The organism is Burkholderia sp. AU45251 (genome assembly GCF_030482905.1).
Lineage (GTDB): Bacteria > Pseudomonadota > Gammaproteobacteria > Burkholderiales > Burkholderiaceae > Burkholderia > Burkholderia aenigmatica.
Genome location: NZ_JAUJQH010000003.1, coordinates 1 through 227,626 on the forward strand (window position 1 = coordinate 1; position 227,626 = coordinate 227,626).

Genomic DNA, 227,626 nt, shown 5'->3' on the forward strand with positions numbered 1-227,626 from the left:
AGAGGAAGTGATCAAGAAGGTGATGCTCGGCAACACGGTCGATGGCGTGTTCACGACGGTGCAGGACGTCGCGCAGACGGTGCTGTTCCTGTCGGCCTTCCCGAGCGCCGCGCTCACGGGCCAGTCGTTCATCGTCAGCCACGGCTGGTTCATGCAGTAACGTCCCCGCCTCCCGACAGGGAGGCGATTCCCGCATCACCGCCTATTCTCACTACTCACGATGGCGTGCCGTCCGTCGACGTCACGTCATCCGTTTCCGCCATCCAAGGCGGGATTTCTCGGAGAACTGATGAAACCGCACGCCCGAACAGAAAAACAGGCTGTCGATGCGGCAGACCTGCATCACGAAGCCGGCGCACCGGCTGCAGCGCGCACGCTGCCGTACGAGACGATCGCGCTCGTCCTGCAAGGCGGCGGCGCGCTCGGCGCGTACCAGGCCGGCGTGTTCGAAGGGCTGCACGAGGCGGGCGTTCCGCTCGACTGGATCGCGGGCATCTCGATCGGTGCGCTCAACACCGCGCTGATCGCGGGCAATGCGCCCGAGCATCGCGTCGAGCGGCTGCGCGAGTTCTGGGAAACGATCTGCAAGCCGGCGTTTTTTCCGACGGTTCCGGCCGCATTCGAATTCGCGCTGTTCAACAGCATCGACCAGATCCGCACGTTCTTCACCGCGTCGCAGGCCGCGAGCGCGATGATGCAGGGCCAGCAGGGCTTCTTCGTGCCGCGCTTTCCGCCACCGGTACCGGGCGTGTCCGATCATCCGGAGAAGATCAGCTGGTACGACACGTCGCAACTGCGCGCGACACTGCTGAAGCTGTGCGATTTCGACCGGATCAACTCGGGCGAGACGCGCGTATCGGTCGGCGCGGTCAACGTCGGCACCGGCAACTTCGTGTACTTCGACAACACGCGCACCCGCCTCGCGCCCGAGCACTTCATGGCGTCCGGCGCGCTGCCGCCCGCGTTCCCGCCGGTCGAGATCGAAGGCGAGTACTACTGGGACGGCGGCGTCGTGTCGAACACGCCGCTGATGGAAGTGCTGCGTGCCCGGCCGCGCCGCGACACGCTCGCGTTCCAGGTCGATCTGTGGAGCGCGCGCGGGCCGCTGCCGCGCTCGATGGCCGATGTCGCCGAACGCACGAAGGACGTGCAGTACTCGAGCCGCACGCGTTTCGTCACCGACACGCTGCAGCGCGAACAGCGCTATCGCAACGTGCTGCGCCACGTGCTCGACCAGGTGCCGGAAGAACAACGCAAGGCCGATCCGTGGTGTGTCGAGGCCGATGCGATGTCGTGCAGCAAGAAGTACAACATCCAGCACCTGATCTACCAGCAGAAGGCGTACGAGCATCACTACAAGGATTATCAGTTCGGTCTGTCGACGATGCGCGACCACTGGTCCGCGGGGCTCGACGACATCCGCAAGACGCTCGCAGTCAAGGACGGCCTCGCGCTGCCCAACAACGACTCGGGCTTCGTGACGCACGACATTCACCGCAAGCGGTAATGCCGTGCGCGACGGATCGGCGCGATGCATGCGCCGGTCCGTCCTCTTCTCCGATTCGACATGCCGATTTTTATCGCACTCTTCGCGCTCATCGCTGCCGGATGGGGCGCGGTTCACCTGTTTCACGTCATTGCCGCGCAATTCGGCCAGCCGGTCGCAATCGCGGCCGCCGTGCTCGCCGCCGCAATCCTGATCGCACTGATCGCCTGGTGGATCAAGCGCCGCCGTGACATCGCCCCGAACACGAAGGAAGAAGGCTGGACCCATGTCGTGCATCGCGCGTGGGGCGAGCTGCGCGTATCTGCGACGCAAGGGCTGCTGTGGCTGTCGCACGACGGCGCGGACGGCCGCTATACGCTGTCGCAGCTCGACGGCTGCCAGGCCGCGCCGATCGGCGGCCGCTGGCATCTCGTCGTGCACGTGCGCGATACCGTGCGCAGCGAATGGAAACTGCCGATGATGGACAAGCGCGATGCGCAGCGCTGGGCGCGCGTGCTGACGCTCGCGAAGGACAACCGGCTTTGATACGGTGCGCGGCGCGTACGCCTGTGCGCCCAGCACGACCCGCCGCGCCGGCTGTCCCGCATTCCACGCGCTATCGCGCCTTCAGCGCCCACAACGCATCGAGCACGTGCTGCGTCGCACGCTCGACCGGTCCCGCCCGATGGGCAATCCCCAGTTCCCGCCACAACGCCGGACGCAACGGCCGCATGACGATGCGTGCATCGGGTAGCGGAGCGCCGGCCTCGTGCGGCAGCAGCGTCGCGCCGTAACCCGCCGCGACCAGGCTCTTGATCGCATCGTTGTAGTTGAGTTCGATCCGCGGCTCGGGCCGATGGCCGCCGAGTGCGAACCATTCCGTCGTGAGCCGCGACAGCCGCGTGGTCGCATCGTTGAGAATCAGCGGGCGGGCGGCCAGATAGCCGGGCGTCACGCGCGCCGGAAGCGGCCAGTCCGCCGGCAGAAAAGCCATCACCGGATCGCGCCGCCACGCACGGATCGACAGCCCCGCGACCGCCGTCTGCGGCAGCGCCACCAACCCGACATCGAGCGTGCCCTGCGCAATGCGCGCCAGCGTATCGTGCGACGTGAGCACCGCGATCTGGACATCGATGTCTGGATGCTGCTCGCGCAACCGGGCTACCGCTTGCGGCAACAGGTGCGCGATCGCCCCGGTCGATGCGCCGAGACGCACGCGTCCGGTCAGCCCCTGCACCTGCCGCTGCACATCGTCCAGCGTGGCTTCGACCTCGGCCAGCAGGCGGCGCGCGCGCTCCACCAGCACCTCACCGATGACCGACGGCCGCACGTTTCCGCGCGTGCGGGACAGCAACGGCGCGCCGACGCGGCTTTCCAGTTCGGCAACGTGAAGACTGACGGTCGGCGGCGCAAGATGAAGCACCTGCGCCGCGGCGACGAAGGACCTTGGTCCGCGATGGCGACCAGCGTACGCAGACGGTCCAGGCTGATCTCCCGCATCCTTCCCCCTTTCGTTCAGAAAAGCTGAATCTGGCAGTCAGTAAATTCAACTTTTCCTATTCTAGGCGTTCGATGGACGATACGGTTTTACTGCCGACCGAACGCAAGGAGTGCGACCATCATGAGCGACCCGACTGTCTACATCGACGGCGATCAAGGCACGACCGGATTGCTGATCCACGAGCGCCTGCGCGGGCGCACCGACTTGCGGCTCGTCACGCTGCCGGACGCGGAGCGCAAGGATCCCCTGCGACGCGCCGAAGCGATCAACGCAGCCGACATCGCGATCCTGTGCCTGCCCGACGCGGCCGCGCGCGAAGCGGTCGGCTTCATCCGCAATCCGGCGGTGCGCGTGATCGACGCGAGTTCGGCCCATCGCACGCAGCCGGAATGGGTCTACGGCTTTCCCGAGATGGCCGACGGACATGCGCAGACGATTGCGCACGCGCGGCGCGTCACCAATCCGGGTTGCTACCCGACCGGCGCGATCGCCTTGCTGCGGCCGCTGCAACAGGCCGGCCTGCTGCCGCGCGACTACCCGGTGAGCATCCACGCCGTCTCCGGTTACTCGGGCGGCGGGCGGGCGGCCGTCGACGCCTTCGAATCGGCAGGCGCTTCGCACGCGAAGCCGCTACAGGTCTACGGCCTCGCACTCGCGCACAAGCATGCGCCCGAGATCCAGCTGCATGCCGGTCTGGCGCACCGCCCGTTGTTCGTGCCGGCGTACGGTGCCTATCGGCAAGGCATCGTGCTCACCATACCGATCGCGTTGCGCCTGCTCCCGGCCGGCGTGACCGGTGAGCAGTTGCATGCGTGTCTCGCGCACCATTACGCTGGCGCGCGTCATGTCGACGTCATGCCGCTCGCGGAAACGCAAGCGCTCACGCATCTCGATCCGCAAGCGCTGAACGGCACCAACGACCTGCGGCTCGGCGTGTTCGTCAATGCCGAACACGGCCAGGTGCTGCTGTCCGCCGTGTTCGACAATCTCGGCAAAGGGGCATCCGGCGCGGCCGTGCAAAATCTCGACCTGATGCTTGGCGCGGTGGGGGCGGCGAAAGCGGCGTAAGCCGCGTGCGGGCACCATCGTCGGCCGGCCCGGCACTTCACGGCCGCCGATGCGTCGGTGCCTGCTGCACGCCACCGGCTCGCGACGCGATTGCGAGCCGGAAACGGGCGCCTGCCGATGTTCGGCACATCCCCCCGTAAAAGCTCACCTTTCGCCGATTTCAGGCGATCTCGTCACCCGCTGCGGCAGTCAAGCCGGCCAGCGTCTCCGCCAGAAAATCCACGCATACGCGCACTTTCGCCGATGCCGCGACGCGTTCCGGATACACGGCCCAGATGTTCGCGGGCTGGATTGCGTCCGGCAGCACACGACACAGCGCACCGCGTTCGATCAGCGGCCCGGCTTCCCAGATCGAGCGCAACACGATGCCGCGCCCAGCCAGCGCCCATTGCACGGCCACCTCGCCATGGTTCGTCGACAGCGTCCCGCCGACCTTCACCGTTGCCGTTTCGCCGCGCACGCTCAGCCGCCACACGCCGAACGGGTGATCGCGCTCCTTGATGGCAAGACAGTCGTGCGACGCGAGATCCGCGAGCGAACGCGGTGACCCGCGCCGTGCGAGATAGTCAGGCGATGCGCACAGCACGCGGTAGTTCGCGGCGAGGCGGCGCGCGATCAGGTGATCGGCGATTTCGTCGCCGATGCGCACGTCGAGGTCGTAGCCTTCGCCCGCGACATCGACGAGCCGGTCGAACAGATCGAGCCGCACGTTCAACTGCGGATAGCGCGCAGTGAAGTCGAGCAGCGCCGGCGCGACGATATGCCGACCGAAGCCGAAGCTGCTCGAAATGCGCAGCGTGCCGCGCGGCACCGTGCGCGTGGTCGACACGTCCTCGACGAGATGATCGACGTCGTCGAGAATCTTCTCGGCGCGCGCGTACACGCGTTCACCGGCTTCCGTGACCGTCACGCGGCGCGTCGAGCGATGCAGCAGGCGCGTGCCCAACTGCGCCTCGAGCAACGCGATGCGCTTGCTGACATAGGCGGGCGACACCGCGAGCTGCTCGGCGGCCGCGCTGAAGCTGGTCAGACGGACGACCAGGCTGAACACACGCAGGTCGTCGAGATTCGGCGATTTATTCACGATTCGTGGAAAGTCGATTAACCTTTCGCGCGATTTTAATCCGGATGGAAATAAATAGAATGGCGCCATGATCCGCTGCGCGTCACACCGGCAGCGGCCCGACCCACGATGAAGGAGGAGCACTCGCATGAACGACAGGACTTACCGGATCGCCGTCATTCCCGGGGACGGCATCGGCCGTGAAGTGATGCCCGAGGGCCTGCGCGCACTCGATGCCGTGACCGCACGCTTCGGCGTGCGCTTCGACTTCGTCGAGATCGACTGGGCGAGCTGCGACTACTACGCGCAGCACGGCAAGATGATGCCGGACGACTGGAAGGCGCAGTTGTCGGGCATGGACGCGATCCTGTTCGGCGCGGTCGGCTGGCCCGCGACCGTGCCCGATCACATTTCGCTGTGGGGCTCGCTGCTGAAATTCCGCCGCGAGTTCGACCAGTACATCAACCTGCGGCCCGCGCGCCTGTTCGACGGCGTGCCGTCGCCGCTCGCCGGCCGCCGCGCGGGCGACATCGACTTCATGATCGTGCGCGAGAACACCGAGGGCGAATATTCGTCGGTCGGCGGCACGATGTTCGAAGGCACCGATCGCGAGATCGTGATGCAGCAGTCGATCTTCACGCGTCACGGCACCGAGCGCGTGCTGAAATTCGCGTTCGAACTCGCGCAGCGGCGCGCGAAGCGCCTCACCGTCGCGACGAAGAGCAACGGCATCGCGATCAGCATGCCGTGGTGGGACGCGCGCACGGCCGAGATGGCGGCACGCTATCCCGACATCGCCGTCGACAAGCAGCACATCGACATCCTGTGTGCACGCTTCGTGCTGCAGCCGGACCGCTTCGACGTCGTCGTTGCATCGAACCTGTTCGGCGACATCCTGTCGGACCTCGGGCCGGCCTGTACGGGCACGATCGGTATCGCGCCGTCCGCGAACCTGAACCCCGACCGCACATTTCCGTCGCTGTTCGAACCCGTGCACGGCTCCGCGCCCGACATCGCTGGGCAGTTCATCGCGAACCCGGTCGCGATGATCTGGTCGGCGGCCCTGATGCTCGACTTCCTCGGCAACGGCGCGGGTCGCGAACGCGAAGCGCACGATTCGATCGTCGCCGCAATCGAGGACGTGTTGCGCACGGGGCCGCATACGCGCGATCTTGGCGGCAACGCGGGAACGCAGGAAGTGGGCGAAGCGATCGCCGCGCGGATCGCGGGCTGACGATCACGCCCGGCGTGATCGGACGCGCCGGGCGGTGACTGCGCGAGTCGGCGTGCAGTGAGCAACACGCAATGCGTTTGCGCACTCGTAGGGATTCCGATTCGTGCGCAATGAAATCGAGCGGTGAGCAACGTCACGCCGCAATGCGCACGGTTTGCACTGTCCGTTGCCGGCGCGAACGCGATCGGTGAGTTGCACATCATGCGCGTACACACCGATCGTCAATCCACTCCTGACCCTGTGCGATGTTCGATCGGTGAGATGCATCACGCGGTGAAGCACACCGTTGCATGCCAATACGCGCTTCACACGCTGGCGACGTGTGCGACCTGTCCGCGTTGCCCGGGACGATGCCGCGTCGAACGGCTTGAAGCACACAGTCCGACGCGACATTTCACCTCGTCCCGAAAAATCTCACCTTCAGCGCATCGACTCCCGAATTTCCTCACCCTTGAAACCCGGTGATGTACGCGCCGATCCGTCGAGTCGACGCGCCCGTCACAGCCCGAGATCGGACAACCCCGGATGATCGTCCGGACGACGGCCGAGCGGCCAGCGATAGAGACGATCTTGCTCGCGGATCGGCAGGTCGTTGATGCTCGCGTGGCGATGCGCCATCAGGCCGTTTTCGTCGAATTCCCAGTTTTCATTGCCGTACGAGCGGAACCAGTTGCCGGCGTCGTCGTGCCATTCGTATGCGAAGCGCACCGCGATGCGATTGCCGCCGAATGCCCACAGCTCCTTGATCAGCCGGTAGTCGAGCTCGCGCGTCCACTTGCGCTGCAGCAGCCCGACGATCTCGTCGCGGCCGGTCACGAATTCCGCACGGTTGCGCCATCGGCTTTGCGGCGTATAGGCGAGCGACACGCGCTGCGGGTCGCGCGTGTTCCACGCGTCCTCGGCGGCGCGCACCTTCTGGCGCGCCGTTTCGAGCGTAAACGGCGGAACGGGCGGACGGACTTCGGGGGAAGCGGACATGGGGTGCTCCTGTTGAGGTGATGGCCACGGACGCCCGCGGCCGGTTCGGATTCGCGGCTTCGACTACCGTGACACCGCGTCGAGCAACAATTCGGCCGTTGCGCGCGCATCGCGCGCGGCGCTCGCATCGCCGGTCACGAGCGCCACGCCGATCGCGCCGTCGATCAGCACGAGCCACTGGCGCGCCAGGCGCGCGAGCCCGCGACGCTCGAGACCCGTTTCGTCGGCATACGCATCGAACCGCTCACGCACGAATGCCAGCAGGCGCGCCTTGTGTGCACGCGCGACGACCCGCACGGGATCGTCGGCATCGGGAATCTCGCCCGACGCGTTCAGGAACGCACAGCCATGAAAGTCGGGCTGCCCGAACCAGTCGCGCAGCACGTCGAACATGCCGAGCAACTGCACGCGCGGCGCCTTGCCGCGCGCCAGCGTTGCATCGACGAACCAGCGCATCCAGCGCTCGTCGCGACGTTCGAGCGCGGCCACGACCAGCGCTTCTTTCGATTCGAAATGCGAATAAAAGCTCTTTCGAGCCGCTCCGGATCGCTTGACGATCGCATCGACGCCCGTCGCATGGATGCCGCCCGAATAGATCAACGCTTCGGCCGCATCGAGCAGGCGGTCGCGAACGCCCGGTTCGCCGGAGGAGTCGTGAGGTGTGTTCATGGGTTTACGGTAGAACGATCGTTCTCCATCGTCAACACCCACATGCAAAAGCCCTGTCGACGAGAGGGCTGAATCGCTTCATGGCTGTGCGCCGCGGCCCGCCGCGTTTACGACATTTTTTCTTGAAGCGGATGCGCGACGCTCACTACACTTCCGTCACCCCGTCTGGGCGAAAGGACATCATGCAGCGACCGGAAACCGCGCGCCCCGCGCGTGCCTATGCGGCTTATGCCAAGCGGCTCGATGGCCGCGTCGTCGTGCGGCGCTTCGATCCGCGCAACGATTCGTACGACACGTTGACCGCGCTGCTGCATCGCGCCTTCGCACCGCTCGGTGCGTTGGGTTTCAACTGCCCGTGCGTCGATCAGCCGGCCTCGGCGACGCGCGAACGCGTGCTCACCGGCGAGTGCTTCGTCGCGCTCGGCAATGCGCACCTGGTCGCGACGATGACGATGCGTTCGCACGATCCCGATTCCCGCTGCGATCCGTACCGCAGCCGGCACGTCGCGACGCTCGGCCAACTGGCCGTCGATCCCGTCTGGCAGGATCGCGGCATCGGCCGTGCGCTGCTCGCATTCGCGCAACGGCGGGCCGCCGCGCGCGGCGCGACGCACCTCGCACTCGACGCGCCATACGCGGCGATCCGGCTCATCGATTTCTATCGCCGCGAAGGATTTCAACCGGTCGACGTGATGCGCTTTCCGGGACACAACTACGACAGTACGATCCTGTGCAAATCCGTCAGCATCGCGGACAGTCGCATCGTGGCCGGCGATACGACGCAGATCGAGGTCGCGCGGCACGTCGGTGCGGCGTCATGAAACACGATGTGCCGAAGCGCGAAGGCGGCGACGATCGCACCCCACTCACCGTCCGGCAGGCACGCGTGCGCGCGGCGCTGCGGCTGCGCGGGGTGTTGAAGCTGACGATTCTCACGATCGCGGTCGCGCAAGCGCTGGCGTTCGCGTTCGAGAGCCTGCTGGTCATGACCGGTTTCGCGCCCGATGCCGCGACGGTGCTGCTATTCCGCTTCGTGACGTGCGCGCTCGTCAGCTTCTGGCTGCAGGCGGACGCGTTGCGCGCGTATCAATACGCGGCGCAACACGGGTTCGTCGCCGCTCCCGGCGCGCACGGCGACCCCGTCGACGTTGCGCCGCAGTGCCCGAAGCGCTGGCTCGTCGTGTTGAGTCTTCAGCTCGACCCGCGAGGGTTGAATGGTGAACGGATCAAGTAGCAGTCTGCGCACCGATCGATGTCGATTGATGGCGATCGCTTCGCGCATGAGTGAGTCGCAACGCGGCGTGAAGGCTCACGGTTGACGGCGCGGTTCGGCACGCGGGGGGTAACGAGCGATCACGCGGCAAGCCAAGAGGGAAGTGCTCGGAAGAGGGGAGCAGGTGCCGAACGGCGGGATGGCGGGAAGCGACGCGACTGTCGACAGGTGAAGTGAACGTGCGATTGCAGGTCACCGAAGTGCGATTGCGTCGCAATTCGGCGTGCAAACACAGCTCCCGAATAATCTCACCTTGAGCCGAGATTCGCGCGTTTCGATCTGGAAAACGCAGACGTAAAACAAAAACGGGGCAGGCGGCGAACACGCCGCACTGCCCCTGCGGCGCTCAGGCCGTCCAGTCGAGAATCACCTTGCCGCTTTCGCCAGACAACATCGCGGCGAAGCCTTTCTCGTAATCGTCGGCCGCAAAACGATGCGTGATGATCGGCGACAGGTCGAGGCCGCTCTGCAGCATCGCGACCATCTTGTACCAGGTCTCGAACATCTCGCGGCCGTAGATGCCCTTGATCTCGAGCCCCTTGAAGATCACCTGATTCCAGTCGATCGCCGTTTGTGCGGGCGGAATGCCGAGCAGCGCGACCTTGCCGCCGTGGTTCATCGCCTCGAGCATGCTCGTGAACGCACTCGGCACACCGGACATTTCGAGGCCAACGTCGAAGCCTTCGGTCATGTGCAGGTCGGACATCACGTCGCGCAGCGACTCGCGTGCAACGTTGACCGCGCGCGTCGCGCCCATCTTGCGTGCGAGCTCCAGCCGGTAGTCGTTGATGTCGGTGATCACGACGTTGCGCGCGCCGACGTGCTTCGCGATCGCGACGGCCATGATGCCGATCGGGCCCGCGCCGGTGATCAGCACGTCTTCGCCGACGAGGTTGAACGACAGCGCCGTGTGCGTCGCGTTGCCGAACGGATCGAAGATCGACGCGAGATCGTCGGAGATCTCCGGCGGAATCTTGAATGCGTTGAACGCCGGAATCGCCAGATACTCGGCGAACGCGCCTTCGCGGTTCACGCCGACGCCGACCGTGTTGCGGCACAGATGCCGGCGCCCCGCGCGACAGTTGCGGCAGAAGCCGCACGTGATGTGGCCTTCGCCGGACACGCGATCGCCGATCGCGAAGCCGCGCACTTCCTGCCCCATCTCGACGATCTCGCCGACATATTCGTGACCGACGTGCATCGGCACGGGAATCGTCTTCTGCGCCCAGTCGTCCCACTTCCAGATATGGATGTCGGTGCCGCAGATCGCCGTGCGGCGGATCTTGATCAGCACGTCGTTGTGGCCGACTTCGGGACGCTTCACGCGCGTGAGCGTGAGGCCGGGACCGCGTTCGAGCTTTGCCAGTGCTTTCATGATCGCGCCTCCGTCAGATGATGCCGAGCGACTTGCCGACGCGCACGAACGCGGCGACCGTCCGGTCGATCTGCTCGGGCGTATGCGCGGCGCTCATCTGCGTACGGATGCGCGCACGGCCACGCGGCACGACGGGGAACGAGAAGCCGATCACGTAGACGCCTTCGTCGAGCAGCTTGTCGGCCATGTTCGTCGCGAGCTGCGCGTCGCCGAGCATCACCGGGATGATCGGATGCGCGCCCGGCACCAGCGTGAAGCCCGCTTCGGTCATCTGCTGGCGGAACCGTGCGCCGTTTTCGCGCACGCGCTCGCGCAGCTTCGCGCCTTCGTCGCTGCCGAGCAGTTCCAGCACCTTCAGCGATGCCGCGGCGATGCTCGGCGTGAGCGTGTTCGAAAACAGGTACGGGCGCGAGCGCTGGCGCAGCAGTTCGATGACCTCGCGACGCGCGGCGACATAGCCGCCCGATGCGCCGCCGAGCGCCTTGCCGAGCGTGCCCGTGATGATGTCGACACGACCTTCGACGCCGCAGTGCTCGGGCGTGCCGCGGCCGTGGGTGCCGATGAAGCCGACCGCGTGCGAATCGTCGACCATCACGATCGCGCCGTAGCGATCGGCGAGATCGCAGATGCCTTTGAGGTCGGCAATGATGCCGTCCATCGAGAACACGCCGTCGGTCGCGATCAGCTTGTGGCGCGCGCCCGCTGCGTCGGCTTCCTTGAGCTTCGCCTCGAGGTCGGCCAGGTCGTTGTTCTTGTAGCGGAAGCGCTTCGCCTTGCAGAGGCGAACGCCGTCGATGATGCTCGCGTGGTTCAGCTCGTCGCTGATCACCGCGTCGTTCTCGTCGAGCAGTGTCTCGAACAGCCCGCCGTTCGCGTCGAAGCAGCTCGAATAGAGGATGCTGTCCTCGGTGCCGAGAAATGCGGCCAGCGCGCTTTCCAGTTGCTTGTGCACGGTTTGCGTGCCGCAGATGAAGCGTACCGATGCCATGCCGAAGCCGTCCTGGTCGAGGCCGGCCTTTGCCGCATCGATCAGGCGCGAATCGTTCGCCAGACCCAGATAGTTGTTCGCGCAGAAATTGAGCACGCCGGCACCACCGGCGAGCCGCACGTCCGCCGCCTGGGGACTCGCGATCTCGCGCTCGGTCTTGTAAAAACCGTCCGCGCGGATCTGGTCCAGCGTCCCGCGCACCTGGGCGAGAAAGGCATCACGCATCGCAAAGCTCCTGACAGGGTTTCGCATTCCGCAACGCGCCACTCGTGGCGGCGGCGCAACGGCCTGCTACTGTTATAGTCGGTCGTTCGGTTGACCGCATTTATCCGATATTCCGAACTAGAATTCGAAATATCGAACAACTCTAAGCGAACGGAATCCAAATGGCAAGTTCCTCCGGTTCGCGGCGCACGCCTGCCAGCGCCGCACCGCAACCGCCGGCCGCAACGCCGCCGCGTGTCGGCGAGCAGATCCAGCGGCTGCGTAACGAACGCAAGCTGACGCTCGACGACTTGTCGCGCGCGGCCGGTGTATCGAAATCGATGCTCTCCGAGATCGAGCGCGACAAGGCCAACCCGACGATCGCCGTTGCGTGGCGGCTGACGAACGCGCTCGGCATCACGCTCGACGAGCTGTTCTCGCAGCCGAAGGCGCCCGAGACCATTCGCGTGGACGGCCCGCACGACATCCCGACGCTCGCCGGCCATGACGGCCGCTACCAGTTGCGCGTGTGGGGCCCGATCGACCTCGCCGGCAAGTTCGAGTGGTACGAACTGACGCTGCCGAGCGGTGGCGCGCTGATATCGAACGCCCACGAGCCCGGCACGCGCGAGCACCTCACCGTGCTGCAGGGCGCGATGGAAATCGAAGCCGCGGCGGCCAGCCGGCGCCTGAAAGCAGGCGACACCGCGCGTTACCCGGCCGACGAGCCGCACGCGATCCGCAATCCCGGCAAGGCCGAGGCGCGGGCATTGCTGATCGTGATACATCGCTGACGGCGCGGATAGCTGGCCAAAGGGCCAATTGCAGGCCGGTTGCGGAAAACACTGTATGTTTGTACAGTATACGGACATTCCGCCATGCATGGGCCGGAGCTGGCGCACCGAGGCGCCCGCCCGGTCGACAGGAGCCTGCAATGACAGAAGAACAAGATTTGGCCGCGCTCAGCTTCAAGGCTGCCGCGCACGACCTCGAGCTGATCGTCCGGCATATCGCCGGGCGCTACATCCACCAGCGCGTCCCGCTGACGTGGCGCCTGCTGCACGCCATCGAGGCCGAAGCACTCGCCGATCTCGGCTTTGCCAGCCGGCACGAGGCCGGCATGCGTCAATTGTTCGAACGGCAGTTGGACATGACATTTCCCGAAACGGACGATCCGATCGACTTCGGGCGCTCGAATGCGCTGCCTGCCGTTTTTTCGTTCGCGGTTCTCGCGTACGAAGCAGCGGCAACGCCGCATGACACGGCGCCTCGCGAGCGCGCTCACCGTCCGTCCAAGGCATGGGGCGACTGACCGCCCGCCACGGGCCGCCGCGCGTCGCGACCTTGTCCAGCCTCTTGCAGCCCGAGACGTTGCGGAAAGGGCTAACATATACGCAACTAACGGAATAAATCACATGTCCCTTCCCGCCTCTCCCGACACCCCAGCACGCCCGGAAGAAACGGATCTGTTCGACCGCGGCGCATCCGACTGGATCATCTCGCCCGAAGCCGCATTCGATGCATGGCTCGCCATGCAGGACTATCGTCGCTCGTCAGCCGATGTCTATCGCGCGCAATGGGGCGCGTTTCTCACATGGATGCGCGCGCACCAGAAGAATCTGGCAACCGTCGATACTGCAACCATCGCGAACTTCGTCGGCGAACTGCCGATCCGGAAAACCCAGCGAATGCGCTATTTGCGGCTGATCGAGCGCGTGCTCGATCACATCCGGCGCACCGAATATGCATCGACCAACCCGGCCCGGTTCATTGCTCAGGATGGCGAAGCGAACTGGCGCAAGGCACGCGACAACGAACCTACCGGTTTCCTCACGCCAGCCGAGCGCGCGACGTTGCTCACTTACCTGTTTTCGCCGATCGGCGTATCCGGTTCCGCGTACTGGAAGGAGCGGCGCGACCGCGCGCTCGTCGCCGCATTTCTCGGTGCCGGCATTAAAACCGGCGAAGCTCGCGCACTTACGATTAGTTGCATCAACACAAGCGGAACATCGCTGCAGATCGAGTCGACACATCCGGATTTCGCACGCGAAACGCACCTGGCATCGTTCGCGATCGCCCTGCTCGAAGCCTGGCTCACCGAGCGCAAGCGCCAGGAAATCCCTGGCGAACTCGTGTTCCCGGCATCCCATGCCGGGCGACCGATGCACAAGGCGACGATGCTGCGCGCCATCGACGCGATCGTCGAATCCGCCGGGCTCACATCGTCACGCACCGCACGCGCGAGCCCACAAACGCTGCGCAATACCTACGCGGCCGAACTGTTCGAACACGACGTGCCGCCCGAACGAGTCGGCAGATGGCTGGGCTTCATGCGACCGATCTCGTCGAACCGCCTGCATCGCGCATGGAAGAACTGGCGCGACGGTCTGGCCGACAGCAACGGTGACGCGTCCGACCGCGACGAAACTCACTGATCGCCAAACGGCTGCTCACGCGAAGCGATCCGTGAGCAGCCTTGCGTGGCGCCGCCTCACCGTTTCACAGCTCCCGAAAAACCTCACCTCAAGCTCCCCGGATCGTCTCACCTGTGCCGTGCAGCCGATCCTGGCGTCACCTGTGTGCAAAGTGCGCGACGGCTTCGAATCGGGACGGCCATGCGCCCGAAGCGTGTTCGCACTCGGGGCAGGCCACTTCAAAACCCTCTTCACCATGTGACAGTTCCGGCTCGCCATCGCAATGTGGGCAATGGGCCGGCACCGGCGTCTCGTGATCCAGTGAGGTGCCAATCGCGGCAAACGCCTCGGCATCCAATTGCCCGGCATCCGCGAGGCGGCGGATCAGCGTCGCGATTTCCGGATTCATGCCGCGGCTCGCGCGCAGCGAACTCACCTCGCGCGTCGCCAGTTCCAGTTCGTCGCCCTGGCTGCGCAACTGTTCTTCCAGCCGGTCGGCGCGCGCCTTGGCCGAACTCAGTTGCTGCAGGAAATCGAATTCCTTGCGCTGAACGTCGCGCAAACCGCTCTGATAGGTCGACGCCATGCTGCGCAACGAATCCAGCTCGACCAGCATCGGCTTGACGCGGCGCTCGGCTTCGGCCACCGCGTCCTTGATTTGCTGCGCGTAATGCTCGGTGCGCTGCTGCAGTTCGGCTTGCAGCGCATCGATACGGTCGCGCAGCGTGGCGTTCTGCGCCTGCTCGGCTTCGACACGGCCGGCGGCGGCAGCCAGTTCCTTTTCCAGTCGAGCGACTGTGGTGAGCAACGTCGCTTCGCTGGCCGAACCGTGCGTCGTTTGCGACGCGAGCTGGACCTCGAGCTCGGTCACGCGAACCTGCAACTGCTCGTTTCTTGCTTCGCCGCGCGCGAGTGCGCCCTCGAGCGTCTCCTGGCGGACGGTTGCGTCACGCAATCGCTGTTCGGCGTCGGCAACACCGGCGCGAACCTGTTCGCGATCGCCATCGAGACTGTCCCGCGCCGCTTTCAATGCTTCTTCATACAGTGCGCCGAGCAACGCACCGGCCTTTTCCTCGACGGCCTTCGGAATCGCGGCACCGTCGAGCCTGACTTTGGACGCTGAACGGATGCGTTCCCAGAAATGGTCGATGTCTTTCGGGATATCGCTGGCACTGCCGGTTTGGGTGAGATCGCGGACGTTCGCAGCCGACGGCCGGATGCCGAGATCGAAGAACAACCGCTTGCACGCGTGAAGAGACAATTCCTGCCGTCGCGCACCGCTCGCGCGCAGCGATTCCAGTTCGTCCCGAATGGCTTGGCGTATTTCGTCCAGGGTCATCGATGCGCTCACAGACATTGAAGTGTGGCAATCATAACGAAATACGTACTTATTGATACTTGTTTCGGCTCGACGTTGTGAATTTGCGTCGCTTCGCACAGAAATCGGGTCTGTGAGCCAATCCGGACGACTGTGGTCCTGGATTCCGTGAAACACAGCGAAGAAAGTCAGCCAAGTCCTTGTCGCACAAGCAATTTCCTGCAGACCCCGAATTTCGGCATTTGTTTCACATGACCACGGATCCGATTGCCTGTGGGGGTTCAGGGGTTGGTGTGTCTGTGGAAAACTCGTCAGCCGACGTCTTGAGAGTATTAGAAGTAAACACCCTTGAACCCTTAGTTAAAAACGTTAACGCCACGACACAGCCTTATGCTGCAAGGCTTTCCGGCCGACAAGGTGAAGTTTTACGGGAGCCAAGGTGATCTTCTGCGGGAGCTGACGTGATGGGGTTCAGGGGCCAGCGTGAGCCGTTGCAGGAAAGGTCGTGAGCGGATTCGGGATCACAGTGAAACACAAGATTTCCCAAAGGTGAGGCTTTTCGGGGCCTCACAGCCACAGAACCCGCGCTGTGCCTGACTGCACAGTTTTCTGCCTGTGCAGACATAGGTGAGAATTTGCAGGACCTTCTTCGCTCCCCGATTCTGACCATCTTTTAGGCAGTTTTTGTGAAAGGTGAGGTTTCACGGGACTCCAGGGCGGTTTGGTGTGAGGATTTCCGGGAAACGAACGCCATTTTGCACAGCAAAAGCACGCTTCGGGGCCTGTGATGCCCTAAAGGTGAGGTTTTTCGGGAGGGAAATCCGGGTTTTCCTGCCCGGATCCCGTTGAGGTGAGATTTTTCGGGGCCTGGATCACAGGCTGCGATTCGGGCCACAGGTGAGTCTTTCCGGGAATGGAATTTGCCCGAAAAATGGTCAAAGGTGAGGCTTTTCGGGATCCATGATCTGCCGAATTCGCCGAAAAGCCCGCCAGGACTGGAAGAAATCTCGTTTTTGCTGTGCCTCTTTTTGGCACAGGTGAGATTTTTCGGGGGCTGACACAGCGTTGTCGTATGAGGTATTTCCGTCGAAAGGTGAGGCTTTTCGGGGGATGTCGGTGGCGCACAGCTAAATGCCTTCTGTGCATAAGTATCGGATCGCATTGGGTTTTTTGATACTGCGACGGTTACGGTGAGGTTTTTCGGGAGCCATTCCGTTGCCTGTGAAGGCACAGCGATTTTTCCGGAAGGTGAGCCTTTTCGGGAGGCTCTGATAGCGAATCCCGCGCGTGTCGGGCATTCGCCGACAACGAGACGAATGAACACACTGTGCTCGAGGTGAGTATTTTCGGGACCTGACACGGTTTGTGCACTGTACAATGCGCGCCCGGGCCGGCAAAGCAGGCCCGATCGGGGTGCGCGGGCCGGTTTCACAGGCGTCTTCCGGGATGCCGAGCCCGATCGCGATCTCCCGATGAGTCGCGCCTGTACATGCATACAGGCCGATGCGGGTTGATCGGGAGCCGCGGTGAGGTGGGATCGCAACCCTGTGCCGAACGCACAGCTGCGCAGTCGTAAAATTACGACAAATCGAAAGGTGAGCCGATACGGGAGCACATTTCGCACGTATCGTGCACAGGTGAAATTCTGTGAATCGGCGCATCCCGCAGCACGTCTGGACGAGTCCGGAACGCTGCAAATCCGGAGCGGTGAGGGTTTTCGGGAGCGCTTGGGGTGAGTGCCGTTTTGCACGCGCACTTCACCCGCTATGGTGAGCATGTCGTTCTGGACGCACTTCACCGCAGGCGCTATCCTTCCGGAAAACTTCTCCTCCGACCCGACGTATGGCCACGACGAAGCGCGCCAAGAAAACCGATGTGGATGTGGTGAGTGCCAGTTCAGCCGAATTGCGGAAGGCCGTCGAGGCGATCGCAATTCAGCCGAAGAGCGGCAAGATCACGCTCCTCACTCGCAAGCTGTTCAATGTCCTGCTGGCCGTGGCGCAGCAGGCCGACGACTCGGGCGATACGTATCGCGCGCTGCTGTCGGACATCGTCGCCAACTCCGCTTTCGATTCGAACGACACCGCGCTGGTGAAGGAACACCTGCGCCGAATGGTGTCGGTGCAAGTCGAATGGAGCACGGGGACGTCGAGCCAGAAGCCGGGCCGCAAGTGGGGGATCTCGACGCTGATCGCCGATGCGGAAATTCTCGAGGATCCTGCGACCCGCCGCGTGTGGGTCGAATTCTCGTTCGCACCGAAGATCAAGAAGAAGCTCCTCGACCCGGTCCAGTATGCACGTCTGAGCCTGCAGTTCCAGAGCCAGCTGCGCAGCAGCGCCGGCCTCGCGCTGTACGAAATCTGCGTGCGCTACCTGACGAACCCGAGCCACCTGACGATGCGCGAGCCGTGGGAATGGTGGCGGCCGATCCTGTCGGGTACGCCCGACACGGAAGCCGGCGACGAGGCGAAGCGCGAGTACAAGTACTTCAAGCGCGACTATCTGCGTCCCGCGATCGCGGAAGTCAACGCGGTCACCAACATCTTCGTCGAGCTGATCGAGCACCGCGAAGGGCGCCGGGTGGCGGAGATCCAGTTCCGCGTGACCGAGCGCAAGCAGCCGATGCTCGCACTCGACGAACACCCGAACGTATTCGACAGCACGCTGGTCGACCGGATGGTGAAGCTCGGGATCCCGCTGAAGGAAGCGCAGACGCTCTATGCGGACAGCGAAGAGAATCGCATTCGTGCCGCGCTGCAGATGACCGAGCAGCGGATGCGCAGCACGACGCTGCCGCCGGTGCGCAGCGCACCGGCATTGTTCAAGGATGCGTTGAAGAAGGGTTATGCGCCGCCGGTCGAGTCGGTCGACGCGCTGCCTGCCGGCACGCCGTCTGCGAAGGTTGCAGCGGCCCAGCCGGACGATCTGAAGGCACGCCTGCTGAGCGAGTTCGCGGCGTTCCGCCGCAAGGAAGCGAAGGTACTGTACGAAGAGCAGGGCGACGCCGAGCGCGAAGTGGCGCGCGAGTCGTTCGAGTCGGAGGTGCTGCCGACGATGGGCACGCATCTGCGCGATGACTGGCGCAAGCGCGGCCTCGATTCCAAGCTGGCCGAGACGGCCTTTTTCGACTGGCTGGCCCAGAAGACCTGGGGCGAGCCGACGGACGGCGATCTGCTGTCGTTCACACTGAACCAGTCGCGGGCCGCCTGAGGCCCGCTCAGGCCTGCTGACGGGCCGCCGCCGGCCCCGCCCTTGGTTGGCGGGCCCGGCGTCCTCACCAGGCCCTGCCGGCCGTTTCTGTCACTCCGACAACAGCATCCGCTCAAGCTGCTCGAGGATCGCGTCGCGCTTGTCCTTCGGGAGACCGCGCAGGCGCAATTCAATGCGATCTTCCCCATACGACTTCAGGTCGCCGACCGACTTGCCGCCGAGCTTGATCTCGAGACGCTGCGCATAGCGTTGACGGCCCGCAGCCTTCGGCGTTTCCTGTGCCGCGACGCGGCCCTTGACGATGTCCGACACCTGGCGCGTGCTGAGATCGTCCGACACGATCTTGTTGATCAGCCGCAGCGTGGCCTCGGTGCCGCGCGCGTTGTGATAGCGGCCGACCTGATACGCCATGTTCGAACCGAAGCGATCGGGGCGCACAACCATTTCCTGCATGATCGCTTCCGGCAGCTTGCCGATCGACAGCGCGACGGCCACCGTCGACTCGTCGAGACCGAGGTGCTCGGAGAGTTCCTTCTGGCTCTGGAAATGCTTGTCGTCGAGGAAGCGGCGCCACACGACGGCGTTGTCGAACACCGTCTGCGAATCGCGCTGGACGTTGAGATCGTAGCCAAGCTTGTAGCTCTGGATGCCGATCGGCACGTCGATCACGATCGCCTTGACCGATTCCTTGTTCGCTTCCTTCAGTGCCCGCACGCGGCGGCCGCCATCGCTGACGAAGTATGTGCCCGGGTTGTCGTAATCCGGAATCACGTGGATCGCCTGCTGCTGCCCTTGCTTCGCGAGGTTGACCGCGAGTTCGGCAATCGACGATTTCAGATAGAAGTGCCGCGGATTGAACGGGCTATGCTTGATCGCCTTCAGTGACAGCTCGATCACCTGCCCTGGCGCATAGCGGTTCTCGAGGCGCCACGCGCGATATTGCGCCGTTTCATCGATCGACGGATCGAGCGTGAACTCGGGCGCGGGCGGCGGCGCGATGTCTTTCTTCGCGGATTTGGTCGGCGCCGGGGTGGGCGCCTCGGACTTGACGATGCCGTCGATCGCATTGAGTCGATCGAGCGCCGTGCGCTTCTCGCTCGTCGTGATATCCGGGCGCGCTTGGAATCCTTTGGCAAATTGGGAGGGTTTCATGTGACTCCTTTGTGCGCATAAAGTCAGGGCAGCATGGCGACGATTTCGTCGGCGCATGCGCGAATTTCTGCGGCGGCCAGCTTGCCGCCGCGATCGTTCATCTGCAGCACGGTCTGACCGAGCGCCATCGCCTGCTTGTACGCTTCCCGGGTCGGGATTTGCGTTTTCAGCAACGGGAAGCCGAGTTCCTCGAGCGCGCGCTTGAGCTCGCGGGTCAACATGCGCTTCTCTTCGGTCTTGTTCAGCAGGAAGACGGCGCGGAGGTCTTCGTTCATGACCTGCGCTTGCTGGATCAGTTTGACCAGCCCGACGCTCGACCAGTAATCGGCCGGCGACGACGACGTCGGAATCACGGCAATCGATGCGGCCAGCAGGACGACGCCCGATACTTTCTCGGTGATCGACGGCGGGCAGTCCACGACGATGATGTCGTAGTCATTGATGAACTTCTTGATCTCGCGATGGATCTGGCCATCGGCTTCGGCCAGGTTGACGACCGGAAACGGAATGCCGGTTTCGCTGTCGCCGGATGCGCTCGACCAGTGAACCAGTGTGTTTTGACGGTCTGCGTCAATGACGAGGATGCGCTTCCCTTTTTCATGGAACGCGGCACCGAGGTGCATGGCAATCGTGCTTTTGCCGACGCCACCTTTCTGTTGAGTGACTGCAATGATTTCCGCGGCCAATTTTCACTCCTATTTTGGTCGTTGGAATTCTACAGGACGATATTTGAATTTCAATGAAATTGTCGTTCGACAACTACGCGTTGGCCATTCGGGCTATCGGTTTATGCGCATAAACGTACCGGCGATGACCGGTGGCTCGATGGGATGGTGTGGCGGACGCGTGAAACGTCGATGGGTGACTCGGGGACGTCATCACGTATGGCGTCGTCGGGGTGAGTAGCGAGTTGCTGCAGGATTGCGGTGCGCTGCCCTTTCGTTCGATAGGACAGTCTTGCCTGAGAGGCGGGAAGTTTGTGCGCATAAACCGCCGGAAACCGAGCCCGTCGATCGTGCCGTGTCGCTGGAAGGCCGGCGTTTCAGAGAGTGAGTTGTGAGCGGTGCGCCCCGCCCCGCCGGGGGACGCAGGATCGAGGTGTGCCACTGAACCCGCGTACGTCGGTACGGCGCACTGTCCGGGCGCTACGTTTATGCGCATAAACCGTGAGCGATAGACGGCGAGCGGCGAAGGATCACATCTCGACCGCGCCGGAATCCCGCGCGCGGCGATATCCCCTGCGAGGGAGCACACCGACACAGGGCAGCACACCGACGCAGGGCAGCACACCGACGCAGGGCAGCACACCGACGCAGGGCAGCACACCGACGCAGGGCAGCACACCGACGCAGGGCAGCACACCGACACAGGGCAGCACACCGACGCAGGGCAGCACACCGACGCAGGGCAGCACACCGACGCAGGGCAGCACACCGACGCAGGGCAGCACACCGACGCAGGGCAGCACACCGACGCAGGGCAGCACACCGACGCAGGGCAGCACACCGACACAGGGCAGCACACCGACGCAGGCAGCACACCGACGCAGGCAGCACACCGACACAGGCAGCGCACCGACACAGGCAGCGCACCGACACGCCGAGTTGTCCGCACGCACCGCACCGTGAATAGCGAGCTACCTCACTCTGCAATCGCACGCTTTATGCGCATAAACCAACCAACCTACGACACCCCCGCCAGCATCCTTTACGGTCCGAAACACCCATCGTATTGATCTGGCGTGCGGACATTTATTCACCGCCCCGCGATAGCGTCCGGCCCACCTTTATGCGCATAAACCCATTGATTCATTGACGCGCATCCCGAACAGCACTCCCCTCTCACGGTTCATCGCTCCGTTTTATTCACCTGCCTCTATGAAGCAGCGAATCCAGGCCTGATCCCGCACCGACTGCCCCGCCAGGCCCCCGATGCGGACTGGCTACAATACAGGGCTCTCCCCTCTTGGCCTGAATGATGATCACGATCTACCACAACCCCCGATGCTCGAAGTCGCGCGAGACGCTTGCGTTGGTCGAGTCGCTGAATACCACCGGTGCGCCGTTGAATGTCGTCGAGTACCTGAAGACACCGCCGACGGTCGAGGAACTGGAAGCGCTGCATCGGCAGCTTGGCCGCCCGGTTCGCGACATGTTGCGCGACGGTGAGGCGCCGTACAAGGAGTTGAATCTCGCCCGCGCCGATCTGACCGATGTGGAAGCCTATGCGGCAATTGCCGCTCATCCGATTCTGCTGCAGCGGCCCATCGTCGTTTATCGCGGCAAGGCCGCCATCGGCCGGCCGCCCGAATCCGTGCAGGCGCTGTTCGAATAATTCTTGCCCGCCGTATTTTTCTGATTGCGTCAGCCCGGCACACGTGTTCGCACAAGCATCGGCAATCGAAGCTAGCCCGATCGCCGGGCAGCACGCCACCACCGCCCTGACGATCGGCAGTCACGCGATCCAGGCTTAGCTGTCCCCGGACGACGCACCGTCATCATCCGGGGAAGGCCCCCGTCCCGCCGCTGCTTTCGCGGCCGTCCGCAACAGCGCGATCTGCCCACGATAGGCCCTGCAGCCGCTGCAGGTCGGCAGGTGTACGCGCACCTGCAGCCGCTCATGCAGGGTCAGATGCCGGTCGAGCGCATCCGACAGCAGTCGCGTCACGTCAGTACATTTCCCCGGCAGCATCTTCGGTTGTCAGTCCTTGTTCGCTCAGGCAGGTTCGCAGGCGCGTGCGCGCCCGATACAGCAGCACGCTGCAATGATTCGTCGTCAGCGTCAATTCGCTGCAGATGTCCATAATCTCGACGTCGAGGAATTCGCGCATCATGAATACGCGCCCGATCTGCTCCGGCAGGTGATCGAGGCACGCCTCGAACAGCGCCCAGAACTGCTGCTGTTGCAACAGCGTTTCGGGGCGAGGCCACGGCCGCGGCTTCGCATGCGCGGCCCAGTGCCCGTTTTCCTTGAACAGCTCGCGATCGAGCACGGATTCGCCGTCGAGCTCGGCATCGAGCGCGGACAGGCTCACCGTCCGCTGCCGCGCGCGCAGCACGTCGATCAGCTTGTTGCGCAGGATGCCGAACACCCAGGTCTTGTGAGCCGACAGCCCCGCGAAATCGCCCGCATGCGACCACGCGGCGGCGAGCGCTTCCTGCACGGCATCTTCGGCCGCATCGGCATCGCGGAGCTGGAGTCGCGCGAAGCGCAGCAGGTCGCGCCGCAGTTGCGCGAGATAGGCGGGGTCGTCGTAGGCGGACGGCATGTCTGGTTGCGTGTCTCGATGCAAGGGCACTTGCGCCGCCCAGCAGGCGCGTCGCGGTGCGAGCAGCTTACTGGGCGCCGTGCCGGGCTGCAATGCATGTTCCGTCGCGAATTCACGAAATCGGCCGGCGCGCTGCGCTATGCTTGCCGAACCCTGTGTCGCGTGTCCGCGATGACCCGCGGCGGGCAATCTGTAACGTCAGAACATAACGGCCAAGTTATCCACAATTTCTGTGGAAAACCTTGTGGAAAGTCGGCCGGACGGCCCCGTGGGACGGTTCGCGGGCTGGCTTGCCTATAAACAGACCTTTGTCGCTCGTTCGGAATCAATCGATCCGATTCCTCACTCACCGGAAGGAGAATGCCATGTCCTATCGCATTGCTGTGGTTGTCGGCAGCCTGCGCCGCGCTTCGTGGAACCGCGCGCTCGCGCACGCCGTGATCTCGCTCGCCCCCGCCGATTTTTCGTTCGAGTTCGTCGAGATCGGCGAGCTGCCGCTGTACAGCCAGGACTATGACTCGGATTTCCCGGAAGTTGCGAAGCGCTTCAAGCAGTCGATCGAAGCCGCCGACGCGCTGCTGTTCTTCACGCCCGAGTACAACCGGTCGATTCCGGGCGTGCTGAAGAATGCAATCGACTGGGGTTCGCGCCCGTGGGGTTCCAACTCGTGGTCGGGCAAGCCGGGTGCAGTGCTCGGCACGTCGCCGGGCGCGACGGGCACCGCCCTCGCGCAGCAGCACCTGCGCAATGTGCTCGCGTACCTCGACGTGAAGACGCTCGGCCAGCCCGAGATGTTCATCAAGCACGATCCGGCGCGCATCGACGACCAGGGCCAGATCTTGAGCGAAGACACCCGCAAGTTTCTGCAGGGCTTCGTCGATCGTTACACGGGCTGGGTGCGCCTGCTGAAGTCGGCCTGAGCGTCGCACCCGTTCATGCCGCCGGCGCCGGCCCGCACGCAGCGGGTCACGTGCCGGCGTGCCGCGCGTCACGCGCTTCGCGGATGCCCAGCAGGATCTCGTCGAGCAGCGCGATGTCGAACGGCTTCGACAGCACGCGGACGTTGACGGTGCGCGTGCGGTCGAGCTCCTCCGCGTAACCCGTGACCAGAATCACGGGCAGCTTCTCCGGCCGCTTGTCGACTGCTTCGGCGAGGTCGATGCCGTTCAGGCTGCCCGGCATGTGGATATCCGAAATCACGAGGTCGAACGCGTCGTTCGCGGCTGCGCCCTCGATCAGGCGCAATGCGTCGTCGGCGGTGGGCGCGTAGGTCACGCGGTGCCCGAGCAGCGACAGCAGCGCTTCGGTGCCGGCCGCGACTTCGCTGTTGTCCTCGACGAGCAGCACGTGCAGGCCGGCGAGCGCGCCTGCCCCCGCGTCGTGCGCGATCGCCGGCGGACGCGCGACGACATCCTCGGCGCGTGCGCGCGGCAGGTAGAGGCGCACCGAGGTGCCGGCGCCGACCGCGCTGTCGATTGTCGCGAGGCCGCCCGAGCGTTCGCAGAACGCGAACACCTGCGGCAGGCCGAGCCCTGTCCCCATCCCCTGCGCCTTCGTGGTGAACAGCGGTTCGAACGCGCGCGCGAGCACGTCGGGCGCCATGCCCGACCCCGTATCGTCGAGCGCGATCTGCACGAAATCGCCGGTCAGCGGAAAGCCGTCTTCGCGACGCAGCGTCACGTTGCGCGCGCCGACCGTGAAGCGGCCGCCGGCCGCCATCGCGTCGCGGGCGTTGACCGCGAGGTTGATCACCGCGAGTTCGAGCTCCGCGACGTCGACGCGAATCGGCCAGACGCCGGGCTCGATCGCAACGACCAGCGACGATTTCGAACCGAGCGACGTCTTCAGCAGTTCGCGGCACGTACCGACCCATTGCCCGACGTCGATCGTCTCGTTGTGCAGCGGCTGCTTGCGCGCGACGCCGAGGAGCTGGCGCGTGAGCGACTGCCCGTTCTTCAGCGCGCGTTCGATCGCGCCGAGTTCCTTGTCGAGATGCTGGACGCCGCGCCGCCGCACGATCTGCACGTTGCTCGAGATGATCATCAGCAGGTTGTTGAAGTCGTGCGCGACACTGCCGACGAGGTTGCCGAGCGCCTGCATCTTGCGCGACTGTCGGTACGCCGATTCGATCGAGCGCCGCATCGACGCTTCGGCCTGCCAGCGGTCCCACGCCTCCTCTTCCGCCTTCAGCCGCTTGAGCGACAGCCAGATCACGGACCACAGCGCGATCGACGGCGCGAACATCGAGATGAACAGCACGCTCAGGTGTTCGTACCATTCACGCCAGATTGCCGACGTGCGGTACGCGCACGTCACATAGACGGGATAGCTGCCGACCTGGCGATACGCGACGATCTCGCTGCTCGCGCCGTCGTGGCGCACGCGCACGACGCCGGCGCGCGGATCGTTGCGCGCGTCGCCGAACGTGACCGCGCGATCGGTGTGCGCGAGTGCGGGCGGCGGCGGATACGACGCGATCACCGCGCCGTCCGAGCGTGCGAGCGCCATCGTCATCGGCGTGCTGGCGCCGCCGAGCAGGTCGCGGTAGAACGCGTTGAAATACGACGACTTCAGCGCGATCGACACCATCCCGGCGAACGAGCCGTCGCTATGGCGTCGCGCGACGCCCGTGTTGAACACGGGAATGTTCTCGAGCTTGAGCGGCCCCATCATCAGCCGCGAGATGTGTTCGATCACCTTGCCGTCGCGGATGCCGGCGAAGTCGTCGCGGTTCGCGATCGACGCATAGGGCGCCGGATAGTAGAGGCTGTTCGCGAGCAGCATCCCGCTCGCGCCGAAGATCGATACGGCGGCCACCTGCGGATAGCCGCCGCCGATCGTGTTCAGCGCTTCGTGGATGTCGGATTCCCGGTTGCGCACGGTCGCGTCGTCCATGTCCTGCACGAGATCGACGATGCGCGCATCGAGCGTTTCGCTCAGGTCGAACACCTTGAGCGCGTGCTCCTCGGCCACGCGCACGGTGCGCATCGTCACGTCGCTTGCGGCGGCTTCGCGCGTCTTCAGGTCGCTGTACGCCATCACCACGACGTAGATGCAGGGCAGCACGATCGCCGCGACGAGCAGCACGATCAGCGTCACACGGCGCACCGCGAAATCGTGCTCGGGCGCACCGGCCGCATAGTTGCCGTCGTCCTGCCAGTCGTCGGCGGGTGGGGAGGCGGGAGCGTGGGAGTCGGCGGGCCGGTCGGACGTCATCGAAGAAGCGGGTGAGGCGGAGGTGCCTGCCATCATAAACGAGTTGCGACGGCCCGCTGCACGGCCCCGGACGCCAGTAACCCTGTCGATTCCGACAGGGGGAAATTGTCAGATTGAAAACGCGACGAATCCGGCAGCGCAAACGTACACAAGGAAAAATTTTGCGTGCTTATCTCGAAAATGGTCGCGGCTGTTTTCGGAATGGCGTGCGTTTGGATCGATTCTGTTCGAAATGGTGAATATGGCGAGTTGCATCGCCTCTGGTTTACTCAGAGAATCGCGCCTTGCTTTCCCTATGACAGATATATGCGCCCGCGCGCGGCCGCCAGGCGGTTGCCCGTGCCCGAACGCATGGCGCCTCAAGAAATGCGCCGCGCGGTCGTTAACGCGAGAGAGACCACTCCGTATACCGCATCGCCCCATGTCTTTGCCGATTGTAATTGCCGACGATTCGCTGCTCGCTCGCAAACTTCTGACAAAGGCGCTGCCGGGAGGCTGGGACGTCGATGTCGCGTATGCCGCGAATGGTCGAGAGGCCCTGGCGCTCTATCGTGACGGCAAAGCTTCCGTAATGTTTCTGGACCTGACGATGCCCGACATGAGCGGCTATCAGGTCCTGGAGACACTGCGCCACGAAGATCTGAACACGTTCGTGATCGTGGTATCCGCCGATATCCAGCCGCAGGCGCAAGCACGCGTGCGCGAATTGGGCGCGATCGCATTCGTTGCCAAGCCCGTGACGTCGGAGGCGTTGCTGCCCATTCTCAAGGAGTATGGGTTGTATGCCTGACTCGGTGTTCACGGCGGAGCAACGCGACGCGTTGCAGGAGATCGCCAATCTTGCAATGGGCCGCGCCGCCGCGCGGCTCGCGTTGCTGCTCGGGCACTTCATCGAGCTGTCGGTGCCGCGCGTGCGGGTCGTGAAAGCGGCCGACGCGGGCGATGCGCTGCGCGAGATGACGGGCATCCACGACAACGTGACCGCCGTGCGCCAGGGCTTCCGTTCCGATATCAAGGGCGAGGCGATCGTGCTGTGCCGCACCGCGGGCATCGCGCGGCTGATGTCGGTCGTCGACCGCACGTTCGGTGACGGCGTGTACGGCGGGATGGCGACGCCCGACGAAGTCGTGTTCGACGTCGCGAACGTGCTGATGGGCGCGTGCGTCGCGTCGATCCTCGACGAGCTCGGCCGCAAACCCGTGTTCTTTCCGCCGGGGCTGCTCGGCGCGAACGTGTCGTTCGACGACGTATTTCAGCCGACCGAACTGGCATGGAGCGTTGCATTGCTGCTCGAGGTGAACTTCGGGCTCGAGGACCACGCGTTCCGGGCCCACTTCGTGATGCTGATGGCCGAGGATTCGATCCGCCTGATGGGCGACGCGCTCGACGCGTTGCTGTCCGCGCTATGACGGCCGCTACCCCGTCGCTGAGCGACCTCGTGATCGAGCGGGTCGGCTTCGGCCTGTTCGTGCTCGACCGCGCGATGACCGTCCTGATGTGGAATCGCTTCATGCAGGACCACAGCGGCATCCCGGCCGCCGACGTGATCGGCCGCAACCTGTTCGACTGCTTTCCCGATCTGCCGCGCGCATGGCTGTCCCGCAAGCTCGAGAGCGTGTTCCAGCTCGGCAGCTTCGCGTTCAGCTCGTGGGAGCAGCGGCCCTACCTGTTCCGCTTCGAGCACGACCGGCCGATCACGGGCGGCGTCGACTACATGCAGCAGGACTGCACGTTCATGCCGCTCACGCGCGGCCGCGACGTCGAAGCCGTGTGCGTGACGATCTCGGACGTCACGCATGTGAGCGTGATGCAGCGCGAGCGCGAGGAAGCGGTCGCGAAGCTGCGCGAACACGCGAATCGCGATGGCCTGACCGGCATCGCGAACCGGCGCTTCTTCGAGGCGCGGCTCGGCGACGAATTCGCGCGCTGGCAGCGCTACGGCGGCGACATGTCGGTGCTGCTGTTCGACCTCGACCACTTCAAGACGATCAACGACCGGTTCGGGCATGCGGCCGGCGACGCCGTGCTGCGCGAGACGGCGCGGCGCGTCGCGTCGATCGTGCGGGCGCAGGATACGTTCGGCCGCTTCGGCGGCGAGGAATTCGCGCTGCTGCTGCCGTGCACGAATCTCGACGAGGCGATGCTCGTCGCCGACAAGGTGCGCGATGCGATCGGCAGCATGCCGGTCGATGCCGAGGGCGTCAGCGTGCCGGTGACGGCGAGCGTCGGCGGCGCGTGTGCGAAGACCGGCGCGCCGACCAGTGACGTGCTCGTCAACGAGGCCGACGCCGCGCTCTATCGCGCGAAGCGGCTCGGGCGCGACCGTTCGGTCGCCTACGCATAGGCGCACCCGGGATCGCGCCTGCCCCGCCCCGCTGCGCGCGGAGCGGATGCGCGTGCCGCGCTCAGCTCTTCGCGATATCGGCCAGCACGCCGGCCAGCACGGCCGGCTGCGACATGAACGGCGAATGGCTGCTGTCGAGCTGGTGCACGTGGGTCGGGTTGCCGGGCGTGAACGCGTCGGCTTCGTCGATGAAGCGCTGCTGCAGCGCGGGCAGGATCACGCGATCCTGCAGGCACTTGATGTAGTGGCGGTCGATCGCGCCCCAGCGCGCGGCGGTCGTCGGGATCGCGGTCGCGAACGGCGCGGCCGGCACGTCGCAGGTCATCAGGTTCGCGACGGCTTCGAAGTCGGCCTGCGGCACGTCGTCGTACAGCGCCCGCTTCGCGGCCTCGCGATACGCGGCGTCGCCGCTGCGCGGATCGATGCGCAGCGCACCGGCGACGCGCGGGCTCGCGAGCATCAGCGGGCCGAGCATTTCACCCTTGTTCTCGGGCGCGCGCACGTAGTCGAGGCCCGGCACGCCCGACGCGGGCATGAAGGCCGCGAGATAGACGATCTTCGCGATCTTGTCCGGCGCGCGTTCGGCGGCCGCCGTGATCGCAAGGCCGCCCATGCTGTGCCCGACGAGCACGACCTTGCCGTGGCCGAGCGCGTAGGCGTCGTCGACCGCCTGCATCACCTGCGTGGCGTAATCGTCGAGCGTCGTGTTCGCGACCGGCGACGGCTCGGCGCCGAACGCATCCGGGTCGAGCGGGCGTGCGAGGTAGGAAGCGGGAAAGCGGGCATTGATGCCGTGTGCGGGCAGGTCGCGCGCGATCGACAGGTGGCCGCGCGCGGCCAGCGCGGCCGCAACGTGCGCGTAGCACCACGCGCCGTGCCAGGCGCCGTGCACGAGCACGAAAACGGGATGATCGGACTGCGGGGTGGCGCTTGCGTTCGTCTCCATGGTGTCCGGGTATCGATATTTTGAGAAAGGTGTCATCTTAGACGAACCTGCATGCGCCCAGACGAGCCGGTTTGGATCTGTCCCTCTTGTCTCGTGCAGGCCACATTTCGTCCATATCTGATTTGAATTTATCGCGAAGCACGCTAATTTGTTGCTTTGCCAGCGATTGCGCCCCATGAACGTCGACTATCTCTTCTACCGGAAGCCGGACAAACCCGGCCCCTATTCGCTCGACGACCTCGGCGACATCGCGCCGCCCATCGGCCCGGGCGACCTGGTGCGCGCGGGCATCGCGCGCGTGTTCGCGCAGATCGACTGGCAGGAATCGCCCGATGTGCCGGGCGCGTGGTTCGGCACCGGAGGCGCGACATTCCAGTACACCGCGGAGCCCGACGGCCGCGTGACGAGTTTCATGGGCTCGCGCCTCGAACGCCGCTCGATGCTGCAGCTCACCCGCGAAATGGGGCTCATTGCGCTCGACCTGCAGCGCGACATCGTTTACGGCTGACGCGCCGCCGGCGCCTGTACCCGCCCAGGCCGGACGCGCTTGCCTGTCAACGGCTTCCGGCACGCCGTCGCACCCGGCGCGTGTCCGCCATCGAACTTCAAAGATTGCTATACTTTCGCCCAATTCCGGCTTCCGGCCGGTAATTTGTGCCTGTCTGCGTCGATCGTTCGCATATCTCGCACGCATTTGACACCCTGACCATCCCAGCCGGGCATGGCTTCTTCAATCGCCCCGCGTGGGTGTCTCCGTGGAGCTCGTCTTGGCCGTTTCCAATTCCGTCGTGGACGAACAAGAAACCGACGCCGCTGCCGTCACATCGAGCAGTTCTTTCTATCTTGCGATGCGCATCCTGCCGGCCGTGCAGCGCGACGCGATGTTCCAGGTCTACGCGTTTTGCCGCGCGGTTGACGACATCGCCGACAGCGACCTGCCGCGCGCCGAGCGCAACGCGGGCCTCGATCGCTGGCGCGCGGACATCGACGCGTGCTTCGCCGGCCGCCCGCCGCGCCACCTGGCCGCGCTCGACCGCGAGATCCGCGCGTTCAACCTGCAGCGCGACGATTTCCACGCGATGATCGACGGGATGGCGATGGATGCGGTTGAAGACATCTGCGCGCCCGACGAACCGACGCTCGACCTCTTCTGCGATCGCGTGGCGAGCGCGGCGGGCCGGCTGTCGGTGAGGATTTTCGGGATGCCGGAAGCCGAAGGGATCACGCTGTCGCATCACCTCGGCCGCGCGCTGCAGCTGACCAACATCCTGCGCGACATCGACGACGATGCGGCGATCAACCGTTGCTACCTGCCGCGCGAGCTGCTCGCGCGCGAAGGCATCGCGATCACCGACCCGGCGACGATCGTGCGCAATCCGGCGCTGCCGCGCGTGTGCGCGACGCTGGTCGAGCGCGCACTCGAGCATTTCCGCCAGGCCGACGCGGTGATGGATACCTGTCCGCGTGCGCAGGTGAAGGCGCCGCGCATCATGTCGGGTGCGTATCGCTGCATTCTCGAAGCCGCGATCGCACGCGGCTTTGCCTTCCCGCGCGCACCGCTGCGCAAGCCGAAGGCGCGCATGCTGATGATCGCCGCGCGCTACGCGCTGTTCTGAGCCGACCGAGTCGATGCCCAGGACCGTCCACGTGATCGGCGCCGGCCTTGCCGGCCTGTCGGCCGCGGTCGAACTGCAACGCCGCGGGCGACGCATCGTGCTGCACGACGCGCACGCACAGGCGGGCGGACGCTGCCGCTCATGGTTCGACGGGACGCTGAACACGACGCTCGACAGCGGGCTGCACACGGTGTTCGCGGGACAGCCCGCGACGCAGCGCTACCTGCGCGCGATCGGCGCAGCCGACCAGCTCGCGGGGCCCGCGCTGCCTGAAATCCCGGTCGTCGACGTCGCGTCGCAGCAGCGCTGGACGCTGCGCTTCGGCAACGGGCGCTGGCCGTCGTGGCTGTTCGATGCCGCGTCGCGCGCGCCGGACACGACGCCGCTCGACTATCTCGCGCTCGCCCCGCTCGCGTTCGCGCGCATGGGCCGTTCACTCGCACAGACGATGCGCTGCGACGGCATGCTGTGGGAACGTTGGCTGCGGCCGTATTTCCTCGGTGTGCTGAACGTCGAGCCGCGCCATGCGAGTGCCGAACTCGCGCGCGCGGCGCTGTACGGCACGTTTGCCGCGGGCGGGCCCGGCTGCCGTCCGCTCGTCGCGCGCCACGGTCTCGGCAGCGCCTTCGTCGAACCGGCGCTGCGGATGCTGCAGCACGGCGGCGCGCAGATCCGGCTGAACTCGCGGCTCGACGCGTTCGAATTCGGCGCGCACGGCAATGCGGTCGACGCGGTCTCGGTCGGCGGCGAGCGCGTCGATCTCGCGCCGGGCGACGCCGTCGTGCTGGCCGTGCCGCCCGAGGTCGCGCAGCCGCTCGTGCCCGAACTCACCGCGCCCGATACGTTCAGCGCGGTCGTGACCGCGTATTTCGCGGTCGAAGCGCCGGCCGGCAACGCGCTGCAGACGGCCGTCGTGAACGGCGTCGTCGATGCGGTGCGCACCGGCGGCGGCCAGCTCGCGGCGACGATCCGCGACGCGGGCCGCTGGCTCGACACGCCGCGCGACACGCTCGCGCGGCGCATCTGGGAAGACGTCGCGCGCGTGACCGGCGCGAACCCGGAAACCATTCCCGCGTGGCAGCTCGTCGTCGAGCCGCGCGCGGGCTTTGCGGCGGTGCCGTCGCAGGAAATGAAGCGTCCGGCCGTGCGTACGCGCTGGACCAATCTTGTGCTGGCAGGCGACTGGATTGCCACCGGCTTGCCCGCCACGATCGAGGGCGCGATCCGTTCCGGCCAGCTGGCCGCGGACGTGCTCCAGACACAGTAAGTAAAAGAGGGACCGATGAACGATCTCACCGAAATGGCTACCCTGTCCGCCGGCACCGTGCCGGCCGGCGTCGATACGGCCGTCGCGCGTGCGACCGACGCGCTGCTGGCCGCGCAGAACGCGGACGGACACTGGGTCTACGAACTCGAAGCCGACTCGACGATTCCCGCCGAATACGTGCTGCTCGTCCACTATCTCGGCGAGACGCCGAATCTCGAGCTCGAGCAGAAGATCGGCAAGTATCTGCGCCGCATCCAGCAGGCCGACGGCGGCTGGCCGCTGTTCACCGACGGCGCGCCGAACATCAGCGCGAGCGTGAAGGCGTATTTCGCGCTGAAGGTGATCGGCGACGACGAGAATGCCGAGCACATGCAGCGCGCGCGCCGTGCCATCCACGCGATGGGCGGCGCCGAGATGTCGAACGTGTTCACGCGTATCCAGCTCGCGCTGTACGGTGCGATTCCGTGGCGCGCGGTGCCGATGATGCCGGTCGAGATCATGCTGCTGCCGCAGTGGTTCCCGTTCCACCTGTCGAAGGTGTCGTACTGGGCGCGCACCGTGATCGTGCCGCTGCTCGTGCTGAACGCGAAGCGCCCGATCGCGAAGAACCCGCGCGGCGTGCGCATCGACGAACTGTTCATCGACCCGCCCGTCAACGCCGGGCTGCTGCCGCGCCAGGGCCACCAGAGCGCGGGCTGGTTCGCGTTCTTCCGCGTGGTCGACCATGCGCTGCGCGCGGTCGACGGCCTGTTCCCGAACTACACGCGCGAACGCGCGATCCGCCAGGCCGTGTCGTTCGTCGACGAGCGCCTGAACGGCGAGGATGGCCTCGGCGCGATCTATCCGGCGATGGCCAACTCGGTGATGATGTACGACGCGCTCGGCTACGCGGAAGATCACCCGAACCGCGCGATCGCGCGCAAGTCGATCGAGAAGCTGCTCGTCGTGCAGGACGACGAAGCATATTGCCAGCCGTGCCTGTCGCCGGTGTGGGACACGTCGCTCGCTGCGCATGCGCTGCTCGAAACGCGCGACGCGCGGGCCGAGGACGCCGCGATCCGCGGCCTCGAATGGCTGCGCCCGCTGCAGATCCTCGACGTGCGCGGCGACTGGATCTCGCGCCGCCCGCACGTGCGGCCCGGCGGCTGGGCATTCCAGTATGCGAACGCGCACTACCCGGACGTCGACGATACGGCAGTGGTCGCGGTGGCGATGGAGCGCGCGCAGACACTCAAGCAGAACGATGCCTATCGCGAGTCGATCGCGCGGGCGCGCGAGTGGGTCGTCGGGATGCAGAGCAGCGACGGCGGCTGGGGCGCGTTCGAACCGGAAAACACGCAGTACTACCTGAACAACATCCCGTTCTCGGATCACGGCGCGCTGCTCGATCCGCCGACGGCCGACGTGTCGGGCCGCTGCCTGTCGATGCTGTCGCAGCTCGGCGAGACGCCGCTGAACAGCGAGCCGGCCCGTCGCGCACTCGACTACATGCTCAAGGAGCAGGAACCGGACGGCAGCTGGTACGGCCGCTGGGGGATGAACTACGTGTACGGCACGTGGACGGCACTGAGCTCGCTGAACGCGGCCGGCCTGACGGCGGACGATCCGCGCATGAAGCGCGGCGCGCAGTGGCTGCTGTCGATCCAGAACAAGGACGGCGGCTGGGGCGAGGACGGCGACAGCTACAAGCTGAACTATCGCGGCTTCGAGCAGGCGCCGAGCACCGCGTCGCAAACCGCATGGGCACTCCTCGGCCTGATGGCGGCCGGCGAGGTGAACAACCCGGCGGTGGCGCGTGGCATCGACTACCTGATCGCCGAGCAGAACGAAGAGGGCCTGTGGGACGAGGCGCGCTTCACGGCGACGGGCTTCCCGCGCGTGTTCTACCTGCGCTACCACGGCTATCGCAAGTTCTTCCCGCTGTGGGCGCTCGCCCGCTATCGCAACCTGAAGCGCGACAACACGACGCGCGTGACGGTCGGGCTGTAACGCGTGGCGCCGCAACCCACCGGCACGTTGCCCGTGATCGCCGTGACGGGGATGGCGTTCGAGGCGCGCATCGCGCGCGGCGACGGTGTCGAGGCCGTCTTTGCCGCACGGGCCGACCGGCTCGAACGCGCGCTGACCGAGGCGACCGCGCGCGGCTGCGCGGGCATCGTGAGCTTCGGCACGGCGGGCGGGCTCGCGCCCGACCTGGCGCCCGGCGCACTCGTGATCGCGAGCGCGATCGACGGGCCATTCGGACGCGTCGAGACCGATACGGGCTGGAGTGCACGGCTCGTCGCCGCGCTGCAGGACACGCCGGTCTGGCCGCGCGTCACGCGCGGCACGATCGCGGCCGTCGGTTCGCCGGTCGTCAGCGAACAGGACAAGACGTCGCTGCATCGCGCGAAGCACGCGCTCGCCGTCGACATGGAGTCGCATATCGCGGCGGCCTTCGCGGCCGCGCGCGGCGTCCCGTTCGCGGTGTGCCGCGCGATCGTCGATCCGGCGTGGCGCACGCTGCCGAGCGCAGCGACGGCCGGCCTGCGCGACGACGGCAGCACGGCGATCCTGCCGATCCTGCGCGAACTGCTGAAGCAGCCGTCGCAGCTCGGCCCGCTGCTGCAGGTCGCGAGCGACGCGCGGGCGGCGCGCACGACGCTGATCCAGGCGCGGCACGCGTTCGAGCGTGCCGGCGCAATGCGGATCGCCTGACCGGCACGCGCCGCTGGTCTCGCCCTTCTCTTCCCTTCCCGGTTTTCCTCTTTTCGTAGATCTCGCCGATCTCGCGGACAAAAAAAGAGCGCTGCAGCGAACTGCAGCGCTCTTTGTCTTTGCGGCGGTGGCCGTTGCAGCGTTACTGCGCGGCCGGACTGCTCGCGGGCGTCGCCGGCGCGGTTGCCGATGCCGCGGCGGGGGCAGCGGCCGATGCTGCGGCAGGCGCGCTCGCCGGCATCGCATTGTCCGCGCCCGGATCGTCGTACTGCGGCAATCCCGGTGCGGCCGGCGCGTTGCTCGGCGTGGCGCCCGAGGCGCCGCCCGATTCACCCGGATCCTCGTAGTTCGGCAGCCCCGGTACGGCCGGTGCCGACGCGGGTGCATTACCCGGTTCGCCCGGTTCGTTGTAGCTCGGCGGCGTGGCCGACGACGACTGGCCGTGGTACGTCAGCGACTTGCGCTGTTGCAGGTACGCGTCGCGCACGAACGAATACGGATCGAGTGCGGCCTGCTTCAGCAGGTCGGTGGCGCCGAGCAGGTCCGAACGCGCGCTGATGAACTGCGCGATATACATCGGGTTGCGCGCCGCCGGCTCGATGTAGTTGAGCAGGTTGAAGCGCACGTCCACCGCGCGGCCGACGCCGTCGCGGATCGTGCTCGGCCCGAACACCGGCAGCACGAGATACGGGCCCGACGGCATGCCCCAGCGCGCCATCGTCAGGCCGAAGTCCTGGTGATGCTTCGGCAGCCCGGCCGGCGTCGCGATGTCGATCAGGCCGGCGACGCCGAACACCGAGTTCATCGCGACGCGCATCAGATCCTCGGTGGCATCCGTGATGCGCAGCTGCAGCAGGTTGTTCGCGATGTTGCCGAGATCGCCGAGGTTCGAGAAGAAGTTGCTGATCGCGGTGCGCACGGGCGTCGGCGTGACCTTCTGGTACCCCTTCGCGATCGGCTGGGCGATGTTCGTGTCGACGGTGTCGTTGAACTTGTACATCGCCCGGTTCATCGGCTCGAGCGGGTCGTTGGGGTTGCGGTTCGGTCCCGTCGCGCAGCCGGTCAGCACTGCGCTGGCGGCAACGGTCGCCGCAATGATTCGCACCTTATTCATTGATTCCTTGCGATTGGTTCTTGGCGCGTTTGACGCGCGGTTTGCCCATCAGGACGGGCTGGAACACCACGGCGCCGATCAGCGTGCAGGTCAGGGCCAGCGCGAGCAGCTTGCCCATGCTCGACGTGCCCGGGTGGTGCGACAGCCACAGGCTGCCGAATGCGGTCGCCGTCGTCGCGGCGCTGAACAGGACGGCATGCGTGAGGCTCGAGTGCAGCAACCCGGTTTGCCCTGCGCGCCACGCCATCACGAAATACACCTTGAACGCGACGCCGACGCCGAGCATCAGCGGCAGCGCGATGATGTTCGCGAAGTTCAACTGCATGCCGAACACCACGCACAGCTCGAGCGTCACGACGCCCGACACGAGCAGCGGCACCAGCGTGCGCAGCACGTCGCCGAAGCGGCGCAGCGTGATCCACAGCAGGATCGTGATCGAGATGATCGACCACAGTGCCGCATGCAGGAACGCGTTGATGATCGTGTCGGCCGAATGCAGGATCGAGATTGGCCCGCCGGTCGTGCCCGGCTCCGCGGCCTTCACGGTCGTCGCGAAGCGGCGCAGCATCGTGTCGTCGTTCGGGTCGACGCCTTTCGGCACCTTCGGCGAAATCTGCACGAGCGCATGGCCGTCGGGCGCGACCCAGTCGCGCACGAGTTGCGGCGGCAGCGATTCGCGCGTGATGTCCTGCGGCTGTAGCAGCGAAGCGAGCTGGTTGAGCGCGATGCGCAGCGTGTCGGAGAACGCACGCTCGGCGCGGTCGCGCGTCGCGGCGTCCGCGGCGGCGAGCTTCGCGAGCGACGCGGACAGGTGCTGCGCGGCGGCCGCACCCGGGCCCGGGTGATCTTCGGCCGCGTAGCCCAGCAGGTCCGACACGCGCTTGAGTGCGGCGACGCGCTGCGCGTCGGTCGCGGGCGGCGCGGCCGGCTGCGTCAGCGCGGGCAGCAGGTCGCTCGCGGCGGCGGCGATCGCCGCGCGCTTGGCCGGCTGGTCGGCGGGGATGAAGGTCGACAGCGTGGTCGTGCGGCCGACTTCGGGCAGCGCGTCGAGGCGCTTCGCGGCCGCGTCGGCCTCCGCGAGCGACGGCGCGAGCAGCGTGACGTCGTTGACGGCGGCTTCCGGCGAATCCTTCAGTGCGAGCAGCGTCGCCATCGATTCGCTGTGCGGATCCTTCAGGTTCAGCGGGTTGAAGTCGAAGCGCAGGAACGCGAGCAGCGGCAGCGCGCCGATCACGACCGCGAGCGTGCCGATCAGGATCGGCTTGCGATGGCGATCGAGGAAATCGTCGACCGGCGCGAGCCACGGGAAGCCGGGCGTTTTAGATTCGCCCGGCGGCGCGAACAGGCGCAGCAGCGCGGGCAGCAGCGTGAGCGTGGTGAGCAGTGCGACGAACATCCCGACGCCCGCGATCAGGCCGAGCTCGGACACGCCGCGATACGCGGTGGGGATGAACGAGAAGAAGCTCGCCGCGACCGCCGTGGTGGCCAGCGCGAGCGGCATGCCCATCGAGTGCGCGGCGCCGATCAGCGCGTGATCGATGCGTGGATCGCGGAAGCGCTCCTCGCGGTACTTCACGCCGTACTGGATCGAGAAATCGACGCCGAGGCCGACGAACAGCACCATGAACGCGACCGAGATCATGTTCAGCGAGCCGACCATCGCGAGGCCGAGCGCGGCGGTCACGACGAGGCCGACGAACAGCGTGACGAGCACCGAGCCGATCATCCGCTTCGAGCGCAGCGCGAGCCACAGGATGACGAGCACGGCGAGCAGCGTGAAGACGCCGTTGAGCGCCGCGCCATCTTGAACCGACGCGAATTCGTCGTCGGCGAGCGGCTGCTCGCCGGTCAGGCGCACGGCTGCGCCAAAGCGCTTCTCGAGGTCGAGCGAACGGGCCGCGTCGCGGATCACCTGGCTCGTTTCCGCACCGGCCTTCAGTGCACCGTAGTTGACCACCGGCTGCACGGTGACGAATGCGCGCGCGGGCTGCCGCGCGGCATCGCTGTCGACCAGCGCGCGCCACGAGAACGCGGCCGGCTTGCCGGCCAGCACGTCGTCGACCGTCGCGGCACTGCGCGAGAGCAGCTTCGCCATCGTGGACAGTTTCACCTGGCCGGTCAGCAGCGGCTGGCCGAGCGTGGTGGACAGCGTGGTGGCGAGCCCGGTCAGGCTCGGGTTCTTCGCGAGTTCATTGACGAGCGGACGCGCGCTCGCGAGCTGCGACGTGGTATCCGTGACCTCCTGCGGCGACAGGAACAGCAGCCCGTTGTGCTCGAAGAACGGACCGCCTCCGGGCTCGGCGACCTGGCCGATGCGGCCGGCTTCGGCATCCTTCTGCAGGGCTTCGGTCAGCGCATGCGCGGCGGCGTTCGCGAATTCGGGCGCAGGTGCCTCGACGACCGCGAGGATCGTGCCGTTGCGTTGCGGGAACGCTTTATCGACGGCCTGGCCGAGTGCGGCAAATTGCGGTTCCGCATCGACGAGCTTGCTGATGTCGGTGTTGATCTTGAAATGCTGCGCGACATAGACGCCGCTGAGCGCGGCGATGACGAGCGACAGGACGACGACCCAGACGGGGCGTCGCACCGACCATGCAACGAGTCGGACGATGAGAGATGTCACCATGTGGCGGTGGGGAGCGGCTGGCAAGGGCAAAGTAGCCAAGTATACCGGCGCAGCGTGGCGGCGGTCGTGACGTTGGGGGTTTCGGGGAGGGAAGGAGACTTGTTCACAGCGGCGGAATCGATACCGATGGCCGGCTGGTTAGTAAGGGGATATTTACATAATCGCCGCCGCGCTGCTTCGACGTGCCGCTGCACGCCTGTGACAAACGAAGCTGAAAGGTAACAGTCGGTCACGGCGGCACACCGAGGCGTCAGGCCCGGTATACTTTGCTTCGTCGGCCGGTGCAATGAACCGGTCGTTTTTTCTCATCGAGCGATATTCGTATGAAACGTCATCTGTTTGCTTTCGTCGCGGCGGCCGCCGTGTCGGTTTCCGCTTTCGCGCAGAGCGCGCCGGTCGATATCGTCCGCAATGCGGTCGAGGGCACCGTTACCGCGATGAAGGCCGATCCGGCCGCCCGCGGCGGTGACATGGCGAAAGTCACGCAAGTCGTCGAGCAGCGCTTCCTGCCCGCGACCAACTTCGAGCGCACGACCCGCATCGCGGTCGGCGACGCGTGGAAGCAGGCCACGCCGCAACAGCAGCAGGAGCTGTACAAGCAGTTCAAGCTGCTGATGACGCGCACCTACGCCGCGTCGCTCGCGCAGCTCGGCAGCCAGGACGCGAAGTTCTCGTTCAAGGCCGGCGGCGCGTCGGGTGCCGACGCGCTCGTCCAGTCGACAGTCACGACGCCGGGCGACAGCCAGTCGGTCGGCTATCGTCTCGGCAAGGTCGGCAACGACTGGAAGATCTACGACATCGACATGTCGGGCGCGTGGTTGATCCAGGTCTACCAGGGGCAGTTCAAGAGCCAGCTCGCGTCGGGCGGGATCGACGGGCTGATCGCGTATCTGCAGAAGCACAATTCGCGGACGAACTGACGGCCGTTGCCAGGCCGCAGTCCGGATCGACGAAGGGCGCCCTCGGGCGCCCTTTTTCATGGCTGTGCGCTGGCTGCGCGTCACGCACCGATGCCGAGCATCCGCAGGCAATCGTCGACCACGGCATCGACGAACGCGGCACGATCCGTTTCCGGGGCCGCGATGATGTGATCGGTCGCGCCATGCACGCCCGCATAGATCAGCAGCGCAGTTACTTGCGGATGCGCGAGCCGCCAGGTGCCGGCCCGAGCGCCGCCGTCGAGAATCGCGCCGAGCTGCTCGAGGATCGCGTTCTTGTCGGCATTCGCGCGATCGTGGTGATGGTGGTTCGCGTAGACGATGTCGTGCGTGCGGTAGGTCGCCGCATAGGTTTCGATGTTGGTGCGGATCCACGTGCGCAGGCGCGCGAGCCAGTCGTCGGCGTCGCACGCGTCCACCGCGTGCTGCAGCCGGTCGAGGAACGACGACGTGTAGCGCTGCGCGAGCGCGGCGAGCATGTCGGACTTCGATTCGAAGTAGTGATAGAACGTGCCTTTCGCGACCTGCGCGTGCTCGACGATCTCGCTGATGGTCGTCGCTTCCACACCCTGCGTGAGGAACAGCGTCTCGGCCGCCGCCATCAGTTCCTCGAGGCGCACTTCCGCCGGCTTCGTGCGCGGCTTGCCTGCCGGCGCGTCGTCCTTCACTGTCGTGGTCCCTGCCTTTGTCCTGTCCGTCATCGCGCGGCTCGACGCCCGTTCGTGCAAAGCCCGCAGTTTAGGCCAGCACCCCCGCTCGCGGCCAACGCAATCCATTGACCGACGGTCAGTCGATATATATGATGAGAATCATTCTCATCCCCATGCCCGTGAAGGGCAGCCCGCCATGCATCGCTACCGTCGCGCCGCACTCGTCCTGGCCGCCTGTCTCGGCACCTTTCTCGCCACGCTCGACATCAGCATCGTCAATGTCGCGTTGCCGACGCTGCAGACGGCGCTCGACACCGATATCGGCGGCCTCCAGTGGGTCGTCAACGCGTATGCGCTCGCGTTGTCCGCGTTCATGCTGTCGGCCGGGCCGCTCGGTGATCGCTACGGACACAAGCGCGTGTGGCTCGCCAGCGTGATTCTGTTCACGGCCGGGTCGGTGGTCTGCGCATGTGCGGGCAGCATCGAGCCGCTGCTGATCGGGCGCGCGATCCAGGGGCTTGCCGGCGCATTGCTGATACCGGGCGCGATGCCGATCCTCACGCATGCGTTTCCCGACGCGCGCGAGCGCGCCCGCGCGATCGGCGGATGGTCCGCGTTCAGCGCGCTCGCGCTGATCCTCGGGCCGCTGGTGGGCGGCCTGCTCGTCGAGCACGGCGGATGGCAGAACATCTTCCTCGTCAACGTGCCGATCGGCATCGTGACCGTGCTGCTCGGCGCATGGGGCATTCCGGAGCGCCGGCATCCGCAGCATGCGGCGTTCGATCCGCTCGGCCAGGTGCTGAGCGTGGTGTGGCTCGGATTGCTCACATACGGGCTGATCGGCATCGGCGAAGCCGGCGCGGCGCACGCGAAGGTGCTCGCGCCGCTGGCGGGCGCCGCGGTGGCGTTCGTCGTGTTCGTGCGGGTCGAAACGCGCGTCGAGCGGCCGCTGCTGCCGGTCTGGCTGTTTCGCGACCGGCGGCTGGTGCGCGCCAATCTCGCGTCGTTCGTGCTCGGGTTCTCGGGGTACAGCAGCCTGTTTTTCCTGTCGTTGTTCTTGCAGCAGGCGCAGGGGCGCACGCCGGCTGAGGCCGGCTGGCAACTGATGCCGCAGTTCGTGATGACGGCGATCACGTCGATGCTGTTCGGGCGCATCGCGGCGCGCATTCCGTTGCATACGCTGATGGTGGCCGGGTACGGCCTGATCGGCGCGATGCTCTCGGTCATGGCCGGCTTCGGCGCGGGAACGCCGTATGTGCCGGTCGGTGTCGCGCTGGCGGTGCTCGGGGTCGGCATGGGGCTCGCGGTGCCCGCGACCGGCATGACCGTGATGGAACTGGCGCCGGCTGAACGCGCGGGCATGGCGTCGGCGACGATGAACGCGTTGCGTCAGACCGGGATGAGCATGGGCATCGCGGTGCTCGGCAGCATGATGAGCATCGGTGCGCTGCACCGGATGACGGCCGCGATGCAGGCGGCGGGGAGTGCGCAAGCGGATACGCTCGCGCGGCAGGCGGTGATGGAGCATGTGTTCGCTGCCGGCCGGCCGGAATTGCTCGGTGCGTATCGGGAGGCGATGGCGCACGGGTTTTCGATCGCGGTTTTGTGTTCTGGAATCCTGAGTGTTGCAATTATGGCGATGCTGATGGTGCGGCGTGAATCGGAGAAGCAATCGGGACGCGCGGCGGCGTGCGTGACGTCTTCACTGCCGGAATGATCCGGCGTGTGACGGGTCGGGCCTTTCGCCGCGGATCGCCGCGTCGGGCTCGCCTACCTGCGCCGATGCTCCACGGCGAATTTGATCAGCTCGGCCTGCCCTTCGATCTCCAGCTTGCGCTTCAAATTGAGCCGGTGCGTCTCGACCGTGCGCACCGACAGCCCCGTCTGCTGCGCGATCTGCTTGCTCGACAGCCCTTCCGCCAGCGCATCGAGGATGTCGCGTTCGCGCGGCGTGAGCCGGTCGAGCGGTGACGCGGTCGCGCTCGCGTGGATCATCCGCGCGGCGAGCCCTTCGCTGAAGAACGTCTGGCCGGCCAGCACCGCGCCGATCGCGCGCACGATCTCGCTCGCGGGCGAATCCTTCAGCAGGTAGCCGCTCGCGCCGGCGCGCACGGCCTGCGTCACGTATTCGATGTTGTCGTGCATCGACAGCATCAGCACGCGGATGCCCGGAAAGCGTTCGTGAAACACGCCCGCGAGCGTGATGCCGTTCATCCCGTTCATGCCGACGTCCATCAGCGCGAGATCGGGTTCGAGCGACGCGGCGAGCGTGAGCGCCTCGTCGGCGTTGCCGGCTTCGCCGACGACGGACAGGTCGGCCGCTTCGAGCCGCATCCGCAAGCCGTCGCGCACGAGCGGGTGATCGTCGACGAGCAGCAGTCGGGCGACGGGCCGGGCGGTGTCGGGGGCGCTCATGCGTGAAAGGTCTCCTGTGATGGGGCGCGTCATGACGCGGTGCCGGGCAGCGGCACGCGCGCGGCGACGATCGTGTGGCCGACCTGCGACGTGATCGTCAGCATGCCGCCGAGCGCATCGAGGCGCTCGCGCATGTTGCGCAGGCCGATGCCGCGGCGCGCGTCGGCCTGCGAGCGTTCGGCGTCGAAGCCGCAGCCGTTGTCGGCGATGGTCAGCGTGACGGATTGTGCGCCGACGTCGAGCGTGACGGCTGCGCGCGACGCCTGCGCATGATGCACGATGTTGCTGAGCGCTTCCTGCGCGATCCGGAACAGCGCGGTGTTGACCGCCGCGGGCAGTGGCCGGGCGCCGCTGTGCGCGACCTGCGTATAGCCGATGTCGATGCCGCTTTCGGCGCCGAGTTCACGCACCAGCTGCTCGAGTGCCGCCGCGAGGCCGAGATCGTCCAGCATTGCGGGACGCAGCGCATGCGAGATGCGCCGCACTTCGCGCAGCGTGTCGCCGAGCCGCACGACGCCCGATGCCAGCGCCTGCTCGGCCTCGGGCATGCGCGCCGAGCCGCGTTCGAAGCGTGCGAGCGCGGATTCGAGCATCAGCTTCGCGGACACCATCATCTGGCTGATGCCGTCATGCAGCTCGCGCGACAGCCGCGCCCGCTCCTGCTCCTGCGATTCGACGACGCGCTGCGCGAGCAGCTTGAGCTTCGCGTCGGCACTGCGCGACTCGCTGACGTTCAGCACCAGCGCGCACACGACGATCGCCGCCGCGCCCGTGAGCGCGATCGCGGTGAGCCAGCTCATCGTGCGGTCGATGTTCGCGGACGCGCGCGCGTCGATGCGCTGCAGCGCGGTGTCGACGTCGTCGAGATAGATGCCGGTGCCGACCATCCAGCCCCAGCGCTCGAGCGCGACGACGTAGCCGAGCTTCGGCGCGACGCGGCCCGTCGACGGCCGCTGCCATGCGTAGCGCACGTAGCCGCCGCCGCTCGATGCCGCGCCGATCAGTTTCTGGATCGTCAGCGCGCCCTGAGGGTCGCGCATCGACCAGTAGTTATGGCCGACGCGCTCCGGCTCGCGCGGATGCATCAGCGAATTGCCGTGCAGGTCGTACACGAAGAAATAGCCGTCGGGGCCGAAATCCATCTTCTGCAGCATCGCGAGCGCCTGCGTGCGCAGCATCGCGTCGTCGCGCGCGTTGCGGCCGCTCGCGTCGTAGAGCGGCATGATCGCGCTCGTCGCGAGCTCGACGTAGTGCTTCAGCTCGACTTCCTTGCTCGACAGGTACGCGGCCTGGATCGTCGCGTGCTGCGTGCGCGCGAGGGACGTCGCCTGCTGGCGCACGCCGAAGCCGATGCCGGCGATCGCGAGCAGGAACGGCACGATGGCCAGAAGGAAGATCTTTGCCTTGAGTCTCATGGTGGTGCGAAACGGCCGCGCACCTGCGCGGGCCGGCCGGGCGCGTCAGTCGCGCGGCGGCGTGTCGAGGCGACATTGTCGGCGATTTTGCGCACGGGAGGCGACGGTGGCCCCGGCAACCGCCCCGCCGCCGCCCGGGGCGTGGGCTTCCGTCCGCTCAGGCCTGCCGCGCCGTGAGGCCGCCGGCCGCGGCCGCGTGCACGACGATGCGGTTGCGCCCGCTTTCCTTCGCGCGATACAGCGCGTCGTCGGCCAGCTTCAGCGCGCCCTGCATGTCGTCGTCGCGTTCGGGATAGCTGGTCGTCACGCCGATGCTCACCGTCAGGCGGCCCGACGTGCCGGCGTCGTGCCGGATGCCGAGATCGAGGATCCCCGTGCGGATCGTCTCGGCAATCGTCACCGCGCCGTCCGTGTCGATGTCGGGCAGCACCACGACGAATTCCTCGCCGCCGTAGCGCGCCGCGTAATCTGCCGGGCGGCGCAGGCAGCCGGCGATGCAATGGCCGACCGCGGCAAGCGCGTCGTCCCCGGCCTGGTGCCCCTGCGTGTCGTTGTAGCGCTTGAAGTAATCGACGTCGATGAACAGCAGCGACAGCGCGTGCTGCGCGCGCGCGGCACGGCGCCATTCGCGCGCGAGCGTAACGTCGAGCATCCTGCGGTTGTCGAGGCCCGTGAGGCCGTCGGTGCGCGCGAGCGCCTGCAGCTCGGTTTCCGCACGGTGGCGCTTGCGCAACTGCACGTCGAGCAGCAGCGACAGGCCGACGAAGCCGATCGCGAGCGCGGCCATCGCGGAGCCGATCGGAATCGCACGGTCGTACCACGCGGCGTAGGTGTCGGCTTCCGAGCGCGCGACCATGATGATGAGCGGCAGGTTCTCGAGGTGCCGGAACACGTACAGGCGCCGCACGCCGTCGATCGACGCGGTGTCCGCGAAGCTGCCGTCGTTGGCGCTCATGAACCGCCGGAACGTGCTGGCGCGGCTGATGTCGCGGCCGACGATCTTGGGGTCGTACGGCTCGCGCGCGAGCATCTTGCCGTCCGTGTTGATCACCGCGATCGAGCCGCGATCGCCCAGCGACAGGCGCGAGAACAGGTTCTGGAAATATTCGAGCCGGATCGACACCACGGCGACGCCGCCGAACGAGCCGTCGGGCCGCGTGATTCGCCGGCTGAGCGCGACGCTCGGCGAGCCGCCGCGCAGCCGCGAGTGATACGGGGGGCTGACGTACAGGCCGGCGTCGGGGTGGTCGCGGTGCACGACGAAGTACGGTTCGTTGCCGAAGTTGGCCTTGCGCGGCACGTCGCTCTTGCCGTCGACCTCGATGTCGCCCTTCGCGTCGAGCACGTAGATGCCGCCGAGGTACTTGGCGGTCGTCGCACGGTCGAACAGCACCTGGCGGCGCAGCGGCATCGGCAGCTTGACGACATCCGGGTCGTTCTCGCCTTCGACGACGGCCTGCAGCGACAGCGAATAGATCTCGATGTTGCGCTCGATGTCCCACGACGCCATCAGCGCAAGATTTTGCTGCATCGCGGCCGAGCGGTCGCGCGCGTCGATGCGGCCTTCGTACAGCACGATCCCGCACAGGAGCAGCAGGACCAGCGCGATCAGCAGCCCGGTATAGAAGATCAGGTGCGGCAGCAGGAACCGGCGCAGATGAGCGGCGACACGGCTTGTCAGGCCGGATTCGCTGGGCATTGCGTAGTCGGTTTCTGCCATGGTCCGTGGATCGATGGGCATTGCCGCCGGGGGGCGGGCCGATGCGATTGTTCGTATGCCGTGCCGGCGGCGATCCGTTACGCGGCCATTCCGACGCCTTCCTGCCGGCCGGCGGAGAAAATGGACGCCGATTATCGGTAATCGCGGCCAGATATACCGGTAAATCAAGCATTCACTGGTGACATCTGCGCCGATTCAACGATCCGACGAATCGGGCAGCGCGAATGCAACGGAGTATAGCGCGCGCGTTCACGCGCGCGAAAAATGTTGCGGGCCGTTGATCCGGATCAAATTACAGTGAAATCCCGGACTTGCGAATATCGGGCAGAGCGTTTCAGCACAAGGCTTTGCGGAAAGAGCGGCCGTGGCGCGCGGCATGCCGCTGCCGATTCCATCCGGTTAACGGCACTTGAACGCGAAAAATGAAGGGGTGCGATATACGCCGATTATTCGTTTCAACCGCCGGGCGCGCGCGAAAATGAAAACGGGCGGCCATTACGGCCGCCCGTTTCGTGAAGCAGGGACGGGCACCGGCATGCCGGAAGCCCGCAGCACGCCGATACTTACGCGCCGTGCTGTTCCGCCTTGAACGCGAGCCGGAACCGGTGCAGCAGCGGCTCGGTATAGCCGCTCGGCTGCGACGTGCCCTGCAGCGCGAGCGCGCATGCGGCCTTGAACGCGGTCGACTGGTCGTAGCCGGGCGCCATCGGGCGATAGTTCGGGTCGCCGGCGTTCTGCTGGTCGACGACGCGCGCCATCCGCTTGAACACGTCGAGCACGAACGCCTCGGTGATCACGCCGTGGCGCAGCCAGTTCGCGATGTGCTGGCTCGAGATGCGCAGCGTCGCGCGGTCTTCCATCAGGCCGACGTCGTGGATGTCGGGCACCTTCGAGCAGCCGACGCCCTGTTCGACCCAGCGCACGACGTAGCCGAGGATGCCCTGCGCGTTGTTCTCGACTTCGCTCAGGATCTCGGCCTCGCTCCACGCGGCGCGCTCGACGACCGGCACGGTCAGCAGGCCTTCGAGCAGCGTGTCGCGTTCGCTCGCGTACGGCGTCTTCTCGAGTTCCTGCTGGACGGCCTGCACGTCGACCAGGTGGTAGTGCAGCGCGTGCAGCGTCGCGGCGGTCGGCGACGGCACCCAGGCGGTGTTCGCGCCGGCGCGCGGATGCGCGATCTTCTGTTCGAGCATCGCGTGCATCAGGTCCGGCATCGCCCACATGCCCTTGCCGATCTGCGCGCGGCCGCGCAGGCCGGCCGACAGGCCGGCGAGCACGTTGTTGCGCTCGTACGACTGGATCCACGCCGACGACTTCATGTCGCCCTTGCGGATCATCGGGCCCGCTTCCATCGCGGTGTGCATCTCGTCGCCGGTGCGATCGAGGAAGCCGGTGTTGATGAACGCCACGCGCGCGGCGGCCGCGGCGATACACGCGGCGAGGTTCACGCTGGTGCGGCGCTCCTCGTCCATGATGCCCATCTTCAGCGTGTTGCGCGGCAGGCTGTACAGATCCTCGATGCGTGCGAACAGCGTATCGGCGAACGCGACTTCGACCGGGCCGTGCATCTTCGGCTTCACGATGTAGATCGAGCCCGTGCGCGAGTTGCGCTTGGCCTTCAGGTCGTGCAGCGAGCACAGCACCGTGACGACGCCGTCGAGGATCCCTTCCGGAATCTCGTTGCCGTCGCGATCGAGCACCGCGCCGTTGGTCATCAGGTGGCCGACGTTGCGCACGAACAGCAGCGAGCGGCCGTGCAGCGACAGCGTGCCGCCGTCGGGCGTGGTGTACTCGCGGTCGTCGTTCAGGCGGCGCGTGAAGGTCTTGCCGCCCTTCGCGACTTCTTCGACCAGCGTGCCCTGCATCAGCCCGAGCCAGTTGCGGTAGAGCTGGACCTTGTCGTCGGCGTCCACCGCCGCGACCGAATCCTCGCAGTCGATGATCGTGCTGACTGCGGCTTCGAGCACGACGTCCTTCACGTTCGCGAGATCGGCGCGGCCGATCGGCGTCGATGCGTCGATCTGGATCTCGAGGTGCAGGCCGTTGTGCTTCAGCAGGATCGCGGACGGCGCGTCGGCCGCGCCCTGGTAGCCGACGAACTGCGCCGGCTGCGCGAGATGCACGACGCCCTTCGCGGTTTCGACGGCGAGCTGGCCGTCCTGCACGCGGTAGCGCAGCGCGTCGCGGTGCGACGCGCCGGCGAGCGGCGCCGCGTTGTCGAGCACGTTGCGCGCGTAGTCGATCACGTGCTGGCCGCGCGTCGGGTTGTAGGTCGCGGTGCGTTCGGCGCCGCCGTCTTCCGGCAGCGCGTCGGTGCCGTACAGCGCGTCGTACAGGCTGCCCCAGCGCGCGTTCGCGGCGTTCAGCGCATAGCGCGCGTTCGACAGCGGCACGACGAGCTGCGGGCCGGCTTGCGTGGCGATCTCGCTGTCGACGTTCGCGGTGGCTGCCGCGACGTTCGACGGGACCGGCACGAGGTAGCCGATCTGTTCGAGGAACGCGCGATACGCGGCGTGGTCGCGCACGGGGCCGGGGTGCGCGCGGTGCCAGGTGTCGAGTTCCTGCTGCAGGCGGTCGCGTTCCGCGAGCAATTCGCGGTTGCGCGGCGCCAGGTCGTGCACCAGGGCCGAGAAACCGCTCCAGAACGCGGCCTTGTCGATGCCGGTGCCCGGCAGCGCTTCGTTTTCAATGAACTGGCTCAGCGCTGGCGCGACTTGCAGTCCTGCTTGGTCGATCATCGTCAATCCTCCCGGGGAATAAAGATTCGCGCGCGGCTTGGGCTGGTTATGCCGCGACGCTTTGTGTGCCGGCGCGGGCGATCTGCGCGTCCTGTTCGGACTTTACGCCAGACACGCCGATCGCGCCCGCGATCCGGCCGCCGACCGTGACCGGCACGCCGCCTTCGAGCAACCCCGTCAGCGGCACGCTGAGAAACGCGGTGCGGCCACCGTTGATCATATCCTCATACGCCTTCGTCTCGCGCCGGCCGAGCGCCGCCGCGCGCGCCTTGTCCTGCGCGATATAGGTGGTGGCCGGCGATGCGCCGTCCAGGCGCGCAAACGCGAGCAGGTGACCACCGTCGTCGACGATGGCGATCGACACGGCCCAGCCGTGGCGTTCCGCTTCCGCGCGGGCGGCGGCAAGCATGCGGTCGGCATCGGCGAGCTCGAGTTCGGGTTTCGTTTGCATGGCAATCCTCCGGAATCAGGTCAGTTGACGAGATGGTTGTCGACGAGCTCGATCCAGTGGCGCACGGGCGTGCGGCCCGCGCCGTTCAGGTGAGTCTGGCAGCCGACGTTGGCCGTGACAATCAGGTCCGGCCGCGCGGCTTCGAGCGCGTCGAGCCGGTTGTCGCGCAGTTGCGTCGCGAGCTCGGGCTGCGTCAGCGAATACGTGCCGGCCGAGCCGCAGCACAGATGGCCATCGGCGACATTCGTCAGATCGAAGCCGAGCTGCGTCAGGATGCGTTCGACGGTGCCGCCGAGGCGCTGGGCGTGCTGCAGCGTGCACGGGCAATGGACCGCGATGCGGCGTGGCGTCGAACCGGCCAGCGCGTCGAGCGGCTCGGCCGCGATCATCTCGGCGAGATCGCGCGCGAGCGCGCTGACGCGTCGTGCTTTCTCCGCATAGACGGGGTCGGAGCGCAGCAGGTCACCGTATTCCTTGACGAATGCGCCGCAGCCGCTCGCCGTCAGCACGATCGCTTCCGCACCCGCTTCGATCGCGGGCCACCATGCGTCGATGTTGCGGCGTGCGCGGGCGAGGCCCGCATCCTGTGCGTTCAGGTGATATTCGGTCGCGCCGCAGCAGCCGGCTTCACGTGCCGGGCTCACGCTGATGCCGAGCCGGTCGAGCACGCGCGCGGCGGCCGCATTGGTGTTCGGCGACAGCGACGGCTGCACGCAGCCCTCGAGCATCAGCACGCGCCGCGCGTGGCGCACGGGCGGGCGCGGTGCGGCGGCGGGGATCGCGGCCGGGATCTTGTCCTGCAACGTGCCGGGCAGCAGCGGGCGCAGCGCGCGGCCGGCCTTCAGCAACGCGGCGAACGTCGCCGGGCGCGGCACGACGTGCCGCAGCCCCGCGCGCAGCAGGCGCTCGCGTGCCGGCCGCTGCGCGCGTTTCTCGGCTTCCGCGCGGCCGATGTCGAGCAGCGTGTGATAGCGCACGCCGGACGGGCAGGTCGTCTCGCAGTTGCGGCACGTCAGGCAGCGGTCGAGGTGCTGCTGCGTGCGTTCGCCGCACGGTTCGCCTTCGAGCAGTTGCTTGATCAGGTAGATGCGGCCGCGCGGCCCGTCGAGCTCGTTGCCGAGCACCTGGTAGGTCGGGCAGGTCGCATTGCAGAAGCCGCAGTGCACGCACGCGCGCAGGATCGCTTCCGCTTCGTCGGCCCGGGCGAGGGCCTTGCTTGCTTCGCTGAGATTGGTTTGCATCGGCGGTCGGGATCGGGTTCGCGTCAGAAATCGGCGTACAGGCGGCCGGGATTGAAAATCGCGTGCGGGTCGAGCTGCGCCTTGAGCTGCCGGTGCACGCGCAACAACGCGGGCGGCAGCGGCTGGAACGGCTCGCGTGTCGTGCCCGGCGTGAAGCAGGTCGCGTGGCCGCCCCATTGCGCGGCGAACCGCTGCACGTCGGCCGGTGCGGCGTCGCTCTTCAGCCAGCGCTGTGCGCCGCCCCAGTCGGCAAGCAGCGCGCCGGGCAACGCGTCGAGCGGCGCGGCGGCCGGAACCGCCACGCGCCACAGCGGGCGCGGATCGTCGAAGAACGGCAGCGCAAGGTCGCGCAGCCGTGCCCAGAACGCATCGTCGCGGTCGTCCATGCGCTCGCCGCCGATCGTGTCGCGCGCGGCCTTCACCGAGCCCTCGCCGCCTTCGATCCGCACCCGCAGCACGCCGTCGGCGTGGCATGCACCCGCGAGCGGCAGCCCCGCGCGCCGCCATGCGGCGACGCGCTGCACAGCTTCGTCCACGGCAAGCTGTAACGCGAGATCGCCCGTCGCGCGAGGCTTCGGCAGCACCTTCAGCGACACTTCGGTCACGACCCCGAGACAGCCGAAGCTGCCCGCGAGCAGCCGCGACACGTCGTAGCCGGCGACGTTCTTCATCACCTCGCCGCCGAAGCGCAGGTGCTTTGCGTGGCCGGTAATCACGCGGCAGCCGAGCACGAAGTCGCGCACCGCACCGGCCCACGGGCGGCGCGGGCCCGACAGCGCCGCCGCGAACATGCCGCCGACCGTTGCCGCGCCGCCGAACGTCGGCGGCTCGCACGGCAACATCTGGCCGGCCGCGTCGAGCATCGCCTCGAGTTCGGCGAGCGGCGTGCCCGCGCGCGCGGTGACGACGAGTTCGGTCGGGTCGTACGCGACGACGCCGCGATGCGTGCGCACGTCGAGCGTGCGGCCTTCGACCGGGCGGCCGAGGAACGCCTTCGTGCCGGCGCCGCGGATGTGCAGCGGCTGGCGGTCGTGGATCGCGGCGTCGACCTGGGCGACGAGCGCCGCGCTGTCGTCGATCGATTCGATTTCGCGTCGCATCAGAAGCGCTCCAGTTCGGGAAACGGCAGCTTGCCGTGATGGACGTGCATCGCGCCGAATTCGGCGCAGCGGTGCAGCGTCGGGATGTTCTTGCCGGGATTGAGCAGGCCCTGCGGATCGAACGCGGCCTTCACTGCGTGGAAGAACGTGATTTCGTCGGCGTTGAACTGCACGCACATCTGGTTGATCTTCTCGCGCCCGACGCCGTGCTCGCCGGTGATGCTGCCGCCCGCCGCGACGCACAGCTCGAGGATCTTGCCGCCGAGCGCTTCCGCGCGGTCGAGTTCGCCGGGCCGGTTCGCATCGAACAGGATCAGCGGGTGCATGTTGCCGTCGCCCGCGTGGAATACGTTCGCGACCGGCAGCCCGAATTCGGCAGACAGCGCGGCGATCCCTTCGAGCACGCGCGGCAGCTCGCGGCGCGGGATCGTGCCATCCATGCAGTAATAGTCGGGCGACATGCGGCCGACCGCCGGGAACGCGTTCTTGCGGCCGGCCCAGAAGCGCTGGCGCTCGGCTTCGTCGCGTGCGACGCGGATCTCGGTTGCGCCCGCGTCGCGCAGCAGCGCGGCGACGCGTTCGGCGTCTTCTTCGACGTCGGCCGGCGAGCCGTCGAGTTCGCACAGCAGGATCGCCTGCGCGTCGACCGGGTAGCCCGCGTGGATGAAATCCTCGGCCGCGCGGATCGCGAGGTTGTCCATCATCTCGAGGCCGCCTGGGATCACCCCCGCGCCGATAATTTTCGCGACCGCGGCGCCCGCTTCCGCGACGTCGTCGAAGCTCGCCATCAGCACCTTCACGCTGGGCGGCTTCGGCAGCAGCTTCACGGTCACTTCCGTGACGATGCCGAGCATCCCTTCCGAGCCGGTGAACAAGGCGAGCAGGTCGAAGCCCGGCGCGTCGAGCGCGTCGGCGCCGAGCGTGAGCGTATCGCCGTCGATCGTCAGGATCTCGACCTTCAGGATGTTGTGCACGGTGAGCCCGTATTTCAGGCAGTGCACGCCGCCCGCGTTTTCGGCGACGTTGCCGCCGATCGAGCACGCGATCTGCGACGACGGATCGGGCGCGTAGTAGAGGCCGTACGGCGCGGCTGCCTGCGAGATCGCGAGGTTGCGCACGCCGGGCTGCACGCGCGCGATGCCGGCATCGGGGTCGATGTCGAGAATCTTGTTGAACTTCGCCATCACGAGCAGGAGGCCCTTCTCGAGCGGCATGGCGCCACCCGACAGCCCGGTGCCCGCGCCGCGCGCGACCACCGGCACGCCGAGCGCGGCCGCGACGCGCAGCACCGCGCGCACCTGCTCGACCGTGTCGGGCAGCACGACCGCGAGCGGCACCGTGCGATAGGCGGCGAGGCCGTCGCATTCGAACGGCTTGAGCGCCTCGCGGTCGTGCAGCACGTCGAGGCCGGGCGCCGCCGCGTGCAGCGCGGCAACGAGCGTGTTGCGGTCGACGGTCGCCAGCGGGCCGTCGATCCGTTCGTCGTAGGTGAAACTCATCGGGGTTGTCTCCACCATGCAGGCGGCTGCGCGACGCGCGGCACGCCGGAAGGGATGGATTCTTGGCGGGCGGCGCGCGTGTGTCCAGACGTCGCGAATGTGGTCATACCAGTTTTTATCGAGTGGTCGTGAAGCGGCTGGATCGATTGCCATAAAACTGAATGACAACAAGGGTTTGTGGGAAAATCTCCGATCTCTTTCCGAAGTGGTCATACCAGTATGGAAATGCAGGATCGAGTGGGCCCGGCCCGGAACGTGGCCGACGTCGTGGCCGAGCGCATCGAGAAACTGATCGTCGACGGCGTGCTGAAGGCCGGACAGGCGCTGCCGTCCGAGCGGCGGCTGACCGAGAAGCTCGGCGTGTCGCGCACGGCCGTGCGCGAAGGGCTGAAGCTACTGCGCGCGCGCGGGATCATCGACACCACGCACGGCAAGGGCTCGTTCGTTGCGAGCCTGACCCCGCAACGCGAGATCACGCCGATGATGCATCTGCTCGGCTCGCAGCCGCGCACGCTGTACGACCTGTTCGAGGTGCGCGGGATGCTCGAGACGGAGGCCGCGCGGCTCGCGGCGCTGCGCGGCACGCCGGCCGATTTCATCCTGATCAAGCGTCGCTACGAGGAGATGACTGCGGCTGACGCGCTGGATCTCGACCCGGCCGCGCGCGCGAAGCTCGATCATGCGTTTCATCTCGCGATCTGCGAGGCGTCGCATAACCCGGTGCTGGTGAATACGCTGCAGTCGTTGACGGATCTGCTGCTCAGTTCGGTGTTCGCGTCGGTGAACAATCTTTATCACCGTGAGCCGTTGAAGAAGCAAATCGATCGGCAGCATGCGCGGCTCTATAACGCGGTGACGGGGCGGCTGCCGGACCAGGCGCGCAAGGCGGCGAGCGAACATATTCGTCAGTGCGTCGAGTATCTGCGGGAGATCGAGCAGGAAGAGCAGCGGCTCGTGCGTTCGACGTTGAGGCTTGAAGGGTGGACGTGATGTCGGCCGCGCGTTGCGCTGTGTCTTGATGCGCATCACGCACAGCGGGCCGTCTCGCGACGCGTGTCACATGGCTATGTCAGACTGTGAGCCATTCTTCGTGTGGCCCGCTGTCGTCCGCCATGACGCGTGGACGCCGTCGCGTGAGCAGTGCCTGACGGCATCACGCAGGACGAACCGGTGCGCCACCCTTCCCGAAACGGAGGACATCGCATGTCGAACCGGACCCACGACGACGGGCACGACGCCCGTCCCACCCAGGCGGCGGACCAATCCGCCGATGCGCAGCGCGACGCGTTGCTCGCGTTGCTGAACGAACTGCTGGAAGCCGAGCGCGCCGGCGCGCGGGTTGCGTCGGAGACGGCGGCGGAAATCGGCGATCCCGAACTTCACCGGCTGGTGGCCGGTATTCGGCAGGATGAGGCGCACTGGTGTGCGGTGCTGGTCGATGCGATTCGGTCGCTCGATGCGACGCCGACGCATGCAACGGGTGCGTTCTACGAGAAGGCGATGGCGATCGACGATTTGCCGGAGCGGTTGGCGTTCTTGAATCGCGGGCAGCGGTGGGTCGTGCGGAAGTTGCAGGCGTTGCTGCCGACGCTCGCGCAGCCGGACCTGCACCATGCGCTTACGCAGATGCTCGTGTCGCACGAGAAGAACATCGGGTCGGTTGATGTGCAGCTGCGGATCAAGGGCGGAGAGCCGGGGACGGCGTAGCTGCGGCGGGCCGGAGAAAGGTTCATCGCCGATCGACGTCGATGTCGCTTGTCGACTGCGGATTCAACCCATTGCGGACTTTGGGCCCGGCGAGATCGCAAGGTCATCGGCGATTGGCAAAACCTGCGTCCGTCGAAACCGTCGCCTGGCTTCATAGGGCGGCTTCGTTCCATACCTGGGACGCTCGCCCCTCCGATCGAGGCGCTGACCGGCCGACCGACCGGCCACGACGTTTCAACTCTGCAACATAAAGCACTTTCCGGTTGTCCGGTCGCGCCCCATGCGCACACGCTCGGACGAAACCGCCGATTACCGTCATCCCCGTCACGGGTGCCGCTTGGCGGCCAGTTCCGGCACCGATGCGTGGCTTGCGCCGGCACGGTCTTGCCATTGCGCTCGCCTGCCACCGATTCAGGACTGAAACCGATCGGAAAGTGCCCGCGGCTGGCATTCAGCAGCGGCGCGATCGATGGTCGAGCCGATCCGGCCATTCCCGACCGTTTCAAGACCGACACATTTTCCGCGACAACCGGCATCTCGGCTTGCATCGACGCCTCCTCGTCAGACCAAACGTCCTCCCCGACGGCCGTGGCACGCTCCATGCTTCCACGCCACATGCGCTGGATCTCCCGTTCCGGCGCTCAACCAAATATTTCGACAAAGTTCGCGTCCGACGCCCCGGTAACGGCACTGTTTCGGTGGGGGACGCATCGGGGGACACAATGAAAACAAGTATCACGATCTCGATCGCGACATCGTCGGGGATGGGCAGCGGCGCAGCAACGATCACACCGGAACCGGCTTCCGCCCGATGCCGGACATGCCAGCGTGCATCCGCGCCCGATCGGAAGCAACGGACGCCGGCGCACGCGCGAGCGCACCATGCCGCCCCCCACTTCACCGGCATGCGCGTCTGCGTACCGCTGACTCTCGACTGCAGGCCGAAACGAGTGCCCTGAGCACCCTGCGGCATTTCACCTGAACGGCGCTCGGGCCGTCAGATGCACCGCGCCGCGGTCAGCGACGCCGGAACCACGCGGTTCGTTCTGCCGCGTGCGGATGGCCGGCTCACGAAATTTCGTCGATACGAGTCTTTCATTCGATCATGAATCGGACTGAGAACCGCCCTTGTTCGGTCATCGCGCTTGCACTTTCGCTGGCCGTACTGTTCCTGATTGCGCATCCTTATACGGGCATTCGGCACGATGCGATCCTGTACACCGCGCAGGCGCTTTATAACGCGCATCCCGAGAATTTTTCGCACGACCTGTTCTTTGAATACGGGTCCCAGGATCAGTGGACGATTTACGGCCGGATCTTCGCGAAGATCGTCTCGGCATTCGGACTCCGAACGAGCAATCTCGCGGGCCTGATTGTCGCTCAGGCACTCTGGTGGAGCGGCATCTGGCGCCTGACGAAGAGACTGCTGCCAGAACCTTGGCACTGGCTCTCGTTGTGCTTGATTGCCTGCATGCCGTCCGATTACGGCGCCGGGCTGATCTTCTCGTACGACGAAGGCTTTCTCACCGCCCGGCTTCCCGCCGAAGCACTGGGCCTGTGGGCGATTGCGCTGATGCTCGATCGCCGGTATCGCATGGCCATTGCGCTGGCACTCGTCGCAACGGCCGTTCACCCGCTGATCGGCGGCGTTTCACTGGTCTTCGTCGTACTCGACCGGATGCCACGCGTGACGTGGTGGCGGCTATTGCCGCTCGCGCTGATCGCTTTCGCCGTCGTCGAGATGCCGGCGTTCAAGGCATTGCACCTGTATCCGTTCGATCCGGCATGGCGGTCGATTGCGCAATACAACGTGCCCTTCCTGTTCCCGACCTTGTGGTCGGTCAATGCATGGAGCAAAGCGTGCTGGGCTATCGCCGTGCCCGCGATGCTCTGTGCGACGCGAGTGCAGGATCACCGAACCCAGTGGTCGACGCTCACGCTGATCGGTGTGGCCGGCGTCGCACTGACCACGATCGCGGACTTGACTGGACAGGACGCGATCTGGATACAGCTGCAGCCCTGGCGCGTGCTGTGGCTGCTGACGCTGATGCAATGGCCTGCGGCCATTTTGCTCGTGCGACGCGAACGCCACGCGCGACCGACGCTGATCTGGCTGCTGGCGATCTGCTGGCTACTGATCGACGTCGGCGGCGGGATCGCCGCGCTGGCCATTGCCGCGGCGCTCCACGCGGCAGCCCGTTGGCCGGCGCTCCGCGCCCCGAGGGCGCTGCCTGGCGACTTCGCCCCGGCGCTTCGCTATACGCGGATCGGGGTGACGCTCGTTGCCGCGATCGTCTGGATCGTCTTCCAGTGCGCGTATCAGGTCAGTCGCATCCAGTATCCAACCGGTAGCGTGATGCTCGACCTCCCCTGGCTCGAAACACTGATTCACACGCACCTGGTTGTCACACTGATCGCGTTGCTCGCGATGCTCAATCTGTCGCGCAACCGAATCGCGGTCGTCGGGCTGCCGATGATATTGGCGGCATTCGCCGCATACGGACTCGTCAATATCGACCAGCGCTCGGAGCCCACCAAGATCGTGGAAGCCGGCGCCGACCGTGCGGACTTTGCACCGTTCGAAGGGACGGTCGCGCGCGGCAACATCGTCTATTGGGACGGCCCGCCAGATGAAGTCGTCTATCCGTGGCTGATGATGAGGACATCGAGCTATTACTCGCCGGCTCAGGCCGCGGGTCTGATCTTCCACCGCCGGACGACCTTCGAGGCGCTACGGCGGCTCGAATTGATCAAGCAGGACCCGTACGCGGCCCGGCCTCGCGGCAACCACGACGCGGGCCAAAAGTCGACCGTATTCGTGTCCAAATATGAATACCTTCCGCTGACCCAAACGGGCATCCGGCACATCTGTGCAGATCCGGTGCTGGATTTCATCGTGTCGCATCAGCGCTACCCGGAGTTGGCGACACGCTACGCCTGGTCGCCCGAACCAAACAGCACGGTCTGGCTGTACGACTGCCGCAGCATCAGGACGACGGCTGCCGGTCAGGAAGCGTCATTGGTGCACGCGCAACCAGCCAGCCAGAAGACCGTGGTGCCCGCACGACCGCCGACTGCTTTCCGACGCGGGGCCTCTCGGCCTCGCCACGCGCAAGTGCACGACGTTTGAACGGGAAATACAAAGCATCGATTCAACAGCGCGTTTGCCGCCTGGCTGGAGCGGCCGATACAACAGTCAATGGACCAGCGACTAGAGACTCGGGGTGACAACATGGATCAGTCGGTTGACGTACTCATCATCGGCGCGGGCCCGGGCGGCCTCACCGCCGCCTATCTTCTGACCAAGCAGACCGACCTTTCGGTCGCGCTCGTCGAGAAAGATCCTCGCTATGTCGGTGGCATCAGTCGCACCGAACAGTTCGACGGCCACTGCTTCGACATCGGGGGACACCGCTTCTTCTCGAAGTCCCCGGACGTTGTCGCACTGTGGCACGAACTGCTCCCGGACGACTTCATCGAGCGGCCACGCAGCTCGCGCATCTTCTACCGGAACAAGTTCTACCGCTACCCGCTCGACGGAATCGAGGCCTTGCTCAATCTCGGCATCGTGGAAAGTACTCGCTGCGTGCTTTCGTACGTCGCCGCGCGCATCAAGCCGTGCCCGCACCCGAAGTCCTTTCATCAGTGGGTCGCCAATCAATTCGGAGAACGGCTGTTCTCGATCTTCTTCAAGACCTACACGGAAAAAGTCTGGGGCATGTCATGCGACGAGATTTCGGCGGACTGGGCCGCGCAGCGCATCAAGGGCCTGAGCCTGTCTACCGCCATCGTCAGTGCCGTCAAACGCTCACTCGGCATCCGGTCGAGCAAGACCGACGTCAAGACCCTGATCGAATCCTTCCACTACCCGCGCCGTGGCCCCGGCATGTTGTGGGAAGCTGCCGCCCGGAAATTTCAGGATCAGGGTGGACAGCTGATGATGGGACAAGCGGCCGGCGCGATGCAGTACGACAGTCGCGCGCGGCGCTGGCTCGTCGAAACCGTCGGCAAGGACGGCCAGATCAATCGCATCAGCGCGCGTGACGTGGTGTGCACCGCGCCGCTGCGCGAAACGCTCAACGCGATTTCGCCCCGTCCGACGTCCGCGGCTGCCGCGTCGAGGCTGCAGTATCGAGACTTCATCACGGTCGCGCTGATACTCGACCGGCCCGCCACGTTCACGGACAACTGGATCTACATCCACGACCCGTCCGTCAAGGTCGGGCGCATCCAGAATTTCGCGTCGTGGTCGCCTGAGATGGTGCCCGACGCGACGACCGGCGGCTGCCTCGGGCTCGAGTACTTTTGCTTCGATGGCGATTCGATGTGGGAAAGCGGCGATGCCGACCTCACCGAACTCGCGATCGATGAACTCGAGAAAGTCGGTCTTGCGACCCGCGATCAGATTCGCGGATCGCGCGTCGTTCGTCAGCCGAAGGCGTACCCCGTGTACGACGACGATTATCGCGACATCGTCGATCAGGTCCGCGCGGATCTGGTTGAGCATTATCCGAACCTGCATCTCGTCGGCCGTAATGGCATGCACAAGTACAACAATCAGGACCATGCAATGATGACCGCGATGTTGACCGTCGAGAACATCGTCGCCGGGTACAAGCTTCGCGACGTCTGGGCCGTCAACGAGGACGCGGAATATCACGAGAGCGGTAGTGAACCGCAAGTCAGTACATCGGGGTTGCGCGCTGTCCCGACCCGCACGGTTCAGTGGGGGCAGAAATGATGTTTTCCGCTTATTTCTTCGTAAGTGCCTTGTCGCTCGTCACGGACTGGTCGCTCTTCCTCACGCTGAGCTCGGCCATGCAGATCGATGCCGGGATTTCGGCATGGATGGCGTACCTGATCGGGGGCGTCTTGAATTACGTGCTTTCGCGCCGCTTCGTGTTCCACTCGGACGCGACCGGCCGCCGGCAGATCGGCGAGGCGCTGCTGTTCGCCGCGAGCTGCGGGCTGGGTTCGCTGCTGACCGGCGGCATCGTGCACATCGCGGCGACACTGCTCGGCAATATTGCCGCGAAGTGGATCGCGGTCGTGGTCAGTTTTGTCACGCTCTATGTGATCCGCAGGGTCGCCGTATTCCGGGTGCCGGGCGCGCGTGCTACGGCCGCGATTCTGGCGACCGAGCGCCAGGAAGTTGACCGGGACGTGTGTGTCAAGGCAACGGTGCGTTGAGGGTGGGCGGAGGGCGTTGAAGTTCGCGAGCGATCCCGGCCAGCCCCCGGCGTGACCCTCGACCCGCTCTTCGGTCGAGCGCACCGGGATGCCGTGCCCGGCGATCGGCGCGAGCATGCAGCGCGCGAGCCAGACTACGTTGTTGCGCCGCGCGGTGTAGACCGTCGGCGATGCAGCCGCGCCGCATGGTGCAAGCGGCAAACGTACCGCCGTCCTCAACCGCCTTCGACGAGCCGCATCACGATGCGCCTGGCCGATTCGAGATGCGCGACCGTCATCGAGCGCGCCGCACGCGCATTGCGGTCGCGGCACGCCTGCAGGATCTCCTCGTGCTCGACCTGGAACGAGGGCGTATCCGCGAGCAGCGTGGCTTGCAGGCGCTCGTACCGTTCGACCTGGCTGCGCAGTTCCGCGATCGTCTTCAACTGCCGCGCGTTGCCGCAGCACGAATACAGCAGCGCGTGGAATTCGCGGTTCAGTTCGCCCTGCCGGCGCGCCACGGCCGCATCGCCAAGCAAGCGATGGACGAATTCGGCGCGCGCGAGCGTCTCGTCGTCGAGCCGCTTCACGCTCCGGTAGATCGCATCACCTTCGAGCAGCGTGCGCAGGTCGTAGATTTCCTGCACGTCGGACGCGGTCAGCATGCGCACGACAGCGCCGCGATTCCTGAAGATGTCCAGCAATCCTTCGCGTTCCAGGCGCTGGATCGCCTCGCGCATCGGAATCCGGCTGATGCCGAACCGGTCGGCCAGGTCGCGCTCGACGAGCCGCTCGCCGGCTTCCAGCTCGCCGTTGATGATCATGTCCCGCAACGAGGCGGCCACGGCGTCCGCCGTGGAATCGAGTTTGGCTTCCATGCCTGCGTGTTCCATCAATTTGGAATAATGGTATACCAAACGGGAATCCAATGCCAAAATGGCGAGCACAGGCGGGCTACGCACAACGCAATCCGGCCCGGTCGAAGCAACCCACATCAATGGAGAGCGAGATGGCATCCGGCGAACACAAATATCGCGTCGCAGTCGAGTGGACGGGCAATCGCGGCACCGGCACGTCGGGGTATCGCGAGTACGGGCGGGATCACGTGATCCGGGCCGGTTCCAAGCCGGACATTCCCGGTTCGTCGGACCCGGCGTTTCGCGGCGATGCCGCGCGCTGGAATCCGGAAGACCTGCTGCTGGCGTCGGCATCGGCGTGCCACAAGCTCTGGTACCTGCATCTGTGCTCCGATGCGGGGATCCGCGTGCTCGCCTATGTCGACGACGCGGAAGGCACGATGATCGACAGCCCCGATGCGGGCCGCTTCACGGACATCGTGCTGCGCCCGCGCGTGACGATCCAGGCCGGCGACGATCTTGAGCGGGCGGAACATCTGCATCATGACGCGCACGCGCAGTGCTATATCGCGAACTCGGTCAATTTTCCGATCCGCTGCGAACCGGTCGTCGTGTTCGCCGCCGCGTGATGCCGACACCCGCCGAACGAAATCGACGATGAAGCTCTTCTACTACCCCAGCAATGCCAGCATGGCGCCGCACTTCGTGCTGGAAGAAATCGGCAAGCCGTTCGAACTCGAATTCGTCGACCGCACGCACGACCAGCACAAGTCGCCGGACTACCTCGCGCTCAATCCGAACGGGCTCATCCCGGTGCTGATCGACGGCGACCTGGTGCTGTACGAAGCCGCCGCCATTTGCCTGCATCTCGCCGATACGCACCCGGAGCAGCGGCTTGCGCCGGAACTCGGCACGCCGGAACGCGCGCAGTGCTACAAATGGCTCATGTGGCTCACCAATACGCTTCAGACGACGCTGCTCGCGTACTTCTATCCGGAGCGCTGGGTCGACGTGGGCAACGCGGCGGGCGCCGCGCAGGTGAAGGCGCACGCGGAGGCGAAAATCGCGGCGCTGCTGGATCAGCTCGACCGTCAACTGGAAACGAGCGGCGGCCCGTGGCTGCTCGGCGCGCGCTACACGGTGCTCGATCCGTATGCGCTGATGCTGTGCCGCTGGACGCGCGGCTTTGCCGAGCCGGCGCGGCAGCGGCCGATACTGGGCGGCTATCTGCAGCGCGTGCTCGCGCGCCCGGCGATCCAGCGGGCGTTGCAGACCGAAGGGCTCGCGCAGCCCTGGGTGTAACGCGTGACCGGGGCCGCGTGCGCGTCAGCCGGCGCGCATCGGTTCCGGGCAATCCGGAGACGGCTACGACGCCGCGTCGCCCGCGCGAGCGTCACAGTTCGACGCCATACACCTCCCGCGCGGCCGCGCGGATCGCATCGGCCATCACCGCGACGGCCGGCGAATGCAGCCGGTCGGTGCGCGTGATGATCCCGAAATCGTCCATCCGGCAATCCATCTGCAGCGGCAGCACCGTGACGATCCCGTGCCGCGCATAGTAGCGCGCGACGTCCTCGGCGAGCACCGCGATCATGTCGCTCTGTTCGAGCAGTTGCGTGATGAACAGCAGCGCGGATGTCTCGACGAGGTTCGCCGGCGGCGCGAGGCTCGCGCGCTGGAACACGAGTTCGAAGCGGTGGCGCAGCACGCTGCCGGCCGGCGGCACGACCCACGCGGCGCGCTGCACGTCCGCGAGCGACAGCGGCGCCTGCGCGAGCAGCGGATGGCCCGGCCGCACGACCGCAGCCACCGGTTCGCCCGTCAGCGGTTCGTAGCGCAGGTGCAGCTTGTCGTGTTCGGCGGAGAGCCGGCCGAGCACGATGTCGATCTTCTCCTGCGCGAGATGTTCGAGCAGCACGTTGCTGGTGTCGATCTCGACCGACACGTGCAGGCCGGTATGCGTGCCCTTCACGGCGGCGACGGCTGGCGGCACGAGCCGCAGGCCCGGCGACGTGATCGCGCCCACCGCCACGTGCCCGAGGTGGCCGGCCTTCAGCGCGGCCAGCTCCTCGTGCGCCTGGTCGAGGCTGCCGAGCGCCGCGCGCGCGTGGCGGATCAGCGCGTCGCCGTACAGCGTCGGCCGCATCCCGCGCGGCAGGCGCTCGAACAGCACCGCGCCGATCGATTCCTCGAGTTCGCGCAGCAGCTTCGATGCGGCCGGCTGCGTCATGTTCAGCGCGGCCGCCGCGCGGTGAATGCTGCCTTCGTCGGCGAGCGCGACGACCAGCAGAAGCTGGCGCGTCTTCAGGCGGCCACGGTTTCCCCACGGGCTGGCATCGGGCATCGTACGGGTTTATATCGATATCGAAACCGATATCGTAATCGCCCAAAACGTCATTAGCGAGTTATCAAAATTCTGCCTAGACTGCGCCGGTACCCGTCACCACAGGACTGACGATGTCGGCAACAAAACCCAGGCTGCGCTCCGCCCAATGGTTCGGCACGAACGACAAGAACGGCTTCATGTACCGGAGCTGGATGAAGAACCAGGGCATCCCCGATCACGAGTTCGATGGCCGGCCGATCATCGGCATCTGCAATACGTGGTCCGAACTGACGCCGTGCAACGCGCACTTCCGTAAGCTCGCCGAGCACGTGAAGCGCGGGATCTCCGAGGCGGGCGGCTTCCCGGTCGAATTCCCGGTGTTCTCGAACGGCGAATCGAACCTGCGCCCGTCGGCGATGCTTACGCGCAACCTCGCGTCGATGGACGTCGAGGAAGCGATCCGCGGCAATCCGATCGACGCGGTCGTGCTGCTCGCCGGCTGCGACAAGACGACGCCCGCGCTGCTGATGGGCGCCGCGAGCTGCGACGTACCGGCGATCGTCGTGTCGGGCGGCCCGATGCTGAACGGCAAGCTGGAAGGCCGGAACATCGGCTCGGGCACGGCCGTGTGGCAACTGCACGAAGCGCTGAAGGCCGGCGAGATCGACCTGCATCACTTCCTGTCGGCCGAAGCCGGGATGTCGCGCTCGGCCGGCACCTGCAACACGATGGGCACCGCGTCGACGATGGCGTGCATGGCCGAGGCGCTCGGCGTCGCGCTGCCGCACAACGCGGCGATTCCGGCCGTCGATTCGCGCCGCTACGTGCTCGCGCACATGTCCGGCATCCGCATCGTCGAGATGGCGCTGGAAGGGCTCGTGCTGTCGAAGATCCTCACGCGCGCGGCGTTCGAGAACGCGATCCGCGCGAATGCGGCGATCGGCGGCTCGACCAACGCGGTGATCCACCTGAAGGCGATCGCGGGTCGCATCGGCGTGCCGCTCGAACTGGAGGACTGGATGCGCATCGGCCGCGACACGCCGACGATCGTCGACCTGATGCCGTCGGGGCGCTTCCTGATGGAAGAGTTCTATTACGCGGGCGGGCTGCCGGCCGTGCTGCGCCGGCTCGGCGAAGGCGGGCTGCTGCCGAACCCGGACGCGCTCACCGTGAACGGCAAGTCGCTGTGGGACAACGTGCGCGAAGCGCCGAACCATGACGACGAGGTGATCCGTCCGCTCGACCGGCCGCTGATCGCGGACGGCGGCATCCGCATCCTGCGCGGCAATCTCGCGCCGCGCGGCGCGGTGCTGAAGCCGTCGGCGGCGAGCCCCGAACTGCTCAGGCATCGCGGCCGCGCGGTCGTGTTCGAGAACTTCGAACACTACAAGGCGACGATCAACGACGAGGCGCTCGACGTCGACGCCAGCTCGGTGCTCGTGCTGAAGAACTGCGGGCCGCGCGGCTATCCGGGGATGGCCGAGGTCGGCAACATGGGGCTGCCGCCGAAGCTGCTGCGCCAGGGCGTGAAGGACATGGTGCGGATTTCCGACGCGCGGATGAGCGGCACCGCGTACGGCACGGTCGTGCTGCACGTCGCGCCGGAGGCCGCCGCCGGCGGGCCGCTCGCGGCCGTGCGCAACGGCGACTGGATCGCGCTCGACTGCGAGGCCGGCACGCTGCATCTCGACATTGCGGATGACGAACTGCAGCGCCGCCTGTCGGACGTCGATCCGACCGCGGCGCCGGGCGTGGCCGGCCAGCTCGGCAAGGGCGGCTACGCACGGCTGTACATCGATCACGTGCTGCAGGCCGACGAGGGGTGCGACCTCGACTTCCTGGTCGGCATGCGCGGCGCGGACGTGCCGAGCCATTCGCATTGAGCACGACGAAGCGCCGCGCGAGCCGGCACGGCACGCGCGCGGCGATGAACAGGCGCAGCAGGACAGACCGGTGACGACGCCGGCGCAGCCCACCCTTGGAGACAGCATGACGACGCAACAACCGTCCGCGACATCGGCCACGCCTCGGCCCGGCATGCCGGCCGCCATCGACGAGCGGCATCTGATGCGCGTGCTCATACGCAAGCTGGTGCCGTTTCTCGCGCTGATCTACGTGGTCGCGTACGTCGATCGCACGGTCGTCGGCTTCGCGAAGCTGCACATGAACGCGGCGATCGGTTTGAGCGACGCGGCGTACGGGCTCGGTGCTGGCCTGTTCTTCATCGGCTACTTCCTGTGCGAGGTGCCGAGCAATCTCGCGTTGGGCCGCTTCGGCGCGCGTGTGTGGTTCGCGCGCATCCTCGCGACGTGGGGCGTGATCACGATGGCCACGGCATTCGTGCAGGGGCCGACCAGTTTCTACGTACTGCGCTTCCTGCTGGGGGCAGCCGAGGCCGGCCTGTATCCGGGCATTCTCTATTTCCTCACGCAGTGGTTCCCGATGCGCGATCGCGCGCGGGTGATCGGGCTGCTCGTGCTCGCGCAGCCGGTCGCCGGCATCGTGACGGGCCCGCTTGCAGGGTGGCTGTTGTCGACGCACGGGCTGTTCGGCCTGTCGAACTGGCAGACGCTGTTCGTCGTCAGCGGTCTGCCGGCCGTGTTGCTCGTGTGGCCGACGCTGCGGCTGCTGCCCGATTCACCCGATCGCGCCCGCTGGCTGAACGATGCGGAACGCCGCTGGATCGCCCGCCAGCTTGCCGCCGATCGCGATACCTATCGCCCCGACACGCACCGCAATCCGCTCGCGGCGCTGCGCGACCGGCGCGTGCTGCTGCTCGCCGCGCTGTTCCTGCCGTTTCCGCTGTGCATCTACGGGCTGTCGCTGTGGCTGCCGACGATCATCAAGGCGTTCGGCACGGGCGATGCGGCGACGGGCCTGCTGTCGGCCGTGCCGTACCTGTTCGCGGTGGTCGGCCTGCTGGTCGTGCCGCGCCATTCGGACCGCACGCGCGAACGCTACTGGCACATCGTCGTCGTGTCGGCCGCGGCCGCGCTGACGATGGCCGCGAGCGCATGGGTGCGGCAGCCGGCACTGCAGTTCCTGTTCATCTGCCTCACGGCGTTTTCGCTCTATTCGATCCAGGCCGTCGTGTGGGCGCTGCCCGGCGAGTTCCTGACCGGTACGAGCGCGGCGGTCGGCATTGCCGCGATCAATTCGCTCGCTAATCTCGGCGGCTATGTCGGGCCGTACGGAATCGGCCTGATCAAGCAGGCGACCGGCAGCCTCGCGGCCGGCCTGTATTTTCTCGCGGCGACGCTGCTGTTCGCGGTGCTGATCACGTTCGTGGTCCGTGCGGCGCTGCGCACACCGCAACCCAGCGACGGCGCGCTCGCCCGCGAATCGTGATGCCTTGCGGCGACGCATCGTCTTGACTGACGCAGGACCCGAACCATGACATCGAGCAGCACGCCGCGCTACCGCGGCATCTTCCCCGTCGTTCCGACGACGTTTACCGACACCGGCGAGCTCGATCTCGCGAGCCAGAAGCGCGCGGTCGATTTCATGATCGACGCGGGCTCGGACGGGCTGTGCCTCCTCGCGAACTTCTCCGAGCAGTTCGCGATCACCGACGATGAACGCGACGTGCTCACGCGCACGATCCTCGATCACGTCGCGGGACGTGTGCCGGTGATCGTCACGACGTCGCACTACAGCACGCAGGTATGCGCCGCGCGCAGCCTGCGCGCGCAGCAGCTCGGCGCCGCGATGGTGATGACGATGCCGCCGTATCACGGTGCGACGTTCCGCGTGCCGGAAGCGCAGATCGTCGATTTCTATGCGCGCGTGTCCGATGCGATCGACATCCCGATCATGATCCAGGACGCGCCTGCGAGCGGCACCGCGCTCTCCGCACAGCTCCTCGCGCGGATGGCGCGCGAGATCGAGCAGGTCGCTTACTTCAAGATCGAGACGCCGGGCGCCGCGAACAAGCTGCGCGAGCTGATCCGCCTGGGCGGCGACGCGGTCGAGGGGCCGTGGGACGGCGAGGAGGCGATCACGTTGCTGGCCGACCTGCATGCGGGCGCGACCGGCGCGATGACGGGCGGCGCATACCCGGACGGCATCCGGCCGATCCTCGCAGCCTTCCGCGCAGGCCGGCACGACGACGCGTTCGCGCATTACCAGGCGTGGCTGCCGCTGATCAACCACGAGAACCGCCAGTCCGGGATCCTGACCGCGAAGGCGCTGATGCGCGAAGGCGGCGTGATCGCGTGCGAGCGGCCGCGGCATCCGATGCCGGAACTGCATCCGGACACGCGTGCGGAGCTGATCGCGATCGCGCGCCGGCTCGATCCGCTCGTGTTGCGCTGGGCGCACTGAGCGACGCAGGAGGAACGCACGATGAGCGACGCGATTTCGTTGGGCGTGGTCGGGATCGGCAAGATCGCGCGCGACCAGCATCTGCCGGCGATCGATGCCGAACCGGGCTTCAGGTTGACCGCGTGCGCGAGCCGTCACGCGGAAGTCGCCGGCGTGCGCAACTACCCGGATCTCGGCGCGCTGCTCGCGGCCGAACCCGGTCTCGACGCCGTGTCGCTGTGCGCGCCGCCGCAGGTGCGCTATGCGCAGGCACGCGCGGCGCTCGAAGCCGGCAAGCACGTGATGCTCGAGAAGCCGCCGGGCGCGACGCTCGGCGAAGTGGCGGCGCTGGAGGCGCTCGCGCGCGAGCACGGCCTCACGCTGTTCGCGACCTGGCATTCGCGCTGCGCGAGTGCGGTGGAGCCCGCCCGCGCATGGCTCGCGACGCGCGCGATCCGCGCGGTGCAGGTGCGCTGGAAAGAAGACGTGCGGCGCTGGCATCCGGGGCAACAGTGGATCTGGGAGCCGGGCGGCCTCGGCGTGTTCGATCCGGGCATCAATGCGCTGTCGATCGTCACGCGGATCCTGCCGCGCGAGCTGGTGCTGCGCGAGGCGACGCTGATCGTGCCGAGCGACGTGCAGACACCGATCGCGGCCGAACTCGATTGCGCGGATACCGACGGCGTGCCGGTGCGCGCGGAATTCGACTGGCGGCATGGCCCGGTCGAGCAATGGGAGATCGCGGTCGACACGGCCGACGGCGTGCTCGCGATCAGCCGCGGCGGCGCGCAGTTGTCGATCAACGGCGAGCCGGTCGAGATCGGCCCCGAGCGCGAGTACCCGGCGCTGTATGCGCAGTTCCGCGCGCTGATCGCGCGCGGCGAAAGCGACGTCGACGTGCGGCCGCTGCGGCTCGTCGCCGACGCATTCCTGTTCGGCCGGCGCGTGCAGACCGACGCGTTCGGCCGCTGACCATGCGGGCGCGCCGCGGCGCGATCGCACACGACGAATCATTACGGCATGAGCCGACACCAAGGAGACACCGCATGAACCGCACGATTCACACGATTCGCCGCCATACCTTGCGCGCCCTGCTGGCCGCGCTATGCACCGCGCCGCTCGGCATGCAGGGCGCCGCGCGCGCCGACGCGCCGCTGAAGATCGGCTTCCTGGTGAAGATGCCCGAGCAGGCCTGGTTCATCAACGAGCAGAACGCCGCGTCCGCGCTGGGCCAGAAGGAGAATTTCTCGGTCGTGAAGATCGGCACGCCCGATGGCGAGAAGGTGCTCGCCGCGATCGACAACCTCGGCTCGCAGGGCGCACAGGGTTTCGTGATCTGCGCACCGGACGTGCGCCTCGGCCCGGCGATCGCCGCGCGTGCGAAGCGCTACAACATGAAGTTCGTGACCGTCGACGACCAGCTCGTCGATTCGACCGGCAAGCCGCTGCCGAACGTGCCGCACCTCGGGATGTCGGCGACCAAGATCGGCAACCAGGTCGGCCAGGCGATTGCCGACGAGATGAAGCGGCGTGGCTGGAAGCCCGAGGAAGTCGGTGCGCTGCGGATCACGAACTACGAGCTGCCGACCGCGAAGCTGCGCACCGACGGCGCGACGCAGGCGTTGCTCGCGAACGGCTTCCGCAAGGAGAACATCTTCGACGCGCCGCAGAAGACGACCGACGACGAAGGCGGTTTCAGCGCGGCCGCGCCGGTGCTCGCCCGCCATCCGAACGTGAAGAAATGGGTGGTCTACGCGCTGAACGAGGAAACCGTGCTCGGCGCGGTGCGCGCGACCGAGCAGCTGCATATCCCGGCGGCCGACGTGATCGGCGTCGGCATCAACGGCGCGGGCGAGGCGTTCGCCGAATTCCAGAAGAAGGAGCCGACCGGCTTCTACGGGACGATTGCCGTCAGCTCGACGAACCACGGCAAGGACAGCACGCAGAACCTCATCGACTGGATCCGCAACGGCAAGACGCCGCCGGCCGACACGCAGACGAGCGGCAAGCTGATGACGCGCGCGAACTGGCAGGCCGTGCGCACCGAGCTCGGCATCTGAGCGCGCGACGCGAGAACGCGATGACGACGCAGACGATGACGGCCATATCCGGCAACGACGGCGGCAACGACGGCACACCGCCGCCCGGCGGCCCGCTGCTCGCGCTCGACGGCATCACGGTGACGTTCCCGGGCGTGCGCGCGCTCGACACCGTGTCGCTGTCGGTGCGCGCGGGCGAAGTGCATGGGCTGATGGGCGAGAACGGCGCGGGGAAGTCGACGCTGCTGAAGGTGCTGTCCGGCGTGAACCAGCCGCAGGCCGGCACGCTGACGCTGAACGGCACGGTGCAGCGCTTCGCGTCGACACGCGCGGCGCTGGAGGCCGGCATCGCGATCATCTACCAGGAGCTGCATCTGGTGCCCGAGCTGACGGTCGCCGAAAACCTGATGCTCGGGCAGTTGCCGAGCCGGCTCGGCGTGGTCGACGAACGCACGCTCGCCGCGCGCGCGCTCGATGCGCTGGAGCGGCTCGGCGAGCACATCGATCCGGGTATTCCGGTGAAGTATCTGTCGATCGGCCAGCGCCAGATGATCGAGATCGGCAAGGCGCTGATGCGCGACGCGCGCGTGATCGCGTTCGACGAGCCGACGAGTTCGCTGTCCGCGCGCGAGACCACGCAACTGTTCCGGATCATCCGCGCGCTGCGCGCGGAGGGCCGCGCGATCATCTACGTCACGCACCGGATGGAAGAGGTGTATGAACTGTGCGACCGCGTGACCGTGTTTCGCGATGGCCGCCGCATCGACACGTTCGATTCCGTGACCGATCTCGACCGCGACCGGTTGATCGGCTGCATGGTTGGCCGTTCGATCGAGGACGTGTACGGCTACCGGCCGCGCGCAGCCGGCGACGTGCTGATCGAGGCGAAGGGGCTCGTGGGGCCCGGCTTGTCCGAGCCCGTGTCGTTCACCGCGCGGCGCGGCGAGATCGTTGGCTTCTTCGGGCTGGTCGGCGCGGGTCGCTCGGAGCTGATGAAGCTGCTATACGGCGCCGCGCGCCCGAGCGCGGGGCACGTCGAGCTACACGGGCGGCGCGTCGCGTTCGGCAGCCCGCGCGACGCGGTGCGCGCCGGCCTCGCGCTGTGCCCGGAAGACCGCAAGCAGGAGGGCATCGTCGCGATCGCGTCGGTGGCCGACAACCTGAACATCAGCGCGCGCCGGCATTTCAGCCCGGCGCGGATGCTGCTCGACGTGCGGCGCGAACGCGAGCTTGCACAACGCTACATCGAACGGCTCGCGATCAAGACCCGCGACGGCGACACGCCGATCGGCGCGCTGTCCGGCGGCAACCAGCAGAAGGTCGTGCTCGCGCGCTGGCTGGCCGAGCGGATCGACGTGTTTTTGATGGACGAGCCGACGCGCGGCATCGACGTCGGCGCGCGCGCGGAAATCTACAACCTGTTCTACGAACTCGCGGAAGCGGGCCGCACGGTGATCCTCGTGTCGAGCGACCTGGCCGAGGTGATCGGCGTGTCGGACCGGATCGTCGTGATGAAGGAAGGACGGATCGCGGGCGAGGTCGCGAAGGCGCAGGCGACGCCCGACGCGCTGATCAAGCTCGCACTGCCGCGCTAGCCCCCCGCAACGATCAACCGGAATGCCAATGACATGAGCCAGGCCATGCAACCCCAACGCACTTCCCCGTCCCCCGATGCTGCCGCCGCGCCCGCACGCGCACGCGGCGGCATGTGGCAGCTGATCAACCGCTCCGGCATCGGAATGGTGTTTCTCGTGCTGTTCGCGACGCTGTCGCTGACCGTGCCGGACTTCCTCACGCCGCGCAACATCCAGGGCCTGCTGCTGTCGGTCACGCTGATCGGTTCGATCGCGGTGACGATGATGTTCGTGCTCGCGCTCGGCGAGGTCGACCTGTCGGTTGCGTCGATCGTCGCGTTCTCGGGCGTCGTCGCATCGACGCTGATTACCGCGACGCACAGCGTGGCGCTCGGCATCGCGGCCGGCATACTGGCGGGCGGCGCGGTCGGGCTCGTCAACGGCGTGCTGATCGCACGCTGGCGGATCAACTCGCTGATCGTCACGCTCGCGATGATGGAGGTCGTGCGCGGGCTCGCGTTCATCACGTCGAACGGCGACGCGGTGATGATCTCCGAGGAGCGCTTCTTCGAACTCGGGTCCGGCTCGTTCCTCGGTATCTCGTATCCGATCTGGAGCAACATCGTCGGCTTCGTCGTGTTCGGCTTCCTGTTGCGCAAGACGGTATTCGGCAAGAACGTGCTGGCCGTCGGCGGCAACGGCGAGGCCGCGCTGCTCGCGGGGCTGCCGGTGATGCGCGTCAAGATCACCGTGTTCGTACTGCAGGGGCTCGTGACCGGTTTCGCCGGCGTGATGCTCGCGTCGCGGATGAGCCTCGGCGATCCGAAGACGTCGGTCGGGCTCGAGCTCGGCGTGATTTCCGCGTGCGTGCTCGGCGGCGTGTCGCTGACGGGCGGCGTCGCGACGATCTCCGGCGTATTGGTCGGCGTGCTGATCATGGGTGCCGTGCAGGACGCGATGAGCCTGCTGAATGTGCCGACGTTTTACCAATATCTGATACGTGGCGGAATTCTGTTGCTCGCGGTGCTGTTCGACCAGTATCGTCGCAACCAGCGCCGCGCGATGAAGATCTGACGAAAGCGCGGCTGCCCGCGAATGCGAAAAATATCGGGAGACGGCATGCAACAGATTGATCCGGCCGGGCAGGCGACGCTGCTGGCGGACACCCGCAACACGCTCGGCGAAGGCGCGACGTGGTGCGACAGGACGCAAGCGCTGTACTGGGTGGATATCGAAGGCGCGCAACTGTGGCGCTGCCACGCGGATGGTTCGGACCTTGCACACTGGCCGATGCCCGAACGGCTCGCGTGTTTCGCACTGACGCACGATCCGGACGTGCTGCTCGTCGGGCTCGCGACGCATCTCGCGTTCTTCGACCTGCGCAGTTGCGTGTTCACGCGAATCGTCGACGTCGAGCCCGATCTGCCGACGCGGCTGAACGACGGGCGTTGCGATCCGTCCGGCGCGTTCGTGTTCGGGATGAAGGACGAGGGTAGCGAGCCGCCGCAAGCGGTCGGCGGGTTTTACCGGCTCAATGCCGACCTCACGCTCGAACGGCTCGCGTTGCCGCGGGCGGCGATCGCGAACAGCATCGCGTTTTCGCCGGACGGGTCGAAGATGGTCTTCTGCGATTCGCTCGTGCGAGAAATCCTCGTGTGCGATTACAGCCGCGCCGGTGTGGCCGGCGTGCGGCCGTTCGCACGGCTGACCGATGCGGACGGCGACCCGGACGGCTCGACGATGGACCGCGACGGCGGCTTGTGGAACGCGCAGTGGGGCGGCCGGCGGGTGGTGCGCTACGCCGCGGACGGCGTCGAGACGGAACGCATCGCGGTGCCGACCGCGCAGCCGAGCTGCGTGACGCTTGACGGCGAAGGCCGTCTGTACGTGACGAGTGCCCGCATCGGGTTGAGCGACGATGTGTTGGCCGGCGATCCGCATGCGGGCGGCGTGTTCGTCGCGCAGACGCGGCACGCGGGGATGGCGACCGCGCGGTTTGCGGGAGGGAATTGATCCGACTTTTCGATCGAACTTGAATTCAAATCAAATACTGTATATATATACAGTATGTCATTACCCGCTGATGGCCGCCAAGCGCTCAAGCAGTGCGACGGTCCTTTTGGCATTCTCGAGAGCGCCACTCAAGTCGTCGTGTCCTTGGGGTTCGGTCAATGCGGCCGAAGCCAACTGCCTCAGGCAATAGTTGATGAGTTTTGTGGGGGCGCCAAGTTTCTCCGCTTCATAACGCGATAGACAGGACTTGTCGATTCCGTGGGCGGCCGCAAACTCGGCCTGCGTCCTTTCGCCGCGTGCCCAACGGATAAGCTCACCCTGGCTTTGCGGAAGTTGCATGTAAATTGATGCTGCAATTACATTGAGTTGCTATAGTAGCATTATCAAGACGGCGTGAGGTCCTATACTTCGCACCAAGATATTTAGAGGTTCCCGATGGCTCGCTCCGACCAAGTTAAGGCTTTACTCCGCGCATATGCTGGTGACAATCACGAACATTTCTTCGCGGTTGCCATGCAAATGGCCGCCGATGAGGCTCATCGGGGACACACCAAGCTGGCTGCGGAACTGCGTGACCTTGTAGACGCAGCAAAGACTGGCAAGACCGGTGAGCAAACGACGTCGCGAGTCAAGACTTCGGCGCGGCCGACTCCTCTCGCCCAACCGAAGGGCGAACTATCAGAGCTGCTGACGGCGCAATATCCGCAGGAGCATCTTCAGCAGATGGTTCTTTCCGAGACAGTCCGGAAGAAACTCGACAGAGTTTTGCGCGAGCAGCGTCATCACGGACAATTGCGTCTCCACGGATTGAGCCCCCGTAGGAAGCTCCTGCTTGTCGGCCCGCCCGGTACGGGCAAGACCATGACTGCGGCTGCGCTTGCAGGGGAGCTTCGCTTGCCTCTGTTCACTGCGCGGTTCGACAGCCTCATAACGAAATTCATGGGCGAGAGTGCATCCAAGCTGCGTCTCGTGTTTGAGGCACTGAAGTCGACGCGCGGGGTGTACTTCTTTGACGAGTTCGATTCGTTGGGCCTACAGCGTGGCAGCCAACACGACGTTGCGGAAATGCGTCGTACTCTAAACATGTTCCTGCAGCTCATTGAACAAGACACGTCAGACAGTTTGTTGATTGCGGCAACCAATCACGGGAAGGACCTTGATGCGGCGCTGTTTCGCCGTTTCGATGACGTCATCCAGTACGATGCACCAGACGAGCAACAGATTGAAGCACTGCTCAAGAATAGCCTCGGTACGTTCGTGACGTCTAAAATTGATTTCCCTCGCCTAGCGCAAATTGGTCACGGTGAATCTCACGCTGATATCGTCAAGGCGTGCGTCGATGCACTTAAGGATGCCGTGATGGAAGGCAAGAAGATCGTCAGCCACGAAAGCGTCGCTCGCCATCTGGAAGAGCGTACTCAGGGTCGCAATTTCCGGGGGTAGGATTCGGTAAATTTTGCTGTAGACTCTTGAGCTAATAAAACTAAACCGAGAGCTAGAGAGAATGGCAGATGAACTGAAAAGTCACTTATCCGCCGACGGATATGTGACTGGGGTTAAATTTCGCTCTCCTTTGAACGTCATTCGAGAGCCTGCTCCGCAGCGGGCAGATCGAGGGGCGCACGGAGCTCGCCTGCTGAAGCAAATTGAGGAGCTCGGCGGTGAAATAGAAGAGTTGGAAGATTTGCGTGAGCAACTTGGTCTCCCACTGCGCCGAGGGATTCGCATCGCCATCGAAGTCAAGCCGCGTAATGCTTTTGACTACGGCACGGTTGAATGGGCAAAGGATGGTATCCAGCTTTCAGCCGTGATATCTCATGGTGACCATGACGTTGTCGTGTTGCACGTGCCGGATGGGAAGCTTTCGGCATTTGTTAAGCGCATTACTGAATACATTCACGAGAACAATAAGAAAAGCGGTAAGCCAAAGAATGCATCTCTAGTCAACGCGATTGAAAACATCCGACGTGCTGCATTTTCTGAACTCTGGACTGACGTGTCGAGTCCGCCCGAAGATGACGAAAATCACTGGTTCCAAGTCTGGTTGCGACACTCTGCCGGGAAAGCCGACGCTGTAGTCTCGGACTTCAGAGCGGAAGCGGCGAAGGTAGGAATTGACGTTTCGAAAGGATATGTTCAGTTTCTCGGACGCCTTGTCGTCGCCGCTTATGGAAATCGGCTCGCCTTCCAAAAAGCAGTTGAACTTCTCGATCTGATCGCAGAAATACGGTTTGTTGAGCCGAATGCTGAATTCTTCATCGGGGGACTCACTCCTAGCGAACAAGCCGACTGGATTCTCGACTTGGTTGAACGTACGACGGTTGGTGACGATGACGCTCCACATGTATGCATTCTGGATACGGGGGTGAACAATGGGCATCCGCTGCTTGAACATGCGCTCCACACGCAGGATATGCATACCTACCATCCAAATTGGCCGAAGCACGACGCTGACAGTCACGGTAGTGAGATGGCGGGTATTGCGCTCTACGGCGACTTGTCAGCAGTGCTCAATTCGACAGAGCATGTGACGCTGCCGCATCGCCTTGAATCGGTAAAGATTCTCCCGCCTGACGGAGAGAACTCACCGAAGCTTTGGGGCGCTGTCACTCTGGACTCCGTCAGCCGCGTCGAAGTCGCAAATGCCAATCGCACGCGGGTGTTCGCAATGATGACAACCTCCGTAGGTCATGTTGAGGGCAATCCATCTGAATGGTCCGCGACCATCGACCAGTTAGCTTTCGGTCGTGCGGTATTAGACGTGCCGGCGCTGAAGGCGATGTTTAAAGCCAAAGGGAAAATTGAGGAAAATCCACGCGTCCCACGACTCTTTGTTCTCTCCGCAGGCAACGTGGATTGGCCGGAATGGGCCGAGTATCCGAACGTGAATGCTAAAAGCCCGGTTCAGAATCCTGCGCAGGCTTGGAACGCCTTGACCGTCGGAGCATGTACCGATCTTGTTGAGATCGATACCAAGAAGCACAACGGACACACGGCAATTGCTGAACGTGGCCTCCTTTCCCCATCCTCCACTACGTCGATGATTTGGGCAGGTTCTGTTTGGCCATTCAAGCCCGACGTCGTTGCGGAGGGTGGTAATGGCTCGCTCGACAGTCTCGGCATGGTCGATATCGGACCGGAATCTTTGCGGGTCTTGACCACATCGAACACGCCTTTTGATGAGCCGTTCATCACGTCCGGCGACACGAGCGGCGCCACGGCAGAGGTCGCAAGAATTTGCGCTCATTTGCGCGCCCGCTATCCGGCATACTGGCCTGAAACGATTCGTGCGCTTGTCGTCCACGGTGCCCGGTACACACCCGCCATGCGCGCGACTTTGCCCGTGAATCTAAAGAAGGAGGACAAGGAGCAATTGCTACGCACCTTTGGCTACGGAATGGTTAGCCTTGATCATTCCGAGTTCTCGACAATCCACCGCCCGACGCTCGTTATTCAGCGGGAATTTAGCCCATATGTGCGAGGCGATAAGTCCATCACACTCGGTGACATGCAGTTGCACGAGCTGCCGTGGCCGGCGGACGAGCTTCGCGCGCTTGGCGAAACGCAAGTTGAATTGCGCATCACGCTGTCGTACTTTGTTGAACCGAACCCGAGTTCGCGCGGCTGGCAAAGCAAGTTTCGATACCAGTCCCACGCGTTACGGTTTGCAGTAAAGGCAGCAACGGAAGATGCTAGCGAGTTCCGCAAGCGGATCAACAAAGTTGAGCGGATGGAGGGCGAGGCAGGATTCACTGACCCGGATTCCAGTCAATGGTTGTATGGTCACCAACTTCGCTCGCGAGGCTCATTGCATTCTGATGTCTGGACTGGAACTGCGGCGCAGCTTGCTTCGAAATCGCATGTGGCAGTCTTCGCGGTCGGGGGATGGTGGAAAGATTGGGAGCAACTGAAGCAATGGAAGCAGAAGGCCAGATATGGCCTCGTCATATCACTTCGGGTTGCCGACACTATCGATACCGATATCTACACGCCGATTGCCGCACTTATCGAGCAAGGGATCGAGATTGATATTGATCTGGGTGACGTTCTCTGAGCACGTCTCAAGCTTGCGTTGGGCTACCGCGCATAACGCATGCTCTCAGGACGCTGGACGGATGACCTGCTGGTAAGATGGCCCGCAATTCCATCCCGCCCGCACCATGAGTTCCGCACCGACCAAACCCGCGAACCCGAAAAACGCCACGAAGAACGCCGCCCGCGCGACGGGCGACAAGCCGAAGGCGCGCGTGCAGCAGCGCCTGACCTACGTGATCGGCGGTCTCGACCGGCTGCTGCGCCGCCACATGACCGACGCGCTCGCACCGCTTGGCATCACGCTCGCGCAATACACGGCGTTGTCGGTGCTCGAGGCGCGCGGCGCGTCGTCGAACGCGCAACTGGCCGAGCGCTCGTGGATCACGCCGCAATCGGCGAACGAAGTGATGAGCGTGATGGCCGCCCGCGGCTTCGTCACGCGTGAAGCCGATCCGTCGCACGGCCGCATCATCCTGCTGACGCTGACCGACGAAGGCGCAGCGATGCTGCGTGAATGCGAAGCCGTCCTGCGCCCGCTCGAGACGCGCATGCTCGGCGACGTCTCTGCCGACACCGCCGCGGACGTGCAGCGCGCGCTCGAACTGTTCTCGCGCAACCTGCGCGGCTGACCGCCTTCCGGAACCTTCATCACGCGGGCCCGTGCGGCCCGCGTTCGCTTTGCCGGTCGCCTGACCGTTCCCCGATTCCGTCGTTTCCGCCGCTTTCCGATCCGGGTTTACACCGGCGCTCGTGCCGCTTGCAATATCAGGTAGCCTGATATTAAATGAAGCCGTCCGCAGCAGGGATGCTGCGCACCGAATCGCACAGGAACGAACGACAGGAACCGATATGAGCAAGTACGACAACCGCTGGCAGACCGTTGAAGTGAAGGTGGAGGCAGGCATCGCGTGGGTCACGCTGAACCGTCCGGACAAGCGCAATGCGATGAGCCCGACGCTCAACCAGGAGATGCTGCAGGTACTCGACGCGGTTGAGTTGGACGACGAGGCGAAGGTGCTCGTCCTCACCGGCGCGGGCGCCGCGTGGACGGCCGGCATGGACCTGAAGGAATACTTCCGCGAGATCGACGGCGGCTCCGACGCGATGCAGGAAAAGGTGCGGCGCGATGCGTCCGAATGGCAATGGCGCCGGCTTCGGATGTACAACAAGCCGACCATCGCGATGGTGAACGGCTGGTGCTTCGGCGGCGGGTTCTCGCCGCTCGTCGCGTGCGACCTCGCGATCGCGGCTGAAGAGGCGGTGTTCGGGCTGTCGGAGATCAACTGGGGCATCCCCCCCGGCAACCTCGTCAGCAAGGCGATGGCGGACACGGTCGGGCACCGTCGCGCGCTGCACTACATCATGACCGGCGACACGTTCACCGGCGTGGACGCCGCCGAAATGGGCCTCGTGAACAGCAGCGTGCCGCTCGCCGGGCTGCGCGACGCAACGATCGCGCTCGCTGCGCGGCTGATGGACAAGAACCCGGTCGTGCTGCGCGCGGCGAAGCACGGCTTCAAGCGCTCGCGTGAGCTCACGTGGGAGCAGTGCGAGGATTATCTGTACGCGAAGCTCGACCAGGCGCAGCTGCGCGATCCGGAACACGGCCGCGAACAAGGGCTCAAGCAGTTCCTCGACGACAAGACGATCAAGCCGGGCCTGCAGGCCTACAAGCGCTGACGCAACCGGACGAGAGACACGCATGGCAGGAGACAACATGACCGACAGGCGGATGCTGATCGCCGGCGAGTGGTGCGCCGCGTACGACGGGCGCACCTTCGACCGATTCAATCCCGCGACGGGCGCGCTGGCGTCGCGCGCGCCGGCGGCCGGCCTGGCCGACGTCGACGCGGCGATCGACGCCGCGCACCGCGCGTTTCCCGCATGGTCGGCACTTGCGCCGACCGAGCGGCGCCGGCTGCTGCTGAAGGCGGCCGACCTGATGGACGCGCGGATCGACGCGTTCATTGCGACCGGCGTGGCCGAAACCGGCGCGACGCCGGGCTGGATCGGCTTCAACGTGACGCTTGCGGCGAACATGCTGCGCGAAGCCGCGTCGATGACGACCCAGATCGCCGGCGACGTGATCCCGTCCGACGTGCCCGGCAACCTCGCACTCGCGATGCGCGTGCCGTGCGGCGTCGTGCTCGGCATCGCGCCGTGGAACGCGCCGGTGATCCTCGGCACGCGGGCGCTCGCGATGCCGCTCGCGTGCGGCAACACGGTCGTGTTGAAGGCGTCCGAGGCGTGCCCCGGCGTGCATGCGCTGATCGGCGCGGTGCTGGACGAAGCGGGGCTCGGCGCGGGTGTGGTCAACGTGATCACGCACGCGGCGGCCGACGCCCCCGAACTCGTCGAGCGGCTGATCGCGCATCCGCATGTGAAGCGCATCAACTTCACCGGGTCGACGCATGTCGGGCGCATCATCGCGCGACACGCGGCCGCCCACCTGAAACCGGTGCTGCTCGAACTCGGCGGCAAGGCGCCCGTGCTCGTGCTGGACGATGCCGATCTCGACGCGGCCGTCGACGCGATCGCGTTCGGCGCGTTCTTCAACCAGGGGCAGATCTGCATGTCGACCGAGCGCGTGATCGCCGCGCGGCCGATTGCCGATGCGCTCGTCGAACGTCTCGCCGCGAAGGCGCGCACGCTGGTCGCGGGCGATCCGCTGGCCGGCCATCCGCTCGGCACGATGGTCGACGCGGCGGCTGCCGCGCGTGCGGCGTCGCTCGTCGAGGATGCGCGTGCGCACGGCGCGCAGCTGCCGCTCGGCTGCCGCGTCGAAGGCGCGACGATGCAGCCGGCGATCGTCGATGGCGTGACGCGCGACATGCGCCTGTATCGCGAGGAATCGTTCGCGCCGGTCGTTGCGATCCTGCGCGCGGACAGCGACGACGAAGCGGTCGCGCTCGCGAACGACAGCGAGTTCGGGCTGTCGGCGAGCGTGTTCAGTCGCGATGTCGCGCGCGCGATGGCAGTCGCACGACGGATCGAATCGGGGATCTGCCACATCAACGGCCCGACCGTGCACGACGAGGCGCAGATGCCGTTCGGCGGCACGAAGGCGAGCGGTTATGGCCGCTTCGGCAGCCGTGCGTCGATCTCTGAATTCACCGAGCTGCGCTGGATTACCGTGCAGACCACGCCGCGTCACTACCCGATATGAGCGAGCCGACGATGAATGATGCAACGCTCGCCAGCGAGCCGGTGAACGACACGGGCGGCGTGCGTTATCGCGCGGCGGCCGTCGCCGTAGGCGCGGCCGAGATTCGTCGCGCGGAAAACGGCGCGTGGTACCTGCGCTCGCGCGAACTGCTCGGCGACTACCCGACGCGCCTGACCGACTGCCTCGTGAACGGTGCGCAAGCGCATCCCGATCGCGTGCTGGCCGCGAAGCGTGGCGCCGATGGCCGCTGGATCGAGATCACTTACGCGCAGATGCTCGAACGCGCCCGCGCGCTCGGCCAGGGCCTCGTCGATCTCGGGCTGTCGGTCGAGCGTCCGCTCGCGGTGCTGTCCGGCAACGATATCGAGCATCTGCAACTGATGTTCGCGGCGATGCTGGCCGGCGTGCCGTATTCGCCGATCTCGCCTGCGTATTCGCTGGTGTCGACCGACTACGGCAAGCTGCGTCACACGCTCGGCGTGCTGCGGCCGGGTGCCGTATTCGTCGCCGAGCGCGCGCCGTTTGCGCGTGCGCTCGACGCCGTGTTGCCGGCCGATACGACCCTGATCGTCGCGCGCGATGCCGATGCCGATGCCGATGCGCAGGGCCGGGTGGTGCCGCTCTCGCACTTGCTCGCCACCGTCCCGCGCACGATCGACGCGATCCATGCGGCGGTCGGCCCCGACCATCTTGCGAAGATCCTGTTCACGTCCGGCTCGACGAAGCAGCCGAAGGCCGTGCCGACCACGCACCGGATGCTGTGCAGCAACCAGCAGATGCTGCGCCAGACGATGCCCGAACTGACGCGCGAACCGCCGGTGCTGGTCGACTGGCTGCCGTGGAATCACACGTTCGGCGGCAGTCACAACCTCGGCATCGCGCTGTACAACGGCGGCACGCTTTATATCGACGACGGCCGTCCGGTGCCGGGCCGCTTCGACGAAACCGTGCGCAACCTGCGCGAGATCGCGCCGACGATCTACTTCAACGTGCCGAAAGGCTGGGAAGAACTGACGGCTGCGCTCGAACGCGATGCCGTGCTGCGCGACACGTTTTTCTCGCGCGTGAAGCTGTATTTCTTCGGCGGCGCGGGCCTGTCGCAGGCCGCGTGGGACCGGCTCGACCGCGTGACCCATGCGCATTGCGGCGAGCGCATCCGGATCATGGCCGGCCTCGGGATGACGGAGGCGTCGCCGTCGTGCCTGTTCACGACGGGGCCGCTGATGCGCGCCGGCTATATCGGGTTGCCCGCACCCGGCTGCGACGCGAAGCTCGTGCCGAGCGGCGGCAAGCTCGAACTGCGTTTCAAGGGGCCGAACGTGATGCGCGGCTACTGGCACGCGGACGTCGATCCGCGCGACGTGTTCGACGACGAAGGGTATTACCGCAGCGGCGACGCGGGCGTCTTTGCCGATCCGGAGCGGCCGGAGCTCGGGCTGCTGTTCGACGGGCGGCTGACCGAGGATTTCAAGCTGAGCAGCGGCACCTTCGTCAGCGTCGGGCCGCTGCGCGCGAACGCGGTGTCGAGCGGCGCGCCGTACGTGCAGGACGTGGTCGTCACCGGGATCAATCGAGACGACATCGGGCTGCTGGTGTTTCCGCGCGTCGACGCGTGCCGTGCATTGGCGGCGCTTGCCGCCGAGGCCTCGGTGGCCGACGTGCTGCGTGCGCCGGCTGTGCGCGCCGTGTTCGAGACCTGGCTCGCCGCGCTGAACCGGCATGCGAGCGGCGGCTCGACGTTCGTCGCGCGTATCCGGTTGATGGACACGCCGCCGTCGCTCGATCTCGGCGAAGCGACCGACAAGGGTTCGCTGAACCAGGCGGCCGTGCAGCAGCATCGCGCGGCGACGATCGACGCGCTGTATGACCCGGCGCGCCGCGATCCCGATGTGATTCACGCATCGGCCTAGCGATATGCATCGGTACACGTGACGACCTGCCGCCACGCGACCGGCAGGCTTTTTTACGGCCAGTGAATCAGGCTGCCTGATAAAAAGGGTGGCCGTTCGACCGACCCATTGCGCGCCTGCCCGCCCCAGGCCGGCGGCGGCGCGCGCTGCGAGCGGCCCTGCGAGGCACGCCGACGACAACACGACAAGGATTGGAGACACGATGAACACCTACGTTGCCGAAAGACCGGCGGTCGCGACGACACTCGCGCTGTGCTTCGCGATCGCGTTGCTCGAAGGGCTCGACCTGCAGTCGGTCGGCGTGGCCGCGCCGCGCATGGCGCGCGAATTCGGGCTGACCGTGTCGCAAATGGGGATTGCGTTCAGCGCGGGCACCTTCGGGCTGCTGCCGGGCGCGATGCTCGGCGGGCGGCTGGCCGACCGGATCGGGCGCAAGCGCGTGCTGATTGCGTCGGTCGCGCTGTTCGGGCTGCTGTCGATCGCCACCGCGCAGGCGTCGAGCTTCGCGATGCTCGTCGTCGTGCGCGTGCTGACCGGCCTCGGCCTCGGCGGCGCGATGCCGAACCTGATTGCGTTGTCGTCGGAAGCGGTCGAGCCGCGCTCGCGCAGCAGCGCGGTGGCGACGATGTATTGCGGCATCCCGTTCGGCGGCGTGATCGCGTCGCTGATCGGCGTGCTGCTCGCCGGCGATACCGAGTGGCGCCACATCTTCTACGTCGGCGGCGCGGGGCCGCTGCTGCTCGTGCCGCTGCTGGCGATGCTGCTGCCGGAATCGCGCGCGTATCTCGACATCGCCGGCACGTCGGCCGCGCGTACGAGCGTCGCCCGCACGCTGTTCGGCGACGGCCGCACGATATCAACGCTCGCACTGTGGATCAGCTATTTCTGCACGCTGATCGTCCTGTACTTCCTGCTGAACTGGCTGCCGTCGCTGATGGCCGCGCGCGGGCTCGATCGCGAGCATGTCGGTCTCGTGCAGATCGCATTCAACGTCGGCGGCGGGCTCGGCGCGCTCGGCATCGGCGCGGCACTCGACCGGATGCGCGCGTCGCGCGTGGTCGGCGGCATGTACGTCGGGATCGTGCTGTCGCTGGCCGCGCTGGCGGCCGCGCCCGGTTTCGCATCGCTCGCGGCGGCCGCGTTCGCGGCCGGGATGTTCGTGGTCGGCGGGCAGTCGGTGCTGTATGCGCTCGCGGCGATCTACTACCCGACCGCGATGCGCGGCACGGGCGTCGGCACGGCGGTGGCCGTCGGCCGGCTCGGCTCCGTCGTCGGGCCGCTCGCGGCCGCGACGCTGCTGGCCGCGGGCCGCAGCGCGCCGGTCGTGATCGGCGCGAGCATCCCCGTCACGCTTGTCGCGGCGGTCGCCGCGCTGCTGCTGATCCGCCGCCCGCGGGCCGGCGACTGACATCGTTTTCCGTTTTTTCAATGCGTGCCGTCAGAGCGCGCGATTACTCAAGGTCTGGAGACACAACGACATGAACAAGAGCACCAGGAACGGCCTGCTGGCCGCCGGCGCATGCTGCGCGCTGGCGGCGCCGGCGGCACACGCGCAGTCGAGCGTGACGCTGTACGGCATCATCGATACGGGCGTCGAATTCGTGTCGCACGCGAACGCGGCGGGCGACCACGTGGTGCGCATGCCGGCCGTGACGGGCGAGTTGCCGTCGCGCTGGGGGCTGCGCGGCGCGGAGGATCTCGGCGGCGGCTATCAGGCGGTATTCACGCTGGAAAGCGGCTTCAACGTGCGCGGCGGCGATCTCGGCCAGGGCGGGCGGCTGTTCGGGCGGCAGGCGTTCGTCGGGCTGAAGGGCGGCTTTGGCACGCTCGCGTTCGGCCGCCAGTACACGATGACCTACCTCGCGCTGCAGGGCGCGGACATCATCGGCCCCGACATCTACGGGCTTGGTTCGCTCGACGCGTACGTGCCGAACGGGCGCGCCGACAACGCAGTGACCTACATAGGCACGTACCGCGGCGTGACGCTCGGCGCTGCGTATTCGTTCGGCCGCGACGGCGCGGGCACCGGCAATTCGCCGGGGCAGGGCACGTGCGCGGGGCAAGTGCCGGGCGACGCCGTCCAGTGTCGCGACTGGTCGGTGATGCTCAAGTACGACAGCGCGTATTTCGGTGCGGCGGCCTCGTACGAGGAACAGCGCGGCGGCACCGGCGCGGCCGCGAACTTTTTCGACGGCATCGCGCCGGTCGCTTTCACCCGCAGCGGCGGCAAGGACGCGCGCACGCACGTGAGCGCGTACGCGCAGGCGGCGGGCGCGCGGATCGGCGCGGGCTGGATCGGGCGGCGCGTATCGACCAGTTCGCCGGCCGCGGCCGGTGCGCATTCCGACCTGTTCTTCGTCGGGGCGTCGTATGCGGTCAAGCCGGATTTCCTCGTCGACGGCGAAGGCTACCGGATCGTCAACAGCGCACACGATACACGCGCGACGATGGCGACATTGCGCGCGACTTATCTGCTGACGAAGCGCACGGCGGTCTACGCGCAGTCGTCGTATCTGTGGAACAGCACGCATGCGCGCTACGCGGTCAGCGGCGGCGGGGCCGGCACGACACCCGGCGAAGGGATGGGGCAGCTCGGCGCGATGGTCGGCATCCGGCACATGTTCTGATCCGGCAGCCTGACGAACGGGAGCTATCTTGAACAGACACTCTGCATTCCTCTGTATTGCGCCAATCACCGCTGCGATGCTCGCTGGTTGCGGCGGCGACGATTCGGTGAATGCCGCCCCGACGCACCTGAGCGCCGCGACACCGGCCGCGATGGCGCAGACCTGCGACGTGCTCGCCGCGAAGCTCGCGTATGCGAATACGTCGTTCACGTCGGTGACGACCGCGGCCGCCGGCGCGCTCACGGTGGCCGGCAAGCCGATCGCCGAGCACTGCGTGATCGATGGGAAGATGAACGAGCGCGTGAGCGCGGTCGACGGCAAGACCTATGCGATCGGCTTCGAAATGCGCTTGCCGAAGGCGTGGAACGGCCGCTTCTTCTACCAGGCGAACGGCGGGCTCGACGGCAACGTCGTGACCGCGACCGGCGAGATCGGCGGCGGCGGGCCGCTGACCGACGCGCTGAACCAGGGCTTCGCGGTGATCAGCTCGGATTCCGGGCACAGCGCCGCGCAGAATCCGCTGTTCGGCATCGATCCGCAGGCGCGCATCGACTACGGCTACGGCGCGGTCGATGCGCTGACGCCGATGGCGAAGCAGGTGATCCGGCTCGCGTACGGCAAGGCGCCCGACCGCAGCTATTTCGACGGCTGCTCGAACGGCGGCCGTCACGCGATGGTCACGGCGGTGCGCAACCCGGCCGACTACGACGGCATCATCGCGGGCGATCCGGGCTTTCATCTGCCGAAGGCGGCGATCGGCGAGATGTACGGTGCGCAGCAGTTCGCGAAGATCGCATCGGCGACCGGATCGAACGGGCTGCCCGATATCCGCAGCGGCTTCACCGATGCGGAGCGGCAGTTCGTCGGCGCGAAGATCCTCGAGACATGCGATGCGCTCGACGGCGCGGCGGACGGGATGGTGCAGGACGTCGCCGCGTGCCAGGCGCACTTCAGCGTCGAGTCGGACATCCCGACCTGCGCGAACGGCACGCGCACCGGTGCCTGCCTGACGACCGCGCAAAAGACTGCGCTCGAGAACGTGTTCACGGGCGCCCGCAACAGCGCGGGCACGGCGCTCTACGCGGGCTTTCCGTACGATCCGGGCATCGCCGGCAGCGGCTGGGCTGCGTGGAAGCAGTCGAATTCGATCACGCTCGACCCGGCCGCGATGGCGTTCACGTTCATGACGCCGCCGAAAACCGCCGCGACGCTCGCGAACCTGCCCGGTTTCGCGCTCGGCTTCGACATGGACAACGACGCGCCGGCGATCTTCGCGACCAGCGGCGTGTACACGCAATCCGCGTGGTCGTTCATGACGCCGCCCGACGAGACCAACCTGTCCGCGCTGAAGGCGCGCGGGGCGAAGCTGCTCGTCTATCACGGCACCGGCGACCCGGTGTTCTCGATCGACGACACGCGCGACTGGTACGCACGGGTCGCGCAGGCGAACGGTGGCGATGCGTCGGATTTCGCGCGCTTCTATCCGGTGCCGGGGATGAACCACTGCTCGGGCGGGCCGGCAGCCGACCAGTTCGACCTGTTGACGCCGCTCGTTGCGTGGGTCGAACAAGGGCAGGCGCCCGGCGCGGTGGTGGCCGCCGCGCGCGATGCGACGAACGCGGTGCCGAATGCGGATGTGCCCGCGTCGTGGGGCGCGGGACGCACGCGGCCGCTGTGCCCGTATCCGCAAGTGGCGCGCTACAACGGGTCGGGCGACGTGAATTCGGCGGCGAGCTTCAGTTGCCGCTGACGTAGCCGTCGATGGGAGGCGACCGGCGCATGCAAGCGCCGGTTGCCTCATGTGTGCAACCGCTCACTTACTCGCCCGGCTCGACCGGCACCTCGAGCCCGACCTTCACGCGGCTCATGCTCACCAGCGTCTTGAACCGCTTCACGTTGTTGTTCGCGAAGAACAGCTCGCGTGTGAGCGCGTTGTACTGATCCATGTTGCGGACGGCGAGGATCAGCACGAAATCCCATTCCCCGGTCACGTAGTAGCACTGCTGGATCTGCGGGCAGCGCTCGAAGGTCCGCTTCATCGCGTCGAGCTGGTCGATCTGCTCGCTTTCGACTTCGACGTTGACGACGATCGTCAGCGGATGATCGACCTTGTCCGGTGCGACGATGGCCGTGTAGCGCTCGATCACGCCGTCGTCCGCGAGACGCTTCAGGCGCCGGTTCACGGCGGCGGTCGACAGGTTGACGCGCGCGCCGAGTTCGCTTTGCGGCGTCTGCGCGTCGCGCTGGAGTTCCATCAGCAGCTTGCGATCGAACGCATCGAGTGGGGTGGTCATGATGGCGCGTGAAGCCTCGAAAGAATGAGAAATTTTTGCGTGACGGCCGCCGAATTGGCGATTTTATTGACCCGCGTGCGCAATATTATTTTTCGAACCGGCGGCGCGTGCAACCCGTGCGCGCCCGACCCGAACCGACTCACGGAGTGCTGCCCGCCATGCTGATCGCCAACCCCCGCGCATCGCGCGCCGCCTATCCCCACGCGCTGCGCCGCGTGATGAACATCGCCTCGGCCGACGAAAGCGGCGCGTGGCTGTCGCACTGGCCGCTCGTCGGCAACGCGCGCACGCCGCTGCGCGCGCTGCCGGATCTCGCCGCGCGGCTCGGCGTCGCGAGCGTCAGCGTGAAGGACGAGTCGTGCCGCTCGCCGCTCGGCAGCTTCAAGGCGCTCGGCGCGCCGATCGCGCTGGTGCGGCTCGTGAAGCGCCTGCGGCGCACGCAGGATCTCGATCCGCAAGGACTCGTCACCGGCCGCTACGCGGCGGAACTGGCCGACCTGACGGTGATCAGCGCGACCGACGGCAATCACGGCCGTGCGCTCGCCGCCGCCGCGCGCGCGATCGGCTGCGCGTGCGTGATCGTGCTGCACGCGAACGTCGAAGCCGAGCGCGAGCGCGCGATCTCGGCGTACGGCGCGCGGATCGTGCGCATCGAGGGGAACTACGACGAGTCGGTCGTCTGCGCGGCGCAGCTCGCGCAGGCGAATGGCTGGTATGTCGTGTCGGATACGTCGTACGACGGCTACGAGGCGATTCCGCGCGACGTGATGCAGGGCTATGGCGTGATCGCGGCCGAGGCCGCCGCGCAGGCGGCGCAGGACGATGGGCGGCCGTTCACGCATGTGCTGCTGCAGGGCGGCGTGGGCGGCCTCGCCGCGGGCGTCGCGAGTTACCTGTGGGAGCGCGACGGCGTGCAGCGGCCGCACTTCATCGTCGTCGAGCCGCGCCAGGCCGACTGCCTGTACCAGAGCGCACTGGCCGGGCGCGCGACCAAGGCGACCGGCAGCGTCGATTCGGTGATGGCCGGGCTGGCGTGCGGCGAGGCGTCGCCGCTTGCGTGGGATTTCCTCGAGATGTGCGTCGACTACTTCATGCTGATCGACGACGAGGACGCGGTGCAGGCGATGCGCGGCCTCGCGGCCGGCAGCGAACGCGACGTGCCGCTCGTGGCCGGAGAATCGGGAGCGGCCGGTGTCGCGGGGCTGGAAGTGTTGATGCGCGACCCGGTGCTCGCGCGGCAGGTGGGGCTCGACGCGCATTCGCGCGTGCTGGCGATCAATACGGAAGGCGCGACGGCGCCGTCCGTGTACCGGCAGTGCGTCGGCGAGACGGCCGACGCGGTGCTCGCGCGGCAGCGCGCCTGGCTGGACCGCGCGGCGGTCGCGGCCTGAACGACATCCCGACCGATCCCGACCGACTACGACTGACGAGGCAAACGCCATGGACGCAATCGAAGAAAGCACGCTGCAGGGGCAATTGAAGACCTGGCGCCGCCATCTGCACCAGCATCCGGAGACGGGTTTCGAAGAAGTGAACACGTCGGACTACGTCGCGCGCATCCTGACGACGCTCGGGCTCGACGTGCATCGCGGGATCGGCGGCACGGGGCTCGTCGCGAACCTGACGGCCGGCACCGGCAAACGCGCGATCGGCATCCGCGCGGACATGGATGCGCTGAACATCGCCGAGCACGCGCCGGGCCGCGAATACGCATCGTGCACGCCCGGCAAGATGCATGCGTGCGGACACGACGGCCACATGTCGATGGTGCTCGGCGCTGCGCAGCTGCTGGCCGAGCGCAAGGATTTCGACGGCACCGTGCGTTTCATTTTCCAGCCGGCCGAGGAGCATGGCCGCGGCGCGAAGGCGATGATGGCCGACGGGCTGTTCGAGCGCTTTCCGGTCGACGCGATCTTCGGCGCGCACAACATGCCGGGGATGCGTGCGGGCACCTTCTCGACGCGCGCGGGCGGCATCATGGCGAGCGAAGACAACTTCGTGATCCGGATCGACGGGCGCGGCACGCATGCGGCGCGCCCGCACATGGGCATCGATCCGATCGTGATCGGCGCACAGGTCGTGCTCGCGCTGCAGACGATCGTGTCGCGCAATCTCGATCCGGGCCAGCAGGCCGTGATCTCGTGTACGGAGTTCATCACCGACGGGCTGCGCAACGTGCTGCCGTCGACCGTGACGATCAAGGGCGACACGCGCAGCTATTCGCGCGACGTGCAGGCGTTGCTGGCCACGCGGATGCGCGAGATCAGCGAAGGGATCTGCCGCACGCACGGCGCGGCGTGCACGTTCGACTACACGCACGAGTTCGCGCCGACGGTGAATTCGCCGGAATGGGTCGACACGGCCGTGCAGGCCGCGGCGCAGGTCGCGGGCGCCGACGCGGTGAACGCCGACGTGCAGCCGATGATGATCTCGGAGGATTTCGGCGCGTTCCTGCAGGCCGTGCCCGGCAATTTCGTGTTCATCGGCAACGGCGACGCGGCCGGGCGCGGCGGCGTGCCGCTGCACAACGCGGGCTACGATTTCAACGACGAGATCCTGCCGGTGGGCGCGCGGTATTTCGCGGAAGTGGCGCGGCGGGCGCTGCGCGCCGCGTAACGGACGACAACTCAGGCCGCCACGCACCCGCGTGGCGAGGCCGTCACGCTTCGGCCGCGCGCTTGCCCTGCGTGTCGGCCGTGCCCGTCGTCCGGTCGAGGATGGCGAGCACTTCGCGCGCGGTGTTCTCCGAATGGCTGCGCAGGATCTGCGGCAGCACCGCGTGGTCGGGATCAGCGAGCGCGGCCATGATGGCCTCGTGCTCGTGCAGCGACTCGGCCCAGCGCAAGGTATCGGCGTTCGCCGCGCCGCGCGCGCGATGCACCTTCGACATCAGCGACGCGTAGATGCCCGACAGCACAGGGTTGCCGGCCGCGTCGACGATCATCTGATGAATCTGCTGGTTCAGCCGGAAATACTCGACGCGCTTGCCGGCCTCGTGGCATTCGACCATCCGCCGGTGCTTCGCCTGCAGCGCGGCGAGCGTCGCCGTGCCGATCCGCCGGCGCAGCAGCTCGCCGGCCATCGCTTCCAGGCCGTGCAGCAGCTCGAAGGTCGAGATCAGGTCGTCGAGGTCGATCGACGCGACGCGATAGCCGATGTACTGGCGGTGCGTGACGGCCCCTTCCGCGACGAGCACCTTCAGCGCTTCGCGCAGCGGCGTCTTCGACACGTCGAACGCGAGGCTGAGCTCCTTCTCGTCGATCCGCGCGCCGGGCGGCAGCTCGCCCTCGTCGATCATCACGCGCAGGCGCGCGGCGATCTCCGCGGCCATGCCGCGGGTGCGCAGAAGCAGGGGATTGCGGGGTGTCTGGCTCATGATGGTGCAAGCTTATCACGATCCCGGTGCAGGCCAAGCTCACCGATAACGTAAACACAATTCCAATAAAACCAATCGTTTACACCATGTGTAATTATAAATTTCTAATCCTATACTCGGCTCCACGTTGCGCGACGTTCCGACCATCCTCGTTCAATCCTGGAGTCCGTCCATGTCTTCAACCTCCGGTGTCGCCGCCTTGACGGTCGGCAAGTCCGCCGTCCGCTGGAAGATATTCGTCGTCATGCTGAGCCTGATCGCGATCAACTACGTCGATCGCGCGTCGCTGTCCGTCGCCATGCCTTACATCTCGCAGGAGTTCAACATCGGGCCCGCGATGGAGGGTCTGATCCTCAGCTCGTTCTTCTGGACCTACGCGGTGATGCAGATCCCGGGCGGGATGCTCGCCGACCGCTTCAAGCCGCGCATCGTGATCGCGACTGCCACGGTGTTCTGGGGTTTTTTCCAGGCGATCGCCGCGCTGTGCACGAACGCGCCGTCGCTGCTGCTTACGCGCCTCGGCCTCGGCGCGGCCGAAGCGCCGATCTATCCGGCCGGCGGCAAGCTCAACGCGATCTGGATGACGCAGACCGAGCGCGGCCGCGGCGCCACGCTGCTCGACGGCGGCGCACCGCTCGGCGCGGCACTGGGCGCGGTGCTGATCGCCGGGTTGATCGCGCTGCTCGGCTCGTGGCGGCTCGCGTTCGCGGTGGCCGGCGTCGGCACGGTGCTGGCGGGCGTGGTCGCGTGGAACTACATCCGCAACACGCCGCGTGAGCATCCCGGCGTCAACGATCTCGAGGCCGACTACATCGAGGCGTCGCACGCGAGCGACCTCGCGGCGGAGCCGGCCGGCGCGTCGGGCCGTTCGCGCGACTTCTTCAAGTACCGCTCGGTGTGGTGCATGTTCTTCGGCTGGATGTGCTTCAACAGCGTGTTCTACGGGCTGCTCACGTGGATGCCGAACTACCTGCACAAGGTGCACGGCTTCGACATCAAGCAGATGGGCGGCTCGACCTTCATCATCTTTTTCAGCGGCTTCGTCGGCGAACTGCTCGGCGGCTGGATCGCCGACAAGTGGAAGGCCGCGGGCGGCCGCCCGAACGTCGTGATGCGCACGCTGTTCGGTATCGCCGCGGTGATCGCCACCGTGTCGATCTTCTCCGTCGCGTACGTGAAGGACCCGATCGTGTGCGTCGCGCTGCTGTCGTCGACGCTGTTCTTCCTGCGCTGGTGCGGGCTGTACTGGTGCATCCCGTCGTCGCTCGGCACGCGCAACAAGATCGGCTTCCTCGGCGGCCTGATGAACCTCGGCGGCAACCTCGGCGGCGTCACCGTGCCGATCGTCGTCGGCGCGATCGTGCAGTTCACCGGTTCCTATTTCCTTGCGCTGATGGTGTTCGCGGCGGCCGGCGTCGGCCTGCTCGTGTGCTCCAGCGCGATCGACTACGAAAGCAAGCTCCCGGTCTGACCGACCCTTTTCACTGGTAGAGAGAAACCCATCATGAAAAAACGTACGCTGCTCGGCATGCTCACGCCGTCTTCCAACACCTCGCTCGAACCGCTGACGAGCGCGATGGTCGCCGGCCTGCCGGGCGTGTCCGCGCACTTCGCGCGCTTCCCGGTTACCGAGATCTCGCTGACGGGCCAGGCGCTCGGCCAGTTTGACGACGACAAGATCATCCAGGCCGCGATGCTGCTCGCCGACGCGAAGGTCGACGTGATCGCGTGGAACGGCACGTCATCGGGCTGGCTCGGCTTCGAGGCCGACGAGCGGCTGTGCGAGCGCATCACCGCGGCGACCGGCATTCCGGCCACCACGTCGGTGCTCGCGCTCAACGAGATCCTGAAGAAGACGAACGCGCACGAGTTCGGCCTCGTCACGCCGTATCTCGACGACGTGCAGACGAAGATCGTCGACAACTACCGCCGCTCGGGCCTGAACTGCATCGCAGAGCGCCACCTGAACCTGAAGGTCAATTTCTCGTTCTCCGAAGTGGCGGGCGACACGATCGGCGACATGGTGCGCGAAGTCGCGAAGGCCGGCCCGCGCGCGATCTCGATCTTCTGCACGAACCTGAACGCCGCGCATCTCGTGCCGGCGCTCGAGGAGGAGACGGGCATCCCGATCTACGACACGATCTCGACCGTCGTGTGGAAGTCGCTGCAACTCGCCGATTACGACACGCGGCAGGTGAAGGGCTGGGGGCGGCTCTTCAGCGACGTGATCTGAGGCGCGCGCCATGTCGAACGATCTCGATTTCGTGATCCGTCACGCGGATGTCGTGACGGCGGCGGACCGGTTCTCGTGCGACATCGGCATTCGCGCGGGGCGCGTGGCCATGCTCGGTCACGGGCTGCCGCGCGCGCCGCGCGAGCTCGATGCGAGCGGGATGCTCGTGATGCCGGGCGGCGTCGATGCGCACTGCCACCTCGATCAGCCGATGCCCGACGGGCTGCGGATGGCCGACGATTTCCTGTCCGGCACGCGCTCGGCGCTGTGCGGCGGCACGACCACCGTGATCCCGTTCGCCGCGCAGGCGAAGGGCCAGTCGCTGCAGGCGGCGGTCGACGACTATCACCGGCGTGCGGAAGGGCGCGCGCTGGTCGACTACGGCTTCCACCTGATCGTCGCCGATCCGACGCCGCACGTGCTGGCGGAAGAGCTGCCGCGGCTGATCGCGAACGGCTACACGTCGTTCAAGGTGTACATGACCTACGACGATCTGAAGCTGAACGACCGGCAGATGCTCGACGTGCTGTCGGTCGCGCGCGAGCACGGCGCGCTGGTGATGGTGCATGCGGAGAATTCCGACTGCATCGGCTGGCTGACCGAGCGGCTGCTCGGCGACGGCCACGTCGCGCCGCATTTCCATGCGCACGCACGGCCGGCCGTGGTCGAGCGCGAGGCAACCCATCGCGCGATCGCGTTCGCGGAACTCGTCGACGTGCCGATCCTGATCGTGCACGTGTCGGGCGCCGAGGCGATCGAGCAGATCCGCTGGGGGCAGTCGCGCGGGCTGCCGATCCTCGCCGAAACCTGTCCGCAATACCTGTATCTGACCGCCGCCGATCTCGGTCACGATGGCCACGACGGCTACGAAGGCGCGAAGTGCGTGTGCAGCCCGCCGCCGCGCGATCCGGCGAACCAGCAGGCCGTGTGGAAGGCGCTGAAGCAGGGCGTGTTCTCGGTGTTCTCGTCCGATCACGCGCCGTTCAACTACGACGATCCGTGCGGCAAGCATCCGGGCGGGCATCCGGTGTCGTTCGACCACATCCCGAACGGCATCCCGGGGCTCGAGACGCGGCTGCCGCTGCTGTTCAACGGCGTGCGCGAAGGGCGGCTGTCGCTGCACGAGTTCGTCGAGCTGACGTCGCTGCGGCCCGCGAAGCTGTACGGGCTGTATCCGCGCAAGGGGACAATCGCGATCGGCGCCGACGCGGATATCGTCGTGTGGGATCCGGACAAGCGTGTGCGGATCGCGAATGCGTCGCTGCATCACGCGGTCGACTACACGCCGTACGAAGGGATCGAGGTGACGGGCTGGCCGCGTCATTGCCTGTCGCGCGGCGAGCTGCTCGTCGAGGACGGCCGGCTGCTCGCGGCCGAGCCGGGGCGCGGACGCTTCCTGCCAGCCGGCAAGCCGTGCCTGGATTGATGTTCGATGCGACGGAACGGGGAGCGCCCGCGCGACGCGCGGGCGTCATCCGTATCAAACGATTTTGAAGGAGCGGACATGAGCGTTACCCACGCAATGCGGCGCCTCGTGGCGGCGACCGTCGTCGCCGGTTCGTGCGGCGGCCCGGCGCTGGCCGCCGGCGATGCGGCGCAGGACATGCCGAGCGTCGTGCCCGAATCGGTCGGCGTCGATTCGGCGCCGCTCGTGCGGTTGTCCGAATGGCTGCGCCGCGACCGGATGGACGTGCGCAGCCTCGTCGTCGTGAAGGACGGCAGGATCGTGTTCGAGCGTTACGGCGATGGCCTCACGCGCGACAACAACTACGAGCTGTATTCGGTGACGAAGACGGTCACCGCGCTGCTCGCCGGCATCCTCGACGGCGAGGGCAAGCTCGGCCCGGCGACGAAGGTCGCGCCGTTGATCGCAGCCGCGCGGCCCGATCTCGCGGCTGAACTCGCGGACAAGCAGGACATCGAGCTGCGGCACCTGATGGCGATGTCGAGCGGGCTGCGCTACACGACGCGCGAGGGCACCGATCCGCTGTACTACGACGCGCCGGACCGGTTGCGCGTCGCGGTGACGAGCCGCGCGTCGCAGCCGCCCGGCAAGCAGTTCGACTATATCGACGTGAATCCCGTGCTGGTCGGCACGGCCGTGTCGATCGCCGCGCGCGAGCGCGAGGACGAATTCGCGCGCAAGCGGCTGTTCGAGCCGCTCGGCTTCGCGCACTACCGCTGGAGCGGCGCCGACGGCACGGGCGCGGTGGCCGGCGGCTGGGGCTTGCGGCTGCGTGCCGTCGACATGGCGAAGATCGGCATGCTGCTGCTCGATCAGGGCCGCTGGAACGGCCGGCAGGTCGTGCCGGTCGATTGGGTCCGGCAGATGACCACGCCGTCGCCGGCTGCGGCGGATTACGGTTACTACTGCTGGATTCACCACGTGGTCGAGCACGGCACGCCCGAGTTCGGCGCGATGGGCTTCAAGGGGCAGTTCATCACGGTGCTGCCCGCGCAGCGCGCGGTCGTCGTGATGACGAGCCTGCTGCCGACCGACGGCGGGCTGCGCGATGCGACCTATCTGAACCTGTATCGCAAGATGGTCGGCGACTACATCCTGCCCGCGCTGACACCGGCGCAGCCGCCGGTCGAGCGTGCGGAAACCACGCAGGCGCTGCGCGACGAACTCGCGCGCAGCCGGCAGACGAAGGGCGTGCCCGGTACCGCCGCCGCGTTCAACGACGCACCGGAGATTTGATGAGGATGACGAACATGATGGCCGGCTCGGCTGCGTGGCCCGACGTGCGGCGGCCCGCCTCGCGCGCCGTGCCTTTCATGCGACGGCTGCTCGCGCGGCTCGCGGCGCTGCTGATCGGCGGCGGTGCGTTCGCGCCCGCGCTTTCTGCCGCACAGGCGGCCGATGCGTTGTCGCCGCTGCATGAAACAGGCATCGCCGCCGCCGCGCCGGAGGAGGTCGGCGTCGATTCGCGGCGGCTCGTCGATCTGTCGCGCTGGATCCGCGAGCAGAAGCTCGACGTGTACAGCCTGCTGATCGTGAAGGACGGCAAGCTGATCTTCGAGCGCTACGGCGCGAATGCGTCGCGCGACGCGACCTACGAGCTGTACTCGGTCACGAAGGCCGTGACGTCGCTCGTCGCGGGCATCCTCGTCGATCAGCGCGCGGTGCATCTCGACGATCCGGTAGCCGCGCGGCTTGCCGCGTGGCGTCCCGACCTCGGCGGCGCGCTCGCGGACAAGCACGATATCCAGCTGAAGCATGTGCTGTCGATGTCGAGTGGATTGCACTACGACTTCAGCCCGAAGGACGATCCGATCTACTACACCGCGCCGGACCGGCTGAAGCTCGCCGCGTCGGCGCAGCCGAAGGTCGCGCCGGGCACCGAGTTCGAGTACACCGACGTCAATCCGATCCTGGCGTCTGCGATGTTGAGCGCGGCCGCGGGGGAGCCGGTCGAGCGCGTGGCGCAGGCGCGGCTGTTCGGCCCGCTGGGCATGAAGCACGCGGCGTGGGAGCGCGCGGACCGCACGGGGCTCGTGTCGGCCGGCTGGGGGCTGCGGCTGCGCGCGATCGACATGGCGAAGATCGGCATGCTCGTGCTGGACGGCGGCCGCTGGCAGGGGCAGCAAGTCGTGCCGCGCGCATGGATTGAGCAGATGACGTCGCCGGCCGTGTCGCCGCATTTCGGCTACTACTGGTGGATCAACAACATCGTCGACAGCGAGCCCGAGTTCGACGCGATGGGCTTCAAGGGACAGTTCATCACGGTGCTGCCCAAGCGCAATACGGTCATCGTGATAACGGGCGTGCTGCCGGTGGACGGCGGCCTGCGCGATGCGGAGAACGTGAAGCTGTTCCGCCGGATGGTGAACGGCTATATCCTGCCGGCGCTCGACGGCGGCGCGGCGGGGCCGGCTACCGTCGAAACGCGCGCGGTGCTGCACGACGAACTGGCGCTGAGCGCGCGAACCGAAGGCGTGCCGGGCACGCAGGTCGATCCGACCGATCTGCCGAAGTAGGCTGGATGGCGGTGCGTCCGCGCGGGCTTCCATCGAAGCGCGCATGGTGCTGCACGGCGAACTCGCGCTGAGCGCGCGCGCCGAAGGCGTGCCGGGTACGGAGGTCGATCCGACGGATCTGCCAAGGCAGGCGGGAGGCGGTGCTTTGCGGCGAATGCGCCCGGCCCGCGCGATCGCGAGCCGGGCGCGCGCGGCGTCAGACCAGTTCGCCCAGGCACGCGTCGAACTGCGCGACGAGGCGATCGACGTCGTCGGCCGTCGTCTGCGGGCACACGAGCATCATGTTGTGGAACGGCGTGATCAGCACGCCACGATTCAGCAGGTACAGGTGCACGATGTGCTCGAGTTCGCTGTCGAGCTGTTCGCCTGCGATCGTGCCGTTGCGCGGCGGCGTGGGCGCGAACTGGAACTCGGTGCGCGCGCCGATGCGCGTCACGCACCACGGCAACCCGCGTTTCGCGATCGCCTGTTCGAGCCCGCCGGCGAGCCGCGCGGCGAGTTCGAACATGTGAGCGTAGGCCGCGTCGGTCGCGACTTCGGCCAACGTCGCGCGCATTGCATGCATCGCGAGCATGTTCGCGGTGAGCGTCGTGCCGATTCCCGAATGGCCGGGCGGCGCGTTCAGCTTCGCCTGCTTCGCGCGTTCCGCGAATTCGGCGCTGAATCCGTACACCGCGCACGGCACGCCGCCCGCGATCGGTTTGCCGACCACCAGCAGGTCCGGCTCGAGATCGTGCGCGACGGCGTAGCCGCCCGGGCCGCTGCTGATCGTATGCGTTTCGTCGATCACGAGCAGCGTGCCGTAGCGGCGCGTCAGTTCGCGCGCCGCCTCCCAGAAGCCCGGATCGGGCAGCACCATCCCGATGTTCGTCATCGCCGGTTCCGCGAGCACGCAGGCGACATCGCCGCCTTTCAGCGCCGCTTCGAGCGCGGCGAGGTCGTTGAATTCGACGACGCGGGTGTTCGCGAGCAGGTCGTAGGACTGTCCAAGCAGGCTGTCGCGCTGCACCGGGCGGCCGTCGACGAGATCGACGAATACGTCGTCGACCGTGCCGTGATAGCAGCCGTTGAACACGACGATCGTGTTGCGGCCGGTGGCCGCGCGCGCCCAGCGCAGCACGAAGCGGTTCGCGTCGCTCGCGCTCAGCGCGAACTGCCAGACCGGCAGCCGGAAGCGGCGCGCAAGTTCGCGCGACACCCACGCGGCATCCTCGCTCGGCAGCATCGTCGTGTAGCCGCGCGTGGCCTGCTCGATGAGTGCCCGCGCGACGGGTTCAGGCGCATGGCCGAACATCGCACCGGTGTCGCCGAGGCAGAAGTCGGCGTAGCGGTGGCCGTCGACGTCGGTGAACGTCGCGCCGCGCGCTTCCTTCACGTACAGCGAGAACGGCGTCGACCAGTCCTGCATCCAGTGCAACGGCACGCCGAACAGCAAGTGCTCGGATGCTTCCGCGGACAGTGCGCGGGATTGAGGCATCGCTTCGCTGAATGCGCGGCGCTCGCGATCGAACAGCGCGCGGGCGCGGATGAGGTCGACTCCGTGGCGGGAAGGCAAAGGCAGCTCCTGGGCTGTGAAGGTACGGAAACGATAGCGCGGGCGCAGGGGGGATGAACAGGGGCGGAATTACGGAGGCGGGTTGGTGTGGGTGCGGCAACGTGGGACGGGGCCGACGCGCAGATATTTTTTCTAAAAGTTTTTGCGCATAAACCGGCGAGGGTCGGCCCGGCCTGTTTTATTGCATGAAAAGTTGGTGGGCGCTCACATCTTTGACATCGGATCCGGTGCGGACGAAGCGGGCACAAGGACGCGTCTGGCTGCGTCTCACGATGCCCGTTCCCCGCTGGTTCGCGTCACCCGAGCGTCTTGACCATGTGGTGCTCGTCGTAAAAGCGGCCATCGAAGAACATCGAGCGCGGCTCCGTACCGAACCGGACGAACCCTTGCGACGCATACAGCCGCTCCGCGGTGGCGTTGACCTCGTTCACGCACAGCATCAGCTGCTTGCACTGCCACGCTTGCGCCGCATGCGCGGTCGCGCTTTCGAGCAGCGTTTGCGCGATGCCTTGCCCGCGATACGCGGGATCGACGAACACGCCCCAGATCGTCGCCTTGTGCGCGATCTTCACGCGCGCATCGCGGCGCACGCCGGTGATGCCGACGAGCGTATCGCCGTCGAACGCGCCGAACACGGCGCGTTCATGGGTCGGGGTGATACGCGTCGCGAATTCGTCGACGGGCACCTGCGATTCTTCGTCGAGCGTCGGCAGGAAAGAGGTGGGCGCGGTGTCGACTGCACGCAGGCGAACGGTCTGGAAACGGGCGGCGTCGGCCGCGTCGAGCAGGCGGGTCGTGATCGTCATCGGGGCGTTCCGGTTGAGGGTCGTGCATGCCGGCGCGGGCCGCTGCGGCCGCGGGATGCATCGTCCTTATCGTAATGGGAATCCGGATGCCGCGTCGCGGCGTTCGACGCATGGGGCATCCCGACCGCATCGGGTGCCGGGCGCCGCGCGGCAGTCTTCAGATCGCGTCGCGCGGCCGCGTTGCATCGCCGTCGACGCAGCACGCGAGCACCTCGGCATCGGTGTCGCCGAGGCTCAGGTACACGTGCCCGACCGCGCTGTCGAAATACAGGCTGTCGCCGGCGCTCAGCCGGTACGCATGGCCGTTCTCGAAGCGCAGCTCCAGCTCGCCGCTCAGCACGAACACGAATTCCTCGCCGCTGTGCCGGATGTAGTCGGCGAAGTCCGACAGCTTGCGCGCATGGATCCGCCCGCGCACGGGCACCATTCGCTTGCCGGTCAGGTCGTTCGCGAGCATCCCGTACGCATAGTTCGGCGTGTCGTAGACCATCTGCTGGCCGGCCGGCGTGAACGACGGCGTCATCGCGCCGGCGGCCGCGGGGCGGCCGAACATCGTGTCGAAGTCAAGCGCGAGCGCATGCGTGAGCGCCGCGAACTTGTCGTAGGTGAGCGCGATGTCGCCGCGTTCGGCCTTCGAAATCGTCGACACCGCGATACCGGAGCGCTCGGACAGTTGCGCAAGCGTCAGGCCGCGCGACTTGCGCGCGTCGCGCAGCCGCGCGCCGACCGTCTGGTGGTCGAGCTGCGGCGCGGCGTCGGTGGGCGGCGGAACGGGAACGGTGGATTTGGGCATGCGGATACGGGGCGCGACGCGCGCGGCGTGAATACGGGTTTTGTCGTATACGAGAATAAATTTTCTCGTATATGATAATTTTCGTCGAAATCGCCGATGGTGGGCGTGACGGCCACTCTAGCATCGGACGACGCGAAACTCGCGGGGCCGGTGCGGCCGGCGTGAACGACACGTGTGCGAATCGGCGCAGCTCGTCCGTTGCGGCGGCTGCCCGATCCGGCGCACGGCAGCGGTCTTTCCCAGTCATTTCTCCGGCCGCTCGCGGCCGGGCCCGCGAAGGTGCAATCCATGTCCACCGAAATCAAACGTCTGCAGACCGGCGCACGCATGAGCCAGGTCGTGATCGCGAACGGCTTCGTCCACCTGGCCGGCCAGGTGCCCGATACGGCCGGCGCGCCGATCGCCGTGCAGGCGACCGAAATCCTCACGCGCATCGACGCGCTGCTCGCATCGGCCGGCGTCGACAAGACGCGCGTGCTGACGGCCAACGTGTGGCTCAGCGACGCCGCGCACTTCGACGCGTTCAATGCGGTATGGGACGCGTGGGTGCCGGCCGGCCACGCGCCGACCCGCGCGTGCGTGCAGGCATTGCTGATGAAGCCCGGTCTCGACGTCGAGATCGCCGTGACCGCGCTCGCCTGACGCCCGCGCCGCCCGCCCCGAGGAGTTCCCGATGACATTCGACACGCTCGTCCTGGGCGGCGGCATGATCGGCGTATCCGTCGCCGTTCATCTGCAACAGCGCGGCCTGTCGGTCGCGCTCGTCGACCGCAAGGCGCCCGGCAACGAGACGTCGCTCGGCAATGCCGGGCTGATCCAGCGCGAAGGCGTGTACCCGTATGCGTTTCCGCGCGGCTTCGGCACGCTGCTGAAATACGCGTGCAACCGCTCGCCCGACGTCCGCTATCACGTCGGCGCGCTGCCGAAGCTGATCCCGTTCCTGTACCGCTACTGGCGCAATTCGCATCCGGCGCGCCATGCCGAGATCGCGCGCGCCTATGCGCCGCTGATCGAACACTGCGTGACCGAGCATCGCGCGCTGATCGACGCGGCCGGCGCCGGCGCGCTGCTGCGCGAAGGCGGCTGGCTGAAGGTGTTTCGCACGGCCGCGACGCGCGATGCCGAAACGCGCGACGCCGAGCGCTGGCGCGCCGAATACGGCGTGACCTTCGACGCGCTCGATGCGGCCGCGCTGTGCGACGCGGAGCCGAACCTGAGCCGTGCGCTGGTCGGCGCGCTGCGCTATACGGGCTCCGATTCGATCAGCGATCCGAATGCGCTCGTGACCGCCTATGCGCGTCACTTCGAGCAGCTCGGCGGCCGCATCCTGACCGGCGACGCACTGACGCTGTCGGCCGCGAACGGCTGGCGCGTCGACACCGCGCAAGGCCCGGTCGACGCGCGCGCGGCGGTCGTCGCGCTCGGGCCCTGGTCGGACCTGCTGTGCGAGCGGCTCGGCTACACGCTGCCGCTCGCGGTCAAGCGCGGCTATCACATGCACTACGCCGCGCAGCCGGGCGCGCGGCTGAACCGGCCCGTGCTCGATGCCGACAGCGGCTTCCTGATCACGCCGATGACGCGCGGCATCCGCCTGACGACCGGCGTCGAGCTCGGCTATCGCGATACGCCGCCGACGCCGACCCAGCTCGCCGCCGTCGAACCGGTCGCGCGCGAGCTGTTTCCGCTCGGCGCGCGCGTCGACGGCGCACCGTGGCTCGGCCGCCGGCCGTGCACGCCCGACATGTTGCCCGTGATCGGCGCGGCGCCGCGCCACCGCGATCTGTGGTTCGCGTTCGGGCATGCGCATCACGGCTTCACGCTCGGCCCCGTGACCGGCCGGCTGGTCGCCGACCTGATGACCGGCACGCAGCCGTTCGTCGACCCGGCGCCGTTTCGCGTCGAACGCTTTCTGCACGGCCGCTGAACCGGCGACCATGCGCTGCAGCAGGGCGGCCGGCGTACGACGCCGATCGCTCCGTCCAGCGGCTGGCCGATCCGGCTTGCCGCGACGATCAACGACTGGAGACAACATGCAACAGCACACGATGCGGCGCGAACTCGGCGCGCGCCAGATTTCGTTCATGGCCCTCGGCATGGCCATCGGCGTCGGCCTGTTCCTCGGCTCGGCGTCTGCGATCAAGGCGGCCGGGCCCGGCGCGCTCGTCGCCTACCTGATCGGCGGCGCGATGATCTTCCTGATCATGCGCGCGCTCGGCGAGATGGCCGTACACCGGCCGGTGTCCGGCTCGTTCGGTGCGTATGCGTTCGAATACGTCGGGCCGTTCGCCGGCTACGTGGTCGGCTGGAGCTACTGGCTGCTGATGGTCGGCGTCGGCGTCGCGGAGACGACCGCCATCGGCATCTACATGGGCTTCTGGTTTCCGGACGTGCCGCAGTGGCTGTGGGTCGTGTCGGCGATCGCCGCGATCTCGGCATTCAACCTGCTCAACGTGAAGGTGTACGGCGAGCTGGAGTTCTGGTTCGCGATCGTGAAGGTCGTGACGATCGTGCTGATGATCGCGGGCGGCGCGCTGATCGTGTTCACGGGGATCGGCCACGGCGGCGTGCCCGTCGGCCTGTCGAATCTGTGGCGTCACGGCGGCGTGTTCCCGCACGGCGTGCTCGGGGTCGTGAGCGCGCTGCCGATCGTCGCGTATTCGTTCGCGGGCGTCGAGATGATCGGCCTCACGGCCGGCGAGGCGCGCGAGCCGCAGAAGATGATCCCGCGCGCGATCAACTCGGTGCTGTGGCGCATCCTGATCTTCTACGTCGGCGCGCTGTTCATCATCATGGCGCTGTATCCGTGGCACGAGCTCGGCGAGCATGGCAGCCCGTTCGTGACGACGTTCGAATCGCTCGGGCTGCGGCAGGCGGCCGGCATCGTCAACTTCGTGGTCGTGACGGCTGCGCTGTCGAGCTTCAACTGCATTGTGTTCAGCGGCGCGCGGATGCTGTCGAGCATGGCCGGCAACGGCCTCGCGCCCGCGTCGTTCGCGGCGCTGAGCGCGAGCGGGTCGCCGTCGCGCGCGGTGCGGGCGACCGTGCTGTTCATGTCGGTCGGCGTGGTGCTGAACTACGTGATTCCGGCGCGCGTGTTCGGCTGGCTGATGTCGTTCCTGTCGTTCGACGTGGCCGTGATCTGGGCGATGATCGTGCTGACGCACATGCGGTTCCGGCGCACGCTGGCCGCACGCGGCGAGACGGTGGCGTTCCGCATGCCGTATGCGTCGGTCACGTCGTGGATCTGTCTCGTGTTCGTCGCGTTCGTGTTCGTGATGCTCGGCGTCGATCCGACGACACGTGGGTCGCTGTATGCCGGCGCGGCGGTGATGGCGCTGATGGCGATCATCTACCGGCGTTCACGGCACCTGCAGGCGGCAGCACGGTCGACGCGTGTCGGGCTTGGCGTCGGGCGTGTGTGACGGCCAGGTGTGTTGGTGTGGGGGGACCGGTCGGGCGACGGGGGCGCGCTGAAGGCGGGGGCGAGGTGTCGTGGCCGTACCGGCGGCGCGTCATGCGCGCCGCGCCACCACGAACGATAAGGATGGCGTGAAGCAGGCGCGCGGTCGCGCCGGACCCGCGCCCGACGTCAACCGCGCAACGATGCGCCCGATCTGCTCAGGCGCACCGGATCGGAATCAATACCGGGCGAGCTGATTGCCGTTGATCTGCACGCGATCGCCCGGCCGCAGGTTGCCCGGCGACTGCACGTCGAACGAGCGCATCGTGCCGTCGCTGACCTGCACGTCGATCCGGTAGCTGCTCGGGCCTTGCGCGGCACCCATTTGCTGGCCGATCTGGTTGCCGGCCACCGCACCGCCGAGCGCACCGATCACGGTCGCCGCATCGCGGCCGTGGCCGCGGCCGAACTGGTTGCCCACCAGGCCGCCGACCAGCGCACCGACGACGGTGCCGGCAACGCCCGACGGGCCGACCGAACCGTTGACCGGCTGGATGTTCGAGACCGTGCCGTACTGCGTGCCGTAGCCGTTGCCGTACTGCTGCTGATTGCCGTACTGGTCATACGGCTGCGACCCGTATTGCTGCTGGTTGCCGTACTGATCGTACGGCTGCGGCGCCTGGTTCGGATACGGCTGTTGCTGCTGCACGTAGCCCGGCTGCGAATACGCGGGCTGCGCGTAGCCGGGCGTCGCGTATTGCTGCTGCGGATACCCCGGCTGCGCGCCGTAGTAACCGGGCGCGACGCAGGCGGTCAGCGGAAGCGCCGCGACGGCGACGAGCGAGGCGAACAGAACGGTCTTCGTGGAAGGCATGCGCATCATGATGTTTCCTGCATCGGCAACGGGTTCGCCGACGAATTCCGGGACGGGTGGCGAACTCGGCGTGAGTATAAGGAATGGCCGGAGGCGCGTCCGGTGCGGCCGGGTAACAACGTGTAAAGTCTGTTGCCGCGTAAATCGTCGCCCGGGCGGCGCGCTGAAACGACGGCCGGCGAGGGTGCGAGACGGCCTCCGGACCCCCGCTTTCCGGTGATGCCGACACTGCGCGGCCAGCGGTTTTTGGGTCGCTTTCACCGCGATCCCGCCCCATCGCCGTGCCGGGGCCGGCGGCCGCGCGCGCCGCGCATCGCGAAATCGAATGCGCGGCATCGCGACATTTAATTGGCCTCGGGCGGTGGCGTCCGATATCGTGGCCGGATTCCCTGCCAACGGTCGCGCCGTGCCGGCTGCGGTGCCTTCCCCTGTCCGCGCCGGCGTCGCGCCGCGACCGCCCCACATTCCGAGCCATGACCGAACGTCTCTTCATCAACGCCGTCGACACCGGCGGCCAGCCCATCAACCTCGTCGTCCGTGACGGCCGCTTTACCGCGATCGGCGCCGATTGCACCGCCGCGCCCGGCGCGGAAACGATCGACCTCGATGGCCGCGTCGTGCTGCCCGGCTTCGTCGACGGCCACATCCACCTCGACAAGAGCTTCGTCGGCGATCGCTGGGTGCCGCACGAATCCGTCGGCTCGCTGCGCGAGCGGCTCGCGGTCGAAAAGCGCCAGCTCGCGGCGGCGCCGCCGATCGTCGAGCGTGCCAATGCGCTGATCGCGCAGGCCGCCGCATTCGGCACGGTCGCGATGCGCAGCCACGTCGACGTCGATGCGACGACGGGCCTGTCGAACCTGCAGGCCGTGATGGCCGCGCGCGAGCAATGGCGCGGGATTGTCGATATCGAACTCGTCGCGTTTCCGCAGGCCGGCGTCGTCACGTGCCCGGGCACCGCCGAGATCCTCGATGCAGCCGTGCGCGAAGGCGCGGACGTGGTCGGCGGGATCGACCCGACGACGCTCGACGGCGATGCGGACGGCCAGCTCGACATCGTGTTCGGCATCGCGGAGAAGCGCGGCGCGAAGATCGACATCCACCTGCACGAGCCGGGCGAAACGGGTATCGCGCAGCTGCTGCGGATCGCGGCGCGCACGCGCGCGGCGGGGCTCCGCGGCCGCGTGAACGTGAGCCACGCGTATGCGCTTGGCCAGGTGAGCGATGACGACGTGCAGCGCACCGCGGCGGCGCTGGCCGAAGCCGGCGTGTCGATCCTGACGAACGCGCCGGGCGACTGCGCGTTTCCGCCGGTGCAGGCGCTGCGCGACGCAGGCGTGCACGTGTTCGCAGGCAACGACAACATCCGTGACGCATGGTGGCCGTACGGCAACGGCGACATGCTGCAGCGCGCGATGATGGTCGGCTATCGGTCGGGCTTCTACACCGACGCAGCGCTCGGCATCGCGCTCGACATGGCGACGCACGCCGGCGCGCGCGTGATCGGCAAGGATAACTATGGAATCGCGGTCGGCTGCGATGCGACGTTCGTCGCGGTGCGTGCGCCGAACGCGGCGGCGGCCGTCGCGGGCGTGCCGGCCGAGCGCTGGGTGTTCCGCCGTGGCGAAAGCGACACGGGCGCACCGTTCGCCCCCGCGCTGCGCTTCACGCGCTGACCGACCTAAGCGGCGGCACGGCCCGCGCCGTGCCCCGTTCGCATTGACTGCACTGATTGCACTGACCGACCACACCGGAACCGACATGACGAACCTGCTGATCCGCAACGTCCGCCCGAGCGCCGACGCCGCGCTCGACATCCTGATCGAAGGCGATCGCATCGCGCGCGTTGGCCCGTCGCTAGACGCGCCCGCCGGCTGCGCGATCGAGGACGGCGCGGGCGCGCTTGCGCTGCCGGGCCTCGTCGAAGGCCACACGCACCTCGACAAGACGCACTGGGGGATGCCGTGGTACCGCAACCAGGTCGGGCCGCGTCTCGTCGACCGGATCGAGAACGAACGCCACTATCGCGCGACGAGCGGCCATGACGCGGGCGTCGCGTCGCTCGCGCTGGCGCGCGCGTTTCTCGCGGCCGGCACGACGCGTATCCGTACCCACGTCGACATCGATACCGATGCCGGGCTGCGGCATCTGCACGGTGTGCTCGCGACGCGCGAGACGCTGCGCGGGCAAGTTGAAATCCAGATCGTCGCGTTTCCGCAATCGGGCGTGCTCAAGCGGCCGGGCACCGACGCACTGCTGTCCGACGCGCTCGCCGCCGGCGCCGATCTGCTCGGCGGGCTCGACCCGTGCGCGATCGAGGGCGATCCGGTCGAGGCGGTGGACGTGCTGTTCGCGATCGCCGAGCGCCACGGCCGCGGGCTCGACCTTCACCTGCACGAGCGCGGATCGATGGGCGCGTACTCGCTCGACCTGATCCTGCAGCGCACGGCCGCGCACGGCATGCAGGGCAAGGTGACGATCAGCCACGGGTTCTGTCTCGGCGATATCGCCGAACGCGAGCGCGATGCGCTGCTGGCGCGGATGGCCGAGCTCGGCGTCGGGCTCGTCACGACCGCGCCCGCGGCGGTGCCCGTGCCGCCGGTGGCCGCGTGCCGCGCGGCGGGCGTGACGGTCATCGGCGGCAACGATGGCGTGCGCGATACGTGGACGCCGTACGGGTCGCCCGACATGCTCGAACGCGCGATGCTGATCGGCATGCGCAACGATTTCCGCCGCGACGATGCGCTCGAAGTCGCGCTCGACTGCGTGACGCACGGCGCGGCGCGCGGCTGCGGCTTCGGCGATTACGGGCTGCGGCCGGGCAGCCGCGCGGACGTCGTGCTGGTCGACGCGCTGACGTTCGCCGAGGCCGTCGTCGCGCGGCCGGTGCGTCGGCTCGTCGTGTCGTCAGGGAAGATCGTTGCGCGCAACGGCGCGCTGGTCTGAGTGACGCCTCGGCGCGGCGTCGCCCCGGTATGATCCGGTTTTTAGCCGGATATCCCGGGAGACGACGATGAGACGCACGACAGCGGCACGGGCCGCACGATGGATGGCGGCGGCCCTGTTCGCCGTGACGGCCGCGCATGCGGCGGCGGCCGGCCCGACCGACGCGCAGCAGGAAGCCAACCGGCGGACGGTGCTCGCGTTCTACGAAAAAGGCCTGAACGAGAAAGATGCGGACGCCGCGCTCGCGTACGTCGGCGATCGCTACGTGCAGCACAACCCGAACGCGGCTGACGGCCGCGACGGTTTCCGCAAGTTCGTCGCATTCCTGCGCGACAAATATCCGCAGTCGCACAGCGAGATCAAACGCTCGTTCGTCGATGGCGACTACGTGATCCTGCACGTGCACGCGGTGCGCGAACCCGGCACGCGCGGCAGCGCGATCATGGACATCTTCCGGCTCGAGAACGGCAAGATCGTCGAGCACTGGGACGTCAATCAACCCGTACCCGAGCAGGCCGCGAACGGGAACACGATGTTCTGACGGGTACCGGGCGTGTCGACGCGCCCCGGGATCTCATTGCATAGGCCGTGCCGGCGCGGCGGCGGCGTCCTTCACATTGCCGCCGCATCCGGCTTTCTTGCTACTCCTCGAGTTCCAGCATCGTCGCGAGCGACTTCGTCAGTTCGCTGACCATCGGGTCGGCCGTGGGCCGATGCAGGATCGCGATGTCCATGTGCTCGATCGGTGCGAAACCCTGCTTCGCGGTCAGCACGACGTGCTCGTCCGTCACCACGCGCGCCGGCAGCACGCTGATGCCGAGCCCGTCCGCGACGGCGGCCTGGATGCCGCTCAGGCTCGACGTCGTGAAGCTGATCCGCCAACGGCGGCCGCGCTCCTCGATCGCCTTGATCATGTCGTCGCGATAGAGCCCGCGCGGCGGGAACACGACGATCGGCACCGGGTCGAGATCGATCGACGGATGCTGCGCGCTGTCGATCCAGCGCAGCTTCTCGGGCCAGCGCACGACGGCCTCGCGGCTGTCGCGCCGCTGCTTGATCAGCACGAGGTCGAGTTCACCCCGGTCGTATGCCGCGCTGATGTCGCGGCTCAGCCCGCACATCACTTCGAGTTTGACCTGCGGATGCTCGCGGTTGAACGCCGCGAGCGCATGCGTCGTGCGGCCTGCCGCGAAATCGTCGGGCACGCCGAGCCGGATCGTCAGCGCGACCGTGGTGCCCGACAGCGCCTCCAGCATTTCGTCGTTCAGCGCGATCATGCGCCGCGCGTAGCTGAGCACCGTCACGCCCGCATCGGTTGGCCGCACGTCGCGCGTGCCGCGGTCGAGCAGGCGGTGCCCGGCGATTTCCTCGAGCCGGCGCACCTTCTGGCTGACCGTCGACTGCGTCGAATGCAGGCGCGCGGACGCCGTCGTGAAGCTGCCGCAGTCGGCGACCATCACGAGCGCGCGCAGCAGGTCGAGGTCGAACAGGGGTCTATTCATTTCTGCACTTCTGTGGATTCGAACATTTCATTTTCAAATGCGTGCGACGACTTTTAACATGGCTGGACGCCGCGGGCAATCGCGGTTTCGCCGGACTTGGTGCGGCGTCGCGCGGCGCCACCGGGGCGCCTGACGCATGGCATCGGCCGCGCATCGGCGTGCGCGGCACGCAAGGAGGAAACGGGATGTTTTTCAAACGGCTCGCGATCGTCGGCTCGTTCGCGTTGACCACGCTCACGTCGGCGGTGGCCGCCGCGGACGGCGGCGCGCTGGAGGGCCGGCTGCGCAGCGCGGCCGATCGCGGCGATGCGGGTGACGTGCGCACGCTGCTGGAGCGCGGCGCGCAGATCGATTCACGCGACGGGCAGGGCCGCACGGCGCTGCTGATCGCGACGCACGGCAATCACGTCGATGCGGCGCGCGTGCTGGTCGATGCGGGCGCGGACGTCAACGCGAAGGATGCGATCCAGGACAGCCCGTACCTGTATGCCGGTGCGCGCGGCTATCTCGACATCCTGAGAACGACGCTCGCGCATGGCGCCGATTTGCGCAGCACGAACCGCTATCGCGGCACCGCGCTGATTCCGGCGGCGGAGCGCGGCCATGTCGATACGGTGCGCACGCTGATCGATGCGGGCGTGAACGTCGACCATGTGAACCGGCTCGGCTGGACCGCGCTGCTGGAGGCGATCATGCTCGGCGACGGCAGCGAGCGGTATGTGCGGATCGTGCAACTGCTCGTGGACGGACACGCGAACGTCGATCTGGCCGATTCCAACGGCGAGACGCCGCTGCAGCATGCGCGGCGGCGCGGATATGGGGCGATCGAGCGTGTGTTGGCGGCGGCTGGGGCGCGGTAGGGTTTAGCGGCGGCGGCACGACCCTTATTTTGTCATTTGCCTTACCGTAAAGTAAGGAGTCGAGGAGGTGCCATCATGACGGCAGCAACGATCACTTCGAAGGGCCAGGTCACGATCCCCGTGGACGTGCGCAATCAGCTTGGTTTGCGGTCTGGCGACCGGATCGAAGTCAGCTTCAACGAGGCAACCGGTCGGTATGAAGTCCTTCCGGCCACGCGCTCGCTTGCGTCGCTCAAAGGCATCGTGAAGAAGCCCGCGAAACCGGTGTCGATCGAGGACATGAATCGGGCCATCGCCGAGCAGGAAACATCCGGGCGATGATCGGACTGGATACGAACGTGCTGGTCCGCTACTTCGCTCAGGATGATGTCGTGCAATCGAAGAGGGCGACGGCGCTGATGGAGCCCCTGCCGGCCGAGCGGCCGGGGTATGTCTCACAGGTCGCCCTGGTCGAGGTCGCGAGGGTGCTCGGGCGCTGCTACGGTGTCGAGCGCGAGCAGATGAAGGACATCGTCGACTCGATGATCGGCACGAAGGAACTCGTGGTTGAAGGTGCCGATACGGTGCGAAAGGCGCTTCGTGTTTTCGCGGCGTCCGCGAAGGCGGACTTCCCGGACTGCCTGATCGAGCGCTCGGGGTTTGCAGCCGAGTGCGAATATACGGCTACATTCGACGTGACGGCCTCGAAGGTCGCCGGGATGCAGTTGTTGACATCCTCCCCCGCCTGAAGACGGGGGATTCCTACCGCGTCTGAAACGACAATGCTTATCTCAGATCGCCTCGGCGGGTTCCTGCTTCATTGAGCGGCCCGACTGCACCGTCTCTCCACAGGCTGCAACGCGGTGTCCCCGCGCCAGAATGTTCAGCGCGCCGACGACATCGGCGTTCTCCTCGTAACTGCATTCGACACAGGCGAATTTTTCCTGCGTGGCCCGGTTGTCCGCACTCACGTATCCACATGCTGGACACGTCCGACTTGTATTCGCGGGCGGAACCGCCACGAGCCAGCCGCCGTTCCAGGCCAGCTTATATTCCAACTGCCGCCTGAACTCGAACCACCCTTGGTCGAGGATGGCCTTATTCAGATCGGACTTGGCCCGAACGTTCTTGCCAGGCGCATCTGTGCTGCCTGCCGCCGACCTGGACATATTCCGAACCTGCAAGTCCTCGAGACACACCATCGCGTGGTTTTTGCTGATCGTGGTCGTGGCCTTGTGCAGGTAGTCGCGGCGAGCATTGCCGATGCGCGTATGGATACGCTGGACTCTGGCCTTGGCTTTTTTCCAGTTATTGCCGAACTTGACCTTGCGGCTCATCGCACGTTGGCATCGACGCAGACGAGCCTCATGTTTCTTGAAACTGTTGAGCGGTGTGAGAAACGTGCCGTCGCTCATCGTGGCGACGCGGGCAATGCCAACATCGATGCCGATCACGCTGGTGGCTTCGGGCACCGGCTGCTCGACCTCGCGCTCGGTCTGGATCGAGACACACCACTTGCCCGCGTTGAAGCTGACCGTTGCGTTGCGCAGTTCGCCCAGCACGGGACGCGACAGCCTCAGCCTCATCCAGCCGAGCTTGGGCAGGAAAATGCGCCTATTGGGTTGGTCGAGCTTGAATTGCTTGGGGTCCGGGTAGCGAAAACTGTCGCGCTGACCGCGCTTCTTGAACTTCGGAAACGCCGCTCGCTTGGCGAAGAAGTTCTTGTAGGCCCGCTCCATGTCCTTGAGAGCCTGTTGCAACGGGTGAACGGGTGCGTCCTTGAGCCATGGCGTTTCGCCTCCGTTACGCCACTCCGTCAGATGCTTGGCCATCGCGACGTAGCCAATGAACTTGCCGCCCGCCTCGTAGTTCTCCTTCTGCAACGCCAGTGCCTTGTTGTAGACGAACCGGCACGATCCGGCGAAGCGGCGCATATCGCGCTGCTGCTCGCCGTTCGGCATCAGTTCGAACTTGAAGGCCTGGAGTCGTCGCATCGGACGATTGTATGTCTGGCCCACAAGAGAGAGTCAAGCCATTCGACGTGGTCGCTATTACGTCTTTCAAGTACTACTCGAGCATTCGTAAAAAGTTGTGAGGCGACGCGCTGTGGTCTCTGTCTTACTCTGCCGGAAGTTGTGGCGGCGCGCCTGTTGAAATCGTCCGCAAATACATCGACCAACAGAAAACGCCCCACTAGCCGCCGGAAAGGACGCCTACGGCGTCCGCGCTATCCCTCCCCGTCCTGAAGGACGAGGTTTGACGCGCATTCAGATCAAGTAGTCGTGGCCCAAGTCGAAAAGGCGCAACACGCGACGACCGCGCCGGGCGGTCTGCCAGGTGGTATAGGTCGCAACGTCAATCCGGTACCGGGCACACCTTCGCGTCGATCATTCGTATAGACGTCACCACTCCACGGATATCCGAATAGGACACTCCGTGGCGAGCGTGCGTTGCACAGGGTAAACACCCGAAAATCACCCCATTCGCGCTGTAGGCCGAGCTCCGTCCTGCCACTCCGATCCCTGTTTGCCCTCGGTTCGCTTCGCCCCCGTTTCCCCCGCTTGCGCTCAAAAATTGAGCGGTCTAGACTGCGTCACAGTTTCATCGAAGTCCCTGTCTTTCGCGCACCGCGCCGGGCGTTCCGGCGCAACGCTCCCACCGGACGCCGGCGCTTGCCCGCCGCGTCGAGACTTTCTAGGACACGCCATGAACCGCACTGCAATGCTCCTCGTTACCGCGCTGGCGTTCGCGCCGCTCGTGTCGTTCGCACAGGACACGTCGACGATCCGCTGGGGCATCGACCCCACGTATCCGCCGTTCGAGGCGAAGCAGGCCGACGGCTCGCTCGCCGGCTTCGACATCGACCTGCGCAATGCGATCTGCGAGCAACTGCATGCGAAGTGCGTGTGGGTCGAGCAGGGCTTCGACGGGATGATTCCGGCGCTGCGCGCGCGCAAGTTCGACGTGATCATGTCCGCGATGACGGCCACCGACGAGCGGCTCAAGCAGATCGACTTCTCGAACAAGCTGTATGCGTCGCCGGGCGCGCTCGTCGCGCCGGTCGGCTCGAAGCTGCTGCCGACCGCCGCGTCGCTCGCGGGCAAGCGCATCGGGATCGACCAGGGCACGACGCAGGAGACGTACGCGAAGGCCGAATGGGCGACCAAGGGCGTGACGATCGTCTCGTACCAGAATCAGGACCAGGTGTACCAGGATCTCGTCAACGGCCGCCTCGACGCGACCTTCCAGGACAAGACGCAGGCCGGCTACTCGTTCCTGAAGACACCGCGCGGCAAGGGCTACGCGTTCGCGGGCCCCGACGTGACCGACGTGCGGATCACCGGCTACGGCGTCGCGATGGGCGTGCGCAAGGGCGACGACGCGATGAAGAAGCGGCTGAACGACGCGATCGTCGCGATCCGCGCGAACGGCACGTACCAGAAGATCGCCGCGAAATACTTCGACTTCGACATCTACGGCGCGAAGCAGCAGCTGACTTCGGCACCGTGATTCCGTGATTCATTCAATCGACAGGCACACCATGACGAGCATCCAGGACCGCGTCGCGCAAGCCGTGACGCCCGAACTGATCGCCGCGTTCCGCGAGGAAGGGGCGGTCTGCATCAAGGGCATCTTCTCGCCCGACGAAGTCGCCGCGCTGCGCGCCGGTATCGACACGAATCTCGCACAGCCGAGCGAGCGCGCGAAAGTCGCGAGCCGGCCTGACGATCCGGGCTGGTTCTTCGAGGATTTCTGCAACTGGCAGCACAACGACGCCTATCGCGACTTCATCGTGCGCTCGCCGGCGCCGTCGGTGGCCGCCGCGCTGATGGGCACCGACAACGTGCGGCTGCATCACGACCACCTGCTCGTGAAGGAACCCGGCACGCGGCAGCGCACGCCGTGGCACCAGGACCAGCCGTACTACAACATCGAAGGCGACGACAACGTCAGCATGTGGATTCCGGTCGATCCGGTGCCGCTCGAATCGACGCTGGAATTCGTCGCAGGCTCGCATCTCGGGCCGTGGCTGATGCCGCGCACGTTCATGGACAAGGAAGCGAAGTGGTTCCCGGAAGGCAGCCTGGCCGACTTGCCCGATATCGAAGGCGACCGTGCGGCGTTTCCGATCCGCCATTGGGCGCTGGAGCCCGGCGACATGGTGTGCTTCCGGATGCTCACGCTGCATGCGTCGGGCGGTACGCAGAACCGCCGCCGCGCGTTCTCGATCCGCTTCGTCGGCGACGATATCCGTCACGCGCCGCGCCGCTGGAAGACGTCGCCCGATTTCCCCGGGCTCGCGGAGCAGCTGCCCGACGGCGCGCCGCTCGATCACCCGCTGTTTCCGGTCGTGTGGTCGCGTGGCGCGGGGCAGGCCGGCGCGATCTGACGTTGCTGGGTGTGGATGACGGACGCGGCGGCCGTTTCCTGACGAAACGGCCGCCGCGCTTGTGTGCATGAACGAAGGATCAGGTCGGGTGGCGTCCGGCGCCCGGCTTGAAGCGCGAACCGAGCCGGTAGCGGTTGCCCGGATGCAGGAAGTGCACGAACGTGACGGGCAGCCCGTTCGTCCAGGTGCGGCGCGTGAGCGTGAGGCACGGCTCGTCGGCGCGCATGTCGAGCAGCTGTGCCTGTTCGCCGGTCGGCAGCGACGCATCGACCACGTGCTCGATCTCCAGTTCGTAGTGCGACACGTTGTTGTACAGGTACTCGGACGGCGGCTCGACCTGGAAATCCTGGTCGATGAAACCGGGTGCGGCGGCCGGGTTCACGTAGCGGTCCTCGAGCTGGATCGGGCGGCCGTTTTCCTCGTGCACGCACACCACATGAAAGACCGGCGTGTTGACCGGCAGGCCGAACGCGGCCGCGACGTCGAACGACGCGGGTTCGCTCGACCGGCTCAGCACGCGGCAGCGATATTCGTGGCCGCGCGCGCGGATTTCGTCGCGGATGTGCGCGATCATCAGCAGGTTCGACTGCGGCTTCACTTCGGCGACGAAGGTGCCGACGCCCGCGATGCGCTTCAGCACGCCTTCCTCGGTCAGCTCGCGCAGCGCGCGGTTGACCGTCATGCGCGCGACGCCGAACTGCGCGGCGAGATCGAGCTCGGACGGAATGCGGTCGCCGGGGCGCCAGTCGCCCGATTCGACGTTCTGGCGAACGAGCGTCTTGATCTGCTGGAACGGTGCGGTGGCCTTCGTGACCATCGGGGATCCTTGCGCGAAGAGGTGACGATGCTAGTCGTCGTGACTGACGACGACCAGGATCTCCGCCTGCGCGGTGCCGAGGCTGCGCGTGCGGTGCGGGATGAGTGCGTTGAAATAGACTGAATCGCCGGCCTTGAGTTGCACCGTCTCGTTCGGAAATTCGATTTCGACGCGCCCCTTGTGCACGAACAGGAGTTCCTCGCCTTCGTGCTCGCGGAGCGTCGATGCAACGAATTCTTGCGGCGGATGCACGATGAACGGCAGCATCTTCTTCGGCGCGACGCCGGCCGCGATGCTCTCGAAGCGGTGCGCGTGGCTGTCGGCCGCCGCACCCATCGCCGTGCGCTCGCCGGCGCGCGTGACCGTGATCAGCTCGCGGTTGTGGCTTTCCGAGAACAACTGCTCGACATCGACATTCAGTGCCTTCGACAGCTTCAGCGCGACCGCGATCGACGGCACGCTCAGGCCGCGCTCGACTTTCGACAGGTAGCTCTTGGTGAGGCCCGTCTCGTCGGCCAGCACGTCGAGCGTCCAGCCCTTCTGTTTTCTGAGCAGCTTCAGGCGAATCGTCATGGGGCGCCAGGTGTCCTTCGAAAAACCGATTGTAACGCATGACACGAAGTGTCCTGTGGTGTATCGTGTGTCACGCAACGCCGGGGAAACGGCCGCGGACGGCGCGGCAAACCCGATCCATTCAGGAGGCAAACATGGCGGAAACGCTGAATTTGACGAAGGACGCGCTGGTCGCGCTGGCGGAGCGGCGGCTGGAGAACGCGGTGGGCGACAGCGGCTGGTCCGCGCAGCAGAAGCTCGCGCTTACGTGCCGGATTTTGTTCGACGCCGGTCACGATTCGGGCCTGGCCGGGCAGATCACCTGCCGCGCGGGCGATGCCGGCACGTACTACACGCAGCGGCTCGGGCTCGGCTTCGACGAGATCTCGGCCGCGAACCTGCTGCGCGTCAACGAGGATCTCGACGTCGTCGGCGGCGAAGGCATCCCGAATCCGGCCAACCGGTTCCATACGTGGATCTACCGCGAGCGCCCGGACGTCAACTGCATCATCCATACGCATCCGGCGCACGTCGCGGCGCTGTCGATGCTCGAGCAGCCGCTCGTCGTGTCGCACATGGATACCTGCCCGCTGTACGACGATTGCGCGTTCCTGAAAGACTGGCCCGGCGTGCCGGTCGGCAACGAGGAGGGCGAGATCATTTCGAAGGCGCTGGGCAGCAAGCGCGCGATCCTGCTGTCGCATCACGGCCAGCTCGTGGTCGGCAAGACGATCGAGGAGGCCTGCATCCTCGCGCTGCTGATCGAGCGGGCTGCGAAGCTGCAACTGCTCGCGATGTCGGCCGGCGAGATCAAGCCGGTGCCGCCGGCGCTGGCGCGCGAAGCGCACGACTGGATTTCGAAGCCGAAGCGCGATGCGGTGACGTTCGACTATTACGCGCGCCGGGCATTGCGCACGCATCAAGACTGCGTCGCATGAGCGGGCGATTCGTCGCCGTCGTGTCAGACCATCACTGAGGAATACAAATCGTGTCCATCTTGTTGAAAGGCATCATTGCCTACCCGGTTACGCCGTTCGCCACGGACGGCGATGTCGACCTGAAAGCGCTCGATGCGCTGATCGACCGCCTGATTGCCGACGGCGTCCACGCGGTCGCGCCGTTGGGCAGTACCGGCGAAAGTGCGTACCTGTCCGACGCCGAATGGGAGGCGGTCGCTACCGCGTCGATTCGCGCGGTGCGCCGGCGCGTGCCAACCGTCGTCGGCATTTCCGATCTCACCACGGCGGGCGCGGTGCGCCGCGCCCGCTTCGCCGAACAGGCCGGCGCCGATGCGGTGATGGTGCTGCCGGTGTCGTACTGGAAGCTCGGCAACGACGAGATCGTTGCGCACTATCGCGCGATCGGTGCTGCCATCGGCATCCCGATCATGCTGTACAACAACCCGGCGACGAGCGGCGTCGACATGTCGCCCGACCTGATCGCGACGATCTGCCGAACCGTCGACAACGTGACAATGGTGAAGGAGAGTACGGGCGACATCGGGCGGATGCACCGGCTTGCTCAACTGAGCGACGGCGCGATCCCGTTCTATAACGGCAGCAATCCGATGGCGCTTGCCGCGCTCGCGGCGGGTGCGGCCGGATGGTGCACGGCCGCGCCGAACCTGAATGCGGCGTTGCCGCTGGCGCTGTTCGACGCGATGCGCGCGGGCGACCTCGCGCGCGCCAGGACGGTTTTTCATGCGCAGTTGCCGCTGCTGCAGTTCATCGTCAACGGCGGGTTGCCGGTGACCGTGAAGGCCGGGTTGCGCTTGCGCGGCTTCGATGCGGGCGAACCGAGGAAGCCGCTGATGCCGCTCGGCGACGCGCGCACGGGCGAGCTCGAACGCCTGCTCGCGGCACTGCCGGACGGCGTGACGACATGAGCGATGCAGCACGGCCGACGATCTCGGCCGCCATCGGCGCGGTGCGGGTCGGTACGAGCCGGCCGCTGGCCGGCACGCCGCACGCCAGCGCGATCGACAAGCACGCGGTCGGCTCGCGCCTGTGGCTGGGCACGCTCGGCTTCGCCGGCGACGAGCAGGCCGATGCGCGGCATCACGGCGGCCCCGACAAGGCGGTCCACCACTATGCGCACGATCACTATGCGTGGTGGTCCGCGCAGATCGGCACGCGCGACGTGCTCGCGCGACCGGGTGCGTTCGGCGAGAACCTGTCGACGCACGGCGTGACCGAGCACGATGTGTGTCTCGGCGATGTGTTCACGCTGGGCGGCGCGGTGCTTCAGGTGTCGCAGTCGCGACAGCCGTGCTGGAAGCTCAATGCGCGTTTCGATCATCCGAGGATGGCCGCGCTCGTGCAGCAAAGCGGCCGAACCGGCTGGTACTACCGTGTGCTGCAGGAAGGCTGGGTGGCGCCGGGCGACGTGCTGGCGCTGCATCGGCGCGACTACCCGCAATGGCCGCTGTCGGCCGTGCTCGACGTGCTGTACCGGCGCACGCTCGACATGGCCGCACTCGACGCGTTGTGCGATGTGCCGAACCTGCCGCCCGGCTGGCGCAAGATGCTCGACAAGCGCCGGACGGAGCGGCAGGTCGAAGACTGGACGAAGCGGCTCGAAGGACGTTGACGGGCCGCGTGGCCGCGTAACTTAGTGGCTCGGCAGTTCCCGCACGTCGGCGGTCGGCACCGAGCCGAACGCATCGCTCAGCGCATAGCCGATCAACTGTCGCGCGGCTGCCTCGGGCGTCGCGAGCGCGCCGCTCGATTTCAGCTGGTCGAATTTCTCGCGCATCGGGAAGTTGTCTTCGCTGGTCGAGCGGATCGTCGCCTGCATGCCCGTATCGACGACGCCCGGCGCGACGCTGCAGATCCGCACTGCGGGGTTCGCGTCGAGGGCGACCGCACGCGCATGGTGATCGAGCGCGGCCTTGGTCGCGCAATAGATGCTCCAGCCGGCGTACGCGTTGCGTGCCGCGCCGCTCGACACGTGCAGGATCCGGCATTCGGTCGTGGCCGATGCCGCCTGCGCGAGCGCGGCCGACAGCATCAGCGGCGCCGCGACGTTCACGCCGACGGCGCGCGCGACGATCGCCGGATCCTGCGCGGCGAGCGGGCCGATCGGATCGACGATGCCTGCGTTGTTGAACAGCAGCACGATCGATGCGCCGTCGACGAAGCGGCGCAGCGCGTCGCCGGCCAGCCAGGCCGCGACGGCCTGCGTGTCGGACAGGTCGAGTTCGATTTCGGCGAAGCGGTCGCCGGCTTGCGACGCGAGCGACGGATGACGGCTGCGCGACACGCCGAGCACGGCGGTACCTTCCAGCAGCAGTTGTTCGGCGAGCGACGCGCCGAGGCCGCGTGTGTGTCCGGTGACGATGGCGCGCACGTGCGGGGCGGAAGAGGAGGCGGTCATGGCGGTGAGCGGTTCGAAGGGGTGAACGGATAGCCGCGTCGACACGCGGCGCGCATGCGCGGCGGCATGGCGGGCGGGACGGGCGATGCGTGGTGTGGCGTGCGAAGGTGGTCGGGTGGCGCCGCGGACGCCAGGGTGACGCATATCGTAGCGCCCGCCTGCGCGTCGTGCAAACGCGGCCGGGGGCGGGGGCGTCGATCATGGGATGGTGGTCACCGATGTCAGCTTGCGGGAGAAGCTCGGCGGCAAGCCGGGGACTGGAGGGCGGAAGATTAAGGGCTTGATAAGCCTCTCTTCAATGCCATACCGACCGCCCCGGTATCACCGTCGTCAGACGCAATCCCCTCGAATTTGACTGCTGGCATACGAGAATTCGTTTTGTCACGATCCTGTCTGACGGGAGCCTGGAATGGTTTAGTGTTGCTAACACAACCTGGATGCCTGAGCATCGAGGCCATATGCTTGGAGAATGGCAAGACGCCGTCGTAGATGCGCGAGGCATTCCGCTGGCCGTCACGGTCACGGGTGCCAACCGGCATGATTCGATGGCATTCGAATCCACACTCGATGCCATTCCCGCAGTGTCGGGCCTGAATGGCCAGCCCCGCAATGCCCTAGCAAACTGCGCATTCAATTCGAGCGTCGTCTCGACATTCATGTTGCGTTGCTTTCCCTTGCCCTTGCCGCTGTCATCATCTGTTCTCGCTTCGTTGATGACTTGTGTCAGCGACTCTTAGGTAGGGGCTGCGTTTTTCCATTTCCCTTGGACGCCGGGATCGATGAAAAGTGCATAACACGCTCTAGGTATGCATGTTTAATCCCCTGGGCAACAACGCGCACGTTGGCGAATCGTGCTTAAATTCCTTCGGTCGGAGTTCTCGCCGCTCGCGGCGCACGCTTTTACCGTCGGGGTTGCTGTTGCGCCCTCGCCCTTGCGGCGAGGCGTTGACTGGTGGCCGAACCTGAGAGAAAGGAAAAACAAAGATGACACTCAGACCAGCCGATCCGAGTGATTTAACGTTTCGCCAGCTTTACGAAAATATTCATCGCGGATTAATGCAGCACGATCGATTGTTGATGTTTCGATCGCCGCTTGGGCCACAAACGTTAATTCCCGTTCGCGCAAGAGGATGGGAAAAAATCGGGCGAGGCTATCGATGGACGGTGGATGTTGTTTCACTGCGTGACGATATTGATAATCTCGCCTTGCAGCATCAGGCGGTCACGCTGTTTCTCAAGCAGCAGGCCCAGCCCTATACGGAGTCTGCTTATCGGCCGATCCACGGGTTTGTGTGCGAGTTCAACAAGCTTGGACTGGACGGGAATCTCACCGTCTACCAAGTCGAGTTCGAGTCGGCGCTGTACTTTCTCGGCAAGGCATTCAGGGACGATCACTGGATCAAAAAAGACGCCCGTGAAATCCTGTTGGAGTTGACCGAGCGGTATCCGCAGTTGCGCGGCCGATTGAAATTTATCCTGACCCGGCAACCGGACGTGCGGCCATACACCCGGCAAAAAGAGACCGACCTGAACTTCTTCCACCGCATCCTGGAGGACGAAGGCTGGTACTTCTATTTCGAGCATGCGCCGGCGCAGTACGACAACGACCCGCGCGTAACAACGCTGGTAATCGTGGATCGGCTCTCCGCGTTGCCGGATGCGCAGTCCGTCGAGTTCTATCGTGGCAATGCCGGCGACGAGGCGGAGGGATTGTCACAGTGGGCCGTGAAGCAGGTCGCGCAAAGTACGGCGTACGGTTCGACCTCGTTCAACTTCAAAGACCCGACGCATTCTTACGCGGTGAGCAGCGAGCTGGACGTCAGCGCAAGCACCTACCCTGTCGAGGAGCGTGGCCAACAAGTGTGGCACGGGGTCCCGTCGGTGCCGACGCGGATACAGGAAGCGTTGCCCTACGCGTACCCGACGACGGATGCGGGCCATCGTCGGGCGGAGATCCGGACAGAGGCGTGGGCGTCGGCCGCGCGGCGATACATTGGTGTCGGCGGGGCGCGTTGGTTCGAGGCGGGCTGGCGCTTCGCACTGGAGCATCACACGTGGCACACGGAGCGAGATCCGCGCGATCGGGAATTCCTGATTGTCGAGGCGGAGTGGTTCATCGAAAACAATGTGCCGTTGGCCGGCCACGCCGGCGCGTATCCGCTGAGCTTGCAGCGCGAACTCGCCGATCTGCGCCGGGAGCATGGCGACCAGTTCAACGTGCAACCGCACCTGGTCGACGGCACAGGCGGTTTCTACCGCGTCAAGGTGGAGGCGCAGCGCACCCACATCGAGTATCGCAGCCCGTTTGAACACCCCAAGTCCATCATGCACCCGGAGCCGGCGATTGTGACCGGGCCGGAGAACGAGGAGGCATGGTCCGACGAGCGCAACCGGGTCTATGTGGTTTTCCCGTGGGACACGAACGCGAAGTTCGAGACGACGGGTACGTCGCCGCCCTTGTCGACGCTGCAAGCCGATACCGGTCAGGACTACGGCGGCGTTCACGTGCCGCGCATCGGTGAAGCCGTCCAAATCGGCTATCAAATGGGGGACTGTGACCGTCCCTATGTGATGGGGCGATTGCCGACCCAACGAACCCAGCCGCAGTGGCACAGCACCGTCCTATTGTCCGGGTTCAAATCGAACGGTTTCGGCCAAACGGGGGCCTACAATGCCTTCGTGCATGACGACGCGACGCATCAGAGCGCGGCGCGGCTGACGACCTATACGGGCGATACGCTGCGAAGCTACAGCCTGTATCACCAAGGTGTACTAATCGATCATTCCGGCCGGAACAACGCCCGTGGCCGGTTTCTCGGGCTGGGTGCGCTGCTGCATACCGATCACTATCTCGCGATCCGGGCCACGGGCGGCGCATATATCGGGACCCACCCAAACGCGTTCAACGATGACCAGCTCAACGTGCAGCAAGCACAGGGGCAGCTGATCGGCGCGGAAAGCCTGATTGAGACGCTGTCGAATGTCGGGGTGCAGCACCACGCCGACAGCCTGAAGGACAGCCACGACGCGCTCAAAGCGTTCACGGATGCCACGCAACAGTCCTCGAAGCTGGAGGCCCGCGGCGGCCGCACAGCGAACGGCGGCACCGGCAGCGCGAACGCTTTCAAGAAGGCCATTCTGTTGCTGGCCAGCCCGTTTGGTATCGGTCTGTCGACACAGGACTCAATGCACTTGGCGGCCGATCGTCACCTCAATCTGGTGAGTGCGCTGAACACGCATATCGCGACGGCGCGGGCGTTCATCGTGAACGCGGCGAGTTCGATCGGGATGTTTACGCAGGCGGCGATGAAGCTGTTCGCCAAGGGGCCGGTGCAGATCCAGTCCCACGACGCGAATATCGAGCTGATCGCCCAAAAGGTGCTCAAGCTGCTGGCGCACGGGGATGTCGAGATCGCGGCCGGCGGCAAGCTGGTACTGACGGCGGGTGGGGCGTCGCTCACGCTGGAGGGCGGCAATATCTTGGGGCACGCGCCGGGCATGGTCGAGTTCAAGGGGGCGTCGCACTCGTTTAGCGGGCCGGCCAGCACGCGCTACACGATGCCGGCGCTGCCGGTCAGTACGCTGGTGCAAAACCCTACGCATGAGTACACGCAGATCTTCGATGTTTCCTCGGTGATCGCCAATCTCGGTGTGGGGCGCAACCTGGAGGCGCAGACGTATCGCATCTACATGCCCGACGGCACGATCCAGCAGCAGGGTGGGCTACTCAAGGGCATGACTGCGACTGTCCACACGCCCGAGCCCACGAAAGTGAGGTGCGAGATCGGCGGTGGGGATTGGCATGCGACCGAGGATTCCTACGACCATGCCGAGCTGCGTGACGAACCAGCCGGCGAGCCGCAGCAAGACGTTTAACGACGCCGGAGACGGCTAGATCCGCAATCCATCAGGAGCACATGTGGCAAACGACCCAACCCAGGATACGACGCCGAAAGCTAGTCCGGTTTCGCTTGTGGAAGTGACCTTCTTGTTTCGAACCTTGACGCGCGAGCCCATCGAGGGGCTGTCAGTGCAGTTCAAGGCTGGCACCGGCACGCCTCCGGCCCCGCCCTGGACGACTGGCCCCGATCCGACGACCGTACAGGAGCCACCCCCAGCTCCCGTGCCGAGCGCGGCGGCCTCCGCGCCTGGCGGGGCGTCTGCGCCGGCGGCAGCCTCTGCCCCCACTGCGGCTTCCGCAGCGGCCGCCGCGCAGGCTGCATCGGGCGATAAAGCGACTGTGCCGGCCGCCGTCGCAAAACCGGTTGCGCCTCCTCCCCCTCCCATATCGGACAACACCCTTGAGGCAACGAGCGACAAGGATGGTTATGCGGTGACGATTACCAATGCCGCGCGTAATCAGCCGATCGACGTGTTTGTGAAGAATCGACGCGGAGAGTACGCGTGGAAAGTGAAGGTCGTGCCGAAGAAAGATATCAGCGCTTTCACCATTAACAGTCCAGAGTATCACATTGATGCGACGACGAAATCCACCCCGAAAGAAGAGTTTGAGAAGGATTTGAATCTTCCTGTTGTAAAAGAGGGGGAGGTTATGACAATTGAGAGATTGGTTAATGAGCTCGGTCCATATATTGCCGATGTTCAGAAGCTTACCGAGCAGGGGCGCGTAAAGAAAGACTACCCGACGAAACATAAGGAAATAACCGTCGACGCAAAGACGCACAAGAAAAAGACAAAAATAACCATTGAGCATCACTATAAGGTTGTCGACACAGGAAAGCCGCAAACGGTTGTGTTTAACCTACTAGGATCCAGGCTGAATTACCCGAAGCCAGAGGTATTTTCAGAGGATCAATACAAAAAAATGGCGACAGAGCTGGATGTTGAGGTCGCGGCCATCAAGGCAATTGTGCAGCAAGAGTCAAAAGGGCATCCATTCTTGGAAAATGGATTGCCTCAGATTTTATATGAGCGGCGGCATTTCTTTAAATTTGCAGCCTATAAAAAAGAGGACGAGGCGGCGGATGTGGCCGCCAAGGCGGCCGGCGCGAAAAAAAGGAAGCCTGTAAAGCGAAAGAAATATTTAACAGAATACGAAAATCCGTATCCAAAATTTCCGGAAATTTGCTTTCCAACAGGAGATAATTACGGCGCCGACGGATTGCATCAGTACGAAAAACTTGTGAGCGCTGCGAATATTGATTTTGAGATCGCCCTAATGTCTTGCTCTTGGGGGGGCTTTCAAATACTTGGCGAGTACTATTTGTCTTGTGGGTGCGCAACCGTTATTGAGTTCGCAAATAAATTTTTATCTGGAACGGATGGGCAGGCAGAGATTTTTATTGCGTTCATGAAGAAGGAGAAGCGCGGAGCCGTTGAGGGGTTGAAGACGCACCAATGGGAGAAAGTTGCGGCATCATACAACGGTGATAGCTGGAGAGATAAAAATCCTGATTATGCGACAAATCTTGGTAAATATTATGCTCAATTTAAGTAAATCGGTCGTATTAATTCTTGTTTTTTTTGCGCAAATCGTGATGGCGCGCGCTGGCGAGGTAATCATTTTTAATGATCCAAATTTGATTGGATTTGATGATGGAAGAAGGGTTGTGGGGATGTATGATGCTGAGAATGAGAAATTCTCTTGCAAGTTTTTGTTTTTGGCGGGTGACTCGCACGACGCGGGCAGCGTGATGGATGATGGTTATAAAAATATAAAAATGCTTACGTTTTTGCCAGGCGAGAAATCGATGAAATTTCCTGATAGGGATAAGTTTTTTGATGTTCCTGCCAATTTGTATCGTCGCGATGACGAATGGGTAATTAAGACGGACACGGGGCAAGCTGGGTGCGAAAACGATACGGGGACATTCACGTTTGATGTTAATTTTATTGGAGCTGTGCATTATTTTGAGGAGAAAAAAATCTCCGCGCTTGGTATTCGCATCATAAATAGAAGGTCAACGTTCTATGACTATAATGATGGGCGATTTATTGCAAGAAAAGGGTATCTTGTAAACAGAAACTTAGTGGTCGCACTACGACAGGTCGGGCAGTTTTCTTTTGTTCGTTTCGTCAATCCGCGGATCGATACGAAAAATGCAGGTCAAGTGACCACTGGGTGGGTGCGGACAGAGAATCTGGTCAACCCTTTTCCGGAAGCCGTTGAGAGTCGCTGACACAAGTCATCAACGAAGCGAGAACAGATGATGACAGCGGCAAGGGAAAGCAACGCAGCATGAATGTCGAGACGACGCTCGCATCGAATGCGCAGTTTGCTAGCAGGTCGTTGAAATACCTCGGTCGGTCCTGCACGATGTAGGTTCCCGAGATCAAGGAAGAGCAGGCCGATGCGAGGTGCGGACGGTTACAACGAATCGTTATTCAGCACGGTGAGGCTAGAAGAATTTGTTCCGCAGGCGCATCCGCTGCGCCAGGTCCGGATATGGCTGAACGAAGCACTGTCGAAGATGGATGCGAAGTTCTCGGCAATGTACGAAGTCGGCGCGAAGGGAGGCCGACCGAGCATCGCGCCTGAGAAGCTGATGCGGGCGATGTTGCTGCAAGTGCTGTACAGCATCCGTAGCGAGCGGCAACTGGTTGAGCAGATCTCGTACAACCTGCTGTTCCGTTGGTTCGTCGGCCTGTCGATCGAGGAAACGGTGTGGAACCACTCGGTGTTCAGCAAGAACCGGGATCGGCTACTGGAATTCGACGCGGTGGCGGAGCTGTTCAACGCGACGGTGGAAACGGCGCAGAAACGGGGCCTGCTGTCGGGCGAACATTTCAGCGTCGATGGCACGCTGATTCAGGCGTGGGCTAGCCACAAGAGCATCCGTCGCAAAGATGGTAGCGACGACGACCGGCCGCCGAGCAACTGGCACGGCCAGCCGCGCAGCAACGAAACGCATGAATCGAAGAGCGACGGTGACAGCCGCCTGTACCGAAAGAGCAATGTGGCGCCGGCGCTGCCGAGCTATCTCGGTCATGTGCTGACCGACAATCGGCACGGCCTGGTGGTCAATGTACAGGCGAGCCGGGCGAATGGCCGAGCCGAGCGCGACGTTGCTGCTGAGATGTTGCGGGACGTCGCGCTACCTGATCGACGCATCACGGTCGGCGCCGACAAGGGTTACGACACGCACGGGTTCATCAAGGCTTGCCGGGACGCGAACGTGACGCCGCCTGTGGCGCGGAACACGAAACGCAGCGGCGGCAGCGCGATCGATAAACGCAAGATTCGGCATCTGGGCTACGCGCTGAGTCAGCGCAAACGGAAATGCATTGAGCAGTGCTTCGGCTGGGGCAAGACGATCGGGCCGCTCCGGCAGGTCGTGGTTCGAGGCCTGGCGAAGGTTGATCAATTGCTCACGCTGACGATGGCGGTCTATAACCTGACGCGATTGAGATCGCTGGCCGCATTGCGCCCGATGGTTGCGTAATGCCCCAGAGCAAGCACCAGGAGGGGCCGATCCGAGGTAACTCCCGCTGAATTGCGCTGACGAACTGAAAATCGAACGCCTCGCGGTGGCTGCCTCGAATAGCGGTAGGGGAAATGCGTCAGGCCGAGAGGTATTTCAACGGCCTGATAAGTGTGCGTCTCCGGGTTTCTTGAATAGTGAGGAAAGACCGGTGACGCGGCCCCTCGTTTGTCTACTCGCGGTAATGGTCAATTATCCGTGTTCAACAGCGATCCTCACGCGCTGGCCGGGAGTGAATCCTACGTGCTTGATTGACCACTCTGTAAGCTTGGGGTTACCACGACATTCAAGTACAGCGCCGGCGGTCGCCTGCTGACCGAAACCCGACCGGATGGCGTTGAACGACGATTCGAGTACGGGGAAGCGGGCGAGTTGCTGGCGCTGGACATCATCGGCGCCCGGACGGTCATGCGACAAAAGATCGACCGATCCGCACCATCCGACTCGAACGCGAACGAATGGGCAATCTGAAGGTGCAGCACACGCCGACCGAAGTCACGCGCTGTGAGCATGACAAGAGTGATCGACTGGTGACGGTCCAGCACACGCCTACGCGGGCCGGCACGGCACTCGGCCTCAAGCCGGCCAGGGCTGCTGTCCGTCTACGACATGCTCAAGGAGGCGGAATCCGCGTCGCGGCGCGCATCCATCGCCGCGCGGCACCAGCCAGCCGACAGGTTGAACGCAAACCGGCTGCGGCACGTACGCGCGCCGACGCGGCGGGCGGCGCCGCGCCACGCCTCGCGAGCTATCATATGGCTCGCCCGTGCGCGATGCCGGACGGGCCGCGACCGTTTCCCTTCACCTGCTGCACGCTGCGACGCCACTTATGAACACCACGCCGGATACGCCCACGCCTCGCGTCCTTCGCGAACTCACGCCCCTCGAGGCCCGCATTCTCGGTGTGCTCGTCGAGAAACAGCACACGGTGCCGGACACCTATCCGCTGTCGCTGAATGCACTGACCGCGGGCTGCAACCAGAAAACCGCGCGTGCGCCGGTGATGAGCGTCAGCGAAGACGAAGTCACGACCGCGCTCGACGGGCTGAAGCACCTGAGCCTCGTGATGGAGGGCAGCAGCAGCCGCGTGCCGCGTTTCGAGCACAACGTGAACCGCGTGCTCGGCATCCCGAGCCAGGCGATCGCGCTGCTGACGATCCTGCTGCTGCGCGGCCCGCAGACGGCCGCCGAGCTGCGCCTGAACAGCGCGCGCCTGCACGGCTTCGCGGATATCTCGTCGGTCGAGGCGTTCCTCGACGAACTCGCGGCGCGCGCACAGGCACTCGTCGTCCGGCTGCCGCGTGCGCCGGGCGCACGCGAGAACCGCTGGATGCACCTGATGTGCGGCGAAGTGAATCTGGCCGACTTCGCCAGCGCGGATGCCGGCGGCGCGGATTCGGTGCCGCCTTCCGAATTCGAGGCACTGAAGGCCGAACAGAAACGCCTTGCGGATGACGTGGCGCGGCTGAATGCGCTGGTTCAGCGGATGGCCGGCGAGCTGGGCATCGACGTCGACGCGCAAGGCGACGCGTCCTGACGCCGATGGCGGCGGTGCCTGCCTATCGGCCGGCTCCGTTGTTGCACAGCCGGGCTGGGACGCGATGCGGATACCTCCGCATCGCCGCGTTACTTCAGCTTGACGCCCGGTACGAGATAGCGCGAGCCGCCCGGTTTCAGGATCGGTGCCAGCGCCGCAAACGGCGCATCGAGCTGCGGCCCGAGACAGGCACCCATTGCGTGCCCGATACCGGAGACGACGAACGACAGCTTTCCGGGCGCATCGAATTCGAACGCCAGATACTGCGGGAACACGTCGGCGCATGCCATCGAATCGCCTTCGCCGTCCGTCACTTGTTCACCCTGCGTTGCCTTGTCGCGCAACCGCGTAATGAAGCTCACCATCGCGGGGCTCGTTCCCGGATCGCCGTCCTTGCCCACCCTAGTCGCGTCGATCACGCGATTCCAGTCGAGGTACGTACCACGCAGCAGGTCGAACGTGACCGGATCGTAGTGATTGTTCGGATGGGCGCCACCGCAGTACGTACTGCCCGATTCCACGATGCCGAGTGCCGCAGGTGACAGCCACGTGACCGTCACCTGTTCGTCGTCGTAGTTGCCGAGCGAACCGGCAGCCGGCCCGTCGTCGGTGTAGCGCGTCGACGCGCATTCGAGCGCGGCGAGATTCATCTGCCAGTGCTGCTGCTCGAGCAGGCGGTTGACCCGTGCCATGACCGCCGGATCGGGATGACGGCTCAGACGCGGATACATGAGCCTCGTGCGCGGGTCGTGCCACATCCGGTACGCGACGGTGCTGCTCCCAATCTCGGGGCCGGCCGGTTGCGCGTGCCCGGCTAGCTTCAGCGTGGCATAAGGCGTCTGCCGCATGTCGATGGCCACGCCGCTTGCGATACCGCTGCCGACACCACCGGCGATGCTGTTGGTAACGGCTTCGACGGAGCCGGGCGCAACCGCGTCGGGATCGTATTCAGCCATGCGCCGCAGCGTGAAGCTGCGCGTCTTGCCGGTGCGCGCGTCGGTCCACTGGCCGCGATAGCCGCCCTTGTCCCGCGTGCCGTGCCAGGTGGCCGCGGCATGGTCGAAATCGGCTTGTTCGCCGAATTCCAATGGACTGCGCGCCTCGTCCGGCAACTGCGTTCGCACGAGCGGTTCGATCAATTCCGCGGGCGTGCCGTGCAGCGGAATATCGACGCCGTGCTGCGCATAGAAGTAGCGGCCCGAGATCGAACCGTCCGCAGCCGGGCGATTGTCGAGTTCCATCACGACGGCGCCGGCGCCTTGCAGCGTTCCTTCGTAGACCGTGCGCGGCGCGGCATTCGCGAAGCCCGCGTGCAGTGCGACCAGCACCCACGCTGTCCGGATCAGCGGGCGCATCACCAGCGGCACCCGGTCTGTTCGGATGCGTCGACATCCAGCACGCGGCCGAACGCGGTCTGCTTGCCGGTACGCGCGCTGGTATAGGTCATCGAATAGATCATCGCGCCCTGCGACATCATCTCGTAGCGTCCATTGATCCTGCCGTCGACCATTTCGACCCAGGTCGTCGTGAACTGGTATGGGCGGCCCTCGGCGAGCACTTCCTCGTCCACGTGCTCGACCACCAGCGGCAGCGCCGTTTTCGCTTTCGCATAGCGGACCATGCCGCCCGACCAACCGACGGCATCGTCGTAGTAGGTGCGCATCTCGAAGCGCACGGGTTTGTCGCCGTCCGATTTGAAGCAGTACACCTCGGTGGAGACCTTGGCGAACGCGGGCAGCGACGCGCAGAGCAACAGGGCGGCAAGGGCTTTTTTCATGATGGGCCGGTGAGGAATGAAGTGCGGCATCAACCGAGCTCGATCCGCGTGGCGCCCGCATCGACGAGCTGGAACAGCAGATCCTCGACGGCCGCTCCGGGCGCGGAGCCGAGATCCGCATTGACGCGCCACCCGTGTTCCGTGCGAACGGGTTCCGACAGATAGTGAACGATCGCATGCAGCCCGTCTTCGCCCGGCGTGTTCTCGTCGTCGACATCGAACCACGCGAAGAACCACGTCTTGAACGCCTCGACCGCCGCGCTTTCGTCGAGACCGTCGGCCTCGATCGTGGCCCAGTCCCACACGAACGGGCGGATCGACACGGCCGCCGTTTCGAGGGTGAACGTGAACGGCTCGAAATCCAGCTGCGTGGTCGAATCGACCATTGCCGGCTGGCCGGCCGATTCGCCGTCGGTGGCGATGATGTCGGACCGGCACGGCAACGCGAGCGGCCCTTCGGTGGCGAGCGTGCCGTCGGCCCGCCGGTAGGCCGGCTCGACGAATACGGCCGGTTGCGCAGCCGCGTTCGCGAGCCGGTCGGCATACGGTTGGCGGATGGCGCGGAGCAGTTCGGAGACGGTCATCGTGGCGTGTCGGTTGGGCTGGGAACGATCGGTCACAGGCAGGCGGTGCGCCGCGCGGCCGGCATCGCACGATGCGGCCGTCGGTACCGGACAGCCGTGATCGTACGGCACTTCGGCAAAACGCGGACAGTCGGCCGAACGGCCGGCGCGCCCCGCATCGCGCGTCGACGGGTTTAGACGTTTACCTTCAAACAATGGAAAACGTCCATCGAGCGCGTGCGCGTTGTGCTTCAATGAATCCGGTTTGTACTCCTACTAAAATTACAAATTCAGAACAGCCCGGATCATTCATTCACAGGAGACAGTCGATGGCTCGGAAACGGTTTTGAAGCGGCACACACGATGGTCTGCAACACCGCCGAACTTCCTTCGATGAAAGCAGGTTATCCCAGGGGCTCCACCCATGTCCTCCCGACGTTTCATGATGGCCGCGGCGGCCGTGTCCGCCACGCTGGCCATCGCCGCACCGCCCGCCAGCGCCGCCGCGCCGACCGTGTCCGACCCGTTCTACACGTACACCGGCACCACGCCGTTGGCATCGATTCCACCAGGCACGGTGCTCAAGACGCGCACCGTCACCTATCACGTGGCCGGCATCCCCACCGCGTTGACCGCGCAGCAGTTGCTGTATCGCACCCATAACGCGCTGAACCAGCCGGTCGTCAACGTGACGTCCGTGATCAAGAGCCAGGTCAGCAACGGCCAGGCCATCTCGTACCAGTCGGCCTATGACTCGCTGAACCCGTACGACGAGCCGTCGCAGGTGATCGCCGGCGACCGCGACGTGACCAAGGTCATCAATGTCGGCACGCTGCTCTACAGCGCGGAATCGATTCCGCTGTCGACACTGCTGCTGCTTGGCTACAACGTCATCGTGCCCGATACGGAAGGCCAGACGGCCGACTTCGCTGCCGGCCCCGAATACGGGATGACGACGCTCGATTCGATCCGCGCGGCGCTCAATACGCCGTCGACGGGCCTGAACCCGTCGAGCAAGGTCGCGATGATCGGCTATTCCGGTGGCGCGATCGCGACGAACTGGGCCGCGCAGCTCGCGCCGAGCTACGCGCCCGAGATCAACAAGCAACTCGTCGGCGCGGCGGAAGGCGGCGTACTGGTCGACCCCGCGCACAACCTGCGCTACGTCGACGGCAGCATCGTGTGGGGCGGCGTGGCCGCGGCCGCGCTGGCCGGGCTGTCGCGCGGCTACGGCTTCGACCTGACGCCCTATCTCAGCGACACCGGCGTCGCCGTGTTCAAGGACATCCAGAGCCAGTCGCTCGCCTACATCCTGCCGAAGTACACGGGGCTGCACTGGGGCACGCTGTTCAAGCCGCAATACGCGAACGACATCAACAGCATTCCCGTGTACGTGACGTATGCGAACAAGGTGAATGCGGCGCTGGCCGCATCGCCGACGATCCCGATGTTCATCGGCCAGGGCACGGCCGGCGCGCTCGATGGCACGTTCGGCAGCCAGGTGGGCGACGGCGTGATGATGGCGTACGACGTGCGTGCGCTGGCGCAGAAGTTCTGTGCCAGCGGCACGCCGGTCACGTACACCGAATATCCGCTCGAGCATGCGGGCGCGATCGTGCCGTGGGTGGCCGGCATGCTGCCGTGGCTCTACGACCGCTTCAACGGGAAAGCCGCACCGAGCAACTGCTGGCTGACGTCGCTGCTGCCGAGCAATTCGCTGGCGCCCGAGACGCTGCATTAGCCGCAACGCCGCGCGTGATGCGGCGCGTGGCCGGGCGACCCTTCGCGGGTCGCCTTTTTCTTTTCGCCTGTTGATTTCCGTCGCGCTGCCGTCATGCAGCCGCGCCCGTTCCCCCGCCGCAACCCGCCACCGTCCCGCCCGGGTGCCATAATCGAGCCTGCCCATCATTCCAGACGTCCCCCGGAGAATCACCATGCAGAACCTCGACAATCCTTCCCACGATCGCGAGGTAGGCAGCGCCGACGCGACGCAAGACACCACGCGCATCGACGACGTTCGCATCGGCGCCGTGCGCCCGCTGATTTCGCCGGCGCTGCTGCTGGACGAACTGCCGGTGCCGGCCGCCACGCAGACGCTCGTCGAGGACACGCGCCGCGCGATCGGCGACATCCTGCACGGCCGCGACGACCGGCTGCTGCTCGTCGTCGGCCCGTGCTCGATTCACGATCACGACCAGGCACTCGATTACGCGCGCCGCCTGAAGGTGGCCGCCGATGCGCTGAAGGACGACCTGCTGATCACGATGCGCGTCTACTTCGAGAAGCCGCGCACGACGGTCGGCTGGAAGGGCTACATCAACGATCCGCGCCTCGACGGCAGCTTCCGCATCAACGAAGGGCTGCGCGCCGCGCGGCAACTGCTGCTCGACATCAACGCGCTCGGCCTGCCGGCGTCGACCGAATTCCTCGACCTGCTGAGTCCGCAGTACATCGCCGACCTGATCGCGTGGGGCGCGATCGGCGCGCGCACGACCGAGAGCCAGAGCCATCGCCAGCTCGCGTCGGGCCTCAGCTGCCCGATCGGCTTCAAGAACGGCACCGACGGCGGCGTGCAGGTCGCGTCCGACGCGATCGTCGCCGCGGCTGCGAGCCATGCGTTCATGGGGATGACGAAGATGGGGATGGCCGCGATCTTCGAGACGCGCGGCAACGACGACGCGCACGTGATCCTGCGCGGCGGCAAGAACGGCCCGAACTACGACGCCGAACATGTCGAGGCGAGCTGCGCGGTGCTGCGCAAGGCCGGCTTGCGCGAGCAGGTGATGGTCGACTGCTCGCACGCGAATTCGAACAAGTCGCACGACCGGCAGATCGACGTCGCGCAGGATCTCGCGCGGCAACTGTCGCAGGGCGAGCAGCGGATCGTCGGCGTGATGGTCGAGAGCCATCTCGAAGCCGGGCGCCAGGACCTGAAGCCGGGCGTGGCGCTGAAGTACGGCGTATCGATCACGGATGCGTGCCTGAGCTGGACGCAGACGGAGCCGGTGCTCGACGTGCTGGCCGACGCGGTGCGGCAACGGCGCGCGCAGTCGCGCAACGCGTGACGGGGGCGAACCCGACGTGACCGATTTCCCGTCCGACGCGCCGGCCATGCAGGGCGACCCTTCTGCTTCCGGCATGACGGTACGGGCACTGGTGCCACCCGGCAAGCTGTTCACGATGTCGGGCGTCGGGTGGGCGGCGATGCTCGGTTCGCCGCTCGCGGGCGGCATCCTGCTCGCGGCGAACGCACGGCGTCTCGGGAATCGCGCGCTCGCGCAGCGGCAGATTCTCGCAACGGCGCTCGTCACGCTCGTGTCGATCGCGCTGTATGCGGTGGTGGACATACCGGAAACCACGGTGGTGCAGCACGCGCTCGTGCATGCCGTCGTCATTGCCGGTCTCGCCGGGACGATCGTCTATGCACGACACGAGCAAGGCGCGGCCGTCGCCGCTCACCGGGCCGCCGGCGGCGCGCTGCAATCGAACTGGCGCGCGGCGGGCATCGGCCTGCTGACGCTGCTTGGCGTCTGGTTGTCGATTGCCGTGGTGGGCGTGGCGCTGGGTGTCGCGGGCGTGCTGAACTTCAACAACGACCTGCAGATCCTGCGCAGTTATCCGGCGCCTGCGGAGCTGCGTTTGCCTCCGGAATGGCGGGTCGTGAGCCAGCCGGAAGGTCACGGCGACGTGAGCTACCGGATCCGGCGTTTCAGGTTCGGGCTGATCTCGGCGGGGATCGACTTCGTCATCGGCGACAAGAGCGACGATGCCCTGACGAGCCTATGCGACGGGTGGGACGATCCGGTCGACGAAGGTGGCAGCGCGATCGGATCGTCGCACGCGGCGAAGAACACGATAGCCGGCCGGCCCGCACAGAAGTGCGAGCACAAGGAGACACTCCGCGAAGTAGTCGTCCACCAGGCGGTCGTGGTGACCTCCGGCGACACGAAGACCTGCGCGCTGGTCTACACGGCGCGCGAGGAAAACTATGCGCGTTATCTGCCGGAGTTCGACCGCGTACGCGATTCGCTGCGGTGTCCGTAACGTCGCCATCGCGTGGGGAGCGTGACGGGGCTGCGTCATCGCGTCCGATGCAGCGTTGCGCGAGTGGCGCTAACATGGGCCGGTGCGATGCGTCGTGCGCAGGCCGCCGCGCTTCATGCGACGCAGGCACGGAGGCGGCTTGGCCGGCCGCCGATACCGACAACAATTCACCGGAGTACCTGACAGCATGGCTTTCTACAAGACCCTCATCGCAGCAACTGTCCTCGCATCGAGCGTCAGCGCGCACGCGCAGATCGCGGGTGCGCAGCCGATCAGCGTGACCGTCGAGCAATCGCAGGCGCTGCTCGAAGGCTGGAGCGTGAAGAAGAGCGTGCTCGGCAAGGCCGTCTACAACGACGCGAACCAGAAGGTCGGCACCGTGCGCGACCTGATCGTCGCACCGGACGGCTCGGTGTCGGCGGCGATCGTATCGGCCGGCGGCTTCCTCGGCGTGGCCGCGCACGACGTCGCGGTGCCGATCGCGTCGCTCGACGTGCGCAACGGCAACATCTACCTGCCGGGTGCGACGAAGGACGCACTGAAGGCGACGCCCGCGTTCCAGTACGCGAAGGTGCCGTCGCCGCCGAAGCCGAAGAAGGTCGACGACAAGCACTGACCCGTTTCCCCGGTGCGGCGCCCGTTGCGGGATGCGGCGGGCGCCGCATGGTCAGTCAGCCCGCCGATGTCTCGTCCGGCGGCGCGAGCGCCACGACATGGCTGATGCCTTCGTGTGCCATCTTCGTATAAGGGCTGAAGCGCTCCGTATTGCGGACGAGTTCTTCCGCCACCGCGCGCTCGACGCCCGGCAGCCGCACGCGAATGTTCGCGTTCAGCATGAACAGCCCGTCCATCGGATCGCGGCAGAAGTCGATCGACGCGCATACCGACGCACCGGCGATCGATACGCCGGCCTGCACAGCCAGCAGACTCAACGCACCGTGAAAGCACGCCGCATAACTCGCGGCGAACAGTTGCTCGGGGTTCGGGCCGTCGCCGGGCCCGCCGAGTGCGGACGGCAGGCGCAGCTCGACATCGAGGCGTCCGTCGTCGGACCGGGCGATGCCCGACGCGCGGCCGTGCTCCGCGGCGCCGCCCGTGACGGTCACCGTCGTCGAGTACAGCGTCTGCGGTTCCCGTCCGCGATACTTGTCGAGCAGCGACAGCGGTGGCGGGCGCAGTGGCGTCATGGTGTGCGTGATCCTGTTGTGGCGTTCAGCGGGCGGCCTGGCTCTGGCGGAACCACGCGTCGAACGTGGTCGCGCCGAGGCGTGCACCGGGCGCTGGGACGAGCGTGTCGTCCTGCAGCATGGCGCCGAAATAGTCGGCGCCTGCATCCCTGACCACCGTGCGCGCGTCGTGCGTGACCGACAGGAAATGCTCGACGAGATCGGCAATCCGCACGCGATCGGGGCCGCCGATTTCAGCGATGCCGTTGCGCGGCGCGTCGAGCGCGAAATCGGTGACGGCGTCCGCGACGTCGTCCGATGCGATCGGCTGGAAGTGCGCGGTGCTCAACCGCGTCGTGTCGCCTTGCGCGCCCGCTTGCCCGATCGCGCCGAGGAATTCGAAGAACTGCGTCGAACGCACGATCGTGTACGGCACGCCGGCTTCGCGGATCAGGTTCTCCTGGATGATCTTGCCGCGGAAATACGCGCTCTGCTGCAGCCGGTCGGTGCCGACCACCGACAACGCGACGTGATGGCGCACGCCGGCCGCACGCTCCGCCGCGAACAGGTTGCGCCCCGACGTCTCGAAGAACGCCTTCACGGCCGCTTCCTCGAACGACGGCGAATTCGCGAGATCGACCACGACGTCCGCGCCTGCCAGCGCGTCGCTCAGCCCCGCGCCCGTGATCGTATCGACGCCCGTCGACGGTGCTGCTGCAACGGCGTTGTGGCCGCGCGCAATCAGGTTCCTGACGACTTTACTGCCGATAAGACCGGTACCGCCAATCACGACGATCTTCACGAATGTTCTCCTTGAATGGGCGCGCGACACGCGCGCCGCTTGAATGTGTCGAAGCCGGCGCGCATCGCGTTCGAGCGAGTGCACCGGTATGTTTCTGACCGGCCCGCCACCGAAATCGCGCGCCGTTCGACCAGCCAGCATCGTAGGCGCGCGCCGCGCGATCCGGTAGCGCCCCGCAGGCACTCACGGTGTTGCGTTAAATGCATCAATCGACCGTCTCCAGTGCGGCCATCGTCGTCATCGTCGTCAGGCACTGCAGGTCGCGCGCACGCGTCTGTTCGATCATGTAATCGATGAACACGCGGATGCGCGTGGGCAGGTGCTTGCGGCTCAGGTAACAGAGATAGTGGCCGCCGTCGTCCGGCGCGTGCTGGCCGAGACAGCTCACCAGTTGGCCGTCGGCGAGCAGGTCGCACACCTGGTACGCGGGCAACTGCGCGATGCCGAGCCCGTCGAGCGCCGCGCGCACGACGAGGTCCATGTCGTTGAACGTGTGATGCGCGGCGAGCTGGCGCTGCTGCGCGAGCCCGTCGATCCTGAATTCCCATTCCGTCACGCGGCCCGACGCGGTGCGCAGGTTGATGCAGCGATGCTGCGCGAGTTCGTCGACGTGGCGCGGCAAGCCGTGCCGGTGTGCGTACGATGGCGACGCGCAGACGATCATCTGCATCGGAATCAGCCGGCGCGCGACGATGGCGCTGTCCTCCATCCGGCCGTCGCGAAATGCAACGTCGATGCGGTCGGCGGAGAAGTCGGCCGGGCGGTCGTTCAGCAGCAGTTCGAGCGTGATGTCCGGATACTGCGCGTGGAAATCGCGCAGCAGCGGCGCGACGATCTTGCGGCCGAAGCCCGGCGTCGAGCCGATGCGCAGGTGCCCGCTCGGCGGTCCGCTGCGCAGCTCGCGCATGTCGTCGAGCGCCTGCGCCAGATGCTCGATGCCGGGCCGGCAGTTTTCGTAGAAGCGTTCGCCTTCGCGCGTCAGCGACATGCTGCGCGTCGTGCGCTGGAACAGGCGTGCGTCGAGCCGGTCCTCAAGTCGTTGCACTTGGCGGCTGACCGACGAGCGGCCGACGCCGAGGCGATCGGCGGCGCGGGCGAAGCTGCCCTCGGTGACGACGGCGAGGAAGGTGACCACGCCGGCGTAGCAGGTCGAGAAGCTGCGCGCGAACGGATCGTCGGCATCGGGGCGGCGGATGGAAGTGTCAGACATGGGGCGCTGGAATCGTGGTGTCCATGTGCGGCTAGACGTTTCAGCGCTGCGGCCTGTGACACCGTCCGCCACATTTTTTTTGAAAAGGGGCGCGGCGGCGGGCGAGCCGGCTATTTTTCCGGCACGAGCACGGGCGCGCCCTTGTCCTTCAGCAGCAGCACGATGAACTTCGCGGGTCGGGTCCGGCTCGCGTTGCGCCCGACGGTGTGCAGGTCGTTCGGACCCTCGTAGAACGTCTGGCCCGGTTTCAGCGTGACGGGCTCGCCGCCCTGCACCTGCATCACGATCGAGCCTTCCACGACGTAGACGAACGCCTCGGCGTGGTGGCGGTGGACGGGATCGACCGCGCCGGGCGGATAGTCGACCGAGATCATCAGGGCTTCTTTGCCCGGGTACGCGTCGAGCGGCTTCGTCATCAGCGGCGTGACGACGGCCGAGGGTGCCGCGCGAACGGCACCCGTCGCGGCGCCCGCGACGACGAGCGCGGACGCGATGACGTGTTTCATGCGAATCATGGCGATGGCTTCCGGTGGGCCGCCGGCAAACGACAGACGGCCGGCGGCGAGGGAGGGCAGTGGGCGGCAAGGCGCCGCGCGAAATCATGTTAGGTGCGCGCCGCGCCGCGCGGTAGGCCTGCACAGGGACGCATCGTGTTGCGCACACTGCACCAATCCCGGCGCGACGGCGGCCGCGCTTGGCGCGTGACGCGCCGAGCGCGCGTCAGTCGGCGGTGCAGGCGGCCGCGATCCGGGCGAGCTTGTCGGGGTTGCGCTGGACGAGAATCCGGGCGATGCGCGTGCCGTCGGTCTCGAACGACATCGCCGATTCGAGCTGTCCGTCGATGAAGCGCAGCATCGCCCACTGGCCGTTCAGCACGACGGGCCGCATCTCGACACCGCTGCCGCAGCGCAACCACGTCGCATAGAACAGTTGAGCGATACGTCGGCCGCCGACCATCGGCTTCGGGAAGCTCGTGACCTTGCCGCCGCCGTCGCCGATCAGCGTCGCGTCTTCGGCGAGCAGCGCCTGGATCGACGGGAAGTCGCCGCGTGCGAGCGCGTGCGTGAACGTCTGCAGCAGCCGGCGATGCGTTTCGTGCGGCACCGCATGCCGCGTCGGGGTGTCGTCGCGCAGCCGTGCCCTGGCCCGGCTGACGAGCTGCCGGCACGCGGCTTCGGTCTTGCCGATCGCGTCGGCGACCTGGCCGTAGTCGAACTCGAAGATTTCATGCAGCAGGAAGGCCGCGCGCGCTTCCGGCGTCAACCGTTCGAGCAGCAGCAGGTACGCAACCGATACGTCGCTCGCGCGCTCCGTCATTTCCTCGGGCGTCGCGGGCGATTCGCCGAGTTCCGGCTCGGGCAGCCAGATACCCGTGTAGTGTTCGCGCCGGATCTTTGCCGCGCGCAGGCGGTCGATCGAGGTCCGGGTCGTGACCGCGACGAGCCACGCTTCGCTGTTCTCGATGCTGTCGCGTGCGGCTTCGTGCCAGCGCAGCCACACATCCTGGACGATGTCCTCGGCGTCCGCGACGGAGCCGAGCATCCGGTAGGCGATCTTCTGCAGGCGCGGGCGCAGCGCGTGGAAGGTCTGTGCGTCGTTGCTCATGACGGCCACACCCCGCTGAACCCGAACGCAACCGGCCCGCTCAGGAACACGCTGCCGGTGCCGTCCCATTGAACGGCGACGTCGCCGCCGTCGCACGTCACCCGCACCGTATCGTCGAGCAGCCCGCGCCGGATGCCGTTGACCGCCGCGCCGCACGAACACGAGCCGGACCCGAGCGGCACGCCGCCACCGCGCTCCCAGATGCGAAGGCGAATGTGCGAACGGCTGACGACCTGCACGACATGCACGTTGGTGCGCTGCGGAAACAGCGGATGGGTTTCGATCGACGGGCCGAACGTTTCGAGATCGACCGCATCGGCATCGTCGACGAAGAACGTGCAGTGCGGATTGCCCATGCTGCATGCGGACGGTGCGCCGGGCAGCGGCAGGGCGAGCGTGTCGGCTTCCTCGGCGGTGGGGATGTCCTGCCAGCCGATGCGCGGCGCGCCCATCTCGACCTTGATCAGCCCTTGCGCATCGTGCGAGCAGCGCAGGCGCCCGCGATTCGTGCGCAGCACGACCGACGCCGCGCCGGTTTCCCGCATCAGCTTCCACGCGACCCCGCGCGTCGCGCTGCCGCAGGTATCGAGCGTCGAGCCGTCGGGGTTCCGGAACGCGACGCGCGCGGCCGCGTCGTCGCAGTCCGACATCACCGCGAGCTGGTTGAAGCCGATCCCGCAGCGTCGGTCGCCCATGCGCCGCACGAGGTCGCGGTCGATGCGGTGTACTCGATCCTGATCCTGACCGCGCAGGTCGACGATGACGAAGTCATCGCCGTTCGCGTTCATTTTCTGAAATCCGATCGGCATGGCGGTTCCGGAATGGAGGCAGGCGAACACTTTACGTGGCTCGCCGGTCGCGATCAATCGCCGCCGATGGCGCACCTGCGGCATACGTCTACGTAATTCTACGTAGCTCCGCATACGTAGTTATCCGCTTGTAAGCCACCCCTGTCGCACGGAATACTACGGCCCATCGTCGCGGCCGTTGCGAGGCCGTGGCATGACGCATCGACGTCACGCGTGTGTGGCACCTTCGCCGCACGCCATCTAAAACCACATTGGAGACCAGGAGACGCCATGAATCGGGCTTCCAGTACCCTGCTCTGGATTGCGGTCGCGCTGCTCGGCGCGTTCGCGTTCGGCACGATTGCACTCGCACACGGCGAGCGCGTCAGTGCCCTCTGGATCGTGATCGCCGCAGTCTGCGTGTATCTGATCGCGTATCGCTTCTACAGCCGTTTCATCGCCAGCAAGGTGATGCAGCTCGACGGGCTGCGCATGACGCCGGCCGTCAAGTACAACGACGGCCTCGACTACGTGCCGACCAACAAGTACGTGCTGTTCGGCCATCACTTTGCCGCGATCGCCGGCGCCGGCCCGCTCGTCGGGCCCGTGCTCGCCGCGCAGATGGGCTACATGCCCGGCATGCTGTGGATCCTGGCCGGCGTCGTGTTCGCCGGCGCGGTGCAGGACTTCATCGTGCTGTTCATCTCGACGCGCCGCGACGGCCGCTCGCTCGGCGATCTCGTCAAGATGGAGCTCGGCACGGTACCCGGCGTGATCGCGCTGTTCGGCGCGTTCCTGATCATGGTGATCATCCTCGCGGTGCTCGCGCTGATCGTCGTGAAGGCGCTGACCAATTCGCCGTGGGGCACGTTCACCGTCGCCGCGACGATTCCGATCGCGCTGTTCATGGGCGTCTATACGCGCTACATCCGTCCGGGCCGCATCGGCGAAGTGTCGATCATCGGTTTCGTGCTGCTGATGGCGTCGATCGCGTTCGGCCAGCACGTGCACGATTCGCCGACGCTCGCCGCATGGTTCACGTTCACGGGCACGCAGCTCACGTGGATCCTGATCGGCTACGGCTTCGTCGCATCGGTGCTGCCGGTGTGGCTGCTGCTCGCGCCGCGCGACTACCTGTCGACCTTCCTGAAGATCGGCACGATCCTCGGCCTCGCGATCGGCATCCTGGTCGTCGCACCGGAACTGAAGATGCCCGCGCTGACGAAGTTCGTCGACGGCACGGGCCCGGTGTGGTCGGGCGGCCTGTTCCCGTTCCTGTTCATCACGATCGCGTGCGGCGCGGTGTCGGGTTTCCACGCGCTGATCTCGTCGGGCACGACGCCGAAGCTGATCGACAACGAAACCAACGCGCGCTTCATCGGTTACGGCGCGATGCTGATGGAATCGTTCGTTGCGATCATGGCGCTGGTCGCCGCGAGCGTGATCGAACCGGGCATCTACTTCGCGATGAACGCGCCGGCCGCCGTGCTCGGCTCGACGCCGGAAGCGGTGGTGAACACGGTCACGCAATGGGGCTTCGTGCTGACGCCCGACATGCTGACGCAGACCGCGAAGGCCGTCGGCGAAACGACGATCATCGCGCGCGCGGGCGGCGCACCGACGCTGGCTGTCGGCATGGCGCACATCCTGCACCAGGTGATCGGCGGCGAAGCGATGATGGCGTTCTGGTATCACTTCGCGATCCTGTTCGAGGCGCTGTTCATCCTGACGGCCGTCGACGCCGGCACGCGCGCGGGCCGCTTCATGCTGCAGGACCTGCTCGGCACGTTCCACCCGGCGCTCAAGCGTACCGAGTCGCTGCCCGCGAACCTGGTCGCCACCGCGCTGTGCGTGGCCGCGTGGGGCTACTTCCTGTATCAGGGCGTGGTCGATCCGCTCGGCGGCATCAACACGCTGTGGCCGCTGTTCGGCATCTCGAACCAGATGCTCGCCGCGATCGCGCTGGTGCTCGGCACCGTCGTGCTGTTCAAGATGAAGCGCGAGCGCTATGCGTGGGTGACGATCGTGCCGACCGTATGGCTGCTGATCTGCACGCTGACCGCCGGCTGGCAGAAGATTTTCGACGCGAACCCGAAGGTCAGCTTCCTCGCGCACGCCGCGAAGCTGCAGGCCGCGGTGGACGAAGGCAAGGTGCTCGCGCCGGCGAAGTCGATCGCGCAGATGCAGCGGATCATCTTCAACGACTACATCGATGCGGCGCTGGCCGGGCTGTTCATCTTCGTCGTCGTGGCGATCGCGGTGTACGGCGTGATCGCCGTGCTGCGCGCGCGCCGCGAGTCGAAGCCGACCGTGCGCGAGACGCCGTACGAAGCGATGCCGGCCGCGCAGGCGCTCGGCAGCGGACGTTAAGGAGAGGCCGCGATGTTCAGCGATCTGGGCAGCGACCTGCGCAGCGCGGGGCGTTACCTCGGGCAGGCGTTGCGGCTGATGGTCGGCCTGCCCGACTACGACACCTACGTCGCGCACATGCGCGCGACCCATCCGGACCGCGAGCCGATGACGTACGAGGAATTCTTCCGCGAGCGTCAGAATGCGCGGTACGGGTCGGGGGCAGGGAAGTGCTGTTGAACCGCACCGCCGCAGCGGTTCGGTGATCGACAGGGAAGCGCCGCGAGGGATTTCGCGGCGCTTTTTCTTTGGCGGGCCGGCGGCGCGCATGCAGCGGGATTCGCCGCACCGTTTGCCGGCGCGCAGCACGGCACGGACCGGCGGCCGGTATCATAGGGTGTATCTTTCCCGATGGACCCGCAGGAGAACACGTCGTGCATGTCGGTGAGCGTTTCAACAGCATTTCCCATCTCGTCGGCGCGGTGCTGTCGGTGGCTGGCCTTGTGGCGCTCGTGACGATGGGCGCGCTCGAAGGCGATCCGTACAAGGTCGTGAGCTTCAGCGTGTACGGCGCGATGCTGATCCTGCTCTATGCGATCTCGACGCTGTACCACAGCGTGCGCAATCCGCGCCTGAAAGCCATTCTGCAGAAGTGCGACCACTCGGCGATCTACCTGCTGATCGCCGGCAGCTATACGCCGTTCACGCTGGTGACGTTGCGCGGCCCGTGGGGCTGGTCGCTGTTCGGCGTGAGCTGGGGGCTGGCCGTGTTCGGGATCGTGCAGGAACTGACGCTCGGCCGGCGCACGCGCATGTTGTCGATGATCCTGTACGTGGCGATGGGCTGGCTCGCGCTTGTCGCGGTGCGTCCGCTGATCCATGCGCTGCCGCCAGTCGGTACCGCGTGGCTCGTGGCGGGCGGCTTGATCTACAGCGCGGGGATCTACTTCTTCATCAACGACGAACGCATCCGCCACGGGCACGGTATCTGGCATCTGTTCGTGCTGGCAGGGAGCCTGTGCCAGTTCGTCAGTGTCGCGATGTATGTCGCGTGAGCGGAAGGCGGCGTTGAGCCGATGACGGCGCGCTGTATCGCGGGAGCGCCTGCCGGAGCATGCGTTACCGGCGCGTCGCGGTTCGCAGCTGCGCGGCCGGTTCGCCGGGTGCCGGTGTCGGCCGCGCCGTGATCCACCATGTCGCGGCGGCGAGTGCCGACAATCCGGTCGCGATGCCGAGCGCTACCCGCATCGCCGCCGGAAACGGCTGCAGTGTCGCGATGCACGCACCGAAAATTGCCACACCAAGCGCCGATCCACTCTGCCGCGCCGCGTTCAGCGCGGCCGCCGCCACGCCGGCGCGGCGCCGGTCGACCGTCCCGAGCGCAGGCGATGTCGCAGCCGGCGAGATGAATCCCGATGCGAAGCCGATCGCGAGCATCGGCGCGATAGCGAGCCACGCGGGTGTCGTTGCACCGATGCCCGTCATGCCGAGCGCGCCGGCCGCATAGAGCCCAAACGCCGCGCACATCGCGCCACGCGAGCCGAAGCGCGCAACGAGCCAGCCCGAGCACAGCCCGCCGAGCGCGACCATCGCGGTCATCGGCAGAAACGCGAGCCCCGTATCGAGCGGGCTCGCGCCGCGGATCTGCCGATAGAACAGGCTGAGCACGAACAGCAGGCCGTAGAACACGAACGCCGACGCCATCGACACGAACGTCGAGCCGGCGAACAGCCGGTTGCGGAAGAACGCGAGCGGCAGCATCGGCTCGCGGCGGCGCGCTTCGATCGCGACGAACGCGATCCACGCGACGACGCTCGTCACCGCGCCGCCGACGATCGGCGCCGAGCGCCAGCCGAGCGACGGGCCTTCGATCAGCGTGCCGATCAGCGCCGCGATCGCGATGATGGCCGCGGCCTGGCCGCCCCAGTCGAAATGCCGCGAGGCGTCGACGACGGCGGCGCGCGTGACCGTGCGGCCGAGCCAGATGCCGGCAAGCCCGAGCGGCAGGTTCACGAAGAAGAGGCTGCGCCACCCGAACAGATGGATCAGCAGGCCGCCGATCAACGGGCCCGACGCCATCGCGATGCCGCCGCAGCCCATCCACAGGCTGATCGCCGATGCGCGCGCGGCCGGTTCGGGGAATGCGCGATTGAGCAGCGCGAGCGAGCAGGGCACCAGCATCGCGCTGCCGATACCTTGCAACGCGCGGGCGATCGCGAGCGCCGGAAGGTTCGGCGCGACGCCGCACAGTGCTGACGCGGCAACGAATACCGCGAGCCCCGCGATATAGACGGTGCGATCGCCGAGCCGGTCGCCGAGCGTGCCGCCCGTCATCAGCAGGCTCGCGAACGCGAGCGTGTACGCGTTCACGATCCACTGCAGGCCGGCCACGTGGCTGCCGAACGTATCGGCGATGTCGATGAGCGCGACGTTGACGATGGACGCGTCGAGCAGCACGAGCGTGTAGCTGACGCAGGTTGCGGCGAGCACACGGCGGGCGGCGGCCGTGGTCGGTGCGGCGGTGGCCGTCATGCGCGGTCCGCAGCAGCCGAAGCGGCTTGCAGTGCGAGAAAGCCGATCCACCCCCAATAGACGCGATGATGCGCGATCAGCCCGTCGCGCAGATCCATCACCTCGACAAGATCGACCTGGTCGCCGTTCGGCGTAGCGCGCGGATATTCCCACGTGAGCTGGCGGCCGTTCGAGAAGAACAGCCCGGTGCGGTACCAGCGCCCTAACTTGTTGCCCGGATTGCGCAGGCCCGCCGCGAAGAATGCACCGATCGCCGCCTTGCCGTGCAGCACGCCGGAGCCGTGGTCGGGCAGCGTGACGACGATCAGCGGCGTCTCGAGCACCGCGTCGTCCGCGTACAGCGACATCAGCGCATCGACGTCGCGCGCAACGACGGCTGCATGCCAGCCTTCATAAATGTGCCGGGCGTCGGTGTCGGCGTGTGACATGGCGGGTTCCTGGAAGCATCGATAACGGAACCCACTGTAGGGGCGCGTCGCCGCGGGACGTTTCACGTCAACCCGAAACGTGGATGTCACCGTGGCGCACGCGGTCGCGTGCCGGCTGTTATCCCGCCAGCGCGTCGAGATTCAGCACATACGATTTCCCGATCCACACCGCGCAATCGCGATGGTCGCGCAGTTCGTCGTTCGTATTCGGATGCAGGAAGATATCGAGCGCGCCGTGGTTCAGCACGAGCCACGGCACGATGTCGTCGAAGCGCGTGGCGTCGAATGCGATCTGGTACGACCAGGCCGGGTGCGGGCCAACGAGGCGCTCGTGAAAGCGGCCGAGTTCGATGACCGCGCCGAACCGTTCGTCGACGACCTGGCGAAACGCCCAGGCCGCGTCGCGGCTGGCGGCATCGAAATAGACGTGCGCGTGCCAACTGTCGATGGCGGTGGTGTCGAGGGCAGCCATGAAAGGACTCGATAAAAATGGGAATGCATGAGGTGCCGTGCGAAACGGCCGATGCGTGATTATCGCGCGTCCTTGCCGGGCGCGTCGTGTCGCTATCCGGTCGTTCGGGCGCGATGATTTGTCCTGAATCACAAAAACGGTTCGATTCGAAAAAGCCCGAGATCGAGGTATCCGCACGCGCGATATCACGCCGGAAGCCTTGTCGCAGGTACGCCGGCCACGATCGCACCGGCAACACGTCATTTCAGAAATTGAAAAAGCGCGGTGTGCGCCGCTTCGGATCGTCTGAACAATGGCGATCAGGGCGTTGAATGAATTAAAGAAATTCCGATTTGGCGGGATTCGCGCATGACGCGGTTTGCGCACCGAATTCCGAAGCCGAAAATATCAATTGCAGATTCGGCTATTCAAGTGGAATGCAGCGCGACATACGATGGTTTCAACGCATCGTCGAACACGATCGATGCGGGGACAACCAACTGGAGGCCACTATGCGATCCCTCGTTCCCGTTGCGGTACTTTCCTGCGCACTCGTTGCGCTGCCCGCCGTCAGTTTTGCCCAGAGTGCCGTCACCGATGGCGCACCGAATGCCTCACTGTCGAGCTGGTGGGCGGCGCGTGCCGAGACCGACGCACAACTGATGCAGATGACGCGCACCGGCTATCGCGCGACGTCGGCCGGTAACCAGAACTATCCGCTTGCGATGCAGCGTGCGCTCGAACGTGTCCGCAATCCGGTGCCGGACCGGTCGCGCGAAGAGCGGGCCGAGATGGAAGCACGCGCCGCGCGCGACGTGCAGGGCGGCCATCCGGTCAAGGCGTTCTTCGTGAAGACCGCGTACTACCTGAAGGGCGAGAACACGTTCTGATGCAGGAGACGAGCATGGCTTGCACGATCCGATTTGCCGGCGTCGTGCGCGCGTCGGCGCCGCGCCGGCTGCCGGACGCGCGAGCGACGCAGCGGCGCAACGATGGGCACGGCGCGCAGCGTCGCGTGAAGCACCCGCGCGATGCGCGCCGTGACGCCGTTGCGTGCCGCAGCGCATGGCCGGCCGTCGCGGCGGGCGACGCGCTCGCAAGCGGGGGCCAATCATGAAGAGCTCCCGGAAGCACCGTCGCCACGTGCCGCTGACCCGCGAGTGGCTGCTGCCGCTGCCGCCCGTGCATGCGCGCGACATCTCGCTGAAATGCCACATGGCGCTCGTCGCGCTGCGTGGCGGGCATGGCAGCGAGGCGCTGCTGTTGCGCTTGCGCACGAGTGTCTACCTGGTGTTCCTGGCGCTCGACGACGCGGTGTGCGCTGACGCGGACATCGACCTGTGCGTCGATGCGGAGCGTGCGCTCGACGCAGGCGTGGCGCGCGCGGCGCAAAGCGGCACATGGACGTTGCGCGACGACGAATGCGCGGTGCTCGAGCATGTGCTCGCGGCGAACGACGCGTGCGTCACGACGCTCACGCGGCATCGGCTGGCCGAGCTGTGGGAGCACGTCTGCACCTTCGCGTCGAGCGGCCAGCCGGCGCTCGTCGCGAGCGCGGCGGAGAAGATGCGCATGCATGCGGCCGAATCGCTGGCCGCGTAGCGGCGTACCGGTTTCGCAGGGAGGGTGGAGGAGACAGGGCCAGCCGCACCGGCGTGGCCGCCGCAATTGCGCTACGTCGACGATTGCGCGGCTGCGGCACCGATACGATGACGGTGGAACGCGACCCAAAGCCGCGGCCCAAAACAAAAGCGCCACGGAGCGGACTCCGTGGCGCTTCTTTTTTCCCGCCGGCGCGGAGGCTCGGCCCCCGCGTGGCGAAACGCGCTTAGGCTGCTGCGGCCGGCTTCGCCTGCTTTTGCAGCTTGCCCTTGCCGGCGCGCTGGATTTCCTCGAGCTTGATCTCGACGTGACGCGAGAACACGTACTCGGCCGGGCGCTGCTTGTCGATCGGAATGTCCGGTGCGAACGGGCCGTCGGTCTTGATGCCCTTGCGGCTCACGGCGAACGCCTTCAGCGGATGCGCCATCGTGTCCATCACGGCGGTCGCTTCGAAGCCGCAGTGGACCATGCAGTCCGCGCACTTCTCGTAGTTGCCGACGCCGTAGTTGTCCCAGTTCGTGTCTTCCATCAGTTCCTTGAAGGTCTTCACGTAACCTTCGCCGACCAGATAGCACGGCTTTTGCCAGCCGAACACGGTACGCGCCGGGTTGCCCCACGGCGTGCACTTGTAGGTCTGGTTGCCGGCCAGGAAGTCGAGGAACAGCGACGACTGGCTGAACGACCAGCGCTTGCCGCCGTCGCCGCGCTTCAGGATCTCGCGGAACAGGTTCTTCGTCTTGTCGCGGTTCAGGAAGTGCTGCTGATCCGGTGCGCGCTCGTACGCGTAGCCCGGCGACACGGTGATGCCGTCGACGCCGATCGGGCCCAGCGTATCGAAGAACTTCGCGACGCGTTCCGGCACGGCATCGTTGAACAGCGTGCAGTTGATGTTCACGCGGAAGCCGCGGCGTTTCGCTTCCTTGATCGCCGCGACCGCCTTGTCGTACACGCCTTCCTGCGACACCGAGTGGTCGTGCGCCTGCTGGTCGCCGTCGAGGTGAACCGACCACACGAAGTACGGGCTCGGCTTGTAGTCGTCCATCTTCTTTTCCATCAGCAGCGCGTTCGTGCAGAGGTAGACGAACTTCTTGCGCTTCATGATGCCGCGGACGATTTCCGGCATTTCCTTGTGCAGCAGCGGCTCGCCGCCTGCGATCGACACGATCGGTGCGCCGCACTCGTCGACCGCTTCCAGGCATTCCTGGACGGACAGACGCTGGTTCAGGATGGGATCCGGGTAATCGATCTTGCCGCAGCCGTTGCACGCGAGGTTGCAGCGGAACAGCGGCTCGAGCATCAGCGCGAGCGGATAGCGTTTGTTGCCGGACAGGTGTTGGCGCGTGATGTACGCGCCGACGCGGACTTGCTGGAGCAGCGGAATAGACAAGAGATGTCCTCCTTAAACTTCGCGGGCGACAGCTTGCGTGAGCTTCGCCGGCAGCTTGAATTCGACTTTTTCCTCACGGCCCGCCATCGTCGTGACGTCGACGGGACCCAGCGCGCGCAACGCGCCAATTACATCTTCGACCATCTCCTCGGGCGCGGACGCCCCGGCGGTCAGCCCAACGGTCTTCGCATTCGCGAACCATTCGGCCTTGACTTCTGAACCGTCGGCGACGAGGTAGCTCGGCACACCACTTTCGGTGCCGATCTCGCGCAGGCGGTTCGAGTTCGAGCTGTTCGTCGCACCGACGACGAGCAGTACGTCAACCTGTTCGCTCAGCTCGCGCACGGCGGCCTGGCGATTTTGCGTCGCGTAGCAGATGTCGCGCGTGTCCGGGCCGACGAGGTCGGTGAACCGGCGCTGCAGCGCTTCGATGATGCCGCGCGTATCGTCGACCGACAGCGTGGTCTGCGTGATGTACGCGACCGGCGTGTCGACGGGCAGCGTCAGCGTATCGACTTCTGCTTCGCTCTGCACGAGGATCACCTCGGCCGGAATCTGGCCGATCGTACCCTCGACTTCCGGGTGGCCCGCATGGCCGATCAGGATCAGCCGGCGGCCCGCCGCGACATACTGGCGGCCCTGCACGTGCACTTTCGTGACGAGCGGGCAGGTGGCGTCGAGCACGTCGAGCCCGCGCGTTTCCGCGTCGCGCTCGACCGTCTGGGCGACACCGTGCGCGCTGAAGATCGCGACAGCACCGTGGGGCACCTCGTCGAGTTCCTCAACGAATCGCGCCCCTTTATTACGCAGGTTTTCGACGACATGCCGGTTATGCACGATCTCATGACGCACATAGACCGGCGCACCGTGCTGTTGCAGCGCGCGGTCGACGATCTCGATCGCACGGACAACCCCCGCACAAAAGCCGCGGGGCTGGGCAAGGATGACTCGCATAAGTGAGCGAACTCCGACGACAGACGCCGGGGTTCGAGGAGCTGGCACTCGCTCGCTCGCCCCGGCTTGATGTTATGAAGGCAGGAACGAACCGGCCGGCCAGGCCCCGGAACCCCGAATTAATCGCGCATTTTAACTCTATCGGGAAGTCCTTGCTTCGGTGCTGTGAATGGCGTGTTGCATTTGCGGGAGAGCCGCGTCGGCGCTGGCGCGCGCGGAACCCAGTAAACTATGCGGTTTCGCGGGCAGCCGCTCCGGCTGCCCGGCGTCGCGCTCATTTCAAGGCCATTCGATGACCGTCGATTCTTACGCGTTTTGCCCGGCCGCCCGTGCGGTTTCGGGCGTTTTGTTCCTGACCCCTATTGAATTTTCCCATGCCGGTGCCCGGCAGGAGGCGTGCCGATGATGCTGGTCCTCGCTTTCCTGGTGTCCGGCCTGTCGCTGATGATCTGGCTCGTGCTGCTCGTCGCGCGTGGCGGCTTCTGGCGCGCGGTGCCCGCGCGGCCGCTGCCGCCCGACGCGCGCGGCGCCGCGGCGGAGGCCGGCTGGCCGGCCGTCGTCGCGGTCGTGCCGGCGCGCAACGAGGCCGACGTGATCGCACGGGCGGCGACTTCGCTGCTCGAGCAGGATTACCCGGGCGATTTTCATCTGATCATTGTCGACGACCACAGCGACGACGGCACCGCCGACGCGGCCCGCGCTGCCGCGCTCGCGATCAACCGCGCCGACCGGCTGACGGTGTTGGCCGCCAAGCCGCTGCCGGCCGGCTGGTCGGGCAAGGTGTGGGCGCAGTCGCAGGGGATCGCCGCGGTGCAGACGCTCGGCCTGCCGGCCGACTACCTGCTGCTGACGGATGCCGACATCGGCCATCCGCCCGACGCCGTCGCGCAGCTCGTCACGCGTGCGCAGGCCGAGAACCGCGATCTCGTGTCGCTGATGGTGCGGCTGCGCTGCGATTCGTTCTGGGAAAAGGCGCTGATCCCGGCGTTCGTGTTCTTCTTCGCGAAGCTCTATCCGTTCTCGTGGATCAACAACCCGCGTAACCGGACGGCCGGCGCCGCGGGCGGCTGCATGCTCGTCAAGCGCACGGCGCTCGAGGAAGCGGGTGGCATCGAGTCGATCCGCGGCGCGCTGATCGACGACTGCAGCCTCGCCGCGCAGATCAAGCATCGCGGCGAAGGCCGCCATCCGATCCGGCTCGACCTGGCCGACCGCAGCGTGTCGTTGCGTCCGTACGACAGCTGGCGCGACATCTGGAACATGATCGCACGCACCGCGTTCACGCAGCTGCACTATTCGCCGCTGCTGCTGGCCGGCACGCTGCTCGGGATGACGATCATCTATCTCGTGCCGCCCGCCGCGGCGCTCGCGTACGGCGCGCGCGCATGGCCGGCGTGGCTCGCGTGGGCGTCGATGTGCGCCGCGTATGCGCCGATGCTGCGCTACTACCGGCGCTCGCCGCTGTGGGCGCCGGCGCTGCCGCTCGTCGCGCTGTTCTACGTCGGCGCGACGTTCGCGTCCGCGTGGCGCTACTGGCGCGGCAAGGGCGGCCAGTGGAAGGCGCGCGTGCAGGCGCCGGTGGATCGCTGAGCGTTTGCCGGGAGGCGCTCCTCCCGGTAGCCGGAAGAAAACAGACAGCCCGATCGGTGCGAACCGGTCGGGCTGTTTCGTTTTCGGCGGGGCGGCTTGCCGGTGCTTAGCGCTGGGTCAGCATCATGTACATCTGCACCACGACGTCTGGCGAGAACGTGAACGGCACCCAGCCGTAGCCCGTGTGGCGGGCCACCAGCAGGCGGTCGCCGTTCGTCTGCTTCTGCACGGCCATCATCGGGTTCTTCGTCGTCACGAAGCGCCAGCCGGCCGGGATGCCGGGCGGCGGCTCCGGCTGCATCGACGCGCGCGCATGCGCGAGTTCCTCGATCAGCTGGCTCAGTTGCTCCGGATGCAGCGTGATCGATTCGCCGTTGATGGTCAGCGTGAGTTCGTTCTGCGTCGGACGCGACACGTGCAGCGTCGATTTGTCGGCCGGGGCCGGGACCAGCGCGCCGGCGATGGCTTCGGCTTCGCCTTCAACCGGCGTTTCGGCTTGCGCCGTCGCGACGATGGCCGTTTCGGCGTCGGTCGCTGCTTCGACCGTTTCGGCGGCAGCCGGCGCGGGCGCGATCACGGCCGGCTCCGCCGCCGGCGTGCCGGCCGGCGCAGGTTCGACGACTTCCGCAGCAATGGCGGTGGCGGCAACGGCGTTCGTCGCGGCTTCCTTGACGACGGCCTCGACCAGCGCCTCGGCGTCGGCGATGGCCTTCGCGTGGTGCTGCGCAGCCGCTTCGGCTTGTGCGATCGCTTCGGTGTGGCGCTGCGTGAGCGCCTCGGCTTGCGCGGTGGCGTCGGCGTGGCGTTGTGCGGCGGCCTCGGCCTGCGCGATCGCTTCGGTATGGCGCTGCGTGACGGCTTCGGCCTCGGCGGTCGCGTCGGCATGACGCTGCGCGGCGGCCTGCGTTTCCGCGATCGCCTGCGTGTGCTGCTGCGCGAGCGCTTCGGCTTCGGCGATTGCAGCCGTGTGGCGCTGCGCGGCGGTTTCGGCTTCGGCGATCGCTTCCGCGTGACGCTGCGTGGCCGCTTCGGCTTCGGCGGTCGCTTCCGCGTGACGCTTCGCAGCGGCCTCGGCTTCGACGGTCGCGGTCGCATGGCGCTGCGCGGCCGCATCGGCGTCGGTTGCTGCCGCGTGATGACGCTGCGCGGCGGCCTCGGCTTCGGCGATCGCTGCCGCATGGCGCTGCGACGCGGCTTCGGCATCCGCGTGACGCTGTGCGAGCGCTTCGGTCAGCGCAGTGGCTTCCGCATGGCGTTGCGACGCGGCTTCGGCTTGCGCGGTGGCATCGGTATGGCGCTGGGCGGCGGCTTCGGCTTCGGCGGTCGCGCTGGCGTGGCGCTGCTGCGCGGCCTCGGCCTCGGCGGCGGCGGCCGTGTGGCGTTGCGCGGCGGCCTGCGCTTCGGTTTCCGCGGCGGCGTGACGTTCTGCGGCCGCCTGGGCTTCCGCTGCTGCGGCGCGCGCGAAGGCTTCCGCGCTGCGGGCCGCCTGCTGCGCGGCGTGGTGATCGTGGAGGAGCTGATCGACGCCCATGGTGAGCGAAGCGATCTGATCGTTCAGGTTCATGCGTGTCTTCTCTGCGTAAGACCCGCGATTTTAACCGCTGCGCCGGTACCGGGCCGCGTGGGACGTGTAACAAAGTGCGCAAAGCGGCGTGAAGCACGCCGCTTTGTGTTACTTCAGGTAGCCCGCGGAGCCGAACCAGTCGAGCGCATCGCGCAGCCCTTCGCGGTACGGACGCGCACGGTAGCCGAGCTCGCGCTCGGCTTTCGCGGACGTGAAATACATCTTGTTCTTCGACATCCGCAGCCCGTCCACGGTGACGAACGGCTCCTTCTTCGTGAACTTCGCGACCGCTTCGGCGCCGACCGCGAGCGGGTAGAGCGGCCAGCGCGGCAGCGCGATCGTCGGCGGCTTGCGGCCCGTCATCTGCGCGATGTCGGCGAGCATCTGCTGCAGCGGCAGGTTCTCGCCGCCGAGGATGTAGCGCTCGCCGATCCGGCCGCGCTCGAGCGCGAGGAAGTGGCCGTGCGCGACGTCGTCGACGTGCACGAGGTTCAGCCCCGTGTCGACGAACGCGGGAATCTTGCCGAGCGCGGCCTCGACGATGATGCGGCCGGTCGGCGTCGGCTTCACGTCGCGCGGGCCGATCGGCGTCGACGGATTGACGATCACGGCCGGCAGCCCTTCGTCGGCGATCATCCGCTCGACCGCGCGTTCCGCGAGCACCTTGCTGCGCTTGTAGACGCCGATGGCCTGCTCGGCCGTGAGCGGCCGGTTTTCGTCGGACGGATCGCCGGCGCTCGTCACCTTCAGCGTCGCGACGCTGCTCGTGTAGACGATCCGCTCGACGCCTTCCGCGCGTGCCGCGCGCATCGTCGCGACCGCGCCCTCGAGGTTCGCACGCTCGATCTCGTCGGGATCGGGCGCCCACAGCCGGTAGTCGGCCGCGACGTGCAGCAGGTAGCGCACGCCGCGCAGCGCGGCGCGCATCGACGCCTCGTCGCGCATGTCGCCGGTGACGATCTCGGCGTCGAGATCCGCCAGGTTCGTGCGCGGGCTGGTCGAGCGCACGAGCACGCGCACCGCATAGCCTTTCTGCTGCGCAATGCGCGCGACGGCCGAGCCGACGAAACCGGACGCGCCGGTGACGAGAACGAGATCGCGGGAGGTATCAGTCATGCGTTTCCTTCGGGGCCGCGCGCGAGCGGCGCGGCGGTTGAGCATCGGCGAGATTGTACGTGGTCGGCACGCGCGGCGACGCCAGGCCGTGACGGCGGTGAGCCGGCCCCGGCCCGTGTGCGAAGCGGCCGACGCGACTACAATGCCGGGCTTGAATGCAACGGGAGGGCGACGCGATGAGCCGCAATGAACACGACGAACGGATCGAGACCTACTACGTGCGGGTGCGCGGCGTCGTGCAGGGCGTCGGCTTCCGTCATGCGACGGTGCGCGAGGCGCATGCGCTGAAGCTGCGCGGCTGGGTCGCGAATCTCGAGGACGGCACCGTCGAGGCGATGATCCAGGGCCCCGGCGCACAGATCGACCGGATGCTCGCGTGGCTGCGTCACGGGCCGCCGGCCGCGCGCGTGACCGAAGTGACGTTCGAGGAACGTCAGACCGAAAGGCGCTTCGATCGCTTCCAGCAGCAGTAAGAGGCACAGAACGATCATGACGGGGTATCCGGAGGCCGGGCGCGGCCTCATGCTGTCGGTGACGGCGTCGATGCTGTTCGCGCTGATGTCCGCCTACGCCAAACTGCTCGCGCCGCTCACGGGGCTCGACATCTTCGCGTGGCGCGTCTTGTGGACCGCGCCGGGCGCGCTCGCGCTGATTGCGTTGCGCGGCCGCTGGCCGGCGCTCGTCGAGCTCTTTCGGCGCAGCGTGCGCGACTGGCGTTTGCTGATTGCGCTGCCCGTGAGCGCCGCGCTGCTCGGCGTACAGCTGTGGCTGTTCCTGTGGGCGCCGCTGCACGGCCGCATGCTCGAAGTGTCGCTCGGCTATTTCCTGCTGCCGCTGACGATGGTGCTCGTCGGCCGCTTCTACTATCACGAACGGCTCGATCCGCTGCAATGGGCGGCGGTCGCGTGCGCCGCGCTTGGCGTCGCGCACGAAGTGTGGGCGACGCGCGCGTTCGCGTGGCCGACGCTCGTCGTCGCGCTCGGTTATCCGCCTTATTTCGTGCTGCGCCGGCGGATCAACGCCGATTCGCTCGCCGCGTTCGCGGTCGAGATCGCGCTGCTGTGTCCGATCGCGTTCGCGATGGTCGCGACGAGCACGACGCGCGTGGCCGACCATCCGGTGTTGTGGGCCGCGCTGCTGCCGGGGCTCGGCGTGCTCAGCACGCTCGCGCTCGCGAGCTACCTGAAGGCGAGCCGGATGCTGCCGATGGCGCTGTTCGGGATTCTCGGCTACGTCGAGCCCGTGCTGCTCGTCGCGGTGTCGCTGCTGCTGCTGGGCGAGACGCTGAGCGTCGCGAAGCTCGCGACGTACGGGCCGATCTGGGTCGCCGTTGCGCTGACCGCGTGGCACAGCGCCATGCTGATGCGGCGTCTGCCCGCGCACGGCTAAGCGCCGGTCGCGATGCGTGGCGGCGCACGGAACGTGCCGCGCATCGCATGGCCTTCGCGCAGCGGTCGAATTCATCGACGCTGACCGCGAACTGGCGTCGCGCTGACGTGAGTCTGGCGACGCTGCCTGTTTCGTCCCATCGGGCGCGCGCCTGTAATCGAACAGAAGATTCGGTTGCACTTTGTTACTTAGGGTCTCCCCTGATCGGCCATTAGACTGGCCTCACCGACTTCCCTTCGTATGCAGCCTTTCAATGAACGGTCATCTCCGTGCCTGGCCGGCCGGGTTGGCGCGATGCGGGCATACGCGTATCGCGGCCGATCCCGCTCGCCTTCTCCTTCTCGATCCAATCCCCGGTGCGTTCGGCACTGCCGTCGTGCGGGTGCGCTCATGTCGTTGAGCGTGCCGCCCGCCACGGTTCAGCCGTCGCGCAGCGGCCGCCTGATCGAAGTCGATTTCTTCCGCGGCATCGTGCTGTTGATGATCGTCGTCGATCACATCGGCGCGAGCGTGCTGTCGCGCGTCACGCTGCACGCGTTCGCGCTGTGCGACGCGGCCGAGGTCTTCGTCTTTCTCGGCGGCTTCGCGACCGCGAGCGCCTATGGCGCGATCGCCGAGCGGCACGGCGCGCGCGCCGCGCAAAAGCGGTTCGTGCGCCGCGCGATGCAGATCTACCGCGCGTTTCTCGCGACCTCGACGTTGATGCTCGTCGTGTCGGCCGTGCTCGACCACTACGGGATCGATGCGCCGAACCTCGCGCTCGACGACGTCAGCGTGATGCTCGCGTCGCCGCTGACGGGCGCAGCCGAGCTGCTGACGTTCCAGCGCCAGCCCTATCTCGCCTCGGTGCTGCCGATGTACGTGCTGTTCGCGCTCGCGTCGCCGGTGCTCGTGCCGTTCGCGCGCCGGCATCCGTGGCTGCTCGTCGCGTTCAGCGTCGCGTCGTGGATCGCGGCGGGCTGGCTCGGCCCCGAGCTGCTCGATACCGACGGATTCCGCTGGAGTTTCAATCCGTTCGCGTGGCAACTGATGTTCGTCGCCGGCGTGCTCGCGCGCTGCCAGCCGTTCTACCGGCACATCGCGCTGGGGCGCTGGGGCGCGGCCGCGACGGGTGTCGCGTGCGCGGTCGTGCTCGGTTGCGCGAGCTACAAGCTGTTCTCGGGGCTGCCGCTGCCGGAGGGCGTGTTCAAGCGCGATCTCGCGCTGCCGCGCGTCGTGAGCTTCGCGGCCATCGCGTGGCTGATGGCCGATTGCGTGCGCTTCGGCTGGATCGCGCGGATCGCGCAGGGCGTGCGGCCCGTCGTGGCCGTGGGCCAGCGCGGGCTGATCTGCTTCGTCGCGGGCGCGGCGATTTCGCTCGTCATCGATTCGCTGCTGCATCCGGTCGTGCGCAGCGCCGATCTGCGGCATGTCGGCGTGGGCCTCGTGGCCGACGCGTGCGCGCTCGGACTGATGATGGCCGTGGCCGGTTCGGGAACGTGGATCGCGCGGTGGCGCAGCGCGGCCGCGTGAGCGGCACGGGAGGCGGCGCGTGCGGCACGGAATGTGCCGCGCGGCGTCAGTGAGGTGAGCTGATACGGGAGCGGGGAATGGCGGTGGCGTCGTCGGATTCGGCGTCGTCGCGTTCGTCGGGCGCCGGATCGTCGCGTTCCGCGAGTACCGCGTCGGCTTCAGCTGCGGCTCGCGCGGCGCGTATCGCGGTGCAGCGCTGAGCGTGCCGGATGTCCGACAGTATCCTCAAGAGCCGCGTTGTTTTGCTTTTCATTGTCTTCTCCCGCCAGTGCGCATCTCGCGAAGCGGATGCGCTTCCTGCAACCAGTGTAGGACGCGTTCGCGTGCCTGGCGGGAGAATGTGGCGTGCAGGCCGCACGCCGAGGGATAGTACTTACTGCGCGGCGGCGACGCCCTGCGCCTGCAGCGCTTCTTCGCGGCGCTCTTCTGCACAACGCTGGTGCTGGCGCGACAGGCGGTTCATCAGCGGCAGCAGCAGCAGTGCGAGCACCATGCCGATCGCGGCGAGCCAGCCGAGCTTCTCGAACAGCGACAGGTACAGCGGCAGCGATTCGGTGGCCGGCAGTTCGTGCGACGGCATCTGCGCGAAGTTCGCGACGACGCTACCCAGATACTGCGACACGCCCGTTGCGACGAAATACGCACCCATCATGAAGCCGCTCATGCGCGCCGGCACGTAGCGGGCGATCATCGCGAGGCCGAGGCCGCTCACCAGCAGTTCGCCGAGCGAGTAGAGGCCGTAGCCCCACACCATGAACCACGACGACACACGGCCATCGATCGCGTAGCGGCCGCTGATCGTGAACACCAGGTAGCCCGCGGCCACTGCGCCGAAGCCGAGCGCGTACTTCGCGGCGACCGGCAGGTCACGGCCGCCCTTCGCGACGGTGTTGTAGACCCACACGAGCACCGGGCTCAGCAGCATGATCCAGATCGGGTTCAGCGCCTGGAACTGCGCGGCGCTCCACGTGAACAGCGTCGTGCCGAACAGCATGAAGCGCGGATCGACGTTGCGCAGCGCGAACAGCGTCAGCGACGTCGACATCTGCACGTAGAAGATGAAGAACAGGATCACCTGGCCGATCAGCACGAGCGCCGCGATCAGGCCTGCGCGCTCCGAGCGCTCCGACTTCGCGATCATGTACGCGAAGATCGCGAGGATCGCAAAAGCTGCCGTCCACACGCTGGCGACCGCCAGTTGCTTGTGCTGCAGCACGTACAGCGTGATCAGTGCGAGCCCGACGCCGCCGAGCGCGACCGCGCCGAGGCGCTTCCAGCGGATCGGTTCGTCGTCCGGCTTCGAGCCGACATGCGCGAGCGTGCGATGCATCAGCATGAAGTTGAGGATCGCGAACAGCATGCCGCCGCAGCAGACCGCGAACGCGGCGTGCCAGCCCCAGTGATCCTTGATCCACGGCGTCGCGAGCATCGACACCGTCGAGCCGATGTTGACCGCCATGTAGTAGATCGTGAACGCGCTGTCGATGCGCGCGTCGTCGCCTTCATAGATGCGGCGCACGAGGTTCGCCGCGTTGGCCTTGAACAGGCCGTTACCGACGACGATCACGCCGAGCGACGCGTACATGTACGTCAGGTGATCGTTCGGAAACGCGAGCATCAGGTAGCCGGCGCACAGCACGGACGCGCCGATGATCATCGTGCGACGGGCGCCGAGCACCTTGTCGCCGATCCAGCCGCCGATCGACGGTGCCGCATAGACGAGTGCGGTGAACGCACCCCAGGTCAGGTTCGCATGGCTGTCGGTGAAACCGAGCCGGTCGACCATGAAGAGGACCAGGAGCGCGGCCATGCCGTAGTAGCCGAAGCGCTCCCACATTTCGATGAGGAAGACCGTCGTGAACGATCGGGTTTGTGAAACAGGTGGTTGCATCATCAATCTCGGTTGAAACGGACGGCACGGATCGCGCGTCGTCTTGGGGTCGAACTGGAGCCGGTGCACAATGGGCCGGGTAGGCTTCGTGCTGGCGATGGAACAGTCGGGCGGTTAGCCCGGGCCGGGGTCGGACACCGCCTGATGTGGCGGGGAGGGGCCCCGACCGGCGCGCGCATGGTAACGGCTGCCGGTCCGGTGCGTCAGGTATCTGCCACCTAGGGAAACTCCCAATGTGGCAGTAGCTTTCAGGAACATTCGTCTCATCATCTAGTTGTAAGCTTTCGTGCCGGCCCTCCGAAGATTCCCGGAGAGCCGCTTGCAGCTTGCCTGTGAAGCCGGCGAGTCTGGCAAGATAGCGCGTCATTTCGCTCGCTTCGTGTCCCGTTTAGTGCACCGGGCTCAACACCGAAGACGTGAGCGAACCCGAAGACTAAGCTATATCGTTCTAACTTAGTTATTTTCCATCAAACATTTTTTGACGATCACTTTTCGGCCTGCTATGGTTCCCCCCACTGAAAACTCGCGGTCTGCAAACGCTACCGCCGCACTGGGCAGCAAGATTCGCGCGTTGCGTCAACGACTCAAGCGCACGCTCGACGACACCGCTACCGCCGCGGGGATTTCGAAGCCGTTTCTGTCTCAAGTCGAACGCGGGCTCGCGTCGCCGTCGCTGACATCGTTGGCCGGTATCGCACACGCGCTTGGTGTGACGGTGCAGTACTTTGTGGATACGCCGAGTGAAGAACGCTCGGTTTGCCGAGGCGAGCAGCTGCGCTTCTTCGGGTTTGCCGATTCGGCGAACCTGTTCGCGCGGCTGACGAACGTATCCGAAGGGCGCCAGCTGGAGGCGATCCTCGTGAGGATGCCGCCGGGGCAGAAGCGGTCGGAGGTGACGACACATGCAGGAGAGGAGTTCCTGTATGTGATTGAAGGGGAAGTGTCGCTGACGCTGGAAGGCAAGACGTTCGTCCTGCAGGCCGGTGACAGCTCGCACTATCAGTCGACGGTCCCGCACAGCTGGGTCAACACCGCGAAGATCGAGTCGGTGGTGGTCTGGGTCGGTACACCGAGGCTGTTCTAACGCACAGGTATTCCTTCGTTTCGAAGACGGAATACCTGTCGAAAGAAACGTAAGGAATACTAACATGCAATACGAGAATCACGGGCCTCCTCAATCGCTGCACCCGTCAGCGTCTCAAGCGTAATTCGCGGCATCCGCCGCGCAACGCTCACCGAACAACTCTTCTCAAGACTGCCACGATGAAATCCTTGCATGCCATGTCGGCCGTGCTGGCCGCGCTCGCCCTGACGCCTGTCGCCCACGCCGTTACCGTTCCGTCGAACGTCGCGCTCGCTCCTCAACAGGACCTGACGCGCCAGGTGCCCGCCGAAGTCGAGTCGCTCGACCCGGCGCACATCGAGTCGTGGACCGGCAACACGATCGGCCTCGACCTGTTCGAAGGGCTGGCCCGCATCGACGCAGCCGGCCAGGTCGTGCCGGGTGTCGCGCTGTCGTGGGAACGCAAGACGCCGACGACGTGGATCTTCAAGCTTCGCCATGACGCGAAGTGGAGCAACGGCCAGCCGGTGACGGCCGCCGATTTCGTCTATTCGTGGCAGCGCCTCGTCGATCCGAAGACGGGCTCGAAATACACGATCCTCGTCGAGTTCGTGAAGAACTCGAAGGACATCATCGCAGGCAAGGCCGCGCCGTCGACGCTCGGTGTGCGCGCCGTCGATCCGTACACGCTCGAAGTGACGACCGACGCGCCCGTCGCGTTCTTCCCCGAGCTGACCGCGATGGCGCCGCTCGTGCCGGTGAGCAAGGACGCCGTCGCGAAGTTCGGCGACGCGTGGACGCGCCCGGGCAACATGGTCAGCAACGGTGCATACCAGCTCGTCGACTGGCAGCCGAACAACCGCATCGTTGTGACGAAGGACGCCAAGTACTGGAACGCGCCGAAGGTCGTGATCAACAAGGTCACGTACCTGCCGATCGAGAGCGACGAGACCGCGATGCGCATGTACCAGGCGGGTCAGGTCGACTACACGTACACGATTCCGTCGGGCATCTTCCCGCAGGTCAGCAAGCAGTTCGGCAGCGACCTGCGCCCGGGCCTGCAGCTCGCGACGTACTACTACTACCTGAACAACAACGACGCGGCGCTGAAGGACAAGCGCGTCCGCCAGGCGCTGTCGATGGTGATCGATCGCGACGTGCTGACGTCGAAGCTCACGCAGTCGGGCGAGAAGCCGATGTACGGGCTGATGCCGAACGGCACGAAGGGCGTGCAGCCGTTCACGCCGGAATGGGCATCGTGGCCGATGGCCAAGCGCGTTGAGGCCGCGAAGAACCTGCTGAAGCAGGCCGGCTACTCGGACGCGAAGCCGCTTTCGTTCACGCTGACGTACAACACCAACGACCTGCACAAGAAGGTCGCGCTGTTCACCGCGTCGGAATGGCGCACGAAGCTCGGCGTCAACACGAAGCTCGAGAACGTCGAGTTCAAGGTGCTGATGAAGCAGCGGCATGACGGCAAGGTGCAGGTCGCGCGCGACGGCTGGTTCGCCGACTACAACGACGCGATGACGTTCTTCGACCTGCTGCGCTGCGGCAGCTCGCAGAACACGGTCGGCTATTGCAACAAGCAGGCCGACACGCTCGTCGACGAAGGCAACCAGAAGCTCGACGACAAGGCGCGCGCCGCGCTGCTCACGCAGGCGCACGATCTCGCGATGAACGACACGCCGATGGTGCCGCTGTTCCAGTACACGGCCGACCGTCTCGTGAAGTCATACGTCGGCGGCTACTCGCTGAAGAACGTGATCGACATGCGTGCTTCGCAGGACATGTACGTGATCAAGCACTGAGCGGAGCGATCATGCTGGCCTACGCATTGAGGCGCACGTTGTGGGCGGTGCCGACGATCCTCGCGGTCGTCACCGTCTGCTACCTGCTCCTGCATTTCACGCCCGGCGGCCCGTTCGATACGGAGAAGCAGCTGTCCGCGGCCACGCTCGCGAACCTGAACGCGAAGTATCACCTCGACGAGCCGCTGTGGAAGCAGTACCTGCTGTACCTGAACGCGCTGCTGCACGGCGATCTCGGCCCGTCGTTCCGCTACGTCGACTGGTCGGTGAACGATCTCGTGAAGAAGGCGCTGCCCGTGAGCCTCGGCGTGGGCGGCGTGTCGATCCCGATCTCGATCGTGTTCGGCGTGCTGCTCGGCACCGTCGCGGCCGTGCGCCGCGACAGCTTCATCGACCGCTTCGTGATGCTGATCGGCAACTTCGGCAACGTCATCCCGCCGTTCGTGCTCGGTCCCGTCCTCGTGTGGATCTTCGCGATCCTGCTGAAGACGTCGTCCGGCAACGGCTGGCTGCCCGCGGGCGGCTGGGGCGACGGCGGCTGGCAGTACCGGCTGCTGCCGATCGTGCTGCTGACCTTCATCAACATGTCGCTGCTCGCGCGCGTGATGCGCGGCTCGATGATCGAGACACTGTCGAGCAACTACATCCGCACTGCGCGCGCGAAGGGCCTGCCGGGCTCGACGATCGTGCTGCGCCACGCGCTGAAGCCCGCGCTGATGCCGGTCGTGTCGCTGTTCGGCACGGTCTGCATCACGTCGATCACGGCCGCTGTCGTCACCGAATCGGTGTTCGCGCTGCCGGGGCTCGGGCAGCTCGTCGTGAACGGCGCCATCAACCGCGATTACACGCTGGTGCTCGGCCTCGTCGTGCTGACGACCGTTTGCGCGGTGCTGTTCAACCTGCTGGTCGACCTCGCTTATGCGTGGCTCGATCCGCGCATCCGTTATTGAGCGAGGCACAGCGATGACTCCGACTACTCCCGTCGTCGGCCTGCCCGTGCAGACCGACTCGCCGCCGCGTTCGCGCTCGCCGCTCGCGCTTGCGATGGCGCGCTTCCTTCACAACCGCGCGGCCGTGTTCAGCCTCGTGCTGCTTGCGCTTATCACGCTCGCCTGTTTCGTCGGCCCGTGGCTGCTCGCGGCCGATCCTTCGGCAAGCGACTGGGGCTCGATCAGCCTGGCGCCCACCTGGGCGAACCAGCACTGGTTCGGCACCGACGAGCTCGGCCGCGACCTGCTGGTGCGGACGCTGATCGGCGGCCGCGTGTCGATCGAGGTCGGCCTGCTCGGCACGCTCGTGTCGGGCCTGTTCGGCGTCGCATGGGGTGCGACCGCGGGCTTCGCGGGCGGTCGCGTCGACTCCGTGATGATGCGCATCGTCGACATGATGTACGCGATCCCGTACCTGCTGATCGCGATCCTGATGATGACCCTGTTCGGCCGCTCGTTCATGCTGGTCGTGCTGACCATCAGCGCGTTCTCGTGGATCGACATGGCGCGTGTCGTGCGCGGCCAGACGTTGTCGCTGCGCAACCGCGAGTTCGTCGATGCGGCCCGCGCGATCGGCGTGTCGCCGGCATCGATCGTGCTCCGCCACATCGTGCCGAACCTGCTCGGCGTGGTCGTCGTGTACGCGACGGTCTCGGTGCCGGGCATCGTGCTGACCGAATCGGTGCTGTCGTTCCTCGGCCTCGGCGTGCAGGAACCGATGACGAGCTGGGGCGTGCTGATCCAGGACGGCGCGCAGAAACTGGAATCGATGCCGTGGCTGCTGCTGGCCCCGGCGGTCATGCTGTGCGTGACGCTCTACTGCGTGAACTTCGTCGGCGATGGCCTGCGTGACGCGCTCGACCCGAAGGATCGCTGAAATGGCAGCCCTACTTGAAGTAGACAACCTCGGCGTGCGCTTCACGCGCAAGGACGCACCGCCGGTCGACGCCGTGAGCGGCGTGTCGTTCTCGCTCGAAGCTGGCAAGACGCTCGGCATCGTCGGCGAATCGGGTTCGGGCAAGAGCCAGACCGTGATGGCGCTGCTCGGCCTGCTGGCCGGCAACGGCGCGACGACCGGCGCCGCGCGCTATCGCGGCGACAACCTGCTCGAGATGGATGGGCGTGCGCTGAACAAGGTGCGCGGCGACCGGATCGCGATGATCTTCCAGGATCCGATGACGTCGCTCAATCCGTTCCTGACGATCGAGCGGCAGATGACCGAGACGCTGCAGCTGCACCGCAAGCTGTCGCGCAAGGAAGCGACCAAGCGCGCGATCGAGGCGCTCGAATCGGTGCGCATTCCCGACGCGGCGCGCCGCATCCGCATGTATCCGCACGAGTTCTCGGGCGGCATGCGCCAGCGCGTGATGATCGCGATGGCGCTGCTGTCCGAGCCGGAAATCCTGATCGCCGACGAGCCGACCACCGCGCTCGACGTGACCGTGCAGGCACAGATCATCGACCTGCTGCGCGAGCTGAACCGCGAGCGCGGCACGGCGATCGTGCTGATCACGCACGACATGGGCGTGGTCGCGGGCCTCGCCGACGACGTGATGGTCATGTATGCGGGTCGCACCGTCGAATACGCGCCGGCCGAATCGATCTTCGCGGCGCCGTCGCATCCGTACACGATCGGCCTGCTCAACGCGCTGCCGCGCCTGACCGACGCGGACGATGCGCCGCTCGTCGCGATTCCCGGCAATCCGCCGATGCCCGGCACCGCGCCGGCCGGCTGCGCGTTCGCGAAGCGCTGCACGTATGCGGAAGAACGCTGCGGCGCGGCGCGCCCCGCGCTGGAAACCTATGGCGCCGTGGGCGCGGTGCGCGCGTGCCACCGTCCCGTGGCCGATCTGACGGGAGGTCTGCGATGAGCGTCAATGAACGCCGCCATGCCGGCGCGACGGACGACACGCTGCTGTCCGTCGATGGTCTGAAAGTACATTTCCGCGTGCCGCTCGGCGGCTATCCGTGGTCGCCGAAAGGGACGCTGCGTGCCGTCGACGGCGTGTCGTTCGACGTGAAGCGCGGCGAGACGGTCGGGCTCGTCGGCGAATCGGGCTGCGGGAAGTCGACGCTCGCGCGTGCGCTGATCGGCCTCGTGCCGATGACGGCCGGCACGGTGAAATGGCGCGGCGATGCCGTGTCGCCCGATCACCTGCGCGGCACCACGATGCGGCGCGAAGTGCAGATGATCTTCCAGGATCCGCTCGCGTCGCTCGATCCGCGCATGACCATCGAGCAGGTCGTTGCGGAGCCGCTCGTCACGCACCAGGGCGGCCTCGGCCGCACCGAGGTGCGCCGCCGCGTGGTCACGATGCTCGAACGCGTCGGCCTGAACGCGCATCACCTGCTGCGCTATCCCCATGAATTTTCCGGTGGGCAATGCCAGCGCGTCGGCATCGCACGCGCGCTGATCGGCGAGCCGAAGCTCGTGATCTGCGACGAACCCGTATCGGCGCTCGACGTGTCGATCCAGGCGCAGATCGTGAACCTGCTGCGCGACCTGCAGCGCGAACTGTCGTTGTCCTATCTGTTCGTTGCACACGATCTGGCGGTGGTGAAGGCCATCAGCCAGCGCGTGCTCGTGATGTATCTCGGCCGCGTGATGGAGTTCGGCACGCGGCATGACGTGTACGGCGTGCCGCAGCACCCGTACACGAAGGCGCTGCTTGATGCGGCGCCGACGCCGGAGCCGGCGCGCGAGCGTGCTCGCCGTCCGATGCTGCTGGCGGGCGAGATGCCCTCGCCGCTCAACCCGCCGTCCGGCTGCGCGTTCCGCACGCGCTGCCCGGTCGCGATCGATGCGTGCGCGCAGGACGTGCCGCTGCCGGAAGTTCGGCAGGGGTCGGCCGCGCGTGTCGCGTGCATCCGCGCGGGTGTGGCGTGAGCTGAAGTGACGCAGAAAACATAACCAAGGCTGGTCAACAGGGGTAGGTGCGGCGCGAACGATCTTCGCGCCGCGGGTACAGGCGCGTCCTTAGCCGGGCACGCCGGGGGGCCGGGAGCGGATCGCAACCGGCGTGGACGATATCAACACAAGACGAGAATTACGATGAAAAAACAGAAGACGATCGGGACGGCATCGAAAATGCTGCTTGCATGGGGGCTGCCGGCACTCGCCGGTGTCTCGCTGACGGGCGTCGCGCACGCCGACGACGCGGCCCCCGCACCGCTGACGGTCGCACAGGCCGCACCGGGCACGACCGTTGCACAGGCAACGACCCCGAACGCCATTGTCAACGCCGAAGCGAACCAGGCCGTCACGCCGCCCGACGAGCCGTCGGCCCAGTCGCAGTCGAAGGGCTTCATTGCCGACAGCCATCTCAACTTCCTGTTCCGCAACTACGCGGACGTGCTCGATGCCAAGGGCGGGCCGCATCGCCACGCATGGGTCCAGGGCGCGATGGCGAACTTCGAGTCGGGCTATACGACGGGCCTGATCGGTATCGGTTTCGACGCGTCGCTGTATGCGGCGCTGAAGCTCGACGGCGGCCAGGGCGCCGGCAGCATGGTGCACATCGCGAAGGGCGGCGGTGGCGGCAACCAGCTCGCATGGGCTTATCCCGGCATCTACGACGTAAAGGCGCGCATCTCGAACACGGTGGTCAAGTACGGTCTGCAGGCCGTCGACAACCCGTTCATGGAGCAGCACGACAACCGTGCGCTGCCGCCGACGTTCCTCGGTGCGACTCTCGTCAGCAATGAATTCAAGAACGTGATGCTCGAGGCCGGCAGCTTCACGAAGACCGATGCACGCGGTCACACGACGCTCACCAACCTGACGACGCAATACGGCGGCACGCGCATCAATCGCCTGTCGTATGTCGGCGGCACGTGGGATTACTCGCCGAACGGCGAAGTCGCGCTGTACGCGAACCAGGCCGACGACGTGTGGCACCAGTACTACGCGTCGGTGAAGCACAGCATCGGCAGCCCGCAGACGATCAAGTGGACGGGCTTCGGTAACGTCTACTCGACGCACGACACGGGCGATGCGCTGCAAGGCAAGATCAACAACAACGCATACAGCCTGTCGCTGGCCGCGCAGCATGGCCCGCACGAGCTGCTGCTCGGCTTCCAGCAGGTGCTCGGCGACCAGTTCTTCGACTACCTGAACGAAACGAACGGCATCTTCCTGACCAACTCGATGGACGTCGACTACAACGCGCCGCACGAAAAGTCGCTGCAGCTGCGTTACACGTTCTACGGCAAGGAAGCGGGCCTGCCGGGCTTCAAGGCGATGGTCTGGGGCGTGACGGGCTGGGGTGCGGACGGCAGCGCGGGTGCGGCGAACGACCCGAGCAAGTCGAGCATCTACTGGAGCAACGGCGCGCCGGTGCAGGGCCGTCACCACGAGTTCGGCTTCATCCCGTCGTACACGTTCCAGAGCGGCAAGCTGAAGGACACGAAGGTCACGTTCATCGCGATGTGGCACGCCGGTTCGTCGCACTACTCGGACGCGACGAACACCGAGTACCGTCTGGTCGTGAACCTGCCGCTGCACGCGTTCTGATCGAAGGGGGGCATGCGCCCCCGCCTCGCACGGCCGGCCTGCGATCGAAACGATCAGGCCGGCTTGTGCAGCCCCGCGACCGGGTCGTTCGCAGCGGGCATGTCTTCCACGAGCGACGTGAGCTGGCGGCCCGTGTCGCGCCATGCGTCGAGGCCGCCGCGCAGCGCGAGCGCATCGGTGAAGCCGGCGTCGAGCAGGCGCTTCGCCATCAGCGCGGCCGTGAACTCGTTCGGGCACGAGCAATACACGACGAACTTCTGCGTGAGCGGATAGCGCGCGACGATGTCGCCGATCTGGCGCTCGTCCGCGAACTGCGCGCCGGGAATCGTGAACGGGTCGAGCTTGCGGTGTTCGGGCGAGCGCACGTCGAGGACCACCGGCGCGGACGTATCGCGCAGCAGCGAGTCGAGTTCGTCGACACCGATCCGCGCGCTCGCGAGCTGGCGGATCAGCGCGCGGCGGCGCATCCAGCGAATCGCCGCGTACACCGCCAGCACCGCGACGGCCACCAGCAGCGCCACGCGGCCGAGCTGGCCCGCACCAGCGAACAGCCAGTCGATCTGGCGAGCGAACATCAGCCCGACCACCAGTCCGACGATCGTCCACAGCGCGGCGCCGAGCGCATCGTAGCCGACGAACGTGCGATAGCGCGTGCCGAACGCGCCGGCCATCGGCACCGACACGAGCGACAGCCCCGGAATGAAGCGCGCGACCGCGAGTACGCGCACGCCGTAGCGGCCGAAGAAGCGTTCGGTCTTTTTCACGCAGCTGTCACGCGACAGCGACAGCCGGCAAATCGTCTTCAGCGTCGTGCCGCCGTAGCGCCGGCCGGCGAGGTACCACACGGTGTCGCCGATCAGTGCGCCGAGCACCGACAGCATGACCACCGTGACCAGTTGCGAGCCGATCATCGCCGGATGCATCGCGGACATCGCACCGAACAGCACGAGCGTCGGCATCGCGGGCACCGGCAGCCCGATGGCCGCCGCGAGCACGTTGGCGAAGACGAGAAGCGGCCCGTATTGGGCGACGAGGTCACGGAGGAGCATGACGGCTGGCCGAAAAGGAAACGCGTGCGGAAAGCACGCAGATGGGCCGATTATCGGCCTTTTTCAAGTCGGCGGAGGGAATAACGCAAAGCGCCTGACGGCGGCAGGGAGATGTCGGTGAGCCGGCGCCTGGCGCGCGGCTCACCGGTCGAAATCAGGAGGAGGTGCGGGCGAGCGATGCGGCGCCGTGGTTTTCGCCGGGGAGCTCGGCGCCGTGCGAGCGGATTGCCGCGATCAGTTCGGCCGGCGTGATCTCGTAACGGACTTCGCGATGGATGCCGGGCTTGCGTTCGTCGATCTCGATCAGCAGCACGCTCTTGCCGTCGCCGGTCGCTTCGAGCCGGAGCGAGCGCAGTTCGCGGCCGTCGGCCGGGTCGTGTTCGGTGAGCAGGGTCATTGCCCCGGATGAGCCGGTAGTGCGCATCGAACCTATCCTCGTATCGTGGATGCCGTAGTGGCGAAGATGTCTTTGTTGAATACAGCTTGACGCAGTTTAACGCGAACGGGCCGCAATTCGGAGCATTTTCGTGGGGGGGAAATGAGGGCTGAACCACGGATCCTTCTGATGTTTGAGCCGCGCGGGGCGGGCGTTTCAGACGGATCGCGCGCGGCCGCGGCCGGCGCCTGACCGCCGTTCGCGGCCGGGCCGGCACGGGCGGCGACACGCGGTGCCACGCGTGTCGCCGCGGCGGTATCAGAAGCGGTCGGCGAGCCCCATCGCCGGGTCGCTGACCGAGTGGCGGCCGGTTTCGACGCGGCCGGCGACGCGGCGCGAGAAACTCGCGTCGCTGTCCGCGGTGACGATGAAGTCGTACCAGTGGCCGGTTGAGTCGAGCTGCCAGTGCAGTTCGGCCTGGTCGCCGGCGCGCACCGTGACCGTCCACGTGGTACCGGTGCCGCGATCGTGGCCGTGACCCTGGCTGTTGCCGTCCTCGTTACCCTGGCCATGTCCGCGATCGTCGTGTGCGCCGCGGCTGGACAGCGGCCCGTAGACCTGGTTCGACTTCACGGTGAAACGCACCGTTCCGCCGCCGTGGTTGCGCAGCCGCAGGTGGAGGCTGCCGCTCGCGCCCGCATAGCCGACGCGCACTTCCGGATGGGGCGCGCGAGCACCGGCCAGGCGGCTCAGGTCGCCGGTGAAGCGGCGGTGATAGCCGTTCGGGCCCAGCACCCACAGGTCATATTTACCGCCATTGTCGGCGCGCGCGGCCCAGTCGCCGCGCAGCGTCTTGCCCGGCTCGACGGCGTAGCGCTGCGGCAGGCGGTCGAGATTCAGCTTGTCATAGACGTGAAACACGGCGGCGGCGCGGCCCGTGTTCGCGAACTTCAGCGTGACCGTGCCGCTGCCGGCATCGGTCTGCGCGCTCGCATGCAGTTCGTAAGGCAACGCGCGCGACGGGCGCACGCCGGTGGCCTGCGCGGGCAGCGACGGTGCGGCCGGCGGCACGATCTTCGGCGCGGCCTGCTGTGCGGCGCTCAGCGCGTCGACCTGGCTTTTGGTCGTATGGCCCGCGAGTGTCGGCAGCGGTTCGTTGTTCGGCGAGCGGAAATTGAACGCGCTCGTCAGGTCGCCGCACACCGCGCGGCGGTAGGCGCTGATCTGCGGCTCCGCGACGCCGAAGCGCTTTTCGAGGAAGAGCAGCGTCGACGTATGGTCGAACACCTGCGAGTTGACCCAGCCGCCGCGGCTCCACGGCGACACGATCCACATCGGCACGCGCGGGCCCGGGCCGTACGGACGGCCGTCGGTCGCCGGCTGGCTCGCCGTGGCCGGCGTGAAGTCGTGGTACTCGGCGGCGACGTCGGCGGCCGCCAGCGTATGGCCGCCCGCGAGCGTGCCGTCGGCGTTGCGCGACGGCACGGCCGGCGACGGCATGTGGTCGAAGAAGCCGTCGTTCTCGTCGTAGTTGACCAGCAGCACGGTCTTGCTCCACACCTCCGGGTTCGCCGTCAGCGCATCGAGCACGGCCTGCACGTACCAGCCGCCCTGCGCCGGGCTCGACGGCCCCGGGTGTTCGCTGTACACGGACGGCGGGATGATCCACGACACCTCGGGCAGCGTGCCGTTGCGGATGTCGTCGCGGAACGACTCGAGGAAGCCGTACGGCATCGTGTTGCCGAACCCTTTCGCGAGCGGGCTCAGCGGATCGTCGATCGCCGGGTCGTAGAACGCGCCGGCCGCCGTCACCGGCTGCGTGATGTCCGTCGATGCGACGTACGCCGGCCGGCGTGCGGGCGGCATCTGCTCGATCGCCGCGCGCCAGTGGCGGAAGCTCATCATCTCGTTGCAGCCGAAGTTGTCGATCAGGCTCTGGTAGACCTTCCAGTTCACGCCGGCCTGCTGCAGCCGGTCGGCATAGGTGGTCCAGGTCCAGCCCTGGCTCGACGGGCCGATGTCGTTGCCGCCGTTGAACTGGTTGTTCAGCGCGGCGATCTTCACGCGGCTGCCGTCGGCCGGGCTGATGCCGTTCGGGCCGTTGGTGCCGCTCCAGTAGAACAGGCGGTTCGCGATCGTGCCCGTGTGCATCCCGCAGTGATAGTGGTCGCACAGCGTGAACGCATCGGCGAGCGCGCGCTGGAACGGTACTTCCGCCGCGTCGTAATAGCCCATCGACAGCGGCGTCTTCGCGTCGGGCCAGCGATTCATCCGGCCGTGGTCCCACGCGGCCTGCGCATCGGCCCATGTGTGCGGCGTGCCGCCCGCGCGCTGGGCGTTGCCCTGGCTCGCGTCGAGGTGATACGGCGTGACGGTGGTGGCGGGCGTCGGCTTCGTGTACGTCTGGTAGAACACGTTGCGGCCGTTCGGCGACGGCACCGCAAAGCGGTCGCCGTAACCGCGCACGCCCTTGAACGTGCCGAAGTAGCTGTCGAATGCGCGGTTCTCCATCATCAGCAGCACGACGTGCTTCACGTCCTTGATGGTCCCCGTTTCGTGAAACGCGGGAATCGCGAGCGCACGGCGGATGCTCGGCGGAAACGCGGACAGCGCGGCGGCGGCGAGGCCGGAAGTGGCGGTCTGCTGGAGGAATTTGCGGCGTGACGTCATGGCGTTCGGGTCCTGTGATGATGGGAGCGTTCGTGACTTCGTCTGGTGGCGCCCGTGCGTCGCCCCCCCTGGGACGATTCGCGCTGCGTGTGCGTTCGGGTGCATCGGCCGCATGGGGCGGAGGTGCGCGCATCGCGCGCGATGCGCGATGTCGCGCAGATGCTTTGGCCGTTGCCGCGATCCTGCGCGACGCGCGCTCGTGATGCGCGGGCCAGGGTGTCGGCACACGCCGGCCCGGCGCATGCCGGGCTGGGCGGCGCCCAGTCTAGGGAGACGACGTGACGTCGACGTGATGAAGACATGACATCGCATGTCGCTTGCGTGACGTTGTGTGCGCAACGATTTGTTCAGACGCGATGCGCGGTTGAAAAAGGTCGGGAATTACCGATTTCCGCATGCGTGACCGGTCATAATTTTCCGGATTCCATTCGAATCGCGTGGCGAAGTTCGTTGCGGATGCAACATGACGTGCGACGGCGTGACGGCCATGTTTCAAATGCGTGAAATCGGATAAGCTCGTCACATTGCTGCGCGTACGCGCAGTCCGCGCCTTCAGCGCGACTTTTTGGAACCGGCCCACCCATGACCGACATCAAGATCCGGCACAGCGAGACGCACGACGTCGACGCGATCCGGCAGATCGCCGCGCATCCCGCGGTGTATGCGAATACGTTGCAGCATCCGTTTCCGTCGCTCGAGAAGTGGCAGAAGCGGCTCGATGGCGTGCGCGAGCGCGGCATGAGCCTTGTCGCCGAAATCGGCGGCGTCGTGGTCGGCCATCTCGGCCTGGACCTCGAGCCGAATCCGCGCCGGCGTCATGCGGCGGGGCTCGGCATGATGGTCGATGCGGCGTATCACGGGCACGGTGTCGGCAGCCGGTTGCTTGCGGCCGCGATCGATCTCGCGGAAAACTGGCTGAACGTCACGCGTCTCGAGCTGACCGTGTTCACCGACAACCGCGCGGCGATCGCGCTCTACGAGAAGCACGGCTTCCGGATCGAGGGCGAATCGCCGGGTTATGCGTTGCGCGACGGCGTGCATGTGTCCGTGTATCACATGGCGCGGATCAAGGCACGGCAGTAAAGGCTCGGCCGACGCGTATCCGCCAGCAGGCGCGGCCGCGAGGCCGCGCGTCATATTCATTCGCGAATTCATTCGTTTTCTGCCGGCTGCGCCCGTCATATCGTTGAACGATTTGCCGGTCGCCTCGGCCGGCGTGCGCTTTTCCGCAACGATCCTGCGCGGCGTTGCACGTCGGCTGGCTTCATCGTCATCACTTCATGGCTCACGCATCACAGCCATCGCTTCGCGCGCCGCACCTCCCCGCAACCGCCTCTTTCAACGGACCCGCTTCGATGAAATCCGCTCTCCGGAATCTGACTGCCGCCTGCCTGTTCGCCGCCGCGGGTGCGGCGTTTGCCGCTGCCACGCCCACGGGCGCCCCGGTGACGAGCGCATCGCCCGACGGCGCGCATCTGCCGCCCGGCATCGCATGGCAGCACGGCGACGTCGACGCCGCCTTCGCGTTGGCGAAGCGTACCGGCAAGCCGCTGCTGCTCTACTGGGGCGCGGTGTGGTGTCCGTCATGCAACCAGGTGAAGTCGACGATCTTCAGCCAGCAGGCATTCAAGACCCGCTCGTCGTTCTTCGTGCCCGTGTATCTCGACGGCGATACCGAAAGCGCGCAGAAGCTCGGTGAGCGTTTCAAGGTGCACGGCTATCCGACGATGATCCTGTTCCGACCCGACGGCACCGAAGTGACGCGGCTGCCGGGCGAAGCCGATCTCGACCGCTACATGCAGGCGCTGTCGCTCGGGATGACGGCTGCGCACCCGGTGCGGCAGACGCTCGCAACGGCGCTGAAGAACGGTGCATCGCTGACGCCGGACGAATGGCGCCTGCTGGCCGACTATTCGTGGGACACCGACGGTGCGCTGCCGGTGCCGGCCAATCGCGTCGCCGAGACGCTGCAGTCGCTCGCGCAACGCGCGCGCGCGGCCGGCGCGAAGGCCGAATCGGCGCGCTTCGCGCTGAAGGCGGCCGTGGTCGCCGCGTCCGACGATCCGGCGCAGGCCGGCGCGCTCGACAAGGCGGCGCTTGCCGATTCGCTGCGCACGGTGCTGCAGGATCCCGCATGGTCGCGGGCCGATTCGGACGTGCTGGTCGCGGCGCCCGCGCGCGTGGTCGCGTATCTCGGTGGCGGCGATGCGCAGCGCGCGAAATTGCGCGGCGCATACGACGCGGCGCTTGCGCGGCTGTCGACGGACACCACGCTGTCGTCGATCGACCGGCTGATGGCGCTGCACGGCCGCGTGCTGCTCGCGCGCGGCGATGCGCACAAGGGCGCGCCGCTGACTGCGCCGGCGCTGGCCGATACCGCGCGCAAGCAGATCGCCGCATCGGTGCAGGGGGCCGCGAATGCCTACGAGCGGCAGGCGCTCGTCAGCGAAGGCGCGGACACGCTGACCGACGCGGGCCTGTACGACGAGTCGGAAGCGTTGCTGAAGGCCGAGTTGCCGCGTTCGTCCACCCCGTACTACTTCATGTCCGGGCTGGCCGCGAATGCGAAAGCGCGTGGCGACAAGGCCGCCGCGCTCGACTGGTACCGCAAGGCGTACGACGCGGCGAGCGGGCCGGCGACGAAGCTGCGCTGGGGTGCGACCTATTTTGCGAATGCGGTCGAACTGGCGCCGGATGATTCGGCGCGCATCGAAGGGATTGCCGCGAGCGTGCTCGCGCAGGCCGACAAGACCCGGGACGCGTTCTACGGCGCGAACCTGCGCGCGTTGACCAAGGTCGTCACGCAGCTGAACCGCTGGCGCGGCAGCGGCGCACACGATGCATCGGTCAGGTCGATCGCGAGGCAGTTCGACGGCATCTGTGGGAAACTGCCCGCCGGCGATCCGCAGGCAAGCGCCTGCGCGCGCCTGATCCAGCCGGTCAAGGCATAGCATCCGGTGGCACTGCGTGCGCTTTCGGGATGCCGGCCGGCGCTTTTCCCGATACCAACGAGGCCACCGACACCATGCCCCATCTGACGCTCGAATATTCCGCGAACCTCGACGGGTTCGACGCCGGCGCGACCCTGCGTGCGCTCAATGCCGTCCTGGCCGCGTCCGGCCATTTCGACGAGCTCGACATCAAGAGCCGCGCGCTGCGGTTCGATACCTTCGCGGTCGGCACGTCGCCGGCGCCGCGCGCGTTCGTCCATGCGAAGCTCGCGGTGCTGAGCGGCCGGACGACTGACGTCAAGCGCGAATTCTCGGAGCAGGTGCTGGCGGAACTGAAGCGGCACGTCGTCGCGCCGCTAGGCACGCACCTGCAACTGTGCGCGGAAATACTGGAGCTGGAGCGCGAGTCCTACGCGAAAGCGAGCATCGAGCCGCGCTGACCGGTGCGCGCTGCGCGGGCCGGGAACGCGGCGCTGACGCGAGCGCGGTTCACGGGTTCGACACCCGACTATTGGCCCGTGGCGTACGCGCCGCGATGACCGTATCCGGCGCCTGTGGCCTGCGGCGCGCCCTGTTGACGGGCGATCTTCGCTTCGGCGGCTTGAATGCTGGCAGGGTAGAACCAGTCGCTCGGCTGAAAGCCGGCCTTTTTCAGTGCAACCACTTCTGAATGAACTTCGGCGCGCGTGAGCGGCGAGTTGGCTTGCGCCTGCGCGGCGACGGGAGCGGCGAATGCGGCCGCGAGGGCGATCGTGCGGATCAGCGGGTTCATGAGCGGATACCTCCATGTTTTCGACGGTGCCGATCGCACACGGTGACCGTCGAAACCAGTGTAGGCCTCGCCCGACTCGCGAAAAATGCCGCTACGCCCAACGTAGTGTTCTGCGGAAGACAACAATGAGCGAGCCGTCGAGCGTGCCTGAACGGCGCCCGGCAAAAAGGGGAGGAGCGGGGAGGAACCGGCCGCATCGACGCGGCCGGCGGGCGGCGGCCCTGAGACGGGCCACCGCGGAGGGTGTTACACGAGCCCCGTCGTGTAGTACACGGCGATCACGAAGAACACGGCGAGCGTCTTGATGACTGTGACCGCGAAGATGTCGCGATACGACTCGCGGTGCGTGAGGCCCGTGACCGCGAGCAGCGTGATCACCGCGCCGTTGTGCGGCAGCGTGTCCATGCCGCCGCTCGCCATCGCGACGACCCGGTGCAGCACGTCCAGCGGGATATTGGCGGCCTGCGCACCCTTGATGAACAGGTCCGACATCGCGGCGAGCGCGATGCTCATGCCGCCCGATGCCGAGCCCGTGATGCCGGCAAGCGAGCTGACCGACACGGCCGCGTTGACGAGCGGGTTCGGAATGCTCTTCAGCGCATCGCCCACGACCAGGAAGCCCGGCAGTGCGGCGATCACGCCACCGAAGCCGTATTCCGACGCGGTGTTCATCGCGGCGAGCAGCGCGCCGCCGACGGCGGCCTTCGAGCCGGCCGCGAAGCGATCGCTGACGCGCTTGAACGCGGTCAGCACCACCAGCACGATGCCGAGCAGCAGCGCGGCCTCGACCGACCAGATCGCGACGACCGTCTTGATCGATGCCGTTACGGGCGCATGCACGCCCGGCAGCACGTCCGGCGCGACCGTGTACGACGCGGCGCCATACCACTGCGGGATCAGCTTCGTGAACGCGAAGTTCGACACGCCGACGAGGATCAGCGGCAGGATCGCGAGTGCGGGATTCGGCAGCGACGTCGTCTCGACGCGCTCCGGCTCGTTGACGAGTGACGTGCCGTAGCCTTCGCCCTTCGCCATCGCCGAGCGGCGGCGCCATTCCAGATAGCTGAGGCCGACGACGATGATGAACAGCGAGCCGATCGTGCCGAGTGCGGGCGCGGCCCACGCGGTCGTCTTGAAGAACGTGGTCGGGATGATGTTCTGGATCTGCGGCGTGCCGGGCAGCGAATCCATCGTGAACGAGAACGCGCCGAGCGCGATCGCGCCGGGCATCAATCGTTTCGGAATGTTGCTCTGGCGATAGAGTTCGGCCGCGAACGGATAGACCGCGAACACCACGACGAACAGCGACACGCCGCCATAGGTGAGTAGCGCGCACACCGCGACGATCACCGCATTCGCACGCGAGCGGCCGATGTAGCGGATGGCCGCATGGACGATCGACTCGGAGAACCCGGAGAGTTCGATCACCTTGCCGAATACCGCGCCGAGCATGAACACCGGGAAATACAGTTTGACGAAGCCGACCATCTTCTCCATGAAGATGCCGGAGAAGACCGGGGCGACGGCGGCGGGGTCGGTCAGGAGCACCGCGCCGAGCGCGGCGATCGGCGCGAACAGGATCACGCTGTAGCCGCGGTACGCGGCAAACATCAGGAACGCCAGCGCGGCGAGGACGATCACGAAAGACAAGGGAGTCTCCTAATGGCTTTGGTTGTTGTTCGATCGCGCGACGCGCCGCGGACCGGCTCAGGTTCGTGCAGGTTTCGTGCCATCGGCCGGATTGCGCCGCCGGACGTGGGTCCGCCGGAGACCGGCGGGCCCGCGCCGGTCGTTGTCTGACGATTCTACATAAAACGTCTCCATCCGGAGACGAAATGGCCATCCGGCCAGCCCGTGGAATGGGGCAGGGCTTTCCCGGGCAACGCATCGCGGCGTGTCTCCGAAGTGAGATAATCCGTCTCGATCCGGAGACAACCGGTCGAAGATACACGGAGACGAAGACACGATGATGAACGATTGGGCCCGCCTGCCCGTCAACTACGGCGACGTGCTGCGGCGCGCCGCCGAGTCGTTGTTCCGGACCTTCGAGGATTCGAGCGCGGGCACGGTGGTCGTCGATCGCGATGCGCGCGTCGTGTGGATGAACGAACGGTACGCGGCGCGTTTCGGTTTCGCGGATCCGCAGCAGGCCGTCGGCCTCGACTGCGAGGCGGTGATCCCGAACAGCCTGATGCGCGAGGTCGTGTCGACCGGGCAGCCAATCCTGCTCGACATCATGGAGACAGGCCGCGAGCCGCTCGTCGTCACGCGCCTGCCGCTGAAGAACGAGGCCGGCGAAACGGTCGGCGCGATCGGCTTCGCGCTGTTCGACCAGTTGAAGACGCTCACGCCGATTTTTTCCCGTTATGCACAGCTTCAGCAGCAACTGATCGCGACGCAGCGTTCGCTCGCGCAGGCGCGCCGCGCGAAATACACGTTCGCGAGCTTCGTCGGCACGAGCGCCGCGAGCCTCGAAACCAAGCGCCAGGCGCGCCGCGCCGCGCAGGTCGATTCGCCGGTGCTGCTGCTCGGCGAGACGGGCACCGGCAAGGAACTGCTCGCGCATGCGATCCATGCGGCGTCGGCGCGCGCCCTCCAGCCGCTCGTGACCGTCAACGTCGCCGCGATTCCCGACACGCTGCTCGAAACCGAATTCTTCGGCGCGGCGCCCGGTGCGTACACGGGCGCGGATCGCAAGGGGCGCGTCGGCAAGTTCGAGCTGGCCGATCGCGGCACGCTGTTTCTCGACGAGATCGGCGACATGCCGCTGCCGCTGCAGGGCAAGCTGCTGCGCGTGCTGCAGGACAAGGAATTCGAGCCGGTCGGCTCGAACCGGATCGTGCGCGCGGACGTCCGGATCATCGCTGCCACGAGCGCCGACCTGCCGGCGCTGGTCGCGGCCGGGCGTTTCCGCGCGGATCTCTATTACCGGCTGAACGTGCTGACGATCCACGCGCCGCCGCTGCGCGAGCGCGCGTCCGACATCGCGGCGCTCGTCTACGCGACGCTCGAGGAACTGGCCGCGCAGCACGGCCGCGCCGCCCATTGCGAGCTGACAGACGATGCGCTGCGGATGCTCTGTGCGTATCCGTGGCCCGGCAACGTGCGCGAGTTGCGCAATACGCTCGAACGCGCGCTGATGCTGTCGGACCGGTCGGTGATCGATGCGCGTGCGCTCGCGCCGTTCCTCGGGCCGGTGCGCGTATCGACGGACGGCGCAGCATCGGCGCAGCGGGCGGCCGTATCGCCGGCCGAGCGGCGGGCGGGCGAGGTGCCTGCTGCGCCGGCCGCTTCGTATGCGGATGCGTTGGCAGCGTGGGAGCGCCAGTTCCTGACCGATGCGCTGGCGGCCTGCGACGGGAAGGTGGTGGAAGCGGCGGCGCGCATCGGGATCGGCCGCGCGACGCTGTACAAGAAGCTGGCGGCGCTGGGCATCGACCGGTAGGCCGATCGGCAAAGCCGGCGTGGTCGGACGTGACGCATCGAACAGGAGATCACGATGAAGCGGATCGGCATCGCAGGGTGGCTGACGATGATGCTGGCGACCACTGCGCTCGCGCAGTCGGGCGACGTCGACGCGCCCGAGGCGCGGCGCAACTGGTACAACGATCCATTTATCGCGCTGTCGCAGGACGTGGCCGAATGCCCGTTGCCGCTCGGCCCGTGGATGACCCGGGCCGAGATGACGGACGATGCGCATTACCGCGCGGAACGCGGCACCACCTGCTGGCTCGCGCACCGCTGCTCGAAGCCGAACTCGTATATGTATGACGCACCGATCGCCGACGCGGTGAAGGCGCACTTCGCCGGCTCCGATCGGCTGCATGGGACGAGCCTGTGGATCACCGTGCAGCGGCGTTTCATTTACGTCGAAGGATGTGCGGATACGGCGTTCGATCGGCAGGCGTTGCAACGCGAACTCGAGGTGCTTCCGGACGTCGAGCAGGTATTCGTTCGCATCACCGACGATCCGCGCAAGCGCTTGCCGTACAAGGCGCGCGGGCAACCCGGCCGCACGCCGGACTGACGGTGGAAGGGCCGCGCATGGCATACTCGCGACATTCAAAAAAAGGTTGACGGGAAGAACAATGAAACACATGCTTGCGTCGGTCTGTCGGTGGCCTCGGGCGGCCGTCGTGTTGGCTCTGGTTGCAGGGCTCGGCGGGTGCGGCGGCGCCGCGCCACTGTTCACCTCGGACGGGCGTCCGACTACGCAGGTGCAATGCACCGGCCGCGACTGGAGCAATTGCACGGACAACGCCCGGGCGATCTGCAACGGGGATTTCGACGTGCTTCAGCAATCGAGTGATGACACAACGCGAAATCTTCTCTTCGCGTGCAAGAAGAAAAGCGGTTATTGATCCCGAGATAACCGGCTGAGGAGACCACGATCGGGCGAAGCGCTTTTCTGTTGGCTGAGCGTCATTTATTTTTCACGAATAACCCTCACGGAGTCCCATCCATATGGCGACCTACAGGCAACTGACCGTGCAGCTCGAACGGCTTCAGCAAAAGATCGACAAGGAGCGCGAAAAGGCGATTGCCGATGCGATTGCCGATATCCGCGCGAAAATCGAGGAATACGACATTACGCCGGAAGAGCTCGGGTTTCGCCCGGTAGGGGGAGCTGCTGCCACAGCGAAGCCGAAGCGGACGTCGCCGCCGAAATACCAGAACCCGAAGACGGGCGAAACCTGGAGTGGCCGCGGGCGGGCGCCGGTGTGGCTCGGCAAGAATCGCGAGCGTTTCCTGATCAAGGACTGACTCCCGAAAAACCTCACCTTTCGTGTGCTGACTGACGGTGCGAATGGCCATGCGGCCGTCGCACCGTTTTGTTTTTGTGCATTCCCGGCGTGATTCCCGCTGGCGTATTGAACTGCGACGCCGCGCAATTAACGGATCCCGTTTTGCGAATTCGCCGCGATTCGACCGCATATCGCGGCGAATTCCCGTAAACAGACCTGCAATTGCGCAGCCTATGCGCATCGGCCAGCGCCATTCTCGCGGTGCACGCGTGCCGCGAATTCCGATCACCGCTCGCATGTTTGTGGATGGCGCCGTGCAATTCCCGAAGATACTCACCATAGCTCCTGTAAATCCTCACCTTTGACGAAGCGGACGCGGCGTCGCACCGCATGCCGGCACCGGGTGCGCCGAGCGAATGGGCTCGGCCGGTGCGCGGCGATGGCGGGCCGTGCTCGTGTTGCAGGCTCATGGTGCGAGCGTTGATGCGTGTCGAATAGTCGGCCGTTCGGCATATAGGCAGCCGCATGCGCTTCGCCTATGCTTGGGGTTCGCGTCGATCGGCGTATGGCGCGGTGCGTGCCGCACGCCGATCGAGTCGTCTTTCGTTACCGCAGGGAGCCGATGTGACCGTTCGCCATCTCGATGCGTTGTTCCAGCCCAAGTCCGTTGCGGTCGTCGGCGCGTCGTCGCGCGTGGGCAGTATCGGCGCGATGGTGTGGTCGCGCGTGCTCGACGGTGCATTCCAGGGGCCCGTGTGGCCCGTCAATCCGAAGTATCGTGACCTGCACGGGCATGCGGTCGTTTCCGATGTCGACCGGTTGCCCGCGCCGCCGTCGGTTGCGGTGATCTGTACGCCGCCCGCGACCTGGGCCGGCATCGTGCGCAAGCTCGGCGAGCTCGGCACGCGCGTCGCGGTGATCGTCGGCGAGGCGCGCACGGACGCCGATCGCGCCGCGCTCGATCGCACGCTGAAGGCGGCGAAGCCGTTCGTGCTTCGTATCGTCGGGCCGGGCAGTCTCGGCGTGCTGTCGCCTGCGCGGCATGCGCATTTCGGTGCTCCGGCCTATACGGTGCGATCGGGCGGCGTCGCGTGGGTGTCGCAATCGAATGCGCTGACGAACGCGGTGCTCGGCTGGGCCGACGCGCGGGGCCTCGGCTTTTCGCATGTCGTCGCGCTCGGTGGCGAGTCCGACGTCGATGCGGGCGACGTGCTCGACTATCTCGCGAGCGATCCCGGCACGCGCGCGATCCTGCTCGAACTCGATACCGTGCGCGCCGCGCGCAAGTTCATGTCGGCCGCGCGCGCGGCCGCGCGCAACAAGCCGGTACTCGCATTGCGCACCGGCCGCGCGGATCCCGGCGACGCGCTCTATACGGCGGCGTTCCAGCGCGCGGGGATGGTGCGTGTCGATGCGCTCGACGATCTGCTCGACGAGATCGAGACGCTCGGCGTCGGCCGCGTCACCGCGCGCGGCGCGGCCACGCTGGTGACGAGCGATGCGGGCGTCGCGAAACTCGCGGTCGATGCGGTGGCCGAGGTGCGCGACGTGCTGGCCGACTGGTCACCCGCGGCCACGTCGGCCGTGTCGGCTGCGCTGCCGCATCTCGCGTCGCCCGGCAATCCGCTGACACTGGGCGACGATGCGCGCCCCGAGCATTTTGCTGCGGCGATCAAGGCGCTCGCGCCGTTCCCGCAAACAGGCACGCTGTTCGTCGTCCATTCGACCTCCCACAGTGCGCCGGCCGATGCGGTTGCGCACACGCTGATCGAAGCGCGGCAGCATGCGCATCGCGGCATCCTCGCGTGTTTCTTCGGCGCGGTCGATGCCGCGACGCGCGATGCCCTTCACGCGAACGGCATTCCCGTGCACACCACGCCGCAGCGGCTCGCACGCGCATATGCGCGTCTCGTCGACTACAGCCTCGGGCGACAACTGCTGATGCAAACGCCCGAGGGTACGCTGCCGCAGCCGGCCGAGTGTGTGGCATCCGCACAGGCCGAGGCGCGCCGGATGGTCGAAGCGGGCCAGCATGAGCTGACTGGCGAAGCCGCGGCGCGCTGGCTGTCGCATTTCGGCCTGCAGGGTGAGCCGGCCGTCGAGCCGGCCGGCACGAAAGTCGTCGATGTCACGGTCGACATGTACGACGATTCGAACTTCGGCCCGGTGTTTCGCTATGCCGTGCCGCCTGCGGACGGCGTGTCGGCGCCGTTCGTCGTCTATGGCCTGCCGCCGCTGAACACCGTGCTCGCTCGTGCGGTGATGGAGCGCTCGCCGTATGCGCGCAGCACACCCATCGAGCCGACGCTCGACGCGTTGACGGCGCTGTCGCAGGTCGTCTGCGACGTGCGCGAAGTCGTTGCGATGTCGGTCACGCTGCGCGTGCGGTCCGACCGCGCGCACGTGATTGCGCCGCGCGTCACGCTGGCCGCGGGGCGCAGCCGGCTTGCGATCATGCCGTATCCGCGCCACCTCGAACAGACGCTCGAGTGGCGCGGCGAGACTGTGACGATCCGCCCGATCCGTCCCGAAGACGAGGCTGCGCACAATGAACTGCTCGGCGCAATGACGCCGGACGATCTGCGGATGCGTTTCTTCGGCGCGGTGCGCAGCTTCGATCATTCGCAGGTGGCGCGCATGACGCAGATCGATTACGACCGTGAGATGGCCTTCATCGTGTCGTTCACCGATGTGTCCGGGCGGGATCACACGCTTGCGGTAGCACGCGCGGTTGCGGATCCCGACAACGAGACGGCGGAGTTCGCGATCGCGGTACGACCCGATCAGAAGGGCAAGGGCCTTGGCCGGCTGATGATGGCCCGGATCATCGACTATGCGCGTTCGCGCGGAACCGCATGGATGATCGGCGAGGCGCTGCGCGAGAACTCGGCGATGATCTCGCTTGCGAAGTCGTGCGGTTTTGCTGTGTCGACGACGGAGGAGCCCGGCGTCGTGGGCTTCAGGATGAAGCTGCAGCCGTAGCGTCTGCCGGCGATCCGACGCACGGAGACGGTGCATGTCGTGGACGTCTCTGTGCTTCCGGCATGTTGCGGATATTAACGATAAGGAATGCAGAGCATTTGAACGTGTCTCGCGAGCGGAGCGATCACGAACGTGTCGGCGCCTGTTCGCAACGGTAATACCGACGCTCGTATGGCGTTGCGAGACGCGTGCCGCTTGCCGCGATATCCATCCCGCGCCACTGTTTTCTGCAAGGTGTCTACACGCATTGACCGCCGCATTTCAGCCTCGAAAATTCGAATTTTCCCAATAGGTGAGACTTTTCGGGATCCGCTGGTGAGCTTCTTCGGGAAGGTCGAGGTGAGCCGATACGGGAGCGCTTGGTGAGCCTTCCCGGGAGTAGTCGGTGAGCCTCTACGGGAGTGGCCGGTGAGACTCTGCGGGAGTGGCCGGTGAGCCTTTCCGGGGCGTATCGGTGAGGGTCTGCGGGAAGTGTCGGTGAGGACATCCGGGAGGCTTGGGTGAGGGTTTCCAGGAGCCTTGGTGAGGTTTTTCGGGAGGCACAGGTGAGTGTCTGCGGGATGCCAAGGTGAGACTTTTCGGGAGCACCCGGATGCACAGCTCCCACAGGCGCAGTGCCGGCCAGGGCCGGCGTCACGCAGGGGGCGGGCACGCATGAACCGTGCCCGCGGCTACCTTCAGGCAGCGAGTTTCGTCGCCGCGTCGTTCACCTGATCGCGCGAAATCGCGAGTTCCTCGAGGTGCGGATCGGCATAGACGGCGCCGGTTTCGCGCTCGAGGCGGGCGATCGTCAGTGCACAGCGCGCGGTGTCCTTGGGCATTGCGATGAAGCGCTTGACCGATTCGCCGGACGTGAACGCTTCGAACAGCGCGCCGCGCACGTCGTCCGGAAGCGTCTTGGTCCACTGGTACGGCTTGCCATTGAACGTGATCGACGGCGGCAGCGTGCGTTCCTTCTTGGTCGCGGTGATGAGCCCGTAGGTGCGGGCCGCGTCGCCGATCTGCTCGGGCGAGAAGAGTTCGTCGGGCGTGATGTCGAACTGCTCGATGTAGTTCTCGATCGCCTGCATTGCGGTGGCACGATCGTCGCGCTTCTTCTGCGCGCGCGCGACGATATCGCGCAGTTCGTCCGCCTCTTCGGGCGTGATCGTGAAGCTTGCCTGCTTCTGCTGAAGTTCGGAGAAACGCTGGAATTCTTGATCGTTCAGAAGTTTGGCCATGACATCCATCGGACACGACGGCCGCGACAACCGGCCGCCGTAGTTTTTGAGAGGGCCGCTATTTTAGCGTAGCGCCGTGGACGCACGATATGGCACCGTGCGTCGCGCTCCGCAGAGATGTTGTGGGCGACCGGGGCCGGCGCAATGGCGCCGTACCCGGTGCGCTCCGCCGAGCCTGCGCGTCAGCAGGTCTCGTCGCGGCACATCGACAGAAGGGCGGCCGTGTCGCGCAACCCTTCGACGACCGTGTCGACGGACGGCGCCATGTGCGCATCGATCCGGCGCATGTACGGGCACGTCAGCACCGCGATCGCATGGCCGGACGGCCCGAGGATCGGCGCGGTCAGGTCGGTCACGCCGTAGGCCTGGCGGCTGTCCTGGCGCAGGTAGCCGGTCTGCCGGATGGACTGGCACGCATACGCGAGTTCCTGCTCGTTCAGCGGCGCTTCGCCTTTGACCTTGCGGTGCTCGGCGAGCATGTGCGCGCGATGCTCGGCGCCCTGGAACGACAGCATCACGCGCCCCGATGCCGTATCGGCGAGCCCGACGCGCGAGCCGAGCCGGACCGACACGCCCCACGAGCCGGGGCCGTCGACCTGCGCGATCACGAGCAGGTTGCCGCGATCGTAGACGGACAGGTGGCACGATTGTTCGGAGGCGTCGGCGAAGCGCTGCATCGGCGGCAAGGCTTCGGCGATCAGCCGGCTCATCGGCGGATGCCGATGCGCGAGCGAGAACAGCTTGAGGCTGAGCGTGTAGCGGTCGCCGCCGGTCGAGCGCATCACGTAGCGGCGTGCGACGAGGCGCTCGAGCATCCGGTAGATCTCGCTCGCGTTGCGGCCGAGTTCCTTCGTGATTTCGGTGCGGGTAAGGCCTTCTTTCTGCTCCGACAGGAGTTCGAGAATATCGAGACCCTTATCGAGCGCGGGTGCGCGATAGCGGTCGATTGCGCCCATCGATTCCCGAGCGTCGCAGCCGGGAATCAGGTCGTTGGTTGTTTGCATTGTCGGTGTGGAGTTGGGGGTGACTTTCGATCGATTGGCGACGCACGCTGACCGATTCTGCAACACGCTTGTGTCGAGCCTGCGTGTGGCGACGAACGCCATCCGTTTGAGCTTAACAACAAACACTTAGTGTGCAATGCAGCGTCTTTTTACCGATCGTTACCGGACAAGAACGGATCGATTCCCTTTCAGGATGACAGGGAAGCCCCGAATACCCGGTATTCATGACAGGTGGCACGGGTTCAAGGCGTTTGAAAGGCAATCGAGGGGCCGCGCGGGCCCCGATGCTGCGCCGCAGCGTCGGCGGGCGCACCAATAGTCGGTATCCGTCGCGGGTCATTTCACGGCGCGCGGCCGATGGTACAAAGGCTGGCGGGCCAGCGACGGTGCGGCCGCGCGTGAAGCCGGCCGGTACGGGCCGGACCATGTCGCGGGTGCCGGGCCGTCGTCGCCGATGCGCAGACCGGCGGCTGCCCGTTCGATGTGCGCCGTACTTACGTGCGGCGCCACGATCGCTGCGCCCGCGCGACCCTCGCGCGTCGAACGGCATGCCGGATGCGGCGCCGACGCGCGCAATCGACGATCGACAATCAGTCCGGCGCGCGGCCGTGAAGGGCCGCGTCAGCCGGTATCCTGTCCCATTCGACAACAGAGGTTGAGCACGATGAAACTGCTTCGCTATGGCCCGTCCGGCCAGGAAAAGCCCGGTATTCTCGACGCGGACGGCCGGATTCGCGACCTGTCCGCACATGTGCCGGACCTGTCCGGCGATGTGCTGTCCGACGCGGGTCTCGCGCGGCTGCGCGCGATCGATCCGGCCACGCTGCCGCTGGTGTCAGGCGAGCCGCGCATCGGCGCGTGCGTCGGGCATGTCGGCAAGTTCATCGGCATCGGCCTGAACTATGCCGATCACGCGGCCGAAGCCGGCATGCCGGTACCTAAGGAGCCGGTCGTGTTCGGCAAGTGGACGAGCTCGATCTGCGGCCCGAACGACGGAATCGACATCCCGAAAGGGTCGGTCAAGACCGACTGGGAAGTCGAGCTGGGCGTCGTGATCGGCGCGGCCTGCAAGGACGTCGACGAAGCGCGCGCGCTCGATTACGTCGCGGGCTACTGCGTCGTCAACGACGTGTCCGAGCGTGAATGGCAGATCGAGCGCGGCGGCCAGTGGGACAAGGGCAAGGGTTTCGACACGTTCGGCCCGATCGGCCCATGGCTCGTCACGCGCGACGAGGTGCCCGATCCGCAGCGTCTCGACCTGTGGCTCGAAATCGACGGCCACCGCTATCAGAGCGGCAACACGCGCACGATGGTGTTCACCGTCGCGCAGCTGATCGCCTATCTGTCGCGCTGCATGACGCTGCAGCCGGGCGACGTGATCACGACCGGCACGCCGCCGGGCGTCGGCATGGGCATCAAGCCGTCGCCGGTATTCCTCAAGGCCGGCCAGATGGTGCGGCTCGGTGTCGAAGGACTCGGCGAGCAACTGCAGCACACGCGCGACGCGCGGTAACCGCGCATCCGGCGATCCCGTTGAACGACCGCCGGATACCGATGATTCAAAGGCAAGGGCCCGCTTCCGCATTGCGCGGAATCGGGCCCTTGGCGTTGGTACGCGGGCCGGATCAGACGACGTTGTCGAGTTCGCAGTGCGCTTCCAGCCGATACCCGTCGGGATCGACGACGAACGCCGCGTAGTAGCCAGGGCCATAGTGTTCGCGCTTGCCCGGCCCGCCGTTGTCGTGGCCGCCGTGCTCGAGCGCGGCACGGTAGAACGCGTCGACTTCGACCGGCGACGCGGCCTTGAACGACAGGTGCAGCCCCGAATCGGGATCGGCGGCGATGGGGCGAGCCGCGTGCTGCAACCACAGCTCCGGCTCGGTCGTGCCGTACCCGATGGAGCCGTCGTCGCTGTATAGCCGTTTGTAGCCGAGCGCGCCGAGCGTGCTGTCGTAGAACGTCCGGCTGCGGCCGATGTGTGCAACGCCGAACGAAAGGTGATCGATCATCTGTTGGCTCCTTGGACTGAGAGGGGACTTCGGTGCGGCAACGTTGTTTTAACCACCATGCTGGTTATGTTAGAAAGTGCCCGCGGGCTTGTCAACCGGCATGCTGGTTAGATACGATCCGGGCATGAGCGATACGCAACCTTCCGTCACGATGGACTGCCTGATTCCGGCACCGCCCGAGACCCTGAGCATCGATTTCGCGAACACGCTGTATTGGCGTGGCAGCGACCCGCCGACGGAGACCTTCGGCACGATGGACGACCTGTTGGCGTGGTGTCGCGAGCAGGCCGGCGTGCCGGCTAACTTGGCGGAAGCGTGCCGCGCGCACGTCGAAGAGGAGGGGGAACCGGCGATGCTGACGCGCGCGCTCGCATTGCGCGAGGCGCTGTACCGCCTTTTTCATGCGCAGGCCGAGCAGCGCGAGCCACTCGCCGACGATCTCGCGCTGCTCGGCGGCTTCCTGGCGGAAGCAGCGCCGCGCGCCGCGCTGGCGCGCATCGATGGCGGCTATGCGTGGCGGGTCGGGGAGGGGCGTGCGACGCTGGCCGGGCTGCTGAGCCCGGTACTGTGGTCGGCGATCGACCTGCTCGGCGGTGCGCGGCTCGCGAAGGTCAAGCGTTGCGCGAACGACGCCTGCCAGTGGTTGTTCATCGACGACAGCAAGAACGGCAGCCGCCGCTGGTGTTCGATGTCGTCGTGCGGCAATCGCGCGAAGGCGTACCGCCACTATCACAAGGCCGGCTGACGGACGGCTCGGTCACTGCGCGGCAGCCGACCCTACTTCACCGACAACTTCCGCCACAGCGTCGTCTTGCTGATGCCGAGCATCGCGCACGCGCGGTCGCGGTCGCCGCCGCATGCATCGAGTACCGCACGGATCTCGTCGGCTTCCGCGCGACGGCGGCGCGCGTGCAGCGTCTGCGCATCGTCGCTGTCGGCCGTGTCGGGCGGTGCCGCGAACAGCTCGGGCGCGATCGCCTGTAGCGCGCCGGGATCGAGCGTGCCGCACGCGGCGGCCGGGTCGCTTTCGTCGACTTCCTCGGCCAGCTCCACAGCGATCCGCTCGATCACGTTCTGCAGTTCGCGCACGTTGCCGGGCCACCGGTAGCGCGCAAGCGCAGCCTGCGTCGTGCCGAGCACGCGCGCGGCATCGGTAGCGTCGCGCAGGCGTTCGGCGAGGCGCGGTTCGCGTCGTGCGGCCTGCACGAGCAGCGTGGCCGCGAGCGCCGGGATGTCGGCTGCGCGCTCGCGCAGCGGCGGCAGGCCGACGTTCAGGATGTTGAGCCGGTAGTAGAGATCCGCGCGGAACGTGCCGGCCTCGACGGCCGCGAGCAGTGGACGGTGCGTCGCGGCGATCACGCGCACGTCGATGCGGATCGGCTCGGTCGAGCCGAGGCGGATCACCTCGCGCTCCTGCAGCACCCGCAGCAGCCGGCTTTGCAGCGACGGCGGCATCTCGCCGATCTCGTCGAGAAACAGCGTGCCGCGGTGGGCGGCTTCGAACAGGCCGGTCTTGCCGCCGCGCCGCGCGCCCGTGAACGCGCCTTCCTCATAGCCGAACAACTCGCTCTCGAGCAGCGCTTCCGGGAACGCGCCGCAGTTGACCGCGACGAACGGGTAGCTGCGCCGCGCGGACAGCGCGTGCAGGCTCTGAGCGATCATCTCCTTGCCGGTGCCGCTCTCGCCGAGCACGAGCACGGTCGCGTCGGATTTCGCGTAACGGCGCACGAGATCGCGCACGCGCGCCATCGGCGCCGACGCGCCAACCACGTCGTCGAGCGCGTAGCGCGCCGCGAACTGCTGCGTGGTGGGCTGCGAACGCAACGCGCGGTCGAGCCGTTCGACCGCGCGCGATTCCTGGAACGTCAGCACGCTGCCCGACGTGACGCCGCGATCGACGAGCGGCCCGCGATGCACGACATAGCGCACGCCGCGCACGGTGGCGAGCGCGTCGCCGTCCTCGCCGCGCAGCGTGCGCAGCTCGGGCCGCAGGTCGACGAGCGCGCGGCCGACGGCCGCCGCGGGTTCGACCCCGAGCGCCGACGCGAGCCGTTCGTTGATCGCTTCCACGCGGCCGCGCGCGTCGAGTGCGACCACGCCGTCGCGCAGGTGCTGGAGCAGGTTGTCGAGCCGCTGGCGGCGGAATGCCTCGGCATGCGTCGCATATGCGACTTCGAGTGCCGTATCGACGGCCTTGCGCACCGATGCGTGCGAATACAGGAACACCGCGCCCATGCCGGCGCTGGCCGCGAGATCGGTGACGAGGCCGGGGCCGACGATCGTCTCGATGCCGCGGTCGCGCAGCTCGTGTACGCAGGCTTCCGCTTCCTGCGCGGACTGATATGACGCAAACTGCACGTCGAGGCCGTACGCGGCGACGAAGCGGCGCACTTCGGGCGGCGTTTCTCCGGCGCTGACGAGCGCGATCCGCGACGCGTCGCGCCGGGCGCGCGCGAGCGCCTGCATCACGTCGAAGCCGGTCGGCGACACGACCACCACCGGCACCTGCGCACGCGTCTTCAGGAAGCCGCCGTTCGAGCCGGCCGCGACGATCACGTCGGGCCGCGCGGTGCCGGCCTCGGCGATCGCGCTGAGCGCATCCTCATAGGCGCGCGTGACGATGCGCACGTCGGCGCGTTCGTCGAATTCGCCGGCGATCTCGCGAAAGAGGTCGCGCAGGCGGCTGATGCCCATCGCCCAGATGCGCGGGCGCGCCGCGCGATCGGCCGGGCCGACGGGTTTGGTCGAGGAGAGGTCCATGACGGTCGATTATGCGCGTGCGATTTCATTTTTGAAACTTGAAATTGCTGAATTGAAATCACCGGACAGTGCGGCGCCCGGGCCGGTTGCTTAAGAATCAGTGGGTTAGCGACGTTGTGCGAGCTGGCCCGGTCCTTGCTGTTAATGGTCGTTCCTTCAGGAGGCCGTTCATGAGCAATACGCATCTTCAGAGCGCCGGCGCGAAATTCCGCGCGGCAGTCGCGGCGGAGCAGCCGCTGCAGGTGGTGGGCGCGATCACCGCGTACGCAGCCAAGATGGCACAGGCCGTCGGCTTCAAGGCCGTGTATCTCTCGGGTGGCGGCGTCGCCGCGAACTCGCTCGGGATCCCCGACCTCGGCATCAGCACGATGGAAGACGTGCTGATCGACGCGAACCGGATCACCAACGCAACCGACCTGCCGCTGCTGGTCGACATCGATACCGGCTGGGGCGGCGCGTTCAACATCGCGCGCACGGTGCGCTCGTTCATCAAGGCCGGCGTCGCGGCCGTGCACCTGGAAGACCAGGTCGGCCAGAAGCGCTGCGGCCACCGTCCGGGCAAGGAAGTCGTGCCGGTCGAAGAAATGGTCGATCGCGTCAAGGCCGCGGTCGATGCGCGTACCGACGACCAGTTCGTGATCATGGCGCGTACCGACGCCGCGGCCGCCGAAGGGATCGACTCGGCGATCGAGCGCGCAGTGGCTTACGTCGAAGCCGGCGCGGACATGATCTTCCCGGAAGCGATGAAGTCGCTCGACGACTACCGCCGCTTCAAGGCAGCCGTGAAGGTGCCGATCCTCGCGAACCTGACCGAATTCGGCTCGACGCCGCTGTTCACACTCGACGAGCTGCGCGAGGCGAACGTCGACATCGCGCTGTACTGCTGCGGCGCCTATCGCGCGATGAACAAGGCCGCGCTGAACTTCTACGAGACGCTGCGCCGCGACGGCACGCAGAAGGCCGCCGTGCCGACGATGCAGACGCGCGCCGAGCTGTATGACTTCCTCGGTTACCACGAATACGAGCGCAAGCTCGACGAGCTGTTCGCGCAGGGCAAGAAGTAACGTGCCCGCGCGCCGGGATTCGATTCCGGAGCGTTTTGCATGGGGCCGGGACCAGGCGCTGAAGCGCCAAGTCCGGCCGACAGCTTTGCATCGGTCGGGCCCGGCGCCGCGGCGCCGGTTCAACCGACAGCTTTGCATGGGGCCGCACTAGGCGCTAAAGCGCCAAGTCCGGCCGACCGCTGATACCCCCGATACACATTGGAGAGCAGAAACATGAGCGAGACGAAAGACGCAGCAGCACCGGCCGCCGCAGGCGCATTCAAGCCGAAGAAGTCGGTGGCGCTGTCGGGCGTGACGGCCGGCAACACGGCGCTGTGCACGGTCGGCAAGACCGGCAACGACCTGCACTATCGCGGCTACGACATTCTCGACGTCGCCGAATCGTGCGAATTCGAGGAAATCGCGCACCTGCTCGTTCACGGCACGCTGCCGAACCTGACCGAACTGGCCGCCTACAAGACGAAGCTGCGCGCACTACGCGGCCTGCCGAACGCGCTGAAGGCGGTGCTCGAGCAGATCCCGGCGTCCGCGCACCCGATGGACGTGATGCGCACGGGCGTGTCGGTGCTCGGCACCGTGCTGCCGGAGAAGGACGACCACAACCTGCCGGGCGCGCGCGACATCGCCGACCGTCTGATGGCATCGCTCGGCTCGATGCTGCTGTACTGGTATCACTTCTCGCACAACGGCAAGCGCATCGAGACGGAAACCGACGACGACTCGATCGGCGGCCACTTCCTGCACCTGCTGCACGGCAAGACGCCGTCGAAGTCGTGGGTCGAAGCGATGCACACGTCGCTGATCCTGTACGCAGAGCACGAATTCAACGCGTCGACGTTCACCGGCCGCGTGATCGCGGGCACGGGCTCGGACATCTACTCGGCGATCACCGGCGCGATCGGCGCGCTGCGCGGGCCGAAGCATGGCGGCGCGAACGAAGTCGCATATGAGATCCAGAGCCGCTACAGCTCGCCGGACGACGCCGAAGCCGACATCCGCCGCCGCGTCGAGAACAAGGAAGTCGTGATCGGCTTTGGCCACCCGGTCTACACGATCTCCGATCCGCGCAACAAGGTGATCAAGGGCGTCGCGCACAAGCTGTCGAAGGAAGCGGGCGACCTGAAGCTGTACAACATCGCCGAGCGCCTCGAATCGGTGATGTGGGAAGCGAAGAAGATGTTCCCGAACCTCGACTGGTTCAGCGCGGTGTCGTATCACATGATGGGCGTGCCGACCGCGATGTTCACGCCGCTGTTCGTGATCTCGCGCACGTCGGGCTGGAGCGCGCACATCATCGAGCAACGCATCGACAACAAGATCATCCGCCCGAGCGCGAACTACACGGGCCCGGAAGACCTGCAGTTCGTGCCGATCGAGAAGCGCTGATCGTCCGCCGCGCACGCCGGCGCCCGCGAGGCGGGCAGCCGGCGCGCGGCATGTCATACCCCGATTCCCGCCCCACACCATGAATACCGCCAACCGCAAACCCCTGCCCGGCACGTCGCTGGACTATTTCGACGCGCGCGCCGCGGTCGAAGCGATCGCGCCCGGCGCCTACGACACGCTGCCGTACACATCGCGCGTGCTCGCCGAAAACCTCGTGCGCCGCTGCGATCCGGCGATCCTTGCCGATTCGCTGAAGCAGATCATCGAGCGCAAGCGCGAACGTGATTTCCCGTGGTTCCCGGCGCGTGTCGTGTGCCACGACATCCTCGGGCAGACCGCGCTCGTCGATCTCGCCGGCCTGCGCGATGCGATCGCCGACGGCGGCGGCGACCCGGCGAAGGTCAACCCGGTCGTGCCCGTGCAACTGATCGTCGACCACTCGCTCGCCGTCGAATGCGGCGGCTTCGATCCGGACGCGTTCGCGAAGAACCGCGCGATCGAGGATCGCCGCAACGAGGATCGCTTCCACTTCATCGAGTGGACGAAGAAGGCGTTCGAGAACGTCGACGTGATCCCGCCGGGCAACGGCATCATGCACCAGATCAACCTCGAGAAGATGTCGCCGGTGATCCAGGCGCAAGACGGCGTCGCGTATCCGGACACCTGTGTCGGCACCGACAGCCATACGCCGCACGTCGACGCGCTCGGCGTGATCGCGATCGGCGTCGGCGGCCTCGAAGCGGAGAACGTGATGCTCGGCCGCGCATCGTGGATGCGCCTGCCCGACATCGTCGGCGTCGAGCTGACCGGCAAGCGTCAGCCCGGCATCACCGCGACCGACGTCGTGCTCGCACTGACCGAGTTTCTGCGCAAGGAAAAGGTGGTCGGCGCGTATCTGGAATTCCGTGGCCCGGGCGCGGCGAGCCTCACGCTCGGCGATCGCGCGACGATCTCGAACATGGCGCCCGAATACGGCGCGACGGCCGCGATGTTCTTCATCGACGGCCAGACGACCGACTACCTGCGCCTCACCGGCCGCAGCGACGAGCAGGTGAAGCTCGTCGAGACCTACGCGAAGGTGGCGGGCCTGTGGGCCGATACGCTCGCCAACGCGCAGTACGAGCGCACGCTGACGTTCGACCTGTCGAGCGTCGTGCGCAACATGGCCGGCCCGTCGAACCCGCACAAGCGGCTGCCGACGTCCGACCTCGCCGCGCGCGGGATTGCCGGCCAGTGGGAAGAGAAAGCGGGCGAGATGCCCGACGGCGCGGTAGTCATCGCCGCGATCACGAGCTGCACGAACACCAGCAACCCGCGCAACGTGATTGCCGCGGCCTTGCTCGCGCGTAACGCGAATGCGCGCGGCCTCACGCGCAAGCCGTGGGTGAAGAGCTCGCTCGCGCCCGGCTCGAAGGCGGTCGAGCTGTATCTGGAAGAAGCGAACCTGCTGCCCGAACTCGAGAAGCTCGGATTCGGCATCGTCGCGTTCGCGTGCACGACCTGCAACGGGATGTCGGGCGCGCTCGACCCGAAGATCCAGCAGGAGATCGTCGATCGAGACCTGTACGCGACGGCCGTGCTGTCCGGCAACCGCAACTTCGACGGCCGTATCCACCCGTATGCGAAGCAGGCGTTCCTCGCGTCGCCGCCGCTGGTCGTCGCGTATGCGATCGCCGGCACGATCCGCTTCGACATCGAGAAGGACGTGCTGGGCCACGACCAGAACGGCCAGCCCGTCACGCTGAAGGACATCTGGCCGACCGACGAGGAGATCGATGCGATCGTCGCATCGAGCGTGAAGCCCGAGCAGTTCCGCAAGGTCTACGAGCCGATGTTCGCGCGTAGCGCCGATGCGGGCGAGCGCGCGGCGCCGCTGTACGACTGGCGCGCGCAGAGCACGTACATCCGCCGTCCGCCGTACTGGGAAGGCGCGCTGGCCGGCGAGCGCACGCTGCAGGGCATGCGTCCGCTCGCGGTGCTCGGCGACAACATCACGACCGACCACCTGTCGCCGTCGAACGCAATCCTGCTGGACAGCGCGGCCGGCGAATACCTGGCGAAGATGGGCCTGCCGGAAGAAGACTTCAACTCGTACGCGACGCACCGGGGAGACCACCTGACCGCGCAGCGCGCGACCTTCGCGAACCCGACGCTGATCAACGAGATGGCGATCGTCGACGGCGCGGTGAAGAAGGGCTCGCTCGCGCGCGTCGAGCCGGAAGGCAAGGTCATGCGGATGTGGGAAGCGATCGAGACGTACATGAATCGCAAGCAGCCGCTGATCGTCGTGGCCGGCGCCGACTACGGCCAGGGCTCGTCGCGCGACTGGGCCGCGAAGGGCGTGCGGCTCGCGGGTGTCGAGGCGATCGCCGCCGAAGGCTTCGAGCGGATCCACCGCACGAACCTGATCGGGATGGGCGTGCTGCCGCTCGAGTTCAAGCCGGGTACCAACCGGACGACGCTCGGCATCGACGGCACCGAGACCTTCGACGTGATCGGCGAGCGCACGCCGCGCGCCGACCTGACGCTCGTGATTCACCGCAAGAACGGCGAGCGCGTCGAGGTGCCGATGACGTGCCGGCTCGATACGGCCGAGGAAGTGTCGATCTACGAGGCGGGCGGTGTGCTGCAGCGCTTCGCACAGGACTTCCTCGAATCGTCGCAGGCGGCTTGATCGAGTCACACAGGGATAACGCACACATGGCTCACACTCCTCAAATCAGGATTCCCGCGACCTATATCCGCGGCGGCACCAGCAAGGGCGTGTTCTTCCGGCTGCAGGACCTGCCGGACGCCGCGCAGGCGCCGGGCGCCGCGCGCGACGCGCTGCTGCTGCGCGTGATCGGCAGCCCCGATCCGTACGGCAAGCAGATCGACGGGATGGGCGGCGCGACGTCGTCCACCAGCAAGACGGTGATCGTGTCGAAGAGCGCGCGGCCCGGCCACGACGTCGACTACCTGTTCGGTCAGGTGTCGATCGACAAGGCGTTCGTCGACTGGACCGGCAACTGCGGCAACCTGTCGGCGGCGGTCGGCCCGTTCGCGATCAGCGGCGGGCTCGTCGATCCGGCGCGCGTGCCGCGCGACGGCGTCGCGACCGTGCGGATCTGGCAGGCGAACATCGGCAAGACGATCGTCGCGCATGTGCCGGTGACGAACGGCGCGGTGCAGGAAACGGGCGACTTCGAGCTGGATGGCGTCACGTTCCCGGCCGCCGAAGTGCAGCTCGAATTCATGGATCCGGCCGCCGAGGAAGAAGGCGCTGGCGGGTCGATGTTCCCGACCGGCAACCTCGTCGACGATCTCGCGGTGCCGGGCGTCGGTACGCTGAAGGCGACGATGATCAACGCGGGGATCCCGACGATCTTCGTCGAAGCGGAAGCGATCGGCTACACGGGTACCGAGCTGCAGGACGCGATCAACGGCGATGCGAAGGCGCTCGAGAAGTTCGAGACGATTCGTGCGCACGGCGCGCTGCGCATGGGGCTGATCGACACGCTCGATGAAATCGCGACGCGGCAGCACACGCCGAAGATCGCGTTCGTCGCGAAGCCGGCCGATTACGTCGCATCGAGCGGCAAGCGCGTGAATGCGGGCGACGTCGACCTGCTGGTACGCGCGATGTCGATGGGCAAGCTGCACCACGCGATGATGGGCACGGCGGCGGTCGCGATCGGCACGGCCGCGGCGATCCCCGGCACGCTCGTCAACCTGGCGGCGGGCGGCGGCGCACGCAACGCGGTGCGCTTCGGGCATCCGTCGGGCACGCTGCGCGTCGGCGCGGAAGCGCAGCTCGAAAACGGCGAGTGGACCGTCACCAAGGCGATCATGAGCCGCAGCGCACGCGTGCTGATGGAAGGCTGGGTGCGCGTGCCGGGCGACGCGTTCTGAGCGTTGCCGGTTGAGCGGTACGGATGCGGGCGGCTTCGGCCGCCCGCGTCGTTTTTGTCATCCGTGCAGGAACCGGCGCAGTGCATCGTGGCTGAGGCGACGCGCCGTTTCGGACACGCGCGCGCCGGGCACGATGTCGAAACCGTGCACGCCGCCGGGGAGCACGTGCAGTTCGGTCGGCACGCCCGCGCGAAGCAGGCGCTGCGCGTAGTCGAGATTTTCGTCGAGGAACAGGTCGAGCGAGCCGACCGACAGGAATGCGGGCGGCAGGCCGTCGAGCCGCGTGGCGCGTGCGGCGGCGGCGTACGGCGACACGCCGTCGAGGCCCGGCGCATGACCGAGCAACGCGCTCCAGCCGAACCGGTTGTTGGCCGCATGCCAGACGAACTCGCCGGCGTGCGGATGCGGCGTGCGCGTGCAGGTGCGATCGTCGAGCATCGGATAGATCAGGTGCTGGAACGCGAGCGGGTATTCGCCGCGGTCGCGTGTCAGCAGCGCCAGCGCGGCGGCGAGCCCGCCACCTGCGCTTTCGCCTGCCACGCCGATCCGCGCTGCGTCGACGCCGAGTGCATCGGCGTGGCGGAAGACCCACGCGAGCACCGCGTAGCAGTCCTCGATCGCGCCGGGAAACACGGTTTCCGGCGCGAGGCGGTAGTCGATCGAGATCAGCGCGCAGCCGAGCTGCGTCACGAGCGACCGGTGCACTGCCTCGAGATCCTTTGCCGCGCCGCGCACGTAACCGCCGCCGTGCATGTGGGCGATCGCCGGGAGCGGGCGTGCGCCGGCCTCGGGCAGATAGACGAGGACCGGGACGTCCGGCGCACCGGCGGGGCCGGGCACTGTGCGGCGTTCGAGCGTACTGCCGGCGAGGTCGGGCGGCGGCAGCGGCAGCACGCGTTCGCGCGACTGCGCGAGGTTGTCGGTGCTGAGCGTGACGGTCGGCCAGGCAGCGAGCAGCGGGCGGATTTCAGGATCGACGAGATGCAGGGTATCCAACGCATGGCTCCATCGTGACAGTGGGCCGCGCGATCACAGCACGCTGCGCGCGACGACCCAACGGTGTACCTCGGTCGGGCCCTCGAAGATGCGCATCAACCGCGCTTCGCTGGCCATCTGCTGTAACGGCATTTCCTTCGTCATGCCCATCGCGCCGAGCGTCTGCATCGCATGATCGATGACGCTCGATGCCATTTCGGTCGCGAATACCTTGACCATCGAGATCTGCGTGCGCGCGTCCTGTCCGGCATCCACGCGCGCGGCCGCTTCGTAGGTCATGAGGCGGCACGCGTGGATCTGCGTGAGCGCGTCGGCGACCCACCACTGGACAGCCTGACGTTCCGCGAGCGGCACACCGAAGGTCGTGCGCTGCTTCGCATGGTCGCACAGCATCGCGACCGCGCGCTCGGCGCGGCCGATGCACCAGGCGGCCATCTCCAGCCGCCGGTTCGCGAGCCGTGCCTGCATCGGCGCGAAACCGGCGCCTTCCCGGCCCAGCAGTTGCGCGGCGGGAATGCGGCAGTGCTCCAGCACGATTTCATACGTGGACAGCCCGCCGATCATCGGGATCCGGCGTTCGATGATGAAGCCCGGCGTATCGCGGTCGACGATGAACGCCGACATGCCGCCGCGCTTGCCCTTGCTTCGATCGGTGAGCGCCATCACGATCGTCCAGTCGGCTTCGGTCGCATGGCTGATCCAGATCTTGCGGCCGTTCAGCACCCAGCTGTCGCCGTCACGCACGGCCGTTGTGGACAACGCGCCCGGATCCGAGCCGGCGCCCGGCTCGGAGATCGCCATCGCGGCACGCGTGACGCCGCGTGCGTACGGATCGAGATAGCGCGCGCGCTGCGCGTCGTCGGCCACTTCGCACAGCATCCGCAGGTTCGGCGAGTCCGGCGGCAGGATGTACGGGGTCACGGTCGTGCCGATCGCTTCGTTTACGCCGACCATCGCGACCGCCGGCAGGTCGGCGCCGCCTGCATCGAGCGGCGCGTCGAGCCCCCACAGGCCGAGCTGCCGCGAGCGCTCGTCGAGGTGCGCGCGCTCGTCGTCGAGCAGCCCGAAGCGCTGGCCGTCGGCCTCGCGCGCCATCACGGCCGCTTCGAGTGGAATCAGTTCGTCTTTCACGAAGCGTGCGACGAGGTCCCGGATCATCCGGTGGTCGAGTTCGAGTTCGAAATTCATGAGAGTCGATGAGAGTGAGGGAGGAAAGGCCGACGCGGTCAGCCCGCGTCCGGACGAGACGATGCGCGGGCGCGCAGCGTGAACAGCAACGCGATGGCGCCGGCTGCGAGCAGCGCGGCGTTGAAATAGAGTCCGCCGCGCATCGATCCGGTGGCCGTGTTGAGCACGCCCATCAGGAACGGGCTCGCGAACCCGCCGATCGCGCCGGACATCGTGATCGCCGCGATCGCGACCGCCATCGAGCGCTTCGGCAGCGCGAGCCCCGGCAGCACCCAGAACGCCGGTAACGTCGCGGCGTGCGTCGCGACCGCGACGCAGAGGGCGATCATCATGTGTGTCGTGCCGGTGACGCGCGCCAATCCGGCGAGCGCCGCCGCGCACGCGATCATCGCGAAGGCGCCGTGCCCGCGCCATTCGCGCCGGCGTTCGGTGCGCCAGCCCATCCCGAGCATGCCGACGATGCCGCACAGGTAGGGCAGCGCGGACAGCAGCCCGATCTGCATCGCGCCATGCAGGCCGCCGCGATGAAGAATCACGGGCATCCAGAACACCAGCGCATAGCCGGCGGCCGCGATCGCGAAATTGGTCGTGCACAGCAGCCAGAAATCGCGGTGCGCGAGCAGCGGGCGGGCCATGTTCGCCTCCGGCGTGCCGGCTTCGGCCTGCGTGTGCGCGGCGTGCAGCGCGGCCTTGTCGGCGTCCGACAGCCAGCGTGCGTCGTCCGGCCGGTCGTCGAGAAACCGCAGCGCGACGAAGCCGAGCACGCTGCTCGGCAGTCCTTCCACGAGGAACAGCCATTGCCAGCCGCTCAGGCCCGCGGCGCCGTCGAAGTACGACAGGATCGCGCCCGACGCGGGGCCGGCGATCATCCCCGCGAGGTACAGCGCGGTCATGAAGAGCGCGAACGCCTTCGCGCGCTGCTTCGGCGGATACCATGCGCCGAGATAGAACAGGATGCCGGGGAAGAAGCCGGCCTCGAACACACCCAGCAGGAAGCGGCACGCGTAGAACTGCGCGGGCGTCGTGACGAACATCGTTGCGGCCGAGCCGAGCCCCCACAGCACCATGATCCGGGCGATCGTCCTGCGCGCGCCGATCCGCGCAAGCAGCGCGTTGCTCGGAATCTCGAACGCCATGTAGCCGATGAAGAAGATGCCCGCGCCGAGGCCGTAGACGGCGTCGGAGAAGTGCAGCTCGGCCGCCATCTGCGCGTGCGCGAAGCCGATGTTGATCCGGTCGATGAACGACAGCGTGTAGCAGAGGATCAGGAACGGCAGCAGCCGGCGCGAGATCCGGCGGTAGAGCGCCGGCGTCGCACCATCGTCAACCGTGGCCGGGTGGGTCGAAAGGGTCGGGGTCATGAGCACTCCGTCAGAAGCGGTGAACGAGGCCGAGCGCGAACACCTGCTCGGTGCCGCCCGGTTGCGGCTGCAGGCCGACGACGACCGTGTTGCGGGCGTCGCCGCCGTTCTTCATGTAGAGATAGCGTGCGTAGAGCGACGTCCGCTTCGACAGCGGGTGGTCGTACCCGATGCCGAGCGCGGTCGCGTCGTTCGCCGAGCCTTTCACGTCGCGGCGTACGATCGAGACGAGCACGCGATCGAGCGCGCCGACGTTGATCGACGCACCGGCACTCGCGGTCGAGAACGCGGGCAGGTTGCGCGCCGTGCTGATGCCATAGAGAAACGCGGCGTACAGCTTGACGCGGGCGAATGCGTAGTTGGCCGCGAACACGTAGTGGCGGGTCGTCGACGGGGACACGACGGGCGACAGGTTGCCGGCCGACGTGTCGCCCTGGAAGCCGGCGCCGACGTAGAGCCCGCCGATCCGGTACTGGAGCCCCGCGCCGTAGTTGCGTCCGGCCTGCGTGGACAGCGCGTTCGGTGTCGGGAAGCCGTACGTGGCCATCACGCGCAGGCCGTTCCAGTCGGTGCTCAGGTACGACACCGCCTGGTTGAAGCGCGGAATCGGCGGCGTCGTGTTGGGGGTGATCGTGTCCGTCGACGTCGCGAGCAGCGCGAGCGGCGACAGCCGTTCGTTGAGCCCGAACGGATCGCCGTCATAGACGATGTAGAACGACGGCGTGTATTGCCGGCCGAGCCGGAGGTCGCCGTAGCGCGTGTTCTGCAGCGCGACATAGGCCTGCCGGTAAAACAGCGTGCCGCCCTGGAACGACCCGTCGGCCGGGGAGAAGCCGCTTTCCAGCACGAACTTCGTCGATGTGCCGCCGCCGAGATCCTCGACGCCCGTCAGCCCGAACCGGCTCGTCGACGATCCGCTGCCGCTTTGCCGCATGCTCGACAGGCTGCCGATGCGATCGAATTCGATGTAGCTGTCGACGATCCCGTACAGCGTGACCGACGATGCGTGCGCCGATGTGGCGCATAGCACGCACGCGCCGACCAGGAATGCTTTCTGTTGCATGAAGGTGTCTCCGTTCCATGTTTTTTTCGCGCGCCCGCGTTCTGGGAGCGGTTGCGCGCGTGATGCCGCCGTGTCGCGTCGGGCTCAGCGCCCCTTGAATACCGGCTTGCGCTTCTCGAGGAACGCGCGGGCGCCCTCGATCCGGTCTTCGCTCGCATAGACGTCGGGGCCGACGTCCAGCCGCAGCGCGGCGGCCACCGGCAGCCCCTGGCTGCGGGTGGCGGTTTCCTTGATGCGGCGGATCGTCAGCGGCGCGTTCCCGGCGATCGTCTGCGCCAGTTCGCGCACGGTGTCGTCGAGTGCGGCGCCGGGGACGACGCGGTTCAGCAACCCGGCGCGCTGCGCCTCGTCCACGTCGAAGCGGCGGCCCGTGAACAGCAGCTCCATCGCGATCGCGCGCGGCAGCAAGCGCGGCAGCAGCACGCTCGCGAAGTTCGCGCCCATGCCGACGCGTGCTTCGGGCAATGCGAAGGTCGCGTGATCGGCGGCGATCCGCAGGTCGCACGCGAGCGCGATCTCGAAGCCGCCGCCGATCGCGTAGCCGTTAATCGCCGCGATGGTCGGCTTGCGCAGCTCGAGGATCAACTCGTGCACGTTGCGTGCGAGCCCGCGCATCGGCTGCATGCCGCGCATCTCGGGATCGCCGAGATCGACGCCCGCGCTGTACGCGCGTTCGCCCGCGCCGCGGATCACGATGACGCGGATCGACGGGTCGTCGTCGAGCGTGACGAGTTCGTCGCACAGCCGCCGGATCGCTTCGGCGGACAGTGCATTGGCGACGTGCGGACGATGGATCGTCAGCCACGCGATGCCGCTGTCGTCGTTGCGCAGGATCGACGGGGCGTTGTCGCCCGTCAGCGAAGAGAACGAGCCGGATGGGGTCATGACGCGCTCCCGGTGGCGTCTGCACGCGTGTCGTGGAGCACACCCGCTTGCCGCAGCGCGTCCCGGCGCGCCGCGTCGATGCCGAGCGCGTCGAGCACGGCGTCGGTGTCGGCGGCGAACGGCTGGGGCGGCCGGCGTATCGATCCGGGCGTGCGGGAGAGTTTGGCGGGGACGCCCGCGCCGGTGTACGTGTCGGTCTTGACGAACATCGCGTTGTGCGCGGCTTGCGGATGGCCGAACGCATCGGCGACGGTGTTCACCGGGCCCGTCGCGACGCCGGCGTTCAGCAACCGCTCGACGATGTCGTCGGCATGCAATTCGGCGGTCAGCTGGCCGAGCAGCATATCGAGCGCATCGCGATGCGCGACGCGTTTCGCGTTGGTCGTGAACCGTGGATCGCGCGCCAGCTCGGGCACGCCGAGCGTTTCGACGAGCCGCGCGAACGTGCGGTTGTTGCCGGCGCCGGTCGAGATCGGCTTGTCCTTGCACGGATAGACGCCGTACGGCGCGATCGCGGCATACACGTTGCCGGTCGCGACGGGCACGTCGCCGGTCGCCATCCAGGTCGTGCTGACCGGATGCAGCATCGACAGCGCGGTGCTGAACAGGTCGATGTCGACGTGCTGGCCGAGACCCGAGCCGGTCCGTTCGACCAGCGCGAGCAGGACGCTCGACACGGCACTCAGGCCCGCCGCGTAGTCGATGACCGGGAACGGCACCTTGAGCGGCATGCCGCCCGGCTCGCCGTTGATCGACATGAAGCCGGCGAGACCCTGCGCGACGGCGTCGTAGCCCGGAAACCGCGCCAGCGGGCCGTCGGTGCCGTATCCGGAGATCGAGCAGTGGACGAGGCGCGGGAAGCGCTCGCGCAGACAGCCTTCGTAGCCGATGCCCCAGCGTTCGAGCGTGCCCTGCTTGAAGTTGTCGATCAGCACGTCGGCCGTGTCGAGCAGGCGGAACAGCACGTCGCGCCCGTCAGGGTGCGACAGGTCGAGCGCGAGATTGCGCTTGTTGCGATTGAGCCCCCAGTAGTAGCTGGAGATGCCGCTCGGCATCGCGGGCCCCCAGTCGCGCGTTTCGTCGCCTTGCGGCGGTTCGATCTTGATGACGTCCGCGCCGTGGTCGGCGAGCGTCTGCGCGCAGAGCGGCCCCGCGTAGACGCGGCTCAGGTCGACCACGCGCACGCCTGCGAGTGCGCCTTCGGTACTGCTTGTCATGACGATGTTTCCTTCGATGTGGGATTCGGCGGGCCGGCACGCCGGCATGCGATGCGGCGCGGATTCAACCGCGCGCGGCGAACAGTGCGTTCACGGCTTCGCGGTGTTCGGGGGTGGCGTGCGCGAACGCCTGGTACGACGCCGACAGGTCGAGCAGCGTGTCGAGGCTCGCGTGGCGGCCTTCGCGCAGCAGCCGCTTGGTCAGGCGCAACGCGGTGCCCGAGTGCCGGGCGATGCGGCCGGCCAGTTCAAGCGCGTGCGCAAGGAGGTCGCCATCGGGAACGACACGCGATACGAGCCCGCAGCGCAGCGCCGCCTGTGCGTCCAGCGCATCGCCCGTGAACGACATTTCCGCAGCGACGGCGCTGCCGACGATCTGCGGCAGGAACCACGCGCCGCCGTCACCGGGCACGAGGCCGAGGGCGATGAAGCTTTCGGCGAAGCGGGCGCGTTCGGCGGCGATGCGGATGTCGCACATGCACGCGAGATCGGTGCCGGCGCCGATGGCCGGGCCGTTGATCGCCGCGATGGCCGGCACTTCGAGGTGCTGGAACGCGTGCGCAATGCGCTGGATGCCGCGGCGATAGCTTGTCCGGATCGCGGCGAGGTCGTGCGGGTCCGATTCCATGAACGCGCGCATCGCCTTCACGTTGCCGCCCGACGAGAACGTCGTGCCGGCACCGGTCAGGACCAGCACGCGGATCGATTCGTCGCGGTTCGCGTCGTCGCAGCATTCGGTCAGTGCGTCGATCGCATCGTTGTCCGAAATGGCGTTGCGTGTTTCCGGACGGTTCATCGTGACGGTCAGGATCGGTCCCTGCCGTTCACGGATCAGAAAGGCTGTCATGGTGTCTCCGAGTATTCCGTGCCGCGCGACTTCACGCCGCCGGCCGAAGCCTAGTATCGTCACGACGGTTGGCGGCGGGAAATTCCGTTCCACATATGTGGAAGGCTCGCCCGGTGGCGTGAGGAGACGGCGGGATGAGCGGAAACGTGGTCAAGAGCGCGGCGCGCGTGTTTGAAGTGCTGGAGCTGTTCAGCGCATTGCAGCGGCCGCTGAGCGTGCGGGAGATCTCGACGCGCTGCGGCTATCCGGGGTCGAGCGCGGCGGCGTTGCTGACCAGCATGAAGGCGCTCGGCTATCTCGCGTACGACGATGCCACCCATACGTATGCGCCCACTGCGCGCCTCGTCAATCTCGGTGAAGCGCTCGTCGATTCGACGGCAGGCAGCCGGCGGTACTGGCATGCCGTCGCAAAGCGGCTGGCGGTCCGCACGCGCGAGGCCGTCGTGATCGCGGTGCAGAGCGACCTGTACGTGCAGTACATCGATGCGGTCGAGGGTGCGCATACGCTTCCGATCCAGTTCTACGCGCCGATCGGCACGCGTCGCGAGATCTGCATGTCGAGCCTCGGCTGGGCGCTGCTGAGTCTCCAGCCGGACAGCGTGATCCGCCGGCTCGTGTCGCGCAGCATCCGCCGGCTCGGCAAGTCGGGCCGGACGATCGACGAGGATGTCGTGCTCGACAAGGTCGAACAGACGCGCCGGTTCGGGTATTCCTATTCGGCGCATACGGTCACGCAGGGCGCCGCGATGATCTCGATGGTGATCGCGGACGGCTGGAACGGCCTGCCGCTGGCCATGGGCGTGGCCGGGCCGGTCGAGCGGATCGACGCGCGGCGCGACGCGATCGTACAGGCGATGCGAGAGGTGCTGGCCGGGCAGGGGCCGGATGCCTCGGCGGGCTAGGGCCTGTTCGGGAAAATTCATTCGTGGGGCCAGCGCAAGCCCGTTATTAGCGTGAACAGGCCCTAGCCGGCTGAAGTTGGCGCGCGCAGGCATTCGCATAGAATCGGGAGGTTTCGTTGCTCCTGTCCCGGCTGCATTTCAGCGAGGTCGCCATGCCATTGAACACGCCGCTTTCCGGCATCCACATCATCGAATTCGAAGGGCTCGGCCCCGGCCCGCTTGCGGGCTGGATCCTCGCCGGGATGGGCGCGCGGATCACGCTGATCGCGCGCCCGGCCGGCCGCACGAGCGCGCCGGACGCGTTGAAGTCAGGCGACGGCGACCTGTTGCGCGAAGGCAAGACGATCGTCGAACTCGACCTGAAGTCGCCGGCCGGCCGCGACGCCGCGCTCGACCTGATCGCACAGGCCGATGCGCTGATCGAGGGCCTGCGGCCCGGCGTGATGGAGCGGCTCGGCCTCGGGCCCGACGATTGCGCACGCCGCCATCCAACGCTCGTGTATGGGCGGATGACCGGCTGGGGGCAGCGTGGTCCGCTCGCGGCTGCGGCCGGACACGACCTGAATTACGTCGCGCTGACGGGGCTGTTGTCGCTATCGGCACCGCGCGACGGCCGGCCGGGGGTGCCGCCGACCGTCGTCGGCGATGCGGGCGGCGCGCTCGGGCTCGCGTTCGGGATCGTCTGCGCGCTGTTCGACGTGCGTGGCGGCGGGCCGGGGCGCGTGGTCGACGGTGCGATCGTCGACATCGTGTCGATGCTCGGTTCGCTCGCGCTGTGGGCGCGCGCGAACGGGCAGCTCGACGGCGCACAGCCGAGCCTCTTTCACGACGCGCCGTTCTACGACGTGTACCGCTGCGCGGATGGCGAATGCGTGACGATCGGCGCGCTGGAGCCGCCGTTTTATGCGCTGCTGGTCGAACGGCTCGGGTTGACCGACGTCGATCCGGCGTCGCAGTACGACCGCGCGCGCTGGCCTGCGCTGAAGGTGCGCTTCGCCGAGGTATTCGCGCAGCAGCCGTCCGCGCACTGGCGCGCGTTGCTGGAGGGTACCGATGTGTGCTTTGCGCCGGTGCTGAGCGTGGCCGACGCGGCTACGCATCCGCACAACGCGGCACGCGGGATCTATCGGACGGATGAGAACGGCAACGTGCGGGCGCGCGTGGCGCCGCGGTTTTTGCCGCTGGCGGGGGGCGGGGCGGGTTAGCGCGAAACCGGCTGCCGGCCGCTCACGCCGTTTCCTCCGGCGCATCCGGCATCTTGCCGTCGCCGACGCGGTTGATCGTGCCCTGCGCGATCGCGACGAGCCGCTCGTGATCGCCATCGATGACGAACACATGACACTGGCAGGTCGCCTGGTGCCGGCCCGCATAGACGAGCTTCGCGCGAGCGACGAGCGTGCCGTTCACGGCCGGCCGCAGGTAGTTGATCTTGTATTCGGCGGTGATCACGCGCGGGCCGAGCACGAGCGCGCCGGCGAACGTCAGCGCGTTGTCCGCGAGGTAGCTGATGACGCCGCCGTGCACGAAACCGTGCTGTTGCCGCAGTTCTTCGCGCACGGGCAGGCACAGCGACACCTCGTTGTCGCCGATATGCATCAGCTCCGTGCCCAGCAGCATGCTGAACGGTTGCGCACGCAATGCGCCGCGCGCGTGATCCGTGATGTCGGTCATCGACTTTCCTCGAAATGAGTGCCCGCTTGCGCTGAACTCTAGGAAGGGGGCAGCGGATAAGCAAGGAAATTCGTCCGCGTTTCGTGCGAATTCTGGTGCGATGCGACGCGATTATTGCGTCGAATGCCGTAGATTTCCCCGTTTGCGGGACATTCGGCGGGAATGCGCGGGCAACGCGCACTTCGTCACTGTCCGTTCCTAAAGTCCGACGAAGAAATGCCGCTAATGCCGGGGCATTGCCTCATCGTCCGCTTTCAGGAATTCCCCCATGTTCGGAAAAATCAAGCTCGCGTCGGGTCTGCTCGGCGTGTTGACCGTGTTCTGCCTCTTCCTGTTCGCGATCGAGGCGCTCGGCTTTTGGGCGCTCAAGTCGACGCGCAGCGGGGTCGACGATCTGTCGAACGTCGCGATCGCGCAGGTCGACGCGGCCAGCCAGGCGACCCAGCAGCTGCTCGACGCGCGTATCAACCTGTCGCGCGCCGGCACGCGGATGGTGCGCGGCGGCCCGAAGCCGGAAGACATCATCCGCCATGCCGGCGCTTCGCTCGCGGAGGCGGACAAGGCGTTCGCCGCGCTGACGGTCGCGCAGCCGGTCGACGATACCAACCGTGCGCGCGTCGCGGCGCTCGCCGAGCGCTATCGCGCGCTGCGCGGTGCGCTGGGCGAACTCGTGCAGTTCCTCGATGCCGACAACATCCAGGCCTTCCTCGACCAGCCGACGCAGAGCATCCAGGACGCCTATATCGCCGAGCTGCACCGCTTCACCGACTATGGCGGCGCATCGAGCCGCACGGCGCTCGATACGATCGACGGCGGCATGCTCTGGTTCAAGTCGGTCGGCATCGTGCTGCTGGTGGCGATGCTCGTCGCGAGTGCGGCGATCTACGCGGCCGCGCGGCGCGCGGTCGTCGCGCCGCTGGAGGAAGCCGGCCGCCATTTCGAGCGGATCGCGCAGGGCCGGCTCGATGAAGTCGTGCGGGCGGGCGGCGTGTTCGAGATTGACCGGATGCTGCGCGGCCTCGCGGCGATGCAGACGAGCATCGCGGGCACCGTGCGCACGGTGCGCCACGCGTCCGACGCGATCCACCTCGGCGCGGGCGAAATCGCGGGCGGCAACGCCGACCTGTCGGCGCGCACCGGTACGCAAGCCGCGTCGCTGGAGGAAACGGCCGCGAGCATGGAGGAACTGACGGCGACCGTCCGGCAGAACACCGACAGCGCACGCGCGGCGAGCGCGCTGGCCGATGCGGCGCTCGATGCGACGAGCCACGGCGGCGGCGTGGTCGACAGCGTGATCGACCGGATGCGCGGCATCGCGCAGAGCTCGGGCCGGATCGCGGAGATCATCTCGGTGATCGACGGCATCGCGTTCCAGACCAACATCCTGGCGCTGAACGCGGCGGTGGAGGCCGCGCGGGCCGGCGAACAGGGGCGCGGCTTCGCGGTCGTCGCGGGCGAAGTGCGCTCGCTCGCGCAGCGCAGCGCGCAATCGGCGAAGGAGATCAAAGCGCTGATCGAGGATTCGGTCGCGCAGATCAACGGCGGCGCGGAGCTCGTCGAGCGCGCCGGCGACGCGATGCGGACGGTGTCGACGTCGATCACGCGCGTCGTGCAGACGATGTCCGAGATCACGTCGGCGTCGGTCGAGCAGAGTGTCGGGATCGAGCAGGTGAACCAGGCCGTCACGCAGATGGATCAGCTCACGCAGCAGAACGCGGCGCTGGTGGAGGAGGTCGCGGCGGCGGCAGCGTCGCTGAACGACCAGACCGCGCACCTGATGCAGGCGGTGTCGGTGTTCGAACTCGGCGATGGACGCGCCGCACGCGGCGAGCGCGCGGCGCCGTCGTTCGCCGAGACGGATTACGCGCCGGTGGGCAGCGCCGCGTAGGCGGTCGCGAGGTGGTAGGGCGTCGTCGACGGCATGTCGGCGCGCGACACCTGCCCGTCCGCCGTCTTGCACTCGAACCAGCCGCGCGGATGCAGGAAGCGCGCGGCGAAGTGCTCGATCTGCCGAGCGAGCGGCGCGGAGGCCGGCGTGCCGCCGTGCGTCGCGAGCGCACGCAGGTACTCGGTTTGCGCCCAGATCCGCTGCGTGCCGTCGACGCACGCGCCTTGCGCGTCGAGTGCCGCGCAGACGCCGCCCGTCTGCGGATCGACGCCGTATTGCTCCGCGAACGCAAACGCGCGCGCCAGCGCGCCGGGGAGCTCGGTCTGCGCGAGCCGCGCACCGGCCGCATCGACCAGGTAGAACCATTCGAACTGATGGCCGGGCTCGAAACGGTTGTCGGCGGAGCCGAGCGGCAACTCGGCCACGCAGCCGGTCGCCGGGTCGACGAACGTGTGCTCGATGGCCTGCGCGGTGCGCGCGAGCGCGTCGTCGAACGCCGCGTCGCCGAAAGCATCGGCAGCCGCGAGCCACGCTTCGGTCAGGTGCATCAGCGGATTCTGCAGCGCACCGCTCCCGGATGACGAGAAATCGGCGTGGCGCGCCGCATCGAGCCGCGCGTCGCCGGGGCGCGGCGCGAAGCGGTCCTGGATCAGCGCGGCGGTCTCCTCGGCCGCCTGGCGGGCGGCGGCGTCGCCCGACGCCGCATACCACGCGGCGCACGCGAACACGATGAATGCATGCGTGTAGAGATCCTTGGTCGTGTCGAGCGGCGCGCCCTGCGCGTCGACGCTGTAGACCCAGCCGCCGTGGCGCGGGTCGCGAAAGCGCCGGCCCAGTGCGTCGAACAGCGTGGCCGCGTGCGCGGTGTCGCCGGCCTGCGCGAACACGAACAGTTGCCGCGCGCAGGCCATTGCGCGATAACGGGTCACGGGCAGCGGCGCGTGGGTGGCCGGATCGACGGCTTCGAACGGCAACTGTAATGTCTGGTCGAACCCTGAACCTCGCCAGATCGGCAAGACGACGTGCGCGAAATGGTGGCGCAGCTGGGCGGCCTGGGCGGAAGCGGAGTCGGAAACGGACATGACGGGGTTGAGCGCTGGGTTCGAAACGTGTCGGCGCGGCCCGGAAGATCGGCGCGGCCGGGGCCAAGGATAAAACATTCCGCACGGCCGGCACCAAAAAAGGAGATAAATCGCATGCTGAGCAACCTGGAACTCGTGATGCGGCTCGTTCTCGCGGCGGCGCTGGGCAGCGTCATCGGCTTCGAGCGCGAGCGCCTGTCGTGGGCGGCCGGCCTGCGCACGCACATGCTTGTATGCGTCGGCTCGACGCTGATCATGATCGTGTCGGCGTTCGGCTTCGCCGACGTACTCGGCAGCAGTGAGCACATCGTGCTCGATCCGTCGCGGATCGCCGCGCAGGTCGTGTCGGGCATCGGCTTCCTCGGCGCGGGGTCGATCCTGCTGCGTGGGGAGATCGTGCGCGGGCTGACGACCGCCGCGAGCCTGTGGTCGGTCGCGGCGATCGGCCTCGCGGTGGGCGGCGGGCTCTACGTCGCGTCGATTTCGGCGACGATCATCATCCTGATCATCCTGGCCGGCATCAAGCCGCTGGAGCGGCGCTACTTCACGGTGCGCCAGCGGCGCCAGCTCGCGCTGACGGTCGTGAGCGGCACGCTGAACTTCGATTCGCTGCACGCGGCGCTCGGCGCGGACAGCGCGCGCGTGAAGCAGTTCATCGTGCAGCGCGCCGACGACACGGGCGAGCACGACGAGGTGCGCATCGCACTCGCGCGGGTGTCGGAGCTCGAATACCAGGCGATCTGCGACAAGCTGCGCGCGCTGAAGGGCGTGACGCGTTTCGAAGAGGGCAATGGGTTGTCGGGCGACGAATAGGCGGAATCGTCATCGGGGCATGCGACAATGACCGAGTACCGATTCCGTTCGACATCCGGTTCCGCGCTCGCGGGCCCCGCCATCCGATTTCCATGACCGAATCCGTTTCCTCGCCTCGCTCCCGCTCCAATCGTTTGTCGACTCGTTCCCGCCAGCGCTCGGCTGCTGCCGCGAGCAGTACGTCCGCGAGGGCGACGGCGCGGTCCGGCAGTGCGCCGGCCGGCGAGGGGGCGCGGGACGAACGGACGCTCGACCTGTTCGGCGATCCGGTGCTCGAGCCGGGTGAGCGCGCGGCGGTTGCAGCGCGCGACGAAGCGGGCGCGCAAGCCGATGCGGCGGTCGATATCGCGGACGACGTGGCCTCCGGGCGGCAGGCCGCGCTGGACGGGTTCGATGCGCGCGGGAGGGCGACCACTGCAGGGCATGCGGAAGCGGCTGACGGCGCGGTGACGCAGGAAGCTGCGACGGTGGTGCACGGTGTTTCGGTGCCTGAAGATGGGGATGTCGCGAACGCTGATGTTGCGCCGGCTGCTGGCGGAGTTGCGGTGAAGGCAGTCGATGTTCCTCTGGCCGATGGCGTTGCAGCGAAGGCCGCTGATGTGCCTGCGGTCGACGGCGTCACGACGGTGACGACCGAACAGCAAGCGGCCGATGGTGCTGCGGCGAAGGCGATCGAATCGCAAGCGGCTGGCGGTGAAGTCGAGAAGCCTGTTGTCGACGCCACCACGGTCAAATCCCGCGCCGGGCGATCTTCCGGTGACGCCGTGAAAGAGCGTCGTGCATCGTCTGGCGGCAAACGCCGGGCGGCTGCCGGTGCAAGCGACGCGACAGCGGTGCAAGCCTCGCCGGTCGTGACGAGCGTCGACACGGTGGCTGAATCGAGCGAGGCGGGCCCGGCACCGGAAGTGGTGTCGGCGGTCGAGCCGCAGACGTCGGCGCAGCCGGCGAACACCGCGAACACCGCGAACACCGCGAACACCGCGAACACCGCGAACACCGCGAACACCGCGAACACCGCGAACACCGCGAACACCGCGAAGGCCCATGACGCCGCACCGTCGGCCGATGCCAGCGTATCCCCGATGACGCAGCCGGTGGCTTCCTCTGCATCTTTCGTCACCAAGCCGTCGGCGGAACGCGCGCAGCCGGCCGCGCCAGCCTTCGATCCGGATACGCACCTGCGCCCGCTGACCGACCGGCTCGCCGCCCTGCAAGCCGACGTGGACGGGCTGACGCGCACGGCCGATCGTGAGATGCGTCGCGTCAACCGCCTGCTGCTGGCGTTGGCTGTCGTCGTGCTGGCCGGGCTCGTCGCGCTGGTGATGCAGACGCGGCAGATCGCGCACCTGAAGCAGGACGTGGCCACGAAGCAGCAGCGGATCGATCGCCTCACGGCCGATCTGTCGACACAGCAGGCAACGCTGATGACGCTCGAGGAGCATCACGACGCGCTGCTGTCGCAAGTCGACCGGCTGCAGCGCAACGCGAATCGCGAGGCGGCCGTCGCGAAGCGTGCTCGCCGCGCGCGTTAATCGTTTCGACCCTATCCTGGAAGCTAGACGGAGCAAGGATCGCCGTTCTGCATCGGCGATCGGCCGTCGCGCGCATGCGGCAAACTGATGCGGTGCGCTGGCAGAATTCAGGGAAAACCCTTAGAATGGAGTTCATCTAAGGGAAAACCCTAGCCACATCTGTCAGGAGTCTCACATGAGCTTCATCCTCGCCCTGCTGCAAAAGATCGACGACCTCTTCGTGTCCCCGCACCTGCCGCTCGACGCCGAATACTCGTACGCTGCGCGTCGTGCCGAAGCCGAGCGCGTGCGCCGTGCGCACCTCGTGCCGATCGTCCTGTATCGTCGCTGATTCGCTGATTCGCTGATTCGCTGATTCGCTGATTCGGCGCGGCGCCCGCCGCACCTGCCCGCCCGCTTTCCGCCGCCGCATCGCGCGCCGGCGCGACCGTCCCGCTACACTGGAAGTCCGATTCCGTTCACGGTGACCGGGCCATGCTGCAGATGCGGCCGATGACGGCCAGCGAATTCCACGCGTACCGCACGCGAGCCATCGACGGCTACGCGCGCGATCTCGTCTCATCCGGACAAAATGCTGTCGAAGACGCGACCAGCCGGGCGCGCGCCTGTTTCGACACGCTGCTGCCGGACGGCCTGCGTACTTCCGGCCAGACCCTCGTCGTGCTCATCGACGGCGCCAGCGGCGACGCGGTGGGCGACCTTTGGTACGCGATCGTGCCCGAAGGGCCAAACCGCACGCTGTTCATCTACGACCTCGACATCGCCCCGTCCCGGCGCCGCCAGGGCTGGGCCACACGCGCGCTCGAGGCGCTCGACGCCGAAGCACGCCAGTATGGCGTCACCGAGATCGGGCTGTCGGTGTTCAATCACAACGCGGCGGCCCGTGCGCTGTATCGGGCATGCGGCTTCGTGCCAATCACGACGACCTTGATCAAGCCGGTCATTTCGGACTGAAGCCACGGGCTGGCGCGGCGTCGTCATGCGCTGGCGATTCGACTCGCCGCGATCGGCCAACACCGGCCAACCCTCCCGCTTCTTCCGCCTGCCGAAAGCGCCGAACGGCCATCAGGCCGTTCGGCACACGTCACCGGCACACGTCACCGGCACACGTCACCGGCACACGTCACCGGCACACGTCACCGGCACACGTCACCGGCACACGTCACCGGCACACGTCACCGGCGCACGTCACCGGCACACGCCAACTGCACGCGTCACCGCGCGCGACCCTTCCATCTCCGCAACAGCAACGCGTTGGTCACGACGCTGACGCTGGAAAACGCCATCGCCGCGCCCGCGATCACCGGGTTCAGCCAGCCGAGCGCCGCAAGCGGCACGCCGACCAGGTTGTAGGCGAACGCCCAGAACAGGTTCTGCTGGATCTTCCGGTACGTGCGTCTGGAGATGTCGATCGCGTCGGCGACGAGCGCCGGATCGCCGCGCATCAGCGTGATGCCGGCCGTGTGCATTGCGACGTCCGTGCCGGTCGCCATCGCGATGCCGACATCGGCCGCGGCGAGCGCGGGCGCGTCGTTGATCCCGTCACCCACCATCGCGACGATTCCGCCGTGCGTGCGCTTCAGTTCGGCGACGACGCGTGCCTTGTCGTCGGGCAGCACCTGAGCATGCACCTCGCCGATGCCGAGCGCCGCCGCGACGGCCGCCGCGCTGCCGCGGTTGTCGCCCGTCACGAGCACGCTCGCGATCCCGCGCGCCGACAGTGCCGCGATCGCGTCGCGGGCACTGGGCTTCACGGTGTCGCCGAAGGCGATCAGCGCGAGCAAGGCGCGCGGCGCATCGGCGCGCATCAGCCACGAGATCGTGTTGCCCGCGCGTTCGAGCTCCGCCGCGCGGGCGTCGAGCGCGGGCGGCACCGCGATGCCGAGTTCGTCGCGCCAGCGCGTGCTGCCGAGTGCGAGCAACTGCCCGCCGACGCGCGCTTCCACGCCGCGTCCAGCCACCGCGCGTGCATCGGCCGCGACGGCCGACGGTACCGCATTGCCGCCCGCGGCAACGTCGGCGTCGTGCGCGGCGACCACGGCGCGCGCGAGCGGGTGGTCGCTCTGGCGCTGCACCGCCGCCGCGAGCGCGAGCGCTTCGCCATGCGGCACGCCGACGGCTTCGAACGCCGTCACGGACGGCTTGCCTTCGGTCAGCGTGCCGGTCTTGTCGAACGCGATCACGGTCGCGCGCTGCGCGAGTTCGAGCGCTTGCGCATCCTTGATCAGCACGCCGTGCCGGGCCGCGACACCCGTGCCGGCCATGATCGCGGCGGGCGTCGCGAGGCCGAGCGCGCACGGGCACGCGATGACGAGCACCGCGACCGCGTTGAGGATCGCGGTTTCAGTCCCGGCGCCGGCGATCAGCCAGCCGGCCAGCGTCAGCACCGCGATGCCGAGGATCGCCGGCACGAACACCTCGCTCACGCGATCGACGAGCCGCTGGATCGGCGCCTTCTCGGCCTGCGCGGATTCGACGAGGCGGATGATGCGCGCGAGCGTCGTCTCCGCGCCGATCGCGGTGGTTTCGACGACGAGCGCGCCTTCACCGTTGATCGAACCGGCCGTGACGGGGTCGCCGTCGTCCTTCGGTACCGGCAGGCTTTCGCCGGTGATCAGCGATTCGTCGATGTGCGAGCGGCCCGACACGATCCGGCCGTCGACGGGCACGCGTTCGCCGGGGCGGATGCTGACGCGGGTGCCGACGCGCACCTGCGCCAACGGCACGTCGCGCTCGACGCCGTGCTCGACGACGCGCGCCCGGTCGGGCCGCAGCGCATTCAGCGCGCGGATCGCGTCCGTGGTCTGGCGCTTCGCGCGCGATTCGAGCCATTTGCCGAAGCGCACCAGCGTGACGATGACGGCCGACGCCTCGAAATACAGGTGGCCGGGATCTGCGGGGTCGCGCAGCAGCATCCACAGGCTCAGCCCGTACGCGGCCGACGTGCCGAGCGCGACGAGCAGGTCCATGTTGCCGGCGCGCGCCTTCACCGCATGCCAGGCGGCACGATAGAAGCGCGCGCCGAAGCCGAACTGGACGATCGATGCGAGCACGAGCTGGAGCCAGCCGTTCAGCATCAGGTCGACGCCGAACGGCGCGACGAGCATCGGCGCGACGAGCGGCGCGCTCAGCACGGCGGCCCCGATCACGAGGTTGCGTTCGCGAACCGCTTCGCGGCGCTTGCGCGCATCGGGGTCCTGCGCGGCGCTGGCCGGTTGCGCGTCAGCGCCGGCCGTGGTGCCGGCCGATGACGCGGCGGCGAGCGACGCGCGGTAGCCGGCGGTGGTGACGGCCGCGATCAGCGTGGCGGCGTCGAGCGCGCCGGCGCCATGCACCGATGCGCGCTCGGTCGCGAGGTTGACGGAAGCGCGCGCGACGCCCGGCACGGCGGCCAGCGCCTTTTCGACGCGGCCGGCGCAGGACGCGCAGGTCATCCCGCCGATGTCGAGTTCGAGATCGGCGGAGGCCGTGGAGGCTGCCGGCGCGATGGCCGCGGTGGTCACTGGCGTCGCGCCATAGCCGGCTTGTGTCACGGCTTCGGCGAGCCGTGCGGCGGTCACGTCGGGTGTCGCGTCGATGGTGGCTCGCTCGGTCGCAAGGTTGACCGACGCGCGCGTGACGCCCGGCACCTTCGCCAGCGCCTTTTCGACACGCGACACGCAGGACGCGCAGGTCATCCCGTCGATGTCGAGTTCGATGCTGGCGGGCGCGGCAGGCGAGGAAGAGTCGAACGAGGCGACGCCGGCATCCGTTATGGTCGGCGTTGCGCCGTAGCCGGCCTGTTTCACGGTTTCGACCAGTTGCAGGGCGGAAACCTCCGCCGTGGCATCGACGGTGGCGCGTTCGGTTGCCAGATTGACCGACGCGCGCGTGACGCCCGGCACCTTCGCCAGCGCCTTTTCGACGCGCGACACGCAGGACGCGCAGGTCATCCCGTCGATGTCGAGTTCGATCGTGGTTTCAGCCTGAAGCGGCTGGTGGGTGGTCGAAGCGGCTACGGGCGACGTTTCGGCGCGAGGCACGGGCACAGCGGTTTCGAGCGCCGGCTCGCGCACGGCCGCACGGTAGCCGGCAGCGCCGACCGCATCGACGAGTTGCGCGGCGTCGATCGTTTCCTGCGCGGTCACGGTCGCCGAGTGGCCATCGAGATCGACCGTCGCGTCGACGACGCCCGGCACGGCGGCCAGCGCGCGCTGCACGCGGCCTGTGCAGCCGCCGCAATGCATGCCGTCGACGCTCAGTTCGATGGTTTGCAGTGCGGCGGAGGCGAGTGGTTCAGTCATGTCGGATTCCCCAAATGCGCGGTTCATGCCGCGAATGGTTCCAGTATCAACATTCCCATGATGGTAAGGTCAAGCGGCGATGACGATGTGACGCAGGTCGAGCGGTTCGGTGCGAGGTCGTCGATGCACACAGGGTGCCACGGTCCCGAAAAGTCAGATGCCCGGCCTCCAGACGGAAAGCCGGGCAACTCATATTGGCGAGCGCGATGGCGCGGTCAGGCGCAAAGCTTGGCGCTCGCGAGACGATTCAGGCTGACGCCTTGTTCGGCGGCCTGGATCACCAGCGCGTGGTGCGCCTGCGGCGGGAGGCGAACCTTGAATTCGCCGCTGTAGGTTCGGTCGGCGATCGGCTCGGGCACTTTCTCTCCGTTCGCGGTCAGGTCGCGCACGACCTCGGCGACGAGCCGGCGAATGCCGGCCAGCGCGCCTTCCGGTGTTCCGTCGAGCCACGCAAGAGATGGGAACTCCGCGCACAGGCCGACGTGCTCCCCGTCCTCCGGGGACCACGTCACGCGGTACGTAAAGTGGTCTTGGTTCATGATTTCTGTTCCTTCAGTCGATCGCGTCGAGAACCTGCCGCACCGGATCAGCCTTTGCTTTCCCTTGATCGTTCTGGATATTCACTCGGGGGTTGCCTTGCCACGGTGTCTTGAAAATGGCATGGCTTGAACCGGATTGGCGGGCCGGTCCGAAGTGCGCCTTGCAGACCTTGAATAGATCGTTGAATCGCACATTCGCGGGCTCGCATCTCATTTGCTCGAGGATCTTCCATTCGCGTGTCATACCGAATGGTGTCAATAGTGACACCATCTGTCAGTCCGGGCGGCGGTTCGATTCGCGTTCGGATCGGTCCCGCACAGGCCGAAACCGATGCGATCTCGCCCCGATTTATTGAGCGGCTCGGACGACATATCGGCGGCGTCCCCATGCCGCAGCTAGGCCCCGCCTGTTATTCGGCATATTGGGGGATGCCCTTAGGCGCTATGATACCGGCGCTGACATCAGCGCCCACCGTAGCGAAACGTGACGAAACGGCCATCCGGGCGAGCTGAGGTGCCCGGGTTCGCCGTTTTCGAGCCGAACCGGGCGTTGACTGAAAAGAAAGAATATTCGGCCAGAATCGATGATTGAAAACCTACGAGAATCCGTTGCCCTGCGGCGCGCGTGCGCGCCGCTGGCCATGGCGGCGCTGCTGGCGGGGTGCGCGTCGCAACCGGATGCGATCCAGCGGAAAACCGGCTGGATGCGCGCGGAAGTCGCCGACTCCTATGTTTATGCGTATCCGCTCGTGCTGATGGACGTTGCGAAGGAAGCGGCGACGGGCGGCGACGGCGCGCAACCGGGGCAGGCGCCCCTCAACACGCTGCGCCACGCGCAGGCGCTGCCGCCCGTCGGCGCGGTCAATCCGCCGCTGCCGGGCGTCGACACGCTCGACTCGACCGGCTGGCTCGACGTCGCCGCCGAACCCGTGATCGTCACGTTGCCCGACACGCGCGGCCGCTACTGGGACGCGCGCGCGCTCGACATGTGGACGAACGTGCTGTGGTCGGGGTCGAGCGTGGCGGCACGCGGTGCCCGCGGCGGCGCGCGATCGCAAACGATTGCCTTTGCCGCAAAGGACTGGCAGGGCACGCTGCCGAAGGGCGCGGTCCGGATCGACGTTCCGTCGGCCAACGCGTGGCTCGAAGTCCGGCTGCAGACGAGCGGCGGGCGCGACCTGACGAACGTGAAGAAACTGCAGCGCGCGATCCGCGTGGTGCCGCTGTCGGTCTACACGGGCGCGGCGCGCGGCGCGTCGGTCGCGGTCCATGCGGGCAGCGCGCCGTCCGAAGCGGTGGGCGGCGGCACGCCGGCCGAGCAGGTGGCCGCGCTCGACCCGAAGGCGTTCTTCACGCGCTTCGCGCAGGCGCTTCAGGACAACCCGGCACCGGCTGACGACGCGCACGCGCAGGCGTCGCTCGGCGACATCGGCGTGTTGGCCGGCTACCCGGTACTGTGGACGGGCGATCGCCTTGCGGCCGCGACGGCTGGTGTGGCCGAGGCGCGCGCGCGGCTGGCGACGCCGCCGTCGAACCTGCTGAACGCGAACGGCTGGAGCTGGATTGGCGATACGGCCGGCAAGTACGGCCAGGATTACACGCTGCGCGCATACGCGGCCTACACGCAATTCGGCACCGCGACGCGCGACGACGAAACGCTCGCGGTCGTCCGTGTCGACAGCGATGGCCATCCGCTGAACGGTGCGAACCGCTACATGCTGCATTTCGCGCCGGGCGCGCTGCCGCCGGTGCGCGCGTTCTGGACGCTCACGCCCTATTCGACGAACGGCGCGCTGCCCGACGTCGGATCGGCGCGCCGCTCGCTCGGCGATCGCGACCGGCTGCGCCGCAACCACGACGGCTCGATCGACATCGTCGTGTCGGCGTCGCCGGGCGGCACGCATGCGGCCAACTGGCTGCCGGCGCCGCGCGCCGATTTCGCACTCGCATTGCGCCTGTACGCACCGAAGCCGCAGGCGAGCGACGGGTCGTGGATGCCGCCCGCCATCGTCCGGAAATGAACGGATGACCGGCGGCGTTGTCCGACCGGCGGGCGCAGCGGCGCCCGAACCCCGTACCGTCACCTCCTGAGCCTATACTTTCGGGATAGCGTGCGCGGCCGCCCGGTTGTCCGGTGCGGCCCGGCATTCCATCCCGAGGCATTCAAGCATGGCAAGCGCAGACAAAGAAACCGTATCCTCGACCCTCCATGCCCTCGGTGGCGTTGCACGCTCGCGCCGGACCCGGCGCATCGGCATCGGCCTGCTGATCTTCATCGTTTTATTCGGACTGCTCGGGTTCTTCGCGGCGCCGCCGCTGATCCGCCATATCGCCGAACAGCAGTTGAGCAAGCAGCTCGACCGGCCCGCCACGATCCAGCGCATCGCGCTGAACCCGTACACGCTGAACCTCGAAGCCGACGGCGTTCATCTCGGCGACAAAGGCGGGCAGGGCGACTTCATCGACATCGCGAAGCTCGTCGTGCGGCCGTCGTGGTCGTCGCTGTTCCGCGGCGCGCCGATCGTCAATGAAGTCCGTCTCGATTCGCCGCGCTTCCATATCGTCCGCTATGACGCGCAGCGCTTCAACTTCACCGACCTGATCGAGAAGTTCTCGACGCCGTCGCCGAAACCCGAAAGCAAGCCGACGCAGTTCTCGGTGTCGAACATCCAGGTCAACAACGGCCGGATCGATTTCGACGACCGCCTGCTGAACGAAAAGCACGTCGTCGACAACTGGACGCTCGGCATTCCGTATATCGCGACGCTGGCATCGAAGACCGACATCTTCGTCGAACCGAAGCTGCGCGCACGCTTCGACGGCAGCCCGATCGCGATCGACGGCAAGACCAAGCCGTTCGCGCAGTCGCGCGAATCGGAGATCGCGCTGAAATTCGACGGCCTCGACGTGCCGAAGCTGATCTCGTACGTGCCGGCGAAGCTGCCGGTGGCCGTGACGAGCGGCCTGCTGAGCAGCGACCTCAAGGTCAATTTCGTGATGAGCGGCGAGACGCCCGCGCTGCGCGTATCGGGCACCGTCGACCTGAACGACGCGAAGGTGACCGATCATGCATCCGCGCCGCTGTTCGCCGCGCGTAGCGTGCACGTCGCGGCGGCCAGCCTCGAGCCGCTGCGCAACGCGATGCACTTCGACGAGATCCGGATCGACCAGCCGGTGGTCGACCTGTCGCGCGACAAGCAGGGCGTATTGAACGTCGAGAAGCTTGCCGCACAGCCGGCCGCCGCATCGAAGGCCGCCGAGAAGCCGGCGGCGTCGGGCGCCACGGCCGCTTCCGACGCGGCCGTTGCCGCCGCCAGCGGCGTGAAGGCCGAAGCCGGCGCGAAGGAGGCGCCGCCGCTCGACCTGACGATCCGTCACTTCGCGATCGACGGTGGCACGGTCAACGTCGACGACCGCGTGCCGGCGACGGCGACCGCGCTGTCGCTCACGAAGCTCGCCGCGACGCTCGACGGCTTCTCGATGCAGGGCAAGACGCCCGCGAAATACACGCTGTCGACGTCGCTGTCGCGCGGCGGCGACGTGACGGCCGAAGGCACCTTCAATCTCGCGGAGAAGCAGGCCGAGAGCAAGCTGACGGTCGCCGCGCTCGCGCTGCCGGCGTTGCAGCCGTACCTGGGCGAAGCGACGCGAGCGCGCGTGCTCGACGGCACGCTCGGCGCGACCGTCAACGCGAAGGCCGACTGGGGCAAGACGCCGCTCGCCGCGCAGGTTGCCGACAGCACGATCAGCCTGAAGTCGCTGAAGATCGCGACGCCCGACGCGAAGGCGCCGGCGATCGTGCTGCCCGACGCGAGCGCGAAGATCGCGAAGGTCGACGTGGCCGCGCGCACCGCGGAGATCGCGAGCGTCGACGCCAGCGGGCTCGCGCTCGACGTGCAGCGCCTGAAGGACGGCAAGATCGACCTCGCGGCGCTGGCCGAACCCGCGCAGGCGTCGGTGCCGAAGCGCACGGTCGCGCGCAAGGCCGAGGCCGCCGCGCCGTCGTGGCATTACCGGATCGACGCGCTGAACGTGAAGGATTCGTCCGCGAACTTCACCGACTTGTCGACGCCGCGCCCGGTGAAGCTCGCGATCAAGCCGCTGGACCTGTCGGTGCAGAAGATCAGCGACGACATGACCAAGCCGCTGCCCGTGCAGTTGAAGGCGACGCTGAACCGCAAGGGCTCGCTGAACGTGACGGGCGACGTGACCGCGCAGCCGCTGAAACTCGGCCTGAAGATCAACGGCAACCGCCTCGACGCGGCCGCGTTCGAGCCGTACTTCGGCAGCGCGCTGAACGCGACGATCGCCAGCGCGCTGCTCAACGCGCAGGGCAACCTGACGTTCGCGCAGGTGAAGGACACGCCGCGCGCGACCTACCGCGGCGACGTCGCGCTGGTCGACGTGAGGATGCTCGACAAGGCGACCTCCGATCCGTTCGCGGGCTGGCGCTCCCTCGCGCTGACGAACCTGAAGGCGAACTACGACGAGAAGGGCACCGACGTCGATGCGTCGCGCGTGACGTTCTCGAACTTCTACGGCCGCGTGCTGCTCGATGCGCAGGGGCGGCTGAACCTGAAGGACGTCGTCGCGAAGGAGTCGGGCCCCGCGCAGTCGCTCACGCGCGATGCGAGCAAGAGCGAACCGGTGCCGCTGTCGCCGGGCATGACGCCGCCGGCCGCCACCCAGGCTGCATCGGCTGCGGCCGCGCAGCAGGCGTCGGCGCCGGCCGCCGCATCCGCGACGGTGGTCGTGAAGGCGGCGACGCCGCCGCAGAGCCCGGTGCGGATGCATTTCGGCGAGTTGCTGCTGCAGAACGGCCGTGTCACGTACACCGACAACTTCATCAAGCCGAACTACACGGCGAACCTCGTCGCGATCAAGGGCACGGTCGGCGCGTTCGGCACGGATTCGACGACGTCCGCGCCGGTCGACGTGGCCGCGAACCTCGCGGGCAACGGGCCGATCTCGATCAAGGGTTCGGTGAACCCGCTGATCGAGAAGCCGGCGCTCGACCTCACCGCGACCGCGCACGACATCGAGCTGACCAACCTGACGCCGTACTCGGCGAAGTACGCCGGCTACCCGATCACGAAGGGCAAGCTCAACGTCGACCTGCATTACGCGCTCGAGAACGACCAGTTGAAGGCGAACAACCACATCTTCATCGACCAGCTCACGTTCGGCGACCATGTGGAGAACGACACGGCGACGAAGCTGCCGGTGAAGCTCGCGATCTCGCTGCTGAAGAACACGCGCGGCCAGATCGACGTGAACCTGCCGGTGTCCGGTTCGCTGTCGAATCCGGAGTTCAGCGTCGGCGGGCTGATCTGGCGCGCGGTGCTGAACCTGATCGCGAAGGCCGTCACGTCGCCGTTCTCGCTGCTTGCGCATGCGTTCGGCAGCGGCGGCGAGGATCTCGGCTATGTCGAATTCGCGCCGGGCTCGTACCAGCTCGACGATGCGCAGCAGAAGAAGCTCGACACCGTCGTGAAGATGCTGACCGAGAAGCCGTCGATCCGCCTCGACCTGATCGGCCGCGTCGATCCGGCGAAGGACACGTCGGGGCTCGGCGATGCGTACGTCGACCGGCTGGTGCGCCAGCAGAAGCTGAAGGACGTGGTCGGGCAGGGCGAGAGCATCGACCCGATGTCGGTGAAGGTCGAGCCGGCCGAGTACAGCAAGTACCTGACGCGCGCGTACAAGGCCGCCGACTTCAAGAAGCCGCGCAACCTGATCGGCCTGCAGAAGACGCTACCCGACGCCGACATGAAGAAGGCGCTCGCCGAGCACGCGCCGGCCGACGACAACGCGCTGCGTGCGCTCGCGCAGCAGCGCGCGCAGGCCGTGCGCCAGTACCTCGACGGCAAGATCGATTCGAGCCGCGTGTTCGTCGTCGCGCCGAAGCTCGACGCGAAGGGCATCGAGGACAAGGGCGCGACGACCCGTGTCGACTTCGGCCTGCAGTAAGCAGGCCATCCGCCGCCGCTGCGTCCGTTCATCCGTTCGGGCGCGGCGGCGTGCTTCCTTCAGCGCGCGGCGATCGCCGGTTCTTCGCGCTTGCCCAATTCCTTCTTCGCGGCCAGCGGCAGACGCGCATCGTCCCACTGCGCCAGCCATTCGACCTCTTTCGCGGTGAACACCTGTCCGTAGTTGCGCAACGCGTACTGCAACGCGTCGACGACGTGGTGGCGAATGATTTCGGGGGTGCGTGCATCGTCCAGCACGAACCGGAGAGCTTCCAGGGTCGACATACTCGTGCTCCGGGTCAGGGAAAACCCTTTATCACACGCCAATAGTCATGCGCCAAGCCGGAAAAAAAATCGCGCGGCGCGTAACGCTGCGGGCGGTTTGACCGATGCACCGGCGCGGTGCCGGCGGGTGAAAGCGCGCGTCGCAATGTGCGCTAGGTCACCTTTCTTTGCGACCGCTTCGTGTCACTTGCGATTGGTTACGTTTGATAGAAAACAGAAAGCCTTGCTTCATGCGAGCGACCCACGACGCGGCGATATTTTGCGCGCTTGTTGGCAAGTCACGCAGTTCAACGTCAATCGATGAGGTGGGGTGATCATGTTTTTCCTTGGTAAGCAGCGGAAGTTGGTGGCGATGGTGGCGGGCGCGCTGGCGCTCGCAGGCGCGGGTGCGCACGCGGCGCAGCAGGACGGCGATAGTCAGGGCGAGGACCGCGGCCACGCGAGCCGCGTCGTGAAGCACGTGCTGCTGATCAGCGTCGACGGCCTGCACGAGCAGGATCTCGCGCGCTGCATCGGCGCGAACACGTGCCCGAACATCGCGGTGCTCGCGCAGCACGGCGTGACGTACACGAATGCCTATACGCCGGGCCTGTCGGATTCGTTCCCGGGCCTCGCCGCGCTCGTGACGGGCGGCTCGCCGAAGACGGCCGGCCTGTTCTACGACGTGTCGTACGACCGCAACCTGTACGCGCCGGGCGACACGAGCTGCTCGGGCAAGCAGGGCTGGAACGTCGTGTTCGACGAGACGACCGGCATCGATGCCCAGAACGGCGGCGCGCTCGTCCACCTGAACGGCGGCGGCGCGTTCAACCCGCAGGCGATCCCGAACGCGAAGGTCAACGGCAAGTGCGTGCCGGTCTATCCGCACAACTACGTGAAGACCAATACGGTGTTCGAGGCCGTGAAGGCCGGCATCCCGAACGCCTACACCGCGTGGGCCGACAAGCACGCATGGGGCTACGACTGGCTGAACGGGCCGTCGGGTACCGGCGTCGACGATCTGATGCGCACCGAGATCAACTCGATCGACCCGACGACGAAGACGGACTACACGGACGTCTATTCGCACACCGCGCAATTCGACAACCTGCACGTGCAGGCGCTGATCAATCAGATCAACGGCCGCGACTCGACGGGCACGAAGAGCGCGCCGGTGCCGACGCTGTTCGGCGCCGACTTCCAGACGCTGAGCGTCGCGCAGAAGGCGGTGGTGACGAAGGGCGGCGGCTACATGGATGCGAACTTCACGCCGAACGGTCAGGTCGCGAACGCGATCACGTATGTCGACAACTCGATCGGCCATATCGTCGCGGCGCTGAAACAGGCGAACCTGTATTCGTCGACGGCCGTGATCGTCACGTCGAAGCATGGCCAGTCGCCGACCGACCGCACGAAGCTCGTGAAGAACGGCGACACGCTGACGAAGCTGCTCGAAACGAACAACTACATCGACCCGAACGGCAACTTCGGCCAGAACAACACGACGACGGGCAACCTGAACGACGGTTCGGGCCTGGTCGACACGGGCTTCGTGCAGACCGACGACGTCGGCCTGATCTGGCTGCGCGACCGCAACCAGCGCACGGCCGTGGTGCAGACGCTGAAGGCGAACCTGAGCTGCAACGCGCCGGGGATCTGCGCGGATGGCTCGCAGGCCTACATCCTGTACGGCGCGGCGCTCGCCGACCGCTTCGGCGATCCGGCCAACGGCCGCACGCCGGACATCATCGTCCAGCCGAATCCGGGCGTGATCTACACGTCGAGCACGAAGAAGGACGAGGAGCACGGCGGCAACGCGCCGGACGACAGCCACCTCGGCCTGCTCGTGTCGTATCCGGGCCTGCATCGCGCACGCACGGTGACCGACACGGTCGGCACGAAGCAGGTCGCGCCGACGATCCTCGGGCTGCTCGGCGCGAACCCGCGCCTGCTGCATGCGGTGGTGGCCGAGAATACCGGCGTGCTGCCGGGGCTCGGGATCGGTCGCTGAGCGACGCGACGCCGCAGGACTGCCCGCCGCCGGCCGTGCGGCGGGCCGGTTGCGCGCTGCGTGAGGGGCTGTGCGCGCCTACTTCGCGAACAGCACCGGCATCATTTGCACCGCGCAATCGTGCATGCGCTTGCCGATCGCCTGCGCTTCCGGTTCGTCCTGAGCCATGAGCGCATCGCCCGCGCGCTTCATCGCCGCGTAGCTGCCGCGCATCGCCGCATACAACGGAATCGGCGACGTGGCATCGGGGCTGGGCCCTTCGAAATAGCCGGTTGCGGCGAGTTCGCCCAGGTAGTAGGTGTACAGCGCGCCGACGTGGTTCGCCTGCAGCCACGCCATCAGCTGGATACGCCGGTAGACCGATACGAGATCGTCTTTCGGGCGCGAGCCGAGCGCGACGAAGATCTGCAACCGCGCGAGCCAGTTGCCCTTGCGCGCGGCCTCGACGAGCGCCGTCCACTGCGCGGGCGTCGTCGAACCCGGTTCGCGCAGGCTGCTCATGTAGTCGATCACGGCCTGCTGGTCCGGTGCCGGGCCGATCTGGTCGGGCGACCGGCACACGAAGCGGGACACGTCGATGTCGGCATCGCCGAGATGGTCGAGCTCATGCTTGATCTTGCCGTACACGTCGTCGAGTTGTTTCTGGACGTCGTCCCTCGACCATTCGGCCGGCAGCGGGCCCAGCCACACGAGTTCGTCGTCATTGGCAGCCGCGGCCGCGCGGTAACGGGCGAGCGCGGCATCGCGGCGCTTGGCGGCGGCGGCCTGCTCGTCGCGCGCGTTATCGGCCATGCGCTGTGCGACCAGGTTGACGGCGTCAGTCAGCTTCGCGCAGCGGGCGAAGGTGTCGTCGCGGCGCGTCCAGCAAGCGTTGTCGACGGTATAGATCCAGCGGGTGTTGACGGTCTCCAGCACATAGTGCGTCTCGCCTGCCTGCCGTGCGACGGCGGCACGTCCCTTGTCGTCGGTCACGCCCTCGGCCAGCACCTTGCCGTCGTGCGTGGTCCAGCTGTAGGGCTCGTTGCTCAGTGGGATTTCGCTGCCGCTGTCGCGGGTCAGGTTGATCGCATAGTGCGTCGTCGGCTTCGTCCCGGCGTGCGCGACGCCGACGGCGGTGAAGGCGGCGAGCGTGATCGCCGCGCAGCGGCGCCAGGTTTGCTTCGGGTGCGCGATGGCGGGCCGCTTGCGGCCGCAGTGTGATGATGGGGTGTTCATTGCCCTCTCTCTCCGTTGTTGTTCTGATCGTGCTTCGTTTGAAGACGCGCGAGTGTAGCAGGCACGCATCGCGGCGGACGGCTTGAATTCCGGAGCATGCACCGGCATATTCGCCACGCATCACCCGTTCAACGACGCACCGAGAGGTTTGTTCATGCGCCTTCTGCTTGCCCTGCTGCTGCCGTGGTTCCAGTTCTTCACGATCGGCCGCCCGATCGCCGGAATCATCTGCCTGATCCTGCAAATCACGATCATCGGCTGGCTGCCGGCCGCGATCTGGTCGGTGTATGCGCTGAGCCAGTACAAAACCGATCGGAAGATCGAGGCGGCGCTGCGGGGGCAAAAGTAAACTCCAGGGGCGATTCCCCGCACGTTGAGCTTTGTTAGCCCAACGGCGACAGTTCTTATTTCGGCGGAAATATATATACTTTATCTGCAACGATCCGGATAATTTATGTAGATTTCTGCTGAAATGAGAGACTCCTGTACGATTCAACTCCACGCCGACGGTGCCTGGCACGACATCGGTGTTGTCACCTTGTTCGGCATGCCCGACGAAGGCTGGCGTGCGCGTGCCTATACGGGTTACGACGTCGAGTGGGCCGTTCGGCATCAGCTCGCCCGCGATGCCCACGCCATGACCTGCCGATTTCCGGTGGGTCTTGAGCCGCTGGAAACGCCGCATTGGCCTGTTTTTCTGATCGATCTGTTGCCACAAGGATTCGGCCGCGCGGAGTTGCTGCGCCGTCTCGGTTTGCCGGAAACCGCCGAGGAACGCGCCGACTGGCCATTGCTGCTAGCAGGGGCCGCAAATTCGATCGGAAATCTGCGAGTCAAGGAGGCCGTGCATTGGTTGACTGAACGTCAGGGGCCACAGCAGGGCTTTACCGACGAGGAGGTTGTCGCGCGAGGCGACGCGTTCAGCGAATATCTCGCCACACATGGCTTCTTCGTTGCGGGCTCCTCGGGTGTACAGGGCGAGTGGCCGAAGCTACTGCTGACCCGTGCTGACGACGGTTTGCTCTATCTGGACCATACGCTGCCAGACGAGCGTGCGCGTGAGCACTACATCGTCAAGTTCGGGCGCGGCGCGAACGCGCGCCTTGCACAGATCCTGCGCCACGAGGCGCCCTACATGGCATTGGCGCAGCGTCTCGGCTTGCGTGTTCATGCACCACTGGCGCTGCATGAACGCTCGCTGTTCATTCGGCGTTTTGATCGAGCGCATGTCGACGGTCGTGTAGTCCGGTTTGCCCAGGAAAGCATTGCGTCGTTGACGGACAAGGCCGGCTTTGGTGTCGCGCCGAGCCACGACGAGGTGTGCTGGCGTCTCGTGCGTCAATGCACGGACGCGCAGGTCGAGGTGGCGGAATACCTGTGCCGCGATGTCGCGAATCTCGCGTTGGGCAACAAGGACAATCATGCGAGAAACACCGCCTTGCAACGTGACTTTGATGGGCGCGTCGCCCTTACGCCGCTTTACGACTTCGCGCCGATGTATCTGCACCCCGATGGCATTGCGCGGCGCATCCGCTGGGAAGGCAATGACGGCGGGCAGCCGGATTGGGCGCGGGTACTGGATACCATCGTTCGAACCAGCGAGCCGCTAGCGGGGGAGGCGCATGTCGCGTTGGATCGCGATGCGTTGCGGGCACGGCTAAGTGCAATGTCGCCGGGTTTGCGGGAGATCGCCGATCATGGTGTCGATCTCGGGCTGGAGCACGATGTCCATGCCTTTCTGAAGCCGGGGCTCGAGCGGCTGGCTCGCGAGCTGGATGCGTTGCGCTAGGCAGGGGGACACGATGGACAAACGCTATAACGCGCTGCCACTCCCCGAGCAGCTTTCGCTCCGACGGCAAGCGATCGAAGACGTGCTCGCGCATCCCGAATGGTCGCTGCGCGAATCGGTGCGTCATCTGAAGAAGACGATGCGACTGACGAGCGCGGAAATGGCCAAGCTCGCAGGTGTGTCGACGAAGACGATTCAGGATATCGAACAAGGTCGCAGCGACGGGACGGTGCAGACGATGAACCGCATCTTCGGCATGCTGGGATTGAAGCTCGGCGTGGTGCGACAGAGCACGTAGCCGGACGTGACGCCGCATTCGTTCGGTCGTCGTCAGCGCAGCTGCATTGGGCTGCTTCATCGGTTTCTGCTTCCCTGCCCGTCGCCGGCTATCCCGGCGGCGCCCCCTCCAGCGCCTCCGCCCGCGCGAACAGCCAGTCGACGAACGTGCGCAGCGCCGGATCGTCGTCGTCGCGATACAGGCAATGAAACGGCGGCGCTTCCAGGTGGA

General features: G+C 66.7%; 199 protein-coding genes and 6 pseudogenes (1 of these 205 cut by a window edge). 124 read left to right on the forward strand and 81 right to left on the reverse strand.

Annotated features, from left to right (window positions below):
• From QZM67_RS09675 to QZM67_RS09685, 3 genes and pseudogenes are all read left to right on the forward strand, one after another.
• A pseudogene (locus tag QZM67_RS09675) lies at positions 1-160 on the forward strand (3-hydroxybutyrate dehydrogenase); the annotation flags it as partial.
• A gap of 129 nt (positions 161-289) precedes the next feature.
• Entirely contained in the window at positions 290-1,507 is a 1,218-nt protein-coding gene (locus tag QZM67_RS09680; protein ID WP_043186213.1) for a patatin-like phospholipase family protein, read from the forward strand.
• A 60-nt stretch (positions 1,508-1,567) separates the two neighbouring features.
• On the forward strand, positions 1,568-2,032 hold the full coding sequence (locus QZM67_RS09685) for a signal peptide protein (RefSeq protein WP_301768193.1): 465 nt from the start codon (positions 1,568-1,570) through the stop codon (positions 2,030-2,032).
• A gap of 70 nt (positions 2,033-2,102) precedes the next feature.
• Here the strand turns inward: QZM67_RS09685 and QZM67_RS09690 are convergent.
• Positions 2,103-2,986 (reverse strand): annotated as a pseudogene (locus tag QZM67_RS09690) (LysR family transcriptional regulator).
• Positions 2,987-3,107: 121 nt separating this feature from the next.
• On the opposite strand from QZM67_RS09690, the gene argC reads away from it, so the two are divergent.
• Positions 3,108-4,055 carry an N-acetyl-gamma-glutamyl-phosphate reductase gene (gene argC, locus QZM67_RS09695; RefSeq protein ID WP_301802237.1) on the forward strand — a complete coding sequence of 316 codons (948 nt, stop codon included), beginning with the start codon at positions 3,108-3,110 and terminating at the stop codon, positions 4,053-4,055.
• A gap of 160 nt (positions 4,056-4,215) precedes the next feature.
• Here argC and QZM67_RS09700 read toward each other — a convergent pair whose 3' ends face one another.
• Entirely contained in the window at positions 4,216-5,139 is a 924-nt protein-coding gene (locus tag QZM67_RS09700; RefSeq protein WP_301802863.1) for a LysR substrate-binding domain-containing protein, read from the reverse strand.
• Between the two features lie 127 nt (positions 5,140-5,266).
• Here QZM67_RS09700 and QZM67_RS09705 point away from each other — a divergent pair, with 127 nt between their 5' ends.
• Positions 5,267-6,352 (forward strand): tartrate dehydrogenase, encoded by a 1,086-nt coding sequence (locus tag QZM67_RS09705; RefSeq protein WP_301802240.1) that lies wholly within the window; start codon positions 5,267-5,269, stop codon positions 6,350-6,352.
• Positions 6,353-6,850: 498 nt separating this feature from the next.
• On the opposite strand, the gene QZM67_RS09710 is transcribed toward QZM67_RS09705, so the two are convergent.
• Together QZM67_RS09710 and QZM67_RS09715 are read right to left on the reverse strand one after the other, a co-directional pair.
• Positions 6,851-7,330 carry a nuclear transport factor 2 family protein gene (locus QZM67_RS09710; protein WP_175023566.1) on the reverse strand — a complete coding sequence of 160 codons (480 nt, stop codon included), beginning with the start codon at positions 7,328-7,330 and terminating at the stop codon, positions 6,851-6,853.
• A 63-nt stretch (positions 7,331-7,393) separates the two neighbouring features.
• Complete coding sequence (locus QZM67_RS09715; RefSeq protein ID WP_175023565.1) at positions 7,394-7,999, reverse strand: TetR/AcrR family transcriptional regulator; 606 nt, start codon at positions 7,997-7,999, stop codon at positions 7,394-7,396.
• Between the two features lie 182 nt (positions 8,000-8,181).
• Between QZM67_RS09715 and QZM67_RS09720 the strand changes: the two genes are divergently transcribed.
• Together QZM67_RS09720 and QZM67_RS09725 are read left to right on the forward strand one after the other, a co-directional pair.
• The gene (locus QZM67_RS09720) at positions 8,182-8,820 is read left to right on the forward strand and encodes a GNAT family N-acetyltransferase (protein ID WP_089451536.1); all 639 of its coding nucleotides are present in this window, start codon (positions 8,182-8,184) and stop codon (positions 8,818-8,820) included.
• The gene (locus QZM67_RS09725) at positions 8,817-9,233 is read left to right on the forward strand and encodes a hypothetical protein (RefSeq protein WP_301802247.1); all 417 of its coding nucleotides are present in this window, start codon (positions 8,817-8,819) and stop codon (positions 9,231-9,233) included. Before QZM67_RS09720 ends, QZM67_RS09725 begins: the two co-directional genes overlap by 4 nt.
• Before the next feature lie 385 nt (positions 9,234-9,618).
• On the opposite strand, the gene tdh is transcribed toward QZM67_RS09725, so the two are convergent.
• Together tdh and QZM67_RS09735 are read right to left on the reverse strand one after the other, a co-directional pair.
• Positions 9,619-10,647 carry an L-threonine 3-dehydrogenase gene (tdh, locus tag QZM67_RS09730; protein WP_011356765.1) on the reverse strand — a complete coding sequence of 343 codons (1,029 nt, stop codon included), beginning with the start codon at positions 10,645-10,647 and terminating at the stop codon, positions 9,619-9,621.
• 13 nt (positions 10,648-10,660) lie between these two features.
• Positions 10,661-11,860: a glycine C-acetyltransferase gene (locus QZM67_RS09735; protein ID WP_089495916.1), complete on the reverse strand. Its 1,200-nt coding sequence runs from the start codon at positions 11,858-11,860 to the stop codon at positions 10,661-10,663.
• Positions 11,861-12,021: 161 nt separating this feature from the next.
• On the opposite strand from QZM67_RS09735, the gene QZM67_RS09740 reads away from it, so the two are divergent.
• From QZM67_RS09740 to QZM67_RS09750, 3 genes are all read left to right on the forward strand, one after another.
• Positions 12,022-12,633: a helix-turn-helix domain-containing protein gene (locus tag QZM67_RS09740; protein WP_175023561.1), complete on the forward strand. Its 612-nt coding sequence runs from the start codon at positions 12,022-12,024 to the stop codon at positions 12,631-12,633.
• A 140-nt stretch (positions 12,634-12,773) separates the two neighbouring features.
• Positions 12,774-13,151, forward strand: coding sequence for a DUF2471 family protein (locus QZM67_RS09745; RefSeq protein ID WP_122948368.1), 378 nt, complete (start codon positions 12,774-12,776; stop codon positions 13,149-13,151).
• 103 nt (positions 13,152-13,254) lie between these two features.
• Positions 13,255-14,274 carry a tyrosine-type recombinase/integrase gene (locus QZM67_RS09750; RefSeq protein WP_301802866.1) on the forward strand — a complete coding sequence of 340 codons (1,020 nt, stop codon included), beginning with the start codon at positions 13,255-13,257 and terminating at the stop codon, positions 14,272-14,274.
• A gap of 136 nt (positions 14,275-14,410) precedes the next feature.
• Here the strand turns inward: QZM67_RS09750 and QZM67_RS09755 are convergent, their stop codons facing one another.
• Positions 14,411-15,592, reverse strand: a complete 1,182-nt coding sequence (locus tag QZM67_RS09755) for a DNA-binding protein (protein ID WP_301802254.1) — start codon at positions 15,590-15,592, stop codon at positions 14,411-14,413.
• Between the two features lie 1,821 nt (positions 15,593-17,413).
• Here QZM67_RS09755 and QZM67_RS09760 point away from each other — a divergent pair.
• Complete coding sequence (locus QZM67_RS09760) at positions 17,414-18,781, forward strand: replication initiation protein (protein ID WP_043186245.1); 1,368 nt, start codon at positions 17,414-17,416, stop codon at positions 18,779-18,781.
• A gap of 90 nt (positions 18,782-18,871) precedes the next feature.
• On the opposite strand, the gene QZM67_RS09765 is transcribed toward QZM67_RS09760, so the two are convergent.
• Positions 18,872-19,933, reverse strand: a complete 1,062-nt coding sequence (locus QZM67_RS09765) for a ParB/RepB/Spo0J family partition protein (RefSeq protein ID WP_301802256.1) — start codon at positions 19,931-19,933, stop codon at positions 18,872-18,874.
• A 23-nt stretch (positions 19,934-19,956) separates the two neighbouring features.
• Positions 19,957-20,619 (reverse strand): ParA family partition ATPase, encoded by a 663-nt coding sequence (gene parA, locus QZM67_RS09770; protein ID WP_043186252.1) that lies wholly within the window; start codon positions 20,617-20,619, stop codon positions 19,957-19,959.
• Between the two features lie 1,288 nt (positions 20,620-21,907).
• Here parA and arsC point away from each other — a divergent pair.
• Complete coding sequence (arsC, locus tag QZM67_RS09775) at positions 21,908-22,267, forward strand: arsenate reductase (glutaredoxin) (RefSeq protein WP_301768202.1); 360 nt, start codon at positions 21,908-21,910, stop codon at positions 22,265-22,267.
• A gap of 135 nt (positions 22,268-22,402) precedes the next feature.
• Here the strand turns inward: arsC and QZM67_RS09780 are convergent, their stop codons facing one another.
• Together QZM67_RS09780 and QZM67_RS09785 are read right to left on the reverse strand one after the other, a co-directional pair.
• A complete protein-coding gene (locus tag QZM67_RS09780) occupies positions 22,403-22,624 on the reverse strand; it encodes a zf-HC2 domain-containing protein (protein WP_175026564.1) in 222 nt (73 codons plus the stop codon).
• A complete protein-coding gene (locus tag QZM67_RS09785) occupies positions 22,602-23,201 on the reverse strand; it encodes an RNA polymerase factor sigma-70 (RefSeq protein WP_043186262.1) in 600 nt (199 codons plus the stop codon). Before QZM67_RS09785 ends, QZM67_RS09780 begins: the two co-directional genes overlap by 23 nt.
• 365 nt (positions 23,202-23,566) lie before the next feature.
• On the opposite strand from QZM67_RS09785, the gene QZM67_RS09790 reads away from it, so the two are divergent.
• On the forward strand, positions 23,567-24,121 hold the full coding sequence (locus QZM67_RS09790) for an NADPH-dependent FMN reductase (protein WP_043186265.1): 555 nt from the start codon (positions 23,567-23,569) through the stop codon (positions 24,119-24,121).
• 46 nt (positions 24,122-24,167) lie between these two features.
• Here the strand turns inward: QZM67_RS09790 and QZM67_RS09795 are convergent, their stop codons facing one another.
• Positions 24,168-26,417: a hybrid sensor histidine kinase/response regulator gene (locus tag QZM67_RS09795; RefSeq protein WP_043186267.1), complete on the reverse strand. Its 2,250-nt coding sequence runs from the start codon at positions 26,415-26,417 to the stop codon at positions 24,168-24,170.
• Between the two features lie 421 nt (positions 26,418-26,838).
• On the opposite strand from QZM67_RS09795, the gene QZM67_RS09800 reads away from it, so the two are divergent.
• Genes QZM67_RS09800 through QZM67_RS09810 form a run of 3 tightly spaced genes read left to right on the forward strand, consistent with a single transcriptional unit; the run spans position 26,839 to position 28,761 of the window.
• Complete coding sequence (locus tag QZM67_RS09800) at positions 26,839-27,207, forward strand: response regulator (protein ID WP_043186270.1); 369 nt, start codon at positions 26,839-26,841, stop codon at positions 27,205-27,207.
• Entirely contained in the window at positions 27,200-27,826 is a 627-nt protein-coding gene (locus QZM67_RS09805; protein ID WP_043186272.1) for a chemotaxis protein CheC, read from the forward strand. The genes QZM67_RS09800 and QZM67_RS09805 overlap by 8 nt, the downstream gene beginning before the upstream one ends.
• The gene (locus QZM67_RS09810) at positions 27,823-28,761 is read left to right on the forward strand and encodes a GGDEF domain-containing protein (protein ID WP_301802260.1); all 939 of its coding nucleotides are present in this window, start codon (positions 27,823-27,825) and stop codon (positions 28,759-28,761) included. The genes QZM67_RS09805 and QZM67_RS09810 overlap by 4 nt, the downstream gene beginning before the upstream one ends.
• A 61-nt stretch (positions 28,762-28,822) precedes the next feature.
• On the opposite strand, the gene QZM67_RS09815 is transcribed toward QZM67_RS09810, so the two are convergent.
• Positions 28,823-29,707, reverse strand: coding sequence for an alpha/beta fold hydrolase (locus QZM67_RS09815; protein WP_301802263.1), 885 nt, complete (start codon positions 29,705-29,707; stop codon positions 28,823-28,825).
• A 175-nt stretch (positions 29,708-29,882) separates the two neighbouring features.
• Here QZM67_RS09815 and QZM67_RS09820 point away from each other — a divergent pair, with 175 nt between their 5' ends.
• The 5 genes from QZM67_RS09820 to QZM67_RS09840 all read left to right on the forward strand — a co-directional run bounded on the left by QZM67_RS09820 (position 29,883) and on the right by QZM67_RS09840 (position 35,287).
• The gene (locus tag QZM67_RS09820; protein WP_175026562.1) at positions 29,883-30,215 is read left to right on the forward strand and encodes a hypothetical protein; all 333 of its coding nucleotides are present in this window, start codon (positions 29,883-29,885) and stop codon (positions 30,213-30,215) included.
• Positions 30,216-30,474: 259 nt separating this feature from the next.
• Positions 30,475-31,323, forward strand: a complete 849-nt coding sequence (gene hpnD, locus QZM67_RS09825) for a presqualene diphosphate synthase HpnD (protein WP_301802267.1) — start codon at positions 30,475-30,477, stop codon at positions 31,321-31,323.
• A gap of 13 nt (positions 31,324-31,336) precedes the next feature.
• Positions 31,337-32,590, forward strand: coding sequence for a hydroxysqualene dehydroxylase HpnE (hpnE, locus tag QZM67_RS09830; protein WP_301802269.1), 1,254 nt, complete (start codon positions 31,337-31,339; stop codon positions 32,588-32,590).
• A gap of 15 nt (positions 32,591-32,605) precedes the next feature.
• On the forward strand, positions 32,606-34,579 hold the full coding sequence (gene shc, locus QZM67_RS09835) for a squalene--hopene cyclase (RefSeq protein ID WP_301802271.1): 1,974 nt from the start codon (positions 32,606-32,608) through the stop codon (positions 34,577-34,579).
• Between the two features lie 51 nt (positions 34,580-34,630).
• Positions 34,631-35,287 carry a phosphorylase gene (locus tag QZM67_RS09840; protein WP_235996324.1) on the forward strand — a complete coding sequence of 219 codons (657 nt, stop codon included), beginning with the start codon at positions 34,631-34,633 and terminating at the stop codon, positions 35,285-35,287.
• Between the two features lie 142 nt (positions 35,288-35,429).
• On the opposite strand, the gene QZM67_RS09845 is transcribed toward QZM67_RS09840, so the two are convergent.
• Entirely contained in the window at positions 35,430-36,401 is a 972-nt protein-coding gene (locus tag QZM67_RS09845) for a VacJ family lipoprotein (RefSeq protein WP_301802273.1), read from the reverse strand.
• Positions 36,394-39,027, reverse strand: a complete 2,634-nt coding sequence (locus tag QZM67_RS09850; RefSeq protein WP_301802275.1) for an MMPL family transporter — start codon at positions 39,025-39,027, stop codon at positions 36,394-36,396. The genes QZM67_RS09845 and QZM67_RS09850 overlap by 8 nt, the downstream gene beginning before the upstream one ends.
• 323 nt (positions 39,028-39,350) lie before the next feature.
• Between QZM67_RS09850 and QZM67_RS09855 the strand changes: the two genes are divergently transcribed.
• Positions 39,351-39,947: a phospholipid-binding protein MlaC gene (locus QZM67_RS09855; protein WP_011353639.1), complete on the forward strand. Its 597-nt coding sequence runs from the start codon at positions 39,351-39,353 to the stop codon at positions 39,945-39,947.
• Between the two features lie 80 nt (positions 39,948-40,027).
• Here QZM67_RS09855 and QZM67_RS09860 read toward each other — a convergent pair whose 3' ends face one another.
• Positions 40,028-40,666, reverse strand: a complete 639-nt coding sequence (locus QZM67_RS09860; RefSeq protein ID WP_301802279.1) for a TetR/AcrR family transcriptional regulator — start codon at positions 40,664-40,666, stop codon at positions 40,028-40,030.
• Between the two features lie 145 nt (positions 40,667-40,811).
• Here QZM67_RS09860 and QZM67_RS09865 point away from each other — a divergent pair, with 145 nt between their 5' ends.
• Positions 40,812-42,332, forward strand: a complete 1,521-nt coding sequence (locus tag QZM67_RS09865; protein ID WP_301802282.1) for an MFS transporter — start codon at positions 40,812-40,814, stop codon at positions 42,330-42,332.
• A 53-nt stretch (positions 42,333-42,385) separates the two neighbouring features.
• On the opposite strand, the gene QZM67_RS09870 is transcribed toward QZM67_RS09865, so the two are convergent.
• The 8 genes from QZM67_RS09870 to glcD all read right to left on the reverse strand — a co-directional run bounded on the left by QZM67_RS09870 (position 42,386) and on the right by glcD (position 53,194).
• Complete coding sequence (locus tag QZM67_RS09870; RefSeq protein ID WP_175023725.1) at positions 42,386-43,030, reverse strand: response regulator transcription factor; 645 nt, start codon at positions 43,028-43,030, stop codon at positions 42,386-42,388.
• A 29-nt stretch (positions 43,031-43,059) separates the two neighbouring features.
• A complete protein-coding gene (locus QZM67_RS09875; RefSeq protein ID WP_301802286.1) occupies positions 43,060-44,445 on the reverse strand; it encodes a cache domain-containing protein in 1,386 nt (461 codons plus the stop codon).
• Between the two features lie 157 nt (positions 44,446-44,602).
• Complete coding sequence (locus QZM67_RS09880; RefSeq protein ID WP_301802288.1) at positions 44,603-46,165, reverse strand: sensor domain-containing diguanylate cyclase; 1,563 nt, start codon at positions 46,163-46,165, stop codon at positions 44,603-44,605.
• Between the two features lie 563 nt (positions 46,166-46,728).
• Positions 46,729-48,903: a malate synthase G gene (locus QZM67_RS09885; RefSeq protein WP_301802289.1), complete on the reverse strand. Its 2,175-nt coding sequence runs from the start codon at positions 48,901-48,903 to the stop codon at positions 46,729-46,731.
• A 46-nt stretch (positions 48,904-48,949) separates the two neighbouring features.
• The gene (locus tag QZM67_RS09890; RefSeq protein WP_175023729.1) at positions 48,950-49,354 is read right to left on the reverse strand and encodes a heme-binding protein; all 405 of its coding nucleotides are present in this window, start codon (positions 49,352-49,354) and stop codon (positions 48,950-48,952) included.
• A 20-nt stretch (positions 49,355-49,374) separates the two neighbouring features.
• On the reverse strand, positions 49,375-50,595 hold the full coding sequence (gene glcF, locus QZM67_RS09895) for a glycolate oxidase subunit GlcF (protein ID WP_089451552.1): 1,221 nt from the start codon (positions 50,593-50,595) through the stop codon (positions 49,375-49,377).
• 23 nt (positions 50,596-50,618) lie between these two features.
• On the reverse strand, positions 50,619-51,695 hold the full coding sequence (gene glcE / locus QZM67_RS09900) for a glycolate oxidase subunit GlcE (protein ID WP_301802293.1): 1,077 nt from the start codon (positions 51,693-51,695) through the stop codon (positions 50,619-50,621).
• Entirely contained in the window at positions 51,695-53,194 is a 1,500-nt protein-coding gene (glcD, locus tag QZM67_RS09905; protein WP_301802295.1) for a glycolate oxidase subunit GlcD, read from the reverse strand. The genes glcE and glcD overlap by 1 nt, the downstream gene beginning before the upstream one ends.
• A gap of 219 nt (positions 53,195-53,413) precedes the next feature.
• Between glcD and glcC the strand changes: the two genes are divergently transcribed.
• The 5 genes and pseudogenes from glcC (at position 53,414) to QZM67_RS09930 (ending at position 60,091) form a co-directional block, all read left to right on the forward strand.
• Positions 53,414-54,184: a transcriptional regulator GlcC gene (gene glcC, locus QZM67_RS09910; protein WP_301802297.1), complete on the forward strand. Its 771-nt coding sequence runs from the start codon at positions 53,414-53,416 to the stop codon at positions 54,182-54,184.
• Between the two features lie 276 nt (positions 54,185-54,460).
• Positions 54,461-54,901 (forward strand): annotated as a pseudogene (locus QZM67_RS09915) (DUF6306 domain-containing protein); the annotation flags it as partial.
• A gap of 1,105 nt (positions 54,902-56,006) precedes the next feature.
• Positions 56,007-58,031 (forward strand): hypothetical protein, encoded by a 2,025-nt coding sequence (locus tag QZM67_RS09920; protein WP_301802302.1) that lies wholly within the window; start codon positions 56,007-56,009, stop codon positions 58,029-58,031.
• A gap of 69 nt (positions 58,032-58,100) precedes the next feature.
• The gene (locus QZM67_RS09925) at positions 58,101-59,642 is read left to right on the forward strand and encodes an NAD(P)/FAD-dependent oxidoreductase (protein ID WP_301802305.1); all 1,542 of its coding nucleotides are present in this window, start codon (positions 58,101-58,103) and stop codon (positions 59,640-59,642) included.
• Positions 59,639-60,091, forward strand: coding sequence for a GtrA family protein (locus tag QZM67_RS09930; protein ID WP_301802308.1), 453 nt, complete (start codon positions 59,639-59,641; stop codon positions 60,089-60,091). The genes QZM67_RS09925 and QZM67_RS09930 overlap by 4 nt, the downstream gene beginning before the upstream one ends.
• Before the next feature lie 215 nt (positions 60,092-60,306).
• Here QZM67_RS09930 and QZM67_RS09935 read toward each other — a convergent pair whose 3' ends face one another.
• Positions 60,307-60,948, reverse strand: coding sequence for a GntR family transcriptional regulator (locus QZM67_RS09935; RefSeq protein WP_301802311.1), 642 nt, complete (start codon positions 60,946-60,948; stop codon positions 60,307-60,309).
• Positions 60,949-61,079: 131 nt separating this feature from the next.
• On the opposite strand from QZM67_RS09935, the gene QZM67_RS09940 reads away from it, so the two are divergent.
• On the forward strand, positions 61,080-61,556 hold the full coding sequence (locus QZM67_RS09940) for an OsmC family protein (protein ID WP_301802314.1): 477 nt from the start codon (positions 61,080-61,082) through the stop codon (positions 61,554-61,556).
• A gap of 28 nt (positions 61,557-61,584) precedes the next feature.
• Complete coding sequence (locus QZM67_RS09945) at positions 61,585-62,229, forward strand: glutathione S-transferase family protein (protein ID WP_043186339.1); 645 nt, start codon at positions 61,585-61,587, stop codon at positions 62,227-62,229.
• Positions 62,230-62,320: 91 nt separating this feature from the next.
• Here the strand turns inward: QZM67_RS09945 and QZM67_RS09950 are convergent, their stop codons facing one another.
• Positions 62,321-63,271 (reverse strand): LysR family transcriptional regulator, encoded by a 951-nt coding sequence (locus tag QZM67_RS09950; RefSeq protein WP_301802318.1) that lies wholly within the window; start codon positions 63,269-63,271, stop codon positions 62,321-62,323.
• A 113-nt stretch (positions 63,272-63,384) separates the two neighbouring features.
• Here QZM67_RS09950 and QZM67_RS09955 point away from each other — a divergent pair, with 113 nt between their 5' ends.
• From QZM67_RS09955 to QZM67_RS09990, 8 genes are all read left to right on the forward strand, one after another.
• A complete protein-coding gene (locus QZM67_RS09955; RefSeq protein ID WP_301802322.1) occupies positions 63,385-65,136 on the forward strand; it encodes an IlvD/Edd family dehydratase in 1,752 nt (583 codons plus the stop codon).
• Positions 65,137-65,290: 154 nt separating this feature from the next.
• Positions 65,291-66,601: an MFS transporter gene (locus QZM67_RS09960; protein ID WP_301802871.1), complete on the forward strand. Its 1,311-nt coding sequence runs from the start codon at positions 65,291-65,293 to the stop codon at positions 66,599-66,601.
• Positions 66,602-66,646: 45 nt separating this feature from the next.
• A complete protein-coding gene (locus tag QZM67_RS09965; protein ID WP_089451563.1) occupies positions 66,647-67,576 on the forward strand; it encodes a dihydrodipicolinate synthase family protein in 930 nt (309 codons plus the stop codon).
• Between the two features lie 21 nt (positions 67,577-67,597).
• On the forward strand, positions 67,598-68,527 hold the full coding sequence (locus QZM67_RS09970) for a Gfo/Idh/MocA family protein (protein WP_175023740.1): 930 nt from the start codon (positions 67,598-67,600) through the stop codon (positions 68,525-68,527).
• Between the two features lie 74 nt (positions 68,528-68,601).
• On the forward strand, positions 68,602-69,615 hold the full coding sequence (locus QZM67_RS09975) for an arabinose ABC transporter substrate-binding protein (RefSeq protein WP_301802331.1): 1,014 nt from the start codon (positions 68,602-68,604) through the stop codon (positions 69,613-69,615).
• Between the two features lie 20 nt (positions 69,616-69,635).
• Positions 69,636-71,189, forward strand: a complete 1,554-nt coding sequence (gene araG / locus QZM67_RS09980; protein WP_301802334.1) for an L-arabinose ABC transporter ATP-binding protein AraG — start codon at positions 69,636-69,638, stop codon at positions 71,187-71,189.
• Between the two features lie 33 nt (positions 71,190-71,222).
• Complete coding sequence (gene araH / locus QZM67_RS09985) at positions 71,223-72,242, forward strand: L-arabinose ABC transporter permease AraH (RefSeq protein WP_301802338.1); 1,020 nt, start codon at positions 71,223-71,225, stop codon at positions 72,240-72,242.
• A 45-nt stretch (positions 72,243-72,287) separates the two neighbouring features.
• Positions 72,288-73,181, forward strand: a complete 894-nt coding sequence (locus tag QZM67_RS09990; protein ID WP_301802339.1) for an SMP-30/gluconolactonase/LRE family protein — start codon at positions 72,288-72,290, stop codon at positions 73,179-73,181.
• A 60-nt stretch (positions 73,182-73,241) separates the two neighbouring features.
• Here the strand turns inward: QZM67_RS09990 and QZM67_RS09995 are convergent, their stop codons facing one another.
• Entirely contained in the window at positions 73,242-73,520 is a 279-nt protein-coding gene (locus QZM67_RS09995; protein ID WP_301802341.1) for an XRE family transcriptional regulator, read from the reverse strand.
• A gap of 96 nt (positions 73,521-73,616) precedes the next feature.
• Here QZM67_RS09995 and QZM67_RS10000 point away from each other — a divergent pair, with 96 nt between their 5' ends.
• The 9 genes from QZM67_RS10000 to QZM67_RS10040 all read left to right on the forward strand — a co-directional run bounded on the left by QZM67_RS10000 (position 73,617) and on the right by QZM67_RS10040 (position 86,669).
• Positions 73,617-74,624, forward strand: coding sequence for an AAA family ATPase (locus QZM67_RS10000; RefSeq protein ID WP_301802343.1), 1,008 nt, complete (start codon positions 73,617-73,619; stop codon positions 74,622-74,624).
• A 61-nt stretch (positions 74,625-74,685) separates the two neighbouring features.
• Positions 74,686-77,235 carry a S8 family peptidase gene (locus tag QZM67_RS10005; protein ID WP_301802344.1) on the forward strand — a complete coding sequence of 850 codons (2,550 nt, stop codon included), beginning with the start codon at positions 74,686-74,688 and terminating at the stop codon, positions 77,233-77,235.
• A gap of 106 nt (positions 77,236-77,341) precedes the next feature.
• On the forward strand, positions 77,342-77,845 hold the full coding sequence (locus QZM67_RS10010; RefSeq protein ID WP_301802346.1) for a MarR family winged helix-turn-helix transcriptional regulator: 504 nt from the start codon (positions 77,342-77,344) through the stop codon (positions 77,843-77,845).
• Positions 77,846-78,065: 220 nt separating this feature from the next.
• Positions 78,066-78,896 carry a p-hydroxycinnamoyl CoA hydratase/lyase gene (locus QZM67_RS10015; RefSeq protein ID WP_301802349.1) on the forward strand — a complete coding sequence of 277 codons (831 nt, stop codon included), beginning with the start codon at positions 78,066-78,068 and terminating at the stop codon, positions 78,894-78,896.
• Between the two features lie 37 nt (positions 78,897-78,933).
• Positions 78,934-80,382 carry an aldehyde dehydrogenase gene (locus QZM67_RS10020; protein ID WP_301802354.1) on the forward strand — a complete coding sequence of 483 codons (1,449 nt, stop codon included), beginning with the start codon at positions 78,934-78,936 and terminating at the stop codon, positions 80,380-80,382.
• Entirely contained in the window at positions 80,379-82,292 is a 1,914-nt protein-coding gene (locus QZM67_RS10025) for a feruloyl-CoA synthase (RefSeq protein ID WP_301802356.1), read from the forward strand. Before QZM67_RS10020 ends, QZM67_RS10025 begins: the two co-directional genes overlap by 4 nt.
• A gap of 202 nt (positions 82,293-82,494) precedes the next feature.
• Complete coding sequence (gene mhpT / locus QZM67_RS10030) at positions 82,495-83,700, forward strand: 3-(3-hydroxy-phenyl)propionate transporter MhpT (RefSeq protein WP_301802359.1); 1,206 nt, start codon at positions 82,495-82,497, stop codon at positions 83,698-83,700.
• 70 nt (positions 83,701-83,770) lie between these two features.
• Positions 83,771-84,919, forward strand: a complete 1,149-nt coding sequence (locus QZM67_RS10035) for a porin (RefSeq protein ID WP_301802362.1) — start codon at positions 83,771-83,773, stop codon at positions 84,917-84,919.
• 28 nt (positions 84,920-84,947) lie between these two features.
• Positions 84,948-86,669 (forward strand): tannase/feruloyl esterase family alpha/beta hydrolase, encoded by a 1,722-nt coding sequence (locus QZM67_RS10040; RefSeq protein ID WP_301802364.1) that lies wholly within the window; start codon positions 84,948-84,950, stop codon positions 86,667-86,669.
• Between the two features lie 67 nt (positions 86,670-86,736).
• Here the strand turns inward: QZM67_RS10040 and QZM67_RS10045 are convergent, their stop codons facing one another.
• Positions 86,737-87,213: an Lrp/AsnC family transcriptional regulator gene (locus tag QZM67_RS10045; protein ID WP_043186374.1), complete on the reverse strand. Its 477-nt coding sequence runs from the start codon at positions 87,211-87,213 to the stop codon at positions 86,737-86,739.
• A 158-nt stretch (positions 87,214-87,371) separates the two neighbouring features.
• On the opposite strand from QZM67_RS10045, the gene QZM67_RS10050 reads away from it, so the two are divergent.
• Both QZM67_RS10050 and QZM67_RS10055 read left to right on the forward strand, forming a co-directional pair.
• Positions 87,372-88,604 carry a diaminopropionate ammonia-lyase gene (locus tag QZM67_RS10050; RefSeq protein WP_301802366.1) on the forward strand — a complete coding sequence of 411 codons (1,233 nt, stop codon included), beginning with the start codon at positions 87,372-87,374 and terminating at the stop codon, positions 88,602-88,604.
• Between the two features lie 49 nt (positions 88,605-88,653).
• A complete protein-coding gene (locus QZM67_RS10055) occupies positions 88,654-89,829 on the forward strand; it encodes a M20 aminoacylase family protein (protein ID WP_301802368.1) in 1,176 nt (391 codons plus the stop codon).
• A gap of 43 nt (positions 89,830-89,872) precedes the next feature.
• Here QZM67_RS10055 and QZM67_RS10060 read toward each other — a convergent pair whose 3' ends face one another.
• Positions 89,873-90,589, reverse strand: coding sequence for a GntR family transcriptional regulator (locus QZM67_RS10060; protein WP_301802370.1), 717 nt, complete (start codon positions 90,587-90,589; stop codon positions 89,873-89,875).
• A gap of 172 nt (positions 90,590-90,761) precedes the next feature.
• Here QZM67_RS10060 and QZM67_RS10065 point away from each other — a divergent pair, with 172 nt between their 5' ends.
• The 5 genes from QZM67_RS10065 to QZM67_RS10085 all read left to right on the forward strand — a co-directional run bounded on the left by QZM67_RS10065 (position 90,762) and on the right by QZM67_RS10085 (position 96,803).
• Complete coding sequence (locus QZM67_RS10065) at positions 90,762-92,060, forward strand: MFS transporter (protein ID WP_301802371.1); 1,299 nt, start codon at positions 90,762-90,764, stop codon at positions 92,058-92,060.
• A 33-nt stretch (positions 92,061-92,093) separates the two neighbouring features.
• Positions 92,094-92,822, forward strand: a complete 729-nt coding sequence (locus QZM67_RS10070) for an aspartate/glutamate racemase family protein (protein ID WP_043186387.1) — start codon at positions 92,094-92,096, stop codon at positions 92,820-92,822.
• A 10-nt stretch (positions 92,823-92,832) separates the two neighbouring features.
• The gene (hydA, locus tag QZM67_RS10075) at positions 92,833-94,248 is read left to right on the forward strand and encodes a dihydropyrimidinase (protein ID WP_043186389.1); all 1,416 of its coding nucleotides are present in this window, start codon (positions 92,833-92,835) and stop codon (positions 94,246-94,248) included.
• 78 nt (positions 94,249-94,326) lie between these two features.
• Positions 94,327-95,523: a serine hydrolase gene (locus tag QZM67_RS10080; protein ID WP_301802372.1), complete on the forward strand. Its 1,197-nt coding sequence runs from the start codon at positions 94,327-94,329 to the stop codon at positions 95,521-95,523.
• Positions 95,523-96,803 carry a serine hydrolase gene (locus QZM67_RS10085; RefSeq protein ID WP_301802373.1) on the forward strand — a complete coding sequence of 427 codons (1,281 nt, stop codon included), beginning with the start codon at positions 95,523-95,525 and terminating at the stop codon, positions 96,801-96,803. The genes QZM67_RS10080 and QZM67_RS10085 overlap by 1 nt, the downstream gene beginning before the upstream one ends.
• A 196-nt stretch (positions 96,804-96,999) precedes the next feature.
• On the opposite strand, the gene QZM67_RS10090 is transcribed toward QZM67_RS10085, so the two are convergent.
• The 3 genes from QZM67_RS10090 to QZM67_RS10100 form a co-directional block, all read right to left on the reverse strand.
• Positions 97,000-98,358 (reverse strand): aspartate aminotransferase family protein, encoded by a 1,359-nt coding sequence (locus tag QZM67_RS10090; RefSeq protein ID WP_301802374.1) that lies wholly within the window; start codon positions 98,356-98,358, stop codon positions 97,000-97,002.
• Between the two features lie 296 nt (positions 98,359-98,654).
• Positions 98,655-99,164: a GNAT family N-acetyltransferase gene (locus tag QZM67_RS10095; protein WP_301768245.1), complete on the reverse strand. Its 510-nt coding sequence runs from the start codon at positions 99,162-99,164 to the stop codon at positions 98,655-98,657.
• 157 nt (positions 99,165-99,321) lie between these two features.
• Positions 99,322-99,957 (reverse strand): helix-turn-helix domain-containing protein, encoded by a 636-nt coding sequence (locus QZM67_RS10100; RefSeq protein WP_175023760.1) that lies wholly within the window; start codon positions 99,955-99,957, stop codon positions 99,322-99,324.
• A 288-nt stretch (positions 99,958-100,245) separates the two neighbouring features.
• Between QZM67_RS10100 and QZM67_RS10105 the strand changes: the two genes are divergently transcribed.
• From QZM67_RS10105 to QZM67_RS10115, 3 genes are all read left to right on the forward strand, one after another.
• Entirely contained in the window at positions 100,246-100,599 is a 354-nt protein-coding gene (locus QZM67_RS10105) for a RidA family protein (RefSeq protein WP_089451827.1), read from the forward strand.
• Between the two features lie 31 nt (positions 100,600-100,630).
• A complete protein-coding gene (locus QZM67_RS10110; RefSeq protein WP_301802379.1) occupies positions 100,631-101,881 on the forward strand; it encodes an FAD-binding oxidoreductase in 1,251 nt (416 codons plus the stop codon).
• Between the two features lie 106 nt (positions 101,882-101,987).
• Positions 101,988-103,379, forward strand: a complete 1,392-nt coding sequence (locus QZM67_RS10115; RefSeq protein WP_301802382.1) for an amino acid permease — start codon at positions 101,988-101,990, stop codon at positions 103,377-103,379.
• Positions 103,380-103,595: 216 nt separating this feature from the next.
• Here QZM67_RS10115 and QZM67_RS10120 read toward each other — a convergent pair whose 3' ends face one another.
• On the reverse strand, positions 103,596-104,240 hold the full coding sequence (locus QZM67_RS10120) for a glycine zipper 2TM domain-containing protein (protein ID WP_301802385.1): 645 nt from the start codon (positions 104,238-104,240) through the stop codon (positions 103,596-103,598).
• A 464-nt stretch (positions 104,241-104,704) separates the two neighbouring features.
• On the opposite strand from QZM67_RS10120, the gene QZM67_RS10125 reads away from it, so the two are divergent.
• The 3 genes from QZM67_RS10125 (at position 104,705) to QZM67_RS10135 (ending at position 107,715) form a co-directional block, all read left to right on the forward strand.
• The gene (locus tag QZM67_RS10125) at positions 104,705-105,904 is read left to right on the forward strand and encodes an amidohydrolase family protein (RefSeq protein ID WP_301802387.1); all 1,200 of its coding nucleotides are present in this window, start codon (positions 104,705-104,707) and stop codon (positions 105,902-105,904) included.
• A gap of 85 nt (positions 105,905-105,989) precedes the next feature.
• The gene (locus QZM67_RS10130) at positions 105,990-107,174 is read left to right on the forward strand and encodes an amidohydrolase family protein (RefSeq protein ID WP_301802390.1); all 1,185 of its coding nucleotides are present in this window, start codon (positions 105,990-105,992) and stop codon (positions 107,172-107,174) included.
• Between the two features lie 67 nt (positions 107,175-107,241).
• Positions 107,242-107,715, forward strand: coding sequence for a nuclear transport factor 2 family protein (locus tag QZM67_RS10135; RefSeq protein ID WP_175023765.1), 474 nt, complete (start codon positions 107,242-107,244; stop codon positions 107,713-107,715).
• Positions 107,716-107,815: 100 nt separating this feature from the next.
• Here the strand turns inward: QZM67_RS10135 and QZM67_RS10140 are convergent, their stop codons facing one another.
• Positions 107,816-108,676, reverse strand: a complete 861-nt coding sequence (locus tag QZM67_RS10140) for a LysR family transcriptional regulator (protein ID WP_122948315.1) — start codon at positions 108,674-108,676, stop codon at positions 107,816-107,818.
• A 185-nt stretch (positions 108,677-108,861) separates the two neighbouring features.
• Here QZM67_RS10140 and QZM67_RS10145 point away from each other — a divergent pair, with 185 nt between their 5' ends.
• The 3 genes from QZM67_RS10145 (at position 108,862) to QZM67_RS10155 (ending at position 110,264) form a co-directional block, all read left to right on the forward strand.
• A complete protein-coding gene (locus QZM67_RS10145) occupies positions 108,862-109,536 on the forward strand; it encodes an ankyrin repeat domain-containing protein (protein WP_301802399.1) in 675 nt (224 codons plus the stop codon).
• Between the two features lie 75 nt (positions 109,537-109,611).
• Positions 109,612-109,857: an AbrB/MazE/SpoVT family DNA-binding domain-containing protein gene (locus QZM67_RS10150; RefSeq protein WP_301802402.1), complete on the forward strand. Its 246-nt coding sequence runs from the start codon at positions 109,612-109,614 to the stop codon at positions 109,855-109,857.
• Positions 109,854-110,264, forward strand: coding sequence for a PIN domain-containing protein (locus QZM67_RS10155; protein ID WP_301802405.1), 411 nt, complete (start codon positions 109,854-109,856; stop codon positions 110,262-110,264). The genes QZM67_RS10150 and QZM67_RS10155 overlap by 4 nt, the downstream gene beginning before the upstream one ends.
• Positions 110,265-110,306: 42 nt before the next feature.
• On the opposite strand, the gene QZM67_RS10160 is transcribed toward QZM67_RS10155, so the two are convergent.
• Entirely contained in the window at positions 110,307-111,509 is a 1,203-nt protein-coding gene (locus tag QZM67_RS10160; protein WP_301802407.1) for a transposase, read from the reverse strand.
• A gap of 110 nt (positions 111,510-111,619) precedes the next feature.
• Here QZM67_RS10160 and QZM67_RS10165 point away from each other — a divergent pair.
• The 3 genes and pseudogenes from QZM67_RS10165 to QZM67_RS10175 form a co-directional block, all read left to right on the forward strand.
• Positions 111,620-111,712, forward strand: a pseudogene (locus QZM67_RS10165) (transposase); the annotation flags it as partial.
• Between the two features lie 509 nt (positions 111,713-112,221).
• Positions 112,222-113,025, forward strand: a complete 804-nt coding sequence (locus QZM67_RS10170; protein ID WP_301802408.1) for an ABC transporter substrate-binding protein — start codon at positions 112,222-112,224, stop codon at positions 113,023-113,025.
• A gap of 31 nt (positions 113,026-113,056) precedes the next feature.
• Positions 113,057-113,905 (forward strand): phytanoyl-CoA dioxygenase family protein, encoded by an 849-nt coding sequence (locus tag QZM67_RS10175; RefSeq protein ID WP_011353689.1) that lies wholly within the window; start codon positions 113,057-113,059, stop codon positions 113,903-113,905.
• A 79-nt stretch (positions 113,906-113,984) separates the two neighbouring features.
• Here QZM67_RS10175 and hutC read toward each other — a convergent pair whose 3' ends face one another.
• Together hutC and QZM67_RS10185 are read right to left on the reverse strand one after the other, a co-directional pair.
• Positions 113,985-114,722, reverse strand: a complete 738-nt coding sequence (gene hutC, locus QZM67_RS10180; protein ID WP_122948313.1) for a histidine utilization repressor — start codon at positions 114,720-114,722, stop codon at positions 113,985-113,987.
• Between the two features lie 30 nt (positions 114,723-114,752).
• A complete protein-coding gene (locus QZM67_RS10185; protein WP_301802409.1) occupies positions 114,753-115,295 on the reverse strand; it encodes a helix-turn-helix domain-containing protein in 543 nt (180 codons plus the stop codon).
• Positions 115,296-115,429: 134 nt separating this feature from the next.
• Between QZM67_RS10185 and QZM67_RS10190 the strand changes: the two genes are divergently transcribed.
• The 3 genes from QZM67_RS10190 to QZM67_RS10200 are packed head-to-tail and all read left to right on the forward strand — an operon-like array spanning position 115,430 to position 117,863.
• A complete protein-coding gene (locus tag QZM67_RS10190) occupies positions 115,430-116,212 on the forward strand; it encodes an aldolase (protein ID WP_301802411.1) in 783 nt (260 codons plus the stop codon).
• A gap of 50 nt (positions 116,213-116,262) precedes the next feature.
• A complete protein-coding gene (locus QZM67_RS10195) occupies positions 116,263-117,159 on the forward strand; it encodes a dihydrodipicolinate synthase family protein (protein WP_301802413.1) in 897 nt (298 codons plus the stop codon).
• Complete coding sequence (locus tag QZM67_RS10200) at positions 117,156-117,863, forward strand: MOSC domain-containing protein (RefSeq protein WP_301802415.1); 708 nt, start codon at positions 117,156-117,158, stop codon at positions 117,861-117,863. The genes QZM67_RS10195 and QZM67_RS10200 overlap by 4 nt, the downstream gene beginning before the upstream one ends.
• Before the next feature lie 21 nt (positions 117,864-117,884).
• Here QZM67_RS10200 and QZM67_RS10205 read toward each other — a convergent pair whose 3' ends face one another.
• Positions 117,885-118,649, reverse strand: coding sequence for an SDR family oxidoreductase (locus QZM67_RS10205; RefSeq protein ID WP_301802417.1), 765 nt, complete (start codon positions 118,647-118,649; stop codon positions 117,885-117,887).
• A gap of 482 nt (positions 118,650-119,131) precedes the next feature.
• On the opposite strand from QZM67_RS10205, the pseudogene QZM67_RS10210 reads away from it, so the two are divergent.
• From QZM67_RS10210 to QZM67_RS10225, 4 genes and pseudogenes are all read left to right on the forward strand, one after another.
• Positions 119,132-119,508, forward strand: a pseudogene (locus QZM67_RS10210) (hypothetical protein); the annotation flags it as partial.
• Between the two features lie 125 nt (positions 119,509-119,633).
• Positions 119,634-122,525, forward strand: a complete 2,892-nt coding sequence (locus QZM67_RS10215; protein ID WP_301802420.1) for a type VI secretion system Vgr family protein — start codon at positions 119,634-119,636, stop codon at positions 122,523-122,525.
• A 43-nt stretch (positions 122,526-122,568) separates the two neighbouring features.
• Positions 122,569-124,107, forward strand: a complete 1,539-nt coding sequence (locus tag QZM67_RS10220; protein ID WP_301802422.1) for an N-acetylmuramidase family protein — start codon at positions 122,569-122,571, stop codon at positions 124,105-124,107.
• On the forward strand, positions 124,079-124,789 hold the full coding sequence (locus tag QZM67_RS10225; RefSeq protein WP_301802425.1) for a hypothetical protein: 711 nt from the start codon (positions 124,079-124,081) through the stop codon (positions 124,787-124,789). Before QZM67_RS10220 ends, QZM67_RS10225 begins: the two co-directional genes overlap by 29 nt.
• Here the strand turns inward: QZM67_RS10225 and QZM67_RS10230 are convergent.
• Positions 124,789-124,887 (reverse strand): annotated as a pseudogene (locus QZM67_RS10230) (IS5/IS1182 family transposase); the annotation flags it as partial. The gene QZM67_RS10225 and the pseudogene QZM67_RS10230 sit on opposite strands and share 1 nt — an antisense overlap.
• Positions 124,888-124,960: 73 nt before the next feature.
• On the opposite strand from QZM67_RS10230, the gene QZM67_RS10235 reads away from it, so the two are divergent.
• The 3 genes from QZM67_RS10235 to QZM67_RS10245 all read left to right on the forward strand — a co-directional run bounded on the left by QZM67_RS10235 (position 124,961) and on the right by QZM67_RS10245 (position 127,628).
• Positions 124,961-126,052, forward strand: coding sequence for an IS5 family transposase (locus QZM67_RS10235; protein WP_301802428.1), 1,092 nt, complete (start codon positions 124,961-124,963; stop codon positions 126,050-126,052).
• A 351-nt stretch (positions 126,053-126,403) separates the two neighbouring features.
• A complete protein-coding gene (locus QZM67_RS10240) occupies positions 126,404-126,562 on the forward strand; it encodes a hypothetical protein (RefSeq protein ID WP_301802873.1) in 159 nt (52 codons plus the stop codon).
• A 358-nt stretch (positions 126,563-126,920) separates the two neighbouring features.
• Positions 126,921-127,628 (forward strand): YceH family protein, encoded by a 708-nt coding sequence (locus tag QZM67_RS10245; protein ID WP_301802431.1) that lies wholly within the window; start codon positions 126,921-126,923, stop codon positions 127,626-127,628.
• Positions 127,629-127,717: 89 nt separating this feature from the next.
• On the opposite strand, the gene QZM67_RS10250 is transcribed toward QZM67_RS10245, so the two are convergent.
• The 3 genes from QZM67_RS10250 to QZM67_RS10260 are packed head-to-tail and all read right to left on the reverse strand — an operon-like array spanning position 127,718 to position 129,989.
• The gene (locus tag QZM67_RS10250; RefSeq protein WP_301802434.1) at positions 127,718-128,983 is read right to left on the reverse strand and encodes a hypothetical protein; all 1,266 of its coding nucleotides are present in this window, start codon (positions 128,981-128,983) and stop codon (positions 127,718-127,720) included.
• Positions 128,983-129,435, reverse strand: coding sequence for a hypothetical protein (locus QZM67_RS10255; RefSeq protein ID WP_301802437.1), 453 nt, complete (start codon positions 129,433-129,435; stop codon positions 128,983-128,985). Before QZM67_RS10255 ends, QZM67_RS10250 begins: the two co-directional genes overlap by 1 nt.
• Entirely contained in the window at positions 129,435-129,989 is a 555-nt protein-coding gene (locus tag QZM67_RS10260; RefSeq protein ID WP_367620439.1) for a hypothetical protein, read from the reverse strand. The genes QZM67_RS10255 and QZM67_RS10260 overlap by 1 nt, the downstream gene beginning before the upstream one ends.
• Positions 129,990-130,392: 403 nt before the next feature.
• On the opposite strand from QZM67_RS10260, the gene QZM67_RS10265 reads away from it, so the two are divergent.
• The 4 genes from QZM67_RS10265 to QZM67_RS10280 all read left to right on the forward strand — a co-directional run bounded on the left by QZM67_RS10265 (position 130,393) and on the right by QZM67_RS10280 (position 134,628).
• Entirely contained in the window at positions 130,393-131,709 is a 1,317-nt protein-coding gene (locus tag QZM67_RS10265; protein ID WP_301802443.1) for a lipase family protein, read from the forward strand.
• 193 nt (positions 131,710-131,902) lie between these two features.
• Positions 131,903-133,033 (forward strand): 3-deoxy-7-phosphoheptulonate synthase, encoded by a 1,131-nt coding sequence (locus QZM67_RS10270; RefSeq protein WP_043186454.1) that lies wholly within the window; start codon positions 131,903-131,905, stop codon positions 133,031-133,033.
• Between the two features lie 16 nt (positions 133,034-133,049).
• The gene (locus tag QZM67_RS10275) at positions 133,050-134,012 is read left to right on the forward strand and encodes a hypothetical protein (RefSeq protein ID WP_301802450.1); all 963 of its coding nucleotides are present in this window, start codon (positions 133,050-133,052) and stop codon (positions 134,010-134,012) included.
• A 187-nt stretch (positions 134,013-134,199) separates the two neighbouring features.
• The gene (locus tag QZM67_RS10280) at positions 134,200-134,628 is read left to right on the forward strand and encodes a PRC-barrel domain-containing protein (protein WP_043186457.1); all 429 of its coding nucleotides are present in this window, start codon (positions 134,200-134,202) and stop codon (positions 134,626-134,628) included.
• Between the two features lie 55 nt (positions 134,629-134,683).
• On the opposite strand, the gene QZM67_RS10285 is transcribed toward QZM67_RS10280, so the two are convergent.
• The 6 genes from QZM67_RS10285 to dapF form a co-directional block, all read right to left on the reverse strand.
• Entirely contained in the window at positions 134,684-135,199 is a 516-nt protein-coding gene (locus QZM67_RS10285; protein WP_301802452.1) for an Ohr family peroxiredoxin, read from the reverse strand.
• Between the two features lie 25 nt (positions 135,200-135,224).
• Entirely contained in the window at positions 135,225-135,980 is a 756-nt protein-coding gene (locus QZM67_RS10290) for an SDR family oxidoreductase (protein ID WP_301802454.1), read from the reverse strand.
• Positions 135,981-136,185: 205 nt separating this feature from the next.
• Positions 136,186-137,190, reverse strand: a complete 1,005-nt coding sequence (locus QZM67_RS10295) for a LysR family transcriptional regulator (RefSeq protein ID WP_301802456.1) — start codon at positions 137,188-137,190, stop codon at positions 136,186-136,188.
• A gap of 110 nt (positions 137,191-137,300) precedes the next feature.
• Complete coding sequence (locus tag QZM67_RS10300) at positions 137,301-137,705, reverse strand: cupin domain-containing protein (RefSeq protein ID WP_301802459.1); 405 nt, start codon at positions 137,703-137,705, stop codon at positions 137,301-137,303.
• 205 nt (positions 137,706-137,910) lie between these two features.
• Positions 137,911-138,795 (reverse strand): RNA polymerase sigma-70 factor, encoded by an 885-nt coding sequence (locus QZM67_RS10305; RefSeq protein WP_301802460.1) that lies wholly within the window; start codon positions 138,793-138,795, stop codon positions 137,911-137,913.
• The gene (dapF, locus tag QZM67_RS10310; RefSeq protein WP_301802874.1) at positions 138,792-139,604 is read right to left on the reverse strand and encodes a diaminopimelate epimerase; all 813 of its coding nucleotides are present in this window, start codon (positions 139,602-139,604) and stop codon (positions 138,792-138,794) included. Before dapF ends, QZM67_RS10305 begins: the two co-directional genes overlap by 4 nt.
• Before the next feature lie 270 nt (positions 139,605-139,874).
• Here dapF and QZM67_RS10315 point away from each other — a divergent pair, with 270 nt between their 5' ends.
• The 3 genes from QZM67_RS10315 to QZM67_RS10325 all read left to right on the forward strand — a co-directional run bounded on the left by QZM67_RS10315 (position 139,875) and on the right by QZM67_RS10325 (position 142,987).
• Positions 139,875-141,953, forward strand: a complete 2,079-nt coding sequence (locus QZM67_RS10315; protein WP_301802463.1) for a carbon starvation CstA family protein — start codon at positions 139,875-139,877, stop codon at positions 141,951-141,953.
• 12 nt (positions 141,954-141,965) lie between these two features.
• Positions 141,966-142,172 (forward strand): YbdD/YjiX family protein, encoded by a 207-nt coding sequence (locus QZM67_RS10320; protein ID WP_011353713.1) that lies wholly within the window; start codon positions 141,966-141,968, stop codon positions 142,170-142,172.
• 194 nt (positions 142,173-142,366) lie between these two features.
• A complete protein-coding gene (locus tag QZM67_RS10325) occupies positions 142,367-142,987 on the forward strand; it encodes a hemolysin III family protein (RefSeq protein ID WP_043181237.1) in 621 nt (206 codons plus the stop codon).
• 64 nt (positions 142,988-143,051) lie between these two features.
• Here QZM67_RS10325 and QZM67_RS10330 read toward each other — a convergent pair whose 3' ends face one another.
• The 3 genes from QZM67_RS10330 to QZM67_RS10340 all read right to left on the reverse strand — a co-directional run bounded on the left by QZM67_RS10330 (position 143,052) and on the right by QZM67_RS10340 (position 145,364).
• On the reverse strand, positions 143,052-144,464 hold the full coding sequence (locus tag QZM67_RS10330) for an MFS transporter (protein ID WP_301802466.1): 1,413 nt from the start codon (positions 144,462-144,464) through the stop codon (positions 143,052-143,054).
• Entirely contained in the window at positions 144,461-144,892 is a 432-nt protein-coding gene (locus QZM67_RS10335) for a nuclear transport factor 2 family protein (protein WP_301802467.1), read from the reverse strand. The genes QZM67_RS10330 and QZM67_RS10335 overlap by 4 nt, the downstream gene beginning before the upstream one ends.
• Positions 144,893-145,010: 118 nt before the next feature.
• Positions 145,011-145,364 carry a DOPA 4,5-dioxygenase family protein gene (locus QZM67_RS10340; protein ID WP_043181234.1) on the reverse strand — a complete coding sequence of 118 codons (354 nt, stop codon included), beginning with the start codon at positions 145,362-145,364 and terminating at the stop codon, positions 145,011-145,013.
• Between the two features lie 491 nt (positions 145,365-145,855).
• On the opposite strand from QZM67_RS10340, the gene QZM67_RS10345 reads away from it, so the two are divergent.
• From QZM67_RS10345 to QZM67_RS10355, 3 genes are read left to right on the forward strand one after another with little or no spacing between them, the layout of a single operon-like run.
• A complete protein-coding gene (locus QZM67_RS10345) occupies positions 145,856-146,233 on the forward strand; it encodes a hypothetical protein (RefSeq protein ID WP_089451618.1) in 378 nt (125 codons plus the stop codon).
• A 14-nt stretch (positions 146,234-146,247) separates the two neighbouring features.
• Positions 146,248-146,460, forward strand: coding sequence for a hypothetical protein (locus QZM67_RS10350; RefSeq protein ID WP_301802471.1), 213 nt, complete (start codon positions 146,248-146,250; stop codon positions 146,458-146,460).
• Positions 146,457-146,945 carry a hypothetical protein gene (locus QZM67_RS10355; RefSeq protein ID WP_175023789.1) on the forward strand — a complete coding sequence of 163 codons (489 nt, stop codon included), beginning with the start codon at positions 146,457-146,459 and terminating at the stop codon, positions 146,943-146,945. The genes QZM67_RS10350 and QZM67_RS10355 overlap by 4 nt, the downstream gene beginning before the upstream one ends.
• A 226-nt stretch (positions 146,946-147,171) precedes the next feature.
• Here QZM67_RS10355 and hpnH read toward each other — a convergent pair whose 3' ends face one another.
• Positions 147,172-148,332 (reverse strand): adenosyl-hopene transferase HpnH, encoded by a 1,161-nt coding sequence (gene hpnH / locus QZM67_RS10360; RefSeq protein ID WP_175023790.1) that lies wholly within the window; start codon positions 148,330-148,332, stop codon positions 147,172-147,174.
• Positions 148,333-148,344: 12 nt separating this feature from the next.
• Positions 148,345-149,286, reverse strand: a complete 942-nt coding sequence (gene ispH, locus QZM67_RS10365) for a 4-hydroxy-3-methylbut-2-enyl diphosphate reductase (protein ID WP_039349543.1) — start codon at positions 149,284-149,286, stop codon at positions 148,345-148,347.
• A 402-nt stretch (positions 149,287-149,688) separates the two neighbouring features.
• Between ispH and QZM67_RS10370 the strand changes: the two genes are divergently transcribed.
• A complete protein-coding gene (locus tag QZM67_RS10370; protein WP_301802477.1) occupies positions 149,689-150,876 on the forward strand; it encodes a glycosyltransferase in 1,188 nt (395 codons plus the stop codon).
• Positions 150,877-150,982: 106 nt separating this feature from the next.
• Here the strand turns inward: QZM67_RS10370 and QZM67_RS10375 are convergent, their stop codons facing one another.
• Together QZM67_RS10375 and hpnA are read right to left on the reverse strand one after the other, a co-directional pair.
• Positions 150,983-152,440 carry a phage tail protein gene (locus QZM67_RS10375; RefSeq protein ID WP_301802480.1) on the reverse strand — a complete coding sequence of 486 codons (1,458 nt, stop codon included), beginning with the start codon at positions 152,438-152,440 and terminating at the stop codon, positions 150,983-150,985.
• A gap of 108 nt (positions 152,441-152,548) precedes the next feature.
• A complete protein-coding gene (gene hpnA, locus QZM67_RS10380; protein ID WP_043181217.1) occupies positions 152,549-153,556 on the reverse strand; it encodes a hopanoid-associated sugar epimerase in 1,008 nt (335 codons plus the stop codon).
• 176 nt (positions 153,557-153,732) lie between these two features.
• Here hpnA and QZM67_RS10385 point away from each other — a divergent pair, with 176 nt between their 5' ends.
• From QZM67_RS10385 to QZM67_RS10395, 3 genes are all read left to right on the forward strand, one after another.
• Positions 153,733-154,029: an acylphosphatase gene (locus tag QZM67_RS10385; RefSeq protein WP_043181215.1), complete on the forward strand. Its 297-nt coding sequence runs from the start codon at positions 153,733-153,735 to the stop codon at positions 154,027-154,029.
• A 16-nt stretch (positions 154,030-154,045) separates the two neighbouring features.
• Entirely contained in the window at positions 154,046-154,945 is a 900-nt protein-coding gene (gene rarD, locus QZM67_RS10390; protein WP_301802485.1) for an EamA family transporter RarD, read from the forward strand.
• Between the two features lie 390 nt (positions 154,946-155,335).
• Complete coding sequence (locus QZM67_RS10395) at positions 155,336-156,457, forward strand: OpgC domain-containing protein (protein WP_301802490.1); 1,122 nt, start codon at positions 155,336-155,338, stop codon at positions 156,455-156,457.
• Between the two features lie 46 nt (positions 156,458-156,503).
• Here QZM67_RS10395 and QZM67_RS10400 read toward each other — a convergent pair whose 3' ends face one another.
• A complete protein-coding gene (locus tag QZM67_RS10400) occupies positions 156,504-156,710 on the reverse strand; it encodes a hypothetical protein (RefSeq protein WP_301802493.1) in 207 nt (68 codons plus the stop codon).
• Positions 156,711-156,830: 120 nt separating this feature from the next.
• Positions 156,831-158,351: a peptide MFS transporter gene (locus QZM67_RS10405; RefSeq protein ID WP_175024895.1), complete on the reverse strand. Its 1,521-nt coding sequence runs from the start codon at positions 158,349-158,351 to the stop codon at positions 156,831-156,833.
• 499 nt (positions 158,352-158,850) lie between these two features.
• On the opposite strand from QZM67_RS10405, the gene QZM67_RS10410 reads away from it, so the two are divergent.
• The 7 genes from QZM67_RS10410 to QZM67_RS10440 all read left to right on the forward strand — a co-directional run bounded on the left by QZM67_RS10410 (position 158,851) and on the right by QZM67_RS10440 (position 166,724).
• Positions 158,851-159,432, forward strand: a complete 582-nt coding sequence (locus QZM67_RS10410) for a cupin domain-containing protein (RefSeq protein ID WP_011353729.1) — start codon at positions 158,851-158,853, stop codon at positions 159,430-159,432.
• Between the two features lie 179 nt (positions 159,433-159,611).
• A complete protein-coding gene (locus QZM67_RS10415; RefSeq protein ID WP_175024894.1) occupies positions 159,612-161,222 on the forward strand; it encodes a peptide ABC transporter substrate-binding protein in 1,611 nt (536 codons plus the stop codon).
• 11 nt (positions 161,223-161,233) lie between these two features.
• Complete coding sequence (locus tag QZM67_RS10420; protein WP_043181204.1) at positions 161,234-162,172, forward strand: ABC transporter permease subunit; 939 nt, start codon at positions 161,234-161,236, stop codon at positions 162,170-162,172.
• A 13-nt stretch (positions 162,173-162,185) separates the two neighbouring features.
• Complete coding sequence (locus QZM67_RS10425; protein WP_043181202.1) at positions 162,186-163,088, forward strand: ABC transporter permease; 903 nt, start codon at positions 162,186-162,188, stop codon at positions 163,086-163,088.
• A 1-nt stretch (position 163,089) separates the two neighbouring features.
• Positions 163,090-164,082, forward strand: a complete 993-nt coding sequence (locus QZM67_RS10430; RefSeq protein ID WP_043181200.1) for an ABC transporter ATP-binding protein — start codon at positions 163,090-163,092, stop codon at positions 164,080-164,082.
• The gene (locus tag QZM67_RS10435; protein ID WP_175024892.1) at positions 164,079-165,098 is read left to right on the forward strand and encodes an ABC transporter ATP-binding protein; all 1,020 of its coding nucleotides are present in this window, start codon (positions 164,079-164,081) and stop codon (positions 165,096-165,098) included. Before QZM67_RS10430 ends, QZM67_RS10435 begins: the two co-directional genes overlap by 4 nt.
• A 165-nt stretch (positions 165,099-165,263) precedes the next feature.
• Entirely contained in the window at positions 165,264-166,724 is a 1,461-nt protein-coding gene (locus QZM67_RS10440; RefSeq protein WP_043181196.1) for an OprD family porin, read from the forward strand.
• Positions 166,725-166,777: 53 nt separating this feature from the next.
• On the opposite strand, the gene QZM67_RS10445 is transcribed toward QZM67_RS10440, so the two are convergent.
• The 3 genes from QZM67_RS10445 to QZM67_RS10455 all read right to left on the reverse strand — a co-directional run bounded on the left by QZM67_RS10445 (position 166,778) and on the right by QZM67_RS10455 (position 170,819).
• Positions 166,778-167,773 carry a DedA family protein/thiosulfate sulfurtransferase GlpE gene (locus QZM67_RS10445; RefSeq protein ID WP_175024891.1) on the reverse strand — a complete coding sequence of 332 codons (996 nt, stop codon included), beginning with the start codon at positions 167,771-167,773 and terminating at the stop codon, positions 166,778-166,780.
• 154 nt (positions 167,774-167,927) lie between these two features.
• Complete coding sequence (locus QZM67_RS10450; RefSeq protein WP_011353737.1) at positions 167,928-168,197, reverse strand: hypothetical protein; 270 nt, start codon at positions 168,195-168,197, stop codon at positions 167,928-167,930.
• Positions 168,198-168,467: 270 nt separating this feature from the next.
• Positions 168,468-170,819, reverse strand: coding sequence for a phosphocholine-specific phospholipase C (locus QZM67_RS10455; RefSeq protein WP_301802504.1), 2,352 nt, complete (start codon positions 170,817-170,819; stop codon positions 168,468-168,470).
• A gap of 582 nt (positions 170,820-171,401) precedes the next feature.
• Here QZM67_RS10455 and QZM67_RS10460 point away from each other — a divergent pair.
• From QZM67_RS10460 to QZM67_RS10470, 3 genes are all read left to right on the forward strand, one after another.
• Complete coding sequence (locus QZM67_RS10460) at positions 171,402-171,902, forward strand: GNAT family N-acetyltransferase (protein ID WP_301802506.1); 501 nt, start codon at positions 171,402-171,404, stop codon at positions 171,900-171,902.
• A 272-nt stretch (positions 171,903-172,174) separates the two neighbouring features.
• Positions 172,175-173,770 carry a thioredoxin family protein gene (locus QZM67_RS10465; RefSeq protein WP_301802507.1) on the forward strand — a complete coding sequence of 532 codons (1,596 nt, stop codon included), beginning with the start codon at positions 172,175-172,177 and terminating at the stop codon, positions 173,768-173,770.
• Between the two features lie 74 nt (positions 173,771-173,844).
• Positions 173,845-174,210, forward strand: a complete 366-nt coding sequence (locus QZM67_RS10470) for a 5-carboxymethyl-2-hydroxymuconate Delta-isomerase (protein ID WP_175024887.1) — start codon at positions 173,845-173,847, stop codon at positions 174,208-174,210.
• Between the two features lie 68 nt (positions 174,211-174,278).
• On the opposite strand, the gene QZM67_RS10475 is transcribed toward QZM67_RS10470, so the two are convergent.
• Complete coding sequence (locus QZM67_RS10475) at positions 174,279-174,542, reverse strand: DUF4148 domain-containing protein (protein WP_175024886.1); 264 nt, start codon at positions 174,540-174,542, stop codon at positions 174,279-174,281.
• Between the two features lie 246 nt (positions 174,543-174,788).
• Positions 174,789-176,192, reverse strand: a complete 1,404-nt coding sequence (locus QZM67_RS10480; protein WP_043181187.1) for a GntP family permease — start codon at positions 176,190-176,192, stop codon at positions 174,789-174,791.
• A 316-nt stretch (positions 176,193-176,508) separates the two neighbouring features.
• Between QZM67_RS10480 and QZM67_RS10485 the strand changes: the two genes are divergently transcribed.
• The 5 genes from QZM67_RS10485 (at position 176,509) to QZM67_RS10505 (ending at position 182,269) form a co-directional block, all read left to right on the forward strand.
• Positions 176,509-177,987, forward strand: a complete 1,479-nt coding sequence (locus tag QZM67_RS10485; RefSeq protein WP_175024884.1) for a sigma-54-dependent Fis family transcriptional regulator — start codon at positions 176,509-176,511, stop codon at positions 177,985-177,987.
• A 54-nt stretch (positions 177,988-178,041) separates the two neighbouring features.
• Positions 178,042-178,569, forward strand: a complete 528-nt coding sequence (locus QZM67_RS10490) for a BON domain-containing protein (protein WP_301802514.1) — start codon at positions 178,042-178,044, stop codon at positions 178,567-178,569.
• Positions 178,570-178,630: 61 nt separating this feature from the next.
• The gene (locus tag QZM67_RS10495) at positions 178,631-178,903 is read left to right on the forward strand and encodes a hypothetical protein (RefSeq protein ID WP_063763449.1); all 273 of its coding nucleotides are present in this window, start codon (positions 178,631-178,633) and stop codon (positions 178,901-178,903) included.
• A gap of 103 nt (positions 178,904-179,006) precedes the next feature.
• The gene (locus QZM67_RS10500; RefSeq protein WP_301802517.1) at positions 179,007-179,306 is read left to right on the forward strand and encodes an H-NS histone family protein; all 300 of its coding nucleotides are present in this window, start codon (positions 179,007-179,009) and stop codon (positions 179,304-179,306) included.
• A 605-nt stretch (positions 179,307-179,911) separates the two neighbouring features.
• The gene (locus tag QZM67_RS10505) at positions 179,912-182,269 is read left to right on the forward strand and encodes a GNAT family N-acetyltransferase (protein ID WP_301802520.1); all 2,358 of its coding nucleotides are present in this window, start codon (positions 179,912-179,914) and stop codon (positions 182,267-182,269) included.
• Between the two features lie 677 nt (positions 182,270-182,946).
• Here QZM67_RS10505 and QZM67_RS10510 read toward each other — a convergent pair.
• The gene (locus tag QZM67_RS10510) at positions 182,947-183,498 is read right to left on the reverse strand and encodes a hypothetical protein (protein WP_043181178.1); all 552 of its coding nucleotides are present in this window, start codon (positions 183,496-183,498) and stop codon (positions 182,947-182,949) included.
• Between the two features lie 173 nt (positions 183,499-183,671).
• Positions 183,672-184,493: an IclR family transcriptional regulator gene (locus QZM67_RS10515; RefSeq protein WP_043181176.1), complete on the reverse strand. Its 822-nt coding sequence runs from the start codon at positions 184,491-184,493 to the stop codon at positions 183,672-183,674.
• Between the two features lie 664 nt (positions 184,494-185,157).
• Between QZM67_RS10515 and QZM67_RS10520 the strand changes: the two genes are divergently transcribed.
• A complete protein-coding gene (locus QZM67_RS10520) occupies positions 185,158-186,006 on the forward strand; it encodes an ureidoglycolate lyase (protein ID WP_175024880.1) in 849 nt (282 codons plus the stop codon).
• Between the two features lie 112 nt (positions 186,007-186,118).
• Here the strand turns inward: QZM67_RS10520 and QZM67_RS10525 are convergent, their stop codons facing one another.
• Positions 186,119-186,502 carry a VOC family protein gene (locus QZM67_RS10525; protein WP_175024879.1) on the reverse strand — a complete coding sequence of 128 codons (384 nt, stop codon included), beginning with the start codon at positions 186,500-186,502 and terminating at the stop codon, positions 186,119-186,121.
• A 100-nt stretch (positions 186,503-186,602) separates the two neighbouring features.
• Here QZM67_RS10525 and QZM67_RS10530 point away from each other — a divergent pair, with 100 nt between their 5' ends.
• The gene (locus QZM67_RS10530) at positions 186,603-187,247 is read left to right on the forward strand and encodes an ABATE domain-containing protein (protein ID WP_301802528.1); all 645 of its coding nucleotides are present in this window, start codon (positions 186,603-186,605) and stop codon (positions 187,245-187,247) included.
• 32 nt (positions 187,248-187,279) lie between these two features.
• Here the strand turns inward: QZM67_RS10530 and prpR are convergent, their stop codons facing one another.
• Positions 187,280-189,262, reverse strand: a complete 1,983-nt coding sequence (gene prpR / locus QZM67_RS10535; RefSeq protein ID WP_301802530.1) for a propionate catabolism operon regulatory protein PrpR — start codon at positions 189,260-189,262, stop codon at positions 187,280-187,282.
• Positions 189,263-189,432: 170 nt separating this feature from the next.
• Here prpR and prpB point away from each other — a divergent pair, with 170 nt between their 5' ends.
• The 4 genes from prpB to prpF all read left to right on the forward strand — a co-directional run bounded on the left by prpB (position 189,433) and on the right by prpF (position 195,603).
• Complete coding sequence (gene prpB, locus QZM67_RS10540) at positions 189,433-190,326, forward strand: methylisocitrate lyase (RefSeq protein WP_011353756.1); 894 nt, start codon at positions 189,433-189,435, stop codon at positions 190,324-190,326.
• Positions 190,327-190,539: 213 nt separating this feature from the next.
• On the forward strand, positions 190,540-191,712 hold the full coding sequence (gene prpC / locus QZM67_RS10545; protein ID WP_175024876.1) for a 2-methylcitrate synthase: 1,173 nt from the start codon (positions 190,540-190,542) through the stop codon (positions 191,710-191,712).
• A gap of 79 nt (positions 191,713-191,791) precedes the next feature.
• On the forward strand, positions 191,792-194,386 hold the full coding sequence (gene acnD, locus QZM67_RS10550; RefSeq protein ID WP_301802535.1) for a Fe/S-dependent 2-methylisocitrate dehydratase AcnD: 2,595 nt from the start codon (positions 191,792-191,794) through the stop codon (positions 194,384-194,386).
• 26 nt (positions 194,387-194,412) lie between these two features.
• Positions 194,413-195,603, forward strand: a complete 1,191-nt coding sequence (prpF, locus tag QZM67_RS10555; RefSeq protein ID WP_089451639.1) for a 2-methylaconitate cis-trans isomerase PrpF — start codon at positions 194,413-194,415, stop codon at positions 195,601-195,603.
• Positions 195,604-195,660: 57 nt separating this feature from the next.
• Here prpF and QZM67_RS10560 read toward each other — a convergent pair whose 3' ends face one another.
• The 7 genes from QZM67_RS10560 to QZM67_RS10590 form a co-directional block, all read right to left on the reverse strand.
• A complete protein-coding gene (locus QZM67_RS10560) occupies positions 195,661-196,599 on the reverse strand; it encodes an alpha/beta hydrolase (RefSeq protein WP_301802538.1) in 939 nt (312 codons plus the stop codon).
• 33 nt (positions 196,600-196,632) lie between these two features.
• A complete protein-coding gene (locus QZM67_RS10565) occupies positions 196,633-197,787 on the reverse strand; it encodes an acyl-CoA dehydrogenase family protein (RefSeq protein ID WP_205823907.1) in 1,155 nt (384 codons plus the stop codon).
• 38 nt (positions 197,788-197,825) lie between these two features.
• A complete protein-coding gene (locus tag QZM67_RS10570) occupies positions 197,826-199,148 on the reverse strand; it encodes an MFS transporter (RefSeq protein ID WP_301802541.1) in 1,323 nt (440 codons plus the stop codon).
• Positions 199,149-199,158: 10 nt separating this feature from the next.
• The gene (locus tag QZM67_RS10575) at positions 199,159-200,211 is read right to left on the reverse strand and encodes a porin (RefSeq protein WP_301802542.1); all 1,053 of its coding nucleotides are present in this window, start codon (positions 200,209-200,211) and stop codon (positions 199,159-199,161) included.
• 84 nt (positions 200,212-200,295) lie between these two features.
• A complete protein-coding gene (locus QZM67_RS10580; RefSeq protein WP_301802545.1) occupies positions 200,296-201,096 on the reverse strand; it encodes an enoyl-CoA hydratase/isomerase family protein in 801 nt (266 codons plus the stop codon).
• The gene (locus tag QZM67_RS10585) at positions 201,093-202,313 is read right to left on the reverse strand and encodes a CaiB/BaiF CoA-transferase family protein (protein WP_301802547.1); all 1,221 of its coding nucleotides are present in this window, start codon (positions 202,311-202,313) and stop codon (positions 201,093-201,095) included. Before QZM67_RS10585 ends, QZM67_RS10580 begins: the two co-directional genes overlap by 4 nt.
• 64 nt (positions 202,314-202,377) lie before the next feature.
• Positions 202,378-203,160, reverse strand: coding sequence for a crotonase/enoyl-CoA hydratase family protein (locus QZM67_RS10590; RefSeq protein ID WP_301802549.1), 783 nt, complete (start codon positions 203,158-203,160; stop codon positions 202,378-202,380).
• Positions 203,161-203,294: 134 nt separating this feature from the next.
• Between QZM67_RS10590 and QZM67_RS10595 the strand changes: the two genes are divergently transcribed.
• Together QZM67_RS10595 and QZM67_RS10600 are read left to right on the forward strand one after the other, a co-directional pair.
• The gene (locus QZM67_RS10595) at positions 203,295-204,062 is read left to right on the forward strand and encodes an IclR family transcriptional regulator (protein ID WP_301802551.1); all 768 of its coding nucleotides are present in this window, start codon (positions 203,295-203,297) and stop codon (positions 204,060-204,062) included.
• 152 nt (positions 204,063-204,214) lie between these two features.
• On the forward strand, positions 204,215-205,267 hold the full coding sequence (locus tag QZM67_RS10600; RefSeq protein WP_301802554.1) for a CaiB/BaiF CoA-transferase family protein: 1,053 nt from the start codon (positions 204,215-204,217) through the stop codon (positions 205,265-205,267).
• Positions 205,268-205,289: 22 nt separating this feature from the next.
• On the opposite strand, the gene QZM67_RS10605 is transcribed toward QZM67_RS10600, so the two are convergent.
• Positions 205,290-205,733 carry a PaaI family thioesterase gene (locus QZM67_RS10605; RefSeq protein WP_011353771.1) on the reverse strand — a complete coding sequence of 148 codons (444 nt, stop codon included), beginning with the start codon at positions 205,731-205,733 and terminating at the stop codon, positions 205,290-205,292.
• 268 nt (positions 205,734-206,001) lie between these two features.
• Between QZM67_RS10605 and QZM67_RS10610 the strand changes: the two genes are divergently transcribed.
• Positions 206,002-207,621, forward strand: a complete 1,620-nt coding sequence (locus QZM67_RS10610) for a methyl-accepting chemotaxis protein (protein ID WP_301802556.1) — start codon at positions 206,002-206,004, stop codon at positions 207,619-207,621.
• On the opposite strand, the gene QZM67_RS10615 is transcribed toward QZM67_RS10610, so the two are convergent.
• A complete protein-coding gene (locus QZM67_RS10615; RefSeq protein WP_301802557.1) occupies positions 207,594-208,703 on the reverse strand; it encodes an AGE family epimerase/isomerase in 1,110 nt (369 codons plus the stop codon). The genes QZM67_RS10610 and QZM67_RS10615 overlap by 28 nt on opposite strands.
• Positions 208,704-208,817: 114 nt before the next feature.
• On the opposite strand from QZM67_RS10615, the gene QZM67_RS10620 reads away from it, so the two are divergent.
• The 4 genes from QZM67_RS10620 to QZM67_RS10635 all read left to right on the forward strand — a co-directional run bounded on the left by QZM67_RS10620 (position 208,818) and on the right by QZM67_RS10635 (position 212,002).
• The gene (locus tag QZM67_RS10620; RefSeq protein ID WP_175024862.1) at positions 208,818-209,516 is read left to right on the forward strand and encodes an MgtC/SapB family protein; all 699 of its coding nucleotides are present in this window, start codon (positions 208,818-208,820) and stop codon (positions 209,514-209,516) included.
• A 92-nt stretch (positions 209,517-209,608) separates the two neighbouring features.
• On the forward strand, positions 209,609-211,048 hold the full coding sequence (locus QZM67_RS10625) for a flagellar hook-length control protein FliK (RefSeq protein ID WP_301802561.1): 1,440 nt from the start codon (positions 209,609-209,611) through the stop codon (positions 211,046-211,048).
• 175 nt (positions 211,049-211,223) lie between these two features.
• Positions 211,224-211,379, forward strand: coding sequence for a hypothetical protein (locus QZM67_RS10630; RefSeq protein ID WP_006481665.1), 156 nt, complete (start codon positions 211,224-211,226; stop codon positions 211,377-211,379).
• A gap of 143 nt (positions 211,380-211,522) precedes the next feature.
• A complete protein-coding gene (locus tag QZM67_RS10635) occupies positions 211,523-212,002 on the forward strand; it encodes a GNAT family N-acetyltransferase (RefSeq protein ID WP_175025033.1) in 480 nt (159 codons plus the stop codon).
• Between the two features lie 260 nt (positions 212,003-212,262).
• Here the strand turns inward: QZM67_RS10635 and QZM67_RS10640 are convergent, their stop codons facing one another.
• The 3 genes from QZM67_RS10640 to QZM67_RS10650 form a co-directional block, all read right to left on the reverse strand.
• The gene (locus tag QZM67_RS10640) at positions 212,263-215,331 is read right to left on the reverse strand and encodes a heavy metal translocating P-type ATPase (protein ID WP_301802564.1); all 3,069 of its coding nucleotides are present in this window, start codon (positions 215,329-215,331) and stop codon (positions 212,263-212,265) included.
• Between the two features lie 215 nt (positions 215,332-215,546).
• On the reverse strand, positions 215,547-215,870 hold the full coding sequence (locus QZM67_RS10645) for a type II toxin-antitoxin system HicB family antitoxin (protein WP_301802567.1): 324 nt from the start codon (positions 215,868-215,870) through the stop codon (positions 215,547-215,549).
• Positions 215,871-215,883: 13 nt separating this feature from the next.
• A complete protein-coding gene (locus tag QZM67_RS10650) occupies positions 215,884-216,141 on the reverse strand; it encodes a toxin HicA (RefSeq protein ID WP_301802572.1) in 258 nt (85 codons plus the stop codon).
• A 313-nt stretch (positions 216,142-216,454) separates the two neighbouring features.
• On the opposite strand from QZM67_RS10650, the gene QZM67_RS10655 reads away from it, so the two are divergent.
• Complete coding sequence (locus QZM67_RS10655) at positions 216,455-217,891, forward strand: DUF1254 domain-containing protein (protein WP_301802575.1); 1,437 nt, start codon at positions 216,455-216,457, stop codon at positions 217,889-217,891.
• 148 nt (positions 217,892-218,039) lie between these two features.
• Positions 218,040-221,840: a DUF748 domain-containing protein gene (locus QZM67_RS10660; protein ID WP_301802577.1), complete on the forward strand. Its 3,801-nt coding sequence runs from the start codon at positions 218,040-218,042 to the stop codon at positions 221,838-221,840.
• Positions 221,841-221,899: 59 nt separating this feature from the next.
• Here QZM67_RS10660 and QZM67_RS10665 read toward each other — a convergent pair whose 3' ends face one another.
• A complete protein-coding gene (locus QZM67_RS10665) occupies positions 221,900-222,124 on the reverse strand; it encodes a hypothetical protein (RefSeq protein WP_027790361.1) in 225 nt (74 codons plus the stop codon).
• 310 nt (positions 222,125-222,434) lie between these two features.
• Here QZM67_RS10665 and QZM67_RS10670 point away from each other — a divergent pair, with 310 nt between their 5' ends.
• Positions 222,435-224,114, forward strand: a complete 1,680-nt coding sequence (locus tag QZM67_RS10670; protein WP_301802581.1) for an alkaline phosphatase family protein — start codon at positions 222,435-222,437, stop codon at positions 224,112-224,114.
• Positions 224,115-224,192: 78 nt separating this feature from the next.
• On the opposite strand, the gene QZM67_RS10675 is transcribed toward QZM67_RS10670, so the two are convergent.
• Entirely contained in the window at positions 224,193-225,329 is a 1,137-nt protein-coding gene (locus QZM67_RS10675) for a hypothetical protein (RefSeq protein ID WP_301802583.1), read from the reverse strand.
• Between the two features lie 154 nt (positions 225,330-225,483).
• On the opposite strand from QZM67_RS10675, the gene QZM67_RS10680 reads away from it, so the two are divergent.
• From QZM67_RS10680 to QZM67_RS10690, 3 genes are all read left to right on the forward strand, one after another.
• The gene (locus tag QZM67_RS10680; protein ID WP_059684201.1) at positions 225,484-225,678 is read left to right on the forward strand and encodes a YqaE/Pmp3 family membrane protein; all 195 of its coding nucleotides are present in this window, start codon (positions 225,484-225,486) and stop codon (positions 225,676-225,678) included.
• Positions 225,679-225,801: 123 nt separating this feature from the next.
• A complete protein-coding gene (locus QZM67_RS10685) occupies positions 225,802-227,118 on the forward strand; it encodes a type II toxin-antitoxin system HipA family toxin (RefSeq protein WP_301802585.1) in 1,317 nt (438 codons plus the stop codon).
• 13 nt (positions 227,119-227,131) lie between these two features.
• Positions 227,132-227,416 (forward strand): helix-turn-helix domain-containing protein, encoded by a 285-nt coding sequence (locus tag QZM67_RS10690; RefSeq protein ID WP_175025024.1) that lies wholly within the window; start codon positions 227,132-227,134, stop codon positions 227,414-227,416.
• An 88-nt stretch (positions 227,417-227,504) separates the two neighbouring features.
• On the opposite strand, the gene QZM67_RS10695 is transcribed toward QZM67_RS10690, so the two are convergent.
• Positions 227,505-227,626, reverse strand: partial view of a LysR substrate-binding domain-containing protein gene (locus QZM67_RS10695; RefSeq protein ID WP_301802588.1) — the 3' end only. It continues 784 nt past the right edge of the window; 122 of the gene's 906 nt are visible here — the last part of the coding sequence; its start codon lies beyond the right edge, outside the window — the gene reads right to left on this strand; it ends in the stop codon at positions 227,505-227,507.

Bases quoted from the DNA above. Each gene is read 5' to 3' on its own strand.
- QZM67_RS09680 (WP_043186213.1), top strand. From the start codon at position 290: ATGAAACCGCACGCCCGAACAGAAAAACAGGCTGTCGATGCGGCAGAC.
- QZM67_RS09685 (WP_301768193.1), top strand. From the start codon at position 1,568: ATGCCGATTTTTATCGCACTCTTCGCGCTCATCGCTGCCGGATGGGGC.
- argC (WP_301802237.1), top strand. From the start codon at position 3,108: ATGAGCGACCCGACTGTCTACATCGACGGCGATCAAGGCACGACCGGA.
- QZM67_RS09705 (WP_301802240.1), top strand. From the start codon at position 5,267: ATGAACGACAGGACTTACCGGATCGCCGTCATTCCCGGGGACGGCATC.
- QZM67_RS09710 (WP_175023566.1), bottom strand. From the start codon at position 7,330: ATGTCCGCTTCCCCCGAAGTCCGTCCGCCCGTTCCGCCGTTTACGCTC.
- QZM67_RS09715 (WP_175023565.1), bottom strand. From the start codon at position 7,999: ATGAACACACCTCACGACTCCTCCGGCGAACCGGGCGTTCGCGACCGC.
- QZM67_RS09720 (WP_089451536.1), top strand. From the start codon at position 8,182: ATGCAGCGACCGGAAACCGCGCGCCCCGCGCGTGCCTATGCGGCTTAT.
- QZM67_RS09725 (WP_301802247.1), top strand. From the start codon at position 8,817: ATGAAACACGATGTGCCGAAGCGCGAAGGCGGCGACGATCGCACCCCA.
- tdh (WP_011356765.1), bottom strand. From the start codon at position 10,647: ATGAAAGCACTGGCAAAGCTCGAACGCGGTCCCGGCCTCACGCTCACG.
- QZM67_RS09735 (WP_089495916.1), bottom strand. From the start codon at position 11,860: ATGCGTGATGCCTTTCTCGCCCAGGTGCGCGGGACGCTGGACCAGATC.
- QZM67_RS09740 (WP_175023561.1), top strand. From the start codon at position 12,022: ATGGCAAGTTCCTCCGGTTCGCGGCGCACGCCTGCCAGCGCCGCACCG.
- QZM67_RS09745 (WP_122948368.1), top strand. From the start codon at position 12,774: ATGACAGAAGAACAAGATTTGGCCGCGCTCAGCTTCAAGGCTGCCGCG.
- QZM67_RS09750 (WP_301802866.1), top strand. From the start codon at position 13,255: ATGTCCCTTCCCGCCTCTCCCGACACCCCAGCACGCCCGGAAGAAACG.
- QZM67_RS09755 (WP_301802254.1), bottom strand. From the start codon at position 15,592: ATGACCCTGGACGAAATACGCCAAGCCATTCGGGACGAACTGGAATCG.
- QZM67_RS09760 (WP_043186245.1), top strand. From the start codon at position 17,414: ATGGCCACGACGAAGCGCGCCAAGAAAACCGATGTGGATGTGGTGAGT.
- QZM67_RS09765 (WP_301802256.1), bottom strand. From the start codon at position 19,933: ATGAAACCCTCCCAATTTGCCAAAGGATTCCAAGCGCGCCCGGATATC.
- arsC (WP_301768202.1), top strand. From the start codon at position 21,908: ATGATGATCACGATCTACCACAACCCCCGATGCTCGAAGTCGCGCGAG.
- QZM67_RS09780 (WP_175026564.1), bottom strand. From the start codon at position 22,624: ATGCTGCCGGGGAAATGTACTGACGTGACGCGACTGCTGTCGGATGCG.
- QZM67_RS09785 (WP_043186262.1), bottom strand. From the start codon at position 23,201: ATGCCGTCCGCCTACGACGACCCCGCCTATCTCGCGCAACTGCGGCGC.
- QZM67_RS09790 (WP_043186265.1), top strand. From the start codon at position 23,567: ATGTCCTATCGCATTGCTGTGGTTGTCGGCAGCCTGCGCCGCGCTTCG.
- QZM67_RS09795 (WP_043186267.1), bottom strand. From the start codon at position 26,417: ATGACGTCCGACCGGCCCGCCGACTCCCACGCTCCCGCCTCCCCACCC.
- QZM67_RS09800 (WP_043186270.1), top strand. From the start codon at position 26,839: ATGTCTTTGCCGATTGTAATTGCCGACGATTCGCTGCTCGCTCGCAAA.
- QZM67_RS09805 (WP_043186272.1), top strand. From the start codon at position 27,200: ATGCCTGACTCGGTGTTCACGGCGGAGCAACGCGACGCGTTGCAGGAG.
- QZM67_RS09810 (WP_301802260.1), top strand. From the start codon at position 27,823: ATGACGGCCGCTACCCCGTCGCTGAGCGACCTCGTGATCGAGCGGGTC.
- QZM67_RS09815 (WP_301802263.1), bottom strand. From the start codon at position 29,707: ATGGAGACGAACGCAAGCGCCACCCCGCAGTCCGATCATCCCGTTTTC.
- QZM67_RS09820 (WP_175026562.1), top strand. From the start codon at position 29,883: ATGAACGTCGACTATCTCTTCTACCGGAAGCCGGACAAACCCGGCCCC.
- hpnE (WP_301802269.1), top strand. From the start codon at position 31,337: ATGCCCAGGACCGTCCACGTGATCGGCGCCGGCCTTGCCGGCCTGTCG.
- shc (WP_301802271.1), top strand. From the start codon at position 32,606: ATGAACGATCTCACCGAAATGGCTACCCTGTCCGCCGGCACCGTGCCG.
- QZM67_RS09840 (WP_235996324.1), top strand. From the start codon at position 34,631: ATGGCGTTCGAGGCGCGCATCGCGCGCGGCGACGGTGTCGAGGCCGTC.
- QZM67_RS09845 (WP_301802273.1), bottom strand. From the start codon at position 36,401: ATGAATAAGGTGCGAATCATTGCGGCGACCGTTGCCGCCAGCGCAGTG.
- QZM67_RS09850 (WP_301802275.1), bottom strand. From the start codon at position 39,027: ATGGTGACATCTCTCATCGTCCGACTCGTTGCATGGTCGGTGCGACGC.
- QZM67_RS09855 (WP_011353639.1), top strand. From the start codon at position 39,351: ATGAAACGTCATCTGTTTGCTTTCGTCGCGGCGGCCGCCGTGTCGGTT.
- QZM67_RS09860 (WP_301802279.1), bottom strand. From the start codon at position 40,666: ATGACGGACAGGACAAAGGCAGGGACCACGACAGTGAAGGACGACGCG.
- QZM67_RS09865 (WP_301802282.1), top strand. From the start codon at position 40,812: ATGCATCGCTACCGTCGCGCCGCACTCGTCCTGGCCGCCTGTCTCGGC.
- QZM67_RS09870 (WP_175023725.1), bottom strand. From the start codon at position 43,030: ATGAGCGCCCCCGACACCGCCCGGCCCGTCGCCCGACTGCTGCTCGTC.
- QZM67_RS09875 (WP_301802286.1), bottom strand. From the start codon at position 44,445: ATGAGACTCAAGGCAAAGATCTTCCTTCTGGCCATCGTGCCGTTCCTG.
- QZM67_RS09880 (WP_301802288.1), bottom strand. From the start codon at position 46,165: ATGGCAGAAACCGACTACGCAATGCCCAGCGAATCCGGCCTGACAAGC.
- QZM67_RS09885 (WP_301802289.1), bottom strand. From the start codon at position 48,903: ATGATCGACCAAGCAGGACTGCAAGTCGCGCCAGCGCTGAGCCAGTTC.
- QZM67_RS09890 (WP_175023729.1), bottom strand. From the start codon at position 49,354: ATGCAAACGAAACCCGAACTCGAGCTCGCCGATGCCGACCGCATGCTT.
- glcF (WP_089451552.1), bottom strand. From the start codon at position 50,595: ATGCAAACCAATCTCAGCGAAGCAAGCAAGGCCCTCGCCCGGGCCGAC.
- glcE (WP_301802293.1), bottom strand. From the start codon at position 51,695: ATGCGACGCGAAATCGAATCGATCGACGACAGCGCGGCGCTCGTCGCC.
- glcD (WP_301802295.1), bottom strand. From the start codon at position 53,194: ATGAGTTTCACCTACGACGAACGGATCGACGGCCCGCTGGCGACCGTC.
- glcC (WP_301802297.1), top strand. From the start codon at position 53,414: ATGGAAATGCAGGATCGAGTGGGCCCGGCCCGGAACGTGGCCGACGTC.
- QZM67_RS09920 (WP_301802302.1), top strand. From the start codon at position 56,007: ATGAATCGGACTGAGAACCGCCCTTGTTCGGTCATCGCGCTTGCACTT.
- QZM67_RS09925 (WP_301802305.1), top strand. From the start codon at position 58,101: ATGGACCAGCGACTAGAGACTCGGGGTGACAACATGGATCAGTCGGTT.
- QZM67_RS09930 (WP_301802308.1), top strand. From the start codon at position 59,639: ATGATGTTTTCCGCTTATTTCTTCGTAAGTGCCTTGTCGCTCGTCACG.
- QZM67_RS09935 (WP_301802311.1), bottom strand. From the start codon at position 60,948: ATGGAAGCCAAACTCGATTCCACGGCGGACGCCGTGGCCGCCTCGTTG.
- QZM67_RS09940 (WP_301802314.1), top strand. From the start codon at position 61,080: ATGGCATCCGGCGAACACAAATATCGCGTCGCAGTCGAGTGGACGGGC.
- QZM67_RS09945 (WP_043186339.1), top strand. From the start codon at position 61,585: ATGAAGCTCTTCTACTACCCCAGCAATGCCAGCATGGCGCCGCACTTC.
- QZM67_RS09950 (WP_301802318.1), bottom strand. From the start codon at position 63,271: ATGCCCGATGCCAGCCCGTGGGGAAACCGTGGCCGCCTGAAGACGCGC.
- QZM67_RS09955 (WP_301802322.1), top strand. From the start codon at position 63,385: ATGTCGGCAACAAAACCCAGGCTGCGCTCCGCCCAATGGTTCGGCACG.
- QZM67_RS09960 (WP_301802871.1), top strand. From the start codon at position 65,291: ATGCCGGCCGCCATCGACGAGCGGCATCTGATGCGCGTGCTCATACGC.
- QZM67_RS09965 (WP_089451563.1), top strand. From the start codon at position 66,647: ATGACATCGAGCAGCACGCCGCGCTACCGCGGCATCTTCCCCGTCGTT.
- QZM67_RS09970 (WP_175023740.1), top strand. From the start codon at position 67,598: ATGAGCGACGCGATTTCGTTGGGCGTGGTCGGGATCGGCAAGATCGCG.
- QZM67_RS09975 (WP_301802331.1), top strand. From the start codon at position 68,602: ATGAACCGCACGATTCACACGATTCGCCGCCATACCTTGCGCGCCCTG.
- araG (WP_301802334.1), top strand. From the start codon at position 69,636: ATGACGACGCAGACGATGACGGCCATATCCGGCAACGACGGCGGCAAC.
- araH (WP_301802338.1), top strand. From the start codon at position 71,223: ATGAGCCAGGCCATGCAACCCCAACGCACTTCCCCGTCCCCCGATGCT.
- QZM67_RS09990 (WP_301802339.1), top strand. From the start codon at position 72,288: ATGCAACAGATTGATCCGGCCGGGCAGGCGACGCTGCTGGCGGACACC.
- QZM67_RS09995 (WP_301802341.1), bottom strand. From the start codon at position 73,520: ATGCAACTTCCGCAAAGCCAGGGTGAGCTTATCCGTTGGGCACGCGGC.
- QZM67_RS10000 (WP_301802343.1), top strand. From the start codon at position 73,617: ATGGCTCGCTCCGACCAAGTTAAGGCTTTACTCCGCGCATATGCTGGT.
- QZM67_RS10005 (WP_301802344.1), top strand. From the start codon at position 74,686: ATGGCAGATGAACTGAAAAGTCACTTATCCGCCGACGGATATGTGACT.
- QZM67_RS10010 (WP_301802346.1), top strand. From the start codon at position 77,342: ATGAGTTCCGCACCGACCAAACCCGCGAACCCGAAAAACGCCACGAAG.
- QZM67_RS10015 (WP_301802349.1), top strand. From the start codon at position 78,066: ATGAGCAAGTACGACAACCGCTGGCAGACCGTTGAAGTGAAGGTGGAG.
- QZM67_RS10020 (WP_301802354.1), top strand. From the start codon at position 78,934: ATGACCGACAGGCGGATGCTGATCGCCGGCGAGTGGTGCGCCGCGTAC.
- QZM67_RS10025 (WP_301802356.1), top strand. From the start codon at position 80,379: ATGAGCGAGCCGACGATGAATGATGCAACGCTCGCCAGCGAGCCGGTG.
- mhpT (WP_301802359.1), top strand. From the start codon at position 82,495: ATGAACACCTACGTTGCCGAAAGACCGGCGGTCGCGACGACACTCGCG.
- QZM67_RS10035 (WP_301802362.1), top strand. From the start codon at position 83,771: ATGAACAAGAGCACCAGGAACGGCCTGCTGGCCGCCGGCGCATGCTGC.
- QZM67_RS10045 (WP_043186374.1), bottom strand. From the start codon at position 87,213: ATGACCACCCCACTCGATGCGTTCGATCGCAAGCTGCTGATGGAACTC.
- QZM67_RS10050 (WP_301802366.1), top strand. From the start codon at position 87,372: ATGCTGATCGCCAACCCCCGCGCATCGCGCGCCGCCTATCCCCACGCG.
- QZM67_RS10055 (WP_301802368.1), top strand. From the start codon at position 88,654: ATGGACGCAATCGAAGAAAGCACGCTGCAGGGGCAATTGAAGACCTGG.
- QZM67_RS10060 (WP_301802370.1), bottom strand. From the start codon at position 90,589: ATGAGCCAGACACCCCGCAATCCCCTGCTTCTGCGCACCCGCGGCATG.
- QZM67_RS10065 (WP_301802371.1), top strand. From the start codon at position 90,762: ATGTCTTCAACCTCCGGTGTCGCCGCCTTGACGGTCGGCAAGTCCGCC.
- QZM67_RS10070 (WP_043186387.1), top strand. From the start codon at position 92,094: ATGAAAAAACGTACGCTGCTCGGCATGCTCACGCCGTCTTCCAACACC.
- hydA (WP_043186389.1), top strand. From the start codon at position 92,833: ATGTCGAACGATCTCGATTTCGTGATCCGTCACGCGGATGTCGTGACG.
- QZM67_RS10080 (WP_301802372.1), top strand. From the start codon at position 94,327: ATGAGCGTTACCCACGCAATGCGGCGCCTCGTGGCGGCGACCGTCGTC.
- QZM67_RS10085 (WP_301802373.1), top strand. From the start codon at position 95,523: ATGAGGATGACGAACATGATGGCCGGCTCGGCTGCGTGGCCCGACGTG.
- QZM67_RS10095 (WP_301768245.1), bottom strand. From the start codon at position 99,164: ATGACGATCACGACCCGCCTGCTCGACGCGGCCGACGCCGCCCGTTTC.
- QZM67_RS10100 (WP_175023760.1), bottom strand. From the start codon at position 99,957: ATGCCCAAATCCACCGTTCCCGTTCCGCCGCCCACCGACGCCGCGCCG.
- QZM67_RS10105 (WP_089451827.1), top strand. From the start codon at position 100,246: ATGTCCACCGAAATCAAACGTCTGCAGACCGGCGCACGCATGAGCCAG.
- QZM67_RS10110 (WP_301802379.1), top strand. From the start codon at position 100,631: ATGACATTCGACACGCTCGTCCTGGGCGGCGGCATGATCGGCGTATCC.
- QZM67_RS10115 (WP_301802382.1), top strand. From the start codon at position 101,988: ATGCAACAGCACACGATGCGGCGCGAACTCGGCGCGCGCCAGATTTCG.
- QZM67_RS10120 (WP_301802385.1), bottom strand. From the start codon at position 104,240: ATGATGCGCATGCCTTCCACGAAGACCGTTCTGTTCGCCTCGCTCGTC.
- QZM67_RS10125 (WP_301802387.1), top strand. From the start codon at position 104,705: ATGACCGAACGTCTCTTCATCAACGCCGTCGACACCGGCGGCCAGCCC.
- QZM67_RS10130 (WP_301802390.1), top strand. From the start codon at position 105,990: ATGACGAACCTGCTGATCCGCAACGTCCGCCCGAGCGCCGACGCCGCG.
- QZM67_RS10135 (WP_175023765.1), top strand. From the start codon at position 107,242: ATGAGACGCACGACAGCGGCACGGGCCGCACGATGGATGGCGGCGGCC.
- QZM67_RS10140 (WP_122948315.1), bottom strand. From the start codon at position 108,676: ATGAATAGACCCCTGTTCGACCTCGACCTGCTGCGCGCGCTCGTGATG.
- QZM67_RS10145 (WP_301802399.1), top strand. From the start codon at position 108,862: ATGTTTTTCAAACGGCTCGCGATCGTCGGCTCGTTCGCGTTGACCACG.
- QZM67_RS10150 (WP_301802402.1), top strand. From the start codon at position 109,612: ATGACGGCAGCAACGATCACTTCGAAGGGCCAGGTCACGATCCCCGTG.
- QZM67_RS10155 (WP_301802405.1), top strand. From the start codon at position 109,854: ATGATCGGACTGGATACGAACGTGCTGGTCCGCTACTTCGCTCAGGAT.
- QZM67_RS10160 (WP_301802407.1), bottom strand. From the start codon at position 111,509: ATGCGACGACTCCAGGCCTTCAAGTTCGAACTGATGCCGAACGGCGAG.
- QZM67_RS10170 (WP_301802408.1), top strand. From the start codon at position 112,222: ATGAACCGCACTGCAATGCTCCTCGTTACCGCGCTGGCGTTCGCGCCG.
- QZM67_RS10175 (WP_011353689.1), top strand. From the start codon at position 113,057: ATGACGAGCATCCAGGACCGCGTCGCGCAAGCCGTGACGCCCGAACTG.
- hutC (WP_122948313.1), bottom strand. From the start codon at position 114,722: ATGGTCACGAAGGCCACCGCACCGTTCCAGCAGATCAAGACGCTCGTT.
- QZM67_RS10185 (WP_301802409.1), bottom strand. From the start codon at position 115,295: ATGACGATTCGCCTGAAGCTGCTCAGAAAACAGAAGGGCTGGACGCTC.
- QZM67_RS10190 (WP_301802411.1), top strand. From the start codon at position 115,430: ATGGCGGAAACGCTGAATTTGACGAAGGACGCGCTGGTCGCGCTGGCG.
- QZM67_RS10200 (WP_301802415.1), top strand. From the start codon at position 117,156: ATGAGCGATGCAGCACGGCCGACGATCTCGGCCGCCATCGGCGCGGTG.
- QZM67_RS10205 (WP_301802417.1), bottom strand. From the start codon at position 118,649: ATGACCGCCTCCTCTTCCGCCCCGCACGTGCGCGCCATCGTCACCGGA.
- QZM67_RS10215 (WP_301802420.1), top strand. From the start codon at position 119,634: ATGACACTCAGACCAGCCGATCCGAGTGATTTAACGTTTCGCCAGCTT.
- QZM67_RS10235 (WP_301802428.1), top strand. From the start codon at position 124,961: ATGCGAGGTGCGGACGGTTACAACGAATCGTTATTCAGCACGGTGAGG.
- QZM67_RS10245 (WP_301802431.1), top strand. From the start codon at position 126,921: ATGAACACCACGCCGGATACGCCCACGCCTCGCGTCCTTCGCGAACTC.
- QZM67_RS10250 (WP_301802434.1), bottom strand. From the start codon at position 128,983: ATGCGCCCGCTGATCCGGACAGCGTGGGTGCTGGTCGCACTGCACGCG.
- QZM67_RS10255 (WP_301802437.1), bottom strand. From the start codon at position 129,435: ATGCCGCACTTCATTCCTCACCGGCCCATCATGAAAAAAGCCCTTGCC.
- QZM67_RS10260 (WP_367620439.1), bottom strand. From the start codon at position 129,989: ATGACCGTCTCCGAACTGCTCCGCGCCATCCGCCAACCGTATGCCGAC.
- QZM67_RS10265 (WP_301802443.1), top strand. From the start codon at position 130,393: ATGTCCTCCCGACGTTTCATGATGGCCGCGGCGGCCGTGTCCGCCACG.
- QZM67_RS10270 (WP_043186454.1), top strand. From the start codon at position 131,903: ATGCAGAACCTCGACAATCCTTCCCACGATCGCGAGGTAGGCAGCGCC.
- QZM67_RS10280 (WP_043186457.1), top strand. From the start codon at position 134,200: ATGGCTTTCTACAAGACCCTCATCGCAGCAACTGTCCTCGCATCGAGC.
- QZM67_RS10285 (WP_301802452.1), bottom strand. From the start codon at position 135,199: ATGACGCCACTGCGCCCGCCACCGCTGTCGCTGCTCGACAAGTATCGC.
- QZM67_RS10295 (WP_301802456.1), bottom strand. From the start codon at position 137,190: ATGTCTGACACTTCCATCCGCCGCCCCGATGCCGACGATCCGTTCGCG.
- QZM67_RS10300 (WP_301802459.1), bottom strand. From the start codon at position 137,705: ATGATTCGCATGAAACACGTCATCGCGTCCGCGCTCGTCGTCGCGGGC.
- QZM67_RS10305 (WP_301802460.1), bottom strand. From the start codon at position 138,795: ATGAGCAACGACGCACAGACCTTCCACGCGCTGCGCCCGCGCCTGCAG.
- dapF (WP_301802874.1), bottom strand. From the start codon at position 139,604: ATGCCGATCGGATTTCAGAAAATGAACGCGAACGGCGATGACTTCGTC.
- QZM67_RS10315 (WP_301802463.1), top strand. From the start codon at position 139,875: ATGAATCGGGCTTCCAGTACCCTGCTCTGGATTGCGGTCGCGCTGCTC.
- QZM67_RS10320 (WP_011353713.1), top strand. From the start codon at position 141,966: ATGTTCAGCGATCTGGGCAGCGACCTGCGCAGCGCGGGGCGTTACCTC.
- QZM67_RS10330 (WP_301802466.1), bottom strand. From the start codon at position 144,464: ATGACGGCCACCGCCGCACCGACCACGGCCGCCGCCCGCCGTGTGCTC.
- QZM67_RS10335 (WP_301802467.1), bottom strand. From the start codon at position 144,892: ATGTCACACGCCGACACCGACGCCCGGCACATTTATGAAGGCTGGCAT.
- QZM67_RS10340 (WP_043181234.1), bottom strand. From the start codon at position 145,364: ATGGCTGCCCTCGACACCACCGCCATCGACAGTTGGCACGCGCACGTC.
- QZM67_RS10345 (WP_089451618.1), top strand. From the start codon at position 145,856: ATGCGATCCCTCGTTCCCGTTGCGGTACTTTCCTGCGCACTCGTTGCG.
- QZM67_RS10350 (WP_301802471.1), top strand. From the start codon at position 146,248: ATGGCTTGCACGATCCGATTTGCCGGCGTCGTGCGCGCGTCGGCGCCG.
- QZM67_RS10355 (WP_175023789.1), top strand. From the start codon at position 146,457: ATGAAGAGCTCCCGGAAGCACCGTCGCCACGTGCCGCTGACCCGCGAG.
- ispH (WP_039349543.1), bottom strand. From the start codon at position 149,286: ATGCGAGTCATCCTTGCCCAGCCCCGCGGCTTTTGTGCGGGGGTTGTC.
- QZM67_RS10370 (WP_301802477.1), top strand. From the start codon at position 149,689: ATGATGCTGGTCCTCGCTTTCCTGGTGTCCGGCCTGTCGCTGATGATC.
- QZM67_RS10375 (WP_301802480.1), bottom strand. From the start codon at position 152,440: ATGAACCTGAACGATCAGATCGCTTCGCTCACCATGGGCGTCGATCAG.
- hpnA (WP_043181217.1), bottom strand. From the start codon at position 153,556: ATGACTGATACCTCCCGCGATCTCGTTCTCGTCACCGGCGCGTCCGGT.
- QZM67_RS10385 (WP_043181215.1), top strand. From the start codon at position 153,733: ATGAGCCGCAATGAACACGACGAACGGATCGAGACCTACTACGTGCGG.
- rarD (WP_301802485.1), top strand. From the start codon at position 154,046: ATGACGGGGTATCCGGAGGCCGGGCGCGGCCTCATGCTGTCGGTGACG.
- QZM67_RS10395 (WP_301802490.1), top strand. From the start codon at position 155,336: ATGTCGTTGAGCGTGCCGCCCGCCACGGTTCAGCCGTCGCGCAGCGGC.
- QZM67_RS10400 (WP_301802493.1), bottom strand. From the start codon at position 156,710: ATGAAAAGCAAAACAACGCGGCTCTTGAGGATACTGTCGGACATCCGG.
- QZM67_RS10405 (WP_175024895.1), bottom strand. From the start codon at position 158,351: ATGATGCAACCACCTGTTTCACAAACCCGATCGTTCACGACGGTCTTC.
- QZM67_RS10410 (WP_011353729.1), top strand. From the start codon at position 158,851: ATGGTTCCCCCCACTGAAAACTCGCGGTCTGCAAACGCTACCGCCGCA.
- QZM67_RS10415 (WP_175024894.1), top strand. From the start codon at position 159,612: ATGAAATCCTTGCATGCCATGTCGGCCGTGCTGGCCGCGCTCGCCCTG.
- QZM67_RS10420 (WP_043181204.1), top strand. From the start codon at position 161,234: ATGCTGGCCTACGCATTGAGGCGCACGTTGTGGGCGGTGCCGACGATC.
- QZM67_RS10425 (WP_043181202.1), top strand. From the start codon at position 162,186: ATGACTCCGACTACTCCCGTCGTCGGCCTGCCCGTGCAGACCGACTCG.
- QZM67_RS10430 (WP_043181200.1), top strand. From the start codon at position 163,090: ATGGCAGCCCTACTTGAAGTAGACAACCTCGGCGTGCGCTTCACGCGC.
- QZM67_RS10435 (WP_175024892.1), top strand. From the start codon at position 164,079: ATGAGCGTCAATGAACGCCGCCATGCCGGCGCGACGGACGACACGCTG.
- QZM67_RS10440 (WP_043181196.1), top strand. From the start codon at position 165,264: ATGAAAAAACAGAAGACGATCGGGACGGCATCGAAAATGCTGCTTGCA.
- QZM67_RS10445 (WP_175024891.1), bottom strand. From the start codon at position 167,773: ATGCTCCTCCGTGACCTCGTCGCCCAATACGGGCCGCTTCTCGTCTTC.
- QZM67_RS10450 (WP_011353737.1), bottom strand. From the start codon at position 168,197: ATGCGCACTACCGGCTCATCCGGGGCAATGACCCTGCTCACCGAACAC.
- QZM67_RS10455 (WP_301802504.1), bottom strand. From the start codon at position 170,819: ATGACGTCACGCCGCAAATTCCTCCAGCAGACCGCCACTTCCGGCCTC.
- QZM67_RS10460 (WP_301802506.1), top strand. From the start codon at position 171,402: ATGACCGACATCAAGATCCGGCACAGCGAGACGCACGACGTCGACGCG.
- QZM67_RS10465 (WP_301802507.1), top strand. From the start codon at position 172,175: ATGAAATCCGCTCTCCGGAATCTGACTGCCGCCTGCCTGTTCGCCGCC.
- QZM67_RS10470 (WP_175024887.1), top strand. From the start codon at position 173,845: ATGCCCCATCTGACGCTCGAATATTCCGCGAACCTCGACGGGTTCGAC.
- QZM67_RS10475 (WP_175024886.1), bottom strand. From the start codon at position 174,542: ATGAACCCGCTGATCCGCACGATCGCCCTCGCGGCCGCATTCGCCGCT.
- QZM67_RS10485 (WP_175024884.1), top strand. From the start codon at position 176,509: ATGATGAACGATTGGGCCCGCCTGCCCGTCAACTACGGCGACGTGCTG.
- QZM67_RS10490 (WP_301802514.1), top strand. From the start codon at position 178,042: ATGAAGCGGATCGGCATCGCAGGGTGGCTGACGATGATGCTGGCGACC.
- QZM67_RS10495 (WP_063763449.1), top strand. From the start codon at position 178,631: ATGAAACACATGCTTGCGTCGGTCTGTCGGTGGCCTCGGGCGGCCGTC.
- QZM67_RS10500 (WP_301802517.1), top strand. From the start codon at position 179,007: ATGGCGACCTACAGGCAACTGACCGTGCAGCTCGAACGGCTTCAGCAA.
- QZM67_RS10510 (WP_043181178.1), bottom strand. From the start codon at position 183,498: ATGGATGTCATGGCCAAACTTCTGAACGATCAAGAATTCCAGCGTTTC.
- QZM67_RS10515 (WP_043181176.1), bottom strand. From the start codon at position 184,493: ATGCAAACAACCAACGACCTGATTCCCGGCTGCGACGCTCGGGAATCG.
- QZM67_RS10520 (WP_175024880.1), top strand. From the start codon at position 185,158: ATGAAACTGCTTCGCTATGGCCCGTCCGGCCAGGAAAAGCCCGGTATT.
- QZM67_RS10525 (WP_175024879.1), bottom strand. From the start codon at position 186,502: ATGATCGATCACCTTTCGTTCGGCGTTGCACACATCGGCCGCAGCCGG.
- QZM67_RS10530 (WP_301802528.1), top strand. From the start codon at position 186,603: ATGCTGGTTAGATACGATCCGGGCATGAGCGATACGCAACCTTCCGTC.
- prpR (WP_301802530.1), bottom strand. From the start codon at position 189,262: ATGGACCTCTCCTCGACCAAACCCGTCGGCCCGGCCGATCGCGCGGCG.
- prpB (WP_011353756.1), top strand. From the start codon at position 189,433: ATGAGCAATACGCATCTTCAGAGCGCCGGCGCGAAATTCCGCGCGGCA.
- prpC (WP_175024876.1), top strand. From the start codon at position 190,540: ATGAGCGAGACGAAAGACGCAGCAGCACCGGCCGCCGCAGGCGCATTC.
- acnD (WP_301802535.1), top strand. From the start codon at position 191,792: ATGAATACCGCCAACCGCAAACCCCTGCCCGGCACGTCGCTGGACTAT.
- prpF (WP_089451639.1), top strand. From the start codon at position 194,413: ATGGCTCACACTCCTCAAATCAGGATTCCCGCGACCTATATCCGCGGC.
- QZM67_RS10565 (WP_205823907.1), bottom strand. From the start codon at position 197,787: ATGAATTTCGAACTCGAACTCGACCACCGGATGATCCGGGACCTCGTC.
- QZM67_RS10570 (WP_301802541.1), bottom strand. From the start codon at position 199,148: ATGACCCCGACCCTTTCGACCCACCCGGCCACGGTTGACGATGGTGCG.
- QZM67_RS10575 (WP_301802542.1), bottom strand. From the start codon at position 200,211: ATGCAACAGAAAGCATTCCTGGTCGGCGCGTGCGTGCTATGCGCCACA.
- QZM67_RS10580 (WP_301802545.1), bottom strand. From the start codon at position 201,096: ATGACCCCATCCGGCTCGTTCTCTTCGCTGACGGGCGACAACGCCCCG.
- QZM67_RS10585 (WP_301802547.1), bottom strand. From the start codon at position 202,313: ATGACAAGCAGTACCGAAGGCGCACTCGCAGGCGTGCGCGTGGTCGAC.
- QZM67_RS10590 (WP_301802549.1), bottom strand. From the start codon at position 203,160: ATGACAGCCTTTCTGATCCGTGAACGGCAGGGACCGATCCTGACCGTC.
- QZM67_RS10595 (WP_301802551.1), top strand. From the start codon at position 203,295: ATGAGCGGAAACGTGGTCAAGAGCGCGGCGCGCGTGTTTGAAGTGCTG.
- QZM67_RS10600 (WP_301802554.1), top strand. From the start codon at position 204,215: ATGCCATTGAACACGCCGCTTTCCGGCATCCACATCATCGAATTCGAA.
- QZM67_RS10605 (WP_011353771.1), bottom strand. From the start codon at position 205,733: ATGACCGACATCACGGATCACGCGCGCGGCGCATTGCGTGCGCAACCG.
- QZM67_RS10610 (WP_301802556.1), top strand. From the start codon at position 206,002: ATGTTCGGAAAAATCAAGCTCGCGTCGGGTCTGCTCGGCGTGTTGACC.
- QZM67_RS10615 (WP_301802557.1), bottom strand. From the start codon at position 208,703: ATGTCCGTTTCCGACTCCGCTTCCGCCCAGGCCGCCCAGCTGCGCCAC.
- QZM67_RS10620 (WP_175024862.1), top strand. From the start codon at position 208,818: ATGCTGAGCAACCTGGAACTCGTGATGCGGCTCGTTCTCGCGGCGGCG.
- QZM67_RS10625 (WP_301802561.1), top strand. From the start codon at position 209,609: ATGACCGAATCCGTTTCCTCGCCTCGCTCCCGCTCCAATCGTTTGTCG.
- QZM67_RS10630 (WP_006481665.1), top strand. From the start codon at position 211,224: ATGAGCTTCATCCTCGCCCTGCTGCAAAAGATCGACGACCTCTTCGTG.
- QZM67_RS10635 (WP_175025033.1), top strand. From the start codon at position 211,523: ATGCTGCAGATGCGGCCGATGACGGCCAGCGAATTCCACGCGTACCGC.
- QZM67_RS10640 (WP_301802564.1), bottom strand. From the start codon at position 215,331: ATGACTGAACCACTCGCCTCCGCCGCACTGCAAACCATCGAACTGAGC.
- QZM67_RS10645 (WP_301802567.1), bottom strand. From the start codon at position 215,870: ATGAACCAAGACCACTTTACGTACCGCGTGACGTGGTCCCCGGAGGAC.
- QZM67_RS10650 (WP_301802572.1), bottom strand. From the start codon at position 216,141: ATGGTGTCACTATTGACACCATTCGGTATGACACGCGAATGGAAGATC.
- QZM67_RS10655 (WP_301802575.1), top strand. From the start codon at position 216,455: ATGATTGAAAACCTACGAGAATCCGTTGCCCTGCGGCGCGCGTGCGCG.
- QZM67_RS10660 (WP_301802577.1), top strand. From the start codon at position 218,040: ATGGCAAGCGCAGACAAAGAAACCGTATCCTCGACCCTCCATGCCCTC.
- QZM67_RS10665 (WP_027790361.1), bottom strand. From the start codon at position 222,124: ATGTCGACCCTGGAAGCTCTCCGGTTCGTGCTGGACGATGCACGCACC.
- QZM67_RS10675 (WP_301802583.1), bottom strand. From the start codon at position 225,329: ATGAACACCCCATCATCACACTGCGGCCGCAAGCGGCCCGCCATCGCG.
- QZM67_RS10680 (WP_059684201.1), top strand. From the start codon at position 225,484: ATGCGCCTTCTGCTTGCCCTGCTGCTGCCGTGGTTCCAGTTCTTCACG.
- QZM67_RS10685 (WP_301802585.1), top strand. From the start codon at position 225,802: ATGAGAGACTCCTGTACGATTCAACTCCACGCCGACGGTGCCTGGCAC.
- QZM67_RS10690 (WP_175025024.1), top strand. From the start codon at position 227,132: ATGGACAAACGCTATAACGCGCTGCCACTCCCCGAGCAGCTTTCGCTC.